The 225,156-nt window shown below is 70.3% G+C and carries 189 protein-coding genes and 8 pseudogenes (2 of these 197 cut by a window edge); 105 read left to right on the top strand and 92 right to left on the bottom strand.

Annotated elements, in window-relative coordinates; genetic code table 11:
* Positions 1-1,506 carry the 5' portion of a phosphoglycerol transferase I gene (locus QE438_RS13245; RefSeq protein ID WP_306995013.1) on the bottom strand. Its footprint begins 588 nt before the window's first position, so the window shows 1,506 of its 2,094 coding nt (coding positions 1-1,506); it begins with the start codon at positions 1,504-1,506; the stop codon falls past the left edge of the window.
* Positions 1,507-1,854: 348 nt separating this feature from the next.
* Between QE438_RS13245 and QE438_RS13240 the strand changes: the two genes are divergently transcribed.
* A complete protein-coding gene (locus QE438_RS13240; protein ID WP_130521567.1) occupies positions 1,855-2,511 on the top strand; it encodes a response regulator transcription factor in 657 nt (218 codons plus the stop codon).
* Between the two features lie 219 nt (positions 2,512-2,730).
* Here QE438_RS13240 and QE438_RS13235 read toward each other — a convergent pair whose 3' ends face one another.
* On the bottom strand, positions 2,731-5,361 hold the full coding sequence (locus QE438_RS13235; protein WP_306995015.1) for a PAS-domain containing protein: 2,631 nt from the start codon (positions 5,359-5,361) through the stop codon (positions 2,731-2,733).
* 729 nt (positions 5,362-6,090) lie between these two features.
* On the opposite strand from QE438_RS13235, the gene QE438_RS13230 reads away from it, so the two are divergent.
* The 3 genes from QE438_RS13230 to QE438_RS13220 all read left to right on the top strand — a co-directional run bounded on the left by QE438_RS13230 (position 6,091) and on the right by QE438_RS13220 (position 10,936).
* Positions 6,091-7,413, top strand: coding sequence for a dicarboxylate/amino acid:cation symporter (locus QE438_RS13230; RefSeq protein ID WP_130521572.1), 1,323 nt, complete (start codon positions 6,091-6,093; stop codon positions 7,411-7,413).
* Positions 7,414-7,596: 183 nt separating this feature from the next.
* Positions 7,597-9,891 (top strand): NADP-dependent malic enzyme, encoded by a 2,295-nt coding sequence (locus QE438_RS13225; protein WP_130535963.1) that lies wholly within the window; start codon positions 7,597-7,599, stop codon positions 9,889-9,891.
* Positions 9,892-10,450: 559 nt separating this feature from the next.
* A complete protein-coding gene (locus tag QE438_RS13220; protein ID WP_130535962.1) occupies positions 10,451-10,936 on the top strand; it encodes a hypothetical protein in 486 nt (161 codons plus the stop codon).
* Between the two features lie 183 nt (positions 10,937-11,119).
* On the opposite strand, the gene QE438_RS13215 is transcribed toward QE438_RS13220, so the two are convergent.
* Both QE438_RS13215 and QE438_RS13210 read right to left on the bottom strand, forming a co-directional pair.
* Positions 11,120-11,404, bottom strand: coding sequence for a helix-turn-helix transcriptional regulator (locus QE438_RS13215; protein ID WP_306995019.1), 285 nt, complete (start codon positions 11,402-11,404; stop codon positions 11,120-11,122).
* Between the two features lie 312 nt (positions 11,405-11,716).
* Positions 11,717-12,037 (bottom strand): helix-turn-helix transcriptional regulator, encoded by a 321-nt coding sequence (locus tag QE438_RS13210; protein WP_306995022.1) that lies wholly within the window; start codon positions 12,035-12,037, stop codon positions 11,717-11,719.
* A gap of 294 nt (positions 12,038-12,331) precedes the next feature.
* Between QE438_RS13210 and QE438_RS13205 the strand changes: the two genes are divergently transcribed.
* Both QE438_RS13205 and QE438_RS13200 read left to right on the top strand, forming a co-directional pair.
* Positions 12,332-14,665 carry a TonB-dependent receptor gene (locus QE438_RS13205; RefSeq protein ID WP_306995024.1) on the top strand — a complete coding sequence of 778 codons (2,334 nt, stop codon included), beginning with the start codon at positions 12,332-12,334 and terminating at the stop codon, positions 14,663-14,665.
* A 5-nt stretch (positions 14,666-14,670) separates the two neighbouring features.
* Positions 14,671-16,746 carry an Atxe2 family lasso peptide isopeptidase gene (locus QE438_RS13200; RefSeq protein WP_306995026.1) on the top strand — a complete coding sequence of 692 codons (2,076 nt, stop codon included), beginning with the start codon at positions 14,671-14,673 and terminating at the stop codon, positions 16,744-16,746.
* Here the strand turns inward: QE438_RS13200 and QE438_RS13195 are convergent.
* The 4 genes from QE438_RS13195 to QE438_RS13180 form a co-directional block, all read right to left on the bottom strand.
* A complete protein-coding gene (locus tag QE438_RS13195) occupies positions 16,743-18,503 on the bottom strand; it encodes an asparagine synthase C-terminal domain-containing protein (RefSeq protein WP_307184127.1) in 1,761 nt (586 codons plus the stop codon). The genes QE438_RS13200 and QE438_RS13195 overlap by 4 nt on opposite strands.
* Entirely contained in the window at positions 18,473-19,234 is a 762-nt protein-coding gene (locus QE438_RS13190) for a lasso peptide biosynthesis B2 protein (protein ID WP_306995031.1), read from the bottom strand. The genes QE438_RS13195 and QE438_RS13190 overlap by 31 nt, the downstream gene beginning before the upstream one ends.
* Positions 19,200-19,343: a benenodin family lasso peptide gene (locus QE438_RS13185; RefSeq protein WP_306995033.1), complete on the bottom strand. Its 144-nt coding sequence runs from the start codon at positions 19,341-19,343 to the stop codon at positions 19,200-19,202. The genes QE438_RS13190 and QE438_RS13185 overlap by 35 nt, the downstream gene beginning before the upstream one ends.
* A gap of 113 nt (positions 19,344-19,456) precedes the next feature.
* Complete coding sequence (locus QE438_RS13180) at positions 19,457-20,131, bottom strand: GntR family transcriptional regulator (RefSeq protein ID WP_306995035.1); 675 nt, start codon at positions 20,129-20,131, stop codon at positions 19,457-19,459.
* Between the two features lie 199 nt (positions 20,132-20,330).
* Here QE438_RS13180 and QE438_RS13175 point away from each other — a divergent pair, with 199 nt between their 5' ends.
* Positions 20,331-21,161 carry an AraC family transcriptional regulator gene (locus QE438_RS13175; protein ID WP_306995037.1) on the top strand — a complete coding sequence of 277 codons (831 nt, stop codon included), beginning with the start codon at positions 20,331-20,333 and terminating at the stop codon, positions 21,159-21,161.
* A gap of 81 nt (positions 21,162-21,242) precedes the next feature.
* Complete coding sequence (locus tag QE438_RS13170; RefSeq protein ID WP_306995039.1) at positions 21,243-21,689, top strand: VOC family protein; 447 nt, start codon at positions 21,243-21,245, stop codon at positions 21,687-21,689.
* A 143-nt stretch (positions 21,690-21,832) separates the two neighbouring features.
* Here the strand turns inward: QE438_RS13170 and QE438_RS13165 are convergent, their stop codons facing one another.
* From QE438_RS13165 to QE438_RS13155, 3 genes are read right to left on the bottom strand one after another with little or no spacing between them, the layout of a single operon-like run.
* Positions 21,833-23,647 carry a hypothetical protein gene (locus QE438_RS13165; RefSeq protein WP_306995041.1) on the bottom strand — a complete coding sequence of 605 codons (1,815 nt, stop codon included), beginning with the start codon at positions 23,645-23,647 and terminating at the stop codon, positions 21,833-21,835.
* A gap of 21 nt (positions 23,648-23,668) precedes the next feature.
* Positions 23,669-24,610, bottom strand: a complete 942-nt coding sequence (locus QE438_RS13160; RefSeq protein ID WP_306995043.1) for an ATP-binding cassette domain-containing protein — start codon at positions 24,608-24,610, stop codon at positions 23,669-23,671.
* On the bottom strand, positions 24,610-25,020 hold the full coding sequence (locus QE438_RS13155) for a GntR family transcriptional regulator (protein WP_306995044.1): 411 nt from the start codon (positions 25,018-25,020) through the stop codon (positions 24,610-24,612). The genes QE438_RS13160 and QE438_RS13155 overlap by 1 nt, the downstream gene beginning before the upstream one ends.
* Before the next feature lie 161 nt (positions 25,021-25,181).
* On the opposite strand from QE438_RS13155, the gene QE438_RS13150 reads away from it, so the two are divergent.
* Complete coding sequence (locus QE438_RS13150; RefSeq protein WP_306995047.1) at positions 25,182-26,681, top strand: serine hydrolase domain-containing protein; 1,500 nt, start codon at positions 25,182-25,184, stop codon at positions 26,679-26,681.
* A 334-nt stretch (positions 26,682-27,015) separates the two neighbouring features.
* Here QE438_RS13150 and QE438_RS13145 read toward each other — a convergent pair whose 3' ends face one another.
* The 4 genes from QE438_RS13145 to QE438_RS13130 are packed head-to-tail and all read right to left on the bottom strand — an operon-like array spanning position 27,016 to position 30,068.
* Positions 27,016-27,915, bottom strand: a complete 900-nt coding sequence (locus QE438_RS13145) for a ParB/RepB/Spo0J family partition protein (protein WP_130521603.1) — start codon at positions 27,913-27,915, stop codon at positions 27,016-27,018.
* Positions 27,915-28,715: an AAA family ATPase gene (locus QE438_RS13140; protein WP_306995050.1), complete on the bottom strand. Its 801-nt coding sequence runs from the start codon at positions 28,713-28,715 to the stop codon at positions 27,915-27,917. Before QE438_RS13140 ends, QE438_RS13145 begins: the two co-directional genes overlap by 1 nt.
* 55 nt (positions 28,716-28,770) lie before the next feature.
* Complete coding sequence (rsmG, locus tag QE438_RS13135) at positions 28,771-29,409, bottom strand: 16S rRNA (guanine(527)-N(7))-methyltransferase RsmG (RefSeq protein ID WP_306995052.1); 639 nt, start codon at positions 29,407-29,409, stop codon at positions 28,771-28,773.
* Positions 29,410-29,420: 11 nt separating this feature from the next.
* On the bottom strand, positions 29,421-30,068 hold the full coding sequence (locus QE438_RS13130; protein ID WP_306995053.1) for a 4'-phosphopantetheinyl transferase superfamily protein: 648 nt from the start codon (positions 30,066-30,068) through the stop codon (positions 29,421-29,423).
* 212 nt (positions 30,069-30,280) lie between these two features.
* Here QE438_RS13130 and QE438_RS13125 point away from each other — a divergent pair, with 212 nt between their 5' ends.
* Positions 30,281-30,532 carry a GlsB/YeaQ/YmgE family stress response membrane protein gene (locus tag QE438_RS13125; RefSeq protein WP_130521611.1) on the top strand — a complete coding sequence of 84 codons (252 nt, stop codon included), beginning with the start codon at positions 30,281-30,283 and terminating at the stop codon, positions 30,530-30,532.
* A gap of 99 nt (positions 30,533-30,631) precedes the next feature.
* Here QE438_RS13125 and xth read toward each other — a convergent pair whose 3' ends face one another.
* Entirely contained in the window at positions 30,632-31,399 is a 768-nt protein-coding gene (gene xth / locus QE438_RS13120) for an exodeoxyribonuclease III (protein WP_306995056.1), read from the bottom strand.
* A gap of 75 nt (positions 31,400-31,474) precedes the next feature.
* Between xth and QE438_RS13115 the strand changes: the two genes are divergently transcribed.
* Entirely contained in the window at positions 31,475-32,017 is a 543-nt protein-coding gene (locus QE438_RS13115; RefSeq protein ID WP_130521615.1) for a gamma carbonic anhydrase family protein, read from the top strand.
* An 82-nt stretch (positions 32,018-32,099) separates the two neighbouring features.
* On the top strand, positions 32,100-32,993 hold the full coding sequence (locus QE438_RS13110) for a DUF2167 domain-containing protein (RefSeq protein ID WP_307184129.1): 894 nt from the start codon (positions 32,100-32,102) through the stop codon (positions 32,991-32,993).
* 2 nt (positions 32,994-32,995) lie between these two features.
* On the opposite strand, the gene QE438_RS13105 is transcribed toward QE438_RS13110, so the two are convergent.
* Positions 32,996-33,262: a YkgJ family cysteine cluster protein gene (locus tag QE438_RS13105; protein ID WP_306995059.1), complete on the bottom strand. Its 267-nt coding sequence runs from the start codon at positions 33,260-33,262 to the stop codon at positions 32,996-32,998.
* 134 nt (positions 33,263-33,396) lie between these two features.
* Between QE438_RS13105 and QE438_RS13100 the strand changes: the two genes are divergently transcribed.
* The 6 genes from QE438_RS13100 (at position 33,397) to QE438_RS13075 (ending at position 40,289) form a co-directional block, all read left to right on the top strand.
* Entirely contained in the window at positions 33,397-34,113 is a 717-nt protein-coding gene (locus QE438_RS13100) for an RDD family protein (protein ID WP_306995061.1), read from the top strand.
* Entirely contained in the window at positions 34,110-35,111 is a 1,002-nt protein-coding gene (locus tag QE438_RS13095; protein WP_306995063.1) for a stage II sporulation protein M, read from the top strand. The genes QE438_RS13100 and QE438_RS13095 overlap by 4 nt, the downstream gene beginning before the upstream one ends.
* Complete coding sequence (locus QE438_RS13090; protein ID WP_306995065.1) at positions 35,101-36,615, top strand: DUF4129 domain-containing protein; 1,515 nt, start codon at positions 35,101-35,103, stop codon at positions 36,613-36,615. Before QE438_RS13095 ends, QE438_RS13090 begins: the two co-directional genes overlap by 11 nt.
* Positions 36,612-37,772 (top strand): DUF4350 domain-containing protein, encoded by a 1,161-nt coding sequence (locus QE438_RS13085; protein ID WP_306995066.1) that lies wholly within the window; start codon positions 36,612-36,614, stop codon positions 37,770-37,772. The genes QE438_RS13090 and QE438_RS13085 overlap by 4 nt, the downstream gene beginning before the upstream one ends.
* Positions 37,769-38,755, top strand: coding sequence for a MoxR family ATPase (locus tag QE438_RS13080; protein ID WP_306995068.1), 987 nt, complete (start codon positions 37,769-37,771; stop codon positions 38,753-38,755). The genes QE438_RS13085 and QE438_RS13080 overlap by 4 nt, the downstream gene beginning before the upstream one ends.
* Before the next feature lie 232 nt (positions 38,756-38,987).
* Positions 38,988-40,289 carry a DUF58 domain-containing protein gene (locus QE438_RS13075; RefSeq protein ID WP_306995071.1) on the top strand — a complete coding sequence of 434 codons (1,302 nt, stop codon included), beginning with the start codon at positions 38,988-38,990 and terminating at the stop codon, positions 40,287-40,289.
* Between the two features lie 232 nt (positions 40,290-40,521).
* Here the strand turns inward: QE438_RS13075 and QE438_RS13070 are convergent, their stop codons facing one another.
* Genes QE438_RS13070 through QE438_RS13060 form a run of 3 tightly spaced genes read right to left on the bottom strand, consistent with a single transcriptional unit; the run spans position 40,522 to position 42,726 of the window.
* Positions 40,522-40,959: a hypothetical protein gene (locus QE438_RS13070; protein WP_306995073.1), complete on the bottom strand. Its 438-nt coding sequence runs from the start codon at positions 40,957-40,959 to the stop codon at positions 40,522-40,524.
* A 50-nt stretch (positions 40,960-41,009) separates the two neighbouring features.
* On the bottom strand, positions 41,010-42,188 hold the full coding sequence (locus tag QE438_RS13065) for a glutathionylspermidine synthase family protein (protein WP_306995075.1): 1,179 nt from the start codon (positions 42,186-42,188) through the stop codon (positions 41,010-41,012).
* A gap of 1 nt (position 42,189) precedes the next feature.
* On the bottom strand, positions 42,190-42,726 hold the full coding sequence (locus QE438_RS13060; protein ID WP_130521638.1) for a DUF1190 domain-containing protein: 537 nt from the start codon (positions 42,724-42,726) through the stop codon (positions 42,190-42,192).
* Between the two features lie 161 nt (positions 42,727-42,887).
* On the opposite strand from QE438_RS13060, the gene ilvD reads away from it, so the two are divergent.
* A complete protein-coding gene (gene ilvD / locus QE438_RS13055) occupies positions 42,888-44,726 on the top strand; it encodes a dihydroxy-acid dehydratase (RefSeq protein ID WP_306995077.1) in 1,839 nt (612 codons plus the stop codon).
* Between the two features lie 172 nt (positions 44,727-44,898).
* Here the strand turns inward: ilvD and QE438_RS13050 are convergent, their stop codons facing one another.
* Entirely contained in the window at positions 44,899-45,891 is a 993-nt protein-coding gene (locus QE438_RS13050) for an MBL fold metallo-hydrolase (RefSeq protein ID WP_306995079.1), read from the bottom strand.
* Positions 45,892-46,139: 248 nt separating this feature from the next.
* A complete protein-coding gene (locus tag QE438_RS13045) occupies positions 46,140-46,982 on the bottom strand; it encodes a helix-turn-helix transcriptional regulator (RefSeq protein ID WP_306995081.1) in 843 nt (280 codons plus the stop codon).
* A gap of 89 nt (positions 46,983-47,071) precedes the next feature.
* Between QE438_RS13045 and QE438_RS13040 the strand changes: the two genes are divergently transcribed.
* Positions 47,072-47,974 (top strand): cyclase family protein, encoded by a 903-nt coding sequence (locus QE438_RS13040; RefSeq protein ID WP_306995083.1) that lies wholly within the window; start codon positions 47,072-47,074, stop codon positions 47,972-47,974.
* Between the two features lie 62 nt (positions 47,975-48,036).
* Positions 48,037-48,417 (top strand): VOC family protein, encoded by a 381-nt coding sequence (locus tag QE438_RS13035; protein WP_306995085.1) that lies wholly within the window; start codon positions 48,037-48,039, stop codon positions 48,415-48,417.
* Positions 48,418-48,427: 10 nt separating this feature from the next.
* On the opposite strand, the gene QE438_RS13030 is transcribed toward QE438_RS13035, so the two are convergent.
* From QE438_RS13030 to QE438_RS13020, 3 genes are all read right to left on the bottom strand, one after another.
* Positions 48,428-49,000 carry a DUF2058 domain-containing protein gene (locus QE438_RS13030; protein WP_306995087.1) on the bottom strand — a complete coding sequence of 191 codons (573 nt, stop codon included), beginning with the start codon at positions 48,998-49,000 and terminating at the stop codon, positions 48,428-48,430.
* A 351-nt stretch (positions 49,001-49,351) separates the two neighbouring features.
* On the bottom strand, positions 49,352-50,071 hold the full coding sequence (locus tag QE438_RS13025; RefSeq protein ID WP_306995089.1) for a hypothetical protein: 720 nt from the start codon (positions 50,069-50,071) through the stop codon (positions 49,352-49,354).
* A 118-nt stretch (positions 50,072-50,189) separates the two neighbouring features.
* Positions 50,190-50,786, bottom strand: coding sequence for a TetR/AcrR family transcriptional regulator (locus QE438_RS13020; RefSeq protein ID WP_165422015.1), 597 nt, complete (start codon positions 50,784-50,786; stop codon positions 50,190-50,192).
* Positions 50,787-50,869: 83 nt separating this feature from the next.
* Between QE438_RS13020 and QE438_RS13015 the strand changes: the two genes are divergently transcribed.
* A complete protein-coding gene (locus QE438_RS13015) occupies positions 50,870-51,433 on the top strand; it encodes a hydrolase (protein ID WP_307184130.1) in 564 nt (187 codons plus the stop codon).
* A 239-nt stretch (positions 51,434-51,672) separates the two neighbouring features.
* The gene (locus tag QE438_RS13010) at positions 51,673-52,512 is read left to right on the top strand and encodes an NAD(P)-dependent oxidoreductase (RefSeq protein ID WP_306995093.1); all 840 of its coding nucleotides are present in this window, start codon (positions 51,673-51,675) and stop codon (positions 52,510-52,512) included.
* A gap of 9 nt (positions 52,513-52,521) precedes the next feature.
* On the opposite strand, the gene QE438_RS13005 is transcribed toward QE438_RS13010, so the two are convergent.
* Together QE438_RS13005 and QE438_RS13000 are read right to left on the bottom strand one after the other, a co-directional pair.
* A complete protein-coding gene (locus tag QE438_RS13005; RefSeq protein WP_130521649.1) occupies positions 52,522-52,911 on the bottom strand; it encodes an MAPEG family protein in 390 nt (129 codons plus the stop codon).
* Between the two features lie 67 nt (positions 52,912-52,978).
* Positions 52,979-54,100, bottom strand: coding sequence for an NAD(P)/FAD-dependent oxidoreductase (locus QE438_RS13000; RefSeq protein ID WP_306995096.1), 1,122 nt, complete (start codon positions 54,098-54,100; stop codon positions 52,979-52,981).
* A gap of 143 nt (positions 54,101-54,243) precedes the next feature.
* On the opposite strand from QE438_RS13000, the gene QE438_RS12995 reads away from it, so the two are divergent.
* The 4 genes from QE438_RS12995 (at position 54,244) to QE438_RS12980 (ending at position 57,006) form a co-directional block, all read left to right on the top strand.
* Positions 54,244-54,828: a phosphatase PAP2 family protein gene (locus QE438_RS12995; protein ID WP_306995098.1), complete on the top strand. Its 585-nt coding sequence runs from the start codon at positions 54,244-54,246 to the stop codon at positions 54,826-54,828.
* A gap of 267 nt (positions 54,829-55,095) precedes the next feature.
* Positions 55,096-56,193, top strand: a complete 1,098-nt coding sequence (locus QE438_RS12990; RefSeq protein WP_306995100.1) for a DUF1615 domain-containing protein — start codon at positions 55,096-55,098, stop codon at positions 56,191-56,193.
* 138 nt (positions 56,194-56,331) lie between these two features.
* The gene (locus tag QE438_RS12985) at positions 56,332-56,562 is read left to right on the top strand and encodes a hypothetical protein (protein WP_306995102.1); all 231 of its coding nucleotides are present in this window, start codon (positions 56,332-56,334) and stop codon (positions 56,560-56,562) included.
* A gap of 207 nt (positions 56,563-56,769) precedes the next feature.
* On the top strand, positions 56,770-57,006 hold the full coding sequence (locus QE438_RS12980) for a hypothetical protein (RefSeq protein ID WP_130521653.1): 237 nt from the start codon (positions 56,770-56,772) through the stop codon (positions 57,004-57,006).
* Positions 57,007-57,015: 9 nt separating this feature from the next.
* Here QE438_RS12980 and QE438_RS12975 read toward each other — a convergent pair whose 3' ends face one another.
* Together QE438_RS12975 and QE438_RS12970 are read right to left on the bottom strand one after the other, a co-directional pair.
* The gene (locus tag QE438_RS12975; RefSeq protein ID WP_306995105.1) at positions 57,016-57,909 is read right to left on the bottom strand and encodes a 2-dehydropantoate 2-reductase; all 894 of its coding nucleotides are present in this window, start codon (positions 57,907-57,909) and stop codon (positions 57,016-57,018) included.
* Between the two features lie 276 nt (positions 57,910-58,185).
* Positions 58,186-59,865, bottom strand: a complete 1,680-nt coding sequence (locus tag QE438_RS12970; protein WP_306995107.1) for a GMC family oxidoreductase — start codon at positions 59,863-59,865, stop codon at positions 58,186-58,188.
* 587 nt (positions 59,866-60,452) lie between these two features.
* Between QE438_RS12970 and QE438_RS12965 the strand changes: the two genes are divergently transcribed.
* On the top strand, positions 60,453-61,514 hold the full coding sequence (locus QE438_RS12965; protein ID WP_306995109.1) for an acyltransferase: 1,062 nt from the start codon (positions 60,453-60,455) through the stop codon (positions 61,512-61,514).
* Between the two features lie 152 nt (positions 61,515-61,666).
* Here QE438_RS12965 and QE438_RS12960 read toward each other — a convergent pair whose 3' ends face one another.
* A complete protein-coding gene (locus tag QE438_RS12960; protein ID WP_307184131.1) occupies positions 61,667-61,987 on the bottom strand; it encodes a DUF2782 domain-containing protein in 321 nt (106 codons plus the stop codon).
* A 110-nt stretch (positions 61,988-62,097) separates the two neighbouring features.
* Between QE438_RS12960 and polA the strand changes: the two are divergent.
* The 7 genes and pseudogenes from polA to QE438_RS12925 all read left to right on the top strand — a co-directional run bounded on the left by polA (position 62,098) and on the right by QE438_RS12925 (position 70,987).
* Positions 62,098-64,864 (top strand): annotated as a pseudogene (gene polA, locus QE438_RS12955) (DNA polymerase I).
* Positions 64,865-65,960: 1,096 nt separating this feature from the next.
* On the top strand, positions 65,961-66,650 hold the full coding sequence (locus QE438_RS12950; protein ID WP_130521806.1) for a response regulator transcription factor: 690 nt from the start codon (positions 65,961-65,963) through the stop codon (positions 66,648-66,650).
* A gap of 17 nt (positions 66,651-66,667) precedes the next feature.
* The gene (locus QE438_RS12945) at positions 66,668-68,092 is read left to right on the top strand and encodes a sensor histidine kinase (protein WP_306995116.1); all 1,425 of its coding nucleotides are present in this window, start codon (positions 66,668-66,670) and stop codon (positions 68,090-68,092) included.
* Positions 68,093-68,174: 82 nt separating this feature from the next.
* Positions 68,175-69,041 carry an alpha/beta fold hydrolase gene (locus tag QE438_RS12940; RefSeq protein WP_130524718.1) on the top strand — a complete coding sequence of 289 codons (867 nt, stop codon included), beginning with the start codon at positions 68,175-68,177 and terminating at the stop codon, positions 69,039-69,041.
* Positions 69,038-69,400 carry an EamA family transporter gene (locus tag QE438_RS12935; protein WP_130524719.1) on the top strand — a complete coding sequence of 121 codons (363 nt, stop codon included), beginning with the start codon at positions 69,038-69,040 and terminating at the stop codon, positions 69,398-69,400. The genes QE438_RS12940 and QE438_RS12935 overlap by 4 nt, the downstream gene beginning before the upstream one ends.
* Positions 69,397-69,795: an EamA family transporter gene (locus QE438_RS12930; protein WP_130524720.1), complete on the top strand. Its 399-nt coding sequence runs from the start codon at positions 69,397-69,399 to the stop codon at positions 69,793-69,795. The genes QE438_RS12935 and QE438_RS12930 overlap by 4 nt, the downstream gene beginning before the upstream one ends.
* Positions 69,779-70,987 (top strand): DegT/DnrJ/EryC1/StrS family aminotransferase, encoded by a 1,209-nt coding sequence (locus tag QE438_RS12925; RefSeq protein WP_306995119.1) that lies wholly within the window; start codon positions 69,779-69,781, stop codon positions 70,985-70,987. Before QE438_RS12930 ends, QE438_RS12925 begins: the two co-directional genes overlap by 17 nt.
* A 20-nt stretch (positions 70,988-71,007) precedes the next feature.
* Here the strand turns inward: QE438_RS12925 and QE438_RS12920 are convergent, their stop codons facing one another.
* From QE438_RS12920 to QE438_RS12905, 4 genes are read right to left on the bottom strand one after another with little or no spacing between them, the layout of a single operon-like run.
* Positions 71,008-71,886 (bottom strand): arginase family protein, encoded by an 879-nt coding sequence (locus QE438_RS12920; RefSeq protein WP_306995122.1) that lies wholly within the window; start codon positions 71,884-71,886, stop codon positions 71,008-71,010.
* The gene (locus QE438_RS12915) at positions 71,883-72,947 is read right to left on the bottom strand and encodes a GNAT family N-acetyltransferase (protein ID WP_130521813.1); all 1,065 of its coding nucleotides are present in this window, start codon (positions 72,945-72,947) and stop codon (positions 71,883-71,885) included. The genes QE438_RS12920 and QE438_RS12915 overlap by 4 nt, the downstream gene beginning before the upstream one ends.
* Positions 72,948-72,998: 51 nt before the next feature.
* Positions 72,999-74,405 carry an aminotransferase class III-fold pyridoxal phosphate-dependent enzyme gene (locus QE438_RS12910; protein ID WP_306995124.1) on the bottom strand — a complete coding sequence of 469 codons (1,407 nt, stop codon included), beginning with the start codon at positions 74,403-74,405 and terminating at the stop codon, positions 72,999-73,001.
* Positions 74,406-74,440: 35 nt separating this feature from the next.
* The gene (locus tag QE438_RS12905) at positions 74,441-75,139 is read right to left on the bottom strand and encodes an HAD-IB family phosphatase (RefSeq protein WP_130521826.1); all 699 of its coding nucleotides are present in this window, start codon (positions 75,137-75,139) and stop codon (positions 74,441-74,443) included.
* 189 nt (positions 75,140-75,328) lie between these two features.
* On the opposite strand from QE438_RS12905, the gene QE438_RS12900 reads away from it, so the two are divergent.
* Complete coding sequence (locus QE438_RS12900; protein WP_130521815.1) at positions 75,329-75,814, top strand: YetF domain-containing protein; 486 nt, start codon at positions 75,329-75,331, stop codon at positions 75,812-75,814.
* Positions 75,815-76,045: 231 nt separating this feature from the next.
* Here QE438_RS12900 and hemF read toward each other — a convergent pair whose 3' ends face one another.
* From hemF to QE438_RS12885, 3 genes are read right to left on the bottom strand one after another with little or no spacing between them, the layout of a single operon-like run.
* Positions 76,046-77,002 carry an oxygen-dependent coproporphyrinogen oxidase gene (gene hemF, locus QE438_RS12895; protein ID WP_306996313.1) on the bottom strand — a complete coding sequence of 319 codons (957 nt, stop codon included), beginning with the start codon at positions 77,000-77,002 and terminating at the stop codon, positions 76,046-76,048.
* A gap of 40 nt (positions 77,003-77,042) precedes the next feature.
* Positions 77,043-77,645, bottom strand: coding sequence for a hypothetical protein (locus QE438_RS12890; RefSeq protein ID WP_130524725.1), 603 nt, complete (start codon positions 77,643-77,645; stop codon positions 77,043-77,045).
* Complete coding sequence (locus tag QE438_RS12885) at positions 77,642-80,014, bottom strand: S9 family peptidase (protein ID WP_306996315.1); 2,373 nt, start codon at positions 80,012-80,014, stop codon at positions 77,642-77,644. Before QE438_RS12885 ends, QE438_RS12890 begins: the two co-directional genes overlap by 4 nt.
* A gap of 167 nt (positions 80,015-80,181) precedes the next feature.
* On the opposite strand from QE438_RS12885, the gene QE438_RS12880 reads away from it, so the two are divergent.
* The 3 genes from QE438_RS12880 (at position 80,182) to QE438_RS12870 (ending at position 83,964) form a co-directional block, all read left to right on the top strand.
* Positions 80,182-81,528, top strand: coding sequence for an AMP-binding protein (locus QE438_RS12880; protein WP_307184132.1), 1,347 nt, complete (start codon positions 80,182-80,184; stop codon positions 81,526-81,528).
* Positions 81,529-81,595: 67 nt separating this feature from the next.
* Positions 81,596-82,945, top strand: coding sequence for an AMP-binding protein (locus QE438_RS12875; protein ID WP_306995126.1), 1,350 nt, complete (start codon positions 81,596-81,598; stop codon positions 82,943-82,945).
* Entirely contained in the window at positions 82,942-83,964 is a 1,023-nt protein-coding gene (locus tag QE438_RS12870) for a hypothetical protein (protein WP_306995128.1), read from the top strand. The genes QE438_RS12875 and QE438_RS12870 overlap by 4 nt, the downstream gene beginning before the upstream one ends.
* 312 nt (positions 83,965-84,276) lie before the next feature.
* On the opposite strand, the pseudogene QE438_RS12865 reads toward QE438_RS12870, so the two are convergent.
* Together QE438_RS12865 and QE438_RS12860 are read right to left on the bottom strand one after the other, a co-directional pair.
* Positions 84,277-85,279, bottom strand: a pseudogene (locus QE438_RS12865) (pteridine-dependent deoxygenase).
* 9 nt (positions 85,280-85,288) lie between these two features.
* The gene (locus QE438_RS12860; RefSeq protein WP_306996317.1) at positions 85,289-86,572 is read right to left on the bottom strand and encodes an NAD(P)/FAD-dependent oxidoreductase; all 1,284 of its coding nucleotides are present in this window, start codon (positions 86,570-86,572) and stop codon (positions 85,289-85,291) included.
* A gap of 233 nt (positions 86,573-86,805) precedes the next feature.
* Between QE438_RS12860 and QE438_RS12855 the strand changes: the two genes are divergently transcribed.
* The 9 genes from QE438_RS12855 to fabG all read left to right on the top strand — a co-directional run bounded on the left by QE438_RS12855 (position 86,806) and on the right by fabG (position 94,287).
* On the top strand, positions 86,806-87,075 hold the full coding sequence (locus tag QE438_RS12855) for a phosphopantetheine-binding protein (protein WP_130521821.1): 270 nt from the start codon (positions 86,806-86,808) through the stop codon (positions 87,073-87,075).
* Between the two features lie 23 nt (positions 87,076-87,098).
* Positions 87,099-87,827 (top strand): ketosynthase, encoded by a 729-nt coding sequence (locus tag QE438_RS12850; RefSeq protein WP_306995133.1) that lies wholly within the window; start codon positions 87,099-87,101, stop codon positions 87,825-87,827.
* 120 nt (positions 87,828-87,947) lie between these two features.
* Positions 87,948-88,706: a lysophospholipid acyltransferase family protein gene (locus tag QE438_RS12845; protein ID WP_306996319.1), complete on the top strand. Its 759-nt coding sequence runs from the start codon at positions 87,948-87,950 to the stop codon at positions 88,704-88,706.
* An 8-nt stretch (positions 88,707-88,714) separates the two neighbouring features.
* The gene (locus QE438_RS12840; protein WP_130532421.1) at positions 88,715-88,996 is read left to right on the top strand and encodes a hypothetical protein; all 282 of its coding nucleotides are present in this window, start codon (positions 88,715-88,717) and stop codon (positions 88,994-88,996) included.
* Positions 88,993-89,976, top strand: a complete 984-nt coding sequence (locus tag QE438_RS12835) for an acyltransferase (RefSeq protein ID WP_306995136.1) — start codon at positions 88,993-88,995, stop codon at positions 89,974-89,976. Before QE438_RS12840 ends, QE438_RS12835 begins: the two co-directional genes overlap by 4 nt.
* On the top strand, positions 89,870-90,550 hold the full coding sequence (locus tag QE438_RS12830) for a LolA-related protein (protein WP_306995138.1): 681 nt from the start codon (positions 89,870-89,872) through the stop codon (positions 90,548-90,550). The genes QE438_RS12835 and QE438_RS12830 overlap by 107 nt, the downstream gene beginning before the upstream one ends.
* Complete coding sequence (locus QE438_RS12825; protein ID WP_306995140.1) at positions 90,547-92,907, top strand: MMPL family transporter; 2,361 nt, start codon at positions 90,547-90,549, stop codon at positions 92,905-92,907. The genes QE438_RS12830 and QE438_RS12825 overlap by 4 nt, the downstream gene beginning before the upstream one ends.
* Positions 92,900-93,343 (top strand): phosphotransferase, encoded by a 444-nt coding sequence (locus tag QE438_RS12820; RefSeq protein WP_306995142.1) that lies wholly within the window; start codon positions 92,900-92,902, stop codon positions 93,341-93,343. Before QE438_RS12825 ends, QE438_RS12820 begins: the two co-directional genes overlap by 8 nt.
* A 197-nt stretch (positions 93,344-93,540) precedes the next feature.
* The gene (gene fabG / locus QE438_RS12815; RefSeq protein WP_306995144.1) at positions 93,541-94,287 is read left to right on the top strand and encodes a 3-oxoacyl-ACP reductase FabG; all 747 of its coding nucleotides are present in this window, start codon (positions 93,541-93,543) and stop codon (positions 94,285-94,287) included.
* Between the two features lie 252 nt (positions 94,288-94,539).
* On the opposite strand, the gene QE438_RS12810 is transcribed toward fabG, so the two are convergent.
* Genes QE438_RS12810 through QE438_RS12795 form a run of 4 tightly spaced genes read right to left on the bottom strand, consistent with a single transcriptional unit; the run spans position 94,540 to position 98,949 of the window.
* Positions 94,540-96,162 (bottom strand): tryptophan 7-halogenase, encoded by a 1,623-nt coding sequence (locus QE438_RS12810; protein WP_306995146.1) that lies wholly within the window; start codon positions 96,160-96,162, stop codon positions 94,540-94,542.
* A gap of 2 nt (positions 96,163-96,164) precedes the next feature.
* Positions 96,165-96,977 carry a glycosyltransferase family 2 protein gene (locus tag QE438_RS12805; RefSeq protein WP_306995148.1) on the bottom strand — a complete coding sequence of 271 codons (813 nt, stop codon included), beginning with the start codon at positions 96,975-96,977 and terminating at the stop codon, positions 96,165-96,167.
* Entirely contained in the window at positions 96,974-97,759 is a 786-nt protein-coding gene (locus QE438_RS12800) for a beta-ketoacyl synthase chain length factor (protein ID WP_306995150.1), read from the bottom strand. The genes QE438_RS12805 and QE438_RS12800 overlap by 4 nt, the downstream gene beginning before the upstream one ends.
* A complete protein-coding gene (locus QE438_RS12795; protein ID WP_306996321.1) occupies positions 97,756-98,949 on the bottom strand; it encodes a beta-ketoacyl-[acyl-carrier-protein] synthase family protein in 1,194 nt (397 codons plus the stop codon). Before QE438_RS12795 ends, QE438_RS12800 begins: the two co-directional genes overlap by 4 nt.
* Positions 98,950-99,127: 178 nt before the next feature.
* Here QE438_RS12795 and QE438_RS12790 point away from each other — a divergent pair, with 178 nt between their 5' ends.
* Genes QE438_RS12790 through QE438_RS12780 form a run of 3 tightly spaced genes read left to right on the top strand, consistent with a single transcriptional unit; the run spans position 99,128 to position 103,157 of the window.
* Positions 99,128-99,388: a YcgL domain-containing protein gene (locus QE438_RS12790; protein WP_130521674.1), complete on the top strand. Its 261-nt coding sequence runs from the start codon at positions 99,128-99,130 to the stop codon at positions 99,386-99,388.
* On the top strand, positions 99,381-102,764 hold the full coding sequence (locus QE438_RS12785; protein ID WP_306995153.1) for an ankyrin repeat domain-containing protein: 3,384 nt from the start codon (positions 99,381-99,383) through the stop codon (positions 102,762-102,764). The genes QE438_RS12790 and QE438_RS12785 overlap by 8 nt, the downstream gene beginning before the upstream one ends.
* A 36-nt stretch (positions 102,765-102,800) precedes the next feature.
* Positions 102,801-103,157, top strand: a complete 357-nt coding sequence (locus tag QE438_RS12780; RefSeq protein WP_306995155.1) for a tRNA-binding protein — start codon at positions 102,801-102,803, stop codon at positions 103,155-103,157.
* Between the two features lie 12 nt (positions 103,158-103,169).
* Here the strand turns inward: QE438_RS12780 and QE438_RS12775 are convergent, their stop codons facing one another.
* Positions 103,170-104,993, bottom strand: coding sequence for a monovalent cation:proton antiporter-2 (CPA2) family protein (locus QE438_RS12775; RefSeq protein WP_306995157.1), 1,824 nt, complete (start codon positions 104,991-104,993; stop codon positions 103,170-103,172).
* A 159-nt stretch (positions 104,994-105,152) separates the two neighbouring features.
* On the opposite strand from QE438_RS12775, the gene QE438_RS12770 reads away from it, so the two are divergent.
* Positions 105,153-106,025: an energy transducer TonB gene (locus QE438_RS12770; protein WP_309734499.1), complete on the top strand. Its 873-nt coding sequence runs from the start codon at positions 105,153-105,155 to the stop codon at positions 106,023-106,025.
* 745 nt (positions 106,026-106,770) lie between these two features.
* Here the strand turns inward: QE438_RS12770 and rho are convergent.
* Together rho and trxA are read right to left on the bottom strand one after the other, a co-directional pair.
* Positions 106,771-108,507, bottom strand: coding sequence for a transcription termination factor Rho (gene rho / locus QE438_RS12765; protein WP_306996323.1), 1,737 nt, complete (start codon positions 108,505-108,507; stop codon positions 106,771-106,773).
* A 264-nt stretch (positions 108,508-108,771) separates the two neighbouring features.
* Positions 108,772-109,113 (bottom strand): thioredoxin TrxA, encoded by a 342-nt coding sequence (gene trxA / locus QE438_RS12760; protein ID WP_130521680.1) that lies wholly within the window; start codon positions 109,111-109,113, stop codon positions 108,772-108,774.
* Positions 109,114-109,339: 226 nt separating this feature from the next.
* On the opposite strand from trxA, the gene rhlB reads away from it, so the two are divergent.
* The 8 genes from rhlB to QE438_RS12720 all read left to right on the top strand — a co-directional run bounded on the left by rhlB (position 109,340) and on the right by QE438_RS12720 (position 115,292).
* Positions 109,340-111,130, top strand: coding sequence for an ATP-dependent RNA helicase RhlB (rhlB, locus tag QE438_RS12755; RefSeq protein ID WP_306995162.1), 1,791 nt, complete (start codon positions 109,340-109,342; stop codon positions 111,128-111,130).
* A gap of 134 nt (positions 111,131-111,264) precedes the next feature.
* A complete protein-coding gene (gene ftsE, locus QE438_RS12750; RefSeq protein WP_306995164.1) occupies positions 111,265-111,951 on the top strand; it encodes a cell division ATP-binding protein FtsE in 687 nt (228 codons plus the stop codon).
* 37 nt (positions 111,952-111,988) lie between these two features.
* On the top strand, positions 111,989-112,954 hold the full coding sequence (gene ftsX, locus QE438_RS12745; protein ID WP_307184134.1) for a permease-like cell division protein FtsX: 966 nt from the start codon (positions 111,989-111,991) through the stop codon (positions 112,952-112,954).
* A gap of 14 nt (positions 112,955-112,968) precedes the next feature.
* Positions 112,969-113,811: a response regulator gene (locus tag QE438_RS12740; RefSeq protein WP_130521684.1), complete on the top strand. Its 843-nt coding sequence runs from the start codon at positions 112,969-112,971 to the stop codon at positions 113,809-113,811.
* Positions 113,808-114,173 carry a dihydroneopterin aldolase gene (folB, locus tag QE438_RS12735; RefSeq protein WP_309734490.1) on the top strand — a complete coding sequence of 122 codons (366 nt, stop codon included), beginning with the start codon at positions 113,808-113,810 and terminating at the stop codon, positions 114,171-114,173. Before QE438_RS12740 ends, folB begins: the two co-directional genes overlap by 4 nt.
* Positions 114,170-114,574 (top strand): 2-amino-4-hydroxy-6-hydroxymethyldihydropteridine diphosphokinase, encoded by a 405-nt coding sequence (locus QE438_RS12730; RefSeq protein WP_306995170.1) that lies wholly within the window; start codon positions 114,170-114,172, stop codon positions 114,572-114,574. The genes folB and QE438_RS12730 overlap by 4 nt, the downstream gene beginning before the upstream one ends.
* A gap of 127 nt (positions 114,575-114,701) precedes the next feature.
* On the top strand, positions 114,702-114,827 hold the full coding sequence (locus tag QE438_RS12725; protein ID WP_306995172.1) for a hypothetical protein: 126 nt from the start codon (positions 114,702-114,704) through the stop codon (positions 114,825-114,827).
* Between the two features lie 339 nt (positions 114,828-115,166).
* Positions 115,167-115,292 (top strand): hypothetical protein, encoded by a 126-nt coding sequence (locus QE438_RS12720; protein ID WP_306995174.1) that lies wholly within the window; start codon positions 115,167-115,169, stop codon positions 115,290-115,292.
* Positions 115,293-115,459: 167 nt separating this feature from the next.
* Here QE438_RS12720 and QE438_RS12715 read toward each other — a convergent pair whose 3' ends face one another.
* Positions 115,460-116,200: a pteridine reductase gene (locus tag QE438_RS12715; RefSeq protein ID WP_130521686.1), complete on the bottom strand. Its 741-nt coding sequence runs from the start codon at positions 116,198-116,200 to the stop codon at positions 115,460-115,462.
* A gap of 172 nt (positions 116,201-116,372) precedes the next feature.
* On the opposite strand from QE438_RS12715, the gene QE438_RS12710 reads away from it, so the two are divergent.
* Together QE438_RS12710 and QE438_RS12705 are read left to right on the top strand one after the other, a co-directional pair.
* On the top strand, positions 116,373-117,818 hold the full coding sequence (locus QE438_RS12710; protein ID WP_306995176.1) for a circularly permuted type 2 ATP-grasp protein: 1,446 nt from the start codon (positions 116,373-116,375) through the stop codon (positions 117,816-117,818).
* A complete protein-coding gene (locus QE438_RS12705; protein WP_130521688.1) occupies positions 117,818-118,759 on the top strand; it encodes an alpha-E domain-containing protein in 942 nt (313 codons plus the stop codon). The genes QE438_RS12710 and QE438_RS12705 overlap by 1 nt, the downstream gene beginning before the upstream one ends.
* A gap of 48 nt (positions 118,760-118,807) precedes the next feature.
* On the opposite strand, the gene QE438_RS12700 is transcribed toward QE438_RS12705, so the two are convergent.
* Positions 118,808-119,647, bottom strand: a complete 840-nt coding sequence (locus QE438_RS12700; protein WP_130525202.1) for a 20S proteasome subunit A/B — start codon at positions 119,645-119,647, stop codon at positions 118,808-118,810.
* 372 nt (positions 119,648-120,019) lie between these two features.
* Here QE438_RS12700 and QE438_RS12695 point away from each other — a divergent pair, with 372 nt between their 5' ends.
* Positions 120,020-121,201, top strand: a complete 1,182-nt coding sequence (locus tag QE438_RS12695; RefSeq protein ID WP_130521690.1) for an SAM-dependent methyltransferase — start codon at positions 120,020-120,022, stop codon at positions 121,199-121,201.
* Positions 121,189-121,593 (top strand): VanZ family protein, encoded by a 405-nt coding sequence (locus QE438_RS12690; RefSeq protein ID WP_306995179.1) that lies wholly within the window; start codon positions 121,189-121,191, stop codon positions 121,591-121,593. Before QE438_RS12695 ends, QE438_RS12690 begins: the two co-directional genes overlap by 13 nt.
* Positions 121,594-121,818: 225 nt before the next feature.
* Here QE438_RS12690 and QE438_RS12685 read toward each other — a convergent pair whose 3' ends face one another.
* The 3 genes and pseudogenes from QE438_RS12685 to QE438_RS12675 form a co-directional block, all read right to left on the bottom strand.
* Positions 121,819-124,113, bottom strand: a complete 2,295-nt coding sequence (locus QE438_RS12685) for a family 20 glycosylhydrolase (RefSeq protein ID WP_307184135.1) — start codon at positions 124,111-124,113, stop codon at positions 121,819-121,821.
* Between the two features lie 119 nt (positions 124,114-124,232).
* A complete protein-coding gene (locus QE438_RS12680) occupies positions 124,233-126,890 on the bottom strand; it encodes a TonB-dependent receptor (protein WP_130525199.1) in 2,658 nt (885 codons plus the stop codon).
* A 157-nt stretch (positions 126,891-127,047) separates the two neighbouring features.
* Positions 127,048-128,038 (bottom strand): annotated as a pseudogene (locus QE438_RS12675) (glucokinase).
* 765 nt (positions 128,039-128,803) lie between these two features.
* Between QE438_RS12675 and QE438_RS12670 the strand changes: the two are divergent.
* The 11 genes and pseudogenes from QE438_RS12670 to QE438_RS12620 all read left to right on the top strand — a co-directional run bounded on the left by QE438_RS12670 (position 128,804) and on the right by QE438_RS12620 (position 146,246).
* Positions 128,804-131,494 (top strand): TonB-dependent receptor, encoded by a 2,691-nt coding sequence (locus tag QE438_RS12670; protein ID WP_306995185.1) that lies wholly within the window; start codon positions 128,804-128,806, stop codon positions 131,492-131,494.
* A gap of 70 nt (positions 131,495-131,564) precedes the next feature.
* Positions 131,565-134,426, top strand: coding sequence for a beta-galactosidase GalA (gene galA, locus QE438_RS12665; RefSeq protein ID WP_306995187.1), 2,862 nt, complete (start codon positions 131,565-131,567; stop codon positions 134,424-134,426).
* Between the two features lie 14 nt (positions 134,427-134,440).
* The gene (locus QE438_RS12660) at positions 134,441-136,768 is read left to right on the top strand and encodes an alpha-N-acetylglucosaminidase (RefSeq protein WP_306995189.1); all 2,328 of its coding nucleotides are present in this window, start codon (positions 134,441-134,443) and stop codon (positions 136,766-136,768) included.
* Positions 136,765-137,913 (top strand): heparan-alpha-glucosaminide N-acetyltransferase domain-containing protein, encoded by a 1,149-nt coding sequence (locus QE438_RS12655; RefSeq protein ID WP_307184136.1) that lies wholly within the window; start codon positions 136,765-136,767, stop codon positions 137,911-137,913. Before QE438_RS12660 ends, QE438_RS12655 begins: the two co-directional genes overlap by 4 nt.
* Before the next feature lie 230 nt (positions 137,914-138,143).
* A pseudogene (locus QE438_RS12650) lies at positions 138,144-139,668 on the top strand (alpha-L-arabinofuranosidase C-terminal domain-containing protein).
* Between the two features lie 100 nt (positions 139,669-139,768).
* Positions 139,769-140,491, top strand: a complete 723-nt coding sequence (locus QE438_RS12645; RefSeq protein WP_306996326.1) for a GntR family transcriptional regulator — start codon at positions 139,769-139,771, stop codon at positions 140,489-140,491.
* 91 nt (positions 140,492-140,582) lie between these two features.
* Positions 140,583-141,860: a sugar MFS transporter gene (locus tag QE438_RS12640; RefSeq protein WP_306995193.1), complete on the top strand. Its 1,278-nt coding sequence runs from the start codon at positions 140,583-140,585 to the stop codon at positions 141,858-141,860.
* Between the two features lie 41 nt (positions 141,861-141,901).
* On the top strand, positions 141,902-142,960 hold the full coding sequence (locus QE438_RS12635) for a LacI family DNA-binding transcriptional regulator (RefSeq protein ID WP_130521697.1): 1,059 nt from the start codon (positions 141,902-141,904) through the stop codon (positions 142,958-142,960).
* A gap of 4 nt (positions 142,961-142,964) precedes the next feature.
* A complete protein-coding gene (locus tag QE438_RS12630; protein WP_130521698.1) occupies positions 142,965-144,008 on the top strand; it encodes an SIS domain-containing protein in 1,044 nt (347 codons plus the stop codon).
* Complete coding sequence (nagA, locus tag QE438_RS12625) at positions 144,005-145,150, top strand: N-acetylglucosamine-6-phosphate deacetylase (RefSeq protein ID WP_130535430.1); 1,146 nt, start codon at positions 144,005-144,007, stop codon at positions 145,148-145,150. The genes QE438_RS12630 and nagA overlap by 4 nt, the downstream gene beginning before the upstream one ends.
* Before the next feature lie 16 nt (positions 145,151-145,166).
* The gene (locus QE438_RS12620) at positions 145,167-146,246 is read left to right on the top strand and encodes a heparan-alpha-glucosaminide N-acetyltransferase domain-containing protein (protein ID WP_306995198.1); all 1,080 of its coding nucleotides are present in this window, start codon (positions 145,167-145,169) and stop codon (positions 146,244-146,246) included.
* 127 nt (positions 146,247-146,373) lie between these two features.
* Here the strand turns inward: QE438_RS12620 and QE438_RS12615 are convergent, their stop codons facing one another.
* On the bottom strand, positions 146,374-147,429 hold the full coding sequence (locus QE438_RS12615; RefSeq protein WP_307184137.1) for a putative sulfate exporter family transporter: 1,056 nt from the start codon (positions 147,427-147,429) through the stop codon (positions 146,374-146,376).
* Between the two features lie 79 nt (positions 147,430-147,508).
* Here QE438_RS12615 and QE438_RS12610 point away from each other — a divergent pair, with 79 nt between their 5' ends.
* The gene (locus tag QE438_RS12610) at positions 147,509-148,417 is read left to right on the top strand and encodes a LysR substrate-binding domain-containing protein (RefSeq protein ID WP_306995200.1); all 909 of its coding nucleotides are present in this window, start codon (positions 147,509-147,511) and stop codon (positions 148,415-148,417) included.
* 65 nt (positions 148,418-148,482) lie between these two features.
* On the top strand, positions 148,483-148,986 hold the full coding sequence (locus tag QE438_RS12605) for a hypothetical protein (RefSeq protein ID WP_306995202.1): 504 nt from the start codon (positions 148,483-148,485) through the stop codon (positions 148,984-148,986).
* Positions 148,987-149,051: 65 nt separating this feature from the next.
* On the opposite strand, the pseudogene QE438_RS12600 reads toward QE438_RS12605, so the two are convergent.
* The 6 genes and pseudogenes from QE438_RS12600 to QE438_RS12575 form a co-directional block, all read right to left on the bottom strand.
* A pseudogene (locus tag QE438_RS12600) lies at positions 149,052-150,283 on the bottom strand (multifunctional CCA addition/repair protein).
* A 96-nt stretch (positions 150,284-150,379) separates the two neighbouring features.
* Positions 150,380-152,341, bottom strand: a complete 1,962-nt coding sequence (locus QE438_RS12595) for a transglycosylase SLT domain-containing protein (protein ID WP_306995206.1) — start codon at positions 152,339-152,341, stop codon at positions 150,380-150,382.
* Positions 152,342-152,580: 239 nt separating this feature from the next.
* Positions 152,581-153,321, bottom strand: coding sequence for an endonuclease/exonuclease/phosphatase family protein (locus tag QE438_RS12590; RefSeq protein ID WP_130525215.1), 741 nt, complete (start codon positions 153,319-153,321; stop codon positions 152,581-152,583).
* A 40-nt stretch (positions 153,322-153,361) separates the two neighbouring features.
* On the bottom strand, positions 153,362-154,171 hold the full coding sequence (locus tag QE438_RS12585; protein WP_306995208.1) for a thiol:disulfide interchange protein DsbA/DsbL: 810 nt from the start codon (positions 154,169-154,171) through the stop codon (positions 153,362-153,364).
* Between the two features lie 89 nt (positions 154,172-154,260).
* Complete coding sequence (locus QE438_RS12580) at positions 154,261-154,902, bottom strand: thiol:disulfide interchange protein DsbA/DsbL (RefSeq protein WP_306995210.1); 642 nt, start codon at positions 154,900-154,902, stop codon at positions 154,261-154,263.
* Positions 154,903-155,040: 138 nt separating this feature from the next.
* A complete protein-coding gene (locus tag QE438_RS12575; RefSeq protein ID WP_306995212.1) occupies positions 155,041-155,868 on the bottom strand; it encodes a c-type cytochrome in 828 nt (275 codons plus the stop codon).
* Between the two features lie 220 nt (positions 155,869-156,088).
* Here QE438_RS12575 and yihA point away from each other — a divergent pair, with 220 nt between their 5' ends.
* On the top strand, positions 156,089-156,727 hold the full coding sequence (gene yihA / locus QE438_RS12570; RefSeq protein ID WP_130525189.1) for a ribosome biogenesis GTP-binding protein YihA/YsxC: 639 nt from the start codon (positions 156,089-156,091) through the stop codon (positions 156,725-156,727).
* A 527-nt stretch (positions 156,728-157,254) separates the two neighbouring features.
* Here yihA and QE438_RS12565 read toward each other — a convergent pair.
* Entirely contained in the window at positions 157,255-157,962 is a 708-nt protein-coding gene (locus QE438_RS12565) for a VIT family protein (RefSeq protein ID WP_306995215.1), read from the bottom strand.
* 460 nt (positions 157,963-158,422) lie between these two features.
* On the opposite strand from QE438_RS12565, the gene QE438_RS12560 reads away from it, so the two are divergent.
* Entirely contained in the window at positions 158,423-159,787 is a 1,365-nt protein-coding gene (locus QE438_RS12560) for a glutamate--cysteine ligase (RefSeq protein WP_306995217.1), read from the top strand.
* A gap of 87 nt (positions 159,788-159,874) precedes the next feature.
* Here the strand turns inward: QE438_RS12560 and QE438_RS12555 are convergent, their stop codons facing one another.
* The 4 genes from QE438_RS12555 to QE438_RS12540 form a co-directional block, all read right to left on the bottom strand.
* A complete protein-coding gene (locus QE438_RS12555; protein ID WP_306995219.1) occupies positions 159,875-160,354 on the bottom strand; it encodes a hypothetical protein in 480 nt (159 codons plus the stop codon).
* Between the two features lie 127 nt (positions 160,355-160,481).
* Positions 160,482-162,191: a hypothetical protein gene (locus tag QE438_RS12550; protein ID WP_306995221.1), complete on the bottom strand. Its 1,710-nt coding sequence runs from the start codon at positions 162,189-162,191 to the stop codon at positions 160,482-160,484.
* A 293-nt stretch (positions 162,192-162,484) separates the two neighbouring features.
* Positions 162,485-164,020: an ATP-binding protein gene (locus tag QE438_RS12545; RefSeq protein ID WP_286575668.1), complete on the bottom strand. Its 1,536-nt coding sequence runs from the start codon at positions 164,018-164,020 to the stop codon at positions 162,485-162,487.
* Positions 164,017-164,730, bottom strand: a complete 714-nt coding sequence (locus QE438_RS12540; RefSeq protein WP_306996330.1) for a response regulator — start codon at positions 164,728-164,730, stop codon at positions 164,017-164,019. The genes QE438_RS12545 and QE438_RS12540 overlap by 4 nt, the downstream gene beginning before the upstream one ends.
* 293 nt (positions 164,731-165,023) lie before the next feature.
* On the opposite strand from QE438_RS12540, the gene QE438_RS12535 reads away from it, so the two are divergent.
* The 3 genes from QE438_RS12535 to fghA are packed head-to-tail and all read left to right on the top strand — an operon-like array spanning position 165,024 to position 167,307.
* Entirely contained in the window at positions 165,024-165,299 is a 276-nt protein-coding gene (locus QE438_RS12535; protein ID WP_130521713.1) for a metal/formaldehyde-sensitive transcriptional repressor, read from the top strand.
* A 54-nt stretch (positions 165,300-165,353) separates the two neighbouring features.
* On the top strand, positions 165,354-166,463 hold the full coding sequence (locus QE438_RS12530) for an S-(hydroxymethyl)glutathione dehydrogenase/class III alcohol dehydrogenase (RefSeq protein ID WP_130521714.1): 1,110 nt from the start codon (positions 165,354-165,356) through the stop codon (positions 166,461-166,463).
* Positions 166,464-166,473: 10 nt separating this feature from the next.
* Entirely contained in the window at positions 166,474-167,307 is an 834-nt protein-coding gene (gene fghA, locus QE438_RS12525; protein ID WP_306995224.1) for an S-formylglutathione hydrolase, read from the top strand.
* 22 nt (positions 167,308-167,329) lie between these two features.
* On the opposite strand, the gene QE438_RS12520 is transcribed toward fghA, so the two are convergent.
* From QE438_RS12520 to QE438_RS12510, 3 genes are all read right to left on the bottom strand, one after another.
* The gene (locus tag QE438_RS12520) at positions 167,330-168,505 is read right to left on the bottom strand and encodes an arabinose transporter (RefSeq protein WP_306995226.1); all 1,176 of its coding nucleotides are present in this window, start codon (positions 168,503-168,505) and stop codon (positions 167,330-167,332) included.
* Between the two features lie 192 nt (positions 168,506-168,697).
* Positions 168,698-169,843 (bottom strand): cyclopropane fatty acyl phospholipid synthase, encoded by a 1,146-nt coding sequence (gene cfa, locus QE438_RS12515; RefSeq protein WP_306995228.1) that lies wholly within the window; start codon positions 169,841-169,843, stop codon positions 168,698-168,700.
* A gap of 330 nt (positions 169,844-170,173) precedes the next feature.
* On the bottom strand, positions 170,174-171,589 hold the full coding sequence (locus QE438_RS12510) for a PLP-dependent aminotransferase family protein (protein WP_306995230.1): 1,416 nt from the start codon (positions 171,587-171,589) through the stop codon (positions 170,174-170,176).
* Between the two features lie 103 nt (positions 171,590-171,692).
* Between QE438_RS12510 and QE438_RS12505 the strand changes: the two genes are divergently transcribed.
* Positions 171,693-172,610: a DMT family transporter gene (locus QE438_RS12505; RefSeq protein ID WP_306995232.1), complete on the top strand. Its 918-nt coding sequence runs from the start codon at positions 171,693-171,695 to the stop codon at positions 172,608-172,610.
* 135 nt (positions 172,611-172,745) lie between these two features.
* On the opposite strand, the gene QE438_RS12500 is transcribed toward QE438_RS12505, so the two are convergent.
* On the bottom strand, positions 172,746-173,081 hold the full coding sequence (locus tag QE438_RS12500; protein ID WP_306995234.1) for a hypothetical protein: 336 nt from the start codon (positions 173,079-173,081) through the stop codon (positions 172,746-172,748).
* Positions 173,082-173,144: 63 nt separating this feature from the next.
* The gene (locus QE438_RS12495) at positions 173,145-174,089 is read right to left on the bottom strand and encodes a DegV family protein (protein ID WP_131659153.1); all 945 of its coding nucleotides are present in this window, start codon (positions 174,087-174,089) and stop codon (positions 173,145-173,147) included.
* 331 nt (positions 174,090-174,420) lie between these two features.
* Here QE438_RS12495 and QE438_RS12490 point away from each other — a divergent pair, with 331 nt between their 5' ends.
* A complete protein-coding gene (locus QE438_RS12490) occupies positions 174,421-174,975 on the top strand; it encodes a DUF924 family protein (RefSeq protein WP_306995237.1) in 555 nt (184 codons plus the stop codon).
* 390 nt (positions 174,976-175,365) lie between these two features.
* Here QE438_RS12490 and grxD read toward each other — a convergent pair whose 3' ends face one another.
* The gene (grxD, locus tag QE438_RS12485; protein WP_130521723.1) at positions 175,366-176,295 is read right to left on the bottom strand and encodes a Grx4 family monothiol glutaredoxin; all 930 of its coding nucleotides are present in this window, start codon (positions 176,293-176,295) and stop codon (positions 175,366-175,368) included.
* 67 nt (positions 176,296-176,362) lie between these two features.
* On the opposite strand from grxD, the gene QE438_RS12480 reads away from it, so the two are divergent.
* Positions 176,363-177,136 (top strand): polysaccharide deacetylase family protein, encoded by a 774-nt coding sequence (locus QE438_RS12480; protein ID WP_306995240.1) that lies wholly within the window; start codon positions 176,363-176,365, stop codon positions 177,134-177,136.
* A gap of 179 nt (positions 177,137-177,315) precedes the next feature.
* On the top strand, positions 177,316-179,490 hold the full coding sequence (locus QE438_RS12475; protein ID WP_306995242.1) for a TonB-dependent siderophore receptor: 2,175 nt from the start codon (positions 177,316-177,318) through the stop codon (positions 179,488-179,490).
* A gap of 72 nt (positions 179,491-179,562) precedes the next feature.
* Here QE438_RS12475 and QE438_RS12470 read toward each other — a convergent pair whose 3' ends face one another.
* The 3 genes from QE438_RS12470 to QE438_RS12460 are packed head-to-tail and all read right to left on the bottom strand — an operon-like array spanning position 179,563 to position 182,223.
* A complete protein-coding gene (locus QE438_RS12470; RefSeq protein ID WP_130525214.1) occupies positions 179,563-180,237 on the bottom strand; it encodes a class I SAM-dependent methyltransferase in 675 nt (224 codons plus the stop codon).
* A gap of 52 nt (positions 180,238-180,289) precedes the next feature.
* The gene (locus QE438_RS12465) at positions 180,290-180,937 is read right to left on the bottom strand and encodes an SGNH/GDSL hydrolase family protein (protein WP_306995244.1); all 648 of its coding nucleotides are present in this window, start codon (positions 180,935-180,937) and stop codon (positions 180,290-180,292) included.
* Between the two features lie 5 nt (positions 180,938-180,942).
* Positions 180,943-182,223 carry a pyridoxal phosphate-dependent aminotransferase gene (locus QE438_RS12460; protein WP_306995246.1) on the bottom strand — a complete coding sequence of 427 codons (1,281 nt, stop codon included), beginning with the start codon at positions 182,221-182,223 and terminating at the stop codon, positions 180,943-180,945.
* A gap of 138 nt (positions 182,224-182,361) precedes the next feature.
* Between QE438_RS12460 and rsgA the strand changes: the two genes are divergently transcribed.
* On the top strand, positions 182,362-183,450 hold the full coding sequence (gene rsgA / locus QE438_RS12455) for a ribosome small subunit-dependent GTPase A (protein WP_306995248.1): 1,089 nt from the start codon (positions 182,362-182,364) through the stop codon (positions 183,448-183,450).
* Here rsgA and QE438_RS12450 read toward each other — a convergent pair.
* Positions 183,447-183,839: a MerR family transcriptional regulator gene (locus tag QE438_RS12450; RefSeq protein ID WP_306995250.1), complete on the bottom strand. Its 393-nt coding sequence runs from the start codon at positions 183,837-183,839 to the stop codon at positions 183,447-183,449. The two genes, rsgA and QE438_RS12450, sit on opposite strands and share 4 nt — an antisense overlap.
* Before the next feature lie 89 nt (positions 183,840-183,928).
* On the opposite strand from QE438_RS12450, the gene QE438_RS12445 reads away from it, so the two are divergent.
* Together QE438_RS12445 and QE438_RS12440 are read left to right on the top strand one after the other, a co-directional pair.
* Positions 183,929-184,852 carry an alpha/beta hydrolase gene (locus tag QE438_RS12445; protein ID WP_306995252.1) on the top strand — a complete coding sequence of 308 codons (924 nt, stop codon included), beginning with the start codon at positions 183,929-183,931 and terminating at the stop codon, positions 184,850-184,852.
* A 105-nt stretch (positions 184,853-184,957) separates the two neighbouring features.
* A complete protein-coding gene (locus QE438_RS12440) occupies positions 184,958-185,782 on the top strand; it encodes a hypothetical protein (protein WP_306995254.1) in 825 nt (274 codons plus the stop codon).
* Here the strand turns inward: QE438_RS12440 and QE438_RS12435 are convergent.
* Positions 185,712-186,674, bottom strand: coding sequence for a LysR family transcriptional regulator (locus tag QE438_RS12435; RefSeq protein WP_130521732.1), 963 nt, complete (start codon positions 186,672-186,674; stop codon positions 185,712-185,714). The two genes, QE438_RS12440 and QE438_RS12435, sit on opposite strands and share 71 nt — an antisense overlap.
* A 117-nt stretch (positions 186,675-186,791) precedes the next feature.
* Between QE438_RS12435 and aceB the strand changes: the two genes are divergently transcribed.
* The 4 genes from aceB (at position 186,792) to QE438_RS12415 (ending at position 191,841) form a co-directional block, all read left to right on the top strand.
* Complete coding sequence (gene aceB / locus QE438_RS12430; protein ID WP_306995258.1) at positions 186,792-188,426, top strand: malate synthase A; 1,635 nt, start codon at positions 186,792-186,794, stop codon at positions 188,424-188,426.
* 101 nt (positions 188,427-188,527) lie between these two features.
* A complete protein-coding gene (gene aceA / locus QE438_RS12425) occupies positions 188,528-189,859 on the top strand; it encodes an isocitrate lyase (protein ID WP_306995260.1) in 1,332 nt (443 codons plus the stop codon).
* 252 nt (positions 189,860-190,111) lie between these two features.
* Entirely contained in the window at positions 190,112-190,483 is a 372-nt protein-coding gene (locus tag QE438_RS12420) for a hypothetical protein (protein WP_306995263.1), read from the top strand.
* A gap of 353 nt (positions 190,484-190,836) precedes the next feature.
* On the top strand, positions 190,837-191,841 hold the full coding sequence (locus QE438_RS12415; protein WP_306995266.1) for a DUF2884 family protein: 1,005 nt from the start codon (positions 190,837-190,839) through the stop codon (positions 191,839-191,841).
* Between the two features lie 122 nt (positions 191,842-191,963).
* Here QE438_RS12415 and QE438_RS12410 read toward each other — a convergent pair whose 3' ends face one another.
* The 8 genes from QE438_RS12410 to speE form a co-directional block, all read right to left on the bottom strand.
* On the bottom strand, positions 191,964-193,478 hold the full coding sequence (locus QE438_RS12410; RefSeq protein ID WP_306995268.1) for a YifB family Mg chelatase-like AAA ATPase: 1,515 nt from the start codon (positions 193,476-193,478) through the stop codon (positions 191,964-191,966).
* Between the two features lie 36 nt (positions 193,479-193,514).
* Positions 193,515-193,769, bottom strand: a complete 255-nt coding sequence (locus QE438_RS12405) for an accessory factor UbiK family protein (RefSeq protein WP_130521742.1) — start codon at positions 193,767-193,769, stop codon at positions 193,515-193,517.
* A gap of 193 nt (positions 193,770-193,962) precedes the next feature.
* Complete coding sequence (locus QE438_RS12400) at positions 193,963-194,181, bottom strand: hypothetical protein (protein WP_343228803.1); 219 nt, start codon at positions 194,179-194,181, stop codon at positions 193,963-193,965.
* A 341-nt stretch (positions 194,182-194,522) separates the two neighbouring features.
* Complete coding sequence (locus QE438_RS12395) at positions 194,523-195,272, bottom strand: DUF998 domain-containing protein (RefSeq protein ID WP_307184139.1); 750 nt, start codon at positions 195,270-195,272, stop codon at positions 194,523-194,525.
* 281 nt (positions 195,273-195,553) lie between these two features.
* Positions 195,554-196,213 (bottom strand): kinase, encoded by a 660-nt coding sequence (locus tag QE438_RS12390; protein ID WP_130535469.1) that lies wholly within the window; start codon positions 196,211-196,213, stop codon positions 195,554-195,556.
* 473 nt (positions 196,214-196,686) lie between these two features.
* Positions 196,687-198,981, bottom strand: coding sequence for a TonB-dependent receptor (locus QE438_RS12385; RefSeq protein WP_306995277.1), 2,295 nt, complete (start codon positions 198,979-198,981; stop codon positions 196,687-196,689).
* 154 nt (positions 198,982-199,135) lie between these two features.
* Positions 199,136-200,251, bottom strand: a complete 1,116-nt coding sequence (locus tag QE438_RS12380) for a glycerophosphodiester phosphodiesterase (RefSeq protein ID WP_306995279.1) — start codon at positions 200,249-200,251, stop codon at positions 199,136-199,138.
* A 569-nt stretch (positions 200,252-200,820) separates the two neighbouring features.
* Complete coding sequence (gene speE, locus QE438_RS12375; RefSeq protein ID WP_306995281.1) at positions 200,821-201,681, bottom strand: polyamine aminopropyltransferase; 861 nt, start codon at positions 201,679-201,681, stop codon at positions 200,821-200,823.
* A 165-nt stretch (positions 201,682-201,846) separates the two neighbouring features.
* Between speE and speA the strand changes: the two genes are divergently transcribed.
* Entirely contained in the window at positions 201,847-203,736 is a 1,890-nt protein-coding gene (gene speA / locus QE438_RS12370; protein ID WP_306995283.1) for an arginine decarboxylase, read from the top strand.
* A 312-nt stretch (positions 203,737-204,048) separates the two neighbouring features.
* Here the strand turns inward: speA and QE438_RS12365 are convergent, their stop codons facing one another.
* Complete coding sequence (locus QE438_RS12365) at positions 204,049-205,059, bottom strand: pyridoxamine 5'-phosphate oxidase family protein (RefSeq protein WP_306995285.1); 1,011 nt, start codon at positions 205,057-205,059, stop codon at positions 204,049-204,051.
* A 296-nt stretch (positions 205,060-205,355) separates the two neighbouring features.
* On the opposite strand from QE438_RS12365, the gene QE438_RS12360 reads away from it, so the two are divergent.
* The 4 genes from QE438_RS12360 (at position 205,356) to QE438_RS12345 (ending at position 208,936) form a co-directional block, all read left to right on the top strand.
* Positions 205,356-205,880: a nuclear transport factor 2 family protein gene (locus tag QE438_RS12360; RefSeq protein ID WP_306995287.1), complete on the top strand. Its 525-nt coding sequence runs from the start codon at positions 205,356-205,358 to the stop codon at positions 205,878-205,880.
* Between the two features lie 5 nt (positions 205,881-205,885).
* Positions 205,886-206,953 carry a histidine kinase gene (locus QE438_RS12355; RefSeq protein ID WP_307184140.1) on the top strand — a complete coding sequence of 356 codons (1,068 nt, stop codon included), beginning with the start codon at positions 205,886-205,888 and terminating at the stop codon, positions 206,951-206,953.
* Positions 206,950-207,696: a LytTR family DNA-binding domain-containing protein gene (locus QE438_RS12350; RefSeq protein WP_307184141.1), complete on the top strand. Its 747-nt coding sequence runs from the start codon at positions 206,950-206,952 to the stop codon at positions 207,694-207,696. Before QE438_RS12355 ends, QE438_RS12350 begins: the two co-directional genes overlap by 4 nt.
* 103 nt (positions 207,697-207,799) lie before the next feature.
* Complete coding sequence (locus QE438_RS12345) at positions 207,800-208,936, top strand: acyltransferase (protein ID WP_306995291.1); 1,137 nt, start codon at positions 207,800-207,802, stop codon at positions 208,934-208,936.
* Positions 208,937-208,963: 27 nt separating this feature from the next.
* Here QE438_RS12345 and QE438_RS12340 read toward each other — a convergent pair whose 3' ends face one another.
* From QE438_RS12340 to radC, 5 genes and pseudogenes are all read right to left on the bottom strand, one after another.
* Positions 208,964-209,713: an SDR family NAD(P)-dependent oxidoreductase gene (locus QE438_RS12340; protein ID WP_130532299.1), complete on the bottom strand. Its 750-nt coding sequence runs from the start codon at positions 209,711-209,713 to the stop codon at positions 208,964-208,966.
* The gene (locus tag QE438_RS12335; RefSeq protein ID WP_130535478.1) at positions 209,710-210,159 is read right to left on the bottom strand and encodes a hypothetical protein; all 450 of its coding nucleotides are present in this window, start codon (positions 210,157-210,159) and stop codon (positions 209,710-209,712) included. The genes QE438_RS12340 and QE438_RS12335 overlap by 4 nt, the downstream gene beginning before the upstream one ends.
* The gene (locus tag QE438_RS12330) at positions 210,156-210,974 is read right to left on the bottom strand and encodes an SPOR domain-containing protein (RefSeq protein ID WP_306995296.1); all 819 of its coding nucleotides are present in this window, start codon (positions 210,972-210,974) and stop codon (positions 210,156-210,158) included. Before QE438_RS12330 ends, QE438_RS12335 begins: the two co-directional genes overlap by 4 nt.
* Before the next feature lie 27 nt (positions 210,975-211,001).
* A pseudogene (argS, locus tag QE438_RS12325) lies at positions 211,002-212,694 on the bottom strand (arginine--tRNA ligase).
* A gap of 94 nt (positions 212,695-212,788) precedes the next feature.
* A complete protein-coding gene (gene radC / locus QE438_RS12320; protein ID WP_130532294.1) occupies positions 212,789-213,463 on the bottom strand; it encodes a DNA repair protein RadC in 675 nt (224 codons plus the stop codon).
* Positions 213,464-213,604: 141 nt separating this feature from the next.
* Between radC and coaBC the strand changes: the two genes are divergently transcribed.
* The 3 genes from coaBC to QE438_RS12305 are packed head-to-tail and all read left to right on the top strand — an operon-like array spanning position 213,605 to position 217,667.
* Entirely contained in the window at positions 213,605-214,819 is a 1,215-nt protein-coding gene (coaBC, locus tag QE438_RS12315) for a bifunctional phosphopantothenoylcysteine decarboxylase/phosphopantothenate--cysteine ligase CoaBC (protein WP_306995300.1), read from the top strand.
* The gene (gene dut / locus QE438_RS12310; RefSeq protein ID WP_306995302.1) at positions 214,816-215,274 is read left to right on the top strand and encodes a dUTP diphosphatase; all 459 of its coding nucleotides are present in this window, start codon (positions 214,816-214,818) and stop codon (positions 215,272-215,274) included. The genes coaBC and dut overlap by 4 nt, the downstream gene beginning before the upstream one ends.
* 17 nt (positions 215,275-215,291) lie before the next feature.
* Complete coding sequence (locus QE438_RS12305) at positions 215,292-217,667, top strand: phosphomannomutase/phosphoglucomutase (protein WP_306995304.1); 2,376 nt, start codon at positions 215,292-215,294, stop codon at positions 217,665-217,667.
* 514 nt (positions 217,668-218,181) lie between these two features.
* On the opposite strand, the gene QE438_RS12300 is transcribed toward QE438_RS12305, so the two are convergent.
* Positions 218,182-218,835: a hypothetical protein gene (locus tag QE438_RS12300; RefSeq protein ID WP_306995305.1), complete on the bottom strand. Its 654-nt coding sequence runs from the start codon at positions 218,833-218,835 to the stop codon at positions 218,182-218,184.
* 26 nt (positions 218,836-218,861) lie between these two features.
* Positions 218,862-219,518: an orotate phosphoribosyltransferase gene (pyrE, locus tag QE438_RS12295; protein ID WP_130521764.1), complete on the bottom strand. Its 657-nt coding sequence runs from the start codon at positions 219,516-219,518 to the stop codon at positions 218,862-218,864.
* A gap of 100 nt (positions 219,519-219,618) precedes the next feature.
* Here pyrE and QE438_RS12290 point away from each other — a divergent pair, with 100 nt between their 5' ends.
* From QE438_RS12290 to QE438_RS12280, 3 genes and pseudogenes are all read left to right on the top strand, one after another.
* Complete coding sequence (locus QE438_RS12290; RefSeq protein ID WP_306995308.1) at positions 219,619-220,419, top strand: exodeoxyribonuclease III; 801 nt, start codon at positions 219,619-219,621, stop codon at positions 220,417-220,419.
* Positions 220,420-220,502: 83 nt separating this feature from the next.
* A pseudogene (locus QE438_RS12285) lies at positions 220,503-221,754 on the top strand (MFS transporter).
* Complete coding sequence (locus QE438_RS12280; RefSeq protein ID WP_130521767.1) at positions 221,732-221,962, top strand: hypothetical protein; 231 nt, start codon at positions 221,732-221,734, stop codon at positions 221,960-221,962. The pseudogene QE438_RS12285 and the gene QE438_RS12280 overlap by 23 nt, the downstream one beginning before the upstream one ends.
* Positions 221,963-222,023: 61 nt before the next feature.
* On the opposite strand, the pseudogene QE438_RS12275 reads toward QE438_RS12280, so the two are convergent.
* Together QE438_RS12275 and QE438_RS12270 are read right to left on the bottom strand one after the other, a co-directional pair.
* Positions 222,024-223,104 (bottom strand): annotated as a pseudogene (locus QE438_RS12275) (anhydro-N-acetylmuramic acid kinase).
* Between the two features lie 71 nt (positions 223,105-223,175).
* Positions 223,176-224,633 (bottom strand): peptidoglycan DD-metalloendopeptidase family protein, encoded by a 1,458-nt coding sequence (locus tag QE438_RS12270; protein WP_130532289.1) that lies wholly within the window; start codon positions 224,631-224,633, stop codon positions 223,176-223,178.
* Positions 224,634-224,815: 182 nt separating this feature from the next.
* Here QE438_RS12270 and tyrS point away from each other — a divergent pair, with 182 nt between their 5' ends.
* Positions 224,816-225,156: the 5' end (the start) of a tyrosine--tRNA ligase gene (gene tyrS / locus QE438_RS12265; protein ID WP_306995310.1), read on the top strand. 868 nt of this gene lie beyond the right edge of the window; the window shows 341 of its 1,209 coding nt (coding positions 1-341); its start codon is at positions 224,816-224,818; the stop codon falls past the right edge of the window.

Genomic DNA, 225,156 nt, shown 5'->3' with positions numbered 1-225,156 from the left:
GACGCCGACGACCAGGCGATCGTCGTCCACGCGCAGCGTGCGCGTCTGCCGCCCGGTCCACAGCTGGTTGGCGTAGGCCAGATAGCGGCGATAGTCGCGGCCGTCGGCCTGCGCGAAGGCGGCGCTGGCGCTGGGCTTGGCGTGCGGGTCGAGCAGCGAGCGGCCGAAGCCGATCGCGCCCAGCGCCGGATCCAGCAGCGACAGCAGCGTGGCGCCGGAATCCAGCGTGCTGCCGCCGCGCGTGTCCACCTGCCTGGGCGCGATGCCCGGGCCCAGCATCAGCAGCAGGTTCTCGCGGTGCAGCGTGCGCAGCGTGTCGGCCAGCTCGTTGGGCAGGGCCAGGTGATCGGAGGCGACCACCACCACCGTGTTGTCGGCCCAGCGGCTGCTGCGGATCCTGGCGACCAGCTCGCCGATCAATCGGTCCGAACAGGCGATCGCCTCGCGCATGCTCACCGCGTCCTGGCCCTGGCGCTGACACGCCACCGGCAGGTGCCCGGCCGGATGATGGGTGTCCATGGTCAGCGTGGTCAGCATGAAGGGCCGGCCCGCGCGCGAGAGCGCCTGGAACCTGTCCCACACCTGATCCAGCAGCACGTCGTCATGCACGCCCCAGGCCGAGAAGTGGCGGCGATCGATGCCCTGGCGCTCGAACCAGGCCAGATCGCGCACATCGTCGTAGCCATGGCTGGCCAGGAAGCTGCCCTTGCCCGCGAACGCGCCATCGGCACCGCCGATGAAATCGTTGCGGTAGCCCTGCGTGCGCAGATAGTCGCCCAGGCACTGCGCCTCGGGCAGGAAGCTGTGCATGCGGCCGAAGCTGTTCTCATCGCCCGGCGCGGCGGTCAGCGGCACGCCGCACTGCGAGGACACCATGCCGGCGATGGTCCAGCCGCCGCCGTCGGCCGAGGTCACGTTTCGGAAGTCCAGCCCTTCGCTGGCCAGCTGCTGCAGGTGCGGCGTGATCGACCCGAAGGCCTTCCGATCGAAGTAGGTGCGCTCCAGGCTCTCGCCATAGATCCACACGATGTTCTTGCGCGTGGGCAGCGGTGCGCGCGGGACGCGGTACTCGTCGGCCACCACGCTGCCATCGACCGGCTGACCGAGGCGATACAGGCGCATGCCATCGCGCGGCAGCGGACTGGCGGTGACGGCGATCGCGGCAGCGGCGAGGAAGGCGGCGGACGTGGCGCGCGCATGGCCGGGCAGGCGCCAGCGCCGCACGCGCGCCAGACCCAGCGGCAGCAGCGAGGCCAGCAGCAACGCGACATAGGCGGCGATGTCGCCGGCGAAATCCGAGACGCCCGCGCCTTCCATCCCGGCCCTGAGGTGATACAGCGTGGCCGCGTTGAGGCCATCGCCGCTGAGGCGGTCGATGAACCACCACGTGCTCAGCAGCACGCCCAGGAGCGAGAGCACGAACGCCTTCCACACTCGCCCGCGGCCGGACATCAACAACAGACAGGCCATCGCCAGCAGGGCAAGGGTCAGGACGAACGAGGACATGCGTTGGGTGTCTTTCCGTACAAGCGACATCCCGAAACTAGCCACGAATTTCTCGGGTCGACAAGCGATGCATGAACGTTGCATGACAAGCGCAGTCCATCGCGATGATCGCGCTGGCGACGCTTCATGGATTCTTTACATCGGCCTCAACGACGCGAAGCGTTACTGCATCAAGTGGGAACAACTTCGATGTGGTGAAAATTTGTCCAAGGGATGCCTGCGCATGTCCGGCGCGTTTTACGAATCCACAACAAACCGCACTCGCGGGTCCGGCCACATGGCGAATCCGACATCTGCGCGCGGCGCCGGCCTGAGCGCCGCCCGCCCGCGGTGTCCTAGACTGTGCGGATGACGCCACCGACCCTGCTCGTCGCCGACGACCACCCGCTGTTCCGCGCCGCGGTCCTGCACGCGCTGGCTTCGCGCTTCCCGGGCGTGTCCACCGTCGAGGCCTCCAGCGTCTCCACCCTGGGCGTGGCCCTGGAGCAGCATCCGGACGTGGCCCTGGTGCTGCTGGACCTGGCCATGCCCGGCGCGCGCGGCCTGTCGGCGCTGGCGCTGCTGCGCGGCGAGCGCCCCGAGCTGCCGGTGGTGGTGATCTCCTCCAACGACGATCCGCGCGTGATCCGCCGCGCCCAGCAGTTCGGTGCGGCCGGCTTCATCCCCAAGTCCTCGCAGGTGGAAACCATCGGCGAGGCGGTGGCCACGGTGCTCGAGGGCGGCACCTGGTTCCCGCCGCTGACCGCCGCGCGCTCGGAGGCCGACGCCCAGCTGGCCGCGCGCCTGGCGCAGCTGACGCCGCAGCAGTTCCGCGTGCTGATGCTGGTGGCCGAGGGCCTGCTCAACAAGCAGATCGCCGCCGCGCTGGGGCTGGCCGAGAACACGGTCAAGATCCACGTCGGCGCCGTGCTGTCCAAGCTCGGCTGCCGCTCGCGCACCCAGGCCGCCGTCATGGCGCGCTCCCTCGAGCTGGACGACGTCCCCAGCCCCGACGACGCCTTGTAGGGCCTTGGTGGGAGCAACTGTGTCCTCAAATCTCGCAGCATCCTGCCTGTAGAGCGGAGCTTGCTCCGCTGGGGCCTTCCCTACGAACCGAACGAAGCGCAGCGGAGCAAGCTCCGCTCTACAGAGGGTGCCGCCCTTGTGGCCTTTTCGGCCAATGGCAGCGATGAGGCTCTCCCGGGAAAGCTTGATCATCCCCTGCGACAAGACCACGCCTCAGCCTCAGCGCAGCCTCCCACTCGCCATCAGGCGCTGGGTCAGCACCGCACGCAGCGCGGCCGGCGTGATCGGCCGCGCGAGAAAGCCGTGGCCGTGCTCGAGCGCTTCGGCGCGCTCGCCCGGCGCGCCGATCAGCACCAGCGGCGGCACCGGCTCCAGCGCAGCCACGGCCGCCGCACCGCGCCCGTCCCGCCAGCGCAGATCCATCAGCACCAGGTCGGGCGGTGCCTCCTGGCCGGCCAGCGCCTCCAGCGCCTGCGGCGCGCTGCCGCCGGCGACCTGACAGCCCCAGCTGCGCAGCAGCGCCATCAGCGCCTCGCAGGCCTGCGCATCGGCATCCAGGCACCACACCCGCGTGCCCTGCAGCGGCTGCGCGGCCAGCGCGCCCGGCACCGGCGCACGCGGGGCCGCCGCCGCCGGAGGGGTCGCCGCCGCCAACGGCACGGTGATGGCGAACACACTGCCGCGTCCGGGCCAGGAGCGCAGCGACAGCGGATGCTCCAGCAGCCGCGCGGTGCGCTCGACGATCGACAGGCCCAGCCCGGCGCTGCGGCGGTCGTGGCGCAGGCCGTTGTCCAGCCGCGCGAACTCCTCGAAGATCGCCGCGTGCTTGTTCTCCGGAATGCCCACGCCGGTGTCCCACACTTCCACGCGCACCGCACCGGGCACGCGGCGGCAGCCCAGCAGCACCTTGCCGTGCGGGGTGTAGTGCAGCGCGTTGGACAGCAGGTTCTGCAGCACCCGGCGCAGCAGGGTCGGGTCGGTGCGCACCCGCGCGCGGGTGCCGACCGTGTGCAGGACCAGGCCCTGTGCCTGGGCCAGGATGCCGAACTGCTCGGCCAACCCGGCCAGCAGCGGGCCCAGCGCCACGTCCTCCAGCTTGGGCTGCAGCACGCCGGCCTCCAGCCGCGACACTTCCAGCATCGAGGCCAGCAGGTCGTCCTGCGCGGCCAGCGCGGTCTGCGCGCGCTGCATGAGGTCGCGCTCCTCCTCGCCGTGCAGCTTGCCGCGCAGCGCGCCCAGGAACATGCGCGCGGCGTTGAGCGGCTGCAGCAGGTCGTGCACGGCCGAGGCGACGAAGCGCGCCTTGTAGCGGTTGGCGTTCTCCGCCAGCGCGGTGGCCGCGCGCAGATCGGCCGTGCTCTCCTCCACGCGCCGCTCCAGCGTGCTGGCCAGCGTGCGCAGGTCGCGCGCGGCGGCCACGTAGGTGGTGATGTCGGCGAAGCTGGTGACGAAGCCGCCGTCGGGCATCGGATTGCCGCGGATCTCCAGCACGCGACCGTTGGGCAGCTCGCGCTCGTGCATGTGCGCCCCGCCGCTGCGCAGATGGTCCAGGCGGCGCTGGATCGCCTCCTCGACCTGGCCCGGCCCCAGCCAGCCCTTGCGCGCGTTGTGGCGGAAGAAGTCCTCGATCGGCCGGCCCACCTGCATCATCTCGGCCGGGAACTGGAACATCTCCTGGTAACGGCTGTTCCAGGCGATCAGGCGCAGCTGCGCATCGACCACGCTCACGCCCTGCGGCAGGTGTTCCAGGCTGGACTGGCCCGAGGCCGCCGCGCGCGCGGCATCCACCAGCCCGTCCTGGGCTGAACGCAGCGCCTCGGCGTGGTGGGCGACCATGCGTTCGAGTTCCTCGCGGCTGCGACGGCGGTGCTCGGCCAGGCGCACGCGCTGGCGCACGAACAGCCCCAGCAGGATCAGCGGCAGCCAGCACGCCACCGCCACCGCGACCGCGCTCCAGGCCGCGGCGACGCTGCGATCGCGGCGCAGCGCGTGCAGGGTCCAGGCGGGCCCGTCCAGCGGCAGCGACTTCCACAGCCACAGCCCGCGTGCGCTGGGGTTGCGCAGCTGCACGCGGCGGTCGCCGCCGGGCAGGGTATCCACCACCTGCAGGCCGGCCAGATGCAGCGGCTGGCCCGCGTACTGGCGCGTGGCGTTCAGGTCTTCGTTGTCGCGCTCGGTCAGCGGGCGCAGCTCGCTGTAGCGCCAGCGCGGCTGGCTGGCCAGGAACACGATGTCATGGCTGTCGCTGAGCAACAGCAGGTCGCGGCTGTCGCGCCACTCGGTCTCCAGCGCGTCCAGGGTGATCTTCACCGCGATCACGCCGAGCCGGCGCCCGTGCGCATCGCGGATCGCCTCGGAGATGAAGTAGCCGGCCACGCCGGTGGTGACGCCGATGCCGTAGAAGGTGCCGGTGCCGTCGCGCATCGCGTTGCGGAAATACGGGCGGAAGGCGTAGTCCTGGCCGACGTTGCTGCTGGGGTCGTCCCAGTTGCTGGCCGCCACGGCGATGCCGTCGCGGTCGATCAGGGTCAGCGTGGACACGTGCGTGGCGCCGTTGGCCACCACCAGCTTGCGGTTGAGCGCGGCCACATCGCGCGCCTGCTGCGGCTGCTGCAGGGCCGCGCGCAGCTCCGGATCCAGCGCCAGCACGGTGGGCATCACCCGGTAGCGCTCGATCAGCCGCTGCAGCGACTGCGCGCGCAGGTGCAGCTGGTCGGCCAGCGCCCGCTGCTCGCTCTCCAGCGCGGCCTTGCGCGCCAGCACCGCCGCGCCGATGGCGGTGGAAGCGATCGCCACGGCCAGCAGCGACCAGCCGGCGATCCGGATCAGGCGTGGAGAGAGGCGGGGCACGGCTGAGGCATGGAAACGAACGCGCAGGGCACGAGCGCGGCATGGTCGCACACGGCGAGCATGCCGCGACGCAGGCGCCGACGCCGCGATTAGGGCGAACCAAGCGAAAGAGCGCGCCGCTCCTGTACGCCAAGAGCAAATGGAAAGCGGAGCCTGGGCGCGCGCACTCCTCCGGCATGTGCGAGAGACCCGCAGAGCGCAAGACCGGCCCCCTCCCTTTCGCCGCAGGCGAAGGGGAGGGCTGGGGAGGGGTTGCTTTTGCTTCGCCTCTCCAGCCACCGCGCAAAAAAGCGACCCCCTCCCAATCTCCCCCTGCCCGTGCCGCGGGCAAGGGGAGGGGCGCAAAGCGCGGCGGAGCGCGAGCGTCGCCTCCCGGCCTCCTCCGTCGCATGCGAAGCGCCAGCAGCTCGCAGAAACGGTCGCTTCCTTTCGCCGAAGGCGAAGGGGAGCTCGAAGTCGCGGCTAGCGACTGAGGGGAGGGGTCGCTTTTGCTTCGCTTCTCCGCCAACGCGCAAGAAGCAACCCCCTACCAGCCTCCCCCTGCCCGCGTTGCGGGCGAGGGGAGGGGCGCAAAGCGTCGCGGCCTGCCGCGGAAACGCCGCCAAAGGCCTGTTAACGACGCTTAGTACCAATGTGCTAATGCCCGCCGCCGCGGCAGGGGCTACCGTGCGCCTCGTTCCGTGGGTCGTACCGTCCGCCCGCGCCTCTCTCCTCAGGAGTCCACCGACCATGCACATTCCCAGCGCCGGCGTGGCGCCGTCCAAGCCGCTCCCGTTCTACCGGCACCTGTACTTCCAGGTGATCGTGGCCATCATCATCGGCGTGCTGGTCGGCTACTTCGACCCCAAGCTGGGCGAGGCGCTCAAGCCGCTGGGCGATGCCTTCGTCAAGCTGGTGAAGATGATCATCGGCCCGGTGATCTTCCTGACCATCGTCACCGGCATCGCCGGCATGACCCATCTGCGCAGCGTGGGTCGGGTCTTCGGCAAGGCGATGATCTACTTCCTGTTCTTCTCCACCCTGGCGCTGATCGTGGGCATGGTGGTCGCCCACGTCGTGCAGCCGGGTGCGGGCATGAACGTCAACGTCGCCGATCTGGACCACACCAAGGTCGATCAGTACGTCAACGCGACCCACGACATGACGGTCACCGGCTTCTTGATGGACATCATCCCCAAGACGCTGATCAGCCCGTTCGTGGGCGACAACATCCTGCAGGTGCTGTTCGTGGCCGTGCTGTTCGGCATCGCGCTGGCGATGACCGGCGAACGCGGCCGGCCCATCGTCGATTTCCTCAACGCGCTGGTCACCCCGGTGTTCCGCCTGGTGCACATCCTGATGAAGGCCGCCCCGATCGGCGCCTTCGGCGCGATCGCCTTCACCATCGGCAAGTACGGCCTGGCGGTGCTGGCCAACCTGGCCTGGCTGGTGGGCAGCTTCTACATCACCTCGCTGCTGTTCGTGCTGGTGATTCTTGGCATCGTCTGCCGGCTGTGCGGCTTCTCGGTCCTCAAGCTGATCCGTTACCTCAAGGCCGAACTGCTGCTGGTGCTGGGCACCTCCTCCTCCGAGTCGGCGCTGCCCTCGCTGATGGAGAAGATGGAGCAGGCCGGCTGCAAGAAGTCGGTGGTGGGCCTGGTCGTGCCGACCGGCTACTCGTTCAACCTGGACGGCACCAACATCTACATGACCCTGGCCGCGCTGTTCATCGCCCAGGCGACGAACACCGAGCTGACCCTGGGCCACCAGATCACCCTGCTGCTGGTGGCGATGCTCAGCTCCAAGGGCGCGGCCGGCGTCACCGGCGCAGGCTTCATCACCCTGGCCGCCACGCTGTCGGTGGTCCCGGAGGTGCCGGTAGCCGGCATGGCGCTGATCCTGGGCGTAGACCGCTTCATGTCCGAATGCCGCTCGCTGACCAACTTCACCGGCAACGCGGTGGCCACCATCGTGGTCTCGCGCTGGGAGAACGCGCTGGACCGCGACAAGCTCAACGCGGCCCTGGACGGCAAGCTGGAGTCCGATCCGGACCGCCTGCCGATCACCGCGTAAGGCCCTGCCGGGCCAGATGCCTCAAGAGGCCGGGCCCACAAGCCCGGCCTCTTGCGTCTGACGCCATGACCGAGCGCAAGCGCCCGGTTCCCGCCTGGTGGGACCTCCCGCCGCCGCCACTGCCGGTCCACTCAGGATCGCGGCGCTAGAATCCAACCCCCATCGAAGATGCCCACCACGCCGATGTCCAAAGAAGAATTCAAGCAAGCCGCGCTGGACTACCACAGCCAGTCGCCCGCCGGGAAGATCAAGGTCATCGCCACCAAGCCGATGATCACCCAGCGCGACCTGGCCCTGGCCTATTCGCCCGGCGTGGCCTATGCCTGCGAGGAGATCGCCGCCGATCCCAAGGCCGCCAGCACCTATACCGCGCGTGGCAACCTGGTGGCGGTGATCACCAACGGCACCGCGGTGCTGGGCCTGGGCGCGATCGGCCCGCTGGCGGCCAAGCCGGTGATGGAAGGCAAGGGCGTGCTGTTCCAGAAGTTCGCCGGCATCGACGTGTTCGACATCGAGATCAACGAGACCGACCCGGACAAGCTGATCGAGATCATCGCCTCGCTGGAACCATCCTTCGGCGGCATCAACCTGGAGGACATCAAGGCCCCGGAGTGCTTCAAGGTCGAGCGCACGCTGCGCGAGAAGATGAACATCCCGGTGTTCCATGACGACCAGCACGGCACCGCGATCATCGTCGGCGCGGCGGTGCTCAACGCCATGATCGTCACCGGCAAGAAGATCGAGGAGGTCAAGCTGGCGACCACGGGCATGGGCGCGGCGGGCATCTCCTGCGTCAACATGCTGGTCTCCCTGGGCCTCAAGCCCGAAAACATCCTGGCCCTGGACCGCGAAGGCGTCATCCACACCGGTCGCACCGACCTGGATCCGGACAAGCAGCGCTACGCGCGCGACACCGACAAGCGCACCCTGGCGCAGATCGTCGAGGGCGCGGACATCTTCCTGGGCCTGTCGGCCCCGGGCATCCTGACGCCCGAGATGGTCAAGTCGATGGCGCCGCAGCCGATCATCTTCGCCCTGGCCAATCCCAATCCGGAGATCATGCCGGAGGTCGCCAAGGAGGCGCGCCCGGACGCGATCATCGGCACCGGTCGTTCGGACTATCCGAACCAGATCAACAACGTGCTGTGCTTCCCCTACCTGTTCCGCGGCGCGCTGGACTGCGGCGCCACCGGCATCAACGAGGCGATGAAGGTCGCCTGCGTGCGCGCCATCGCCGCCCTGGCCCGGCGCGAGGCCTCCGACCTGGGCGCGGCCTATGGCGGCGAGACGCCCAGCTTCGGCCCCGACTATCTGATCCCGCGTCCGCTCGACCCGCGCCTGCTGGTGGAGCTGTCCAGCGCCGTGGCGCAGGCGGCGATGGACTCGGGGATCGCCGAGCGCCCCATCGAGGACATGGAGGCCTACCGCAACACGCTGAGCCAGTTTGTCTACCGCACCAGCCTGATGATGAAGCCGGTCTACGACCGCGCCCGCGCCGATCGCAAGCGCGTGGTCTACGCCGAGGGCGAGGAGGAAGTGGTGCTGCGCGCGGTGCAGACCGTGGTCGATGAAGGCGTGGCCTTCCCGATTCTTATCGGTCGCCCGGAGGTGATCGACCAGCGCATCAAGCGCATGGGCCTGCGCCTGGTCGCCGGCCAGGACTTCGAAGTTACCAACATCCACGACGACCCGCGCTTCAACGAGTACTGGCAGACCTACCACGCGCTGACCGAACGCCGCGGCGTGACCGTAGCCGCGGCCAAGGAGCTGATGCGCTCGCGTCCGACCCTGATCGCGGCGGTGATGGTGGCCCGCGGCGAGGCCGACGCCATGCTCACCGGCATCGTCGGACGCTTCCACAAGAAGCTCGGCTACGCGCGCAGCGTCATCCCACTGGAGCCGCGCGTGAGTTCCACCTCGGCCATGACCGGCGTGATCAACCAGCAGGGCGCGTTCTTCTTCGTCGACACGCACGTGCAGGAAGATCCGACCGCCGAGCAGATCGCCGAGGCCACGCTGCAGGCCGCCTTCCGCCTGAAGCTGTTCGGCATCGAGCCCAAGGTCGCGCTGCTGTCCCACTCCAACTTCGGCAGCCACGACTCGCGCGACGCCCTGAAGATGCGCGCCGTGCGCGAACTGCTGCTCAAGCGCCGGCCCGACCTCAACATGGACGGCGAGATGCAGGGCGACACCGCCTGGGACGAGACCCTGCGCCGGCAGATCATGCCCAACAGCACCCTCAAGGGCCGCGCCAACCTGTTCGTGCTGCCTAACCTGGAGGCGGCCAACATCGCCTACAACCTGGTGCGCGTGTTCACCGAGGGCGTGGCCATCGGCCCGATCCTGATGGGCGTGTCCAAGCCGGTCCACATCCTCACCGCCAGCGCCACCCCGCGCCGCGTGCTCAACATGACCGCCATCGCCGCGGTCGACGCCCAGATCCGCGAGCAACTGGCCAACCGCGGCGAGGGCGAGTAAGCCGGTCGGGCCCCGCGTGACGCGGGGCCTTGGCGTATCTCGGTCCCCAGCCTCCCGTTACCACCGGGTGCGGGCAGCTTGGGACAACCGGTTGCGAGTCGCCACTCGTCGCGCACGCTTGCGCCGACCCGGAGAGTACCGGGCCGCGCCCGGATGATCCGGTCGCTGACTGCAAGGTGGGAGCCGCCATGGCGGCAATGAGGCTCTCAAGGTGAAACCCCATCGCCGCCATGGCGGCTTCCACAGGAACCCATCAGTCCGTCATTCTCGAGGAAGCGGGAATCCATGGACGTATCGCTCACTGTCCGCGATCTCCGGGCCCGTGTTCGCGCTGTCTTCCTCGCGCCTGGCCTGTCGTGTCACCTGTACGCAACCATGCCGGGCAAGTCTTCTCGCGCAACGCTTTAAAGAAAAACCATGCCTCCAGCATCTCTGCCCCGCGCGCCCACACCACAAACCTGCACGCCCGCCAACCGCGCCAAGCCCCGCGCTTGAAACGCCCCCAGCCCGCACGCATTCCCTTGCCGCGCCCGCGGTTGGGCGCTCTTAGGAGAAATGCATGCCGCACCATGAAACCGTCGCGCTGACCGGCGTCATCGAACACGTCTTCGCGCATCGCTTCACCCTGCAGTCCGGCGACCAGGTCCACCTGGCCGACCTGGGTCCCAAAGGCGCCGAAGCCTTCCCCCTCCAGCAGGGCCTCTCAGTGAGACTGGAAGGTGAACAACGCCCCTCGGAGATCAAGGTCACCCGCATCAGCAAGAAGGGTGGACGCTTCGTCGAGGTGGAGCACAAGAAGCCCCATCACGGCCCCAAGCATCACCACCATCACCACCCGGATGTGCCCGCCGATCCGCGAGCCGCCCTGGCCGCCGTCAAACAGGCCGGATGGACCACGCATGGCAAGCCGGAACGCAAGCCGAAACACTTCGAAGTGCTCGCCTATCAGGGAGAGGGCGACTGGACCGAGCTGCACGTTGACTTCGCCGGCACGATCTACAAGCAAAAGCCCGCCGACCCCGACAAGTGGGGCCTGGAAGCCTGACCCACCAAGCGCCCCGGCCCCGCCGGGGCGCTTTTGTTTTCGAACGGCGGGGCGACCCGTCTAAGTCCGGGCCATGAAGCACGCGGCAACCGGGACAACAGGAAGGGCGTTTCATCGACACCCGCTGGCGGCCTGTTGCGCGGGATGGAACGCGCGAGGTCCAGCTAGCGTCGCAGCTTCGGACTAGCGCTTGCCCTTCGGCCGCTCCTTGAACTCGGCAATCAGCCGCGCGAGGTCGTCGTCTTCGGCATAGAAGTAGGCGACGGGAAGCTCGAGGACTGCGGCTAGCCGCTGCAGGGTTTGCAGGTCGGGCTGGTGGACGCCGGTCTCGTAGCGGTTGACGCGGGTGCTGGCGACGAATTCGTCCAGGCCGGCGGCGATGCCGAGGGCGCGCTGCGAGATCGCATGCGTCTCGCGCGCCTGGCGCAGCCTGCGGCTGTAGACGGGGAGCGGCGGCTTGTCAGCCACGGGCGCGTACTTGTGTGCCTTCCATGCAGGAAAGCTTCCGGTCGCCCGGGCTGCCTCGATACTACGATTTACGTAGGTTAGCGAGCGCGGCGATGAGAATGAGCAAGTCGAACGCGGAGTACGCTCAAGTTTGTCTTGGTCCGCCGCGTTGCGGCTGCACGTGCCGAGGCGCATGTCATGGCCTGGTGCGTGCTCAACCAGGCTGATGCGGAACTGCTTCAGCGCTTCTTTGGGCATCGGTTGCCTGATGGCTTCGACGTGGCCGTCGAGTCCGCGTCGTCAGACCTCTCCCGGGATCAACTTCCTCGAAGATCAGGTCTGTCCCAGCTGGCGCATGACCCTGGCAAGGGTGCGGAAGGGCTCCTCACTCCGATGCGCGTCCAGGACGCTCAGCGCTTCGGTGTCATTCTCGATGTAGAAGAAGCTGATCGGCAGCGCCAGCACGTCGGCGAACAGCTTCTGCAACCCCAGCTTGGGCTGATGAACGCCGGTTTCATAGCGACTGATCCGCGCACTGGCGCCGGACTCATCCAGGCGTGCGGCGACCGCCAGATGGATCTGGGAGAACCCGTAGAAATCCCGCGCCTCGCGCAGGCGTCGGCCGTAGACATTACCTGGCGGCTTCCGCGTCATGCGTGCATATCAGTCCTCGATATGCGGAAGCTTCAGAAACGGCGCTTGACATCGATACTACGTAAAACGTAGTGTTCACGATGCTACGTATATCGTAGCCATGGGACCTTTCGCCTTGAGAGCTGGCGCGTGCGGCCGCCGCTCGGCGTGGGCGTGGGGAAAGCAAGTCAACAGACGGGAATACGCCTTCGCTTGCGGCTGTCCGACGGCCGCAACGCTCAGGTCGTGCCTGTCGGATGCCAACGGGGAAGACGCATCATGGATTCGCGGCAATCACGACATGTCGTTCGCAGCATGCTGTTCTGGGTCGCCGTCGCGCTGAGCGGCGCGGTCGGCGCACAGGAAGTCACACGCAAGACCGATAGCGACAAGCAGCCCACGGACCCAAGGCAGGACGACCCGTCGACCCAGTCCGCCGTCCAACTCGACACCGTCCAGGTCACCGGCACCCGCATCAAGGGCGGCACCACGCCTTCGCCGGTGATCACCATCGACAGCACGCGCATCCGCGAGGAAGGCTTCACCGACCTGGGCGAAGTGATCCGCAGCGTCCCGCAGAACTTCAGCGGTGGGCAGAACCCGGGCGTCTCGACCAGCGCCAACGTCAGCGGCAACAACATCAACACCACAGGCGGGTCCAGCCTCAACCTGCGCGGGCTAGGCCAGGACGCCACGCTGACCCTGCTCAACGGGCGGCGCATGTCCTACGGCGGCTGGGCGCAGGGCGTGGATATCAGCGCGATTCCGGTGGAGGCCGTGGAGCGTCTGGAGATCGTCCCGGATGGCGCCTCGGCAGTTTATGGCGCCGATGCCGTGGGCGGGGTGGCCAATGTGATCCTCAAGCCCGACTTTGACGGCGTCACGCTGGGGACCCGCTTTGGCGGTGCCACCGACGGTGGGCTGGCGATGCGGGAATACACGGCGACCGCGGGGACTACATGGGACGGCGGCGGACTGCTCGCGACCTTCAGGAAAGCCTCCAGCGATCCCATCGATGCATCCCAGCGGGCCTACACCCGGCGCATGTACCAGCCGGCGACGCTGTGGCCCGGCAGCGATGCGCGCAGTGGCCTGGTCAGCCTGCACCAGGCGCTGGGCGATGCGCTGGAGCTGCATCTGGATGCGCTGCGGACCGAGCGGCACATGAGCATGAAGACCGGCTACGCCACGTCCTATTACCTGGATACGCCGGAGACCAACACCACCCTGGTATCGCCAGGCCTCGACCTGGCGCTGCCAGGCGACTGGACGTTGACCGCCAGTGCCGCGCAGGGGCGCGACAAGACCTACACCCATCGACAGGTCATCCGCACCCAGACCGGTGTGGTCTCGTCCGACAGCCTGGGCACCTACAGCAACCAGAGCGCGACCTATGAGCTGGGCGTCGAAGGCCCGGTGCTGACACTGCCGGCTGGGCAGGCCCGGCTGGCGGCCGGTGCGGGGTACCGCGCCGTGGATTTCCTCAGCCTGGGCATCACCAGCAACCGCACCGTGGCCGACGGTGACGAACGCAGCCGCTTTGCCTATGTCGAGCTCAACCTGCCGCTGGTCGCGCCGGAGCAGCAGCGACGCGGCGTGGAGCGATTTTCCCTGACCGGCGCAATGCGGAACGAGGATTACGATGACTACGGCCGGGTCACCACGCCCAAGCTGGGCTTGATCTATGCGCCAGGCAGCGACTTCACACTGCGCGCCTCCTGGGGCAAGTCCTTCAAGGCGCCACGGTTGCTGCAGCGCTATACCAACCAGGACATCGCCCTGTACCCGGCGGCGACGCTGGGCGGTGACGGGCAGGCTGCCGGCGCGACGGTGCTGTATCGGGCCGGCGGCAATGCGGACCTGCGCCCGGAGCGGGCCAGGACCTGGAGTGCCGCGCTGGCCTTCCATCCGGAAGGCCTGCCAGGGCTGGAGGCGGAGCTGTCATGGTTCGATATCGATTACACCGGTCGCATCGTCCAGCCGGTGGTGGCCACCCAGGCGTTGCGCAATCCGGACTACGCGGCGTTCGTGACCACCGATCCAACCCAGGCCGAGATGGCGCAGGCCATTGCCGACTCTGTGCGCTTTTTCAACTACACCAGTGGCGGCTACGACTCGACCCAGGTGGTGGCCATCGTCGACAACCGCAGCGTCAATGCCGCCGCCCAGCACATCGAGGGGGTGGACCTTTCCGGCGCTTATCGCTTCGACGTGGGGCAGGGGCGATTGGCGTTGCGCGGGGCAGCCAGCTGGCTGGACAGCAGGCAGGCCACGCTGCCCACCCAGGACGCTTACGACTTGGCCGGCACGCTGTATTACCCCGCCCGGGTGAGCGCGCGCGTCGGTGCGGTATGGCGCCAGGGCGGACTGATGGCCTCGCTGTTCGGCAACTACAAGTCCGGAGTACGCAATACCACCCGCGATGAAAAGGGAGCATCGTTCACCACCTTTGATGCCACCTTGCGTTATGAGCTGGCGGCGGGCCTGGGGATGCTGTCGGACGTGGCTATCGAGCTGGCGGCGCAGAACCTGTTCAATCGTGCGCCGCCGCTGTACACGGTGACCACGTTGAACGAGGCGCCGTTCGACTCCACCAACTACTCGGCGGTCGGGCGCTTTGTCAGCCTGTCCGTCTCCAAGCACTGGTGAGGCCCATGAAGCGCTTGGCGATGGGCCTGCTGTTTGGCGTGATGGGCTGCGTGTCCGGGGCGTCTGCGGTGACGCCCCGGGCCCTGCTGGAGGTGGTGGACTTCGGTCCACCCGTGTTGTCGCCGGATGGTAGATGGGTCGCGTATCGGACCGAGCTGGCCTCGGTGGAGCGCAATACCTATGACACGGTCTGGTACGTGCAGTGGGTAGAGGGCGAAGGCCTCGAAAGGCCGCGGCGCCTGACCGAAGGCGGCGTGCCGCTGCGCGATATCGCCGGTGTCAGTCTGAGCATGGCCCCGGTGTGGTCGCCGGACGGCCGATGGATCTATTACCGGGCGCTGGTGGACGGCAGGATCGATGTGTGGCGGGCTGCCGTGGATGGCGCGGGTGCGGACGCGCTGACCCATGATGCAGCGGACGTGCGGGCCTTCCGGCTCTCGGAGGACGGCCAGACGCTGGAATACAGCGTCGGTGCCAGTCGCCAGGAAGTGGAGGCCGCCGAGCAGGCTGAGGAAGCGCGCGGCGTCCACGTCGACCCTGCCGTGCCATTGGGGCAGGGCCTGATCCGCTCGGCCCGTGTCGATGGCGTGCCCGCCACGCAGCGCTTCGCCACTGGCACGCTGGTGCGCGGGCGGCTGCTGGCGCAAACGCCCGACCATTGGAAGGTGCTGCACCTGGACACCGGTGCGCGGGGGGAGGGCGCGGTGGCGCGGCCTGCGGCGGAGGGAGCGGCACAGGAAGGCCCCTGGCGGCAGGCACGCTCGGACGACGGCTGGCTGGCGGCGTTGAACCGCATCGGGACCCAAGGCGATCTGCTGCAGAAGCCCGGCGTGACGCTGTCGGTGCGTCGCCCCGATGGCCGTGTCATTGCCTGCACCGTGCCGCTGTGCGTGGGACGCCAGTTCACGGCATTGCAGTGGCGGCCTGGACGCCGCGAGGTCGTGACGACGGTGACCGATCCTGAAAACGGCGGGGCGCAGTCGATCCTGCTCTGGGAGGTCGCCACTCACCAAGTGCGGCTGCTTGCGCAGGGTCCGGGTTTGATCAATGGCGGCCGTGCCCAGGACAGTCCCTGTGGGATCTCCGCTGCGTGGTTGGTCTGCGTGACAGCCGATGCCAACCAGCCGCCACGCTTGGAGCGAATTGCGCTGGACACCGGTGCGCGCACGGTGCTGTTCGAGCCCAACTTGGCACTTGCGCAGGAGCTGTCCCGCGGACCTGCGGCCCGGCTGATCCACTGGCGCGGAAGTGACGGGCAGGCGTTCACCGGTCAGTTCTATCCGCCGGCGGTTGTCGCCGCGGCGGCGCCGCTGGTCGTCAACTACTACCAGTGCACGGGCTTTGTGCGGGGCGGAGTGGGAGACGAATGGCCATTCTTCAGCCTGGCCGCGCGGGGCATCGCTGCGCTGTGCATCAACCAGGCGCCGTACGTCCGTACGGCGGACCGGCGCTATGACGCTGCGATCTCCGCCGTGGCAGGTGCGGTCAAAACGCTCTCGGCCGATGGCGCGATCGACTGCGGCAAGGTGGGAATGGGGGGCTTGAGCTTCGGCAGCGAGGTGACCCTGTGGACCGCGTTCAATACACATCTGCTGTCAGCTGCCTCGGTCAGCACCCCGTCGCTGTCCTCGACGTACGCGCTGCTGATGGGATTCGCCGGCAAGCCGTTGGACGACATGCTGAGGCTCAACTGGCAAGTGGGGACGCGGCAGGAGACGCCGGGCCGCTGGCGACAGCTGGCGCCCCAGTTCCACGTGCAGCGCATTTCAGCGCCTGTGCTGTTCCAGATGTCAGAGCAGGAGTACCTGTTCGCCATGGATTACGCCGCGCCGATGCTGACCGAAGGCAGGGCGGACATGTACGTATTTCCGGATGAGCCCCACCAGAAGTTCCAGCCCAGGCACAAGCTGGCGGTCTATCAACGCAATGTCGACTGGTTTCGCTTCTGGTTGCAGGGGGATGTCGATCCGGACCCGGGCAAGGCCGTGCAATACGCACGCTGGCGGGAAATGCGCGCGCGTCACGCAGCGATCGCGCCAGCGGGTGCGGCGACGTGCAGGCGCGGCGTGGCCACCCGCTAGCCACGCTGCCTGACGAAGTTTTCGGCGGTGCACAGCTCAAAGATGCGCAGAAAGGACTGGTCACGCGAGCCGAGCGGGCGCTTGAAGTAGGCGTCCAACTGGTCGCCATCCAGCAATCCATGGGCATGTAACGCACCGTCTAGCAGGAACCGACGCAGCCTGTCCTTGTGCCGGCGGTACAGCGCGGCGTTGTAGTTCATGAAGCTGCCTTTGCTACGTCGATGAAGGATGTCGGCTGGCAGTCGATCGGCAAATGCATCCCTCGCGACCGCCCGATTGCGACCGCCGGCGATCCAGAACCAGCTGGGCACGCGCAGACAGGCCTCCATGACGGGTTGGGACAGCAGCGGCATGCGGATCCTGCGGCCGTCGCTGCGTAACATGACTTCCTCGAACATCTGGTTTCCGGCGAGGTCCAAGATCCGCTCACGCATTCCCGGGAGCAGGTCGGAGGGAAGGTCCAGCCAGGGATGGAGCTCCAGCGGCTCGGCGACCGGAGGGAACAAGAAGCGGTTGTCCTGCTTGTAGGGCGCTGCGGGAGCGGTGACTAACTTTTTCGCCGTCAGCCATACCGCCTTGGTAACGGTGCAGCCATGTAGCCGCGTCAGATCGAGGACGCTAAGCCAGCCGGCCGCAGTGCCCGCCGCACGAAATGCGTCGGCAGCCGGCGCAGCGGTTTTCAGATAGCCGAAGACAGTGTCGCCGCCACCTCCGGAGTAGATGGCATTGACTTGGGCGCGTTCGGCTTGGACATCCATGGCTCGCGCCGCCGCGTGCGCCAGCGGTGAGACGGCCGGTCTGAGGGCCTGCCCGGGGAGCCGAACCTCCACACCTGCTTCGGCAAGGCTGAGATGTGCTTCCTGCAGATCGACCCCGAGTTGGCTGGCGATCTGCAGTGCGTAGGGGCGTTCATCGGCCCCGGGCAGTGGCGAGAGCACGGTGCAGGCACTGACCCGGGCTCGCACGCCCTTCAAGCTGACGCCGACGATGGAGGAGTCCAGGCCGCCGGAGAGCTGCAGAAGCAGCGACACATCAGACTGCGCCATGGTCTGCACGACGGTGGTCACGGCAAGGCGAACCGCCTGCGCAGCCGAGGTGGGATCCGTCAGCGGCGCTGCGCCTCTGGAAAACTGCCCGGGCGACCAGGCCGTGGCGGTACGGCCCGAGCTACTGTCCCATTCGAGACAACACCCGGGCAGCAGCTCGTGGACGCCGGCCAGTGCAGTCCGCGAGATCTTGCCCGCCGGATATGCCAGGCAATGCGCCATGAACTCCCAATCCACGCTGGGCTGATACACGCCCAGCTGTGAGGCAAGCGAGACGTCTGAGGTGATGAAGCCATGTGCAAGGGAATAGGCACAGCCAAGTCCGCCTGACGGCTCGCGTAGGACGTTGATGCTTTGCCTTTCGTGCTCCAGGCGCGGCTGGAGCAACACGTAGCTGCCCCAGTAATGAGCAAGCAGGTGGCCGTGTAAGGCCTCCGGACCGGAAAGCCGGGCGAGTTGGGGATCGTGATCAAGCCTGCGACCATCGCGATGGTAGATTTCACCGAGCAGAAGCATCCCCTGGGGCAGCTCACGCACATCGACGTTTGAATCGGCGAAAACCGTGAAGCCCGCTGCGCGCTTGGAGGTGGTCAGGCCAAGCGCGCTTAGCCTCTTCGCTTGCTGCTTCCTGGTCTCGTTGGACGCGAAATGTGCGTGCGACAAGGCAATGTAGCGGTACATCACAGCACCCGGATGGGCACGTAGTTCCATGTGTTCCCAATGGTGTCGTTGAGGACGATCTCTTCGTACTGGGCCCACGCATGTGCGGAGAATGGGTCGCATGCTACGGCGAGGACCAACTTGGCCTGGATCCCGCATTTGGCCAGGAAATGTACGAGTGAAAGAGAGTCGAGCAGACACTTCGGCGTCACGGGGACGTATGGACGGACGCGTTCAAAGATGCGGGCTGCAGCGACTGCAGTTTCTGCCGAGACGCACAGGTGTTTCTGATGGGCATTGGCGTTGATCAGCATGGTGCGGCGGCGATCCAGCATGTGTAGCACCTCATGGAGCGGCCGCCGCTTGAGCCACCAGGACAAAGTAAGGACAGAGGCAATGACGGCGCTGGCGTACTTCAAGGAGATTCTCGCGTCGGGTGCCCCTTCCATGGCGCTTCGGATTGCCGGGGGCGCCAGCACCGGTGACCGCACGGTCAACTCACCCGTTTCGCGCGAAGCAATTCGGTGACTGGCCAGTGCATGGAGGTCGCGTTTGGTGACCTCCATGCCATCGAGGAGTTCGAGAACCCGTGATTCGAGCTTTTCGGGAAGTTGAAAATAGAGGTCCTTCTCGACATCCAGGAAGATCAGTCGTCCATCGATCCGGCAGTAGGACACGACGCTGTTGTTTGCCAGGACATCCATGGTCATTACCGTAAAAGGGCGCGCCTTGCGGCGCGCCCTTTGATTACGCTTCGGAAATGCCAGCACCAGGCTGCTCACCCAGCATTTCGACGGCGGGAGAGCCTCCGCCCTGCGTTTCGATACTGGCGACGCCAAGCACGATGACGTTTTCCGGCGTGTTGCTGCGGATGTTCTCGTTGCTGTCCATCTCAGTCTCCTTTGGATGCGTCATGGCGAATCCATGACAGGGCCAGCCTGGAACGGCGATGCGGTGTTCTCAAGTAATTTCTGCTGTGTACTTGAAGAATTCTTTTCGCTCGCTCAGTGCAGCCGGTCGCGGCGCTCGGCCAGCAGGGCGACGATCTGCGGGACCAGTTGCCTGCGATGGGCGTGATAGTCGCGCAGCGCATGTTCCAGGCGCTGGAGGTCATGGGCGACGAAGAGCTGCTGGAGTCGATCCAGCTCCTCCGGCATGTCGATCATCAACTCCAGCGTGGCGCGGCGGATCGGCGCCAGGCGGTCGTTGGTGCGGCGCACGGCTTCATGCAGCGACCACTGTCCGCTGCTTCGCGCGATCGCATCGAACAGCTTCCACGTCCGTTTCGGCACATCGTCGCTGACTGTGGCCCGCGCACTGGCGTGCTCCGAAGCCTTGCGCGCCGGCGAGGTGCAGGCCATGACCAGTAGCTGCTCCATCCAGCCGTACAGGTCGCGCAGGCTCAGTTCGGTGGGCAGCGGCACCTGGAAGCCATGACGGGGGTGGTCGACGATCACGCCTTCGCCCGCGAGACGATACAGCGCGCATCGCACTGGTGTCGGGCTCATATGAAACTCGTGGGCGAGCGATGCCGGGTCGATGCGTTCGCCCGGGACATAGCGCCCGGACTGCAGGGCGCGCCTGACCGTGCTGTACAGCAGTGCCGTCTTGGACCGTACTGGATCCATCCTGCGTGTCCCCATCCGTGTCGCGCCGCCTCCCCGCGCCCGATCGTACACGCATCGCCAGGAAGTTTTGGAAGCGGATATTGCGAAGATGCGTGCCTCAACAATGGTCGGCGGTAACCCTGGGTATCGACGTGACCGTAAGGCACGGGGCGCATGTCGTCGACGAGCGTTTTCGTAGGTGCCACTCTTTCTCAAGCCCGCCGGGAGCTGGGACATGCATCACCCGCCGTGCCTGGCGTAGGATCCGCCGATGGCCTCCCTCCAGCGGCTCCCCGTCCCTGCGCTGCGCGGCCTGGTGGCATCGGTCTGGGCGCACGAACCCGCTGCGCCAAGGAAGGATGCGCCGGCCACGATGCGCGAATATGTGCTGCCGACCGGTGCCACGCACCTGGCGGTGCGCATTGGTGGCGCGCCATCGCGGGTGTTCGATCATGCTTCGGATCGGTGTGGTCATCTTCTGGGCCACGCGGTGGTAGGAGGCGCGCGCACGGCTTACCACGTGCGCGATGTCGCGCAGCCGGCCATCTCGGTCGGTGCGATGTTGCGCCCGGGTGCCACTGCGGCACTGTTCGGCGCGCCCGAATCCGCCCTGGCCGGGCATCACACCCCGCTGGAGCTGCTGCTTCCCGCTGGCGAGGTCGACGCACTGCTTGCGCTGTTGCATGCCTGCGGCGACAGGTCGGCGCGACTGGCGGCGTTCGAGGGCTGGCTGATCCGGCGCGCTGGCGGCCAGCGGCCGATCTTGCATCCGGCACTGGCGGTCGTGCTGCGGCGGCCTTGGTGCGCGGATCTGCGCGTCGAGGACATGGTGCGTGCCAGCGGGCTCAGCCATCGTCATTGCATCGCCATGTTCCGGCAGGCGACCGGTTTGGCGCCTAGCCAATGGCTACGGCTGCAACGCTTCTCCCATGCGATAGACCTGGCGTGCGGGCAGGCTTCGAGCTGGGCCGAGATCGCCGCTTCGTGCGGATTCGCCGACCAGGCGCATCTGGCCAATACCTTCCGCGATGTGGCCGGGCTGACACCCTCTGCCTGGCGGCGGCTGGCCGATCCTGCGGCGCCAAGGCACGTGCCGCGCTGAGCCGCGCCCAGGTCAATTCCTTGCAAGACCATGCAAGGGCGGCGTCACAGAATAGGGACCCAACCCAGACGAGGAATGCGCATGGCAATCCAAGAACTCTATGCCTACCTGTGCGTGCGCGATGCCGCCGCAGCGATGGATTTCTACGCCCGCGTGTTCGGCGCACGCGAGCTGTTCCGCCTCACCGAACCGGACGGTCGCATCGGCCATGCCGAGGTGGATCTGGATGGGCATACGCTGATGCTGTCGGAGGAGTATCCCGACATGGGCGTTCGCAGTCCCGAGCACCTTGGTGCCACGCCGGTCACGCTGCATCTGCACGTGGATGATGCCGATGCGCTGGTGGCCCGTGCCGTGGCGGCGGGCGGGACGCTGGAGCGTGCGATGCAGGACCATTTCTACGGCGAGCGCTCCGGGACCGTGCGCGATCCCTTCGGACATCGTTGGCTGATCGGCCATGCGATTGAGTCGGTCACCCCGGAAGAGATGCAGCGACGCTACACCGCCCTGTTCGCAGCCGAGCGATAGGTCCCACGACGACTAGGCTCGATCCGTCGGCGCGGGAACCGGTGACGACTGCAGCTTGGACATCCTCGGGCGAACGTGGGCCCGGGTTGGGCATTCGCCAGGCGCCTCAACGTGTTCGGTAGACACAGTGCTCTGGCAGGCGGTCAGACGCTGGGCCGTGCGCGCGGCCTCATCAGCATCATGGCGGCCAGACCCGGCAGACCGACGAATCCGCAGAACGCGATCCAGGCGAGGCGGACTCGCCCTGCAAGACCTTCGCGATGCGCGTAGTAGGCGGCGCACGCGGCGGAGGCCAACAAGAGGCACCCTGCGAACGCCATGATCGACATGGGCAGGGGCGCGGGCGTCGCAGCGGACAATGGCGAGGTGGGCGCGAACACGGCGCGCGCCTGCTCCAGCGCGGTGTGCAGCACCGGCGAAGGCCACCAGCTTCGATAGCGGTGCAGGGCGGGGTAGTCGAAGGATAGGGGCGTGGAATGCAGCACGGGGGGGCGCCCGTCATCGAAGCCGCGCAGCAGGAACAGCGCGGGTCGCGTGCCGTCCTCGGTATGCGCCAGTTCCGAGTCCACCAGGCAGACCAGGACGCCGTCGCTCAGGGCGATCATGTCGAGGCTGCTCAGTCGTGCGGTGGCAGCAGGTAACGCGATGCGCGTCAGGAGTTTCGGCGGAGCCGCCTCAGCCAGGGCCGCATCAGCACGGTAGAAGTACAGCGCCTTGTCGCTCATCAGGACCCACCGCCCACCGATACGTCCTACGCCTGCGATGCTTTCCTCGTTGGGCACACCGAGCCAGCGCGTGATGGTCCGGTCGGCGCTGTCGTACCTGTACAAGGTGTCGCGCGCAAGCAGCGCCGTGTCGTCATTGGGCAGGCCGGGCAGGTGACCGATCGGCACGGCGACGTACGTAAACGCCTCGCGCTGCGGCCCGATGCCCAACGTGCCGGCGGCGCGCCCGTTGAGCAGGTTCTCGCCCTGCAGGCGCATCCGGTCATGGCTGAAGGTCCAGCGGGCGTGGCGCTCCGGATCGTCGAACTGCAGGGATGTGAGGTTGCTCAATGCGTTGCGCTGGGACAGCTGCCTGAAGCGAACGGTCAGGCGCTGCGGCTTGCCCGCCTCGACCGCAGCCTGCAGCCGCTCCAGATCGGCAGGCCGCGCGTCGTGCAGCGCCCTCAGCATGCGCGCGCGCGGCTCCATCTTCTCCGCCTCCGTGTGGCCGCCGGGCGGCGGCACGGCGGTGTTGAGGGGATGCGAGCCCTGCGCGATCCACAGGAACTCCGCGCCGAACAGCATCAGCAGCACGACCAGATATGCGCCCGCGCTCAGCGGAAGCGCCAGCAGCGCGCTCGCCCACGGGCCACGCGGCGTGGCCTCGACATCGGGCCTGAAGGCGCACAGCACCAAGGCGAGCAGCCAGGCGGCGACCAGCAGCTCGACCGCCAGCATCGCGATCCCGGTCGCATCGGCGAACACGAGCCAGGCCAGCAGCGCCACGGCCGCCAGCGCGGTCCGCGGCCCGCGCAATGCCCAGAAGGCACCCGCCAGATAGCCCGCCATCGCGCTCAGCCATGCGGCGCCGGGCAGCAGCCAATGACGCAGATCGACCACACGCGCGGTCGTGCCCTGCTGCCAGGCGGCAAGCAGCAAGGTCGGCAGCAGCACCGCGACCAGCAGGACCACGCCTGCCGCGCCGCATAGCGTGAGCGCGATGCGCGTCGGCGGCACAGGGCGATGCAGCAGCGTGACCCAGTGACTGCCGCGGCGATAGCCGCCTATCTGATACAGCCCCAGCAGCGCGCCGGCCAGCGCGTAGACGCCGCCGATGGCGCGATGGATGGGCAGGGTCTGCTGCGCCAGATCCATCAGGCGGGTGCCGAAGCCCAGCGCGCACAGGTGCACGAGCGCGGCGATGACGGCCCAGGTGCGGAAGCGCACGCATTCGACCTTGAACAGGCTCCACATGGTGTGTCTCCAGGACTGGCGTCAGTGGACGGGCGGGGCCGCGTGGCGCATCGACAGGAAGGCGTTGACCGCGCGGTCCAGGCTGACCGGCATGGCGTCGATCGAGCGGGCGCCCGCGGCGCGCAGGAAGTCGGCGAAGGTCTCGTCCTGATCCAGCACCAGGTAGTGATGCAGGCCGTCGAGCCGGCGCGCTTCCATCAGGCCGGGAATCGTCTCGTGCGGCGGACCCTTGAACGGGATATCCGCGATCCAGTAGGTGACCCGCTCGCAGAAGCCTTCCGGCGCCGACATATGCCTGAGCCTGCCGTCCTCGAGCAGGATGAGGTTGTCGGCGACGCGCTCGATCTCTTCCATCTGGTGCGAGCAATAGATCACCGTGCGGTCTTCCATGACGTTGCCGTGCAGCAACGATTCGAGGAAGGCGCGCTTGGCGACCACGTCCAGTCCCAGGGTGGGCTCGTCCAGGATCAGCAGTTCCGGACACTGCGCCAGGCTCAGGGCCAGGTTGAAGCCGGCGCGCTCGCCGCGCGAGAGCTGGGCGATCTTCTGCGTGGGCAGCAGCCGGTAGTGGCCGATGACCTCATCGAAGATCGGCTGCCGCCACTGCGAATACTGGCGGCGCTGCATCGCGGTGATCTCCTCGACCCGCATCCAGCCCGGCAGCGTGTGTTCTTCGTTGACGAAGCCGATGCGGGCGCGGTCGCCGGGCGTCAGCCGCTGGCTGTCGCGGCCCAGGATGCGCGCCTGTCCGCCGCTGGGCGAGAGGAAGCCGAGCAGGATGCGGAACAACGTGGACTTGCCTGCGCCGTTGACGCCCACCATGGCGTGGATCTGGCCGCGCTGGATGCGAAGGTCCAGCCCGTCCAGCGCGAACCTGTCGCCGTAGCGCTTGCTCAGCTGCTCGGTTTCGATCGCCAGATCGCGCGCGCCGTCCCTGGCGCCGAACGTGTCGGAAGTCTCCATCACGCACGCTTGCGCGGAAGCGCGCGCTCGAACGCGTCGGCGATGCGCTGCTGCACGGTCTTGGCCGGCAGTCCGAGCGGGACGACGTCGTTGACGAACGTGGCGACCGCTTCATCCAGCCGGCGTTCGCGCTCGGCATCGGAGAGCCGTTGCCGCGGCGGCGCGACGTAGAAGCCCATGCCCTGCCGCGAATCGAGCCAGCCTTCGGACACCAGCTCGGCATAGGCCTTGGCCACGGTGTTGGGATTGATCGTCAGCTGCTGCGCCAGCCCGCGCACGCTGGGCAGCTGCTGCCCGTGGGCCAGGTCGCCGGTCGCGATCCGCATGCGGACCGCGTCGGTGATCTGCCGCACGATGGGGCGTGGATCGCCGGTGGCGATCTGGATCATCAGCGCTGCGGTACGGGCCACGTCGTCGCTCCTGTTGATGTGTACTACTACAAATAGTACAGTTGCCTTCGACGGCTGTCCAGCACGGTTGGCCGATCGCCACGGCGCCTGCATCGGCAGGCGTCTTTTTTTTATCCGATCTGTACTAATTGTAGTAGTACAGACAAACAGAGGAAACTCCGATGGATGCTCTACGCAAGCTGGCTCAGCGCATGCCGCGCCTGGCCGTTGTCGCACTGTCCTGTGCGGTCCTGCCCGTGTTCGCGCGCGTGCCCGACGCGGGCCCCGCGCGGTCCGTCGAGGTCGCGCGCTATTTCGAGAACTGCCATGCCGTGAGGGTCTGCAATGGCAGCTTCCTGGTCACGCAGCATGGCAAGGTCGTCTATCAGGGCGCCCTGGGAGAGGCCGACGCCAGCGCGCAGGTCCCGCTGACGGTGGAGGATGCCTTCGACATCGGCTCGGTCAGCAAGCAGTTCGCGGCCGCGGCCGTGCTGCGCCTGGCCAAGCGGGGCCAGCTGGCCCTGGACGACCCGGCCGCCAAATACCTGCCGCAGCTGCCCTATGCCGACATCACGCTGCGCCAGCTGCTCACCCACACCTCGGGCGTGCCCGATGTCTTCCCGCTGTACACGCAGCTCCTCAAGCGGGGCGAGGTCACCACGGCGATGCGCGGCGACGAGGCGGTCGCGCTGCTGGTGCAGCACAAGGCGCCGCCGCTGTTCGCGCCTGGCTCGGCCTTCGAGTACAGCAACACCGGCTACATCCTGCTCGCGCAGATCGTCGGCCGCGTCTCGGGCATGGAGTACGCCGAGTACCTGCAGCGGGAGTTCTTCAAGCCGCTGGGCATGATGCACACGCGCGTGCGCCTGCCGGACAACGATGCGCTGATCCAGCCGCGCGCATGGGGCTTCATCGTCCGCCCGGACGGCAGCCGCAAGCCGTTCGACCAGATTCCGAACTTCTATCCCGTCGGTCCCGGCGGCATCTATTCCACCACGCACGATCTGCAGCTGTGGGCCGATGCGCTCCAGCAGGGCCGGGCGATATCCAAGGCCAACTGGGCGCTGGCCACGACGCCGGCCACGCTGTCAGATGGCAGCAAGGTGCCTTACGGCTTCGGCTTCAAGCTGGTGGACTCCGCGCTCGGCCGTCGCATGGTCACCCATGGCGGCGATTGGCGGGGCTTCAAGTCGGATCTGACCCTGTTGCCCGAGCAGGGCATCCAGATCGTGATGCTGACCAACAATGCGCAGGACGACAGTGTCGAGGCGGCGCGCGACGCCGTGGAAGCCATCCTGGCGGGCAAGCCGCGCCCGATGCTGCGCATGTCGGTGCACTGGGACCTGTACAAGCAGGCCGACGGCCTGGATGCGGCGCAGATCACGCGCTGGCTCGATCAGCAGTGGAAGGCGGTCCCGCAGCGCTACGACTTCCCGGGTCAGCCGCTGGAACAGGTCGCCGGCGAGCTGCTCAAGCGCAAGGCGGCGGACAAGGCCGTGGCCGTGCTGGCGTTCAACGCCCGCATCCATCCCAGCTCGCTTGACGCGCTGGACAGCCTGGCCGATGTCTATCGCGAAACGGGAAACCGCCAGGCGGCCATCGAACAGCTGCAGAAGATGATCGCGCTGAAGCCAGAGTCCAGGCGCCTGCGCCAGCGTCTTGCGCAGCTGCAGGGGGAGTGAGCGGCCGGCCACCCGCCATCACTCCACCATCCCGGGACATCGCACCGTCGTTCCCGCGAAGGCGGGAATCCAGGGGCTTCCGTAGGGAAGCATCGAGGCGCTGGGTTCGCGCCTGCGCGGGAACGACGGTTTGCAGGGGTGCTCGGGCTCTGACTGCAGTTCGTCATCCAGGCAAGCTCCGCCGGGAGCTCGCAGCTGCGGCGGCCACCCATCGCGTGCACTCACGCCTTCAACCGCAGCGACAAAAGCGATGAACGCAACGTCCACGGATTCCCGCTTTCGCGGGAATGACGGCATGAAGGCGGTGCTTTCGGCGCTGCCGTTCCGGTGCGGCTTAGTCGCGCTTGCCCCGCAGCCGCTCCAGCACGCCTTCCAGCGTGTCCAGATCGGTGTAGTGGATCACCAGCTTGCCGCGGCCGTTGCGGCCGTGCGCGATGGCCACGGTCGTGCCCAGCGTCTCGGACAGCTCGTTCTGCAGGGATGCGATATCCGCCTGCGGCACGGCCCGGGCCGGCTTCTTCTTGCCGCTGACCGGCACGCGGCCGGCGGCGAACTGCGAGGCGCGGTGTTCGACCTCGCGTACCGACCAGCCTTCGTCGGCGGCCTCGGCGGCCAGCTTGCTGGCCAGCTCCGGCGACAGGGTAAGCAGCGCGCGGGCGTGGCCCATTTCCAGCCGGCGGGCCTCGAGCAGCGCGCGGATCGCCGGCGGCAGCTCCAGCAGGCGCAGCAGGTTGGACACCGCCGCGCGCGAACGGCCGACGGCCTCGGCGGCCTGGCCGTGGGTCAGCGAGAATTCGTTGATCAGCCGCTGCAGCGACTGCGCCTCTTCTAATGGATTGAGGTCCTCGCGCTGGATGTTCTCGATCAGCGCCATGGCGATGACGGTGCGATCGTCCAGCTCGCGCACCACCACCGGCACTTCGGCCAGGCCGGCCTGCTGCGAGGCGCGCCAGCGGCGCTCGCCGGCGACGATCTCGTAGCGGCCATCGTCCTGCTGGCGCACGACGATGGGCTGGATCACGCCCTGGGCCTTGATCGAGTCGGCCAGCTCGTCCAGCTTGGCCGGGTCCATCGCCATGCGCGGCTGGTAGCGGCCCGGCTGCAGCTGCCCCACGGGCACGTTGCGCAGGACTTCGCCAGGCTGGGCCTCGGCCGGTGCGGTCTCGGCGGCCTTGGGGCCGAGCAGCGCTTCCAGGCCGCGGCCCAGGCCGCGCTTCTTCGGGGCGGCGGACATCAATAGGTCTCCATGGGGGATTGCTGCGCACGCATGCGCTCCTGCTGGCGACGGATCAGTTCACCGGCCAGGCCAAGATACGCCACGCCACCGCGCGAGGTCCGGTCGTAGCCGACGATGCTCTGGCCGTGGCTGGGCGCCTCGGCCACGCGCACGTTGCGCGGCACGATGGTGCGGAACACCTTGTCGCCGAAGTGTTCGGTGAGTTCGGCCGAGACCGCGTTGGCCAGGTTGTTGCGTACGTCGAACATGGTGCGCAGCACGCCTTCGATCTCGAGCTTCGGATTGAGCCGGCCGCGGATGGCGCTGATGGTGTCCATCAGCGCCGACAGGCCTTCCAGCGCGTAGTACTCGCACTGCATCGGCACCAGCACCGCATCGGCGGCGGTCAGCGCGTTGAGCGTCATCAGCGACAGCGCCGGCGGGCAGTCGATCAGGATCCAGTCGTAGTCGGCGCGCAGCGGCTCCAGCGCCGACTTCAGGCGCTGCTCGCGCTCGGGCTGGTCCATCAGCTGGATCTCGGCGGCGGTCAGGTCGATGTTTGCCGGCAGCAGGTCGAAGTCCTCGGCCGTGCGCACGATCGCCGCGCGCGCCTCGCATTCGCGCAGCAACACCTCGAAGGCCGAGGCCTCGATCTGGCGCTTGTCCACGCCGCTGCCCATGGTCGCGTTGCCCTGGGCATCCAGGTCCACCAGCAGCACGCGCTGCGGCGTGCGGGCCAGGCCGGCGGCGAGGTTCACGGCGGTGGTGGTCTTGCCCACGCCACCCTTCTGGTTGGCGATGGCGACGATGCGGGCCATGCGAGGGCGTGTCCTGGGGGAATGGGAAAGGAACGGGGGATTATGCGGGTTTCGGTCAGGCGCGTCCCACCGTGACCAGGTGACGCTCGCCGTCCTGGCCGGGCACGGTCAGCGGCGTGGCCTCCACCAGCCGCCAGCCGGCGGGCAGGGCGGCGATCTCGGCGTGCGGCATCACGCCCTTCATCGCCAGCAGCAGGCCATCGGGCTTGAGCAGGTGGCCGCCGACCTCGACGAGGCCGGCCAGCGTGTCCAGCGCGCGGGCGGTGAGGCGATCGAATGCGCCCGGGCGATCCAGCGTCTCGGCCCGGCTCTCGGCCACGCTGGCATTGGTCAGCCCCAGCTGGCGCACGGCTTCGCGCAGGAAGCGCGCCTTCTTGCCATTGCTCTCCACCAGGGTCACCTGCAGGCGCGGATGGGCGATGGCCAGCGGGATGCCGGGCAGGCCGGGGCCGGTGCCCAGGTCGGCCAGCGTGCCCTCGGAGACGAAACGGTGCATCGCCAGCGAATCGAGCAGGTGGCGGGTGACCATCTGCCGCGGGTCGCGCACGGCGGTGAGGTTGTAGGTGCCGTTCCAGCGCACCAGCAGGGCCAGATAGGCCAGCAGCGGCGAGGCCAGCGCGGTGGACAGGCCGAGTTCGGCCAGCCCGTCGCGCAGCGGCGCGTCCAGGCCGGCGGGGAGGGAATCGTGGGTCATCGCCGGCGATTTTATCGCAGGCCCGGGGCCGCGCCGTCCGGCGCCGCGCGCCAGGCCACCGCGGCCAGGTAGTGCGGATGCGGCTGCCACTGGTGCAGGGTCCAGTCCGAGGGTGCGCCCAGGCGCGGATCGCAGGCGACCAGCTGCAGCGGCGCGGCGTCCAGCGCGTCCAGGTCGCCGACGGGCGCAAACGTCAGCCGCTCCAGCCCGAACGAGATGCCATGCCCGTGCGCCTTCAGCAGCGCTTCCTTGGCGCACCACAGGCGCAGGAACGCATCAGTGCGCTCGTGCTCTGGTAGTGCGCGCAGGGCCTGCGTTTCGGCAGGGGCGAAGAAGCGCTCGGCCAGCTCCAGCGCGCGTGGACGCGGACGCAGGCGCTCGACGTCCACGCCCAGCTGCACCTGCGGCCCGGTCGCCAGCAGCAGCGCGTCGCCGCTGTGGCTCCAGCCGACATCGTGCGCGGCCAGCGCGCCTTCCAGCCGCGGGCGCCCGCGCGGATCGCGTTGCAGTGGCAGCGCCTCGGGCGCGGTGTCGAACCACGCCGCCAGCAGCGGACGCGCGACCGGCTCGCCCGAACCGCGCGCAGGATGCGAGGTCCACCACACCTGCAGCGGCCCGATGCGATGCTGCGCGAAGAACGTTTCGCTCGGTTCAGCCATGTGCATGCGACAGGCCGCGCGATGGAAATTCGTCGGAGAACCAGCCCTGCGTTTGTGAAGGCCGCCGCGCCCAGCGGCCCGCGCGGCCCTGATTTTCAAGGGGTTTGGCGCGTGCGATGCGTCCTTCGTATACGACGGTTTCACGCCTACAGCCGCCAAATCGTCCCACCCCCGCGACGGGGCTTTTCACCCTACGAATCGAGGAGAGCATCATGGGCATCATCATTTGGCTGATTGTGGGCGGCGTCGTTGGCTGGCTCGCCAGCATCATCATGCGTCGTGACGCCCAGCAGGGCATCATCCTGAACATCGTCGTCGGCATCGTCGGTGCCGCCATCGCCGGTTTCCTGGGCGGCGGCAGCATCAACCAGGCCATCACCGTCGGCACCTTCCTGTGGTCGCTGCTCGGCGCGGTGATCCTGCTTGCGATCGTGAACCTGTTCACCCGCAAGAGCGTGCGCTAAGCGCAGCTGGGTTGGCGCGCAACGCGCGCCAGCCAGGAAGCGAGAAGACCCGGGCCCTGCCCGGGTTTTTTCTTGGGCGCTGTGTAGTCATGGCGCCCGTCAGGCGATTTCCACCCACGCCGGGGCATGGTCGCTGGGGCGCTCTAACTTGCGCGGGGCGCGGTCGATGCCGGCGGCGGTCACGCGCGGCTTGAGCGCGTCGGAAACCAGGGTCAGGTCGATGCGCAGCCCCAGGTTGCGGCGGAACGCGGCCATCCGGTAGTCCCACCAGCTGAAGACGCCGGCCTCCTCGCTGTGCAGGCGGAAGGCATCGTGCAGACCGAGGCCGAGCAGCGCCTGCAGCGCCTCGCGCTCGGCGGCCGAGGTGAGGATATGGGTCTCGTTCCAGACCTCCGGGTCGTGCACATCGCGCGTGTCGGGGGCGATGTTGAAGTCGCCCAGCACCACCAACTGCGGGTGCACGGCCAGCTCGGCCTTGATCCATTCGCGTACCGCCTCCAGCCAGCGCAGCTTGTAGCCGTACTTGTCGGTGCCCACGTCCTGTCCGTTAACCACGTACAGATTGATCACGCGCACGTCCCCGATGGTGCCGGCGATCACGCGCTTCTGCTCGTCCTCGAAGCCGGGGATCCCGATCTGCACGTCCTCGATCGCCCCGCGCGCCAGCAGCGCCACGCCGTTGTAGGTCTTCTGCCCGGCGAACACGCTGCGGTAGCCGGCCGCGGCCAGCGCCGCATCGGGGAACTTGTGGTCCTCCAGCTTGGTTTCCTGGATGCCGACCACATCCGGCCCGAACTCGGCCAGCCATTGTTCCAGGTGCGGCAGGCGCACGTTGAGCGAGTTGACGTTCCAGCTGGCGATCTTCATGGGCGACGGCGCGGCGGCGAGGGCGGCACAGCCTAACCCAGGCCCGCTGCGCGAGCCGACCGTTACACTGCGCCGATGAGCAACCTGCGCCCTTTCCTGGACAAGCGCCCCGTGCTGGGGCAGCGCGTGTACGTCGACCCGGCGTGCACGGTGATCGGCGATGTCGAGCTGGGCGACGATGTGTCGGTCTGGCCGGGCACGGTGATCCGCGGCGACGTCAACCACGTGCGCATCGGCGCGCGCACCAACGTGCAGGACGGCACCATCGTCCACGTCAGCCACCACAGCCCGTACAACAAGGGCGGCTATCCGACCCTGATCGGCGAGGATGTCACCGTCGGCCACGGCACCATCATCCACGCCTGCACCATCGGCGATGCCTGCCTGATCGGCATGGGTGCCTGCGTGCTCGATGGCGCGATCGTCGAGCATCACGCCTTCATCGGCGCCGGCGCGGTGGTCGGCCCAGGCAAGCGGGTGGGCAGCGGCGAACTGTGGGTCGGCAATCCGGCGCGCCCGGTGCGGCAGCTGTCGGACAAGGACATCGAAGGCCTGCTGTATTCGGCCCAGCACTACGTACGGCTGAAGGACCAGTACCTGGGTCAGGACAACGGCTGACCGGGTTGTCAGCCAACCGTGCCTCGGGCGACACTCGGCGCCCCGGGCATGGGGATGCCCACATGGACGAAGGGGAAAGACGATGCGGACGACGCTTCGCGGCCTGACGGTCGCGTGCCTGATGGGACTGGCCCTGCCGGTGCTGGCCGAGGACGGGCAACAGGCCCAGCAGCTGATCGACAGCCTGCACTTCCGCAGTGGCCAGATCGAGGTCGGCCCGGCCCACGCGCACTTCAACCTGGGCGCGCAGTTCCGCTATCTGGACAAGGCCGACGCTCGCAAGGTACTCGAGCAGCTGTGGGGCAATCCGCAGGACGACACCGTGCTGGGCATGGTGGTGCCCACCCATCCGGGGCTGGACGAGCAGGACAGCTGGGCGGTGGTGGTGACCTACGACGACGAGGGCTACGTCTCCGACGCCGATGCGTCCAAGATCAACTACGACGAGCTGCTCGAGAACATGCAGGAGGGCACGCGCGAGGCCAACGCCGAGCGCGAGAAGGCCGGCTACGGCCGCGTCGACCTGGTGGGCTGGGCGGTGCCGCCGCGCTACGACGCCGGATCCAAGAAGCTGTACTGGGCCAAGGAGCTGGCCTTCAACGGCCAACCCAGCCACACGCTCAACTACGACATCCGCGTGCTCGGCCGCCACGGTTACCTGAGCCTCAACGCGGTCTCGGCGATGGACGAGCTGCCGAAGGTGCAGGCCGGCATGCAGCAGCTGCTGCCGATGACCGAGTTCGACGCCGGCGCGCGCTATGCCGACCACAACCCGTCCACCGACAAGGTCGCCGCTTATGGCGTGGCCGCGCTGATCGGCGGCGGCCTGGCGGCCAAGACCGGCCTGCTGGCCAAGCTCGGCCTGGTCCTGGCCAAGTTCGGCAAGCTGCTGTTCCTGGGCGTGGTCGCGGCGGCCGCGGCGGTGAGGAAGTTCTTCGCCTCACGCAAGGCCAAGGCCTCGGCGACGGTGCGCTGAGCTCAGGGCCGCGTGGCCGCTTCCAGCGCGGTGAGGAAGCTCATCGCCTCGCCCCGTGAGGCGCCGCACATCGACGGCTGCGGGCGCAGGCTGGCGCAGACGGCCGGACGCTCGGGCCGGCCGAAGAGCCGGCAGCGCAGCGCCTCGTCCAGCTGCACGCAGGCCACGCCGGCCGGCTTGCCCTGTGGCATGCCGGGAATCGGCGAGCTGATCGACGGCGCGATGCAGCAGGCGGCGCAGCCGCTGCGGCAGGGGGCGGAGGTGGACATCGGCGCAGTGTAGGCCTTCCGGGCAGGCCGACCGGCAGGGTGGGCAAGTCGCGCGGCGCTCGCTACAGTCTGGCCGGGGCAGGGATGACGGCAGGCATGGACAGGCAGGCGCGGGTGCTTCAACAGGACATTCGATGACGGCCATCGCGCAGGGGGCCGCGCCGGCCGTGGTGCTCGATACGGTGCGCGAGGTGGTCACGCCCGAGGGCGTGTCGCTGCAGCTGCCCGCGGCTGGGCCGGTGCCGCGCGCGGTGGCCTGGGGCGTGGACCTGGTGGTGCGCGTGGGGATGATGTTCGCCGCCACCATGGTGCTGGGCCTGCTGGGCAAGTTCGGCGATGGCCTGAGCCTGGTCGCCGCCTTCCTGCTGCAATGGGGCTACATGATCGTGCTCGAGGCGCTGTGGCACGGGCAGACGCTGGGCAAGCGCGCGATGCGTCTGCGCGTGGTGCTGGCCAACGGTGCGCCGATCGGCTGGCCGGCCGCGATCACCCGCAACCTGCTGCGCGTGGTGGACATGCTGCCCTTCGGTTACGCCGCCGGGCTGGTGGTGAGCCTGATCGATCCGTCCGCGCGCCGGCTGGGCGACCTGGCCGCCGGCACCCTGGTCATCCATGCCGAGCACGCCGAACCGCCCGCGTCGGCACCGGTGAACGCGGTGGTGGTGCCGCGCGCCACGCTGCGGCCCGCCGAGCAGGCCGCCATCGTCGCCTTCGGCGAACGCGCGCCGCAGCTCACGCCCGAGCGCCAGGTCGAACTGGCCGAGCTGCTCGAACCGCTCACCGGCGCGCGCGGCCCGGCCGGCGTGCTGCGCCTGTTCGGCATGGCCAACTGGCTGCTGGGGCGGCGATGAGGCAGGAGCAGTTCGTCGCGCGCCACCAGCGCGAGTGGCAGGAGCTGGAGGACTGGCTGCGCACCCGCGCCGATGCGCGCCGGGCGCAGGACACGCGCAACACCGGCGCGCTGGGCGATGAGGCCATGCCGCAGCGCTACCGGCGCATCGCCCAGCAGCTGTCGCTGGCGCGACGGCGCGGCTACAGCGCGCAGGTCACCGGCCGCCTGCAGACGCTGATGGAGCAGGGCCACCAGGTGCTCTACCGCACCCCGCCGCTGCGCTGGCGCACGGCGCTGGAGTTCCTGATGGCCGGCTTCCCGCGGCTGGTGCGCAGCCAGGCGCGCTGCATGTGGGTGGCGCTGGCGCTGTTCGGCGTGCCGCTGGTGGGCATGACCGTGCTGCTGCAGTTCCGGCCCGAGCTGATCCATGCGCTGATGGACCCGCGGATGGTGGCGGCGATGGAGCGCATGTACGACCCGTCCAACCCGCGCATCGGCCGCGACAGCGGCAGCGACTGGATGATGTTCGGCGTCTATATCCGCAACAACATCGGCATCGGCCTGCAGACCTTCGCCAGCGGGCTGGTGGTGGGCGTGGGCAGCCTGGTGGTGCTGGTGAGCAACGGGCTGACCATCGGCGCGCTGTTCGGCCATCTCACGCGCATCGGCTCGGGCGGGCCGCTGTGGAGCTTCGTGTGCGGGCATGGCGCGTTCGAGCTGACCGCCCTGGTGATCGCTGGCGGCGCCGGCCTGCAGCTGGGCTTGAGCTGGCTGGCGCCGGGCCGGCGCACGCGCGGACAGGCCCTGGTGCAGGCCGGCGCGATCGGCGCGCGGCTGTGCCTGGGCGTGGCCTTCATGCTGCTGGTGGCGGCCTTCATTGAGGCGTTCTGGTCCTCGGTGGCCAGCATTCCGCATCCGGTGAAGTACGCGGTGGCCGCGGTGCTGTGGACCGGGGTCATCGTGTGGCTGTGGCGCGGTGGCCGCGGCGGCGCGGAGCGGGACCGCGATGCGCGCTGAGCAGCTGACCGTCGAGCTGCGCGCGCGCTCGCCCTGGGAGGCGGTCGAGCTGGGCACCGCACTGGTGCGCCGGCATGCGGGCGCGATCTGGAAGCCGTGGCTGTGGCTGGCGCTGCCGGTGTTCGCCCTGGTCAATGCCGGCGCGTGGGCGCTGTCCTCGCCGCTGGCCTCGTGCCTGGTGCTGTGGTGGATCAAGCCGCTGTTCGACCGCGTGCCGCTGTATGTGATCTCGCGCGGCGTGTTCGGGCAGGTGCCGACTACGCGCCAGACCCTGGCCGCGCAGCTGCGCTGGGGTTGGCGGCCGATGCTGGGCTATCTGACCTGGCGGCGCTTCAGCGGCGCGCGCAGCCTGTTCCTGCCGATCGAGACGCTGGAGGGCGAACACGGCGCGCGCCTGCGTGCGCGTCGGCGCGTGCTGGGCGCCACGCTCTACGGCAACGCGCTGGTGCTGACGCTGGTGTTCCTGGGGTTCCAGCTGGCGCTGACTTTGGCCTGCGTGGCGATGGTGGCCGTGTTCGTGCCGATCGACTACCTGCCGCAGGCCGCGCGCGCCGGGCTGGCGATGCTGTCCGATCCGCCGCTGTGGGCGCAGCTGGGGTTCAACGCGTTCTTCTGGATCGCGATCGGCGCGGTGGAGCCGTTCTTCGTCGGCGCCGGCTTCGGCCTGTACCTCAACCGGCGCACGCAGATCGAGGCCTGGGACGTGGAGATCGCCTTCCGCCGGCTGCGCCAGCGCCTGCTGGCCGTAGCCGCGCCGCTGGTGCTGCTGCTGGCGCTGGTCGGGGTGGCGCCGTTGCGCGCGCAGCAGCCGGCGCCGGCCAGCGAGGCGCCGCCACCACCCGGTGTGGAACAGGTGTTCGAAGGCCAGCGCGTGGACGATGCGCGCTTCCGCCGCGCGGTGGTGCAGGCCTATCGGGACCCGCTGATCGATCGTCACCGCACCGACCACACCTGGCAGCGCCGCCGGCCGCCCGAGATCGCCGAACCGCCCAAGCTGGACATGAGCTGGCTGGAGAGCTTGCAGCGCGTGCTGGCCTTCATCGGCGAGTGGGGGCTGTGGATCGTGCTCGGGCTGCTGCTGGTGTTCCTGCTCGCCAGCGCGCGCCACTGGTGGCCGTGGATGCGCGGGGTGCGCACGCCGCGGCCGGTGCCGGCGCCCGTCACCACCGGCGTGGTCGAGCTGCCGCAGGTCCTGCCGCCGGACATCGCCGCCAGCGCGCGCCGGCTGTGGGCGCAGGGACAGCCGCGCCATGCGCTGGCCCTGCTGTATCGCGCCAGCGTCGAGGCGATGGCCGAGCGTGCCGGCGTGGTGCTACCGCCGGGTGCGACCGAGGCGCAGTGCCTGCGCGCGGCGCAGCGCCAGCCTGAGGAGGCCGACCGCGGCCTGTTCGCGCGCATGGTGCGCGTGTGGCAGTACGCGGCCTATGCGCAGCGCCTGCCGCCGGCCGAGGAGTTCGAGGCGCTCATCGCTGCCCTGCAGACGCGCTACCGGTGGCCGGCATGAGCCAGAGCACGCGCGGCGCCAAGCCGGGCCTGATCGCGCTCGCCAGCGGCACGGTGCTGTTCGTGCTGGTGGCGTGGTTCGTGCACACCTACGAACGGGTGGCGTACCGGGTCGACCTGCCGCCGGCCGGCGAGGCGGCGTGGAATCCGCTCTACGTCCTCAAGCAGGCGCTGCGCGCCGATGGGGTGAGCGTCGATGCGCGGCCGCGCTTCGATTTGGAGATCGCCCAGCTGGGCCGGCGCGACACGCTGGTGCTGCTGGACGACCCGCGCTATCTCGATGCCGCGCGCGCGAGTGCACTGCTGGACTGGGTGGCGCGCGGCGGCCACCTGGTGGTGCGCACGCCGCCGGGCCCGGCCTTCGGGCTGCACGAATCGATGCCGCTGCTGGAGGCGCTGCGGCTGACGCCGATGGCGGTCGGCGACTGCGCGCCCTTCCAGGTGCGGGGACAGCCGCCGCATGTGGAGTTCTGCGGCGCGCGACGCTTCAGCTTCCAGGGCGTGCAGCCGGTGCTGGCCTGGGGCAACCTGCGCGATGGCTATGTCTACGCGCGCTTGGCGCGCGGCCGAGGCTATGTGGACGTGCTGGCCGACGTGGACTTCCTGCAGAACGGTGGGCCGGTGCGGCGCGGCGACGATGGCAGCGGCCTGCGCGCGCCGACCCATCAGGCGCTGGCGCGGCAGGTGCTGGCGCCCAACTACGGCCACGGCACCATGCACCTGGTCTACGCCACGCGGATGCCCTCGCTGTGGCGCACCGCGCTCGAACGCGGCTGGCCGGTGTGGGCGCCGCTGCTGCTGGCGCTGCTGGCCTGGATGACGCTGCGGGCGCAGCGCTTCGGGCCGCTGCTGCCGCCGCCGACGCCCGCGCGCCGCTCGCTGCTCGAACACGTGCGCGCCAGCGGCGAGCACCTCTATCGCTATCGGCGCGGCGTGCTGCTGCATGCCGCCGCGCGCAAGGCCTTCCTCACCCGGCTGCGGCGCCGCGATCCGGTGGCTGCCGCGCTGACCGGCGCGGCCCAGGCCGACGCGCTGGCGCGCCGCTTTGACCTGCCGGCCGCGCGCGTGGCGCGTGCCCTGCAATCGCCCACGGACCGCGAGCGTCGCGAGTTCGCCGACCGTATTTCCCTGCTGATGTTCATGAGGCAACGACTATGAGCGAGTTTCCCCAGGCCGCGCCGCCGGCCTTCGACGGCGTGGTCGAACGCGTAGCCGCGGTGCGCGCCGAGGTGGCGCGTGCCTTCATCGGCCAGCCGCAGCCGCTGGACCAGATCCTGATCGCGCTGCTGGCCGGCGGCCATGTGCTGATCGAAGGTGTGCCGGGCCTGGGCAAGACACTGCTGGTGCGCGCACTTTCGCAGGCGCTGTCGCTGGATTTCGCCCGCGTGCAGTTCACCCCGGACCTGATGCCCAGCGACGTCTCGGGGCATGCGGTGTTCGACCCAGGCACGCAGCGCTTCGAGATCCGCCGCGGGCCGGTGTTCACCCATCTGCTGCTGGCCGACGAGATCAACCGCGCGCCGGCCAAGACCCAGTCGGCGCTGCTGGAGGCGATGCAGGAAGGGCAGGTGACCATCGAGGGCCAGTCCTTCCCGCTGGCGCCGCCCTTCCTCACCCTTGCCACGCAGAACCCGGTCGAGCAGGAAGGCACCTATCCGCTGCCCGAGGCGCAGCTGGATCGCTTCCTGCTGAAGGTGCTGATCGACTACCCCGCGCTGGAGGACGAGAAGCGCATGGTCGATGCGATCACCACCGGCCGCACCGCCGCCGACTTCGACCTGAGCCAGGTACGCTGCGTGGCCTCTGCCAGCGATGTGGTCGCGCTGCAGCGCGCCACCGCGCAGGTGCAGGTGGACGCGCAGGTGATCGACTACGCCGTGCGCCTGGCCGCCGCCACGCGCAGCTGGCCGGGCATCGCGCTGGGCGCCGGGCCGCGCGGCAGCATCGCGCTGGTACGCGCGGCGCGCGCGCAGGCGGTGCTGGGCGGGCGCGACTTCGTGATTCCCGACGACGTGCGCGAGGTCGCGCTGCCGGCGCTGCGCCATCGCATCGCGCTGGCGCCGGAGCTGCAGATCGAAGGCCAGTCGCCGGACGACGTGCTGACCGCGCTGCTGGCCAAGGTCGAGGCGCCGCGCAAGTGAGGGTGACCCCGCACCATCGTGGGAGCACGTGTCTGTCCCACTCACCTCGCCGCCTCCTTGTAGCGCGGAGCTTGCTCCGCCGCGTTTCGGCCGGATCATCGGGACAGCCCCAGCGGAGCAAGCTCCGCTCTACAGGTGGGAGCCGCCATGGCGGCGAGGGGCTTTACTGGGAAAGCCGCATCGCCGCCATGGCGGCTCCCACCAGGCGGGCGCTCATGGCGGCACGGCTGCGATGAGGCCAGCCGCGCCACTGATCGCACTGCTGTGCGCCTGGGGCCTCTCCGGGCTGGCCGTGCTGTTCGCCGGGCTGCCGCTGACGGCCTGGAAGGGCATCGGAATGGCGATCGCCGGCCTGGCGCTGCTCGATGCGCTGTTGCTGTGGCGCCGGCCCGCGCCGCAGGTGCAGCGCCGCGTGCCCGAAGCGCTGGCGCTGGACCTGCCGCGCGAGGTGCAGCTGACGCTGGCGTCCTCGGGGCGGACACAGCGCGTGGAGGTGTTCGACCTGCATCCGGGCGCCTGGCCCTCGCAGGGCCTGCCGCGTGCGCTGCGCCTGGCGCGCGACGCCACCGCCACCTTCGCCTACACGCTGCGCCCCATCGCACGCGGCGATGCCTGGTTCGCCGGCGTGCAGCTGCGCCTGGCCTCGTCGCTGCGGCTGTGGAAGCAGGCGCGCGTGGTCGGCGCGCCGCAGGCGGTGCGGGTCTATCCGGATTTCGCGCCGCTGGCCAGGCTGGCCTTGTTCAGCGCCGACCAGGCCTCGCGGCTGGTCGGGGCCCATCTCAAGCGCCGCCGGGGCGAAGGCACCGACTTCAACCAGATGCGCGAGTACCGCGTCGGCGACAGCCTGCGCCAGATCGACTGGAAGGCCACCTCGCGCGCGGGCAAGCTGATCTCGCGCGAATACCAGGACGAGAAGAACCAGCAGCTGGTGCTGGTGCTGGACACCGGCCGGCGCATGCTGGCACGCGAGGACGGGCTGGCGCATTTCGACCACGCGCTCAATGCCGCGCTGGTGGTGGCCTACCTCGCCTTGCGCCAGGGCGATGCGGCCGGCCTGCTGTCCACCGGCGAGCAGCCACGGTGGGTGCCGCCGCGGCGCGGGATGGCCGGCATCGATACCCTGCTGCGCGCCGCCTACGACCTGCAGCCCTCGGCCACCGCCTGCGACTATCTCGCCATGGCCAGCGAACTGTCCGCGCGCCAGCGCCGCCGCGCGCTGGTGATGCTGGTGACCAACGTGCGCGACGAGGACATCGAAGACCTGCTGGCCGCCGTGCACCTGCTGCGTCGCCGGCATCTGGTGTGCGTGGCCAGCCTGCGCGAGGCCGAACTGGATCGAGCGCTGGAGGCCGAGGTCACCGACCTGTCCGGCGCCATCCAGGCCGGCGCGGTGGCCCGCTACCTCGACCAGCGCGCCGCCGCCCACGACGCCCTGCGCGGCCACGGCGTGATGGTGCTGGACGTGACCACCGCGCAGCTGCCCGGCGCGCTGGTCGAGCGCTACTTGGCGGTCAAGCGCGAGGGGTTGCTTTGAGGCAGGAGTGAGTAGAGCGGAGCTTGCTCCGCTGGGGCTTCGCAACGATACGGCCGAAACGCAGCGGAGCAAGCTCCGCTCTACAGGTGGGAGCCGCCATGGCGGCGATGGGGCTTTCCCGGGCAAGCCCGTCGCCGCCATGGCGGCTCCCACGAAGCGCGGGTGGCTGCATCGCTCTTAGCCCAGGCGCCTTGTTGAAGATCGCACCCGCCCGTCGCGACCAAGTGCTTCGCTACACCGGCGGCAAAGGCGGTGGCTGGTTCCTGCGCGCACGCAGCAGCGGAACGGCAGCCGAGGCGGCCAGCAGCAGGAAGCTCACTTCCCAGGCGTAGAAGCCTTCGCCGAAAGCCTGGCGCATGACGTTCATTCCGCCTTCGTCCAGCGGAAAGCGGTCCACGCGCACCGTGTCCAGTCCGACTCCGAATGCGAGCAGACTCAGGACGAGGACCACGCGCGTGCGGCGCATGAGGTAGGCGATCAGCGCCGCGGCGTACAGGCCATTCGCCAGCCAGGCGAAACAGGAGGAATCCGCCAGGGGGAGGGCGCCGAAGATCAGCAGCACCAGCCCGACCAGGTATGAGCCGCCCCCATACAGGGCGGGCAGGAACAGCGACACGCCGTACAGCAACACGCTCGCGATCAACAGCGCATGGGATTTCAGGAATCGCATCAGGCCTCGTCCTTGTATCGCCTTCCAACGCGCTCAGTCTGCCGCCGCGCTCAGGCGTACAACACCCCGGGCGCTTCATCGATGATCGCGTGCGGCACGAAGCGCGCGCTGTCGCGGGTGATGCGGGTGTCGTCCTCGCGGATGCCGATGCCGCAGGCGCTATCGCCGATCACCCAGCTGCCGATCAGCGGATAGCGGCCGTCGAAGGCGGTCAGCGGATGGGCGGCCTGGACGATGCACGGTCCGGCATAGGGGCCGTCGCTCTCCTGCCAGCCGCCGTCGGCCAGGTGCAGGGCGATGTTGGCGCCCTCGCGCGAGTGCAGCGGCTTGCGCACCCAGCCCGCGCGCAGCGGCGCGCCATCGTCGAAATGCGCCTCCAGCAGATTGGGATGGCCGCGGTGGCGCTGCCATAGCAGCGGCAGCAGGCCCTTGTTGCTCAGCACCGCCTTCCACGCCGGTTCCAGCAGCTGCAGGCCCGAGGCCGGCAGGGCGCGGCCGAATTCCTCGGCCAGCAGGTCCTCAAGCGGGTACAGCTTAAACAGCGTGCCGATCACGCCATCGTCCAGGTCGGTGAAGCGGCCGTCCTCGGACAGGCCGATGTCCTCGATGGCGACGAACTCGCTCTCCAGCCCCGCCTGGGCCGCGCAGTCGCGCAGATAGGCGACCGTGCCGCGGTCCTCGGTGGAGTCGCGCACGGCGGCAAAGCGCAGCGGGCCGGGCAGGGCGGGCGCGATCTGCCCGAAGCGCGCCACCAGCGCCTCGTGCAGCGAGTTGAACTGGTCGGCCTGGGCCGGCAGCCGCTGTGCGGCGCGCTGGTCCTCCAGCCATTGCCACTGGAAGAACGCGGCCTCGAACAGGGACGTAGGCGTGTCGTAGTTCAGTTCGTACAGCTTGGCCGGTCCGCGTCCGTCGTAGGCCAGGTCCAGCCGGCCGTACAGATGCGGCTGGCGCTGCTGCCAGCTCTCGGCGATCCAGGACCAGGCGAACTGCGGGATCGCCAGGCGTTCGAGCAGCTGCGCGTCGCGCACGATGTCGTCCACCAGGTCCAGCGCCATGGCGTGCAGCTCGGCGCTGGGATCCTCCAGGTCGTCTTCGATCTGGCGCAGGGTGAAGGCGTAGTACGCGCTTTCGTCCCAGTACGGCGCGCCGTCGATGGTGTGGAAGTCGAAGCCGCACTCGGCCGCCTGCGCGCGCCAGTCGCCGCGCGGGGTGATGGCGATGCGGCGCATGTCAGCCGCCGAAGCTGGCGCGGCCGCTGCTGCGCGCGCCAAAGCCGCCGCGGCTGACGGTCACGGCGCGGTTGGGCGTGGCGTTGATCGGGGTCATGCCGGGGGTGCCGGTGCGGAATGCGCCGGAGGTGTCCGGCCGCGCGCCCGGGGTGGGCCGCAGCCAGCCGTTGTCGCGGTTCTGGTAGGCCGGCGCGGCGTTGAAGCCGGCGCGGTTGTTCAGCATCTGCGACATGAAGAAGCCGGCCATCAGCGGGCCGATGAACGAGTGCCCTTGGCTGTCGCGCTGCTCGGCGCAGCGGTCCTCGCCCCAGTCCACCTTGCACTGCTCGCGCGTGGCGTAGCGCGGCGCCTGGTCGGCCGACTGCTTCTGCGCGCTGTCGAAGGCCTGTTTGCAGCTGGCCGCGTCGCCGGTCTCGCGGGTGCAGGCCTCGACGGTGGTGTACAGGCCCTGGCGGACCTCCGGCTCGTTCTGGCAGGCGGTGAACAGCAGGGGCGCGGCGCCCATCAGCAGCAGGCGCGTGGTGGTGGAGCGTTTCATCGGGGTCCGGTCAGGGCGGGCGATGGCCCATGATGCCTGCAGTGCCGGGCGCCTGGCCCTACATGGCTGAACGGTCAGTTGCAGCAGCAACGGAGCAAACGGGGGAAAATGCCGGCTTTCCGCCGCACGCCAGCCTTCGCGCTCGCTCAAGACCGACCGCCATGCCCGAGTACCGCTCCAGGACCTCCACCCACGGCCGCAACATGGCCGGCGCCCGCGCGCTGTGGCGCGCCACCGGCATGCAGGATGCCGACTTCCACAAGCCGATCATCGCCATCGCCAACTCCTTCACCCAGTTCGTGCCCGGCCACGTGCACCTGAAGGACCTGGGCCAGCTGGTGGCGCGCGAGATCGAGCGCGTGGGCGGGGTGGCCAAGGAGTTCGACACCATCGCGGTGGACGACGGCATCGCCATGGGCCACGACGGCATGCTCTATTCGCTGCCCAGCCGCGAGATCATCGCCGACTCGGTCGAGTACATGGTCAATGCGCACTGCGCCGACGCGCTGGTGTGCATCTCCAACTGCGACAAGATCACCCCGGGCATGCTGATGGCCGCATTGCGCCTGAACATCCCGACCGTGTTCGTCTCCGGCGGGCCGATGGAAGCCGGCAAGACCCGGCTGGCCGATCACAAGCTGGACCTGATCGATGCGATGGTGATGGCGGCCGATCCGAACGCGACGGACGAGCAGGTCGCCGCGATCGAGCGCAGCGCCTGCCCGACCTGCGGCTCGTGCAGCGGCATGTTCACCGCCAACTCGATGAACTGCCTGACCGAGGCCCTGGGCCTGTCGCTGCCGGGCAACGGCACCGTGGTGGCCACCCATGCCGATCGCGAGGCGCTGTTCAAGCGCGCCGGCGTCACCGCGGTCGAGCTGTGCCACCGCTGGTACGGCGCCGAAGATCCCACCGCGCTGCCACGCGGCATCGCCACCTACGAGGCCTTCGAGAACGCGATGACGCTGGACATCGCCATGGGCGGGTCGACCAACACCATCCTGCATCTGCTCGCCGCCGCGCAGGAGGGCGAGGTGCCCTTCGACATGCGCGACATCGATCGCCTCTCGCGCCGGGTGCCGCAGCTGTGCAAGGTCGCGCCGAACACGCAGAAGTACCACATCGAGGACGTGCACCGCGCTGGCGGGATCATGGCGATCCTGGGCGAACTGGCGCGCGGCGGGCTGCTGCACACCGACGTGCCCACCGTGCATGCGCGGACGCTGGCCGAGGCCATCGCCAAGTGGGACGTGACCACCGCGCAGGACGAGGCCGTGCAGACCTTCTACAAGGCAGGCCCGGCCGGCATCCCGACCCAGATCGCCTTCAGCCAGGCCACGCGCTGGCCGTCGCTGGACGTGGACCGTGCTCAGGGCTGCATCCGCAGCGTCGAGCACGCCTATTCGGCCGAGGGCGGCCTGGCCGTGCTCTACGGCAACATCGCCCGCGACGGCTGCGTGGTGAAGACCGCCGGCGTGGACGAATCCATCCATGTGTTCGAAGGCACGGCCAAGGTGTTCGAGAGCCAGGACGCGGCGGTCAAGGGCATCCTCGGCGACGAGGTCAAGGCCGGCGACGTGGTGGTGATCCGCTACGAAGGCCCCAAGGGTGGCCCCGGCATGCAGGAAATGCTCTATCCAACCTCGTATCTGAAATCCAAGGGCCTGGGCAAGCAGTGCGCGCTGCTCACCGACGGCCGCTTCTCCGGCGGCACCTCCGGCCTGTCCATCGGCCATGCCTCGCCGGAGGCCGCCGCCGGCGGCGCCATCGGCCTGGTGCGCGAAGGCGACCGCATCCTGATCGACATCCCCAACCGCGGCATCAATCTGCTGGTCGCCGACGAGGAACTCGCCGCCCGCCGCGCCGAGCAGGACGCCAAGGGCTGGAAGCCGGCCCAGCCGCGCCCGCGCAAGGTCAGCACCGCGCTGAAGGCCTACGCCCTGCTCGCCACCAGCGCCGACAAGGGCGCCGTGCGCGACAAGGCCCTGCTTGACGGCTGAAGCCAGCGCGCTTGGCGGGAGCCACACTCTCTTCGGATCACGTCGCGACTTCCCTGTAGAGCGGAGCTTGCTCCGCTGGAGCTTTCCCGAGATCCGATCGAAATGCAGCGGAGCAAGCTCCGCTCTACAGGGGGCGCCCCTGTGGCTTCTGCGGCGAGGGATCGCCGCTGCTTCAAGGTGTCGCCGGCGGCAGCGGGCTGAACTCCGCCGGCACCCAGGCGAAGGCCTGACCTTCGCTGCGGATATGGCCCAGGCCGGGGAAGGGCAGGTGGGCGCCGGCGACCCACCAGCCGGCGTCGGTGGCCTGGCGCATCAGGCGCCGGCGTGCGGCGATGGCGGCGGCGCGATCGCTGTCGGCTTCGAACGAGGCCTGCGGCTGGGCGAACTGCACGGCGTGGTAATGCACGATGTCGCCCCACACCAGCAGCCGCTGCCCGGCGCCGCCGTCGAACAGATAGGACACATGGCCGACCGTATGGCCATGCGAATCCAACGCCTGCACCTGGCCCGGCAGCGCGTCGCCCGGCGCGAACAGGCGCAGGCGCCCCTGGGCCTGATACGGCGCCACGGCCTTGCGGGCCAGCGGGAAGGCAAACTTCAGCGGCTGCGGCGCCTGGGCCTCGGACGCGGGATCCAGCCAGTACGCCGCATCGGCACGGGTCAGCCACAGCGTGGCGTTGGGATAGGCCATCTGGCCCTGTGCATCGAGTACGCCGCACAGATGGTCCGGGTGGGCGTGGGTGAGCAGGACGTCGTCCACCTGCGCCGGGTCCACGCCGGCCGCGCGCAGGTTGCTCAGCACCTGGCCCAGGCCGGGGCCGAAGCAGTTGGCGGTGCCGGTGTCCACCAGGGTCAGATGGGTGCCGTCCTGCACCAGGTAGGCGTTGACCGCGGTCTGCAGGCCCTTGCCGTCCTCGGGCACGTAGCGGCCGTCCAGCAGGCGGGTGATGTTGCCGGCGTCGATGCCGAGCAGCTGCTGGCGCGGCAAGGCCACGGTGCCGTCGAACAGCGCGGTCACCCGCAACCTGCCGATCTGCTGGCGGTAATAGCCGGGCACCTGCGTGGTGGGCGTATCGCTTGCGGTGGCGTGCGCGGCACCGGCGCAGGCGCCGCCCGCGCTCAGCAGGGCCGCGGCGAGCAGCAGACGTGGCGAGAACAGGGTCATGCGGAAGTCTCCAGGGATGCGGGCCGGCTGGCGCCCTGGATACATGCTGGGAGAGGAGGCGCGCGCGAATCGCTCAACCCGCTGCGCGCAACGCTCATCACGTGTTCCGCGCGCTATCGCGAGCGCAGCGGCATGGCCTGTGCGCGCGGCGGACGCGCTGCCTTGCGCATCGCGGCCAGCGCATGCGCGCCGGGCGGCTCACGCAGCCCTCGCATGGACAGGCACGCAGGCGAATGCCGTGGCGGCGTTCAGTCCGGTAGCTGGTTGCCGATGCGCGCCGGGTCCAGCCCATAGCGCTGCTGGAAGCGCTGGCTGAAGCTGCGTGCCGAACGGTAGCCCACGCGGGCGGCGACGGTCTTCAACGGCCAGCGCGTGGTGTAGAGCAGTTCCATCGCACGCGCCAGGCGCGCCTCGACGATGAGTTGGCGCAAGGAGGTGCGTTCGGCGGCCAGGCGGCGGCGCAGGGTGGCCCCGCTGAGCGACAGCGCCTGCTCGACATCGCGCGACTGCCAGTCGCGCTCCGGTTGGTCGGCCACCAGCGCCTGCACCTGCGCCGCTAGGGTCGGCTCGGGTGGCAGCAGCAGGCTGCCGTGTCCGCGCCGGCACAGCGCCACCACCATGCCCGCCAGCACCAGCCGGGCTTCGGCGTAGCGTCCTTCGGCCAGCGCTTGGCGCCACTGCGGCAGTGCCGTGGCGAAGTCCTCGATGGGCAATCGCGCCAGGGCCTGGCCGGGCTGGGGCAGGGGCTCGGCCCAGAGCAGACGTGCGGCCTCCAGCACCTCGGCGCACAGGGGAATCACCGCGGTCAGGTACAGGCCGCTGGCGGCATCGGGCGTGTTGATCACATCGATGCGGCAGGCCCGGGTGGTCAGGAACAGATCGCCCGGCTCGAACGCGAGCAGCTGCGTCGCGGTGCTGACCTGCTTGCGGCCCTGCAGCAGGATCGCCACCTGCGGCCCGGGGATGTCCACCGACTGGGCGCCATGTTCGCGGCGCGCGGCGATGCAGGCGAAACCTTCGGCCCGCGCGCAGTCGGCCAGCGTGGCGAGGTCGGCCAGCAGGGTCTGTCGCGCGGGCAGGGCATGGTTCATGGCCCCGGCATGGTACGCGCGGCGCGTGGCTCGAATGTGCGCCGCCGAGCGGGCAGGATGTCCACGACGCCCACGCCCACGGAGCCCCCATGCCGCGCCTGCCCTGCCTGCTGATCGCCTGCCTGATCGCTGCCGCTCCGCCGGCGCGCGCCGACGACACCCGCCTGTGGGACGTCTACGCCCAGCAGCTCAAGGGCGTGAAGTACGTGTCGCTCTCACATGTGATCGCGCCGGACATCCCGGTCTGGCACGGCTTCGGGCCCTCCAGGTTCGAACCGGCCCGCGACCCGGCCGATGGTCACGCCTATACCTATGCCAAGGATGGTTTCGAGGCCACGCGCTACACGCTGGCCACCGACCAGCTCGGCACCCAGCTCGATCCGCCCGCGCACTGGGCGCCGGAGTATCCGTCCATCGACGAGCTGCCAGCCAGCTACACGCTGCGCCCGCTGGTGGTGATCTCCATCGTCGAGCAGGTCAAGCGCGACCCCGGCTATGCGCTGAGCGTGGCCGACATCGAGGCCTTCGAGCGGCGCCATGGCCGCATCCCGGAAGGGGCAGTGGTCTTCGTGCGCTCGGACTGGTCCAGGCGCTGGCCGGATCCGGCGCTGGCCAAACTGGAGCGCTTCCCGGGCGTGTCGCTGCCGGCGCTGAAGTTCCTGCACGAGCAGCGCCACATCCTGCTGCACGGGCACGAGCCGCTGGACACCGACGACAGTCCCAAGCTGGAGGGCGAGGCCTGGCTGATGCACCACGGCTACGCCCAGGCCGAAGGCGTGGCGCACCTGGACCAGGTGCCGGAAGTCGGCGCGCTGGTGGCGATCGGCTTCCCAAGGTTCAAGGGCGGCACCGGCGGCTACGCCAGCTTCACCGCGATCTGCCCACCCGACTGGCCGCACGGCGTGGCCGCCGATCCGCGCCGCGATGCGCCGCTGCCGCGCTCGGACAAGCCGTTGCACTGGGATGCGGCCAAGGGCGTGCGCGTGCGTTGAGGCGCGCTTGCTTCATTCACGCCTGTGCCCAAGAATCCGCCATCACCCACACAGGCAGCGCCATGAAGCGAGTCACGGGCATCGGCGGCATCTTCTTCAAGGCACGCGATCCGGCCGCGCTGGCCGCCTGGTATCGCGATCACCTCGGTCTGGAGGTGGCCGACTGGAACGGCGCCATCTTCAACTGGGGCGGCGAGGGCAGCGCGCCGGGCATGACGCTGTGGAGCCCGTTCGCCGCCGACACGACCTACATGTCGCCTGGCACCGCGTCCTTCATGGTCAACTTCCGCGTCGCCGATCTCGACGCGCTGCTGGTCGTGCTGCGCGGCGAGGGCTGCCACGTGTCCGACGAAACGCAGTCTTCCGAGCAGGGCAAGTTCGGCTGGGTCATCGACCCGGAAGGCAACAAGGTCGAGCTGTGGGAGCCGCCGGCGGGTCAGTGACCCGCGCGCCTCACCAGATCAGGTCGTCCGGCACCTTGAAGCGGTCCTGGTCGTAGAAGTCGTCGCCGGCGGGCGTGGCGTTGTCCGCCGCGGCAGCCGATGCCTCGCCCTCCTTGCGGCCATGGTCGAGCAGCACGAACGACGCATCGCGTTCGCACACCTTCTGCGCGGCGGCGCGCGGGATCAGTTCCACGCCCTCGCCATGGCGCACGATCACCAGCGCGCCATTGGCCAGCTGGGCGCGCAGCGCGGTGTCGACCAGCACGGTGCGGATCGCCTTGCCGTCGTTGAAGCGGTACTCGACCTCGCCGCCGCGCTTGACCTTGTGCGTGTCCACAATCTGGCGGATCTGCGCCTGCAGCTCCTGGCGCTTGGCCTGCGCATTGCGCTCGGCGGCCAGGGCGCGGTCGCGCTCGGCGCGTTCGGCCTGCAGCCGGGTCGCATCGACCCGGTCCGCATCGGCAGGCGGCTTGGCCTGGCCCTTGGCCAGACGCGCCTTGACCTGGTCGCGGGCGATCTGGTCGGCCTTGCCCTTCTTGACCAGGCCGGCCTTGAGCAGCTGTTCCTGCAGGGGATTGCGCATGGGTGGAGCGTGTCGTGGGAACGTCGGGCGCGCAGTGTAGCGCTGGGTTGTGTGCGGCATCGCGGGCGTGCCGAGCCGCGGCGCCGCTTTCGCGAAAGCCTCACTGTGCGCCTAGCGCGCGCTGTGACAGATCACAGGCCAACTACCGTCATCCCCGCGAACGCCGGGATCCATGGACTTCCGTGCAGGTCGAGCAACGTCCATGGGTTCCCGCCTTCGCGGGAACGACGGTAGAGGGTTTGTCGCGGCGCTGATCGGCCGCGAGAGTGCGAACGGAAAGCCGCGCCTGATGACGGGCAACCCGCGAGCCGGCGATGCCTCAGCAAACGCCAAGCCCGGCATCGCTACCCCTCAAGGCGCCGCTTGCACGCAATACCGGTTGGACGAGGCGATGCCCGAGGCGTCCTCGGCGGTGAATTCGATTCTGGCCGGCTCGGTCTTGCCGCGCTTGCCCTGCTTGGCCGGCAGCAGCTCGGTGCGGTAGAGGCCGGTCAGGTGGCAGACGCCGTCGATCTCCTGGGTGTTGCCGCGCACGCCGATCCGCAGCGCCTCTTCCGGCGCGCCGCTCGAGGCGACGGTGAACAGGTTGCTGTCCTTGTCGTTGCACTTGGGCTCGTGCAGCGACTCCAGGTCGAGTACGACCACCTGGTGGTCTTCCTGTGGTGGCGCGCTGCCGACGACGTTGTCCGGCGTGACCGAGGGCTTCCACACCGGGATCGGCGTGCGGCCATCGCCGGCCTTGCAGGTCGGCACGCCCGGCACCAGGTCGCCAACCGAGGCCATCGCCGGCGGCCCGGCCTGCGAGGGCACGGGCTGGGGCACGTTGTCCTGCGGCGGCAGGGTCGGGGCCGAAGCGCCCGGCGCGCCCGGCGCGATCGGATTGGCGCCGGCACTGGAGGCGGTGCAGTTGCCGTTGCTGCAGATCTCGCCCTGCTCGCAATCGGCGTTGGCCTTGCACTCAGCGGGCGCCGGCTCGGACACCGGCGGCGGTGCGGTCGGTTCAGGCGTGGCAGCGGGTTTGCAGGCGGCGCACAGCAGCACCAGGGCGGACGCGGCGACTCGTAACTTCATCACTTCCCTCCACGGCGCGATGCCGCGAGCAAGCGCGCATCATGACCGGGAACGGGATTAAAAAGTTGTTGTCCGGTTGTCTGTAGATGGCAAAACCGGGCACGACGCGGCGACCAGATCAGCGGGGCCGGTTGCGCTGCTCCAGGTAGTGGCGCAACAGCTGGCGCAGTTCGTCCAGCGCGGACTGGCTGCCGGGCTGCAGGGCCAGGCTACCGGCCGCCTTGATCAGCAGGACGACCGCTTCGGCCGCGGCCGAAGCCTGCGCCGCAGGCACGGTGCCGGCCTGGCGCAGGATGTCGGCCACGCCCTGGCGCATGTCCTCGCGCAGCCGCGCGCGCAAGGCCTCGTCGCCGGTGATCTCCACCAGGACCAGCGCGGCCGTGCGTTCGGCCTTGCGGTCCAGGGCCAGGCCGAGCAGCGCATCGGCCAGCGCGTCGGGCGCCAGCGTGGCGGCGCGTGCCTCGAGTTCGGTCAGCGCCCGGTGCAGGTCCTCGGTGTAGCGCTCCAGCAGCGTGGCCACCAGCGCATCGCGGGTGGGGAAGAACCGGTACAGCGAGCCGATCGCCGTGCCCGAGCGGGCCGCGATCTCGGTCATGGTGACCGCCGCGCCCTGGTCGATGAACAGCTGGGTGGCCGCTTCCAGGATCGCCGCGACGCGATCGCGGCCGCGCTGGCGCTTGGGGGCGATGGCCTGGGTTGACTTTTGCGAGGGCATCCTCACAATTCTCATATGCGAGTCGATCCTCGCATTTTAGCCCACCCACTTCGTGTTGTGTTTCCTGTCCCCTGGAGATCCCCATGTTGACGCTGTCCCCGCGCCGTACGGCGCTTGTGTTGATCGATCTGCAGCACGGCATCACCGCCATGCCGCTGCAGCCCATCAGTGGTGAGGAAGTCGCGGCCCGCGGCCGCGCCGCCGCGGCCCGCTTCCGCCAGGCCGGCGCGCAGGTCGTGCTGCTCAATGTCGATTTCGGCGCGGACATGGTCGATGCGCCGCACCAGCCGGTCGACCGGCCGCTCGGCAGCGGCCCGCTGCCGGCCGACTGGTCGCAGCTGCACGACGGCCTGGTCCAGCCCGGCGACCTGCGCGTGACCAAGCGTCAGTGGGGCGCCTTCACCGGGACCAGCCTGGAACAGCAGCTGCGCCGTCGCGGCATCGACACCATCGTGCTGGGCGGCATCGCCACCAACTTCGGTGTCGAGTCCACCGCGCGCCACGCCTGGGAGCTGGGCTTCGCCGTGGTCGTCGCGCCGGATCTGTGCGCCAGCGTCTCGGAGGAGCTGCACCGGATGACGCTCGAACACGTGCTGCCGCGCGTGGCGCGCATCGTCCCCAGCGACGCGCTGCAGCTGCAGGCTTAGCGGCATCGCGAGCACTGGCCCCACGGGGAGCCGCGCTGGGGAACGCGGCGCCCCATGGCGAGTCCGGATGAGGCGCGTTGCGGCGTGTCCAACCGACGGCCAAGACGGGCTCACGGTTCGCAGCGGAATCGCGGCAGCCGGACGTTCCTCCTGGCGGGACGTTCCGGCGCGGCATCGCTGGGCGAGGCCGACGGCCAGGCGCAGGATGTGCGGCATCTTCCGGCGAGCGAGCGCGTGCGATGACCGATCCCCTGGCCTTGGTGGCGCCCGGCGCCATGGGTGCGGCGCTTGGCGCGCGCCTGGTGGCACACGGCGTGCCGGTGCTCACCGCGCTGGAGGGCCGCAGCGCGTCCAGCCGGGCGCGTGCCGAAGCCGCCGGCCTGCGCGTGGTGGCCACCGGCGAGCTGATGCAGGCGCGCTGGTTCCTGTCGGTGGTGCCGCCGGCGCAGGCGATGCCCCTGGCGCGGGAGTTCGCGGGCTGGTGCCAGGGCGTGGCGCGGCCGCCGGTGTTCGTCGACCTCAACGCGATCAACCCCGACACCGCGGTGCAGATGCAGGCGGTGATCGAGGCGGCGGGTGCGCGCTTCGTCGACGGCTGCATCCTCGGCTTTCCGCCCAAGGGCGATGCGCCCGGCCCGACGATTTACCTGTCCGACGACGCGGCCGAGCTGGCCACCCTGCTGGAGGCCCATGGCCTGCAGGCACGCACGCTGCGCGGTGGCGTCGGCGCGGCCAGCGCGCTGAAGATGGCCTACGCCGGCATCAACAAGGGCGTGGCGCTGCTGGGCGCCGCCATGGCCCTGGCGGCGCAGCGCCACGATGCGGGCGAGGCCCTGCGCGCGGCGCTGGGGCAGACCCATCCCGCGCTGCTGGCGCAGCTGGACCATGCGCTGCCGGACCTGCTGCCCAAGGCGCGGCGCTGGGCGCCGGAGATGGAGGAGATCGCCGCCTTCATCGGCCCGGAACGGCCCGAGGCCGGGATCTACACCGCGCTGGCCGCGCACTGCCGCGCGCTGGCCGACGACTTGGATGGCGCAGGCGAGGTGGCCGCGGTGCTGCGCGCCTTCCCCGTCACCTGAAGCGCGCGCCTACAGCAGCGCCCACACCATCTGCAGGATCGCCCACAGCGACACCACCCAGATGATCGAGCGCAGGTAGGGGATGCCGATCACGTACACCGGCAGATAGGCCAGCCGCGCCCAGAAGTACAGCTGCGCGGCCAGCGCCGTGTGCGGGCTGGTGCGGCCCAGTGCGACCACGGCGAGCACACCGGCGGCGAAGAACGGGAAGGTCTCCAGGAAGTTGGCGCTGGCCCGCTGCGCCCGCGCGGGCGGGCCGCGCAGCGGTTCGACCGGGGCATCGCGGTTGCCGGCGTTCCAGGCCACGCCGCGCTTGGCGGTGACCAGGGCGGCGGCCAGCAGCACATAGGCCAGGCCCAGCAGGATGGACCAGGCCAGCAGCTTCAGTTCGATCGGCATGGGGTGGCTCGGCTTGCTCGGGGAGGGAGCGCAGTGTCCCGCATCGGCGCGTGAAGGGGCCGGGCGCTCAGGCGGCGACCGGCTCGGTCAGTTCCAGCAGCGCACAGACGTGGTCGGCGATGGCCAGCGCGGAGGTCAGGCCCGGCGATTCGATGCCGAACAGGTTCACCAGCCCGGCGATGCCGTGGTGCGCGGGCCCGTCGATGCGGAAGTCCGCATTGGGCTGGCCCGGGCCGCTGATCTTGGGCCGGATGCCGGTATAGGCCGGCTGCAGCGCGCCGTCGGCCAGGCCGGGCCAGTAGCGGCGGATCGCGGCGTAGAAGCGCTCGCCGCGGCGCGGGTCCAGCGTGTAGTCGAGCGTATCCACCCACTCCACGTCCGGGCCGAAGCGCGCGCGGCCGGCCAGGTCCAGGGTCAGGTGCGTGCCCAGGCCGCCGGGTTCGGGCAATGGATAGACCAGGTGCGTAAACGGCGTGCGCCCGGCCAGGCTGAAGTAACTGCCCTTGGCGAACCACGCCTGCGGCACATGCGCCGGGGCCAGCCCGCGCATGGCGGCGGCCAGCACCGGCGCACCGTGGCCGGCGCTGTTCACCAGCAGGTCGGCGTGCAGCCGCATCGGGCTGTCGCCGCCGACCTCGATCGCAAAGCCCTGATCGTCGCAGGCGATGGCGCTCACCGGCGCGCGCAGGGCCAGCAGCGCGCCCTGCGCCTCGGCCTCGCCCTGCAGGGCGAGCATCAGGCCGTGGCTGTCGATGATGCCGGTGCTGGGCGAGAGCAGCGCGGCCACAGTGTGCAGGTCGGGCTCCAGCGCGTGCACCTGGTCCGCCTCGAGCTCGCGCAGGTCGCTCACGCCATTGGCCAGGGCATGCTGGCGGATCTGCGCCAGCCCTTCGCGCTGGGCGTCGTCCACCGCGACGATCAGCTTGCCGCAGCGGCGATGCGCCACGCCGGTGCGCTGGCAGAAGGCGTACAGCTGCTGGCGGCCCTGCACGCACAGCCGCGCCTTGAGCGAACCGTGCGGGTAGTACAGGCCGGCATGGATGACCTCGCTGTTGCGCGCGCTGGCGCCCGTGCCGATCGCCGACTCGGCCTCCAGCACCAGCACCTCGCGCCCGGCCAGCGCCAGCGCCCGCGCCACCGCCAGGCCGACCACGCCGGCGCCGATCACCACGCTGTCCACGCGTTCCATACCGCCACTCCAGATTGATTCGATGCCGTGCGCGCAGGGCGTGCACCTCCCACCACACGGCAATTACGGCCAGCTCGGGACGCGGCCTGGGTTCGGTGCGGTTGCCGTAGTGTGGGGTGTCGCCTCTCCGCCGGACTTTTCGCATGACGCCATCGCCGCTCAGCACTGCCTTGAACTGGATGGGCGACAGCCGGTTGCTGGTCCCGGTCATGCTGGTCCTGGTCGGGCTGTGGTGGGGGCGCAATCCGCGCCTGGCCGTGGCATGGGCCGCCAGGCTGGTGGCGCTGGGCGGCGCGATCGTGGTGTCCAAGCTGGCCTACAAGGCCTTCGGCGTGGACTGGCGCAGCGTCGGTTTCTTCACCATCAGTGGCCACAGCGCGCTGGCGGCGATGCTGTATCCGGTGCTGGGCTATCTGCTGGCCGCGCATGCCGCGCCGACGACGCGCCTGCTGTCCACCCTGATCGGCGTGGCGCTGGCGGTGGCCGTGGCGGTGGCGCGGGTGCTCAGCTTCCGCCACACGCCGGCGGAGATCGTGGTCGGCCTGGGGCTGGGCCTGGCCGCCTCGGGCTGGATGCTGGGGCGCTGGCGCGCCCAGTTGGCCTTGCCACCGCATGCGGCACCGTGGGTCGTGGGCACGGCGATGGTCGCCGGTTTCGCGGTGTGGCTGGTGCCCAACGTGCCGGCCGAGCGCGTGCTGTCACATATCGCCTGGCGGATCCGGGGGTAGGGGCTGTCGGGGGCTTCGATGCTGGAGCGGGCGACGTGCGTCCAGGTCGGGAACCCGATGGCATCGAGGCGGTGTGCGAAAGTCGCTGGGTTCCTGCCTTCGCGGGAACGACGGTAGTGGGTGAGCGATTTTTTCGAGGTGCGGAGCCGCCGGGTGCAAGGTGCGCGCGCGGGAGCGACGCTGCGCATGCACGCCCTGCATGCGGCTTCGCCATCCTTTCGATGCCCGTGACGCGCGCTTGGGCACGCGCATGGCAGCATGCGCGCCATGCCGCCGCGCCGCTTCGACACGCTCCGCACCGCCTCAGGCCTGCTCTGCCTGCTGCTGGCCGGCTGCGCCACCCAGCCCAAGGCGCCGCAGCGCAACCCCGATGCGGTGCGCGCCGAGATCGTGCGCAAGCTGCCGGCCACGCTGCCCGATGCGCAAGGCTGGGCCGACGACGTCTACGTGGCGCTGACCGCGCAGGGCATCGACCCCAGCCCCGAACACGTCTGCGCGGTGCTGGCGGTGACCGAGCAGGAGTCCACTTACCAGGCCGACCCGCCGGTGCCCGGCCTGCCGGCGATCGCGCGCGGCGAGATCGACCGCCGCGCGGCGGCGCTGCATGTGCCGGGCCTGTTGGTCGATGCGGCGCTGCGCATCACCTCGCCCGATGGGCGCAGCTACGCCCAGCGCCTGGCCGCGGTGCGCACCGAGCGCCAGCTCAGCGAGCTCTACGAGGACTTCGTCGGCATGGTGCCGCTGGGCGGCAAGCTGTTCGGCGGGCTCAACCCGGTCCGCACCGGCGGGCCGATGCAGGTGAGCATCGCCTTCGCCCAGACGCGCACGCGCGGCTATCCGTATCCGCTGCAGGCCGGCGTGCGCCACGAGGTGTTCACCCGGCGCGGTGGGCTGTATTTCGGCACCGCCCATCTGCTGGGCTATCCGGCGCATTACGACGCGCTGCTGTACCGCTTCGCCGATTTCAACGCCGGCTGGTACGCCAGCCGCAACGCCGCCTTCCAGGCCGCGGTCAGTCGCGCCTCGGGCATCAAGCTGGCCCTGGACGGCGACCTGCTGCGGCCCGGCGCGGGCATGGACGATCCCGGCGCCACCGAGCGCGCGGTGCGCGCCCTGGGCGCACGCCTGGACATGGACGAGGGCCAGATCCGCCGCGCGCTGCAGCAGGGTGACACGCTGGCGTTCGAGGACAGCGCGCTGTATGCACGCGTGTTCGCCCTCGGCGATGCGGCGGCTGGTCGGCCGCTGCCGCGTGCGGTGTTGCCCGGCATCCGGCTGGAGAGCCCCAAGATCACCCGCCAGCTGACCACCGCCTGGTTCGCCGACCGGGTCAACGCGCGCTGGCAGCGGTGCATGCGCCGCTGAGCGCCGGGCGCGCATCGGTCAGCGAAAGCGGACAGGCTGGCGTTTGCTGAGGGTGGCCGCGTCAACGAGCGCCTTAAGATGCGTCGGACCCCTTCGCCATCGCCGCGCAGTCGCACCACGCGCCTGCGCAAGCTCGCCATGACCGCGCTTCCGCCCGACACGTCGCCGCAGCTCGAAGCCATGCTCCAGGCGCTGGAACAGGCCCTGCCTGCGCTGGTGGCCGCGCATCCGGCGCCGGGCGATTTCTGGAATGCGTTCATGCTCCGGCTGGACGAGATCGAGGCATGCGCGCCGCCGGAGCTGGACCTGACCGCGCGCTTGAATGCGATGCTGGCGCCGCATGGGATGCGGATCGCGGTGGCGGACTAGGCGCCGTTCGCGGGCTCGCAGAAGCGACGCGCTGCGCGGATTCGTGCGGAAATCGAAGGCGCTGGGTTGCCGCGTTCGCGGGAACGACGGGCTCCCTGGGCCACCCGATCCCGGACGCCAAGCGCATGACCTTCGTCACTGGGCGCGGCGGCCGTGCGCGGTGAGCATCGCGGTCGATCGATCCGCATCGGACTCCAGGACATCCCCATGAGCGCAGGACAGGGTTCGGCAGGCAACGTCATCGCCGCCATCTGCAGTTTCTTCATCCCGGGACTGGGCCAGCTGTTCCAGGGTCGGCTGATCTCGGCGGTGCTGTGGTTCCTGACCGGCTGCGTGGCCTTCGTCATCACCTGGCTGATCACGCTGTCGCTGCTGCCCTTCGGCTGGTTCATCATCAGCGTGCTCTCGTGCATCAACGCGGCGGTGTATCGCCGCGCACCCTGACCGACGCCGCTAGCGCGGCGCGGCCTCGAGCAGCTTCACCAGGCTCCACAGCGTGTGGTTGACCGGCGTGGCGATGCCATGTTCCCGGCCCAGCCGCACGACGGCGCCGTTGAGATGGTCGATCTCGCTGGGCCGGCCGCGCGCCAGGTCCTGCGCGGTGGAGGAGCGCTGGCCGGCCATGTTGCGCGCCAGGCCGTACGTGGCGTCCCACAGGTCGTCGGGCAGCGTGATGGACGCGGCCGCGGCCACCGCCGTGCATTCGTCGAAGACCGCGCGCATGGTGTCCTTGATCCCCGGCGCCTGCACCAGCAGGCCGTAGGGCTGCTGGGAGATGGCCGACAGCGCGTTGTAGCAGCAGTTGATCACCAGCTTGGCCCAGAGCGCCTCGGCCACGCGGTCCGAGACCTCGCTCGGGATGCCGGCCTCAGTCAGCATCGCGGCCAGCGCGGCGCTGGTCCCCCCTGCGCCGATCACCAGTTCGCCGCGGCCGTGGTGGCGCACATGCGCCGGGCCGGCCATCTCGGTGCCGACGTAGACCACGGTGGGGATGACGGGATGCTGCAGCGCCTGCGCCAGGCGTGCGGCATTGTCCACGCCGTTCTGCAGGCTGAGCACCTGCGCCTGCGGCGCGAGCCAGGGCGCGAGCGCGGCCCCGGCCGTCTCGGTGTCGCCGGACTTCACGCAGCACAGCACCAGCTCGGCCTCGGCCGCCGCGGCGGCGTCGGTGCTGGCCTGCAGCGCGACCACGCCATCGAACGCGGCCGACTCCAGCCGCAGGCCATGGGCCTGCACCGCTTCGACCAGCGGCGCCCGGCCGATCAGGGTCACCGCGTGGCCGGCGCGCGCCAGCATGGCGCCGTAGTAGCAGCCGACTGCGCCGGCCCCCATCACCGCGATACGCATCGCGGCCTCCTTGGTTCATGGGAAAGCCACGGACTTTAGAGCGTGTCGCGGGGTGAGGTAAGGGTGGTGATCGGAACCTGTTGTTCCCGCAGAAGTGGGAGCGCGGTGTCGTTGACACCTTCAGGATCGTGCGAAAGGCGCTGGGTTCCCGCGTTCGCGGGAACGACGATCAGACGCGATGAGCCCCAAGCGCCAATGCCGCGTCGGCGAGACGCGCAACGCGGGATCGACCGTTTCATGGCGGGCCTGCACGCAGCCCAGAGCCCGCCATGCACGCTAGCCGATCGGCGCGCGCCGCGTCCCGCTGGGAAGATCGACCAGCGGCGCGGCAACGCCGGCCTCGTTGCGGATCCGTTCGGCCAGGCGCAGCGACAGCGCGACGATGGTCAGGGTCGGGTTGGCGTAGCCGCCGCTGGGGAACACCGACGAACCGGTGACGTACAGATTCTCCACGCCGTGCACGCGGCCCTCGCGATCGACCACGCCGCTGCGCGGGTCGTCGTGCATGCGCGTGGTGCCCAGGAAGTGCGTGGTGGAGGTGGTCTTGATCTCCATCGGCCGGCGGATGTGAAAGGTGCCCAGGCCGCTGCGCGCCAACTCGCGTGCCACGATGTCCTGGCTGCGGTGGACCAGGGCGATGTCCTGATCGTGCCAGCGCCACTGGATCTCGATCAGCCGGTTGCCCAGATCGTCGCGCTCCTGGCCCAGGCGCACGCGGTTGTCGTAGCGCGGCGGCTGCTCGACCTGGTGCAGCACCTCGAAGTGGTCCAGGCGGTGGCTGGGCTCGCCTTGGCGCGACCAGCCGCCCACACCCAGGTGCGAGATCGGGCGGCGCAGGCGGTCGTTGTATTGCTGCAGCACGCCGTCGACGCCGAGCGCCGCGGCCACCAGGTCGCGCTTGCGCGGCAGCTGCTTGCGGCGCAGCGCCTCGCGCACGCGCTGCGAGGCGCGGAAGCCGATCTCGCGCCGGCGCGACATGCTGCGCCGGGGGAACAGGATCGTGCTGAGGTTGACGCTGGGCTCGCCGCGCAGGGTGGCATCGGTCAGCTGCAGATGGCCCATGGCCGAGGTGCCATCGACGCGGCGCAGGTCGTATAGCGCCATGCGGTCGATCAGCTTGCGCGAGCTCGGGGTGAAGGTGCCGCCGAAGACCAGCGGATGGTCCATGAAGTAACGCCCGACCAGCCCGTGCTGGTTGCCGATGCCGTCGGCGAGCACATCGTCGGAGGCCAGCAGCAGCTGCGGCGTGGCCAGGCCGCCCTGCGCCAGCACGATGGTGTCGGCCTCGAACACCAGCGCATGACCGGGCTGCGCCAGGGCGTGCACCGCGCGCACGCGCCCGGTCGACGCGTCTAGCTGCAGGCGCGCGGCGGTCGCGTTGTAGTAGCAGGTGATGTCGCGCGAGGCGCCGATCAGCTCGCGCTGGCCGCTCAGCACCACCTCCTTGTCGGCGAAGTGGAACATGCTGGTGCGCAGGCCACTGCCCTGCAGCGGCAGCCGCGGCGCATCGGCGCCCTCCCAGTAGCCCGGGCCGTAGTGCCAGGGCGGCAGCTCGAACCATTGCTGGGCGCGCGCATAGAACGGCGCCAGCTCGGCGATGGACAGCGGCCAGGCGCTGTCGGGCAGCCATGGCCGCGCCTCGAAATCGACCGCGCTGAGCGTGGTCAGACGCAGGTGGTTGGCGCCGGTGCCCGCGTCGACCAGCCAGCGGTTGGCGTTGCCGCCGAACCGGCGCGTGGTCCAGATGCCCTGATGGCCGTCGAACACCGAGGTGCTGGCCGGCTGGCCGCGGGCGGCGTGGTCTTCGTCCAGGCCGCCGCTTTCCAGCAGGGTGACCTTGAGGCCGCAGTGGCGCAGGGCGGTGGCCACGGCGATGCCGGCGGGGCCGGCACCGACGATGCAGACGTGGGAGCGAACGGTTGCGCCGCGGGGCAGCGCCTTGGCATCAACGAACATGAACGCACATCCTGTCGATCAGACGGTCGAATCCGGGCGCCGGAGGCGTCCTTCCCCCCAGACAACGCGGGCGAGGCGCCTGACAGGACAGTCAGCTGGCCACGGTCTTAGCCCCCTCCCTTTCGCCGAAGGCAAAGGGGAGTTCGAAGTCGCGAGCTAGCGACTGAGGGGGTGGGGTTGGCTGTTGCTGTTGCTTTCGCCCCTAGCCAGCGGCGAGCAGGTGCAAAAGCAAAAGCCAACCCCCTCCCAACCTCCCCCTTGCGCTGCGCGCAAAGGGGAGGGGCGCTCCGGCGGCATCCAGCTAGCGGCATGGGGCGCGTCGCCTCAAGCCAAACCGCGATCACGCCGAGCGCATGAGCCTTCAAGATCTGCTCCCTCCCTTTCGCCGAAGGCGAAGGGGAGGGTTTGGGTGGGGTCGCTTTTGCTTTTGCATCGCCCCTCGCCAAATGGCCAATTCCCGGATCAACCTGAGCCAGCTCAACTGCGGCCCCTGTCACGATCCGCGATCGCACACGGCCTTGCTTCATGACCATCGTGTCAGGATCCGGTGCTCCTGCCCCACGCGGGCGCCGCCCGAATGAAGCCGCATGGGATCGGAAAAGGACCGCCTGGCCGCCATCCAGTCGCTGCGGGCCGTGGCCGCGCTGATGGTCGTCCTGCACCACGCGCGCAACCCGATTCCCTGGCTGTGGAATCCGCTGGCGCACTACGAGGCGTTCGCCTCCGGCGTGGACATCTTCTTCGTGATCAGCGGCCTGATCATGTACGTGGCCGCACGCGACGAACGCTGGCGCGAGTTCATCGGCAAGCGGGTGATCCGGGTGGTGCCCCTGTACTGGATCGCGACCCTGGCGCTGCTGGCGATCGAGCTGCTGCGCCACCAGGCACGCCTGGACGCCACCGAACTGCAGCACCTGCTGCAGTCGCTGCTGTTCATTCCGCACCCGAGCCCGGACAAGCACGGTGAGCTGTATCCGCTGCTGGCCGTGGGCTGGACGCTGAACTACGAGATGTTCTTCTACGCGCTGTTCTGCGTCGGCATCGTGCTCAGGCGTGTGGTGGCGGTGCCGACCGTGTTGATCCTGGCGTTGGTCGCGGCGGGCGCGCTGGGCGAGCCCCAAGGTCCGCTGGCACGCACCTACACCAGTCCGCTGCTACTCGAATTCCTGTGCGGACTCTGGCTGGGCGTGCTCTACCGCCGCGGCCATGCCGATCGTCTGCCGGGCTGGCTGCTGCCGGCCGGGCTGGCGGGGCTGCTGCTGTTGCCGGCGCTGTCGGAGGAGGGGCTCGCACTGGCGGGCCGGATCGTGTGCGGCGTGGCGGTCGTGGCCGGTGCGATCGGGCTGGGCACGCGCGCGCCGCGCCACCCGCTGCTGGAGCGGCTGGGCGATGCCAGCTACTCGATCTACCTCACCCATACCGTGGTGGCGCTGCTGCTGGTGCAGGCGCTGTGGGCGCGCATTCCGCTGCATGGGCCGCTGCAGCTGGCGGGCTATCTGCTCACCGCGCTGGGGGTGAGCGCGCTGGTCGGGTTGGCCAGCTATCGCTGGCTGGAACGTCCGATCACGCGCGGGTTGCGCAGGGCGTGGATGGAGCGTGGTGCCAGGCGCAAGGCGGCCTCGGTCGAGGAGGCTGCGGAGACGCGCTAGGACGGCCGACTGCCCGTCGTTCCCGCGCATGCGGGAACCCCGTGCCTTTCAAACGAGAAGCCGAACGTCCATGGGTTCCCGCTTTCGCGGGAACGACGATGTGGGAGAGGGTGCTCGGTGCCAGCCGCACCCGGCGGCGCCACGCCGCCACCTCACCAGCCGTAGAGCTTCCAGTACACCGGCGAGATGTCGCCGCGGTTTGGATCGCTGGAGCGGTCCAGTCTGCCGTCGCCGTTGTCGTCGTAGAGGTAGTAGGCCGGGCCGCGGCTCGGGGTGATCTTGACCATGCGCAGGGCGCCGGCCACGCGGTACTCCTGGATGACATCGCCGTTGTCCTCGGTGCGCACGGCCACGTCGGCGTCGGGCAGGTCCATCTCGGTCAGGTCCCGGCCGCCGTGGCGCTCGCCGCCGCCGCTGGCGCAGCCGGTGAGCAGGATCCCGCCGCTCAGCAGCAGGCAGGTCAGGACGGGCATCAGGCGCTTCATGGCGGCATCTCGCAGGTGGGAACCGCGCCGATTATCCGCCTGCGCGCGTGCTGCCGGGTGACGGCCGGTGACGCGGAGGCGCGGCGTAGAATCTGCGCATGACAAGACTCGTACTGATCGACGGCTCCAGCTACCTCTACCGCGCCTTCCACGCGCTGCCGCCGCTGAGCAACGCGGCCGGCGAACCGACCGGCGCGCTGTTCGGCGTGGTCAACATGCTGCGCGCCACGCTGAAGGAGCGGCCCGAGTACGTCGCCTTCGTGGTCGATGCGCCCGGCAAGACCTTCCGCGACGACCTGTATCCCGAGTACAAGGCCAACCGCGCGGCGATGCCCGACGACCTGCGGGCGCAGGTCGAGCCGATGATGAAGATCGTCCACGCGCTGGGCATCGACATCCTGCGCGTGGAAGGGGTGGAGGCCGACGACGTGATCGGCACCCTGGCCGTGCAGGGCTGCCGCGACGGGCTGCAGGTGACCATCTCCACCGGCGACAAGGACTTCGCCCAGCTGGTGCGCCCGGGCGTGGAGCTGGTCAACACCATGAGCGGCAGCCGGATGGATTCGGACGCGGCGGTGATGGACAAGTTCGGCGTGCGCGCCGACCAGATCGTCGACCTGCTCTCGCTGATGGGCGACACGGTGGACAACGTGCCCGGCGTGGAGAAGTGCGGCCCCAAGACCGCGGCCAAGTGGCTGGCCGAGTACGGCACCCTGGACAACGTCATCGCCAACGCCGGCAGCATCAAGGGCAAGATCGGCGACAACCTGCGCGCGGCGCTCGAGCGCCTGCCGCTCAACCGCGCGCTGGTGACCATCCGCACCGACGTGCCGCTGGAAGTGGCCGCCCAGGACCTGGTCCTGCGCGAGCAGCACGTGGACGAACTGCGCGAGCTCTACGCGCGCTATGGCTTCAACCAGGCGCTGAAGGATCTGGACGGCGGCAGCGTGTCGGTGCCGATCGCGGAAAAAGAACCTGGGAAGGCGCGCGGCACCGGCTTCAGCGCCGCGCCTGCGCCGGCTGCCGCGCCCGATCTCGATCCGGCGCTCTCGGCCGCGGGCGAGTACGAGACGCTGCTGACCTCCGAGCAGCTCGATGCCTGGATCGACACCCTCAGGGCCGCCGGCCGCTTCGCCTTCGACACCGAGACCGACAGCCTGGACCCGATGCAGGCCAACCTGATCGGTCTGAGCTTCGCGGCCGAAGTGGGCAAGGCCGCCTACCTGCCGCTGGGCCACGACTATCCGGGTGCGCCGGTGCAGCTGCCGCGCCAGGATGCGCTGGAGGCGCTGCGTCCGCTGCTGACCGATGCGGACGTGGAGAAGATCGGCCAGCACGGCAAGTATGATCTGCATGTCATGCGCCGCCACGGCGTGGAAGTGGCCGGCTACACCCAGGACACCCTGCTGGAGAGCTTCGTGCTCAACTCCGGCAGCGCCCGCCACGACATGGACAGCCTGGCCAAGCGCTACCTGGGCTACGACACGGTCAAGTACGAGGACGTGTGCGGCAAGGGCGCCAAGCAGATCCCGTTCTCTCAGGTGTCCCTGGAGGACGCGACCCGCTACGCGGCCGAGGACGCCGACATCACCCTGCGCCTGCACCAGGTGCTGTCGCCGAAACTGGCCGCCGAGCCGGCGCTGGATTCGGTCTATCGCCACATCGAGATCCCGCTGGTGCCGGTGCTGGCGCGGATCGAGGCCAACGGCGTGCGCGTGGATGCCGACGAGCTGCGCCGCCAGAGCGCCGACCTGTCCAAGCGCATGCTCGCCGCCCAGCAGAAGGCGACCGAACTGGCCGGGCGCAGCTTCAACCTGGATTCGCCCAAGCAGCTGCAGGCGTTGCTGTTCGACGAGCTTGGCCTGCCGGCGGTGGTCAAGACGCCCAAGGGCCAGCCCTCGACCAACGAGGAGGCGCTGGAGGCCATCGCCGAGGCGCACGAGCTGCCGCGTGTGATCCTGGAATACCGCGGCCTGGCCAAGCTGCGCAGCACCTATACCGACAAGCTGCCGGAGATGATCCATCCGCAGACCGGCCGCGTGCACACCAGCTACCACCAGGCCGGCGCGGCGACCGGGCGCCTGTCCTCGTCCGACCCGAACCTGCAGAACATCCCGATCCGCACCGAGGACGGCCGCCGCATCCGCCGCGCCTTCGTCGCCCCGCCCGGGCGCAAGCTGGTGGCCTGCGACTACTCGCAGATCGAGCTGCGGATCATGGCCCACCTGTCCGGCGATCCCGGCCTGGTCGGCGCGTTCGAATCCGGCGCCGACGTGCACCGCGCCACCGCGGCCGAGGTCTTCGGCCGCAGCATCGACCAGGTCACGTCCAACGAGCGCCGCGCCGCCAAGGCGATCAACTTCGGCCTGATGTACGGCATGAGCGCCTTCGGCCTGGCGCGCCAGCTGGGCATCGGCCGCGGCGAGGCGCAGGACTACATCGCCCTGTACTTCAGCCGCTATCCGGGCGTGCGCGACTACATGGAGGCCACCCGCCAGCAGGCGCGCGAGCAGGGCTATGTCGAGACCGTGTTCGGCCGCCGCCTGTATCTGGACTACATCAACGCCGGCAGCCAGGGCCAGCGCGCCGGCGCCGAGCGCGCGGCGATCAACGCGCCGATGCAGGGCACCGCGGCGGACATCATCAAGCGCGCGATGGTCAGGGTGGACGCGTGGCTCGCCGACCATCGCGAAGCGCGCCATGATGATCCTGCAGGTGCACGACGAGCTGGTGTTCGAGGTCGAGGCCGACTTCGTCGAGACCCTCGCCGCGCAGGCGCGCAGCCTGATGGCGGGCGCGGCGAGCTTGGCCGTGCCGCTGGAAGTCGATTGTGGCGTCGGCGACAACTGGGACGAGGCGCACTGATTGGCTGTGCGGGTGCGTTCCGAAGTGGACGTTGGCGCGTATAGCGCCTTTGTGTCAGGCGGCGCGATAAAACCCTCAATCCAGGCCGCCAGCACGGCGTTGCGGCCTACGCAATGCTGGCGAAACAGCCAGTTACATCGTGATTTTCGAGATAACGAGAAATTAATTTCAGAACTGACCAGTTTATGATCTGAATATCCCCTAAATTCAACGGGTTTTTAACTGGATCCTTCACGATCTATCCATGTTGGGAGTGCTTTCATAGCCCTCGACAGATGCAAGGTCTGTCGCGGATCGCCCCCCATCCCCTGGGGCCGATCTCTGGTACGAAGAGCCCCTCCCCAGGCTCCCGTACCCTGGCCCCGCCGAGCCCCCCCTGCTCCGCGGGGCTTTTTTATGCCCGGTCGCCGGAGCGCGGCAGCAAGAACCCGCCGTCGCCATGTGCGCCTGCTCGAAAAGCCTGCTTCGCCAACCCGCCTCGCCCCGGTCGGGCGCGGCTCCTCGGCTCGGTTCGCCATCGGCGGCGGACTCGCCGCCGCGGGCATCCTTAGCCCGCTCTCCGCGCCCCCGCCCGGGTCGAGGCGCTGCGGCGAATAGATCAGGGACTTCTTCCCACTCGAAGGCATCCAGCAGCGCTCTGCCCCCTCCCTTTCGCCGCAGGCGAAGGGGAGGGCCGGGGAGGGGTGCTTTTGCTCTTGCTTCTGTGGCTTGCCCGGGAAAGCCCCGATCCCTCCCCATCCCTCCCCTGCGCTGCGCGCAAGGGAGGGGGCCTCAAGTCGATGCCCTCCCGTCACTGATCGCGCTCTGCGCATGGGCGAGGGTCTCGAATGACCGCGCAAACCGAAGCTCTGTGACTTGACGCGCGAGGCAGCAAGCCGAGCGCCCGAATCAGGGCAGGATGCCCTGATTTAGGGAAAAGCGGACACCAGCCCGCTGGCCCGCTGCCCTTACGGAGTCGAAACGCCTTCCTGCCCGCAAGCCCAAAGACCTGACCGGCGCGACAGGTTTTCGGCGACACTTCGCGCCTTCCGGTTGAGCCGCTTCGTGGTGTGGTGCGCATGTCGCCGTTCCCTTCTCGTCCGCTGTCCCGTCCGTCATGCGCGTCCTGATCGTCGAGGACGATGCGGCCATCGCCGAGGCCGTGGTCTCGGCCATGCGCCAGCAGGGGCATGCGGTGGATCATCTGGCCGATGGTTCGCGCGCCGATCTGGCGCTGCGCGACACCGAGTACCAGCTGCTGGTGCTGGACCTGGGCCTGCTGGGGCCCATGGATGGCGTGCAGGTGCTGCAGCGCCTGCGTGCCCGCGCGGCGACCACCGCAGTGCTGGTGATCACCGCACGCGAAGGGCTGGAGGATCGCGTGCAGGTGCTGGACCTGGGCGCCGACGACTACCTGGTCAAACCCTTCGCCCTGAAGGAGTTCGAGGCACGGGTGCGTTCGCTGCTGCGGCGCATGGTCAGCCAGGGCGCGCCCGAACTGCGCCTGGGCCAGCTGCGCCTGGACCTGGCCGGCCACCGCGCCTGGATCGGCGAAGACCCGCTGGAGCTGACCGCCCGCGAGTTTGGCCTGCTCGGCGCACTGGCCACGCGCACCGGCCGGGTCGCCAGCCGCGCTCAGCTGGTCGAAGTGCTGTGCGGCTGGGATGCGGACATCAGCGACAACGGCCTGGACATCGCCATGTATCGCCTGCGCCGCAAGCTGCAGGGCAGCGGCGTGGGCGTGCGCACCATCCGCGGTCTGGGCTACCTGCTGCAGGAGCAACAGGACACAGGCGATGACGCCTAGGGCCTGCAGGGGGACCGATGGCCGGCCCTAGCCCGCACCCCAGCCTGCGCCGGCGGCTGGTGCTGTGGCTGGCGGTGCCCATGCTGGTGCTGCTGGCGCTCGATGCCGGGCTGACCTATCGCGTGGCGCTGCATTACGCCAACCGCGCGCACGACAGCAGCCTGGCCGACGACGCGGTCACCCTGGCCGAGCTGCTGCGGCGCGAGCCGCAGTCGCACGCGCTGTCCCAGCAGGCGCAGTTCCTGCTGCGCTACGACCCGAACGGGCCCAACTACTTCGCCGTGATCAGCCGGCGCCACGGCCTGCTCTACGGCGACAGCGGCCTGGGCAACACGCGGATGCCGGTGCCGGGGACCAAGCCGGTGCTCTACAAGGGCTTCCACGACGAGCACCATCTGCGCATGGCGACCGTCGGCCTGGCCTCGCCGTACGAGGCCGGCGACACGCTGGGGGTGACGGTCGCCGAGACCCTGCGCGAGCGCCACCGCAGCGCCCGCGACGTGCTGCTGATGACCCTGCCGCTGCAGGCCGGCCTGATCGCCGTGGTGCTGGTGCTGGTCTGGGTCGGCGTGGACCGCGGGCTTGGCCTGCTGGCGCCGCTGACCCGGCGCCTGGCCGAGCGTGAGCAGGCGCTGGCGCCGGTGACCGAGCCCGACGTGCCGCGCGAGATCCTGCCGCTGACCCGCGCGCTGGACGCCCTGTTCGTGCGCGTGCGCGGCGCGATCTCCCTGCAGGAACGCTTCATCACCGACGCCGCCCACCAGCTGCGCACGCCACTGGCGGGCCTGCAGCTGCATGCCGAACGGGCGATGACGGCGCAGGATCCGGCCCAGCTGCAGCAGTCGTTGGCCCACATCCTGGCGCAGACCGCGCGTGCGGCCCGGGCCTCCAACCAGCTGCTGGCGCTCAGCCGCGCGCAGGCGCCGCATCCGCGCGAGGAGATGCATGAACCGCTGGCCCTGGACCGGCTGGTGCCGCGCGCGGTGGCCGCCCGCGTGCCCGAGGCGCTCGATGCCGGGCTGGACCTGGGCTACCAGCCGCCGGAGACGCCCGTGCCTGCGATCGTCGGCGAAGCGCGCGGGGTGCAGGAGCTGCTCGACAACCTGATCGACAACGCCCTGCGCTATGCCGGCAAGGGCCGCAGCATCACCGTCGGCCTCTCGGCCGAGCAGGCGCGGGTGATCCTCAGCGTGGAAGACGATGGCCCGGGCGTGCCCGACGCGCTGCGCGCGCGGCTGGGCGAGCGCTTCTTCCGCGTGCCCGGCACCGGCGGCGAGGGCACAGGCCTGGGGCTGGCGATCGTGCAGGGCATCGCCAGCCACCACCAGGCCGAGGTGGCGTTCCTGCGCGGCGCGCAGGGCGGGCTGCGGGTGGAGGTGCGCTTCCCCGTGGCGGGGCGGCCGGAGACGGCGGCCGATCCGGGCAAGCACAACCTGGCGTAAACCCCGCCGCCGCCCCGGCGCGGACGAAAGCCAGCGGAAAACCTCGCGTGACACCCTGCCGGCCTCTTCAGTGAGGTGGCACGTGATCCGTTCAAGCGAATTCTTCTTCGAAGGTGGCCGCAACGGCGTGCTGCTGATCCATGGCCTGACCGGCACGCCGGCCGAGATGCGCCGGGTCGGCACCGGCCTGCACCGCGCCGGCTTCACCGTGCACGGCGTGCAGCTGGCCGGCCACTGCGGCGACCTGGACGACCTGATGGCCACCGGCTGGCGCGACTGGTATGCCAGCGTCGAGCAGGCCGCGGACGCCATGGCGACGAAGGTGGACCGGATCTTCGTGGCCGGCCTGTCGATGGGCGCGCTGCTGTCGCTGGAGCTGGCCGCCCAGCGCCCCGAGCTGGTGTCGGGTGTCGGCGTGTACGGCGCGACCTTCGTCTACGACGGCTGGAACATCCCGTGGACGCGTCACCTGTCCTTCCTGTTGCCACTGTTCAAGGCCACCGGCATCGGCCGGGACCGCATGTTCATGGAGGAGCCGCCGTTCGGCCTGCGCGACGAGCGCCTGCGCGCACAGATCAGCGCGGCGATGCAGGGCGCGGACAGCAGCGTGGCCGGGCTGCCGGGCAACCCCTGGCATTCGCTGGCCGAGCTGCGCGCGCTGGCGGCGCGGGTGCGCCGGCACCTGCCCCAGGTCACCGCGCCCTGCCTGGTGGCGCATGCCACCGAGGACGACGTGGCCAGCCTGCGCAATGCGCAATGGGTGCTGGACGGCGTGTCCGGGCCGACCGAGTTCCTGCCGATGCACGAGAGCTATCACATGCTGACCCTGGATCGGCAGCGGCGCCTGCTGACCGAGCGCACGGTGGAATTCTTCCAGCGCCTGGCGCAGCCGGAAGCCGCGCCGCGGGCGAGCGTCGATGCGCCGTACCGGTACGAGGCGCTGGCATGAGTCTGGCGGTGGCCCTGCTGTGGCTGCTGACCGTGGTGGTGGATACCGCCGGCCAGCTGGCCTTCAAGGCCGCGGCGGTGGATGGCGGTGAGGCCGCAGAGACGCTAGCGCGCTGGCGGCACCGGCTGGCGCGGCCGTGGCTGTGGCTGGGCATCGCCTGCTATGTAGTGGAGTTCCTGGCCTGGGCGGCGTTCCTGTCACTGGTGCCGCTGTCGCGCGGCGTGCTGCTGGGCTCGGTCAACATCCTGGCGCTGATGCTGGCCGGGCGGCTGTTCTTCGGCGAGCGGCTGACGCCGCTGCGCGTGGCCGGCATGGGCCTGATCGGTCTGGGCGTGGCGGTGGTGGGAGTGGGCGGATGAAACGGCTGTATGTGTTCGGCTTTCCGCTGCTGATGGCGTTCGACACGCTGGCGCAGCTGAGCTTCAAGCTCGCCGGCGATCACGCCCTGCCGCTGGAATGGGGCCTGCCCTGGCTGCAGCGGCTGTTCGGCCAACCGTGGATCTATGGCGCGATCCTGGGCTACATCGGCGCCTTCTTCACCTGGATGACGCTGCTGGAGCGCGCGCCGATCGGCCCGGCCTTCGCCGCCTCGCATCTGGAAGTGGTCAGCGTGCTGCTGGTCTCGGCCTGGCTGCTTGGCGAGCCGATCACCTTGGTGCACCTGGTGGGGGCGGCGCTGATCCTGGCCGGCGTGGCCTGCCTGGCGCGTGCCGAAACCCAGACCGCCGAGATCGCCGGTGCTGCTGCGACGTGAACTGCCGCCCACGGCGGGGCTGCCGCTGCGCTGGACCGACCTGCTGCCCGGCGATGCCGGGCTGGAAGCGCGGCTGGCGCAGCTGTTCGATCTGCCCGCGCCGCTGCTGACCTGCTCGGGCACCGCGGCGCTGGTGCTGGCCCTGCGCGCGCTGCGGCGCCTGGCGCCGACGCGCGATGAGGTCGTGGTGCCGGCCTACACCTGCCCGCTGGTGGCCATCGCGGTGCAGACCTGCGGGCTGCGTCTGCGCCTGGGCGAGCTGCGCGAAGGACACTTCGATCTCGAGCCGGTCGCCCTGCGCGGCCTGTGCGGGCCGCGCACGCTGGCGGTGCTGCCCACCCACCTGGCCGGTCGCGTGGCCGATGTCGCCGACGCGGTGGACGCGGCGCGCGCCTGCGGCGCCTGGGTGATCGAGGACGCGGCCCAGGCCTTGGGCGCGCGCGTGGACGGGCGCAGCGTGGGTCTGCGGGGCGACATCGGGTTCTTCAGCCTAGCCGCGGGCAAGGGCTTGTCGCTGTACGAGGGCGGCGTGCTGGTCAGCGCCGATCCGGCGCTGCGCGCGCTGCTGGCCGAGGAAGCCGCACGGGTGCCCTCGAGCGCAGGCTGGGAGCTGCGTCGCAGCGCCGAGCTGCTGGGCCTGGCCCTGGCCTACCGGCCGCGCGCGCTGGCCCTGGCCTATGGCCTGCCGCTGCGACGCGCGCTGGAGCGCGGCGATCCGGAAGCGGCGGTGGGCGATGTGTTCGGGCCGGAGATACCGCTGCACCGCGTCGGCGCCTGGCGGCGCATGGTCGGCGTGCATGCCAGCGCGCGGCTGCCGGCCTTCCTGCACGACGCGCGCGATCGCGCCCTGGCCTGGAAGCAGGCCATCGAAGCCGTGCCCGGCGTGCAGGTCTACGACGACCGCCCCGGCGAACACGGCACCTGGCCGGTGCTATGGCTGCGCCTGCCCGACCGCGCGCGCCGCGACGCCGTGCTCGCGCGGCTGTGGACCGCCGGCCTGGGTGTGAGCCGCATGTTCATCCACGCCTTGCCCGATTACGCCTATCTGCGCGACTGCGTGCCGCAGGCCGAGGTGCCGCAGGCGCGCGCACTGGCCGCGTGCAGCCTGACCATCGGCAACGGCCCCTGGCTGGATGAGGCCACGCGGACGCGCATTCTCGACGCCCTGCGCCAGGGCGTGGGCATGAAGTAGGAGCAGCGCGACGCGCGCTGTCAGGCCGCGACCGAGGCGGCGGCGATCAGGGGCAGCAGCGCCGCGTTCAGCGCGTGCTGGCCGGCCTGCCACAGGGGCAGGACGTTCGGATCGGGCGGCTGCTGGCCGTCCAGGGCGGAGAGCAGGCGCTTGAACGGCTGACGGTAGCGATGGTGCGAGATCTCGCCGGTGATGTCGCTGGCGACGATCGGCGCGGAGAGTTCATCGATCAGGCGCCGCGCATCGGCCAGCTGGAAGCGGCCCTGGTCCCAGTTGGTGCGGGCCACGTCCTCGCCGAACACGTCCTTGTCGATGGACAGATAGACCGGCAGTGCGGCGTCGGCGCGTGCGGCGAAGGCGTCCAGCAGGCTGGCGCTGTCGGCGAAGCCGTGCACGGCCTGGCCGCAGCCCAGCGCGCGCGCCCAGCGCGTGTCCACGCCCAGGCACCAGTAGTGCACGCGTCCGGCACGCAGCGGGCCGAGCACGTTCTCCCAGCAGTGGCGCGTGCCGGCGTCGGCCGAGCACAGGCCGACCATGTGCACGCGCGCCACCTGCGGCAGGGCCGCCACGCGCCGCACCCACGAGCCGCAGTGCACGCCGAAGGGGTAGCGCATGTTGTCCGGATGGTTGTCCAGCACCACCACCTGCAGCGGGCCGCCGTGACGCGCCGCTGCCTGCCGCACCAGCGGCCAGGTCAGATGGTGGAAATCGCCGCTGCCCAGCATCACCGTGCCGTGCGCGCTCTCCAGCGCCGGCTGCAGTTCGCGGGCCAGCCGTTCCAGCGTGGCCACGCCGCAGCCGAAGCGCACCGCGTCCTGCCAGGCGCGCAGCGGCAGCACGCGCGCGCCCGGCAGCGGCCCGACCGCGCCGTCCAGGTCCAGCACCAGCGGTGCGCTCATCCGGCCACCTCGGCCTGCGGCACGCTGCCGGCTTCGTGTTCGAAGCGGTGCGCATGCCGGCGCAGCAGGCCGCGCAGCAGGGCGTTGCGTGGATACACCGCGTGCCGGGTGGGAGTGAGGCGCGCGCCGAGATAGCGTTTGATCTCCGGATCGGTCCAGCCGGCCACGTAGTGGCTCAGGCCCTGGCGGCGGGCGTGTTCGAGGTTGTGCATCCAGCTCACCGCGTACAGGTTGTGCTGGCGCGCCTGCGGATAGGCCAGGCCGATGTACTTGTCCACCAGCATGCCGGCGTGTTCGTAGCACAGGTTCCAGCCGATCAGCGCCTGATCGTGGTAGTAGGCGAAGACGCGCCCGCCGCTGCCACCGTCGCGCAGCAGGCCGTCGAGGAAGGCGCGGTCGAGCTGGTCGAAGTGGATCTGGCTCTGCGCGTAGACGTTGAGATACAGCGCGTAATAGGTCGCCAACGTGTCCGGCTCGTCGAAGCACGGCGCGCCGGTGGGCAGGCATTCGATGCGCAGGTCGGCGCGCGAGCGCAGCTTGCGGCGGATATCGCGGCGGCGGCCGGAGGACAGGCGCGCCAGATAGGCGTCCTCGTCGGCGAAATCGATCGGCACCCACGCCAGCTGCATGCCCTGCATCAGCACGAAGCCGCGCTCGGCCAGCGCCTGGGCGAAGGCCTGGGCGCGGCGGTTGCCGTGCAGGCCGAGCAGGGGCGAGTCGTCGGGCAGATCCTTGACGATCAGCAGCGGCGCGCGCCGCGCCTGCGCCAGCACCTCATCGGCCAACGCCTCCACGCTGCCGCTCAGCGGCAATGGTGCGTATTCGGTGGCGGTGCAGCCGATGAAGCAGGCCGGCCACTCCAGCCAGCGGCGCCAGTGGCGATAGCCGGGCAGGCCGGTCACGCGCCGGCGCAGCGCATCGTCGGCGGTGGTCAGCAGATCCAGGCGGGCACGGAACAGCGGCAGGCCGCTGGACAGACGTTCGACCTGGAAACCAGGCGGCGGATGGGCCAGGAAGCTGTCGAGCAGCGCATCGGGCTCGAGCTGGGTACAGGAGTACATGGCGGCTCCGCGAAGCACCGGCCGCTGCAGGCGGCCGGTGCCGGTGGGGGATCAGACGGTCTGCTTGGCCTTGGTCAGCGCCTGGTCGATCAGGGCGATGGCCAGGTCGATCTCCTCGTGGGTGATGTTCAGCGAGGGCGCCAGGGTGATGACGTTCTTGTACCAACCGCCCACGTCCAGGACCAGGCCGATCGGCTTGCCCTTGTGCGTGAGTTCGCCGCCCAGGCCGATGTCCACCATGCGGTCCAGCAGCGCCTTGTTGGGCGTGAAGCCGTCGGCCTCGCAGATCTCCGCGCGCAGCGCCAGGCCCAGGCCGTCGACGTCGCCGATCTCCTTGTGACGCTTCTGCAGCTCGCGCAGGCCGTCCAGGAAGTGCGCACCCTTCTCCGGTACGGTGCGCTCGTAGTCCATCTCGTAGCCCATGCGGATCACTTCCAGCCCCAGCGAGGTGCCCAGCGGGTTGGAATTGAACGTGGAATGGGTCGAGCCCGGCGGGAAGATGGTCGGGTTGATCAGCTCCTCGCGCGCCCACAGGCCGGACAGCGGGTTCAGGCCGTTGGTCAGCGCCTTGCCGAACACCAGCACGTCCGGGGTCACGCCGAAGTGCTCGATCGACCACAGCTTGCCGGTGCGCCAGAAGCCCATCTGGATCTCGTCGACCACCATCAGGATGCCGTACTGGTCCAGCACCTTCTTCAGGTCGCGGAAGAAGTTCGGCGGCGGGATCACGTAGCCGCCGGTGCCCTGGATCGGCTCGACATAGAAGGCCGCGTATTCAGCCTGGCCGACCTTGGGGTCCCACACGCCGTTGTATTCGGTCTCGAACAGGCGCGCGAACTGGCGCACGCAGTGGTCCGAATACTCCTCCGGGCTCATGCCCTTGGGCCGACGGAAGGGATAGGGGAAGGGGATGAACATCGCGCGCTCGCCGAAGTGGCCGAAGCGGCGGCGATAGCGGTAGCTGGAGGTGATGCTGGAGGCGCCCAGGGTGCGGCCGTGGTAGCCGCCCTCGAAGGCGAACATCAGGCTCTTGCCGTTCTTGTAGTTGCGCACCAGCTTGAGCGAGTCCTCGATGGCCTGCGCGCCGCCGACGTTGAAGTGCACGCGGCCGGGCAGGCCGAACTTGCCTTCCACATCCTGGGCGATGGTCTTGGCCAGCTGGATGCGGGTGGGATGCAGGTACTGGCTGGCGACCTGCGGCAGGGTGTCGATCTGGTGTTTGAGCGCGTCGTTGAGGCGCTTGTTGGAATAGCCGAAGTTGCAGGCCGAGTACCACATCTGCAGATCCAGATACGGCGTCTGTCCACTGTCGAACATGTAGCTGCCTTCGCAGCGGTGGAACACCTTGGGCGGATCGACGTAGTGCACGGTGTCGCCGAAGGAGCTGTAGCGGGCCTCGTCGGCCAGCAGTTGGGCGTCGTCCTCGAGCGCCGGGGCGAGGGTGTGGAGCAGGTTCATGGCAGTGTCCGTTTGCAGCAGGAGGGGAAGCCGCGTCACGCGATGGCGACGGCGGGAGAAACGAGCGGGGCGTGGCGGGTCAGTGCGCCGGATTCCAGCGCGGGCAGCAGCGCCAGCGCTTCGGCGAAGCCTTCGATGGCGCTGTGCGCCAGCGCGTGGTCGCGGCAATGGGCGATCAGCTTGCGCTTGGCGAACACGTAGTCGGCGCGGCCGGCCACGCAGAAGTCCGAGGTGCCGTCGCCGACCAGCAGCACCTGGCCGCCCGGCGCGTGGCGGCGCGCTTGCGCGGCGCGCGCGCACTTGCAGGTGCCGGCGCCGCAGCTGGGCGCCTGGTGCGGCGATTCCAGGTTCCAGCGGCGTTCGCCGACCGGATGGAAGCGGTTGGCGTACAGCGGCAGCGGCGCCACGCCCTCGCGGGCCAGCAGCAGGCGGATCGGCAGGTCCAGGCCGTCGCTGACGATCTCCAGCGGCCAGCCGCGCGCGGCCACCGCCGCGGCGAAGGCGGGGAAGGCCGGATCGATGTCCAGGCCCGACAGATGCTGTTCGAACTGGGCCGCATCCATGTCCAGCAGCGCGACCTGGCCGCGCATGCAGGCGCGCGAGCCGATGCGACCGGCCAGCCAGTCGTCCTCCAGCGCCTCCCAGCCGGGACGGCCGAAGCGCTGCAGCAAGGTGTCGATGGTGTCGCGCAGCCCGATGGTGCCGTCGAAATCGCACAGCACGGTCCAGCGCAGGGGAACGGAACGAAGAGACATGGGACTTGGTGCGTGGTTCGAGGTGGCGCCACGTTAGGCAGCGGACCTTTCCGAGGGCTTTCCGTCGCCGCGCGCTTCAGCCGGCGTTGGGACGGCGCCGGTTCTTCACTTGCCGCTGCGGGGCGCACGTGTGATAACGCCGCCGTTGCCACCTGCGATGCCGCCCCGATGCACGATCTGTTCGACCTGTCCGCGCCGTGGTGGCACTTCGTGCTGCGCGGGGTGGTGATCTATGTGATGGTCACCGTGCTGATGCGCATCTCCGGCAAGCGCGCCATCGGCCAGTTCACCCCGTTCGATCTGATCCTGCTGATCCTGATCGGCAATGCCGTGCAGAACGGCATCAACGGCGGCGACAACTCGCTCACCGGCGCGCTGATCATGGCCTCCACGCTGATCGCGTTGAACTGGCTGGTGGCCTTCGGCTCGGCGCGCTCGATGCGCTTTCGCCACTTGGTGGAAGGCCATGCCACGGTGCTGGCCCGCGACGGCAAGGTCTTCGCCGAGGTGCTGCGCAAGCAGCTGGTGGCCGAGTCGGACTTCAAGAAGGCCATGCGCCAGTCCGGCTGCGAACACGAGCGCGACATCCGCCTGGCGATCCTGGAAACCAACGGCCACATCACCATCGAGACCCGCGAGGGCAAGTCGGGGTAAGGCCAGAAGCAGTAGTGCTTATGTGGGAGCCGCCATGGCGGCGATGGGGCTCTACCGGTAAAGCCCCTCGCCGCCGTGGCGGCTCCCACATGTAGAGCGGAGCTCGCTCCGCTGGGGCCTTCCCCCCGAACCGAAAGAAGCGCAGCGCAGTCCCCAAGAGGGGATTGCCACAAGCTCCGCTCTACAGGCAGGCCGCTGCGAGAGTTGAGGAGACAGTTGCTCCCACAAGGATCAAGAGTGATCCAGCTCCGCCAACCAATCGCGCGGCCGCAGATAGTCGGCCAGGCGCGCCTCGTCGCTGCCGGCCTCGGGAGTGAAGCCGTATTCCCAGCGCACCAGCGGCGGCAGGCTCATCAGGATCGATTCGGCGCGTCCGCCGCTCTGCAGGCCGAACAGCGTGCCGCGGTCGTAGACCAGGTTGAACTCCACATAGCGCCCGCGCCGGTAGAGCTGGAAGTCGCGTTCGCGTTCGTCATAGGGCGTGTCGCGGCGCGCGGCCACGATCGGCAGATAGGCCTCGAGGAAACCGTCGCCGACCGCGCGCAGATAGCCGAAGTCGGCGTCGAAGTCGTCCTGCAGATCGTCGAAGAACAGCCCGCCGACGCCGCGCGTCTCGCCGCGATGCTTGAGGAAGAAATATTCGTCGCACCAGCGCTTGTGCGCCTCGTAGCGCGCCTGGCCGCCGAAGGGCGCGCACAGCGCCCGCGCGGTGCGATGCCAGTGCAGCACATCGGCATCGACCGGATAGAACGGCGTCAGGTCGAAGCCGCCGCCGAACCACCACGCCACCGTCTGCCCGTCGCGCTCGGCGCGGAAGTGGCGCACGTTGGCATGCGTGGTCGGCAGATGCGGATTGCGCGGATGGAACACCAGCGACACGCCGACCGCGCGCCACGAGGCGCCGGCCAGCTCGGGCCGCGCGGCCGAGGCCGAGGGCGGCAGCCGGCTGCCGGACACGTCGGAGAAGCCGATGCCGGCCTGTTCGAAGACGGCGCCGTCGCGCAGGATCCGCGTGCGCCCGCCGCCGCCCAGGGAGGGGCCGGTGGCATGCGAGGCAGCGTTGGCCGGGGGCTGGCGCGTCCAGCGATCCTCGAGGAAGCGGGCCTGGCCGTCGGCGGCCTCGATGGCGGTGCAGATGCGGTCCTGCAGTCCGGCCAGATAGTCGCGGACGAGGTCGATGCTGGGGATGTCGGTCATGCGCGCAAGTGTACGGGCCGCTTCGTGGCGCTCAGCGCGGACGGATCGTCGGCGCGCTGCCGAACTGCGCCCGCACCGGGGCCGTGCACAGCTTCCAGATGATCGCCCCGTGCAGCGCGGTGAACACCAGCGCCACGATCACGCTGAAGATCATGGCGGCGGTCTTCAGGCCGGCCAGCTCCGGCGGCAGCGCGCCACCGGCGCCGCCCAGCCCGGGCTGCATCGCCAGCGACGCCTCGGTCATCGCCGGGACGTACCAGAGCGAGCCGTAGGTCAACAGCGTGCCCAGCGCCAGGTAGGCGATGAAGGCCAGGCGCGCCCATTCGCGGCGCTTGAGCAGGCCCCAGCCCAGCCAGGCCAGCAGCAGCGAGGCGATGGCCTCGGCCAGGCCGATCTCGAAGTAATGGGTCAGCATCCAGCGCATCAGCGGCGGCATCGGGCCAGCCGGCTCGAACAGCTGCAGATAGGCCGGGCTGGACACCAGGCCGGCCATCGCCATCTGCAGCGCGCCGTAGGCCAGGCCGACCGCGGCCAGGGCCAGGGTGATCCAGGCCAGCACGGTGACGAAGCCCTGCGCGCCGCTGCGGGGCGAGGGCGCGGCGCCTGGCAGCGGCGGCGGGACGGGCGCGCTCATGGCGTGGGCTTGAGCGTGTCGTCGAACAGGTTGAGCACGCGCTTGTATTCGTCCAGCCAGGAGTCGGCGCGGGTGAAGCCGTGGCGCTCCAGCGGGTAGGGCGCGATGGACCAGTTGTCCTTGTGCAGCTCGATCAACTTCTGGGTCATGTCGATGGAGTCCTTGAAGAACACGTTGTCGTCGATCATGCCGTGCGCGATCAGCAGGCGGTCCTGCAGTCCGGCGGCGTACTCGATCGGCGAGGAGACGCGATAGGCCTGCGGGTCGATGTCCGGCGTGTTGAGGATATTGGACGTGTACTCATGGTTGTACTGCATCCAGTCGGCCACCGGGCGCAGCGCGGCGCCGGCCTTGAACGTGCCCGGCGCGCGGAACAGCGCCATGTAGGTCAGAAAGCCGCCATAGCTGCCGCCGTAGATGCCGGCGCGGTCGCGGTCGCCCTGGTGCTCGCGCACCAGCCATTCCAGGCCGTCCAGGTAGTCGTCCAGCTCCGGGTGGCCCATGTTGCGGTAGATGGCCGTGCGCCAGTCGCGGCCGTAGCCGGCGCTGCCGCGGTAGTCCAGGTCCAGCACCAGATAACCGCGCTGCACCAGCAGGTTGTGGAACATCTGCTCGCGCGGGTAGGGCGGATAGCCGGCGATGGCGTTCTGCAGATAGCCGGCGCCGTGGACGAACATCACCACCGGATAGCGCTTGCCCGGCACCAGTTGCGCCGGTGCGTAGAACTTGCCCCAGATCGCGCCGGCGCCGTGGCGCGAGGGCACCTGCACCAGCTGCGGCTGGATCCAGTTCACCGCCTTGAACGCCGGCGTGCGCGTGTCGGTCAGCACCTTGGCCTGGCCGCCGCCGGCCGGCACCACCGCCAGCTGGCTGGGCAGATAGCTGGCCGAGTACTGCACCAGCAGCGAGCGCCCATCCGGCGACTGGCTGAAGGCCTCCACCCCGCCATCCAGCGCGGTGACCTCGGCCACCTTGCCGGTCTTCAGTTCGGTCCGGCAGACCTCGTAGCGGCCCGGCGCGGCGCGGTTGCACAGAAAGAAGAAGCCCTCGCCATCGGCCGCCACCTGCGGCGCGGATACCTCCCACGCGCCGCTGGTCAGTGCCTTGGTTTTCTCGCTGCCGCGCTGGGTGTAGAGCTGGGAGTGGCCGCTGGCCTCGCTCAGCAGCCACAGGGTCTGGTTGTCCGGCAGCCAGCCGAACTCGTTGAAGCTCCAGTTGATCCAGGCCGGGTCGGTGAGGCGGTCGCGCACTTGCAGGCGCGCGTTGTCCAGGTCCACGCTGGCGATCCAGCGGTCCTTGTTGTCGGTGGCGCGCAGCAGCAAGGCGACATTGCGCGAATCGGCGCTCCAGTGGATCGCCGCGCCGCTGGCGTCGCCGTCGCTTTCCACGCGCACGGCGCGGTTGCCCTTCAGCGGCTCCTTGCCGGCGGCCTTGCGCAGCTCGGCCAGCGGGTCGTTGGCGATGCCGGGCAGGGTGTCCAGGCTCAGCGGCTTGACCGTGCCGCTGGCCATGTCGGCCAGCCACAGCGCCTGCGGGATCGGCGAATTGCGCCCGACCAGCGTGCGCGCCTCCTGCTGCTCGGCGTAGCCGGATTCGGTGACGTAATGCGGGACCTCGCCGGCCTGGCCGGCGTCGGCGCCCTTCTTCTGCGTGACCACCAGCAGCCAGCGCCCGTCCGGGGACAGCGCGGTCTGGCTGATCTGCACGTCCTTGCCCAGGTAGACCGGCGCCGGCGCACGGCTGGGGTCGGCCTTGCGCCAGGCGGCCTCCTGGCGGCGCAGCGCCTCGCGCTGCTCGCGGTCGTGGGCCAGGGTGGACAGGGTGCGCAGCTGCTGCTCGCGCAGGACGTCGGCCTCGGGCGCCTTGTCCGGATCGTCCTCGGCCTTGGCCTGGGCGGCCTGGGCCACGGCGGTGCCGTTCCAGCGGAACCACTGCTGGCCGACCCGCCACACCAGCGCGCCGTCGCTGGCGAACTGCGGCTGGCGCTCGTCCTCCAGCGTGCGCGTGAGCTGGGTCAGCGCGCCGCTGCGCAGGTTGCGCACGAACACATCGCCATTGCGGATGAAGGCCTGGCGCTGGCGTTTGGCGTCGTAGATCGCATCCGGAGCGCCCAGGGTGTCGCGCGCATCGTCGGACACGCGCGTGGCGGCGCTGGCGCCGAGCTCCTGGCGGAAGGTGTCGCGGATCGGCGAGCCGTTGCGCTTGAGGTCGTATTCCACCCCGTGGCTGTCCCAGGTCCAGCGCGGCGCCTCGACCGGCGGGCCGATCCAGTCCAGGTCGGCCATGACCTGTTCGATGGTCAGCGGCGTGGGCGATTGCGCCAGCGCGGCGGGCGACAGCAGCAGGCAGGACAGGACGGCAACGGGCAGGCGCATGAACAGGCGCTTCTCGACGACAAAGAGCCGCGAAGGGTAGCAGCGGCATCGCGCGGGGCGCATCGGACCAAGGTCACGGCGACTTGCCCGGGCGGGCCCCAGCGGCGACAGTACCGTTCGCCCGGCGACCAGGACCGGGGTGCAGCCAGGGGAATGTCTTGATGTCAGCCGTTGTCGAATCCGCGCCGCAGCGCGCCGGCCTGTGCCCGCTGGGCCTCGGGGCGCCCACGCGGATCATCGCCCGCAGCGGCGGTGCGGCCATCGATCTGGCCACCTTCCACGGCCACGTGCGCGCGCTGGCCGCGCAGCTGCCGGCCGGGCGCCACGCGGTCAATCTGTGCGAGGACCGCTACCGCTTCCTGGTGGCGTTCTGCGCCGTGGCCCTGCGCGGGCAGGTGACCCTGCTGCCGTCCTCGCGCGCGCCGGCGGTGGTGGCCGACGTGATGGACCGCCATGCCGACACCTACGCGCTGGGCGACCTGCCCATCGACCCGGCCCCGGCCGGCTACTGGCGCCTGCCCGACACGCTGAGCCATCTCGATGGCCCCGTGCCGGAAGTGCCCGAGGACGCGGTGGTCTGCATCGGCTTCACCTCCGGCAGCACCGGCGCGCCCAAGCCCTTCCCCAAGACCCTGGCAGCCTTCCGCACCAGTAACGCGCAGAACCTCAGCGCCGTGGCCGACCTGTGGGGCCAGGCCACGCCCAGCCTGGTGGCCACCGTGCCGCCGCAGCACATGTACGGCATGGAGATGTCGGTGGTGATGCCGCTGATGAGCGATGCCTGCGTGCACGGCGGCAAGCCGTTCTTCCCGCAGGACGTGGCCAGCGCGCTGGCGCAGATGCCGGCCCCGCGCGTGCTGGTGACCACGCCTGTGCACCTGCGCGCGCTGGTCGAGTCGGGGGTGTCGCTGCCGCCCATCGCCGGCTATGTCTCGGCCACCGCGCCGCTGGAGCAGGCGCTGGCGCAGGCGGCCGAGGCGCGCTTCGGCGGCGAGCTGCGCGAGACCTTCGGCTCGACCGAGACCTGCATCTTCGCCAAGCGCCGCACCGCGCTGGACACGGCCTGGACGCCGCTGCCCGGCGTTTGGGTGCAGCCGCAGCCGGACGGCACGCTGGTGCACGCGCGCCACCTGCCGCAGCCCGTGCCGCTGGCCGACCTGATGGAGGTCGAGCCCGACGGCCGCTTCCACCTGCGCGGGCGCCAGGCCGACCTGCTCGAGATCGCCGGCAAGCGCGCCTCGCTGGGCGATCTGACCCGCCGCCTGCAGGCCGTGCCCGGCGTGCGCGACGGCGCGGTGCTGCAGCTGGCGCCCGACGAGATGGGCGTGGCCCGCATCGCCGCGCTGGTGGTCGCCCCGGGCATGAACGAGACCGAGCTGCTCGCGCAGCTGCGCACGGCGATGGACCCGGTGTTCCTGCCGCGGCGCATCCGCTTCGTCGCCGCGCTGCCGCGCGGGGAGACCGGCAAGCTGCCGCGCGATGCCGCGCTGCGCCTGCTGGAGTACTGATTCAAGGACGCATCAGGACGCGCCCGGCAGGCTGCGCGCGTCACGCACGAGGACCTCACACCACGCCATGTCGGCTGTCATCGAAACCCTGCCCCGCCCGGCAGGACGCTGCGCGCTGGGGGCCGGAACGCCCGAACGGGTGATCGCCCGTGCGGGCGGGCGCGACATCGCGCTGCACACCTTCCACGCGCAGGTGCGTGCGCTGGCGGCGCGGCTGCCGGCCGGCACCCACGCGGTCAACCTGTGCGAGGACCGCTACCGCTTCATGGTCGCCCTGTGCGCGGTGGCGCTGCGCGGGCAGGTCACCCTGCTGCCGCCCTCGCGCGCGCCGGCGGTGGTGGACGAGGTGATGGCGCGGCAGCCGGCCACCTACGCGCTGGGCGATCAGGCGCTGGCCGTCGCGCCGCCGCACTACTGGCGCCTGCCCGAGGTGCTGGACGAGGCCGACGGCCCGGTGCCCGAGGTCGATGAGGACGCGGTGTTCGCCGTGGCCTTCACCTCCGGCAGCACCGGCGCGCCGAAGGCCTTCCCCAAGACGCTGGCGCAGTTCCGCGCCAGCACCGCACAGCTGGTCGCGGCGATGGCCGACCTGTGGGACGGCGCGCGGCCGAGCATCGTCGCCACCGTGCCGGCCCAGCACATGTTCGGCCTGGAGCAGTCGGTGATGGTGCCGCTGCTGACCGAGGCGGTGCTGCACGGGGAGCGCCCGTTCTTCCCGCAGGATGTGGCGCGTGCGCTGGCCGACGTGCCCGCGCCGCGCATGCTGATCACCACGCCGGTGCACCTGCGCGCCCTGGTCGAGTCGGGCGTGTCGCTGCCGGCCATCGCCGGCTGCGTGTCGGCGACCGCGCCGCTGGAGCAGGCGCTGGCGCGCCAGGCTGAGGCGCGCTTCGGCGGCCAGGTGCGCGAGATCTTCGGCTCGACCGAGACCTGCATCTTCGCCAGGCGCCGCACCGCCATCGAACGCGCCTGGACCCCGCTGCCCGGGGTGAGCGTGCAGCCGCAGCCGGACGGCACGCTGATCGCCGCGCCGCATCTGCGCCAGCCGGTGGCGCTGGCCGACCTGACCGAAGTGCTCGGCGACGGGCGCTTCATCGTGCACGGGCGCCAGGCCGACCTGCTCGAGATCGCCGGCAAGCGCGCCTCGCTGGCCGACCTGACCCGCCGCCTGCGCGCGGTGCCCGGCGTGCGCGATGGCGTGATGGTGCAGCTCGACAGCCCCGGCAAGGTGCGCCGTATCGCCGCGCTGGTGGTGGCGCTGGGCCTGTCCGAGGGCGATCTGCTGGCCGCGCTGCGCGGGGCGATGGATCCGGTGTTCCTGCCGCGGCGGGTGCGCTTCGTCGAGGCGCTGCCGCGCACCGACACCGGCAAGCTGCCGCGCGCCGAGGTGCTGCGCCTGCTCGGGGAGGCGACATGAAACCGGCTGCGGTGATCGCCGGCGTCGCGCTCGCCGCGGCGCTCGCGGGGCTGGGGTGGTGGGCGTTGCGCGCCAGGCCCGAGCCGACGCAGGCCGCCGTGGCCGCGCCCGAGACCCCCGCGCGCGCTACCTCTACGCCCACCGTCAGCGCGCTGCCGGCCAGCACCACGCCGCTGCCGGTGACGGGCACGCCGCTGCGGCTGGTGTTCGACGATCTCCAGCGGCGCGCCGGCAACGGCGATGCGCGCGCGGCCTGCCGGCTGGCGGCCGAGCTGGAGCAGTGCGAGCGCGTGCGCCTGCAGCTGGCGCAGTTCGACGACATGACCCGACAGCAGCAGCGCATGCTGGAGGGCATGGAGCCCGCGCGGCGCGCCAAGGCGCAGGAGAACATGGAGCGCACGTCCCTCGCGCGCGGCCAGCAGCTGCTGCAGGATTCGGAAGGCTGCGAGGGGGTGCCGGCGATGTCGCCGGCCCAGCGCGCGGGCCTGTGGCGCGATGCGGCGCTGGGCGGCAGTCTGCCGGCGCTGACGCAGTACGCGGTCGGCAACGCGTTCCGCACCCGCGACACGCTGCAGGTGCTGCCGCAGCTGCAGCTTTATCGCAACGAGGCCGAAGGGCTGGCGCTGCAGGCGGCCGAGCGCGGCAGCCTCCAGGCCACGATGGCGCTGGCCGGGGCGTATTCGCCGCAGCGCGATACCGGCCGGCGCACGTATCTGGCGCAGGTGGTGACGCCGGATCCGAGCAAGTCGCTGGCGCTCTATCTGCGGGCGCAGCAGGCGCTGGCCAGCACGCAGTCCGCGCAGGCGCAGGCGCCGATGCAGCGGTTCCGCGCCGGCGCGCTCCAGCGCAACATCGATTGGCTGCGCGGCAACATGTCCGATGCCCAGGTCGCGCAGGCCGATGCCCTGGCGCGTCAGTGGCAGCAGGACTGGAGCGCGCCCGCGCCCGAGGAAGGGGATCTGCCGTTCTCGCCCGATGGAGGCGTGCCTGATGTCACGCCGAAGCTTTGCGGTGATTGAGCTTTTGGCGGGGGCTTTTAAAGGCCTCTGTCCTGGCTGAGCGACTTGGGTGCTTGAGCGCTGGCTTCGGAAGGGCAGCGGTCCGGCGGGCCGCGTCCGCTCTTCCCTCGGTCGCGGCCTCGTTGCAGAGCGGAGCTTGTGGCAATCCCTTTTGGGGGGCTCCGATGCTTTCCGTTCGGTTCGCGGGGTTGTAGAGCGGAGCTTGCTCCGCTGCTTTTCGTTCGGTTCGCGGGAAAGCCCCAGCGGAGCAAGCTCCGCTCTACAGGTGGGAGAACCCTGGTGGCTCTTCGGCCAATGGCGGCGACGGCGCGCTCAGCTGTGGACGCCGTCGATCTCGATGCGCAGGTCGCGGCGGCACACGGCCGCGTGCAGGATCAGGCACGGCACCGAGGGCGGCAGGCGCTGGGCGAGCAGGTCGGCGGCCAGGGGCAGCTCGGCGGCGTCGCGCACGTAGACCTTCAACCGGGTGCTGGCGTCGAACTGCGCCGGCAGTGTCGGCCGGTGCCGGCGCGCGCTGGCGAGCAGGCTGTCGAAGTTGGCGAAGGTCTCCTCCAGCTGCGCGGCGGTGGAGTCGCCGTGCAGGCTCTGGTGGCCGACCACCGAGGCGGTGCCGGACAGCAGCAGCGGGGCGTGCACCGACGGCGGCGGCAGCATGGCGCGGGCGAAGCTCGGCGGCTGCGGGCCGTACTGGCGCGGATAGCGATAGGCGCTGACCTGGCGCGGGTTCTCCACCGGCGTGCCCGGCTCGCGGCTGGCCAGCCAGTACACCTGCAGGGTGCGGCGGCCATCGACGCGCCCGATCGCGGTGGCCGCCGGCAGCTGCGCGGTGTCGAAGCGGCCCAAGCCACGCGCGCGGCCCACGCAGAAGTGACGGTAGCGCTCGGCGTCGCCCTCGCCTTCGGTGATGTCGTCCAGGTAATTCCACACGCGCAGCAGGTGCGGGGTGGCGCTGTCGGGCACGAAGCCGGACAGCTGCGCATAGGCCTGGACGGCGGCGGTCTCGATGTCGCCGTCGACCTCGTCGATCTGGATCGCGCCGAACTGCAGGGTCCCGTCGCTGGCCCAGGCGATCGCCCCGTCGCGCCCGCGCACGACCGGGCGGGTGCTGCGCCAGACTTCCAGCGGCGCCGCGCCGTAGGGCGCCAGCGGCACGCGCAGGTAGCGCGGATCGTCGTCGACGGGCGCCTCGGGGCCGAAGCCGAACACCGCCAGCACGCGGTCGTCGGCCGAGCAGCGCCTGCGGCGTGGTGTCGTGGAGGTAGTCCACCGTCAGGGTGGACGCGTCGAGGGGCACGGAAGCGGAGAGCGAGTTCACGCGATCAGTTTAATCGGCCTGCAGTGTGTCGCCGGTAAAGCCCTCGGCCAGCTGGCGCCGCCGCCTGCGCCAGGCGCGCAGGGCGGCCGGCACCATGATCGCCACGTGCGCGGCGTAGATCAGGCGGAACACGCGCAGCCGGCGCAGCACGCGCGGGCTGTCGAACACGTCGCCGGCCAGCATCGCCACCACCGCCGATTCGACCTCCAGCACGTCGCGCGGGTTGGCGAACAGGTGGCGCATGGTCGGCGAGGTGAAGCGGTAGATGAACCACTTGAACTCGTCCAGGCCGGCGTCCAGCCGCCGCTGCAGCCGGCGGCGCAGGCGCGTGGCCTGCCGCGGCGCGCGCAGCGCGGCATCGACCATCGCCGCGCCCTGTTCGGCGCTGTGCATGGCCAGGAACACGCCGGAGGAGAACATCGGGTCGACGAAGGCATAGGCATCGCCCAGCAGCAGCCAGCGCGGTCCGCTCATGCGCGTGCATTCGTAGGCGTAGTTGCCGGTGGCGTGGACCGGGGCCACGCGCTGGGCGCCGGCCATGCGCTGGGCGACCTCGTCGTTCAGCGCCAGGGTCTGGCGCAGGAAGCCTTCCAGATCGCCGCTGCGGGTCTTGAGGTAGTCGGGGAAGCACACCGCGCCCACGCTCATCACATCGTCCGGCAGCGGGATCAGCCACATCCAGCCGTGCGCATGGCGGTAGATGCTGATGTTGCCCGCGTCCTCGCCGGGCCGCCGGGCCACGCCGCGGAAGTGGCTGAACACCGCGGCCGACTGGTGGCGCGGGTTCTTGCGCTTGAGCTTGAGCCGGCCGCCGAGGAAGGCGTCGCGGCCGCTGGCGTCCAGCAGCCACTGCGGGCGCAGGGTCAGTTCGGTGCCGTGCTGGCGCACCCGCACCACGGGTTGCTCGCCCTCGAAGGCCACGCCGGTCACCGCCGTGCCCTCGTGCGCGTCCACGCCTTCGCCGCGGGCCTTGTCGAACAGGATCCGGTCGAAGTCCGCGCGCGGCACCTGCAGGGCGAACGGGCTCTTGGCGTCCAGCGCGCGGGCGAACTTGAAGGTGTTGTAGCCGCCCTGCTCGTCGGGGAAGTCCGCGCCGAGCTTGAGCGTGCCGATCGCGCGCATGTCCTCCAGCACGCCCAGCCGCTCCAGCAGCGGCATGGTCATCGGCAGCAGCGATTCGCCGATGTGGAAGCGCGGATGGTGGTCCTTCTCCAGCAGGGTCACGCGCCAGCCGGCGCGGGCCAGCAGGATCGCCGCGGTGCTGCCGGCCGGGCCGCCGCCGACGATCAGCACGTCGGGCGTGGCGTCGGGCGCCCCAGTCGGGGCGGTGGCCAGGGCCGCGGCGGCGCCGGGATCGGCGGCGGGCTGGGCAGCGGTGGCGGGGGTCATGCGGCGCGAACCTTCGCGTGTGGCAGTCCTGACAAGGGCGTCATCATAGCCTGCGCGGCCACATTGCCCGAAGGTTGCGCGCGGCCGTCCTTTGCACCATCGTGTCGCACCTTCAACGCCCTGGAAACCGCTGCCGCATGTCCGCGCAAACGCCCGAAGAACACGAACTGGCCCAGCTGCTGGTCGAGAGTCTGAACCTGGAGGACGTGGACGCCGGCGCGATCGACCCGGAGGCGCCGCTGTTCAACACCGGCCTGGGCCTGGACTCGATCGATGCGCTGGAGCTGGCCTTGGCGATCGGCAAGAAGTACGGCTTCCAGCTGCGCTCGGACAACGAGGACAACCAGCGCATCTTCGCCTCGCTGCGCGCGCTGTCGGCCCATGTCCAGGCCAACCGGACCGTCTGAGGTCCCGGTCCGCCCGGTCCTCCATGCGCGCGCCTGAGCCGGGCGCGCCGGCCGACGCCGCGCCCTGGGCGATCGGCGCGGCGCTGGTGCTGGCCGTGGTCTATTCGCCGCTGGCGCACTGGGCCAATGCCAGCGGCCGCAGCGACCTGGCTGTGCTGGCCGGCGCGGCGCTGGTGCTGATGCTGCTGATCGAACCGATCGCCCGGAGGCGCTGGTGGGCCTGGGCGCTGGCCGCGCTGCTGCTGGCCGCCCTGGTGCCGCTGTGGCGCTCGCCGCATGCGCTGCTGCTGCTGACCGCCCCGCCGGTGGTGTTTACCGGCTGGGTGGCGTGGTTCTTCGGCCGCAGCCTGCGCGCCGGGCGCGTGCCGCTGATCGGGCGCATCGTCGAGGGCCTGTACGCGCAGGCCGGGCAGCCGCTCAGCGACGACCAGCGCCGCTACACCCGGCGCCTGACCCAGGCCTGGACCGCGCTGCTGGCCGGCATGACCCTCGCCAACCTGGTGCTGGCGCTGTGCGCGGTGCCCGGCGGCGTGCTGGCGCAGCTGGGCCGTCCCTCGCCCTGGCCGATCTCCGACGCGCATGCCTCGCTGTTCGCCAACCTGCTCGGCTACGGGGTGATCGGCGGGTTCTTCCTGGGCGAATACCTGCTGCGCGCGCGCTGGTTTCCGGTGCGGCCGTACCGCAACTTCGTCGACTTCGTGCGCCAGCTGGCGCGGCTGGGGCCGGGCTTCTGGCGCGATGTGCTGCGCTGAAGGCGGCCGCGCGCGGTCCAGGGGCGCGGCTCGGAGCGGCGTTAAAAAATCGCAAAATCCCGCCGCCCAAGTGCGCGGCGGCCGGGTATCCTGTCGGGCATGAGCATTTCGACAGAGAACATGGACGTGCAGCCGTCGAGGTCCCTGGGCCAACTGGCCTGGGGCGCCTGGAACCTGCTGCAACTGGCGTTCACGCTGCTCTGGACGGCCACCCTGTGCAGCCTGGTGCTGCTGCTCTACGTGCTGGGCGTGCCGGTCGCGCGCCTGCTGCGCATGGCCCCGCGCGTGTGGGCGCCGGTGCTGGTGGCCGGGGCGGGCGCCAAACTGGTGGTCGAAGGCGGGCAGGACATCGACTGGTCGCGCCCGCATCTGATCGTCTCCAACCACCAGTCGGTGATCGACATCTGCGCGCTGTACATGGCCGTGCCGGTGCCGCTGCGCTTCCTGCTCAAGGACGAGATGCGCAAGGTGCCGTTCGTGAACTGGTACGCGCGCGCCACCGGCATGCTGTTCCTGGACCGCGACAGCCGTCGCGCCGGCGCGATCGTGCGCCGCCAGGCCGCCGCGCTGCTGGCCGCCGGGCAGACCCTGTGCCTGTTCCCCGAGGGCACGCGCAGCCGCACCGGCGAGCTGGCCCCGTTCAAGGCCGGGCTGCTGCAGGCCGCCATCGACGCCGGCGTGCCGGTGATTCCGGTGGCGCTGGACGGCTGCGGCAAGGTGCTGCCGCCGCAGGGCCTGTTCCGCGTGCGGCCCGGCACCATCCGGGTACGCATCGGCACGCCGATCGACCCGCACCAGCCCGGCGACCCGCTGGACCGCCAGGCGCTCACCCAGCGTGTCCACGACGCCGTGCGCACGATGCTGGAACCCCGGATCTGAGCCAGGGCATGGAATTCGCCGTCGCGTCCGACCACCCGGCCCTGCCGGGCCATTTCCCAGGCCAGCCGATCGTGCCCGGCGTGGTGCTGCTGGACCATGTGCTGGAGGCGATCGCCGCCGCGCACGGCCCGTTGCCCGGCGCGCTGCGCCTGCCGCAGGTGAAGTTCGTCCAGCCGCTGCTGCCGGACCAGACCGCGCGGGTGGAACTGGACGGCGCCGCGCCGCGCTGGAAGTTCCGCGTGCTGCGCGCGGACACCGTGCTGGCCAGCGGCGAGGTGGTGGTCGCATGAGCACGGCCTGGAAGCAACGCCCCGAGGGCGGCAACCGTCTGGCCCTGCGCGTGCTGCGCGCCATCGCCTGCCACGGCGGGCGCGGCCTGGCGCGCGCGCTGCTGTGGCCGATCACGCTGTACTTCATGGCCGTGCGCGGGCCCGAGCGCCGCGCCTCGCGCGCCTACCTGGCGCGCGTGCTCCATCGCCCGGTGCGCTGGCGCGATGTCGCCCGCCACATCCACACCTTCGCCTCGGTGATCCTGGACCGGGTGTTCCTGCTGAGCGGGCGCATGGGCGAGTTCGAGGTCGGCGTCACCGGCCTGGACCAGCTGCATGCGCAGATGGACAAGGGCCGCGGCGTGCTGATCTTCGGCTCGCACCTGGGCAGCTTCGACGCGCTGCGCGTGCTGGCCCAGGAGCGCCCGGACGTGCAGGTCAAGGTGGTCCTGGACAAGGCCCAGGCGCCGGCGATGACCGAGATGCTGGCCGCGCTCAACCCGCGCCTGGCCGACTGCATCATCGACGCCAGCCAGGACAGCACCTCGATCGTCATGGCGATCAAGCACGCCACCGACGAAGGCCACCTGGTCGCGCTGCTGGTCGACCGCGCGCGGCCGGAGGACCCGTGCCTGCCGGCGCAGTTCCTCGGCGCGCAGGCGCAGTTCCCGACCTCGCCGTGGCTGATCGGCGCGGTGCTCAAGGTGCCGGTGGTGCTGGCCTTCGGCCTGTACCAGGGCCGCGCGCGCTACACGCTGGCGTTCGAGACCTTCAGCGAAGGCCTGGAGGTGCCGCGCCGCAACCGCGCCGCGACCCTGGGCGCACTCATCCGTGGTTATGCCGCGCGGCTGGAGCATCATGTGTGCGCCGCGCCCTACAACTGGTTCAACTTCTATGATTTCTGGAACACCAAGCCCGACCCGGATCCTGCCGCTGTGGTTCCGGGCGCTGACGCTGACGCTGCTGTGCAGCGCCGCACCGCTGTCCGCCGCGTCGCCTGACGCGGTCGATCCGGCCTGGATCCTGTCCAAGATCGCCCGCAGCGGCGATATCTCCACCCCGTTCGTCGAACTGCGCGGCTCGGCCCTGCTCAAGGCGCCGCTGCGCGTGGAAGGCCGCTACGCGCGCCAGGCCGACACCACCCTGGTGCGCGAGGTCACCGCGCCCTACCACGAGAAGATCACGCTGAAGGGCCAGACCGCCACGCTGGAGCGCGACGGCAAGGCCACGCGTACCTTCTCGCTGGCGCGCGCGCCGGAGTTGGCCGATCTGCAAAAAGGCTTCGGCGCCCTGCTGAGCGGCGACGCCAGCCAGCTCGAGCAGCATTACGCGCTCAGCGCCACCGGCACGCGCCAGGCCTGGCAGCTGCGCCTGGACCCCAAGGACGCCACCGCGGCCAAGGTGCCGGTGCGCGGCATCCAGCTCTACGGGCAGGGCGCCGAGCTGCGCTGCATCGAGACCACCGACGCCAAGGGCCAGGCCCAGCGCACGCTGCTGGCCGGCGCGGCGCATGCGGCCCAGGGCGTGGATGACGGCGCGGCCCTGACCGCGCTGTGCCGCGGCCACGCCGGGTGAGTCTGCCGCCCGTCGCGCGCACCGGCCTGGCGCTGCTCTGGCTGGCGCTGCTGCTCGCGCTCGGCGCGTGGATCGGCAGCACGCTCAAGCTGTCCGGCGACCTGCGCAAGTTCATGCCCGAGGCGCGCACCCCGGCGCAGAAGCTGCTGCTGGACGAGCTGGGCGAAGGCCCCGGTTCGCGCCTGCTGCTGCTGGCCATGTCCGGCAGCGATCAGGCCACGCTGGCGGCGCAGTCCAAGGCGCTGCGCGCGCGCCTGGCCAGCCAGCGCGAGGCGATCTCGATGGTCGCCAATGGCGACGTGTCGCCGGGCGATGCGATCCCGGCCCAGTGGCTGCCGTACCGCTTCCTGCTGACCGACCGCTACGACGCCCATCCGCTGGACGCGGCCACGCTGCACGCCGAACTGGCCGAGCGCGTGCAGGACCTGGGTTCGCCGGCGGCCGAGATGATCGAGCCGATGCTGCCGCGCGATCCCACGCTCGAACTGCTGTACGTGGCCCAGCGCCTGCAGCCGGCCAGCACGCCGCAGCTGATCGACGGGGTGTGGTTCGACAAGGCCGGCAAGCGCGCGCTGCTGGTGGTGGAGACGGTGGCCGGCGGCTTCGATCCCAGCGGCCAGCAGCAGGCGGTGGGCGGCATCCGCGCCGCGTTCGAGGCTGTGGCCAAGGGCAGCACCAGCCAGCTGCTGCTGACCGGACCGGGCGCGTTCTCGGTGGAGATCAGCACGCGCACGCAGAACGAGACCCAGTGGATCGGCATGCTCGACACCGGCGGGCTGATCCTGCTGCTGCTGATCGCCTACCGCAGCTGGAAGATCCCGCTGCTGGGCGTGCTGCCGCTGGCCAGCGCCGGCCTGGTGGGCATGGTCGCGGTGATGCTGTGCTTCGAACAGGTGCATGGCATCACGCTGGCCTTCGGCTTCACCCTGATCGGCGTGGTGCAGGACTATCCGATCCATCTGTTCAGCCATCAGCGTCCGGGGCTCTCGCCCTACGCCAACGCGCGCCATCTGTGGCCGACGCTGGCCACCGGCGTGGTGTCCACCTGCATCGCATATGTGACCTTCTTCTTCTCCGGCGTCGAAGGCCTGCGCCAGCTGGCGGTGTTCACCATCTGCGGGCTGGGTGGCGCGGCGCTGCTGACGCGTCTGCTGCTGCCGGCGCTGATCGATCCCTCGCCGCGCGACTATGCCGACTCGCGGCTGATGGCGCGGCTGTTCGTGCTGATCGATCGCCTGCCGCGGCCGCGCTGGTCGCTGCTGGGCCTGGCCGTGGCGGCGGCGGTGGTGATCGTCGCCAGCCCGACCCCGTTCTGGCAGGACGACCTGTCCAAACTGACTCCGGTGCCGCGCGAATCGCTGATGCAGGACGGGGAGCTGCGCAGCGAGCTGGGGGCGCCGGACGTGATGTACGTGCTGAGCCTGCAGGCCCCCGACCGGCAGGCCGCGCTGGCCGCCTCGTCCGCCCTGCGCACGCGCCTGGATGCGCAGGTCGCCGCCGGCAACCTGGCCAGCTACGACATGGCCGCGCGCTATCTGCCGACCATCGCGACCCAGCGCAAGCGCCAGGCGCAGCTGCCCGCGCCGCAGGCCGCGCGCACGATGCTGGAACAGGCCACCGCCGGGCTGCCGTTCCGCAGCGATGTCTTCGCCCCGTTCCTGGCCGACCTGGAGCAGGCGCGCACCGCCAGGCCGCTGGACGCGCCGGACCTGGCCGACACGCCGCTGGCCACGGGCGTGCAGGGCCTGCTGCTGGAAGGCGAGGGCCATACCACCGCCCTGGTCTCGCTCAGCGGCCTGCGCGATCCGGCCGCGCTCACCGCGGCGCTGGCAGGCACGGGCGCGCAGCTGATGGACCTGCGCGAGGCCTCGCGCACGCTGGTGCTCACCTACCACCGCGTGCTGGTGGCCATGGGCGTGGCCGCGGTGCTGCTGGCCATCGCCGTCAGCGTGTCGCTGCGCGAGCGCCGCCGCATCGTGCGCGTGCTGCTGCCGATGGGCCTGAGCGTGCTGCTGATCCTGGCGGTGCTGCGCGGCGCGGGCGTGGAGCTCAACCTGTTCCACCTGATCTCGCTGATCCTCGGCGCCGGGCTGGGGCTGGACTACGCACTGTTCTTCGACCATGCCGGCGACGATGCGGCCGACCAGCGCCGCACCCTGCACGCGCTGATCGTGTGCAGCCTGATGACGCTGCTGGTGTTCGTGCTGCTCGGCCTGTCCAGCATCCCGGTGCTGCGCGCGATCGGTTCGACCGTGGCGATGGGCGTGGTGTTCAACTTCGTGCTGGCGCTGCTGGTCTCGCGCGAGCACGCGCGCGGCGACGATGCGCCGGGCGCGCAGGCCGCCGCGCATGGCTGAGGTTGCGCTGCCGCGCACGCGCGCGGAGATCGCACGGCTGGTGCCGCACCAGGGCCTGATGTGCCTGTGGGAGGAGGTGTTGGACTGGAGCGACACGGCGCTGGTCCTGCGCAGCCACGGCCATCGTGCGCCCGACCATCCGCTGCGCCGGCATGGCCGGCTGCATGCGGTGCACCTGTGCGAATACGGCGCCCAGGCCATGGCCGTGCACGGCGGCCTGCTCGGCCAGTCCAGCGGCGCGCCGGTGCGACCGGGCATGCTGGTAGCACTGCGCGGCGTGCAGCTGCACGTGGACACGCTCGACGGCCTCGAGCAGGCGCTGGAGGGCCATGCCGAGCTGCTGATGCACACGCCCGACAGCCAGCAGTACGGCTTCCGCATCCTGCACGCCGGCACCCTGCTGGCAGAAGGCCGCGCCTCGGTGATGCTGGGCTGACGCGAGGGGGGGCCGTGCTTGGTTTGGCTTGGCTTGGCTTGGTGGGAGCCGCCATGGCGGCGATGGGGCTTTACCGACCATCCCTCGGCACCGATAAAAACTGAGGCTCTACCGGGGAAAGCCCCATCGCCGCCATGGCGGCTCCCACCGAGCCAAGCGAATCCAAGCAAAGCACACTGCATTGCTACCATGCACCCATGACTTCATCGACGACTTCAAAGCCGGCGCGACGCGCGCTGGTGACCGGCGGCAGTGGCGACCTGGGCGGGGCGATCTGCACCGCGCTGGGCGCGGCAGGCTTCGAGGTGATCGTGCATGCCAACGGCAACCTGGGGCGCGCCCAGGCCGTGGCGCAACGCATCGCCGAATCCGGCGGACGCGCGCAGGCCGTGGCCTTCGACCTGGCCGATGCCGATGCCTGCGCGGCCGCCATCGCCACCCTGCTGGAAGCCGGCCCGGTGCAGGTGGTGGTCAACAACGCCGGCATCCATGACGACGCGCCGATGGCCGGCATGAGCGCGCAGCAGTGGCATCGCGTCATCGATGTCTCGCTGCACGGCTTCTTCCACGTCACCCAGCCCTTGCTGCTGCCGATGGCGAGCACGCGCTGGGGCCGCGTCATCAGCGTCTCCTCGGTCGCGGCGGTGATCGGCAACCGCGGCCAGGTCAACTACGCCGCGGCCAAGTCGGCCCTGCATGGCGCCACCAAGTCGCTGGCGCGCGAGATGGCCAGCCGCGGCATCACCGCCAACGTGGTCGCGCCCGGCGTGATCGAGGGCGCGATGATCGGCGCGCAGTTCCCGCCCGAGGCGATCAAGCAACTGGTCCCCGCCGGCCGCGCCGGCAAGCCCGAGGAAGTCGCTGCGCTGGTGGCCTTTCTCTGCTCGGACGCCGCCGGCTACATCAACGGCCAGGTGATCGGCGTCAATGGCGGGATGGCGTAGGAAAGGCCGCCGATAGGCTCTCGGCCTCAAGCAGGGCAAACAGGAGGGCGAAGCGCTCTGCTTTTGCGGGAGCAACTGTCTCTCAGGTCACGCCGCGGCCCCTTGTAGAGCGGAGCTTGCTCCGCTGCGTCCCGACCGGATCATCGGCAAGGCCTAGCGGAGCAAGCTCCGCTCTACAGGTGGGAGCCGCCATTGGCCCAACAGGCCACAAGGGCGGCTCCCACCCGGCACACCTACAACCCACAGCGGGGGTTATGCCGCCTCTGCGTACCAGGCGGGTTCCAGCGACGCGATAGGCGGCGCGGTGCCGGCCAGCAAGGCCGCCAGGTCATGATCGTCGAGGTCCGTATGCGCCGCATTGGCGCGGGCCAGGATCTCGCCGGCCAGCCATTCCATGCGTGCGACGTTGGACGCCAGACGTGCGGCCAGGGCGTCGGAATCGAGCGTGTCGTTCAAGGCACGGTTGAGTTCGAAGAACCAGTCGATCGCGTACTGGTCCAACAGGCGCCCGTCGGTCAGCGGGGCAGGGTGTGGCGCGTTGCGCCGGCCCCATTCGGCCAGCAAGGCCTGCACGGCCAGATTGAGCGCGCGTCCGCGCTGGAACAGCGGCCGCAGCCGCCCCAGCAGCGGCACATCGGTCAGGCGTCCGGCGAAGTACAGCGGCGCCAGCAGCGACCAGTAGTAGGTGTAGTCCCAGATCACCTTGACCGGCATCACCTGCGCATCGCCGAACAGCGGGTACTGGCCCTGGTAGAGGGTCAGCGTGTTCTCGTAGAAGCCGCTGTAGAGCTGGTTGTAGATGCCCGCGTACGGTGCGATCCCTTCCCCGGCGCGATCGCGCGCGACCAGGTCGGTGATGTAGCCGTTGGCGATGGCGATGAAGTCGCTGCCCGGCGAATAGAACGGGTCCAGGAACACCCCGGCCTCGCCGGTCAGCGCCCAGCGGTCGCCGGAGAACACCTGCTTGCAGCCGTAGGAGAAATCGCGCAGGAACATGAAGTCCATCAGCGCATGCTCGGGCCGCTCCAGCGCGGCGGCCACGCGCGGCTGGTGCGTGCGCAGCCAGTCCATCGCCTTGGCGTGGGTGTTCATCGTCTCCAGCGGATGCGCATCGGCATCGCAGACGATGCCCAGCGAATGCGCGCCGCAGGACAGCGGGATCAGCCAGAACCAGTAGCCCGGTCCGCACATGTGATTGGTCGAGCGCCAGCGGTCCGGCGGCGTGCAGCGCGCCAGCCAGGCCGGATCGTCGGACCAGTCGTTGGGATCGATGAAGCCTTCCACGCGCCACCACACCGCATTGGCATGGTGCGCGTTGGGCTGGGCCAGGCCGAGCTTGCGCTTGAGCAGGCCGGCGCGGCCGCTGGCATCGACCACCCAGCGCGCGTCCAGCATGGCCGCCGCGCCGTCGCGTTCGAAGCGCACGCCGTGATCGGCCTCACCGGAGGCCAGATCCACGCCACGCACGCTGGCGCCATCGATAAAGTCCACGCCCAGCGCACGCGCGCGCGCGCCGAGGAAGTTCTCGAAGCGGCCGCGGTCGATCTGCCAGGACGGGGTGGGCAGCAGCTGGCTCACGCCCAGTTCGGTGCACTGGTCGATCCGCCACTGGCCCTCGGAGAAGAAGAAGCGGAAGCCGAACTTGCGCAGATGCTCGGCATCCAGGTGCGCGCGCAGGCCGAGCACATCGCTGAAGTAGTGCGCGCCGATCTCCACGGTCGACTCGCCCACCTTGAACGCGCCTTCACGCACCGGATGGGCGCGGCGCTCGATCACGCTGATGGCCAGGGCCGGGTCGCGCGCCTTGAGCTGCAGGGCCAGGGTCAGTCCGGCCAGGCCGCCGCCGAGGATGGCCACATCGGTCCGCGCATTCATCTTCAGGCTTCCGCCGCCGGGGAGGGAGCCGGCACCCTAGCAAACTCGCCGTGTGGGTCGTGGATGACCGGGCGGGTGGCGCGGATGCCGCGATAGACCGACAGCAGCCGGCCATGGCGCAGCACCTGGCCGACCACGTGCGTGGTGATCCTGCACAGGTCGCGCACCAGGCGGAAATGGCTCTTGCGGAAGGTGCCCGGCTCGGTGCCGGCGTAGCGCGTCTCGATCGGCACCGACACCACGCGCGCGCCGGCGCGGCGCGCGGCGCTGATCAGCATCTGCGCCTCGAACACGAAGCCTTCGCCTTCCACCCCGTCCAGCGTGAACACGCTGCGCGGATAGAAGCGCTGGCCGCTCTGCGTGTCCACCAGGCGGAAGCCGCAGCCCCAGGCGATGCCCCAGTCGCCGAAGTCGTTGCCGATGCGGCGGATGATCGGCTGGCTGGCGCGCTTGCGCAGGCGTGCGCCGTTGACCACCCAGCCGGGGTAGGCATTGGCCGCTTCGAGCATGCGCGGGAAGTCGCTGGCCCGGTGCTGACCGTCGCCGTCCATGGTCAGCACGCCCTGCGCGCCCTGGCGCGCGGCCTCGGCGAAGCCGCTGCGCAGCGCCGCGCCCTTGCCCAGGCGCCGCGGATGGCGGATCAGCGTCACCGGCAGGCCGTCCAGGCAGTCGCTGGTGCCGTCGTCGGAGCCGTCGTCGACCACGATCACCCGCGGGCACACCGCCAGCGCGTCCTCGACCACTTCGCGGATGCGCAGCCGCTCGTTGAGCGCGGGGATCACCACAGCCACATCGTCCATGGTCAGTGCGCTCATCGGACGATCTCCACCTGCAGCACCGCGCCGTGGCCGGCGTCGAGGTGGCAGTGCGCGGCGTCTTGGGCCAGGGCGTCGAACAGCGGCAGCATCGGCGCCATCGCGTTGCCGGCGGCGAGGGTTTCCAGCGGGCCGGCCGGAGCGCGGTCGGCGCCGCCGGTGCCCAGCGCGGTGCGCAGGGCGAGGCCTTCGCCCTGCGCACTGAGCACCAATGCGGCGCCCAGCAGCCCCTGGCTGTGCGAGATGCGACCCAGCGGCCCCACCGACTGGCTGTCGTAGCCCACCAGCAGCACCTCCGGCGTGCCGGTGGCCAGCTGGGTCAGCGCTTCGAGCAGGCCCTGGGCGAAGCTGCCGTGGAAGGCGCTGATCGCGGTGGCCGGCGCATGCGTGCCGGCGCCGATGGTCCAGTAGCCGGCCGCGGCGTTGTGCACCGAGTTGTGGAAGCGGATCGGCGAGATGCCGGTCGGGTCGCTGGCCAGCTGGCGGCACATGTAGTCGGTGATGGCCAGATCGCCGTGGGTCGAGGTGAACACCGAGGGCAGGGCGGACGGGTCGCGGCCGGCGGCCTGGCACGCGGCCAGCGCCACTTCCAGGGCCACGGCCACCGTTTCCGGGGCGCGGCGGCGTTCGTTGGGCGCGAGCAGCTGCGGGGCCGGCTTGGCCGGCGCGTCGGGCGGCAGCGCGCCGCCGCGGGCATAGGCCTGCGCGGCGTCCCAGGACGGCAGGCCGCGGCACCAGAAGCCGATGCCGGCCACGCGGGCATTCAGGACCGGGGCGCTCATGCGCGGCCGAAGACCAGCGCGCAGTTGTTGCCGCCGAAGCCGAAGGAGTTGTTCATGGCGTACTGCACCGGGCGCCGCTCGGGCGCGAAACGGATCTGGGGACCGCACGCCGGATCGGGCGTGTGGGCGTTGAGGGTGCCGGGGAGATAGCCGGTGTCCAGCGCGATCAGCGCGAACACCGACTCGACGATGCCCGCCGCGCCCAGCGTGTGCCCGGTCCAGGCCTTGGTCGAGGCCGCGTGCAGCCCGTCGGGGAACAGCTTGGCCACCGCGATCGCCTCGACCGTGTCGTTGGCCGGCGTGGAGGTGCCGTGCAGGTTCAGATAGTCCAGCTGCGCGGGCTCGATGCCGGCGCGGGCCAGCGCATCGGCCATCGCCAGCTGCGCGCCCAGGCCTTCCGGATGCGGGGCGGACATGTGGTGGGCATCGCTGGATTCGCCGTAGCCGCGCAGCTGCAGGCCGGCCTGCGCCTGGTCCGCGCGTTCGATCAGGGCGAAGCCGCCGGCCTCGCCCAGCGACAGCCCGTCGCGGTGGGCATCGAAAGGCATGCACGGATTCTTCGACACCAGCTGCAGGGCGTTGAAGCCGTACAGCACGCTGCCGCACAGCGTGTCCACGCCGCCCACCAGCGCCGCATCGACCAGCCCGGCCTGGATCAGCCGCGCGGCCTGGGCGAAGACCTTGGCGCTGGACGAACACGCCGTGGCCACGGTCACGCAGGGCCCGGCCAGGCCGGTGGCGTGCTGGACGAAGTCGCCCAGCGAGTGCGGCGTGTGCACGATCGGGCGCGCCAGGTCGTCGGGGAAGCGCTCGCCTTCGGCGTCCTGCTCCAGGCGGGTATAGGCCTCCTCGCTGGCGCCGATACTCGAGGTCGAGGTGCCGATCACCACCGCCACGCGCGCCGCGCCGTAGCGGCCTGCCGCGGCCTGCACCGCGTCGAGCACGCCGTCCTCGCCCAGGGCGAGCCAGGCCAGGCGGTTGTTGCGGCAGTCCCACTGGGCCAGTTCAGGCGGCAGCACGACTTCCTCGACGCCGTCGACGCGGCCGATCCAGCAGTCCAGGCGCGGGGTCGGACCGAAGTCGTTGCGCCGCAGGCCGCTGCGGCGCGCTTCCAGGCCTTGCGCCTGCGCCTGGCGGCCATGGCCCAGGGCGGTGGTGGCGGTATAGGCCGTGATCGCCAGGGGCGTCATGCGGGACGGGGACGGCATCCAGAGCTTTGTGTCAGTCGATGGCGTTCGAGTATAGCCAGCGGCCTTGGCGTGACCGTGTGCACGCGCAGGTGGCGTTTCAGGTTCGGGTTTCGCCACTGCGGGCTTTGCCGCACAATCGTTGCGACTTTCCTGATCAATCGGATTCGCGCGCAACCGGATGCATGCGTTCGTCTACAAGAGCCTGCGCAAGGCCGACACGTACCTGTACCTGGCAGCGCGCGACGACTTCGCCCGTCTGCCCGCGCCGGTGCGCGCCCAGCTGGGCGAGCTGGCCTTCGTGCTGGAAGTGACCCTGACGCCCGAGCGCAAGCTGGCGCGGGAGGACATCGCGGTGGTGCGACAGAACCTGGCCAGCCAGGGCTTCCACCTGCAGTTCCCGCCGTTGGCGGCGATCCAGGATCCGATGCCCGATGCCTGACCCTGTCCGTCCGCCGATCCGCGCGGCGCTGGTGGCGCTGCTCGCCGGCCTTACCCTGGCGGCACTGACCTTCTTCGGCGGACCGGTTGCCGCGGTGGGCGCGCTGCTGGCCCAGCCGGCCCTGGCCCTGGCGGTGTCCTGGCAGGCGCGCACGCGCGCGCCGGCGCGGCGCGATTTCCTCAAGCGTGATCTGCTGCCGCTGCTGGTGGTGTGGGGCGCGGGCTTCGCCCTCGCGGCCGCGCTGCTGGCCTGGCCGCTGCAGGCGCTGCGCAGCGGCGGCTCGCTGGGCGCGGCGCTGGGCCTGAGTGCGGTGGTCGGCGTCTGCCTGATCGGCGTGTGGCGGGCCTGGCCGCTGTGGCTGGCGGTCGAACGCGAGGGCGGCGCGCTGTCGCGCCAGTGGCGGGCAATGGCCGACCGCGACGTCGGCGACTGGCGCGGGCTGGGCGTGGCCGCGGCCGTGGCGCTGGCCATCGGCGGCGGGCTGAGCCTGGCCTGGCCGGCGCTGTGGCCCAGCACCCTGCGCGCGGCCGGCGCGATCGTCTACGCGTTGGCGCTGCCGCTGCTGCATGCCGGCCTGCAGCGTGCCACCCGCGCCGGTGGCCTGCCGGTGCTGGACATGCCGGCCAAGCCCGCCGCCCGACCGGCGCAGAAGGCGCCGCCGTCCTTCGCCCCGGCGCCGGCGCCTGCCGCGCGCCCCCCGGCCGCCCCGGCACCGGCCGCCGCGCCGCGCGCCACGCCGGCACCCGCCGCGGCGGGTCCGGCCCAGGAGGCGGCGCTGTACGAGGCCGCGCGCAGCGGCCGGGTCGAGCGCGCGCTGGAGCTGATCGAGGCAGGCGCCAACCCGCGCGCCCTGCCGCCGCCGGACGCGCGCGACCAGCGCAGCCTGGCCGTGCTGGCCGCGGTGCTGCCCGACCTGCGCCTGCTGCGCACCCTGATCGCCAAGGGCATCGACCTCAACCAAGCCCACGCCGGCATGACCCCGCTGCTGGCGGCGACCCGCGACAGCTGGCACGGCCGTCCCGACGCGGTCACCACGCTGCTGACCAACGGCGCCGATCCGCGCCAGGCCGACCGCGAAGGCAACACCGCCCTGCACCACGCCGCGCGCAGTTCCGACCCCGGCGTGGCCGCGCTGCTGCGCGACGCCGCCGCCGAGCTGGACGCCCTCAACCACGACGGCATCACCCCGCTGGGCATCGCCTGCATCGCCGGCAACTGGCGTCTGGCCAAGTTCCTGCTCGAACGCGGCGCCCGCCCCGAACCCGCCGGCGGGCAGCCGGTGCTGCTGGCCGCCGCCGCCACCGAGGAAGACGACGCGGCCGGCGTGCAGCTCCTGCTCAAGCACAAGGCCAAGGTCGACGCGCGCGGCGCGCACGGCCGCAGCGCCCTGCACGAGGCCGCCCTGGCCGGCCATGCCGAGATCCTGGCCGCGCTGCTCGCGGCCGGCGCCAGCGTCGATGCGCGCGACGAAGCCGGCGCCACGCCGTGGCTGGAGGCCGCGCGCAGCGGCCGCGTCGCCGCGCTGGACACCCTGGCCGGCGCCGGCGCCGACCTGGCCGCGGTCGATGCCCGCGGCCGCAACGCGCTGCTGCTGGCCAGCACCGCCGAGCAGGTCGTGCCCGCGGTGGTCAAGCGCCTGCTGGAACTGGGCGTGGACCCCGAACGGCGCGACCTGGCCGACCACCGCGCCGCCGACCTGGCCGCCGCGGCCGGGCGCTGGGCCCTGGTCTCCCAGCTTGATCCCGAGTACCCGTTGCCGACCGCCGTCTCGGCGGCCGACACCCACGCCCCGCCGCCGGACCAGGCGCCGCTGGGCCTGCTGCGCGAGGCGCTGGAGCGCGGCGAACGGCGCGGCCTGGACGCGCTGGTGCGGCTGTGCTCGCCGCAGGAGCTGGGCAGCCTGCTGCATGCCCCGGCCCTGCAGGCGCAGGCCGACGCGGTGGCCTGGCTGCTGCGCCACGGCGCCTCGGGCGAACAGCCCGACGTGCGCGGCGACCTGCCGCTGCTGGCGGCGATGGCGCGCGGGCCGGCGGCGCTGCCGGTGATCCGGGTCCTGCTCGACGCCGGCCTGTCGCCCGCCGGCAGCGCCGGGCTGGCGCGCTTCCTGGCCGCCTGCCTCGCCTCCGATGCGCGCACCCGGCCGGAGGTGGCCGCACTGGCGCTGGAGCTGCTGGCCCGCGGCGCCGATCCCTTCGCCCCCGCGCCCGGCGGCGACCGCGCGCTGCCCCTGGCCGTGCGGCTGGACTGGCCAGCGCTGGTCGAGGCCTTGCTCGCCCTCGGCGTGGACCGCGAGGCCCGCGATGCGCGCGGCATGTCGGCGCTGCACCTGGCGACCGCGCTGGGCAATGTGGCGATGGTCCGGCGCCTGATCGCGGCCGGCGCCTCGCCCGACGCGCGCGCCGCCGACGGCCAGACGCCGCTGGGCGTGGCCCTGTCGGCCGGCCGCCGCGACCTGGCCGACTGGCTGGACTGGCGCGTCTGGCCGCTGCCGCGCCGCGCGCTGCAGCCGGCCGACCTGCCGGCCGCGGCCAAGGCCGGCGACGCCGACGCGGTGCGCCGCCTGCTCGACCTGGGCTTCGACGTGGACGCGCAGGACGCGCAGGGCTGCAGCGCCCTGCTGCGCGCGGCCGGCGGCGGCCACGGCGCGGTGGTCGACCTGCTGCTGGCGCGCGGCGCCGATCCGCAGCGCCCCGCGCGCACGGGCGCCACGCCGCTGTCGGCGGCGGTGAGCATGCGCCAGACCGCGATCGTCGGCGCCCTGCTCGATACCGGCGCCAGCATCGAATATCGCCTGCCCGGCGAGGTCAGCGTGCTGATGCTGGCCGCCGCGCTGGGCCTGCCCGATGTCGCCGCGCGCCTGCTCACCGCCGGGGCCGATGTGCACGCGGTCGATGCGCAGGGCCTGACCGCGCTGCACTGCGCCGGGCTGTTCGGCTTCATCGCCCGCGACCGGCCGCGCCTGCTGGCGCTGCTGGACACCTTGCTGCTGGCCGGCGCCCAGCCCGACGGGCCCGACGGCGGCACGGTCACCCCGCTGCTGCTGTTGCTGGGCGCGCGCGCCGAGCCGGGCACCGCCTGCGACGAGGACGTGATCCTGGCCGGCCTGGAGCGCCTGCTCGACGAGAACGTCGCGCTCGACGTGCGCGACCCGCGCGGCTTCGGCCCGCTGCACCTGGCCGCGCTGCACGGCCTGCTGCGCGTGGTCCAGCGCTTGCTGCGCGCCGGCGCCGACCCGGCCCAGCGCGATGCGCTGAACCGCATCCCGCGCGATATCGCGATCATGCGCGGCTTCGTCGATGTGGCCGGCGAACTGGCGCCGACCGTGGTGCCCGGCGCCGGCGCGCCGATCGCGCGCTTCCTGCGCGATCCGCGCTGAAGGCGGCGCACCGCTTCCGCCCCTGGATCCTCGCCGATGTCCGACGCGCCCGCCGCCGATGCCGTCCCCATCACCTGGACCGATTTCGAGAAGGTGCTGCTGGTGGCCGGCACCATCTTGAAGGTCGAGCCCTTCCCCGAGGCGCGCCGGCCGGCCTACAAGGTCTGGGCCGATTTCGGCCCCTACGGCCAGCGCAAGACCAGCGCGCAGATCGTCAGCCTGTATGCGCCCGAGGATCTTGTCGGCAGACAGATCGTGGCGGTGCTGAACTTTCCCGAGAAGCAGATCGGGCCGTTCCGGTCGCAGTTCCTGCTGACCGGCGCCTACACAGAGGAGGGCGTGGTGATCACCACGCTGGAGCGCCCGGTGCCCAACGGCGCGCGCCTGGGCTGAGCGCGCGCGGCCTCAGTCGCTGGCCGCCGGCTTGTCCGTCGTCGCAGACGCAGACGTGTCCGCTGTAGCGGGCGGCGCCGTGTCGGCGGCGACCAGCTTTTCCAGGTCGCGGCGCGCGTCGCGCGCGGTCTGGATCAGCGCCGCGTCGTCGTCGTAGACCAGGTACTGCTCGCGCAGCAGCTTCTCGTCGTGCGCGCGGAAGCGTTGCGCCTGCCGTGCGGCTTCTTCCTCGTCCACGCCCAGTGCGGTCAGCACGCGCTCGCCCATCTCCAGGCTGGAGCCGAAGGTCTCGCGGAAGGGCTCGGCGCTCAGGTCCATCAGCCGCCAGGCGTGCTGGCGATTGCGCGCCCGGCTGAGCACCGTGGCGGCCGGGTACATGCGCCGGATCAGGCGTGTGCAGCGGATGTTGGTGTCCGGATCGTCCATGGCCACCACGAACACCTTGCAGTGCTGCGCGCCGGCCGCGCGCAGCAGGTCGGGCCGGGTGGGATCGCCGTAGAACAGCCGCGCATTGCCGAAGCGGCGCAGCGTGTCCACCTGCTCGGCGCTGTGTTCGAGCGCGACGAAGGACACGCGCTGGGCGGTGAGCAGGCGCGCGACGATCTGGCCGAAGCGGCCCATGCCGGCGATCAGCACGCGCGGCTGCAGGTCCTCGACCTCCTCGAAGGCGCGCTTGGGCGCGGCCGGCGCGTGGTCCAGCCAGCGGCTGGCCGCGATCAGCAGCAGCGGCGTGGCGGCCATCGACAGGCCGACCATCGCCACCAGCCGGTCGCGCTGCTGCCCGCTCAGCAGGTCCGCCTGCGCGGCCTGGTTGAACACCACGAAGGCGAACTCGCCGCCCAGCCACAGCACCGCGCCCAGCTTCAGCGCCGCGCGCCAGCTCAGGCGCACCTGCCAGCGGCCCAGCGCCAGCAGCACGCCGGCCTTGACCAGCAGCAGGGTCAGCACGCCGGCGGCGATGATCTGCGGCTCGGCGCGGACGCGATCGATGTCGATGGACATGCCCACGGCGATGAAGAACAGGCCCAGCAGCAGGCTCTTGAACGGCTCGATCTGCGATTCCAGCTCGTGGCGGAACTCGGAGTCGGACAGCAGCACGCCGGCCAGGAACGCGCCCAGGCCCGCGCTCAGCCCGGCCAGCTGCATCAGCCAGGCCGTGCCCAGCACCACCAGCAGCGCGCTGGCCGTGAACACCTCGGGCATCCGGGTGCGCGCCACGATGCGGAACAGATGCCGCAGCGCCAGCCGGCCGAACAGCGCCACCAGCACGATCGCGCCGATCGCCTCCAGGCCCGTGGCCCAGCTCAGGGTCTGGTTCTTGGCCCCGCCCAGCAGCGGGATCGCCACCAGCAGCGGGATCGCGGCCAGGTCCTGGAACAGCAGCACCGCAAAGCCGGTGCGGCCGTAGTCGGTGGCCAGGGCCTTGCGTTCGGCGAGCAGCTGCAGGCTGACCGCGGTGGAGGACAGCGCCAGGCCCATGCCGATCACCAGCGCCTTCTTCCAGCTCAGGCCCAGGCGCAGACACAGCGCGCCGAGCACCAGCGTGGTCAGCAGCACCTGCAGCCCGCCGGTGCCGAACACCGGCTTGCGCATCACCTTCAGCCGCGAGGGCGAGAGCTCCAGGCCGATCACGAACAGCAGCATGACCACGCCGACTTCCGAGGCGTTGAGGATGCGCTCGGCATCGCGCACGAAGCCGAAGCCATGCGGGCCCAGCAGCGCGCCTGCGACCAGATAGGCCAGCACCGCGCCCAGGCCCAGCCGCTTGAACACCGGCACGGCCACCACGCCGGCCAGCAGGAACACCAGCGCAAGTTGCAGACCGCCGTCGTTCATCGAAACTCCCTTTGCGCCCCTTCCATTATGCGCCGCCGCGCGCGTACGACCGGCCGCGCGCGTGGGCTGCACTGTCATGGCGCCGGCGGGCCGGATGGCACTTGCCGCCGCCGCGCCGGGGCGGCAAGCTCGGCGCCTCATCGTGGACAGGGATCGACCATGCGCATCACCGTCAGACTCGCGGCCTTCTTGTGCAGTGCGTTGCTTGCGACCGTGGGGAATGCCGCGTTCGCGCAGACCCGTGGCGAAGTCAGGGACACGCTGGAATCCAGCCTCGTCGTCACAGGCGACATCCGCATCGCCAGCGACGGCAAGGTCAAGGCGTTCCAGATCGATCGGCCGGACAAGCTGTCGGGCGATGTGACGCAGCTGATCGACCGTGCGGTGCCGAGCTGGGAGTTCGAGCCGATCCTGGTCGAGGGCAAGCCGGCGGAGGTGCGCTCGCGCATGCGCATCCGCCTGGTCGCGTACAAGCGGGAGGACGGCAACTACGTGCTGAGCATCCGCAGCGCGTCCTTCACCGGCGACCAGGACGAGGAGGTCGATGCGACCTGGCTCAAGCAGCAGAAGATGCCGCCGCCGGCCTATCCGGCGGTGGCCGCGGCGTCCAACGTGTCGGGCACGGTCTTTCTGCTGATCAAGGTCGGCGCGGACGGCAAGGTCCAGCAGGCGTTCGCCGAGCAGACCAATCTGCGCGTGCTGGCCAACGGGCGCGAGATGGCGCGCTGGCGCAAGGTGCTGGAGCAGTCGGCCATCGCCGCCACGCGGGCCTGGCAGTTCACGCCGTCCGCCAACGATCCCAAGCATCCCGAGGGCGGCTGGACCTCGCGCGTGCCGATCGACTATTCGCTCGCGCGCCAGCGTCCCGGCTACGGCACCTGGGAGCCCTACATCCCCGGTCCGCACATGCCGGCGCCGTGGCTGCGCCCCGAGCTGGCCCGCGCCCAGGACGTCGATGCCGCCCAGTCCGGCACGCTCGCCCCGGTCGGCGAAGGCGCCATCCGCCTGCGGACCGATCTCGGCCAGGGCTAGCGCGGGCGCGCTGCTGCTTCGGAGGTGCAGCGCTCCGGCGGGTAGTGTTCGCTTATCCCTCGGTCATGGCATCTGCCCCGACTTACACACCCCCATCGTCGTTCCCGCGAACGCGGGAACCCAGGGACTTTCGCTCGGAGCACCAATAACCGGCTCTGCTCGCGATTCTGAGATTGCGTTGCAGGTGAGCGGTGTGGCTTCGGAAGGGCAGCGGTCCGGCGGGCGGTGTCCGCTTATCCCTCGATCAGGGCATCCTGCCCTGACTCGGGCGCTCGGCGTCCTGCCTCGCTGGTCGCGGCCCCCGCCCGCCGGCCCGCTGCCTCGCGCGTCAGGTCACGAGGCTTCGGTTTGCGCGGTCGTTCGAGACCCTCGCCTAGGCGCAGAGCGCGATCAGTGAAGGGAAGGGCTTCGACTTGAGGCCCCCTCCCTTGCGCGCAGCGCAGGGGAGGGCTGGGGAGGGGTCGGGGCTTTCCCGAGTAAGCCACAGAAGCAAAAGCAAAAGCACCCCACCCCAGCCCTCCCCTTCGCCTGCGGCGAAAGGGAGGGGGCAGAGCGCTTGCTCAATGGCTTCGTTGGAAGAAGTCCTGATCTGCACGCTCGCGGAGCCGCGCCCGGCCGGGTCGAGGCTGCTCACCGAAGCCGGCTTTACCGACCACGCACACTGAAGTCATTCCCCCACATCGGCGCGAGACAAACAAAAAGCCCCGCAGTGCGGGGCTCTTTGTTGGGCTGCGAGAAGCGCGGTTCAGCGCTTCATCGAGCTGAAGAACTCGTCGTTGGACTTGGTGTTCTTCATCTTGTCCAGCATGAATTCCATCGCGGCGATTTCGTCCATCGGGTGCAGCAGCTTGCGCAGGATCCAGATCTTCTGCAGCAGCTCCGGTTCGATCAGCAGGTCCTCGCGGCGGGTGCCGGAGAGGTTGACCGCGATGGCCGGGTAGACGCGCTTCTCGGTGATGCGGCGATCCAGGTGGATTTCCGAGTTGCCGGTGCCCTTGAACTCTTCGTAGATCACCTTGTCCATCGCGCTGCCGGTGTCGACCAGGGCGGTGGCGATGATGGTCAGGCTGCCGCCTTCCTCCACGTTGCGCGCCGCGCCGAAGAAGCGCTTGGGGCGGTGCAGGGCGTTGGCGTCCACGCCGCCGGTGAGCACCTTGCCCGAGGAGGGCACCACGTTGTTGTAGGCGCGGGCCAGGCGGGTGATCGAGTCGAGCAGGATCACCACGTCCTTCTTGTGCTCGACCAGACGCTTGGCGCGCTCGATCACCATCTCGGCGACCTGCACGTGGCGGGCGGCGGGCTCGTCGAAGGTCGAGCTGATGACCTCGCCGCGCACGGTGCGCTGCATTTCGGTCACTTCTTCCGGACGCTCGTCGATCAGCAGCACGATCAGGTGCACGTCGGGATGGTTGGTGGTGATGGCCGTGGCGATCTGCTGCATCATCATCGTCTTGCCCGCCTTGGGCGGGGAGACGATCAGCGAGCGCTGGCCCTTGCCCTGCGGGGCCATCAGGTCGAGGATGCGGCCGGCGATGTCTTCGGACGAACCGTTGCCGCGCTCCAGGTGGAAGCGCTTGCGCGGGAACAGCGGGGTCAGGTTCTCGAACAGCACCTTCCCCTTGCTGGCCTCGATCGGCTCGCCGTTGATGGTGTCGACGATGTTCAGCGCGAAGTAGCGCTCGCCGTCCTTGGGCCAGCGGATGCGTCCGGAGATGTGGTCGCCGGTGCGCAGGTTGAAGCGACGGATCTGGCTGGGCGAGATGTAGGTGTCGTCCGGGCCGGCCAGGTAGCTGGCCTCGGCCGCGCGCAGGAAGCCGAAGCCGTCGGGCAGGATCTCCAGCACGCCGTCGGCGGCCACGCCCTCGCCATGGCGGGTCAGCACCTTGAGCAGGGCGAAGATCACGTCCTGCTTGCGGGCGCGGGCCACGCCTTCCTGGATCTGCAGCTGGTCGGCGATCTCGATCAGCTTGTGCGCCGGCATCTTCTTCAGATCGCTCAGCGAGTATTGCGGGAAGCCCTCGGGCACCTGCGGGTGCGGACGCGGCACGAAGGTCTCGCTGGCGGCGTCCTGCGGCAGACCGTCGTTGTAGCGGTCGTTGCGGCCCCGCTCGCGGTCGCGGCGGTTGCGGAAGCGCTCGCGGCGGTTGTTGCCCTGGCCCTGCTGCTGGCCGTTCTGGTTGTTCTGATTGTTCTGGTTGTTGTTCTGGAAGCGCTGCGGATTGTTGTGCTGGCCGTTGCCGTTGGCCTCACCGCTCTGCTGGCCCTGCGGAGCCTGCCGGGGCTCGCTCGGGGCGCCGTCGCCGCCGCCTTCGTTGCGCGGCGCGCTGGCCTCAGCCGGGGCGGCGGGCGGCGCCGACGGGGCGGGCGCGCTGGCTTCCGGCGCCGGGGCGGGCCTGGGCGCAGGCGGTGCGCTGTCCAGGGCCAGGTCGGGCTGGGCGATGGCGTCGGGCTTGGGGGTCTTGCTCACGCGCGGCTTGCGCACGCGCTTCTCGGCGGTGGCGACGCCGGTTTCGTTGCTGTCGGACAAAGGGCGATTCCTCGCTTAAGAGGTTGCGAGCCTGCCGGCGGCACAAAGGGCGCGGGCGGCTGTTGGAGTGACGGTGGGTGGTGTTGCAGAAGGGGTGCGGCGCGAGAACCCCAAGCGCCGGATATCTTGACCTTAACACCGCGCCGGAACGGCTTCAAGCGCGTCCCGGCGTCGGTTTGCAGCGGATTCAGGCCCCGCGGGAGGCCGCGGGGCGGGGCATCAGGCGGCCTGGGCGCCGATGGCCTTGTCGATCATCTGGGTCAGCTGACCCTTGCCGACGGCGCCGACCTGGGTGGCCTGGACCTGGCCGTCCTTGAACAGCAGCAGCAGCGGGATGTTGCGCACGTGGTACTTGATGGCCGTGGCGCGGTTGTCGTCGACGTTGAGCTTGACCACCTTCAGGCGGCCCTCGTAGGCGTTGGCCAGTTCGTCCAGGACCGGGGCGATCATCTTGCACGGACCGCACCATTCGGCCCAGAAATCGACCAGAACGGGTTCATCGGACTGCAGTACGGCAGCGTCGAAATCGGCGTCGCCGACGTGGGTCACCTTGTCGCTCATCAGGGGGTCTCCGTGGGAGGTTTCGCGGTGCGGGGCCGGAAGATGGCCGCCGGATGCGGTAAAATGGGGTGTTTCGCGGCCCGATCAAGCCCTGCATGCTCTAGGGGGCGGCCGCGCCACCCGGCATCGAGGGCGCCAGTGTGCGACCGGGTTGCCGGCGATGCAAGCGGACTTCTCCGCCCCCTTCATCCCGCCGTCGGCCCGTGCCCCGGCGTAAAGAGAATTCATGAGCGACAAGCCTCTTACCGACGTCACCTTCAACTCCTTTCCCCTGCATCCGGACCTGCTGGCCGGGCTGGAAGCGGCCGGTTTCTCCCGCTGCACGCCGATCCAGGCGCTGACCCTGCCGGTGGCGCTGGCCGGGCGCGACGTGGCCGGCCAGGCCCAGACCGGCACCGGCAAGACGCTGGCCTTCCTGGTGGCGGTGATGAACCGCCTGCTGACCCGGCCGGCCCTGGCCGACCGCAAGCCCGAGGATCCGCGCGCGCTGATCATGGCGCCCACCCGCGAGCTGGCCATCCAGATCCACAAGGACGCGGTCAAGTTCGGCTCGTCGCTGGGCCTGCGCTTCGCGCTGGTCTACGGCGGGGTGGACTACGACAAGCAGCGCGAGCTGCTGCAGCAGGGCGTGGACATCATCATCGCCACCCCGGGCCGCCTGATCGACTACGTCAAGCAGCACAAGGTCGTGTCCCTGCATGCCTGCGAGGTGTGCGTGATGGACGAGGCCGACCGCATGTTCGACCTGGGCTTCATCAAGGACATCCGCTTCCTGCTGCGGCGCATGCCCGAGCGCACCACGCGCCAGACGCTGCTGTTCAGCGCCACGCTCAGCCACCGCGTGCTGGAGCTGGCCTATGAGCACATGAACGAGCCGGAGAAGCTGGTCGTCGAGGCCGAGACGGTCACCGCCGCGCGCGTGCGCCAGCGCATGTACCTGCCGGCCGACGACGAGAAGATCCCGCTGCTGCTGGGCCTGCTGTCGCGCAGCGAGGGCGCGCGCACCATGGTGTTCGTCAACACCAAGGCCTTCGTCGAGCGCGTGGCCCGGGCGCTGGAGCGCGCCGGCTACCGCGTCGGCGTGCTGTCCGGCGATGTGCCGCAGAAGAAGCGCGAGACCCTGCTCAAGCGCTTCCAGGCCGGCCAGCTCGAGCTGCTGGTCGCCACCGACGTGGCCGCGCGCGGCCTGCACATCGACGGCGTCAGCCACGTCTACAACTACGACCTGCCGTTCGACGCCGAGGACTACGTGCACCGCATCGGGCGCACCGCGCGCCTGGGCGCCGAGGGCGACGCGATCAGCTTCGCCTGCGAGCGCTATGCGATGAGCCTGCCGGACATCGAGGCCTACATCGAGCAGAAGATCCCGGTCGAGCCGGTCACCGCCGAGCTGCTGACCGCGCTGCCGCGCCCCGAGCGCGCGCCGCTGCCGCCGGGCGAGGAGGGCGAGGAAGCCGAGAGCGTCAGCGCGATCTTCCGCGAGGCGCGCGAGCAGAAGGCCGCCGACGAGGCGCGCCGCGGTGGCGGGCGCTCCGGCTCCGGCGGCGGTGGGCGCAGCGGTTCGCGTGAGGGCGGCCGCAGCGGCGCCCGCGATAGCGCCGGCAGCCGCGGCCCGCGTCCGCCGCGCCGTCCGCGCAGCGAGCCGGCGGCAGGCGAGGCGGCCGTTGCGCCGGTCGCCGACACGCCGCTGGCCGAGGCGCCCCGCGCCGTGCCGGCCGCCGTCGCAGACGTCGAGGCGCCGCACGATCCGAACGCGCCGCAGGGCGAGAAGCGCCCGCGCAAGCGCCGTCGTCGCCGCCACGGCCGTCCGGTCGAAGGCGCCGAAGGCGCGACGCCGCCCTCGGCCAGCTCCGGCAACGGCGCCGCTGGCCCGCGCGCGCCGCGCGCCAAGCCCGAGCCGTCGGCCGCCGCGCCCGTCGCCAAGGCCAAGCCGGCCCCGGCCGCCGCGTCGTCCGCCGGTAACGACTCGTTCCTGACCCGCCTGGGCCGCAAGATCAAGTCGCTGGTCGGCGGCTGACGGTAGAGGGACGCGGGCGGAGCAGCGCCAACGCATCGGCGCTGCGGCCGATTCGCCGCCACGCGTTCCTCGCTCCGCTTCCCGCTCCACGGGTCGCGCACTCGTTCTTCGCGTCGCGCGGGCATAATCGCGCCATGACCGTCCTGCGCTTCGAAAACGTCAGCAAGCTCTATCCCGGGGGCCACGAGGCCTTGTCCGATGTCAGCTTCGAGGTGGGCGAGGGCGAGATGCTGTTCGTCACCGGCCACTCCGGCGCCGGCAAGAGCACGCTGCTGCGGCTGGTGCACCTGAGCGAGCGGCCCAGCCGCGGCGCGGTGGTGTTCGACGGGCGCAACCTGCTCAAGGTGCGCGGCCGCCAGGTCCCGCTGCACCGGCGCCATGTCGGCGCGGTGCATCAGGACCATCGCCTGCTCACCGACCGCACCGTGGCCGAGAACGTGGCCCTGCCGCTGATCCTGCGCGGCGACCGCCGCGGCGACATCGGCAAGCGCGTGCGCGAGGTGCTGACCCGCCTGGGCCTGGGCCACCGCGAGCGCGCGCTGCCGACCCAGCTCTCGGCCGGCGAGCAGCAGCGCGTGGGCATCGCCCGGGCGATCGTGTCCGAGCCGCGCCTGCTGGTCGCCGACGAACCGACCGGCAACCTCGACCCGACCCTGGCCGCGGAGATCATGTCGCTGTTCGCCTCCATGCCCGAGCGCGGCACCTCGGTGCTGGTGGTCAGCCACGACCTGGCGCTGATCAAGCGCATGCGCAAGCGCGTGCTGATCCTGGACCATGGCCGGCTGATGGACGACATCAGCCCCGACGACCTGGCCGAGTGACCGACATGATGTCCGCAAGTTTCGTAGGGGGGCGCGCATGAGCGACGAACCGGGCCCGAAGATCGAACCCAACCGCCGCGTCGACGGCCCGCGCTCGGGCGTGGGCATCTGGCTGGACCAGCACCTGTACAGCTTCGTCTCCAGCCTGGGCCGCGCGCTGCGCCGGCCCTGGTCCACGGCGCTGACCATCGGCGTGATGGCGGTCGCCCTGGCCCTGCCGCTGGGCCTGTGGCTGGCGCTGGGCAACGTGCAGCACTTCGCCGGCAGCGTGCAGGCCTCGCGCCAGGTGGACGTGTTCCTCAAGCGCGACACCTCGCCCGAGCGCGCCCGCGCGCTGGCCGACGAGGTCCGTGCGCGCCCGGACGTGGCCCGCGTGGACCTGCGCACGCCCGAGCAGGGCCTGGCCGACTTCCGCAAGCTCAGCGGGCTGGACGCGGCCATCGATGCGCTGGACGAGAACCCGCTGCCGGCCCAGCTGGTGGTGATCCCCAGCGGCGACGACGCGCCGCTGGCCCAGGCGCTGGAGCAGCTGCCCGAGGCCGACGTGGTCCAGCACGACGCGGTCTGGCGCCAGCGCCTGGACGGCTGGCTACGCTTCGGCACGCGCCTGGTGTGGGTGCTGGCGGCGCTGTTCGGCCTGGGCGCGGCGCTGGTGGTCGGCAACACCGTGCGCCTGGACATCCAGTCGCGGCGCGAGGAGATCGGCGTGCTGCAGCTGCTGGGCGCCAGCGACGGCTTCATCCGTCGGCCCTTCATCTATCTGGGCGCCTGGTATGGCCTGGGCGCCGGGGTACTGGCGCTGGGCCTGGTGCTGGTGGCCGGGGCCGCCCTGCGCGCGCCGCTGGATGCGCTGGCGCAGAGCTATGGCAGCCGCTTCGCGTTGGACGGGCTGGACCCGGCGCGCGCTGGTCTGGTATTGGTGGCGGCCTTGATCATCGGCTGGTTGGGGGCCTGGTGGGTGACCGGGCACTACCTGCGCCAGACCCGCCCGACCGACACCTGACCGCCCCCGCGCTTATGGCCCCCCAAGACTTGCGGCACCTGATCAGCGACGCGCCACGGGTCATGGTGGTGGACGGCTCCAAGATGGTGCGCAAGCTGATCGCCGATGTGCTCAAGCGCGACCTGCCGCAGGTCGAGGTGGTCGGCTGCGCGACCCTGGCCGAGGCGCGCGAGGCACTGGCCAAGGGGCCGGTCGACCTGGTCACCACCGCGCTGTCGCTCAAGAGCGGCAGCGGCCTGGAGGTGGCGCGCGCGGTGCGCGAATCCGCCGGCCAGGCCTATGTGCCGGTGATCGTGGTCTCCGGCGAGGCGCAGCAGCATCTGGAGGAGCGCCGCTTCACCGAATTCGTCACCGACTACTTCGACAAGGCGCTGGGCCACGAGGCGCTGGCCGCTTTCATCCACGGCTACGTGCAGCCCGAGCCGGTGCCCGGCTCGACCGTGCTCTATGTCGAGGACAGTCGCGTGGTGGCAGAGACCACCACGCGCATGCTCGAGCGGCATGGGCTGAAGGTGGTCCACGTGCTGCGCGCCGAGGACGCCTTCGGCCTGCTGACCGCCGAGTCGCTGGGCCTGTCCGATATCCGCTTCGACGTGGTGCTGACCGACGTGACCCTGAAGGGCGAGCTGAGCGGGGTGGACATCGTCCAGCGCGTGCGCGTGGATTTCGGCTACGGCAAGCGGCGCCTGCCGATCCTGGTGATGACCGGCGACAGCAACCGCGACAACCAGGCCGAGCTGCTGCGCGACGGCGCCAACGACCTGGTGCTCAAGCCGATCGAGGAACGCCTGCTGGTGACCAAGGTGCTGTTCCAGCTGCGGCTGGCGCGCATGGCCGGCGGGCGCGTGGACGCATGAGCCCGATGGACGATGTGGTCTTCATCGACGGGCTGCGGACGCAGGCCTTGATCGGCGTGTACGACTTCGAGCGGAACGGCCCGCAGCCGCTGGTGTTCGACGTGGAGATGACCATGGACACGCGCGCGGCCGGAAGCAGCGATGCGCTGGGCGACACGGTCGACTACGCGGTGGTGGCGCAGACCATCGAGCAGCTCTGCGCCGGCTCGGCCTTCGCGCTGGTCGAGGCGCTGGCCGAGACCATCGCCGCGCACCTGTTGCGCGCGTTCCCGATCCGCACCGTCGCCCTGCGCGTGACCAAGCCGCAGGCCGTGCCGGCCGCGCGCGGCGTGGGCGTGCGCATCGTGCGCCACGCCGCATGAAGACCCACCGGTACGTGCTGCTGCTCGGCACCAGCCTGGCCTCGCCGCTGGTGCTGGAACGGGCGATCGAATCGTTGGCGGTCGAGGGCTTGATCGAGGCAGCCTCGCGCCGGGTCAGCGGGCCCAGCATCAGCGCCGGCGATGCGCGCCATTTCCACAACCAGGCCGTGGTGCTGGCCACCGCGCTGACGCGCGAGGCGCTGCCGGCGCGGCTCAAGCAGATCGAGGCCGCGCTGGGCCGCGCGCCGAATGCGGCCGACTGCGTGATCGACATCGATCTGGCCTGCGAATGCGACGGCCACGGCATCGTGCTGTGGCGCGACGACCGCAAGCTGGGCCATGCGCTGTTCCTGGACCTGATGCAGGACGTGCTGGATCAGCTGCGCGGCTCCCACCTGTAGAGCGGAGCTCGCTCCGCTGGGGCTTTCGCCGATGATCCGGCCGAAGCGCAGCGGAGCCTGCTCCGCTGAGGCTTTCCCGATGATCCGGCTGAAGCGCAGCGGAGCAAGCTCCGCTGGGGCTTTCCCGATGATCCGGCCGAAGCGCAGCGGAGCAAGCTCCGCTCTACGGCGCGACGACCGCAAGCTGGGGCATACGCTGTTCCTGGACCTGATGCAGGACGTGCTGGATCAGCTGCGCGGCTCCCACCTGTAGAGCGGAGCTCGCTCCGCTGGGGCTTTCGCGATGATCCGGCCGAGGAGCAGCGGAGCAAGCTCCGCTCTACGACGCGACGACCGCAAGCTGGGACATACGCTGTTCCTGGACCTGATGCAGGACGTGCTGGATCAGCTGCGCGGCTCCCCCTGTAGAGCGGAGCTTGCTCCGCTGGGGCTTTCCCGATGATCTGCCCGAAGAGCAGCGGAGCAAGCTCCGCTCTACGACGCGACGACCGCAAGCTGGGCCATGCGCTGTTCCTGGACCTGATGCAGGACGTGCTGGATCAGCTGCGCGGCCCCCCTGTAGAGCGGAGCTCGCTCCGCTGGGGCTTTCCCGATGATCCGGCCGAAGCGCAGCGGAGCAAGCTCCGCTCTACGACGCGACGACCGAAAGCTGGGCCATGCGCTGTTCCTGGACCTGATGCAGGACGTGCTGGATCAGCTGCGCGGCTCCCACCTGTAGAGCGGAGCTTGCTCCGCTGGGGCTTTCGCCGATGATCCGGCCGAAGAGCAGCGGAGCAAGCTCCGCTGGGGCTTTCCCGATGATCCGGCCGAAGCGCAGCGGAGCAAGCTCCGCTCTACAACGAGGTGGCGACTTGGTCCGGGGGACGGTTGCTTCCACGCTTCGCGCTACACGAACACCGAGCGCCCGCCGTCGATCGCCACCACCTGGCCGTTGATGTAGGCATTGCCGTCCAGCAGCCAGCGCACCGCCGAGACGATGTCCTCCGGCGCGCCCTGGCGCTGCAGCGGCACGCGCTCGCGCAGCAGGGCCTCGGTCTCGGCCTTGGTCGGGTTCTCCGACCACAGGATGTTGCCCGGCGCGATCGCGTTGACCCGCACCCGCGGGCCCAGTTCGCGCGCCAGCGACTGGGTCATCATCACCAGCGCGGCCTTGGCCATGCAGTACAGCGTGTGCTCGGGCAGCGGGCGCTGGGCATAGATGTCGGCGATGCTCACGATCGCCCCGCCGCTGGCCGCCAGGTGCGGCGCGGCCGCCTGGGAGAGGAAGAACGGCGCGCGCGCATTGGAGGCGAACAGCGCGTCCCACTGCGCCGGCGTGGCCGTGCCGATCGGCGTGGCGTAGTAGGCCGAGGCATTGTTGACCAGGGCGTCGAGCCGGCCGAACCGCCGCACCGTGTCTTCGACCAGCGCCGGCAGCCGCTCGGTGTCGGCCAGCTCGGCCTGCAGCATCAGCGTGCTGCCCGGGCGCACGGCTTCCAGTTCATCGACCAGCGCCTGCATCTGCGGCGCCGAGGCGCGGTAGTGCAGACCCAGCGCGTAGCCGTCGGCGTGCAGGGCGCGGGCGATGGCCGCGCCGATGCGCTTGGCGGCACCGGTGATCAGGGCGACGCGGGGTTGGTCGGACATGGCGGTCATCGGGGCGAGGACGAACCGCGATTGTGGCATCGCCGGCCGCCGCGCCGGACTGCCGCGCGCGCCGCTGGCATTGCTTGACGCCGGTCATGGTTTGCGGGCATGTTGCCGAAGAACCCTGTCGCGACCGCTTTCCGCTGGCTGCAAGGGCATCGGAACGGAGCGAATGGACTGGGCGAAGTATCGGACTTCCACGTTTGACGAGCTGATCCAGGCCGATGGCCAGCCGCGCCCCGCCGCGCGCCGGCTGGTCGAGTACCTGGAGGGGCTTTCGGGGCGCGAACTGGCCGAGCGCCAGCTGGCCGCCGACGTCACCGCCCGGGTCATGGGCATCACCTTCACCGTCTATTCCGATGGCCGCAACGTCGACCGCACGCTGCCCTTCGACCTGATCCCGCGCATCATCCCGCGCCGCGAGTGGGAGGTCACCGAAGCCGGCCTCAAGCAGCGCATGCAGGCGCTGAACCTGTTCATCGGCGACATCTACGGCAAGCAGCAGATCGTCAAGGACAAGGTGTTCCCGGCGATGCTGCTGGCCGACTCGGTCAACTTCCGTCCGCAGTGCGTGGGCATCACCCCGCCGCTGGGCGTGTGGGCGCACATCTGCGGCTCGGACCTGGTGCGCGATGCCGACGGCACGCTGTACGCGCTGGAGGACAACCTGCGCATCCCCTCCGGCGTGAGCTACATGCTGGAGAACCGCATGGTGGCCAAGCGCGTGTTCCCGGAGCTGTTCGAGACCAGCTCGATCCTGCCGGTGGACGAATACCCCAGCCAGCTCTACGAGACCCTGGCCGCGCTGTCGCCGCGCCCGGGCGATGCGCCGGTGATCGCACTGCTGACGCCGGGCGTGTTCAACAGCGCCTACTTCGAACACGCCTATCTGGCCCAGGCCATGGGCATCGAGCTGGTCGAGGGCTCGGACCTGTTCGTCGCCGACGACGACTGCACCTACATGCGCACCGTGTACGGCCCGCAGCGCGTGGACGTGATCTACCGGCGCGTGGACGATCTGTTCATCGATCCGGAGGTGTTCCACCCCGATTCGATGCTGGGCGTGCCGGGCCTGATCCGCAGCTGGCGCGCCGGCAAGGTGGCGTTGGCCAATGCGCCGGGCGCCGGCGTGGCCGACGACAAGGTGGTCTTCGCCTACGTGCCCAAGATGATCAAGTACTACCTGGACCAGGAGCCGATCCTGCCCAACGTGCCCAGCTATCTGTGCCACGACGATGCCGATCGCAAGTACGTGCTCGAGCACCTGGACCAGCTGGTGGTCAAGCCGGCCAACGAGTCCGGCGGCTACGGCATGCTGATCGGCCCGCGCGCCAGCAGCGCCGAGCGCGAGAAGTTCCGCGGGCTGATCCAGGACGATCCACGCAACTACATGGCCCAGCCCACGCTCAACCTGTCCACCGCGCCGATCGTCACCGACGAAGGCCCCTCGCCGCGACACCTGGACCTGCGCCCCTTCATCCTCTCGCGCCAGGACACCTACGTGACCACCGGCGGATTGACGCGCGTGGCGATGACCCCCGGCTCGCTGGTGGTCAATTCCTCGCAGGGCGGCGGCGCCAAGGACACCTGGGTGGTCGACGAGGAGGGGGACGCCTGATGCTCTCGCGCGTCGCAGACAACCTGTACTGGTTCAGCCGCTACATCCGCCGCGCGGAGAACACCGCGCGCCTGGTTGGCGTGGGCAGCATGCTGCAGCTGGACCTGCCGCGCTCGGTGCGCTTCACCTGGCGGCCGATGATCGACACCGTCGGCGCCGGTGAGGTGTTCAACGCGCTGCATCCCGATGCAGGCACCGATGTGGCCGATGCCGAGGTGGTGCGCTTTTTGCTGCTGGACGAGCTCAATCCGTCTTCGCTGCGCGTCACCCTGACCCAGGCGCGCGAGATCCTGCGCGGCATCCGCGATGCGCTGCCGCAGGAGGTGTGGGAGGCGGTCAACGACCTGCACCTGTACGTGGGCGCCAGCGGCGAGCGCGCGCTGCAGCGGCGCTACCGCGAGGAGTTCATCAACCGCACCGTCGATGGCTGCCTGAAGGTCTCCGGCCTGCTGTCGGCCAACGTCAGCCGCGACATCGGTTACCAGTTCCTACGCCTGGGCACCGGCATCGAACAGGCCGACATGACCACGCGCATCATCGATGCCGGCGCCTCGGGCCTGATCACACCGCGCACCGAGGAAGACCGCGAGGCCTTCCGCAACATGCAGTGGATGGCGGTGCTGCGCTCGCTGGCGGCGTATCAGATGTATCGCCGCCATATCCGCCAGCGCGTCACCGGCGAGCATGCGCTGCGCTTCCTGCTGCAGAACACCGAATTCCCGCGCAGCGTGCAGTTCTGCCTGACCCGCGCCCAGCACGTGCTGCCGACCATGCCGCCGCGCCCGAGCGTGGACCGTCATCTCAACCGCGTGGTCGGCATGACCCGCAACGCCGACCCGGTGTGGCTGGCCGCGCAGAATCCGGCGGCCTTCATGGACGATATCCAGACGCGCCTGAGCGATCTGCATCAGGCCATCGTCGAGGGCTACTTCTACAACTGAGGAGTGAATGCAGCGCCGGGTGCGCTGCCTCGACTCTCTTCGCTACGCTTACTGCTGCCCGGCCTCGTCGCCCGGATCCAGCCGCGCCGCCATGCGCCGCGGCGGGGCGGTGACCGGCGCGGGGCCGCGTTCCTCGGCCTCGTCGCCTGCGCGCGGCGGCTCCCAGGGGAAGCGTGGCAGCGTGCGCACCGCGTTTTCCAGCTTGCGCGACCAGGTGTCGTGGATCTCGGCGTACAGCGGCGTGTCGGCTTCCAGGCGCAGCTGCTGGCTGATCCGCAGATCGCCGGCGCGGATGATCGCCATGTCCAGCGGCATGCCCACCGACAGATTGGAGCGGATGGTCGAATCCAGCGAGACCAGCGCGCAGCGCGCCGCGTCCTCCAGCGTGGTGCCGGGGCGCAGGATGCGGTCCAGGATCGGCTTGCCATACTTGGACTCGCCGATCTGCAGGTAGGGCGTCTCGGGCGAGGTGGCGATGCAGTTGCCCAGCGGATAGACCATGTACAGGCCCGGACGCTCGCCGGCGATCTGCCCGCCCAGCACCAGCGTGGACTGCACGCTGACGCCGCTCTGCTGGGCCTGGTCGGTCACCGCGGCCTGGCTGGCCACCAGCACCTCGCCCACGTACTCGGCCACCTCGAACAGATGCTTGAACGTGCGCAGGCTGCGCGTGCAGTCCGGATCCTCGGCGTCGCGTTTGAGCCGCGAGATGGTCAGCTGGGTCGTGGCCAGGTTGCCGGCCGAGAGCAGCACGAACACCCGGTCGCCCGGATACTCGAACACATGCATCTTGCGGTAGACGCGCACATCGTCGAACGATGCGCTGGTGCGGGTGTCCGCTGCGAAGACCAGGCCTTCGTCCACTTCGATGCCGACGCAATAGGTCATGGGGAAACCGGGGAAATAGGCTTCACGATCATAGGCAGCCCCGCCGGTGCTGGCTAGGGCTGCGCGGTGGTTGCACGAGGAACCAGTGCGTTTCATGCGCAGGTCGCGGTCTTCACGGGCATCTCCACGCCTGATGCGACGGGCGATCGCCTCGATCTGCGTCGGCGCAGGCACCCATCCGCCGTTGCGCTTCGCAGTCAGCAACGTCAAGACAGCACAGGGACGGATGCGCGCCTGTGCCCGGAGCGCACCTCAGCAACGACCGGGTCGCAGGCGGACGAACTGCGGACAGCATCGGCCCGCGTGTGGGCGAGCCCTCAGGACCGGGCAGGTACCATGGCCGATCTCTCCCATCAGGCCCTCCCCTTCCGCATGACCGACCTGCCGACGCCCGATGCCGACGCCCTGGCGCACAGTGAGCAGCTGGCCGCGCTGATCCGCGGCGAAATCGCCGCTTCCGGCGGTTCGATCCCGTTCTCGCGCTTCATGGAGCGCTGCCTGTACACGCCGGGGCTGGGCTATTACAGCGCCGGGGCGGCCAAGTTCGGCGAAGCGGGCGACTTCGTCACCGCGCCGGAGCTGGGGCCGCTGTTCGCCGCGGCCGTGTCCGGGGCGCTGGCGCCGGTGCTGCAGCAGCTGGGGCCGCAGGCCTGCTTCCTGGAGATCGGTGGCGGCAGCGGCGCGTTCGCCGAGGTCATGCTCAAGCGCCTGCTGCAGCTGGACGCGATGCCGGACAAGTACTGGATCCTGGAGCCCAGCGCCGACCTGCGCCAGCGCCAGCGCGAACGTCTGGGCAAGCGCCTGATCCCGCCGGTATTCGACTGCGTGGAATGGCTGGACGGTCCGCCGGGCGAGGACTGGAACGGGGTGGTGTTCGCCAACGAGGTGATCGATGCGCTGCCCACGCCGCGCTTCGTGCTGCGCGAGGGCGAGGTGTTCGAGGAACATGTGGCGCTGGACGGGCAGGGCGCCTTCGTCACCACCGACCGGCCGGCCGATCCGCTGCTGGCCGCGGCGGTGCGCCACGTGGAGCGCTATCGCGATGTGCTGTTCGAGGACGGCTACCGCTCCGAGCTGCTGCCGCAGCTGCCGTACTGGGTGCAGGCGGTGATCGGCGGCCTGAAGTCCGGCGCGATGCTGTTCTGCGACTACGGCTATCCGCGCAAGGAGTACTACCTGGACCAGCGCAGCAGCGGCACGCTGCGGGCGTTCTACCGGCATCGCATGCATGGCGACGTCTTCCGCTGGCCGGGCTTGCAGGACCTGACCGCGTCGGTGGACTTCACCGCGCTGGCCGAGGCCGGCACCGGGGCCGGGTTCGAACTGGCCGGCTATGCCACGCAGGCCGGCTTCCTGCTCGGCAACGGCCTGATGGACCGCCTGGCCGAGGCCGAGGCGCAGGCCGACGAGGCCGGCGCGCTGCGCCTGCGCAATGCGTTCAAGAAGCTCACCCTGCCCAACGAGATGGGCGAGCGCTTCCAGTGCATGGGCTTCGCGCGCGACTGCAACTTCGACGCGGCCTTCCTCACCGGCGATCTGACGTGGCGCCTGTGAGCGCGCCGGCCCTGAAGCCGCTGTGCTGGCCGGCCTTTTGGGTCGGCCTGTGGGTATTGGCGATGGCGGTGGTGGTGACCACCTGCCTGCTGCCGGGCGATGACATTCCCCAGGTCGCGCCGGGCGTGGACAAGCTGCAGCATGCAAGCGCGTTCTTCGTGCTGGCCGTATGCGCGGTGCAGCTGTTCGCCACCCGGCGCGCGCTGCTGCGCGCCGGGGCGGGCCTGGTGATGCTGGGGGTGCTGATCGAGTTCCTGCAGGGCTGGTTCACCGTCGATCGCACGCCAGATGCCTTCGATGCGCTGGCCGATGCGTTGGGCGTGGCGCTGGGCCTGCTGGTCGCCAGGACGCCGGCGCGCGATCTGCTGCTGCGCTTGTTCCCGCGGCGCTAACTAAAAAGCAAGGCTCCCACCTGTAGAGCGGAGCTTGCTCCGCTGCTCTTCGTTCGGTTCGCGGGGAAGGCCTCAGCGGAGCAAGCTCCGCTCTACAGGCAGGCTGGTGCGAGATTTTGGGCACAGTCGCTCCCACCGAGCACCGTTGTCTCCGCGGTTCGGAAACTCTGCAGGGGCGAAGGGCTCATCCGGAGCTCACTTCGCCGCGGCGGCAGCGCCGCCGCCTTACGGCGCGGCGGGCTGCAGCGTGATCCGATCCAGCACCCACATCTCCGGACGCGTGTCGCCGGTGAAGTAGACGCACAGGTCGGCCTTGGCCGGCGCGTTGGTCAGCGGCGCCTCCAGGGTCAGGAAGCCGTCGGCCGCCGGCGCCTTGGGCAGCGGCAGGCTGGCCAGGGTCGGGCCGTCGCAGCCGTTGCGGATCACCAGCTCGCCGTAGGGTGTCTTGGCCGGCTTGAACTTGCGCTTGGACTCATCGTGGGCCAGCTCGAAGAAGTACGGCATGCGCCCGGCGCGCACCGTCACCTTGCCGATGCCGCTCAGCGGCGCGCCCTTCCACAGCCAGCACGGGTTGAAGATGTCCACGTTGAAGACCGCGCGCGCGCCTTCGCGCGGGCCGTCGTCCTCCAGCCGCAGCATCAGCTGGTCGGTGCACATGGCCAGCTGTTCGTCGCTGCGCGTGCGCAGGGCCTCGGTGGTCAGCCCCAGCACGGTCGGCGGCGCCAGCGGCTTGCCGTCGAAGAACACCGCCGCCTGCACGGTGGTCGGCACCGGCACGGTCAGCGGCGCGGTATAGGCCGGCGAGTCGGCCGCCGGCACGCTGCCGTCCAGGGTGTAGCGGATGTCGGGATAGTCCAGCGGGTTGGACAGGGCCACCGTGGCCTGGGTGCCGGCGTCGTTGGCCTGGGTGTCGAACAGCACCTGGAACGGCGTGCGCGCATAGCCGATGTGCAGCGCGCGGTAATGCGCCAGCAGGTTGGGCAGGCGCGCCTTGAAGTCTTCGAAGTTGCGGCTGGCCTGCGGCGACCAGGCGACCTCGGCCAGCGCGGCCAGGCGCGGGAACACCGCGTGTTCGACGCGCGCGAAGTTGTGCATGTGCTCGGTCCAGACATTGGCCTGCACGCCGATGATGTGCTGGCGCTGGCTGGCGTCCAGCTCGGCCGGCACCGGGTCGAAGGCGTACAGCTTCTGCAGCGGGATCTGCAGCGGCCGGCCCGGCGGCTCGGCCGGCGAGGCGGTCTGCAGGTAGTCCAGGTACAGGTGCGAGGCCGGGGTCATGACCACGTCGTGGCCCTTGCGCGCCGCTTCGATGCCGCCCTCGGTGCCGCGCCAGGACATCACCGCCGCGCCCTCGGGCAGCGGGCCGCCCAGCAGGATCTCGTCCCAGCCGATGATGCGCTTGCCGTGCTGGGCCAGCCAGGTGCCCAGGCGATCGATCATCCAGCCCTGCAGGGCCTCCTCGTCCTTCAGGCCCAGCTGCTTGATGCGCGCCTGCATGTGCCTGGAGGCCTTCCAGCGATCCTTGACCGCCTCGTCGCCGCCGATGTGGAAGAAGGTGCCCGGGAACAGCGGCAGCATCTCGCCCAGCACGTTCTCCAGGAAGGTCAGCGTGGCCTCGTCGGCGTTGAACAGGTTGGGATACACGCCCGCGCCGTTGGCGACCTGCAGCTGCGGCCGGTCGACGCCCAGCTCCGGATACGCGGCGATGGCGGCGGTGGCGTGGCCGGGGATGTCGATCTCCGGCACCACGGTGATGTGGCGCTTGGCGGCGTAGCGCACCACCGTGCGGATCTGCTCCTTGGTGTAGAAGGCGCATTCCTGGATCGGCTGACCGTCCTCGCCCAAGCCCGCCTCGCCCAGCGGGATGCGGCAGCCGCCGACCTGGGTCAGCAGCGGGTACTGGTCGATCTGGATGCGCCAGCCCTGGTCGTCGGCCAGGTGCCAGTGGAAGGTGTTGAGCTTGTGCACCGCCATCGCGTCGAGCAGGCGTTCGACCTCTTCCACGCTCTGGAAATGGCGCACCGAATCGAGCATCAGCCCGCGCCACTTCAGCCGCGGCGCATCGGTGATGTCCACCGCGGCCAGGCCGGTGGCGCCCTTGCCGGCCGGCAGCAGCTGCCACAGGCTGACGCCGCCGTAGAACAGGCCGGCGCCGTCGGCGGCGCGGATGCTGATGCGCTCGGGCGTGACCTGCAGGCGGTAGCCCTCGGCCGGGCCGGCGGCCGGATCGAGCACGAACTGGATCGGGGCCTGCGCCGCCTCGCCTTCCTCGGCCAGTTCCAGCGCCGGGCCGCCGCTGTTGTGCAGCAGGTCGATGAACTGCTCGGCCGCCTGGCGCGCGGGCTCGCCCTGCGCCCCGACCCGCATGCCGGCGGCCAGGGCGAAGCGGCCCTGGCTGGCTACGGCCGACTGCGGGGCGGGAATCAGCGGCAGCGGCGCGGCCAGCGCGGCGGGCGCGACCACGGCCAGCAGCAGGGCGGCGGCGCGCAGGACAGGACCAAGACGGCGGGGCAGGGACATCTTCTGAACACCTCGTGCGTGACATGGGACCGCGCCGGGGCGCGATCCGCCGAAAAGTGAACGGGCCCGGACATGTCCGGGCCCGTTCAAGGGTCAAGCATGCAACAACTTGGCGCCGATCAGAACTTGGCGCGCAGGTTGAGGTAGTACTGGCGCCCGTTGGAGTACACCGCATAGGGCAGGAAGCCCACCGTGCTGTCGGTGTAGTACTTGGCCTTGGGGTTGTTGAGGTTCAGGCCGTCCAGGCTGAGCGAGAGGTGGTCGTTGAACTTCCAGCCCAGCGAGGCCGACAGCGTGCCGAAGTCGTCCTGGTAGAACGGCGTGGCGCGGCTGGCGCCGGCGTAGAAGCTGTCGCGGTAGCTCCAGGACACACGCGCGCTGAAGATGTCGTTCTCGAAGTAGCCGGCCACGTTGTAGGTGTTCTTCGAGGTGCCGAACATCGGCGTGCCGGTGTCGGTGTCGCCATCGGTGTAGGTGTAGTTGATGCTGGTCCCGAAGTGCTCGCCGATCGGCTGCTGGTAGGTCAGCTCCACGCCCTTGACCTTGGCGTCGGTGTTGACCGGCACGGTGACCTGGTAGTTGGCGTAGACGTCGGTGCCCTGGTCGAAGCTGGCCTGCTGGTCCTTGTACTGGATGGTCTGCGAGCCGCCCACGTCGATGTAGTCCTTCATCTTCATGTAGAAGGCGCTGGCGGCCAGCAGGCCGCGCGGCATGAAGTACCACTCCAGGGAGAGGTCGAAGTTGGTCGACACCAGCGGCTTGAGGTAGGGGTTGCCGCCGCTGCCGGTGTGGGTCAGGTCATCCAGCGACAGCGAGCCGGCCAGCGCCGAGTAGTCCGGGCGGGTCAGGGTCTTGGACGCGGCCACGCGGCCGACCAGGTCGTCGCTGAAGTCGAACTTGAAGTTCGCGCTGGGCAGCAGCTTGCTGTAGCTGTTCTTGGCCTCGATCGGCAGGTAGGCGCCGAAGGCCGAGCCGGTGATCGCGCCCGGGATGGTGGCGGCCACGCCCTGGTTGTAGCGCACCGTGCTGGAGGTGCTGACGTAGCGCACGCCGATGTTGCCGCTCCAGCGCTCACCCTCGAAGTTGCCCTGCAGGTAGACCGCGCCGTTGTTTTCCTTCACGCCGTAGACGTTCTGCCAGTTAAAGCGCGTCACCGGATCGCGGTTGGCGTAGGCGGCGTCGATCGCGGCCAGCTGGCCGGGCGTGTAGTACCAGATGCCGCTCGGCAGGTTGCCTCCGATACCGTCGCCGAAGTCGCTCGGGTAGGAACCGCCGGTGGTCGGCAGCGCCGACAGCGGCGGCATGCCGTTGAGCGGGCCCTGGCCGATATCGAAGTCGTTGTGGCGCTCGTGCTCGGTGTAGCGCACGCCGAAGTCCAGCGAGCTGAACACGCCCTCGGTGTTGGTCCAGCTGCTGTCGGCGGCGAACCAGTTCTCCTTGTCCTTCACCTCAATGCCCTGGTCACCGAAGATCCAGCCGGCCGACGGCACCTGGGTGGTCGGCGTGTTGCCGGTGCCCAGCGAGGCGTCGATGACGCTGCCGATGCCGTGCATCTGCCAGCCGACGGTGCCGCCGGTGGGCGAGATGCCGGTCTCCAGCACGTTCTGATGCGGGCTCTTGCCCACGCCGTGGCTGCTGCCGGCCTCGAACTTCACCGCCACGCTGTCGTTGACGTGCCAGTCGGCGTTGAGCGCGACGTAGTTGGTCGAGGACTCGGCGCCCGGGCGCGAGATCATGTCGTACACGCCGTACGGGGTGGTGCCGTTGGGGGTGTAGCTGGCGCTGGTCAGCACGCCGTTGTTGACGGTGTAGCTGTCCGGCGTCTGGGCGCCGACGAACTGGCTGCCCCAGATCATGAAGTTGCGGTTGTAGTTGTCCGCCTTCATCTTCGAGTAGAAGCCGTTGAGGTCGAAGGTCAGGTCGTCGGAGGCCTTGAACTGCAGGTCGACCGTGCCGCCCTGGCGCTCGCGCTCCTGGGTGAACAGCGTGGCGCCGATCAGGTTGGGATACAGCACGCTCTGGCCGCCGACCGTGGCGGTGCCGTAGCCGCCGACCACTTCCTGGCCGTCGCGGCGCAGGCTGCGCTTCTCGTAGAACGGCTGGACCAGGATGCCGAAGGTGTCGGCATCGTTCTTCCAGTTGAGCAGACCGCTGAACTGCGGCTTGGTGTCGCCCGGCAGGTCGGAGTAGACCGCGCCGAAGGAGCCTTCCAGGGTCAGCGGCTTGTCGAAGTTCAGCGGCTTGCGGGTGATGATGTCGACCGAACCGGCCGCGCCGCCTTCGACCAGCTTGGCCTCGGAGGACTTGTGCACCACGACCTGGTCCACGATCTCGGAGGGCAGCAGCGAGTAGCTGACGCTGCGGCCGACGGTCTGCACCTGCGAGAGCACGAACCAGTCGCCGGTGGCGATGCCGTGGCCGTTGAGGGTGGTCTGGGTCAGGCTCGGGCTGGTGCCGCGCAGGGACACGCGGTCGGCTTCGTCGAAGGCGCCTTCGCTGGCGGAGGACGAGGCGATGTTCACGCCCGGCAGTTCGCGCAGGGTATCGGCCACGTTCTTGGCGGGCAGCTTGCCGATGTCCTCGGCGCTGACGGCTTCCACGTGCGAGCTGGCGTCGCGCTTGGTGTTGAGCGATTGCTCCAGGCTGCCGCGGATGCCGACGACCTTGACGGTGTCCAGGTCGGTGGCGGTCTGGCTGCTGTCGGTCTGCTGGGCCTGAGCGGCGAAGCTCAGACTGGTCAGGATGGCCACGCTGAGGAGGGATTTCTTGCAGGTCATGATGCTTCCCCGGTCTAGAAGTTGGGTTGTGGCAGTGGGCTGCCAGGCCTTACATCGGTGCGGTGCGAAAAACGAGCAGTGTTCAAGGACGACAAGGTGATGCGGATGCCGAATGTCCCGTCCAGCGCGATCGCCAAAGGGCGGCGTGCGAAGGACGTCAGTGCGGTTGTTGTGTCTGGCCGAGGTACCAGTTGGCGGCGCCCAGGACGCCCAACTGCCCGTGCTCGACCAGTCGCACGGGAATGCGCTCCAGCGCCGCTCGCATCGGCCCCTTGTTGAGGAAGCGTTCGACGAAGCTGCTCTGCAGCAGGAACTCGCGGATGCGCGGCAGGATGCCGCCGGCCAGGTAGACCCCGCCGGTGATGCCGTACAGCAGGGCCATGTCGCCCACCGTGCTGCCCAGCAGGCCGCAGAACACCTCCAGCGCCTCGCGCGCCAGCGGGTCGTGGCCGGCCGCGGCGGTGACCGCGTTGGGCGCGAAATGCTCGGGCGCCACGCCGCGCACCTCGCACAGCGTGCGGTAGAGGTTGAGCAGGCCGGGGCCGGACAGGGCGTGCTCGACCGGCACGTGCGGCTGCTTCTTCAGCATCTGCGCCAGCAGGCGCATCTCCAGCTCGGTGCCCACGCTCAACGCGGCCTGGCCGGCTTCGGTGGCCAGCACTGTGGCGCTGCGTCCGGTCGGGATCCATACCGCGCCGCCCAGGCCGGTGCCGGGGCCGAGCACCAGCGTCGGCCCGCGCTCGGACACGGTGGCCGGGCCGGTCAGGCGCAGCACTTCCTGGTCGCCGACCAGCGCGGCGGGCATAGGCCACGGCCTCGAAGTCGTTGACCAGGCGCAGATCGTCCAAGCCCAGCGTGCCCTGGATCTCGCGCGGGGACAGGCGCCAGGGCAGGTTGGCGGTGATCACCGTGCCGTCTTCCAGCGGGAAGCCGGCGCTGGCGATCACGCCTCGGCGCACGCGCGGGCCGTCCAGGCCATCGAGGAAGTTGCCGATGATCTCGGCCAGCCCGCCGTAATCGGCGCAGGCGTACTTGCGGTAGCTGAGGATCTCGACCGGCTGCAGGTCGTGTCCGGTCGGGCGGACCAGGCCCAGGCGCACATGCGTGCCGCCCACGTCGGCGGCGATGAAGGGCGCGGCCGTGGTCATGGCAGTTCCGAATGATGGGTTGGCTTGGCCAGGCACGTCCGATTCCCGAGAGGTACGACCCTGTCGATGCGTCCCCCGCCATCGACCGTGAATCGAGTCTGATTCGGCGTTGACAACGTTGTCAACAGGGCGTCAACGAAATCTGCTGGGCGCCGGCCGGGGTCGGCGTGGGCTGTAAACGGTTGCGGAAGGCGGGGTGGCATGCAGGTTCTCTCTCAAGTCATTGATTGGAATGAGGTACGGGACGGCGAGGGTTGGCGGTAAAGGCGGTGGGGTCGTTTTGATTGCGCGCGATCCTGGGCGTAAACCGGTCGAGGGAAATTGGTATCTGGGTCGTCTTATGACAACGATGGGCTTCTGATGACTCGCCGACGAAGATGGCGCGCTGTTCCGCGGTGCGAGAATCTCCTGAAAATGCCTATAAATAAGCCTTTTATCATCGTTGTCAGCGCGCGGCACCAGGCTTGCGCTCGATTGTTTTCACCAATGTTTCAGGGATGTTGACAAAACATTTTTAATACCATATCAATGCTGCAACGCGATTGGTATGCATACCAATGTCGCGTCGCAGCAGGGGTTTGAACAGGTCCGGGCGTCCTTGGGGAAGGGTGGGCGCGGACGCCGGTGCGCCACGCGCGGGCCGGTTCAGATGGCGTCGAAGCAGTGGTCGAGCGGTGGAGCCTGGCAGCGGGCGCCATCCCGGCACGGCGCGCCTCGCTGCGGTCTCTCGTCGTCACACCGCCATCCAATCCAAAGGACTCGCCCGTGCGCCGTACTCCGACCTCTCTCGCAATTTCCCTGCTGGCCGCCGCGATCGGGGCCAGTCTTTTCCACGCCTCGGCCCTGGCGCAGGACGCCGCCGGCGCCGACCCGGGCGCCGCCAAGACGCTCGACGCGGTCTCGGTGACCGGTTCGTTCCAGAAGAGCCTGGAAACGGCGCTGGACGCCAAGCGCGCCGACACGCGCATGACCGACGGCATCTCGTCCCAGGACATCGGCAAGTTCCCGGCCGAGAACATCGCCGAGGCCATCCAGCGCATTCCCGGCGTGCAGATCTCCAGCATCAACGGCCGCGGTTCGACCATCAGCATCCGCGGCCTGGGCTCGCAGTACGCGGCCACCACCATCAACGGTCAGGCGATCAAGAGCGCCAACTTCACCGACGGTTTCCGCTACGACATCATCCAGCCCGAGGTGGCCGCCTCGATCGAGGTGATCAAGTCGCCGACCGCGGACATGGACGCCGGCGGCCTGTCGGGCACGGTCAACATCAACACCACCAAGCCGCTGGACTACAAGGAGCGCAAGGTGCTGGTGTCGGCCAAGGAGCAGTACGCCGAATTCGCCGGCGGCGCGCCCACGCCCAAGGTGGTGGGCACCTACATCGACCAGTTCAAGATGGGCGACGGCGGCGAGCTGGGCGTGTTCCTCAGCGCCGGCTACCAGAAGCTCAAGGACCGCGCCGACTATCTGTGGATCGACCGCTGGTTCACCCAGGACACGCCGGAGGGCACGCTCTACATTCCGCGTCGCCCGCGCTATCGCTCGATCCTGCGCGAGACCGACCGCAAGATGTTCAGCGGCGGCCTGCAGTGGAAGGTCAACGACCAGTTCGAGACCAGCCTGACCACGCTGTACTCGCAGGACAAGACCGACAACGACATGAGTCAGCTGGTCTATTCCTTCGACCGCAACTACCAGACCGTGCTGCAGACCCAGGGCCTGACCGCGACCCGGGTGTCGGCGTCCAACTACTGGCTGGAGAATAACCGCCAGCTCGAGCGTCACGACCTCAGCACCCAGCTGACCACCTGGGACGCCAAGTGGAAGGGCGAGGCCTGGACCTTCTCCGGCGCGGCCAACTACACCGAGGGCAAGACCGACGAGGACGAGCGCGCGGCGATCCTGGGCCGCCTGCCGACCTCGACCATCTTCGATTCCTCCAACCCCGATGCGATCTCGCTGGTCACCGACGCCGACCTGACCGACACCAGCGCCTGGGACAAGCGCAACCTGGTGCGCGACGAGTATCCCAACGGCGCGATCCGCAAGATGCAGAACAAGGAGTGGTCGCTGCAGTTCGACGCCGAGCGCTACCTGGGCCTGGGCGCGCTGGACTCGGTGAAGTTCGGCACCAAGTACCGCCGCGAGACCCTGGACCGCGACATCTACCGCAAGGACTTCCTGTACCTGGTCAACTCCGGCGCGGTGAGCGGCTACGGCATGTTCCCCGAGCTGTCGGCCGCCTACGTCAACCTGCGCAACTACATGGACGGCAACCTGGCCTCGCAGACCGACTGGGTGGCGCCGGACGTCAACGCCTACGCCGCCGCGCTCAAGGCCGCCGGCATCACCGTGCCGGTGCTGTACGCGCCGCAGAGCAGCTACAACATCGCCAACAACATCTTCTCGGCCTACGCCCTGGCGCGCATCGATACGGACCTGGGCAGCATGCGCCTGCGCGGCAACGTCGGCGTGCGCTACGAGGACACCCGTCGCAACACCAAGACCTATCTGACCCAGGCCTCGGAGTTCAGCGAGGACGCCAACGACATCGTCGGTACGGCCAAGGCGCCGTACGACTACCACAACTGGCTGCCGAGCCTGAACCTGGTGCTGGACCTGCGCGAGGACCTGCTGCTGCGCTTCGCCGCGGCCAAGGTGCTGGTGCGCCCGATCCTGACCAGCAACACCAACATCGCCACCACCATCTCCACCGGCAGCGACACCGGCGGCCGCAACTACGTCTACGTCAACGAAGGCCAGACCGACCTGAAGGCGCTGACCGCCGATCAGGCCGACCTGTCGCTGGAGTGGTACTACGGCAGCGGCGGCGGCCTGACCCTGGCCGGCTTCTGGAAGAACGTCAAGAACGGCACCTACAACACCATCGGCTGTCCGACCAGCTTCAACGGGACCGCGCTGTCCACCAACGCCAGCGGCGACTGCGTGGCGGCCAACGGCACCGTCTACGAGGTCACCTCCACGCTCAACGATCCGAGCAAGGTCAAGATCAAGGGCTACGAGCTGGGCTGGACCCAGTCGCTGGATGCCTGGCTGCCGATCGAGGGCTTCGGCCTGACCGCCAACTACACCCGCGTCATCCCGCAGCGCGATACGCAGTTCAAGATCCGCAACCTGTCGGAGAAGACCTGGAACTTCACCGGCTACTGGGAGAACGACACGTTCTCCGCGCGCGTCTCGCTCAACCACCGCAGCCAGTACGACCAGGACGCCAGCGACAGCTTCTTCGCCCGCGAGGGTCACACCATGGAGGCGCGCACCCAGCTCGACGCGGTGCTGGGCTACCAGGTCAACGACAAGCTGAGCTTCCAACTGGGCGGTCTGAACCTGACCGACGAGAAGGAACAGGCGTACAAGGACATCGCCAGCCGCTGGCAGATGACCGGCGTGACCGGACGAAGCTACTACCTGTCGATGACCTGGGAGCTCTGACCCGCGGCGGTGTCGTGGGGTCCGATCCGGGCCGCCGTCGGGCGGCGGCCCCTCAGCCAGGTGGGAGGCGATGAAACGACGTGAGTTCATGGCCGGCACGGCGATGCTGGGTTCGGCCTGGCTGCTGCCGCGCCCCGTCCGCGCCGCCGGCCCTGCAGCGGCGGCGGCCGCCACGCTGCAGCCGCCGGCCGCCGCCGGCGCGCCCGGCGCCTGGCTGCTGGACGAGGGCTGGCGCTTCTGCGCCGGGGACTTCCCGGCGCCGCGCCTGACCGGCCAGGACGAGACCTACGACAACGCCAAGGCCGGCAAGGCCTGGGGCGCGGCCTCGCCGGATTTCGACGATTCGACGTGGCGGCCGCTGCGGCTGCCGCACGACTTCGCGGTCGAACAGCCGTTCGACCCGCAGGGCAATATCGCCCAGGGCTTCAAGCCGCGCGGCATCGCGTGGTACCGCCGCAGCCTGCGCCTGGACGAGGCCTGCCGCGGCAAATCCATCGAGCTGCATCTGGACGGCGTGGCCAGCCACGCCACGGTCTGGGTCAACGGCGTGCTGCTGGCGCGCCACGCCAACGGCTACACCAGCCTCTACGTGGACATCACCGCGCTGGCGCAGTTCGGTCAGGCGCCCAACACCATCGCGGTGCGGGTGGATGCCGAGGCGATGGACGGCTGGTGGTACGAAGGCGCCGGCCTGTATCGCCATGCCTGGCTGGTCATCCGCGAGCCGGTGCACATCGTCAGCGATGGGCTGAGCGCGGTCCCGCGCCTGCAGGCCGACGGGCGCTGGCAGGTGCCGGTGGAGGTGCAGCTGGCCAACACCGGCGAGCAGGCGCGCGCGGTGCAGGTGGCGGTGTGGCTGGAAGACCAGGACGGGCGCACGCTGGCGCAGGGCCGCACGCAGCTCGACGCGCTGGCGCCGCTGGGCCAGGCCTGCGCGCGGGTGGACCTGCAGGTGGCCGACCCGGCGCGCTGGTCGCCGCAGTCGCCGACGCTGCACACCGTGCGCGTGCGGGTCGGCGCGCAGGGCCAGCCGGACGAGGCGGCGCAGTGCCGGATCGGCTTTCGCACGCTGCGCTTCGACGCGCGCGAGGGCTTCTTCCTCAACGAGGTGCCGACCAAGATCAAGGGCGTGTGCCTGCACCAGGACCATGCCGGTGTGGGCGTGGCCGTGCCCGATGCGCTGCTGGAATTCCGCATGCGCCGGCTCAAGTCGATGGGCTGCAATGCGGTGCGTCTGCACCACGCGGTGGCGCGCGAGCTGCTGGATGTCTGCGACCGCCTGGGCCTGCTGGTGCTGGGCGAGAACCGCGTCTTCAGCACCGCGCCGGACAACCTGGAGCAGCTGCGCTGGATGGTGCGGCGCGACCGCAGCCGCGCCTGTGTGTTCATGTGGTCGCTGCTCAACGAAGAACCGCTGCAGGGTACGCAGGCCGGCTATGAGATGGCCCGGCGCCTGGCCGCCGAGGTGCGCGCCCTGGACGACAGCCGCCCGCTGACCGCGGCCATGAACGACGGCATGCTCACCGCGCGCAATGTCGCCGACGCGGTGGACGTGCTGGGCTTCAACTACCGCCAGTTCAACTACGACCGCGTGCACGCGCAGCGCCCGGACACGCCGCTGCTGTCCTCCGAGGACACCAGCGCCTTCCAGACCCGCGGCGCGTGGTTCACCGACCTGGACGCGCACGTCATCGCCGAGGACGACACACAGGCCGCGCCGTGGGGCAATACGCACCGGCAGGCGTGGAAGCTGATCGCGGAACGTCCCTACATCGCCGGCAGCTTCGTGTGGACCGGCTTCGACTATCGCGGCGAGCCCTCGCCGTTCGAATGGCCGTCGGTGGCCTCGTTCTTCGGCATCCTGGACCAGTGCGGCTTCGCCAAGGGCGCCTACTGGCTGCGCCGCGCGCTGTGGATCGACGAGGCGCCGGTGCTGCAGCTGATGCCGCACTGGACCTGGCCCGGGCGCGAGGGTCAGCCGATCAAGGTGATCGCCTACGCCAACGTCGAGGAAGTGGCGCTGTGGCTCAACGGCCGCACACTGGGTCGCCAGCGCAACGACCGCTTCGCCGACTGTGCGTGGCAGGTGCCTTATGAGCCCGGTGTGCTGGAGGCGGTCGGCTACAGCGGCGGGCGCGAGGTCGCGCGTCACCGCGTGCAAACCGCGGGCGCGCCGGTCGCCCTGCGCTTGGTGCCCGACCACGCGCGGATGCGCGGCGACGGCCAGGACGCGCAGCCGGTGACGCTGGAGGCGCTCGATGCGCAGGGCCGCCACGTGCCCACCGCCAATCTGCCGGTGCAGCTGTCCATCCGCGGTGGCCGCGTGCTGGGCGTGGGCAACGGCGATCCCAACCGGCATGCGCCCGATGCGGCCAGCGCGGTCGATCTGTTCAATGGCCTGGCGCAGGCGATCGTGCAGGGCGAGGCCGGCGCGCGCGGTCTGCGCCTGGAGGCGCGCAGTCCCGGCCTGCGCCCGGCGCGGCTGGACATCGAACTGCTGCGCGCGCCGGTCCCGCCGTCGGTGCCGGTGGTGGCCGGCGTACAGGTGGTCGGCGGCTGGCGTCACACGCAGCCCTTCCCCCGGCCGCCCGATCCGGCGCTGCGGCGGGCGCCCAACGACAACAACAGCTGGAGCTTCTTCCAGCCTGGCAATGTGGAGACCCGCGCCGAGGGCGATGGCTACGTGCTCTACCGCACGCAGTTCACGCCGTGGGCGGGCATCCAGCAGCGCGGCGGCTGGCTGCGCCTGGGCCGCTGCACCGGCCCGGCCCAGGTGTTCCTGGACGGCCGGCCGGTGGCGCGCGCGGCGGCCGGCGAGCCGGTGCGCGTGCCGGTGCCGGCCGGTGCCGGCGAACGCACGCTGGTGGTGATCCTGCAGGTGGTCGCCGGGGCCGAATACGGCCTGCGCGATGTGGTGTCGATCGAATACTAGAGAGTGAGCTCCCGATGCAGCCTTCAAGCCCTTCCCTGATCCCCGCGCGCCTGCGCAGGTCCTCGCGCGCCGCGCTCGTCCTGGCCTTGCTGGCCTGTGCCGGCCAGGCGCTGGCCGCGCAGGGCGATGCGGCGCGCGCGGTGCTGCAGCGGAGCATCGGTCCGCGCGCGGCCGAACTGGAGCTGCGCGTGCAGCGCGATGCGGCCCAGCCCAAGGCCTGGTACCGGATCGACGCCAGCGCCGGCAAGGTGCGCATCACCGGCTCGTCGGAGGTCGCGCTCAGCCGCGGCGCCTACGCCTATCTCAACCAGGCCGGCGCGCTGTCGGTCAGCTGGGAGGGCGACCGCGTGGCGCTGCCGGCGGTGTGGCCGGCGCAGTCCAGCGGCGTGGTGGCCACGCCGTTCGCGCATCGCGCCTATCTCAACACCTGCACCTACGGCTACACCACGCCGTTCTGGGACTGGGCGCGCTGGGAGCGCGAGATTGACTGGATGGCGCTGCACGGCATCGACATGCCGCTGGCGATGGAAGGCCAGGAGGCCATCTGGCAGCAGCTGTGGCGCGGGCTGGGCGTGTCCGAGGCCGGGCTGGCCGAATACTTCTCCGGCCCGGCGTTCACCCCGTGGCAGCGCATGGGCAACATCGAGGGCTATCAGGCGCCGCTGCCGCAGGCCTGGATCGACCGCAAGGCCGCGCTGCAGAAGCAGATCCTGGCGCGCATGCGCGCGCTGGGCATGAAGCCGATCCTGCCGGCCTTCGCCGGCTACGTGCCCAAGGCCTTCGCCCAGGCGCATCCGGAGGCGCGTATCTATCGCATGCGCGCCTGGGAGGGCTTCCACGAGACCTACTGGCTGGACCCGGCCGATCCGCTGTTCGCCAGGATCGCCAAGCGTTTCATCGACCTCTATACCCAGGCCTACGGCCCGGGCGAGTACTACCTGGCCGACGCCTTCAACGAGATGGTGCCGCCGGTGTCGGCCGACGGCAGCGACGCGCGCCTGGCCAGCTACGGCGACAGCACCGCCAACACCGCGGCCACCCACACCGCCGCGCAGGTGACGCCCGAACAGAAGCATGCGCGTCTGGCCGACTACGGCGCGGCGCTGTATGCCTCGATCCGCGCGGCCAATCCGAAGGCGACCTGGGTGATGCAGGGCTGGCTGTTCGGCTCGGACAAGGCGTTCTGGACGCCGGAGGCGATCGCGGCCTTCCTGCACAAGGTGCCCGACGACAAGCTGATGGTGCTGGACATCGGCAACGATCGTTATCCGGGCACGTGGAAGGCCTCGTCGGCCTTCGACGGCAAGCCGTGGATCTACGGCTACGTGCACAACTACGGCGGGGCCAACCCGGTGTACGGGGATTTCGACTTCTACCGCCAGGATGTGTCGGCGCTGCTGGCCGATGGCGGGCACGGGCAGCTGGCCGGCTTCGGCGTGTTCCCGGAAGGGCTGGACACCAACTCGGTGGTGTATGCCTACCTGTACGACCTGGCCTGGAACGGCCCGGGGCCGGCGCAGTCCTTCCCGGCGTGGTTCGACGGCTACGCCCGCGCGCGCTATGGCCACAGCTCGCCGCAGCTGGCGCAGGCCTGGGCGGCGCTGCAGGATGGCGTCTACCGCACGCGCTACTGGGACACGCGCTGGTGGAAGGGGCGCGCGGGTTCGTACCTGTTCTTCAAGCGGCCCACGCCGGACATCGTCAGCTTCGAGGGCGATCCCGGCAAGCTGGCGCCGCTGCGCGAGGGCATCGATGGGCTGCTGGCGCTGGCGCCGCAGTATCGCGACGCGCCGCTATTCCGGCACGACCTGGTGGACGTCGGCGCGCATTACGCGCTGGAGCGCATCGACGGGCTGTTGCAGCAGGCCGTGCGTGCCTACCAGGGCGGCGCGCTGGCCGAGGGCGATGCGCTCACCGCGCGCGTGACCCGGCTGGCGACCGCGGTGGACCAGCTGCTGGCCGCGCAGCCCGACTCGCTGGCGCAGTGGCAGGGCCAGGCCAGCGCTTACGGCGACGATGCCGCCACCTCGGCCTATTACGTGCGCAATGCGCGCGCCCAGGTCACGATCTGGGGCGGCGAGGGCAACCTGTCCGACTACGCCTCCAAGGCCTGGGCCGGCATGGTCGCGGGCTATTACCTGCCGCGCTGGCAGCAGCTGCTCGGCGCGATGCGCGCCTCGGCCGCGCAGGGGCAACCGTTCGACGAGGCGGCGTTCAAGGCGTCGGTCAAGCAGTGGGAGCTGGCCTGGGTCGCGCGCACGGAGCCGCCGCCGGCGCCCGCGCCACTGCGCGACGTGCCCGCGGCGTTGACCGCGCTGCTGCAGCAGTTGGACGCGCCATGAGCGCGGCGACCGAATCGGTGGCGACCCTGCGCCCAACGCGCGAGCGCTTCCTGTCGCTGGACGTGTTCCGCGGCGTGACCATCTTCCTGATGATCCTGGTCAACACCGCCGGGCCGGGTGCGCCGGCCTACGCCCAGCTCTCGCACACGCCCTGGTTCGGCTTCACCCTGGCGGACGCGATCTTCCCGACGTTCCTGTTCGTCACCGGCAACGCGCTGGCCTTCACCGCTGGCGGCGGCAGCGAGGCGGCGTTCCTGCGGCGCATCTTCAAGCGTGCGGGCCTGATCGTGCTGCTGGGCGTGCTGATGTACTGGTATCCGTTCGTGCATCGCGTCGAAGGCGGCGGCTGGGCGTTCAATGCCTTCAGCCAGACGCGCCTGCCCGGCGTGCTGCAGCGGATCGGCCTGTGTTATCTGCTGGCGGCGCTGGCGGTGCGCTACCTGCCGCCGCGCAGCCTGCCGTGGCTGGCCGCGGCGCTGCTGCTGGGCTACTGGGCGCTGCTGTACGTCGCATCGCCGCCGGGGCTGGCGCTGGACCGGCTGGGCAATGTCGGCACGCGCATCGACCTGTGGCTGTTCGGCCGCGACCACCTGTACCGCAAGGCCGGCGGCTTCGATCCGGAGGGCCTGCTGGGCACGCTGCCGGCCACGGCCAACGTGCTCGGCGGCTACCTGGCCGGGCGCTTCCTGCAGCAGGCCGGCAAGACGCCGCGCGCGGTGCGCACGATGCTGGTGGCCGGCGCGGCGCTGGTGCTGCTGGCGCTGGCCTGGCATCCGCTGTTCCCCATCGCCAAGAAGCTGTGGACCGGGCCGTTCGTGCTGCTGACCGTGGGCCTGGACCTGATCGCGCTGGGCGTGCTGGTGGGCTGGATCGAACTGGGCGGACACCAGGGCGGCAGCGGTTTCTTCACCGTGCTGGGCAAGAACCCGCTGGCGATCTATCTGTTCTCCGAGCTGTTCGTGGTCACCCTGCAACTGGTGCAGGTGGCGCCGGGCGTGGGGCTGTACGACTGGGCCGGAATTACGCTGTTCCAGCGCCTCGCGCCGGGGCCGCTGGGCTCGCTGCTGTGCGCCATCGCCTACACGCTGGTGTGCTGGCTGCTGGCGTGGTGGATGGACCGACGCAAACTCTATGTGCGGCTGTAGCGCCCTGCGCCGCCGGGGAGCGGGCAGGGCGGTTTCGACGACGACGGCTTCGGCCTGGGCCAGGCCGCGCAAGGGGCGCCTGTGATCGCACGCGCCCGATGAATTCCACGCCGTTCGTCTCGGCGGACGGCATTCCCTTTGCCTTGGAGCAGTCCATGAACGATGCAGTCGGCAATGCGGGCGCCGTGGCGCGTCCGATCCTCCCACGTCGCTGGCGCACGCGGCTGGCGCTGCTCGCACTGGGCCTGGCCGGGGCCGGCGCGGCCCTCGCGCAGGTCCAGGTGCAGGGCACGCTGCAGGCCGACCAGCCCGGGCCGCAGGTCTCGCGCAATGTGTTCGGCCAGTTCGCCGAGCACCTGGGCACCGGCATCTACGGCGGCATCTGGGTCGGGGAGGATTCGAAGATCTCCAACACGCGGGGCTATCGCAACGACGTGCTGGCGGCGCTGCGCGCGCTGGAGGTGCCGCAGCTGCGCTGGCCGGGCGGATGCTTCGCCGACGACTACCACTGGCGCGACGGCATCGGCCCGCGCAAGGACCGGCCGGTGCGGATCAACAGCAACTGGGGCGGGGTGGAGGAGGACAACGCCTTCGGCCTGCACGAGTTCATGGGCTTGGCCGAGCTGATCGGCGCGGCGCCCTACATCGCCGGCAACGTGGGCAGCGCACCGCCTTCGGAGATGGCGCAGTGGCTGGAGTACATGACCGCCACGCACGGCTCGCTGGCGGCCGAGCGCGCGGCCAACGGCCATCCGGCGCCGTGGACCGTGCCGTACTTCGGCATCGGCAACGAGCTGTGGGGCTGCGGCGGCAACATGCGCCCGGAGTACACGGTGGACGTGTACCGCCGCTACCAGACCTTCCTGCGCCCGCAGCCGGGGCAGACGCTCTTCAGGATCGCGCCCGGCCCCAACGAGGACGACACCACGCTGACCGAGACGCTGATGCGCGGCGCGGGCCGGTACATCGACGGGCTGAGCCTGCACTACTACACCATCCCGCCCAGCGGCTGGCCGCCGCGCGCCTCCTCGACCACCTTCGACGAGGCCGGCTGGATCCAGACGCTCTCCCGCGCGCTGTTGATGGACGACTACCTCGCCCGGCACAGCGCGATCATGGACAAGTACGACCCGCAGCGGCGCGTGGCGCTGGTGGTCGACGAATGGGGCACCTGGTATGCGCCGCTGCCGGGCACCAACCCCGGCTTCCTGCAACAGCAGAACACCTTGCGCGACGCGCTGGTCGCCTCGGTCACGCTGGACGTGTTCACCGCCCATGGCCGAGCGCGTGCGCATGGCCAACATCGCCCAGATGGTCAACGTGCTGCAGGCGATGCTGCTCACCGACGGGCCCAGGATGCTGCGCACGCCCAGCTATCACGTCTTCATGCTGTACAAGCCCTGGCGCGATGCGACCGCGCTGCCGCTGAAGCTCGAGACGCCGGCCTATCGCCACGCCGGGCTGGAGGTGCCGGCGGTGCATGGCTCGGCGGTGCGCGGCGCGGACGGCCACCTGCACGTGGCGCTGAGCAATCTGGACCCGGGCCAGCCGGCCAGGGTGCGCATTGCCCTGCGCGGCGCCTCCGGCACGCGCGTGTCGGGCCAGGTGCTGACCGCGCCGGACATCACCAGCGCCAATACCTTTGCCGCACCGGATACGGTGCGCCCGGCGCCCTTCGACGGGGCGCGCCTGGCCGACGGGGTGCTGACGGCGACCCTGCCGCCCCGTGCCCTGGTCGTGCTTGACCTGCCGTGAGCCCCCTGTGCATCCAGGCCAAATTGGTAATATATTGGATAAGACGAATTTGACGGCGGGACGGCGCATGGCCAACACCAAGTCCGAAGGAGACGCCCGCATCGACGCCCTGACCCTGGATGCCGAGGCGCCGACGCCGCTGTATCTGCAGCTGGCGGCCAAGCTGGGCGACAGCGTGCGCGAGGGACGCTGGAAGAGCGGCGAGGCGCTGCCGCCCGAGCGCCACCTGTGCGAGGCGCTGCAGATCTCGCGGGTCACCCTGCGCCAGGCCGTGGACGTGCTGGTCGACCAGGGCCTGGTCACGCGCCGGCAGGGCGCCGGCACCTTCGTGACCTCGCACATCCAGCACCAGCTCAGCGGCCTGACCAGCTTCAGCGAGACCCTGCGCATCAAGGGCTACGAGCCCGGCACGCGCTGGCTGGAGCGCCGGTTGCGCCCGGCCCACGGCGAGGAGCTGATCCGCCTGGGCCTGTCGCCCGAGTCCACCGTGGCCACCCTGACCCGCCTGCGCAGCGCCGACGGCCGGGTGATGGCCTACGAGCAGGCGGTGCTGCCCGAGCGCATCGTCCCGGACCCGGCGCAGATCGGCGATTCGCTCTACGCCTACCTGGATGCGCAGGGCACGCCGGTGGTGCGCGCGCTGCAGTACTTCCGCGCCATCAACCTCAGTGCGCGCATGGCCGGCTACCTGGACATGCGCGAGGGCGACGCGATCCTGCACGTGGTGCGCGTGGGCTACGCGCGCGACGGCAGCGCGATCGAGCTGACCGACACCTACTGCCACAACGATTTCTACGATTTCGTCGCCGAACTGCGACGTTGAACCCGTCCGCCGCGCCCGGGCGTGTCCGGGGCGCGGCGGGTGTCATCCCCCCAGCACGCTCTCACCATCGAACCTTCGGAGTTGCGCGTCCATGTCGTCCGACCAGAGCAAACGCTTCGCCACCTCGCTGGCCATCACCGGCCTGCTGTTCTTCATCATGGGGTTCTTCACCTGGATCAATGGCCCGCTGATCACCTTCGTCAAGCTGGCCTTCGACCTGGATGAGGTCAAGGCGTTCCTGGTGGTGTTCGTCTTCTACATCTCCTACTTCCTGCTGGCGCTGCCGGCCGCGGCGGTGCTCAAGCTCACCGGCATGAAGAAGGGCCTGGCGCTGAGCCTGGGGCTGATGGCGGTGGGCGCGGCGATGTTCGGCCAGTTCTCCACCCATCGCTGGTACGCCGGCGCGCTGTCGGGGCTGTTCGTGATCGGCGGCGGCCTGGCCATGCTGCAGACGGCGGTCAATCCCTACATCTCCATCCTGGGGCCGATCGAGACCGCCGCGCGCCGCATCGCGCTGATGGGCATCTGCAACAAGGTGGCCGGCATCCTGGCGCCGATCGTGATCGGCTCGCTGGTGCTGCACGGCGTGGGCGACATCGCCACCCAGGTGGCCGCCGCCGACCCTGCCACCAAGGAGCAGCTGCTCGATGCGTTCGCCGCCAAGATCCACGGCCCCTACCTGGCCATGGCCGGCGTGCTGGTGGTGGTGGCGCTGGGCATCCTGTTCTCGCCGCTGCCCGAGCTGCGCGGCAGCGAGGCCAACGCCGAGGTGGCCGCCAGGAGCGGTGTGGCGCGCGGCAGCATCTTCCAGTTCCCGCACCTGCTGCTGGGCGTGCTGTGCCTGTTCTGCTACGTCGGCGTGGAAGTGCTGGCCGGCGATGCCATCGGCACCTACGGCAACGGCTTCGGCCTGCCGCTGGACGAGACCAAGTTCTTCACCTCCTTTACCCTGGGCGCGATGCTGCTGGGCTATCTGGCCGGGCTGGTGGCGATCCCGCGCCTGCTCTCGCAGCAGGCCTACCTGGCGATGTCGGCGGTGCTGGGCGTGGTGTTCGCGCTGGGCGCGCTGCTGACCCACGGCTATGTGTCGGTGGGCTTCGTGGCCGCGCTGGGCTTCGCCAACGCGATGATGTGGCCGGCGATCTTCCCGCTGGCGATCAAGGGCCTGGGCCGATTCACCGAGACCGGCTCGGCGCTGCTGGTGATGGGCATCGCCGGCGGCGCGGTGCTCTCGCAGGGCTTCGCCATCCTCAAGCAGCACGCCGATTTCCAGGTGGTGTTCGCGTGCCTGGCCGTGCCCTGCTACCTGTACATCCTGTTCTTCGCCGTGCGCGGCTACCGCGTCGGTCACGGCGCCGGATCGCGCTGAGCCCGCTGCCCCTTCTTCCGGACTGACGCAGGAGCCAGCACATGCGCCGACCCACCATCAAGGACGTCGCCGAGCGGGCCAAGGTCTCGCTCAAGACGGTCTCGCGCGTGATCAACAACGAGCCTTCGGTCATGCAGGCCACGCGCCAGCGCGTGCTGCGCGCCATCGCCGAACTGGACTACGAGCCCGACCCGTCCGCGCGCAACCTGCGCAGCGGCACGCCGTTCGTGATCGGCCTGGTCTACGACAACCCCAACCCGTACCACATCATCGGCGTGCAGAACGGCGTGCTGGCGGCGTGCCGCGAGACCGGCTTCGGCCTGCAGATCCAGCCCTGCGATTCGACCTCGCCGCTGCTGGCCGAGGAGCTGGCCGAGTTCGTGCAGCGCTCGCGCCTGGCCGGGCTGGTGCTGACCGCGCCGATGTCCGAGCGGCCCGAGCTGATCGCCACGCTCACCGCGCGCGGCGTGCAGCTGGTGCGCATCATCGCCGCCACCGAAGACCCGGGCGAGGGCCCGCCGTGCGTCTACGTGGACGACCGCGACGCGGCCTACGAGATCACCGAGCATCTGATCCAGCTGGGCCACCAGCGCATCGGCTTCCTGATGGGCGGGCCGGCGCATCGCTCGTCCACCGAACGCTACGCCGGCTACGAGCAGGCGCTGAAGGACTACGGCATCACCCTGGACAAGCACCTGGTGGTGCCGGGCGACTACACCTTCGACGACGGCTTCCGCGGCGCGCGCCGCCTGCTGGCGCTGCGCGAGCCGCCCACGGCGATCTTCGGTTCCAACGACGAGATCGCCGCCGGCGTGCTGGCCGCGGCCAAGTCGGCCGGCATGAACGTGCCCTACGACCTGTCCATCGCCGGCTTCGAGGACAGCCCGTTCTCCAAGCAGTCCTGGCCGGCGCTGACCACGGCCAAGCAGGCCACCGAGGACATCGCCAAGCACGCCGCGCGCCTGCTGATCGCGCGCCTGCGCCAGGACGCCTACGACGACTCCCCCATCGCCATGCACAACCAGGGCTTCACGCCGCAGCTGGTCGTGCGCGGTTCCACCGCTCCCATGCGCCCTTCGCGCGCCGAGTCCAAGACCTGATCCCATGACGTCCGACGTTTCGCTGCCGGCCCCGGCCGACACCTTGATGTACAACGAAGCCGCCTCCACCGCGCAGGTGGTCGCCGCCCAGTTCGCCCGCAATCACGCCACGGTGGTGGCGCTGGCGCAGTCGCTGCGGCAGAACCCGCCGCCGTTCGTGGCCACCTGCGCGCGCGGCAGTTCCGACCATGCCGCGACCTTCGGCAAGTATCTGTTCGAGACCCAGCTCGGCGTGGTCACGGCCTCGGCTTCGCCGTCGATCGGTTCGGTCTACGGCGCGCCGCTGCAACTGGCCGGCGCGTTGTTCATCGTCATCTCCCAGTCCGGCAAGAGCCCGGACCTGCTGCGCAACGCCGAGGCGGCCAAGGCCGCCGGCGCGCGCGTGGTGGCGCTGGTCAACGTGGAGGATTCGCCGCTGGCGCAGCTGGCCGAGGTGGTGATCCCGCTGTGCGCCGGCCCGGAGAAGTCGGTCGCGGCGACCAAGAGCTATCTGGCCTCGCTGGCCGCGTTGCTGCAGCTGGCCGCGCACTGGTCGCAGGACGCGGCGCTGCTGGCCGCGCTCGACGCGCTGCCCGGCGCGCTGCGCCAGGCCTGGGACGCGGACTGGTCCAGCGTCACCGAGGGCCTGGTCGATGCGCACAACCTGTTCGTGCTCGGCCGCGGCCTGGGCCTGGCCGCGGCGCAGGAGGCGGCGCTGAAGTTCAAGGAGACCTGCGGCCTGCATGCCGAAGCCTACAGCTCGGCCGAGGTCAAGCACGGGCCGATGGCGCTGGTGGGCCCGGGCTTCCCGGTGCTGTGCTTCGCCCAGCCCGATGGCACCGAGGCCGGCATGCTGACGCTGGCCAGGGAGTTCCGCGCCCGCGGCGCGCAGGTGTGGGTGGCCGCCACGCACGATGGCGACCTGCCGCTGGTGGAGGTGCCGCATCCGGCGTGCGCGCCGCTGCTGACCATCCAGAGCTTCTACAAGGCGATCAACGCCCTGGCCCTGGCGCGCGGCCATAACCCCGACGTGCCGCCGCATCTGAACAAGGTCACCGAAACCGTATGAGCATCTTTGCCCTGGTCAACGCGCGGGTGTTCGCCGCGCAGGGCCTGATCGAGGACGGCGCCGTGGTGGTGCGCGACGGCCGCATCGCCGCGATCACCGACCGCGCCGGCGCCAAGGCCTTCACCGAGGATCTGCGCGATCTTGGCGGCGCCTGGCTGGCGCCGGGCTTCATCGACATCCAGGTCAACGGCGGCGGCGGCGTGCTGTTCAACAACACGCCCACGGCCGAAGGCATCGACCGCATCGGCCGCGCGCATCGCAAGTACGGCACCACCGCCTTCCTGCCGACCCTGATCAGCGACCGCGCCGAAGTCATGGACACGGCCATCGCCGCCACGCGCCAGGCCATCGCCGACGGCGTGGACGGCGTGCTCGGCATCCACCTGGAAGGGCCGTACCTGGCGCCGGCGCGCAAGGGCACGCACGACGCGCAGCAGTTCCGCGTGCCCGGCGATGAGGAGATCGCCATGGTCACCGCGCTGGACAACGGCCTGACCCTGATGACGGTGGCGCCGGAGGCCATTGGCCCCGAGCGCATCGCCGCGCTCGTCGCGCGCGGGGCGATCGTGGTGGCCGGGCACACCGCGGCCAGCTACGAACAGGTGCGCGCCGGGCTGGACGCCGGCCTGCGCGGCTTCACCCATCTCTACAACGCGATGAGCCCGCTGCAGGGCCGCGAGCCCGGCGCGGTCGGCGCGGCGCTGGAAGATCCGCACAGCTGGTGCGGGATGATCGTCGATGGCGTGCACGTGCACCCGGCCTCCCTGCGCGTGGCCCTGGCGGCCAAGCCGCGCGGCAAGCTGGTGCTGGTCACCGATGCCATGCCGATGGTCGGCGACGAGCGCCCCAGCTTCGACCTGTATGGCGAGACCATCACCGCCGTCGACGGCGTGGTGCGCAACGCCGCCGGCTCGCTGGCCGGTTCCGCGCTGGACATGGCCAGCGCGGTGCGCAACGCCGTGCACCTGCTCGGCCTGCCGCTGGAGGAGGCGCTGCGCATGGCGACGCTGTACCCGGCGCAGTTCCTGCGGCTGGAACACGAGCGCGGCGCGATCGCCGAGGGCCTGCGCGCCGACCTGGTCGCGCTGGACGAGGACCTGCGCGTGGTCGAGACCTGGATTGGCGGGAAACCCTCGCTCTGAGCGACACTGCAGCGCCATGAACGCCCCCGCCACCCGCCGTTTCGCCTCGGTCGACGCCCTGCGCGGGCTGACGGTGGCCTTGATGCTGCTGGTCAACGACCCGGGCGACTGGGCGCATGTGTACGCGCCGCTGCTGCACTCGGAGTGGAGCGGCTGCACGCCGACCGATCTGGTGTTCCCGTTCTTCCTGTTCATCGTCGGCGTGTCGATCGCGCTGGGGATCGTGCCGCGCATCGAGGCCGGCGCCGATCCCGCACCGATCCGCCGCAGCATTGCGGTGCGCGCGCTGCGCATCATCGGCATCGGCCTGGCGATCAACCTGCTGGCGTGGTGGCTGCTGGACAAGCCGCACTTCCGCCCGTGGGGCGTGCTGCAGCGGATCGGGATCTGCTTCTTCGTGGTCGGCTGGCTGGCCACCTTGCCCAGGTCGCGCGCCTGGCTGGGCCTGCTGGCCGCGGGGCTGCTGCTGGGCTACTGGGCGCTGCTGGCCTTCGGCGGCGGCTATGCGCCGTGGACCAATCTGGTCAGCCGCGTGGACACCGCACTGCTGGGGCCGCTGGTGTACGAGCTCGACCCGGCCACCGGCCGCGGCCACGATCCCGAAGGCCTGCTGTCCACGCTGCCGTCCCTCGTGACCACCCTGCTGGGCCTGCACGCCGGCGGCTGGCTGCGCCGCGGCCGCGCCCATCGCCTGCTGCCGGGCGCCCTGGCCGGGCTGATGGTCGGCTGGCTGTGGTCGGCCGTGCTGCCCTGGAACAAGAACCTGTGGACGCCCTCGTTCGTGCTGTGGACGGCGGGCTGGGCGATGGCCGTGCTGTGGCTGTTCCACCAGCTCATCGATCGCCACGGCTGGCCGGCGCTGGGCCGGTCGCTGGGCATCAACGCGATCACGGTCTACGCGGGCTCGGCGCTGATGTTCCTGCTGCTGTACGCGGTGGGGGCATGGGAGGCGATCTACCGGATCGGGTTCGCGGGCTGGATGACGCCGAAGTTCGGGTCGTATGCGCCATCGCTGGCGTTCGGCCTGGCGTTCACCGGGCTGTGGTGGGGCATCGCGAAGGCGATGGAGCGGAAGGGGATCGTGATCAAGGTGTAGCGGCGACGCAGTGGCCTTTGCCTCTGCCTTTGCACTTGGCGCGCTGCAAGCGCGTTGCTCCCACACTTGCCCGCGTCTGCTCAAAAGCGGGAACAGCCGAAGCCAACCGCGGCTGCGCAAGCCACTGCTATGCCAACAGCAACATCACCCCACGATTGAGCGCATAGCCGCCTACCAGCAACAGCCCCCACAACAGCGCGGCCAACAGCAGCGGCTTGGCGCCGGCCTGCCGGATCGCTCCCCACTGCGTGCGCAGCCCCAGCGCCGCCATCGCCATGGCCAGCAGCAGCGTGTCCAGGCCGTTGGCCACCGCGACCACGGACGGCGGCAGCAGCTGCAGCGAGTTGAAGCCGGCCATCGCCACGAAGCCCAGTGCGAACCACGGAATGGTCAGCGGTATCGCCTCCGCATCGGCGCGCGCTCGACCGCGGCGCAGCCACGCCCCCAGCGCCAGCAGGAACGGCGCCAGCAGCATCACCCGCAGCATCTTCTCGATCACCGCCGCGTTCGCCGCGGCCTCGCCGACGGCACGGCCGGCCACCACGACCTGGGCGACCTCGTGGATGGTCGAGCCCGCGTAGAGGCCGTAGGCATGCGCGTCCAGAGGCAGATACGGCGCCAGCTGCGGATACACGAACATGCTCAGCGTGCCGAACACCACCACCGTGGCCACCGCGACCGACACCTTGTGCGCCGGCGCCTTGAGCACCGGCTCGGTGGCCAGCACCGCAGCCGCGCCGCAGATCGCGCTGCCGGCGCCGATCAGCATGGCGCTCTGGCGATCCAGCTTGAGCACGCGCGTGCCCAACCACGTCGCCGCGCCGAACACGCCGGCCACCACCGCCACATCGACCGCCAGCCCGGCCAGGCCCACGCCCATCAGATCCTGGAAGGTCACGCGCAGGCCGTAGAGCACGATCCCGGCGCGCAGCAGCGTGCCCTTGGCCAGATCCACGCCGGCTCCGGCCTGCGCGGCCATGGCCGGGAACACGCTGTTGCCCAGCACGATGCCGAGCACGATCGCCAGCGTCAGCGCGCCCAGCCCGGCGTGCTGCATCCACGGCAGTTGCGCCAGGCCGATGCCCGCCAGCGCGATGCCCAGCGCCAGCAGCAGTCCGGGCCAGGGGCCGGGCCGCGTGCCGAGCGTGAGCGAATGCGGGTGCGGAAACGTGGAACCGGACATGACGCGTCAGTGGCCTTGAAGGATGCGCCATGCTCGGCTCAAGGCTAGGATGCGTCCAATACATCATTCTCCGATTTCCATGAATTCAGCTCATGGCCTGAATCTGCACCTGCTGCGCGTCTTCGCCGCGGTGGTGGAACACGACGGCTTCTCGCGCGCGGCCGAGGCACTGTTCGTCAGCCAGTCCGCCGTGTCCAAGGCGCTGCGCGAGCTGGAGCATCAGCTGGACCTGCCGCTGATCGACCGCTCCGGCGGCCGCGGCGTGCGCCTGACCGAGAGCGGCCAGGCGCTGTATCGCCACGCGCGCGGCATCTTCGCGCTGGAACGCGCGGCGCTGGAGGAAGTGCGCGAGCGCGTGGGGCTGCGGCGCGGCGGCCTGCGCATCGGCGCCAGCACCACGGTGGCGGCGTACTGGCTGGCCGAGGCGTTCGCGCGCCATGCCGCGCGCCATCCGCAGCTGGACAGCGCGCTGGTGGTCGGCAACACCGGCGAGGTCGCCGAGGCGCTGATCGATTGCCGCATCGACGCGGGTTTCGTCGAAGGCCCGCCGCACGACGAACGCATCCTGGCCACGCGCTGGCGCGACGAGCCGCTGCAGGCGGTGGTCGCCACCGCCTCGACGCTGGGCGCGCAGCGCCGGGCCAGCGCCCGGCAGCTGGCCGCGCAGCGCTGGCTGGTGCGCGAGGCCGGCTCGGGCACGCGCGAGGTCGCCCAGTCGCTGCTGGCCGCGCGCGGCATCGTGCCGGCGCGCACGCTGGAGATCGGCGGCAACGAGGCCATCGCCCGAGCGGTGGCCGCCGGCGACGGCGTAGCGATCCTGCCGGCCGCGGTGGTCGCCGATCTCATCGCGGTCGGGCGCTTGCGCGCGCTGGCGCTGCCGCCCGGCCCGGCGCTGCAGCGTCCGCTCTATCGCCTGGAGCTGGCCAACCGCCCACGCTCGCCGGCGCTGGTGGCGTTCCTGACGGCCATGGAGCGGCGGGAAGCTTGAGCGGCGCGGCCGTCTCGGCCAAGCTTGGAAGACATGGACGCCATGGGCGAAGAAGGACCTCCGCGATGCCGATCAACACAGGTCGATTCCTCCTGCTCACCGCGGGACTCGTCGGGCTGCTGTCCGCCTGCGGCGGCGGTGCCCCCAAGCAGTCCCTGACGCTGACACTGGAAGGCAAGCCGTTGCGCTTCGACAAGCATCTGGGCGCCAACGATCCGCCGTCCGAGCCGACGGTGCATTTCGTGTCGGTCGGCGGACACCTGGACGACGATCCGTCGTCGCCCGGCTTCATGTTCCAGCTCGTGGCGCCGGAGGTGAAGCCAGGGACCTATCGCAGCGGCGTCGATCAGCTCTATGCGTCGTACTACGTGCAGACGCCCAGCGGGACGACGACCTACACCGGCGATGCCATGGACGGCGCCAGCTTCGTGATGACCGTGACGGCCATGGATGCCGACGGGGTGCAAGGCACCTTCTCCGGTCGGCTGAGGCTGACCGGCGGCGGCGAGCAGGGGCCGTTCCTACAGGTCGAGGACGGCCGCTTCTCGGCCCGCTACAACGGGCATTGAGTCTGCCGTCCGCGCCCGCCGGGTCGCGACGAGTGGGGGACGGGGCCTAGGCGCCCGCGCCGGGCTCAGCCGCCCGTCGAACGCGCGGCGCCGATCGCCGCGATGCGCACCTTGCGCACGGCCTCGCCGATCTGCAGGCCTTTGAGGCCTTCGGTGGCCACATCGCGCGCGCTCACCGCGCAGGCCGCCGCATGCAGGCGCTTGAGCGTTTCGCCCTGCGGATAGGCGTCTTCGGCGCTGCCGGCGCGTCCGCGCTTGTCGCATTCGCAGACCAGGGCCAGTTGAGCGATGCGCGCGGGCTTGCGGAAGCCGTCGCAGCGCGCCAGCAGATCGTGCACGGTGGCATCGCGCAGCTCGTCGATGCGGTGCACGTTGAGATGCTCGCGGCAGGCCATCACCGCCAGCTCGCGATGTTCGGTCGGCACCTTCAGCCGCGCCGACAGCGCCAGCAGCGGCTTGATGCCGGCCTGCTCGTGACCGATGTGACGTGGCAGCACGTCCGCCGGCGTCAGCGCCTTGCCCAGGTCATGGGTCAGCGCGGCGTAGCCGATCACCTCATCGCCCGGCGCCAGTCGCGCCGCCATGTCGCTGACCAGTTCCTGGTGCACGCCGGTATCGACCTCGGGATGGAACTCGGCGCGCTGCGGCACGCCGTACAGCGCGTCCACCTCCGGCAGCACATGCGCCAGCGCGCCGGCCTCGTGTGCAGCGTGCGCAGGAAGGCGCTGGGGCGCGGCGAGGCCAGCGCCTTGCGCAGCTCCTGCCAGACGCGCTCGGGCACCAGCGCGTCCAGCTCGCCGCTGTCGGCGACCTGCCGCATCAGCGCCAGGGTCTCGGGTGCGACGCGGAAGCCCAGCGGCGCCAGGCGCGCCATGAAGCGCGCCGCGCGCAGCACGCGCAGTGGGTCTTCGACGAAGGCCGGGCCGACGTGGCGCAGCACACGTGCCTCGATATCGTCCACGCCGTGATACGGATCGACCAGGGCGCCGTCGGCACTGCGCGCGATCGCGTTGAGGGTGAAGTCGCGCCGGCCCAGGTCTTCCTCCAGCGTCACGCCCGGGTCGGCGTCGACCACGAAGCCGCGATAGCCGCGTCCGGACTTGCGCTCGGTCCGCGCCAGCGCGTACTCCTCCTGCGTGTCCGGATGCAGGAACACCGGGAAATCGCGCCCCACCGCGCGGAAGCCCTGCGCCTCCATCTGCGCCTGCGTGGCGCCGACCACGACCCAGTCGCGATCGCCCGGCGGCAGACCGAGCAGGGCATCGCGGACCGCGCCGCCGACGAGATAGGTCTTCATGAACCCAGGAGTGCGTGCAGAGGAGTGAGAAGTGACTGGAGCGGGCAGGGCTTCAGGCGAGCCAGGATGCCAGCATGCCTTGTCTTCGCTCACTTCTCACTCCTCTTCACTCACTCCTGTTTGCGCCCCGCACGCGAAGCGCTTGCGCTTGCCGTCCAGCCGGCCCTGCATGCGTTCGTCCAGCGACAGCGCGTCGCCGCCCAGGCGCCAGTCGTAGATCACGCTGAAGGCCAGCACGCGGGCCACGTACTCGCGGGTTTCCTTGTAGCTGATCGTCTCGATCCAGATATCCGGGTCGAAGCCGGGCCGCTGCGACTGCCAGCGGGCGGTCGGCGTCGGGCCCGCGTTGTAGGCGGCGATGGTGACGTAGGGCGTGCCGTACTTGCCCAGCAGCTCGCGCAGGTAGGCCGCGCCGATGGCGATGTTGGTGTCGGCGTCGTACAGGCTCTGCGCGCCGCCGTAGGCGATGCCGTTGCGCCGCGCCACCTCGGCGGCGGTGCCCGGCACCACCTGCATCAGCCCCAGGGCGTTGGCCGGCGAGCGTGCATTGGGATTGAACACGCTCTCGGCGCGGATCTCGGCCGCCACCCAGGCCGGATCGATCGCATTGCGCTGGGACTGGGTGCGGATGGTGGCGTCGTGGTGCAGCGGGAAGCGCAGGCGGTAGAGCTGCATCTCCTCCGGCTTCTTGCCCAGGGCGAACACCGCACGGTCGAACCAGCCGTTGCGCTGCGCCACTTCCACCGCGATGCGCCGCTGATCGTCGTTGAAGCGGCTCAGCGCGTCGTTCCATTCGGCGGTGGCCCAGGCGGCGCGGTCCAGCTTCCACAGCTCCATCGCGCGCACCAGCGCGGGGTCGCGCGCCACGGCCGCCTGCGCCTGCGCGCTGTCGCGCGGCTCGCGCGGGCACAGCGCATAGGGCTGGTCGAGCACGTCGGCGGCCAGGAAGCCGTGGAAGGTGCTGGTGCGGGCGGCCTGCGCGTACAGCGCCCTGGCCGCGCCGGGCTGGCCGGTCTTGTCGAGCATGCGCGCCTCGAACCACTGCCAGCGCGCATCGCCGCGCTGCCCGGCCGGCATAGCGCGGATGGCCTGCAGCGCCGCGGGCCAGTCGCCGCGGGCCATGGCCTCGCGCGCCTGCCATTCGTGCAGGCGTTCGTCGTAGGCGGCGGCGGGCACGGCGGCCAGGCGGCGCGCCGAGTCGGGCAGGTAGGAGGCCACCGTCCACAGCGCGATCTGGTAGAGCACCTGGCCGCGCTGGGTCTCGCTCAGTCCCAGGGCCTGCACGTACTGCGGCAGCAGGCCTTCGGCGGCGTCGGGGTCCTTGCGCGCGAGCAGTTCCAGGCCGTCGGTGGCCATGGCGCGGGCGCGGTCGGACGGTTCCCAGGCCAGGCCCTGGGGGCCCGGCGCATCGAGGAAGCTCGCATACGCCAGCACCTGGCTGCGCGCGCCGGCGCTCATGCCGTTGGCCGCCGCGCGCATCACGCCCGTCTGGCCCGCGGCCGCCGCCGCGTCGATGCGCTCCCAGCGCAGCGCATCGCTGAGCTGGCCCTGCGTGGCCAGCGCGGAGAACACCGGGTCGCAGCCGTCGGGCAGGGACTTGCTGGCCCCGCGCCACAGGGCCTGGGCCTCGCTCACCCAGGCCGCATCGGTGCGGCCCTGTACCCACAGCGCCTGCAGCCGCGCGCAGCGCAGGCCGGGGTTGTCGGTGGGCTGCCAGTTGGCCAGCAGCGTGGGCCAGTCCTTGCGTCGTGCCAGCGACGGCAGCCAGGCGCTGCGCAGGGCGTTGGCCACGGGCTGGCCGCTGTAGCGGCGCAGGAAGTCCTGCGCGCGCGCGGGGTCGAGCGTGTCGATGTCGCGCTTGAGCTGGGCGAACTCGATCCAGCCGCGCACCGGGCTGCTGGCCAGGGCCGGGTTGGTCAGCGCATCGCTGGGTTGGCCGCGGTCGGCGGCCTCCAGCGCGGTGCGGACCAGCGGGCGCTGCGCATCCAGGTCCTGCGCGGCGGCGGGCGCGCAGAGGCACAGCGAGGTAACGGCCAACAGCAGGAGCGATCGCATCATGCGCGCGATGATAAGCAGGCGTGCATGAATCGGATTTCCGCGGTGGGCGTGGGTTTGGAAGGAGCGCCAACGGCGCCTCCCCACCTGTAGAGCGGAGCTTGCTCCGCTGCGGCTTTCCCCACACACCGAACGAAACGCAGCCGAGCTTGCTCCGATGGGGCTTTCCCGATGATCTGGCCGAAGAGCAGCGGAGCAAGCTCCGCTCTACAGGCGGGCCGCCGGGGGGATATTCAGAAGTCCTACTGCCGCAGCGCCTGCGCGGGGACGTCGATGTCCAGCGCCAGCGCCAGGTGGTCGGAGAACGCTGCCGGCACGGCCCGCGCATTGGCGTGGGCCAGCTGGTCGGTGACCAGGATGTGGTCGATCGCGCGCGCCGGCTTCCAGCTGGGGAAGGTCGGCACGCAGAAGCTCGGCGGACGCAGGTGCGTGCGCTCGTACAGCAGGTCCATTTCCGGCACCGTCGGCACGCAGTTGAAGTCGCCCATCAGCACCGCATGCGGATGCGGGGCCAGCAGCTCGGCGATATAGCCCAACTGCTGGCGGCGCGAGCCGTTGCCCAGCGACAGATGCGCCACCGCCACCACCAGGCCTTCCTCGCCGCTGCCGAAATGCGCCAGCAGCACGCCGCGCCCGGCGATGCGCCCGGGCAGCGGGTGCATCGCCACCTTGACCGGCTCGAGCCGGCTCAGCAGCCCGTTGGCGCTGCCGGCCACGCGCGCCACGTTGCGGTTGGGCTGGTGGCTCCAGTACTGGAAGCCGGCGCGCTGGGCCAGATAGTGGGTCTGGTTGGTGAAGCCGGAGCGCAGGCTGCCCGGATCGGCCTCCTGCAGCCCGACGATGTCATGGCCGCCGGCCAGGTCGGCGATGGCGTCCAGGCTGCTGCGCTTGGCGCCCACCGGCAGCGCGTGCGACCAGCTGCGGGTGAAGTAGTCGCTGTAGCGGCGCGTGCTGGAGCCGGCCTGGATGTTGGCGCTCAACATCCGCAGCCGGCGTGCATCGGGGGACACTTCGGTCATCGGCTTACTTGGCGGCCTGGCGCTCTTTGGCGATCAGGTGGTCGGTGATGCGCAGCATGTCGGCCATCGAGCGGCCCTTGACCAGGTACTTGCCGCCCACGATCAGCGCCGGCGTGCCGGGGATCTGCGCGCGCATCAGGAACTGGTTGGCCTTGCTCAGCTTGCCGGCCACCGCGAAGCTGGCCATGGCCTGCTTGAACTGGTCGGCGGTGACGCCGTACTGGGTGTACCACTGGGCCACCTTGTCCGCGTCGAAAGGCTCGCCTTCGCCCGGCAGCGCGTGGTCGACGTGGATCGCCTTGAACATCGCGTCGTGGCTCTTCTTCTCGATGCCCAGCGCCTGCGCGGCGTAGTAGACCTTGGCGTACTCGCGGAAGTCCGGACGGAACTGCGCCGGCACGTAGACCACCTTCACGTCGGCCGGCTGCTTGGCCTTCCACTGGTTGAAGCCGGGCTCGAACTGCGCGCACGCCGGGCAGATGTAGTTGAAGCCTTCGACCACCTCGATCTTGCCGTCGGCGGGCTCGAAGGGCTGGCCGTCGGCGATCACCGAGTAGTCGGTACCTTCCACCGGCGCCGGGCCCTGCGGCGGCACGATCGGATTGTTGTTGGGCGCATCGGGGGCGGCGGCCTCGGCCGGCGCGCTGGCGGCGGGGGCGCTGGTGTCGGTCGCAGCCGGGGCGGCTGGCGCGGAGGCGGCCGGGGCGGAAGCGGCGGGCGTGCTCGCGGCGGTCGCCGCGGAGGCGTCCTCCTTGGAACAGGCGGCCAGCACGGGCAACAGGGCCACCAGGGCCAGGGCGAAACGGGTCTTCATGGTCGGTGCGACTCCATAGCAGCAGGCGAAGAAGCGGGCGGGCGCGCGGGGCATGGTGCCGCCGCGCACGTAAAGAAGGGATGTGCGCGTTACTTGGCGGCGGCCAGTTCGCGCTTGATCAGGAAGTCGGCGACCTTCAGCACGTCGTCCGGGTCGACCGTGGTGATGCGGTACTTGCCGTTGATCACCAGGGTCGGCGTGCCGCGGATGCCGCTGGCCATGCCGAAGGCGCGCGCCTTGTCCAGCTGCGCGGCGACCTGCGGCGATTCCATGGCCGCGGCGAACTTGTCCGGGTCGGGCCCGAAGCGCGCGTAGAACCCGGCGATCTCCTGGTCGCTGGCGTTCTGGATCGGCAGCTCATGGCTGTCGTGCAGGGCCCTGAACACCGCCGCGTGGCTCTGCTTGAGCACGCCCAGCTGCTGGGCGGCGTAGAACGCCTTGGCGTAGGGGATCCAGTAGCCGCCGAACGCCGCCGGCACCGAGGTCACCCGCACGCTGGCCGGTTGCCGCTTCTGCCAGGCCTCGAACTGCGGCTCGAAATGCGCGCAGTGGATGCAGACATAGCCGAACACCTCGACCACCTCGACCTTCTGCTGGCCTGTGAGCGGGGCGAAGGGCTGGCCGCCGGCGATGACGTCGTAGTCCTCACCCTCCACCGGCGCATTGGAGGACGCGCAGGCCGTCAGCGGCAGCAGGGCGAGCAGGGCGAGGACGAACAAGCGCAGCTTCATGCGGGGAGAGCTCCTTCCGGTCGGGAGGGTGGGGAGGGGGATTGTCCGGCAAAACGCACGACGCCGGCCATGCAGGGCCGGCGTCGTGGGTGACGGGGGCGACAGCCGTGGCCGCCGGCGCGGTGCGCCGCTTGGACCTCAGGACTGCCCGGTTGGTTCCGCGGGCGCGGCGGGCGCCGGCGCCGAGGCGCTGGCCGAGGGGGTGGCGGCCGCATCGGCGGCGCTCTCGTGCAGGCCCTGGATGTAGCTGCCCAGCGACTGGATCTCCTGATCGGTCAGCGGCTTGGCGACCTGGGCCATGATCTGGAAGTGGGCCGGATCCTTGTAGGCGGTCGTGCCGGCCTGGTACTCCTGCAGGCGTCGCACCACATAGTCCTGCGGCTGGCCGCCGACATGCGGATACGGCGGGCCCGGGTTGCCGGCGCCGCTGGGCCCGTGGCAGGCCATGCAGGCCGGGATGCCGCGCGCGGCATCGCCGCCACGGAACAGCTGCTCGCCGACCTGGTAGAACTTCAGCCCCTTGTACGGGCCCTCGGTGATCGGGGTGTCGTCGGCCACGCCCGCGCCGGCCTTCTGCGTGGCGAAGTAGGCGCCGACATCGCGCATGTCCTGCGGGCTCAGGCTCTGGGCAAAGGGGATCATCACCGCGGCCATGCCGCTGGTGCGCTGGCCGGTGGCGAACAGCGCCAGCTGCTGGGCGATGTAGCGCTCGCTCTGGCCAGCCAGGCGCGGATAGATCGGCGCGGCCGGGTTGCCGTCGGCACCATGGCAGGCCGCGCAGGTGCCGGCCTTGCTCTGGCCGGCCTTGGCATCGCCCCAGTGGGTCTTGGTCAGGTCGATCTCCAGCGGCTGGGCCTGCACCGGGGTGTTGTCCGGCAGCGGCGTCACGCTGGTCTGCGCGTAGGCGGCGGCCGCGACGGCGACGATGGCAAGGCTGGACAGTCCCAAGACACGAGCGTGGCGCATAGCTGGAGCTCCGTGATTCCCAATGGTTCGCGCACCGCAAGGCCCGGGGCCGCGCGAAGCCGGCCGATTATCGTCATGGCCCGCTCGGACGGTCAATGCGAGTGCGCGTCCCGCGCGCGCAATGCGCCAGTTGCGCGCAGATGCCGGGCAGATGCACGGAAAAGATGGCGCGCTGCAACATGGCCGCCGTGCCGCGCGACGGCCGTGCGATCCTATGCCCATGGCCGTCTCCAACTATCTCAACGCCGCGCGCTACCTGCTGTCCGCGCACAACGCCCGCCAGCTGCCTGCCGACGACGGACTGGAGGTGGCCTTCGCCGGGCGTTCCAATGCCGGCAAGTCCAGCGCCCTCAACGCCCTGGCCGGCCACAACGCGCTGGCGCGGGTCTCCAAGACGCCGGGCCGGACCCAGCAGCTGGTGTTCTTCGAGGTCCGGCCGCAGCGCTGCCTGGTCGACCTGCCCGGCTACGGCTACGCCAAGGTGCCGATGGACCTGCAGGCGCACTGGCAGGCCTTCATCGACCAGTACTTCGCCACCCGCCAGTCCCTGCGCGGGCTGGTGGTGGTGATGGACATCCGCCATCCGCTCAAGGACTACGACCGGCAGATGCTGGGCTATGCCGTCCAGCGCAGCCTGCCGGCGCACGTGCTGCTGACCAAGGGCGACAAGCTCGGCCGCGGCCAGCAGTCGCAGACCCTGGCCGCGGTGCGCAAGGAATTGTCCTCGGCGTTCGGCGACAGCGTCGGGGTGCAGGTGTTCTCGTCCGAGTCCAAGCAGGGCGTGGACCAGGCTCGCGCCGTGGTGCAGACCTGGCTGGACCTGATGCCGGCGGCCGCGCCGGCCGTCGCGGCCGAGTAAGCGCCGCGGCGTTTCCCCTTTCCGTTCGCGCTGTAGCGGCTTTCCGTTCGCACTGTCGCGGCCGATCAGCGCCGCGACAAACCCTCTACCGTCGTTCCCGCGAAGGCGGGAACCCATGGACGTTGCTCGACCTGCACGGACGTCCCTGGATCCCCGCGTTCGCGGGGATGACGAGTTTTGAGTTCATCGCGCGCAGCGGGATCGGCTTTCGGGGAGCAGGTGGGTGCAAAGCTCACGCCGCACCCAGTAGCAAACCTCCCTACCGTCGTTCCCGGGTGCGCGGGAACCCATGGACGTCGCTCGACCTGCACGGAAGTCCCTGGATCCCCGCGTTCGCGGGGATGACGAGTTTTGAGTTCATCGCGTGCCGCCCGATTGGCTTTTGACGAGCAGGTGGATCCAAGGCGCGCGCCGCACCCAGTAGCAAACCTCCCTACTGTCGTTCCCGCGAAAGCGGGAACCCATGGACGTTCAAGCGCCAAACCAGTGCACTGGGTTCCCGCTTTCGCGGGAACGACGGGTGATGGTCAGCCGCCCAACCCTGACGGCGACACGTCGAACGCACGCCCCACCAGATCCGCCGCCGCCATCGCCAGCGCGCCCCAGAAGGTGACCCGCAGCGCCCCGCGCAGCGTCGACGCGCCGCCGGCGCGCGCGGCCAGCGCGCCGGATGCCAGCAGCGCCAGCAGCGTGGCCACGATCACCGCCAGCCGCGCCTGCGCCGGGAACAGCAACGCCGCCAGCAGCGGCAGCACCGCGCCGGTGGAGAACGCCGCCGCCGAGGCCAGCGCCGCCTGCACCGGCCGCGCGCGCAGGGCCTCGGTGATGCCCAACTCGTCGCGGGCGTGGGCGGCCAGGGCGTCGTGCGCGGTCAGCTGCTCGGCCACCTGACGCGCCAGCGCGGGCTCCAGGCCGCGCTGCTCGTAGATACCGGCCAGCTCGATCAGCTCGTTGTGCGGGTCTTCGGCCAGCTCTCGCTTCTCCAGCCTGAGGTCCGCGCGCTCGGTATCGGCCTGCGAGCTGACCGACACGTATTCGCCGGCCGCCATCGACATCGCCCCGGCTACGAGCCCGGCCACGCCGGTGGCGACCAACGCGCCCTGGCCCGCGCCGCTGGCCGCCACGCCGACCATCAGCCCGGCGACGGAGACGATGCCGTCGTTGGCGCCGAGCACGGCGGCGCGCAGCCAGCCGGTGCGGTTGCTGCGGTGGACTTCGGCGTGGAACTTGCGCATGGGCGATGACCGGCGATCGGGAGGCCACAGCCTAGCCAACCACGACCACCCGGCGCGAACTGCGAGGCCTGGCGCGAATGCGATGCGCTCGCGCAGGGGCGATCGATGCGTGTGCGTTCCTGAGCGCAGGTCGATCGACTACGCAGGATGGGCCGCGCTGCGTGGCGGAGTAGATGTCGATCGATGTCGTATCGGCTAACGCGAGCGGGCGCGTTGGTCGAGGCTGCCAGTGTCTGGCATGGATTGCCCGCCAAGGAGTCCCGCATGCGAGTGCCGCGCGCAGACCGATTCCAGTGGAGCCTCGTCGCACATGCCCGCTGAGTCGATCGGGTGCTCAGCAACGGAAAGCTCAAGAGACGCCAGCGTCGACGATGCGGCGGGGATCGCCCGGTATCATGCGGCCGTTGTGCTGGTCCCCCCCGCGGCGCCAGATCGCCCCCCTCTTCGTTGCGAGTCGCCCTTGTCCAGTCCCAGCCACGTTGCCGATACCCCGATCACCACGCTGTCGCAGCTGGTCGATTACGCCGCCTCCGGGGCGCGGCCGCGCGAGGCGTGGCGCATCGGCACCGAGCACGAGAAGTTCGGCTTCCGCACCGACGATCTGCGCCCGCCCACCTTCGAGGGCGAGCGCGGCATCGAGGCGCTGCTGGTCGGGCTGACGCGCTTCGGCTGGCAGCCGGTGCAGGAGGACGGCCGCACCATCGCGCTGCTGCGCGACGGCGCCTCGGTCACGCTGGAGCCGGCCGGTCAGCTCGAGCTCTCGGGCGCGGCGCTGGAGACGCTCCATGAGACCGGCGACGAGCTGACCGTTCACCTGGACGAAGTGCGCCAGGTCGCCGACGAGCTGCGCCTGGGCTTTTTGGGCATGGGCTTCCAGCCCAAGTGGACGCGCGCGGACATGCCGTGGATGCCCAAGGGCCGCTACCAGATCATGAAGTCCTACATGCCCAAGGTCGGCAAGCTCGGCCTGGACATGATGACGCGCACCTGCACCGTCCAGGTCAATCTGGACTACGGCAGCGAGGCGGACATGGTCAAGAAGTTCCGCGTGTCGCTGGCGCTGCAGCCGATCGCCACGGCGCTGTTCGCCGACTCGCCGTTCACCGACGGCGCGCCCAACGGCTACCAGAGCTACCGTTCGCACATCTGGACCGATACCGATGGCGACCGCACCGGCATGCTGGATTTCGTGTTCGAGGACGGCTTCGGCTTCGAGCGCTATGTCGACTATCTGCTCGACGTGCCGATGTACTTCTCCTACCGCGACGGCATCTACCACGACGCCTCCGGCCAGAGCTTCCGCGACTTCCTCAAGGGCCGGCTGCCGGTGCTGCCCGGGGCGCTGCCCACGCTGCGCGACTGGTCCGATCACATGACCACTGCCTTCCCGGAGGTGCGCATGAAGAAGTACCTGGAGATGCGCGGCGCCGATGCGGGCACGCCCGATCGTCTGGCCGCGTTGCCGGCCTTCTGGGTGGGCTTGCTGTACGACGATGCGGCGCTGGATGCGGCCTGGGACCTGGTGCGCGACTTCACCGGCGAAGAGCGCCACGCCCTGCGCGACGGCGTACCGCGGCATGGCCTGCGCCTGCCGTTCCGTGGCGGCAGCGTGCGCGATCTGGCGCGGCGCGCGCTGGAGATCGCCCACGCCGGCCTGGCGCGGCGCGCCCGCCTGCACGCAGGTCGCGACGAGACCGGCTTCCTCGATCCGCTGCATGCCATCGTCGATTCGGGTGTGAGCGCGGCCGACGCCAAGCTGGCGTTGTACGAGGGCGCATGGCGCCGCAGCGTGGACCCGGTCTTCCGCGAGTTCGCCTACCGCTGAGCGCCCACGCGGGTTGGGCGCCCTGCGGCGATATCGCGTTCGACCCCGCGCGCGACATCCGCGTTGCCGCGGTCCGCGGTGCGGGACCTATCGCGGGATCTTGTCGGTAAGCGACTTCAGCAGCTTCCTGGCCTTGCTGATCGTCTCTGCCTGCGCGGGCTGTGCGTCGGTGTTCTGCGCCGGCGCGTCGGTGGGTTGTGCCTGTGTGGCCTGTGTGGCTTGTGCGGCCTCCAGCCTGGCTTTCTCGGCCCTGCCGGCCTCCAGATCGGCAGGGCTGGGCTGCCAGCCCACCGCGACGGTCTGCCCGGTGTTGCCGCCCTCTAGCGTGTTGTTGCGGTCGTTGCTGCCCGTGCCGCATTCGACGTTGCCGCTGTTGACCCAGTTGAAGGATTGCGGGGCCGCTTTCTGCAGGTGGGCTTTGTAAGCCAGTTCCAGATCCCGCACGCTCAGTCCGGCGCTGTTGGCGAAGTGCGCCACGTAGCGCGCACGGATGGCCGCGCCCAGGCACCAGCCTTCGGCATGGGCGGCGGCGGGGAGGCCGGCGGCGAGCGGCAGCAGGGCGAGCATCAGGTGTCGGGGTCGCATGAGGATGTCTCCGGTCGAGTGTGGAAGGGTGGGTCGGGCGCGGGCCTGTCCGTAAGCGGGAGGTCGGCGCAAGGCAAGCGAGAGAACGGGACGGCGGTGGCGGCCTCGCTCATCCGTCAGGGCCGTCGGCGCACTGCGGTTCGCGCACCATCGGGATGCCGGGGCTGGCGCCGCCGCAGGCCTTGCCGCCCGGGCCGGTGGCGCAGCCGGCGGCCTGGGTCTGGATCACCGCGGTGTCGCCGTCGGTTTCGATGGTGTAGCTGCCGCCGTAGTCGGCCTTGATCGAGCCGATGGAGGTCAGCCAGCGGTAGCGGCCGTGGCGGTCGTCGGTGGGCGTGAACTGCATGGAGACATTCGCCCGGCTGCACTCGGCGCCGGTGCCGCGGATCGCGAACGGCCTGGTCAGGTCGCAGACCCGCGCATCGCCCTGGATGGCGGGGCAGCCCGGCAGCAGCGTGATCCGCCAGCCGCCCTGCAGGGTGTCGAAGGTCAGCGTGGCCTTGCCCACGCCGCGCTTGCTGCGCGCCTCGAAGGCGATGCTGGCGCGTTGGTCGCGCTGGTCCGGGTTGGCGTAGTCGAACTGCGCATCGGCCTTGACCTTGCCGGTGGGGTTGAGCGTGCTGCCACCGCTCAAGGTCGCGGTGACCGTGCCGCGGGTGGGTGCGCCGTCGGCCTTCGCCCTTGGCATGGCTCTGAGGGTGTAGGCGGTGTTGGGGCGCGCGCCGGTGCGCTTGGCCGGGTCGCTGGTGACCTCGAGTTTTACGCAGCGCCCGGATTGCCACGGCGCGCTGCGCAGCGCCGCCTCGGACATCAGGTGCATGAAAAGTTGTGCGCCCTGCAGCAGTTTGTAGGCGCTCTCGGCTTCGTCCGGATGGAAGATGCTGAAGCCCTGCTCGCCATGCTCGGTGAAGGTGCCCTGGCCGTCGCGGCCCAGGCCCATGCTGACGTCGGCCGACTGGATGGCGCCGTGTTCGCTGCCGCTCATGCGGATGTCCAGGTGCGAGGCGCTTCCGTCCTGGGCATTGATCAGGTGGGCATCGTCGTCCAGCCAGCGTTCCAGGATGAAATGCGCGGTGACCGCGCCGCCGATGCCGGGCTTGCCGGTGACCGCCATCTTCGAGTCCACGTCCATGGTCATGCTCACCCTGCCCTCGCGGTCCGGACAGGTGTCCATGCGCGTGCGCACCTTCAGCGCGCCGCTGATGCCGTGTTCGTTCATGGCGTACTCGAGGGTCTGTTCGACGGTCGTGTCGGTCACCGTCATCCCCATGCCGCCCCGGTCGTTCCTGCTCAGCTCGATGGGGCCTGCCTTGACCAGTTCGGCCACACGCGCGTCGGAGGCCTCACTGACCATATAGCCGGACATGCTGCTGACCAGGCTGCCGCCGAACACGCCCATGCCAAATCCCACGAAACCGGAGGACATGCCCTCTCCCGTGAACGCAACCGGCTGCAGCCTCGGTGGATGCGCAGCCAGCGCTTCGGCGTGCCGCTGGTAGGCGTTGCCCAGCGCCTGCAGGGCCTCCAGCGCCTGCGGCTGCCCGCCCAGCGCGTCGACCATGCCGGTGGCCTGCATCAGCCGGTAGTGCAGCACATAGTCGATCGGCGCCACCCGGCGCGCGTTGGCCACCGGTCCCTCGGCTTTGAGGCGGTCCAGCTGCGCCTGGTCGATCATGGCGGCAGGCTTGGATTGCGCTCCATCCGGCTTGCCGTCCGCGGGCGCGCGACCACAGCCCAGCGGGAGCAGGAGCAGCGCCAGCAGGCCGAGCGCATGCAGCGCTTGCCGGAGCGGTCGGTGCGGCGGGGCAACGAAGGACATGGCGCTGTCGCAGATCGGGACGGTTCCATGGCAATGCGCAGGATCCGCCCGGGACAGGACATCGGCCGCCCTCCCGTCCATGCTTCGGGCGACGGCAAGACGGCGCGTTTTCGCCACCCAGATCCGTCGTTCCCGCGAGCGCGGGAATCCATGGACGTTGGAGCAGGCGGCGAAAGTCCTTGGGTTCCCGCTTTCGCGGGAACGACGAGGAGATGTCAGCCGCGGATCAGTGCGATCCCGCTCGGGCCAGGCGAGCTGGGCGCGGCTCCGCACGCGCCTCGAAGCCGATCGCGCTACGCGTCGTCGCGCGCGCGCGGCAGCGTCACCCAGGCCTGCAGGCCGCCCTGGTCCAGGTTGGCCAGGCCGATCTCGCCGCCGTGGCGCAGCACGATCGCGCGGGCCGAGGCCAGGCCCAGGCCGATGCCGCCGGTCTCCTTGTTGCGCGAGTTCTCGCCGCGGAAGAACGGCATGAACAACTTGTCGCCCAGCGCCAGGTCGATGCCCGGCCCATCGTCCTCGATCTCCAGCAGGGCGTGGCCATCGATGGCGCGGACCTTGACCCGCGCGCGGGTGCCGTACTTGACCGCGTTGCCGATCAGGTTGCCGACCACGCGCCGCAGCGCCAGCGGATCGGCGTCGATCATCACCCGCTGGCTGTCCGCCGTCAGGGTCACGTCCTGGCCGATGTCGGCCGCGTCGTCGACCACGCTCTCGACCAGGTCGCGGAAATCCAGCCGCTCGCGTGGGCCGCGGAAGGACTGGTCGCGCAGGAACTCCAGCGCGACGCTGATCATGTGCTTCATCTCATCGATGTCGGCGGCGGCGCGTTCGCGCAGCGGCGAGTCGATGTCGTCCAGGCGGAAGGCCAGGCGCGCCAGCGGCGTGCGCAGGTCGTGGGCGATCGCGCCGACCATGTGGGTGCGCTCGGCGACCATGCGGCTCAGGCGCGCCTGCATGGCATTGAACGAATCGGTGGCCTGCAGGATCTCGGCCGGGCCGCGCCGCTCCAGCGGCGGCGCGTCCGGGTCGCGGCCCAGGCGGTCGGCGGCGGCGGCGAAATCGCGGATCGGCTTGGACAGCGCGCGCGAGAACCACCAGGCCAGCGGCAGCATCAGCAGCAGGCCGAACGAGAACAGCGCCAGCAGCTGCAGCTTGAAGGCGGTGGACAGCGTGCGCCCGGCGTAGCGCACCACGCGCCAGTGGCCGTCGTCCTGCTGGGCCGCGGCGATGAAGCCGTTCTCCAGCCCGGCGCCGAAGCGCAGCACCAGCGGGGTCTCGCGTTGCCGGGCGAAGGCATTGCCTTGGGAGCTCTGGCCGGCCTCCGGTGCGGCGATGTCCTGGGGAATGGCCTGCGGCGGCAGGGACGGGACGAAGGGCCCTGCGGTCATGCCCGGAATCGTCGCCACCCCGCGCCGGCGCATCCAGGCCGGCTCCTGGCCCATCGACAGCGGCACCATCCCGTCGTTCAGGCGCTCCTGTTCGCCGCGGGCCACGTCGTGGTGGGGGCGGTAGACGCGGATCTGATTCAGATCCTGGCGCAGCCAGCCGGCCAGCACGCGGCGCATGAAGGGGTCTTCGCGGTTCATGCCGGCCGACGGTACCGGCGCCTCGCGCTCGTCGGTGACCGAGACGTTGGGACTGCTGGCCGGCATGCGCGTGGACAGCAGCGCCACCAGTTCGGGCAGCTGCACCGGCGGGTTGTAGACCGGCGTGCGCAGGAACAGCACCGCCAGACCGATGCACTGGGCCAGCACCAGCGCTGCCGCAAGCAGCAGGAAGGTCCGGGAGAAGATCGAGCGGCCGGAGCGGCCTCCGGCCGCTGGCCTCACAGGCGCGTGACCGACGGCAGCAGCATGTAGCCTTCGTTGCGCACGGTGCGGATCAGTTCGGCGTGGCCGCGGCCGTTGATCTTGCGACGCAGGCGGCTGACCTGGCTGTCGATGGCGCGGTCGAACACCTCGGTGCCGCGGCCGCGCGCCATGTCCAGCAGCTGATCGCGGCTGAGCACGCGCTGGGGATGTTCGACGAAGGTGCGCAGCAGCGAGAACTCGCCGTCGGACAGGGTGATGTAGGTGCCGCTGGGATCGCGCAGGTCGCGGCGCACCGCGTCCAGGCGCCAGCCGCCGAATTCGTACTGGCTGCCGCGCGTTTCGGGCGCCGAGCCGAAGGCTTTCTGCCGGCGCAGCAGGGCGCGCACGCGGGCCAGCAGCTCGCGCGGGTTGCAGGGCTTGGCCAGGTAGTCGTCGGCGCCGACCTCCAGCCCGACGATGCGGTCGGTGTCGTTGCCCAGCGCGCTGAGCATCAGCACCGCCGGACCGTTGCCGGTGTTGAGCCGGCGCGCCACGCTCAGGCCATCCTCGCCGGGCATCATCACGTCCAGGATGATCAGGTCGGGACGCCCGGATTCCAGCGTCTCCCACATCTCCTTGGCGCTGTCGGCCTCGTCCACCAGATAACCGTGGCCGATCAGGAAATCGACGGTGAGACGGCGCAGGTCCGGATCGTCGTCGACAACCAGGATGCGGAATTCGGGGTCCATATCGGCAAGGATGGCGTTCATGAGCGCTTGAATACTGCGCCAGTTTAGGTCGCGTTTGTCAGTCGTGCCATCCGCCGCCACGTCCCGGGTCGCGTTCAGCCGGCGGTGGTCCAGCGCCCGCTGCCTGGGCGTTTCCGGCCAGTCCCCGGCCCGCTGCGGGCCCTGAAAGCCGTCCCTCCCGCCGCGTCATCGCCCGGCATGTGTCGCGCACATGCCGGCGCGTGCGTGTGCGCGGGCTTGCATGTCCGGGTGCGGCTCTGGATACTATCCCCCAGTATCCGCGAGGAGCCGCCATGCCGCATTCGGTGACGGAAAAGAAGCGCGTGCTCAGCCGCCTGCGCCGCATCCGCGGCCAGACCGAGGCGCTGGAGCGCGCGCTGGAGGCTGGCGCCGACTGTGGCCCGGTGCTGCAGCAGATCGCCGCCATCCGCGGCGCGGTCAACGGCCTGATGTCCGAGGTCATGGAAGCCCATATCCGCGAGACCTTCGGCCAGCCGGCCGATGACGACATCCAGCGCGAGGCGCGTGTGGCCGAGATGACCGGCCTGGTGCGCTCGTACCTCAAGTAAGCCGGGCGCGTCGCGCTCCGCTCTTTTTTCTTAATGCTTAAGGAGACTTCCACCATGAAATCCCGTGCCGCCGTCGCATTCGGTCCCGGCCAGCCGCTGAAGATCGTCGAGATCGACGTCGCCCCGCCCAAGGCCGGCGAAGTGCTGGTGAAGATCACCCACACCGGCGTGTGCCACACCGACGCCTTCACCCTCAGCGGCGACGACCCGGAAGGACTGTTCCCGGCGGTGCTCGGCCACGAAGGCGCCGGCATCGTGGTCGAGGTCGGCGAGGGCGTGACCAGCGTGGCGCCGGGCGACCACGTGATTCCGCTGTACACCGCCGAGTGCGGCCAGTGCCTGTTCTGCAAGAGCGGCAAGACCAACCTGTGCGTGTCCGTGCGCGCCACCCAGGGCAAGGGCGTGATGCCCGACGGCACCAGCCGCTTCAGCTACGAGGGGCAGCCGATCTATCACTACATGGGCTGCTCGACCTTCAGCGAGTACACCGTGGTGGCCGAGGTCTCGCTGGCCAAGGTCAACCCGGAGGCCAACCCGGAGCACGTGTGCCTGCTCGGCTGCGGCGTCACCACCGGCATCGGCGCCGTGCACAACACGGCCAAGGTGGCCGAGGGCGATTCGGTCGCGGTGTTCGGGCTGGGCGGCATCGGCCTGGCAGTGATCCAGGGCGCGCGCCAGGCCAAGGCCGGGCGCATCATCGCGGTGGACACCAACCCGTCCAAGTTCGAGCTGGCGCGCGAGTTCGGCGCCACCGACTGCGTCAACCCGAAGGATTACGACAAGCCGATCCAGCAGGTGATCGTGGAGATGACCGGCTGGGGCGTGGACCATTCCTTCGAGTGCATCGGCAACGTCAACGTGATGCGCGCGGCGCTGGAATGCGCGCACCGCGGCTGGGGCCAGAGCGTGATCATCGGCGTGGCCGGCGCGGGCCAGGAGATCAGCACGCGGCCGTTCCAGCTGGTCACCGGGCGCAAGTGGCTGGGCACCGCCTTCGGCGGGGTCAAGGGCCGCACGCAGCTGCCGGGCATGGTCGAGGACGCGATGAAGGGCGAGATCCAGCTGGCGCCGTTCGTGACCCACACCATGCCGCTGGACGACATCAACGAGGCCTTCCACCTGATGCACGAAGGCAAGTCGATCCGCTCGGTCATCCATTACTGAAGCCGCCGCCATGGAACGCATCGAACACCGCGCCTGCTTCGGCGGCTGGCAGGACGTCTACCGGCACAGCTCGCAGGTGCTGGGTTGCCAGATGAACTTCGCCGTCTACCTGCCGCCGCAGGCGCAGGCCGGCGCGAGGCTGCCGGTGCTGTACTGGCTCTCGGGCCTGACCTGCACCGAACAGAACTTCATCACCAAGGCCGGCGCGCAGCGCTACGCGGCCGAGCATGGGGTGATCGTCGTCGCGCCGGACACCAGTCCGCGCGGCGACGAGGTGGCCGATGCCGAGGGCTACGACCTGGGCAAGGGCGCGGGCTTCTACGTCAACGCCACCCAGCAGCCCTGGGCGGCGCACTACCGCATGGACGACTACATCGTGGAGGAGTTGCCTGCGCTGATCGAGGCGAACTTCCCCGTGAGCGACGCGCGTTCGATCTTCGGGCACTCGATGGGCGGCCACGGCGCGCTGGCGATCGCCCTGCGCAATCCGCAGCGCTATCGCAGCGTGTCGGCGTTCTCGCCGATCGTCGCGCCGACGCAGGTGCCGTGGGGACAGAAGGCCTTCGCCGCCTACCTGGGCGAGGACCGTGCCGCCTGGAAGGCGTACGACGCCACCGAACTGGTGAAGACCTCGGCGCCGCGGTTGCCGCTGCTGATCGATCAGGGCGATGCCGACGAGTTCCTGGAAGGCCAGCTCAAGCCGCAGCTGTTCGCACAGGCCGCGGCCGAGGTGGGCTACCCGATCACGCTGCGGATGCAGCCCGGCTACGACCACAGCTACTACTTCATGGCCAGCTTCATCGGCGAGCACATCGCCTTCCACGCCGCCGCGCTGCGCGCCTGAGGCCGCACGAGGGCGTGCAGCCTCAGGTCTGCGCCCTCCGCGTGCGGAGGGCCAGGCCGATCGCCACGCCCACGCCGCACGCCGCAGACAACGTGGCCAGCGCAAAGATCGCCGCATAGCCCAGGTGCGTGGCCACGATGCCGGCCAGCGGCCCGGTGATCGCATAGGCGATGTCCTGGAACGCCGCATAGCCGCCCAGCGCGGTGGCGCGCATCTGTGCCGGCACGCGCTGCACCACCACCACGCCCAGCGCCGGGAACACCAGCGAGCAGCCCATGCCGGCGACGAAGGCGCCGGCCAAGGCGAGCGCAGGCGTGGTGGCCAGCGCAAGCAGTGCCAGCCCGACGCCCTCGCCAATCATCGAGACCGCCGCCACGCGCGCGCCGCCGAAGCGGTCGATGCTGCTTGCCAAGAGCAGCCGCGACAGGACGAATCCGCCGCCGAAGGCGCTCAGCGCCCACGCGGCCCCGCGCCAGTGCTGGTCATTGAAGTACAGCACGGCGAAGGTGCTGATGGAGGCGAAGCCCACGCCCTGCAGCGCCAGTCCCACCGCCGGCAGCGCGATGCGGCCCAGCACGTCGCGCAGCGGCAGGCGCGCGCCGGCGACCGGCTGCGGCGCGGGCACCCCGGCGGTCATCGCCCACGCCAGCAGCGGCACCAGCAGGCAGGCGCCGGCCACGGCGGTGAAGCCCCACGATTGCGCCATCGCCACGCCGATCGGCGCGCCGACGGCCAGCGAGGCGAAGATCGCCAGTCCGACCCAGGTCATGACCCGTCCGGCGCGCGGCTGGCCGACCGTGCCGATGCCCCAGGCCAGCATGCCGGTAACCAGCAGGCTCTCGCCCATGCCGGTCGCCAGCCTGCCGATGATCAGCAGGGGCAAGGCGGCGCCGGGTAGCGCGGCGGCCAGCAGGTAGGTGGCGCCCGACGCGGCCAGCAGCAGGCAGCCGCGGCGCATGGCCCGGGCCGGGCCGCGGGTGTCGGCGATGCGGCCGGCGAGGCCACGCGTCAGCACGGTGGCGACGAACTGCACGCCGATCACGCAGCCGACGATCAGGTTGGACTGCTGCAGCGTGTCGCGGACGAACACCGGCAGCACCGGTAGCGGGACGGCGATGCTCAGATAGGCGATGAAGGTCGCCAGGCACAGGCGTGCCAGGCGCCAGGTGGCCGCGCGGTCGGAAGGAAGTGCATGCATGGACAGGTCTCGGGATGTAAGCCGGTAGCCGGTCGTGCCCGAGAACGAACCCGCGCGCGACCTGCGTCCGGAGAGAGGGACGGGGTGCGCGTTGGTTGACGTGAACGCTTACGCGGCAGGCGTCAGCCTGTCGAAAATCGCGCGTAGCCTAGCGCAGCCAGGCGAAGGTCGGCAACGCATCACCATGCTTGCCTACGGCCGCCGGTAGCCGCCCTCCAGGCCACGCGCGGACAGCACCAGCTGCCACAGCTGCAGGTCGCGCGCACGGAACGCACCGGCGCAGGACAGCAGGTAGTAGCGCCACATGCGGCCGAAGCGCTCGCCCAGCGCCTCGGCGAAGCGCGGCCACGCGCGGGCGAAGTTGGCATGCCAGGCCATCAGGGTGCGATCGTAGTCAGCGCCGAAGTTGTGCACGTCCTCGATCACGAGCCGGCCCTCGCAGGCGGTGCCGATCTGCTGCAGCGTCGGGATCTCGCCGTTGGGGAAGATGTAGCGATGCGTCCACGGATCGGTCGCGCCGGCCACGGTCTTGCCGATGGTGTGCAGCAGGAACAGGCCATCCGGCGCCAGGCAGCGCGCCGCCACCTCCATGAAGGTGGCGTAGTTGCGATGGCCGACATGCTCGAACATGCCGATGCTGGCGATGCGGTCGAAGCGCCCGTCCAGGTCGCGGTAGTCCTGCAGCCGCACTTCGATCGGCAGGTCCGGATAGCGCTGCTGGACCCAGGCCGCCTGTTCGCGCGAGATGGTCACCCCGACGCATTCCACGCCGTAATGCTGCGCGGCATAGGCCATGAAGCTGCCCCAGCCGCAGCCGATGTCCAGCACGCGCATGCCCGGCTGCAGGCCCAGCTTGCGGCAGACCAGATCCAGCTTGGCTTCCTGCGCCTCATCCAGCGTCTGCGCGTGCTCCCAGTAGCCGCAGGTGTAGGTCATGCGCGCATCGAGCATGGCCGCGTAGAAGTCGTTGCCCAGATCGTAGTGCGCCTCGCCGACCTGCCAGGCACGGCGCGCGGTCTGCAGGTTGAGCAGGCGGGCGCGCAGGTGATGGCCCAGCAGCTGCAGCGGCCGGACCTGGCGGGGCAGGTCGGCGCGCAGCACGCGGTGGAAAAGTTCGTCCAGCCGGTCGCATTCCCAGTGACCGTCCATGTAGGCCTCGCCCAGGCCCAGGTTGCCCTGGGCGAACACGCGCGCCGGCACGTCCGGGTGCAGCAGGCGCAGGTCCCAGGGGCGGTGGCCATCCAGCCTGACGTCCGCCGCTTGCAGCAGCGCGGCCAGCTTGTCGTAGAGCGCGTCGTGGCGCTGGACGGGGGCCTGACCGCTATCGAAGGTGAGCATGCACGCATCTCCACGGAAACTTCGGGTTCGCGCGTGGCAGGCGTGGACGTCGGGCCGCGGGGCCCTGGCGATCCCGCGTCGTCAGGACACGGACCGAATGGCGCGGTAGCGGGCGCGGGCGCCGGCAGTGTCGGCGCCCCGCACGCGCGTCGCGTCAGGAACGCTTAGCGTGCGCCTGACGGCGTGGTCATGTCGTGGATATGGCGGCGCGGCCGGTTCAACGCTGCGTTCCGGCGGCGGGTTGCAGCGCGGGTGAGCGCAGGGTTCGGGCTGGATGCGTGCCAACGCGTCGCGACCGACGTGCGCTCGGCTGGCCTCGCCGCCCCTGCTTCAGCGCGCCGAAGCGGTCTGTCTGGCCGCCAGCCTGCCGAGCTGGCGCATCGCCTGGTCCAGGCGCGCATCCCACGGCATGCCGCAGCTCAGGCGCACGCAGTCGCCGTAGTCGCCGCGGCTGGAGAACAGCACGCCAGGCGAGATGCCGATGCCGGCGGCCAGCGCGGCATCGAACAGCGCCAGGCCGTCGCCGCCGGCGGGCAGCTGCAGCCACAGCGACAGCCCGCCGGCCGGCGCGCTGCAGCGGGTGCCGGTGGGCCAGTAGCGGGCGACGGCATCGCGCATGCGCTGGCCGTTATCGGCCACGGCGCGCCGCAGGCGCCGCAGGTGGCGCTCCAGCCCGTGGCGCGCCAAGTAATCGCCCACCGCCAGCTGCGGCAGGCTGGCATTGCTGGAGCTGGAGAAATACTTGGCCCGGCCCAGCGCCTCGGTCCAGGCGGCGCCGGCCAGCCAGCCCACGCGCAGCCCAGGCGCCAGCGTCTTGGAGAACGAGCCGCAGGTGATGACGTTGCCGCCGGTGTCCCAGTGGCGCAGCGGCAGCGGGCGCTGGCCCGACCAGGCCAGCTCGCCATACACATCATCCTCGATCACCACGGTGCCATGCCGCGCGCAGCTGGCCAGCAGCGCCTGCTTGTCGGCATCGCAGGTCAGGCTGCCGCTGGGATTGCTGAAGTTGGGCACCAGGATCGCCGCGCGCACCGCGGTCTGCTGCAGCACACGGTCCAGCCGCGCCACATCGATGCCCTGGCCGAGCCGGTTGGGCACTTCCAGCACCTTCAACCCCAGCGCGGCCACCGTCTGCAGGATGCCGTAATAGGTCGGCGTCTCGACCAGGACCACATCGCCGGGCGAGGTGGCCACGCGCAAGGCCAGGCTGAGCGCCTCGGTTGCCCCGGCGGTCACCACGACCTCATCGGCCTGCATCGGCGTGCCGGTCTGTTCGTAGCGCAACGCGATCTGCCGGCGCAGCGCCGGGTCGCCCTGCGGCGGGGCGTATTCCAGCGCGGCGGTGGGTCGCCGCCGCGTGGTGCGGGCGAGGGCGACGCTCAGGGACGCCTGCGGCAGCAGGGAATGGTCGGCCACCGCCGCGTGTAGCGGGAACAGGCCCGGGCGCTGCGGGAGCTCCAGCAGCCGCTGCAGCGCCGGGTTGGCCACCTCGCCGGGCGCGCGCCGGCGCGGCTTCGGCAGCGCGGGCAGGGCGGAGGGCGCGGCATGGACGAAATAGCCCGAACGCGGGCGCGCCTGCACCAGACCTTCGCGCTCCAGCTGCAGGCAGGCCTGGACGGCGGTGGCCGCGCTGATCTGGTGCGCCTGGGCGAGCTGCCGCACCGACGGCAGGCGCTCGCCCGCGCGCAGCGTGCCCTGGGCGATCTGCCGGCGCAGGCCGTCGGCGATGGTTTCGTAGAGCAGCATGGGGCGGCATCTGTATTGGTCAACTTCGAGGTTAACTGAATCTGTATTGCCGCGCGTGGCCGGCCTAGCCTGACGTCTCTCCTCCTGCCGCGAAGCCGCCGTCATGTCGCCTGCCTCTCCTCCCGCCGCGTCGCGCACCGCGCTGTGGCAGCTGCTGATCGCCGAGGTGCTGATCGGCTCGGTCGGTGTGTTCGTGCACGAGAGCGGGCAGGACCCGGTGACCGCCGTGTTCTACCGCTGCCTGTTCGGCGTGCTGTTCCTGCTGGCCTGGGGCCTCGCGCGCGGTCATCTGCGCGGCGTGCTGCGCGACCGCGTGCTACTGCGCGGCGCGGTGATCTCCGGGGTGTTGCTGGTGCTCAACTGGGTGGCGCTGTTCGCCGGCATGGCGCGCTCGTCGATCGGCGTGGCCACGCTGGTCTATCACTTCTTCCCGTTCGTGATGCTGATCCTGGCCGCGCTGCTGCTGGGCGAGCGCACGCGGCCGGCGGACTGGGGCTGGACCGCGCTGGCGTTCGGCGGCGTGGTCTGTTCGGCCGATCCGCTGCGGCTGCTGCAGCATGTCGATGCCGGATACCTGGCCGGCATCGGGCTGACCCTGCTGGGCGCGGTGCTGTGCGGTGCGTCCCTGCTGATGTCGCGCAGCGTCGGGCGCCAGCGGCCGTTCGCGGTGGTCACCATCCAGTGCTGCGTCGGCTCGGTGATGCTGGCGGGCTTCTCCTCCGGCACCGCACTGCACTTGGGCACGCACTGGGCCTGGCTGGTCGGCCTGGGCGTGATCCACAGCGGCATCGTGTATGTGCTGTTCTACTCGGCCTACCGGCACCTGTCGGTGGCGACCATCGCGGTGATCGCCTTCGTCTATCCGCTGGTGACGCTGGTGCTGGACTACGCGCTCTACGGGCATCGTCTGGATGCCGTGCAGCTGCTCGGCGTGGCGCTGATCATCCTCGGCACGCTGGGCGTCAACCTGAAGTGGCGGCTGCCTTCGCGTCGCGCGGCGCCGTTGGATGCAGTCCCGTAAACGCTGTCAGCAATGCTTCAACCGTCATTCCCGCGTTCGCGGGGACGACGGATTCTTGTTGGCGGTCGCAGTAGCAGTGCGATCAAAAGAAAGGCCGCGCATGGCGCGGCCTCTCGCAGCCCTGGTGTTGCGCCATCAGCGCACGTCGTGCAGCCGCCAGCCGCTGCCGGCCAGCAGGCCCAGGCGATGCTTGAGCACCTCGCTCGGCAGGCTGGTGTCCACCACCAGGTCGATGTGCAGGTCGTCGATCTTGCCCTGCACATGCGCGGCCGGATCGACCGCGCCCAGCGAGGGCGGAACCTGGTCCGGCTCGTCCTGCGCGTCGCGCCAGCGGGCGAACAGCAGGTCGGTGCGCAGCGCATCCTGCAGCTGCTGCGCATAGCCCTCGGCGCTGCTGGAGGTGAAGCTGAACTCCGGCTCCGGGCCGCGCGCCTTGTCGGGGTCAGGCAGGGCGATGTAATAGGTCGTCATGGGTGTTCCCTCCGCGATGGCATTGAGGCGCAGCCTAGGACGGCGCGCGTCAGCGCCCCGTGTTCAGGCCGAGAAGGTGTGCGGCGGCGCGGCGAAGCCCACGCCCAGCGCGCCCTTGCCCACGTTGACCATGCCGGTCAGGCTCATCACCGACTCGTACAGCCGCACCCCGTGTTCCTCGCAGGTCTGGCGCAGGCGCGCATAGCCGGGCAGGGCGTGCAGCTCGGCCAGTTCGCCGCCATAGCCCAGGTTGACCACCGGCGTCAGCAGTCCCTCGCGCACCTTCTGCCCGGTGAACTCGAACAGCTTCTGCGCCGAGGGCTCGAAGCCCTTGAGCTTGGCCACCGGCTCGGTCACGCCGCGGTAGGCGCGCAGCACCGGCTTGATGTCCAGCGCGCTGCCCAGGGCGGCGCTGAGCAGGCCCACGCTGCGGTCGCCCTTGGTGCGGGCGCGGGCGCGCAGGTAGTAGAGGTCGCGCGGAATCATGTAGCCGTAGGTGTTCTCGGCCAGCGCCTCCAGCGAGGTGCGGATCCTGGCCACGCTCTCGCCCGCATCGCGCAGGCGCACGGCCTCGATCGCGGCCACGCCTTGGCCTGCGAACACGTTGAGCGTGTCGATCACGCGCAGGGCGAAGGGCGAGGTGTGCCCGGCCGCCTGGCGGATCGGCTTGTAGTCGTTGAGGATCGCGAAGCTCGCCTGCATCGCGTTGTCGTGGATCTGGCTGCGCAGGCGCGAGATGGTCAGGCAGAACACGTGGTCGTAGTCGATCGCCAGCCGCTGCAGGAACAGGTCGCGGATCTGCAGCACCGAGAACGGCGTGGTCTCCGCCTCATGGCCGCGCTCGGCCACATGCGTGCGCAGGAACTCCAGCGTGGCCTCCTCGTCGCGATGGTCGGCCAGGATGGCATCGCCGATGCGCACCGTGATCGGCAGGACGACGAGGTTGTGTTGACGGATGAAGTCGGCGGGCAGATCGCACGCCGAGTCCACCACGATCCCGATCCGCATGCGCTTTCCCCTTCGAAAGCCGGCGTGAGCCGTGTTGCCAGGTCTTGTAATGATGTTGCGGCGCGTCACGTCGATCCGTGGCGGCGCCCTCCCGGCGCGCATTGTGGACGATCCGGTCACGGGAAAATTGCAGGACGTTTCGCAGTTGTCGAACCCAAGCGGCTGCCAGGCGACGCATGACGGCCTTGTCAGCCAACCGGGCGGGCGCTGCGGGTTTGCACGTCCCGTTCATCGCCGCTTCTTATGCTCGCCGGTCCATCCATCCCGTTGAGGCAGGCGGCATGTCCAGGCGCAAGCAGGCAGGCGAGACAGGTCAGGTGAGGCGCCGCGCATGCCGGTGAAGCGCAAGCCGAGCCGGCAGCAGGAAGTGGTGGAGTTCTGGCGCCAGGCCGGGTCGGAGCGCTGGTTTGCGAAGAACGAATCGTTCGACGCCAACTTCCGCACCCAGTTCCTGGCCGATCACCACGCCGCCGCGCGCGGTGAGCACGAGGACTGGCTACACAACGCCGAAGGCGCGCTGGCGCTGTTGGTGCTGCTGGACCAGTTTCCGCGCAACGCCTGGCGCGACAGCGGCCACGCCTTCGCCACCGACGGCCTGGCCCTGGCCTACGCCGCGCGCGCGCTGGATGCCGGCCATGACCAGGCCACCGAGCTGGCGCTGCGGCCGTTCTTCTATCTGCCCTTCAGCCATGCCGAGGACGCGGCGCTGCAGGCGCGGGCGGTGGCGCTGTTCGAGTCGCTGGGGGATGCCAAGCATCTGGAGTTCGCGCATGCGCATCAGGCCGTGATCGCGCGCTTCGGCCGCTTCCCGCATCGCAACGCCGCGCTGGGCCGCACCAGCACGCCCGAGGAACAGGCCTGGCTGGACGCGGGCGGTGGCTTCTAGTCTCGGGAGTGGCCTTGCGGGCCTTGCGAGCAACCGTCTCTCCCGATCACGTCGCGGCCCCTTGTAGAGCGGAGCTCGCTCCGCTGGGGCTTTTCCATGATCCGACCGAAACGCCTTGTAGAGCGGAGCTCGCTCCGCTAGGCCTTCCCCGCGATCCGACCGAAACGCCTTGTAGAGCGGAGCTTGCTCCGCTAGGCCTTCCCCGCGATCCGACCGAAACGCCTTGTAGAGCGGAGCTCGCTCCGCTAGGCCTTCCAGGCGAACCGACCGAAACGCAGCGGAGCAAGCTCCGCTCTACAGGAGGGGCGAGGACCGCTCCCTTGAATCGATCACCAAAACGACAACACGCCCCAAGCGGGGCGTGTCGTGTGGGCCATGCGCGCGTAAGGATCAGTAGCGCGGCACGCTCGGATCGACGTCGTTGGACCAGGCCTCGATGCCGCCGGCCACGTTGTGCACGTTGGAGAAGCCGAGCACGCGGAACTGTTCGGCGGCCTGGTGGCTGCGCCCGCCGGCATGGCACAGGAACGCGAGCTGCGTGTCCTTGGGCAGGGCTTCCAGCTCGGCACGGCCGTTGCCGTCGAAGGTCTTGAACGGCACGTTGACCGAGGCGATGGCGCGCTCATCGGCCGGGCGCACATCCACCAGCAGCAGCTCGCCAGCGGCGACCTTGGCAGCGGCCTCGGTCACCGAGAGCTGATTGACCGGGCGCGGCGCGTTCGGGTTGTCGATGGCCAGGCCCTTGCCGCGGATGTCGTCGACCCAGTCGATGGTGATGCCCTCGGCGCGGCGCGCGCTGGCCAGGTCGAACTGAATGCGCACGCCATTGGATTCGGCGGCGATGGCGTTGGCGTCGAACGGGCCCAGCTGGAAGTTCGGCTGGAACTGCGCGTCGATGGACAGCACCAGCGCGGCGCCGCCGCCGGCGTCGGCCACGGCATTGGCCAGCATCTCGGCCGCGGCCGGGGTCACGGTGATCGACGGCGGGGTGCGGTCGGGCGCGGCCACGCCCAGCAGCGCGGCCAGCTCGCCGGAGTTGGTCATCTGCTCGATGATGTCGCTGCCGCCGACCAGCTCGCCATCGACGTACAGCTGCGGGATCGTCGGCCAGTCGCCGTAGACCTTGATGCCCTCGCGGATCTCCTGGTCGGCCAGCACGTTGACGTGGGCGTAGTCCACGCCCAGCGTGGACAGCGCGCCGACCGCCTTGGCCGAAAAGCCGCACTGCGGCATGGTCGGCTGGCCCTTCATGAACAGCACCACGCGGTTGGACTGCAGCAGGGAATCGATGCGCGAACGCAGGGCGGGATCGAGGGACATGAGGGCTACCGGCGGGTTGGACGACGAGAAAGGAGGGGAATTTTACCCGCGTGGCATGATGCGCGGGATGGAGCCCGAAGCAACGCAGCATCGCGCCACGCCCAGGCCCTACTTCAGGTTGGGGCTGCTGGCGCTGTCACAAGTAGTCGCCCTGGCGCTGTGGTGGCTGGTCGGCTGGCCGCTGGGCCTGGCCGTGCTGCTGGTCAGCCATGGCGCGGTGCTGTGGTCCACCTTCAACCCGCGCTCGCAGCTGTTCTGCCCGGCCCTGGTGCGCCTGTCAGGTGCGCAGCCCCGGGTCTGGCTGACCATCGACGACGGCCCCTCCGACGACACGCGGCCGATGCTGGACCTGCTCGATGCCCACGGCGCCAAGGCCACCTTCTTCGTCGTCGGCGAGCGCGCCCGCGCCCGGCCCGACCTGGTGCGCGAGATCGTCCGCCGCGGCCATGGCCTGGGCAACCACAGCGACAGCCATCCGCAGGCCGCGTTCTGGCGGCTGGGGCCGGCCACGCTCGAACGCGAGATCGCCGCCAACCAGCACAGCCTGACCGAACTGGCCGGCGTGCCGCCGCGCTGGTTCCGCTCGGTGGTCGGCCACACCAATCCCTTCATCGCGCCGGTGCTCGCCCGCCACGGCCTGACCCGCGTGGCCTGGAGCGCGCGCGGCTTCGACGGCGTGCGCTGCACGCCCGACCAGGTGCTGGCGCGCCTTGTCCCCGACCTCAAGCCCGGCGCCATCGTCCTGCTGCACGAAGGCGCCGCGCACGGCCACAACGTGGAGATCGTGCGGCGCGTGCTGGAAGCGCTGCGCGCGCGCAGCCTGCGTGCCGAGCTTCCCTGATCGCACGTTGATACCAAGAGCGACTCGGTTGCGCCGGCAAGCATTCTTGACAGCGTTTTAACGCGAGCGGACCATGCCGCGCTGAAGCCAGCGACCGGCGGCGCCTTGCCTACAAGGCCCGATGCCCAGCCAGCTGCCGTCCACGACGGCATCTCCCACCGGTCCCGAGGCTCTCGACGATGTCCCATCGCTGCTGCCCTGCGCGCCTCGCCGCGCAGGTCGTTTCCGTACGTTCGCTGTCCCGTTCGCTGCTGGCCATCGCCTGCGCCTGGCCGCTTCTGGTGGCCGCCCAGTCCGCCCCCCAGGAGGCGGTCGATCTGGATCGCCTCAAGGTGGAGGGCCATCGTGGCGATGCCACCGAAGGCAGCGACTCCTACACCGCCGACCTCGCGCGCAGTTCGGCCAAGCTGGCGTTGTCGCTGCGCGAGACGCCGCAGTCGGTGGTGGTGATCAGCCAGCAGCAGATCATCGATCGCGACCTGCACACCTTCCAGGACGTCACCGACGCGGTTGCCGGCTTCAATTCGCCGACCTGGGATACCGAGCGCACCTACATCAGCGCGCGTGGTTTCGAGATCGACTATTACCGGGTCGATGGCATCCCCACCCAGTACACCGGCGATGTGCAGCAGAACCTGGCCATCTACGACCGCGTGGAGATCGTCCGCGGCGCCAATGGCCTGACCACCGGCGCCGGCAGCCCGGCGGCGTCCATCGACCTGGTGCGCAAGCATGCCAACAGCGACGTGTTCACCGGCAATGCCAGCCTCTCGGCCGGCAGCTGGGATCGCTACCGCGGCAGCGTCGATGTGCAGTCGCCGCTGAACGCGGCCGGCAACGTCCGCGGCCGCGTGGTGGCCAGCTACGAGGACAAGGATTCGTTCCGCGACTACTACAGCAAGACCTCCGGCCTGCTGTACGGCATCGTCGATGCGGACTTCAGCGATGCCACCCATGGCTATGCCGGTGTCAGCAAGCAGCGCAACGACGGCCGTGGCACCACCTGGGGCGGCGTGCCGGCCTGGTTCAGCGATGGCACGCGCACCCACTTCTCGCGCTCGGATTCGTTTACCCCGCGCTGGGCGCGCGGCGTGGCCGATACCACCAACGCGTTCGCCGGGCTGCTCCATCGCTTCGAAGGCGGGGCGCAGCTGCACGTGGAGTATTCGCACCAGCGCTTCGAGACCGACTGGAAGTCGGTGTTGTACGGCTACTACGGCTATCCGGACCCGACCACTGGCTTAGGGCTGGACAGCATTTACGGCGGGGATTACCCCACCTCTACCCGGCAGGACAGCCTCGATGCCTACGTCAGCCTGCCGCTGACGTGGTGGGGGCGCGAGCACGAGATCGTCGCGGGTGCGACCTGGACCGACCGCAATGCGCGCAGCTGGTACAACCTGCCGCTGCAACCGCTGGTGGCCGAGAGCGTCTACGCCTGGACCGGCACCATGCCGCAGCCGGCCTGGACGCCGCTGCAGAAGGGCAGCGAGAACGACGTCCGCCAGGTCGGTGCCTATGCCGCCGGCCGCTTCAGCCTGACCGACGACCTCAAGGCCATCGTCGGCGCCCGCGTCAGCGACTGGAAGAACACCGACCGGCTGGCGCCGGCCAGCTCCTATGCCAAGCGCGGCCGCACCACGCCGTATGCCGGCCTGATCTACGACCTGGACGCGCGTCATTCGCTGTATGCCAGCTACACCAGCATCTTCAATCCGCAGAACAACCGCGACCGCAACGGCCGCTACCTGGAGCCGCTGGAAGGCAACAACTACGAGATCGGCGCCAAGGGCGAATACTTCGGCGGGCGGCTCAACGCCGGGCTGACCCTGTTCCGCATCGAGCAGGACAACTTCGCCGTGGCCGATCCCGGCCAACGGGTGCCGGGCACCACCGATCAGGCCTATCGCGCCGCCGACGGCACGGTCAGCCAGGGCGTGGAGTTCCAGCTCGATGGCGAGCTGACCGAGCAATGGCGCATCAGCTTCGGCTGGGCGCAGTTCGACGCCGACGATGCGCAAGGCAAGGACGTCAGCCCGACCAGCCCGCGCCGCGAGGCCACCGTGTTCACCACCTGGCAGACCGGCCCCTGGCGGATCGGCGGTGGGTTCAACTGGCAGTCGTCGTTCTACGATCGCGGCGTCGGTCCGCAGGGCAATACGCTGCGGCTGGAGCAGGGCAGCGTGCTGCTGGCCAGCCTGATGGCCCGCTACGACATCAACCAGGCGCTGTCGGCGCAGCTCAACGTGCGCAATCTGTTCGACCGGCACTACTACGCGAACGTCACCTATCAGACCCAGTGGATCTACGGCGATCCGCGCGATGTGGAGCTGACCCTGTCCTGGCGGTTCTGAGCGGCCGGCATCGCGTGCGGACCTCGCCGTCCGCGTGGACGGGCCTGGCGCGCGCAGCGCGCCCAGGCCGGCTCAACCGCGGCGCTGGGCCACGATCAGCCAGTTGTTGAACGGCGTGTTGCCGTACAGCGGGACGAAGCTGGCGCTCAGGCCGGCGTTGGTCAGGTGGTGCTCCAGGCTCTCGCGCGTGGGATAGCGCTTGGGTACTTCCTGCATCCAGCCGGTGAAGTGCGCCATCAGGTCGGTGATCCTGGAGGTGCGGCCACGCCCGCTGTCGTCGCCCAGCGCGCTGCGGATCACCAGCTTGCTGTCCGGCGCGAGCATGCGCGCGGCGTGCTGCAGCATGCCGGCCTGCACGTGTTCGGGCAGGTACTGCAGCATGTCCAGGATGCACACGTTGCCGCGGTGCTCGGGCCAGCGCGCGGCCAGGTCGACCACCTCGAAGCGGGCGTCGTGCAGGCCGTTGCGACGCGCGATCCGGCCGGCGCGCGCGATCTTGTCCGCGTCGATGTCCACGCCGTGATAGCGGCGCGGCTGGCCGTCCGCGCGCAGCGCATGCGCCAGCAGGCCCAGGCCGCAGCCCAGGTCCAGCACCGGGCCGGGCGCCTCGCGCAGCGCGGCCAGCACGCCGGGATACAGCGGATCGGTGCGCAGCTTGATGCGCGTGTAGTAGTAGTCGTGACGATTGCCCCAGGGCCGGCGTGGCAGGAAGGCGCGGGCGATGGCCAACGCTTGCTGGGGCGGCATGGGACGGGTGGCTTCGCTCACGTCGATCCTTCGGCGCAGGGGCGGGAGCGCGCTAGGCTAGCGCATCCCGGGCGGCGGGAAACGCGCGCTGCATCCACAGCCGATACATCGCGCCGGAAGGATGCAGGCCGTCGTCGACCAGCATCGCAGCTTCGGCCCCCTGCTGGCGACTGACGGTGGTGACATCCACGAACGCCACGTGCCGGCGCTGGCAGGCGAGCCGGGCCTCGCGGTTGAACGCATCGATCTGCGCGGCGATCTGCGCGACATCGCGCCCGGAGGCGGCCGCGAACGGGGTCACGCCCCAGTCCGGAATCGACAGCACCACCACGCGCCGCGCGCGCCCACCGGCCAGCGCGATGGCGTGCTCCAGCAGGCCCTGGAACTGCCGCAGGTACTCGTCCAGCGGACGACCGCGGTACTGGTTGTTGACCCCGATCAGCAGCGTGACCAGGTCGAAGCCCGGCGTCGGCGCGGCCCGATCGATCGCGGCCTGCAGCTCGTCGGTGGTCCAGCCGGTGGTGGCGATGATCTGCGGATCGTCCACGCCCAGCCCGTCGGCGCGCAGCGCGCGGGCCAGCTGCACCGGCCAGCGCTCGCTATCGGCCACGCCCTCGCCGATGGTGTAGGAATCGCCCAGCGCCAGATAGCGCAGGCCATGCGGCGCGATGCTGCCCGCCGCCGGACGCACGCCGGCCATGGCGCTCAGGCCGCGGCCGGCCGCGACTTGGGCTTGAGCGGCACGACCTTGGTAGCCGCCTCCGCGCGCTTGGCCAGCGCGCGGTCGATGCGGGTGAACACCTCGCGCATGGCCACCGCATCGGGCAGCAGGGTGACGCGGAAGTGGTTGCGGTAGGGCACGTTGAAGCTCGAGCCCGGCACCACCAGCACGCCCTCGTCCTCCATCAGCTCCAGCGCGAAGGCGTAGTCGTCGAAGCCCTTGGCCGCATCGCCCACCACCGCCGGGAACGCATACAGCGCGCCGGCCGGCGCGCACAGCTTGAGGTGCTCGCTGGCCGTGCAGGCCTCGACCACCGCGCGGCGGGTCTCGTACAGGCGGCCACCCGGCGCGGTGAGCGCGCTGATGGTGTCCGGGCCGTTGATGGCCGCTTCCACCGCGTACTGGCCCGGCACGTTGGCGCACAGGCGCAGCGCGCCCAGCAGGTCCATGGCGTGCTGCAGCGGGGTGATGCGCTGCGCGTCGCCGGACAGCAGCGCCCAGCCCACGCGCCAGCCGCAGGCGCGATGCACCTTGGACAGGCCGGAGAAGGTGATGCACGGCACCTCGCCGGCCAGCGGCGCCAGCGGCTCGAAGGTGGCCCCGTCGTAGAGGATCTGGTCGTAGATCTCATCGACCATCAGCAGCAGCTGATGCTTGGCGGCGATGGCCACGATGCGCTTGAGCAGCTCGCGCGGGTAGGTCGCGCCGGTGGGGTTGTTGGGGTTGATCAGCACGATGGCGCGGGTGCGGCTGGACACCAGCGTCTCGATCTCCGACGGATCGGGCAGGAAGCCGTTGGCCGCATCGCACTGGTAGTACACCGGGCGGCCGTCGTTGAGGATGGTCGCGGCCGACCACAGCGGATAGTCGGGCGAGGGCACCAGCACTTCGTCGCCCGGGTTGAGCAGCGCGCGCAGCGACAGGTCGATCAGCTCGGACACGCCGTTGCCGATGAACACTCGGTCCGGATGCGCGTCGGGCGTGTTGCGGCGTGCGTAGTAGGCGGCCACCGCCTCGCGCGCGGCCGGCAGACCCTGCTGGTGGGTGTAGGGGTCGGTGCGGCCCATGTCGTCGGCGATCGCGTGCTGCAGATGCTCGGGCGCGCGGAAACCGAACGCGCCGGGGTTGCCGATGTTGAGCTTGATCAGCTTGCGGCCCTGGGCCTCCAGCTCGCGGGCTCGCCGGGCCAGCTCGCCACGGATCTCGTAGCGGACTTCGGACAGGCGTTCACGGATGGCGAGGGGCTTGAGGGGAGCGGAGGACATGGCACGGGCGCGTGGAGGTGAAAAAACGACCAAAGCATACGCCTGATGGCCCGTGCTGCGGGCGTTTCAGCGGAAACCATGGTCGAGGCCAGGCCGCTCGCCTGCGGCGCCGACGGGCCAGCCCGTAGAATCGCCGCCATGACCGATGCTGTCTTCGACGATGCCGATCTGCGGCGAATTGGCTGGCCCTGGCCTGGCGCGCCCGAGGACCCGGCGTGGTGGGCGCTGATCCAGGCCCATCCCGGCGCCCGGCCGGCGCGGGTGATCGAGCAGCATCGCTCCGGCTACGTGGTCGCGCGCGGGCTGCTGCCCGAGCAGACGCTGCGGCCCGAGTCCCTGCCGGACTGGCAGCGCCCGCGCTTTCCGGCGCACGAGCGCCCCGCCGTGGGCGACTGGGTGCTGGTGGAGGAAGACAAGCGCATTGTTGCCCTGTTGCCGCGGCGCACGGCGATCAAGCGCGCCGCCGCCGGCGAGCACTATCACCAGCAGGTGATCGCGGCCAATATCGATGTGGTTTTCATCGTCTGCGGACTGGATGCCGACTTCAATCCGCGCCGCATTGAGCGCTATCTGATGCTGGTCGGCGGCGGGGGCGTGCAGCCGGTGGTGGTGCTGACCAAGGCCGACCGCACCGAGTACGCCGAGGACGCGCTCGAGGTGCTCGCCGACCTGGCCGCGCAGGAGGTGCCGCTGCGCACGGTCAACGCCAAGGACGCGGCCAGCGTGGCCCAGCTGCACGGCTGGCTCGGGCCGGGCCGCACGGCGGTGCTGGTGGGCTCCTCGGGCGCGGGCAAGTCCACGCTCACCAACACGCTGCTGGGCGTGGAGAAGATGAAGACCAATGCGGTGCGCGAGACCGATTCGCGCGGCCGCCACACCACGACCTACCGCGCGCTGATCCCGCTGCCCTCGGGCGCCTGCCTGATCGACACCCCCGGCATGCGCGAGCTCAAGCCCACCGGCGAGGAAGACCTGGCCGAGGGCGGCTTCGCCGACATCGAGGCGCTGGCCGCGCAGTGCCGGTTCCGTAACTGCGCCCACCAGGGCGAACCGGGCTGTGCGGTGCAGGCGGCGATCGAGGCCGGCGAGCTCGATCCCGGCCGGCTGGCCAATTACCTGAAGCTGCAGGAAGAGGTGACCACCGCGGCGGCCAAGCTGGCCAAGCGCGTGGCCGAGCAGCAGGGCAAGACAGGGCGGCGTCCCGCTGGGAAACCGCCCCGCCGCTAGACCGGATCGCGATCCGCCTGCTGTCCCTTTTCCAGCATCTGGCGCAGTCGGCTGCGTCGCTGTTCGAGTTCGGCGATCTGCCGCTCGATCGAAGCCAGCCGCCGGCGCTGCACCTCGGTCGTCTCCGAACAGGCCGCCGCGCCTTCGATCATCCGCATGCAATCGGGAAACTCGCGGATCTCGGCCAGGCTGAAGCCTGCGCCGATCAGGCGCTGGATCTGCCGGACCTGGGTCACGGCCAGGGCGGAGAACACGCGATAGCCGTTCTCGGCGCGGACCGACGACAGCAGCCGATGGTCGTCGTAGTGCCGGATCGAGCGCAGGCTGGCGCCCGTCTCGCGGGCCAGTTCGCCGATGGACAGGGCAGCTTGGGGACGGGCCTTGGGCATGGGCGAACGCTAGCACAGGCCGCGCTTGACTCTCACATCAGTGTGAGGCTCGAGACTGCGCGTATCCCAGGCATCGATGAGGATTCGCCATGCTTTCGTCCAGGCTTCACCGCGCGCTCGGCGCGCTGATCGTCGGGTTTGCGCTGCTGACCGGCGCGCCGGCCGCGCTCGCCGTCACCAGGCAGTACACCGTCGCCGCGCCGGACGGCGTGGCGCTGGCCGTGCAGGAATCCGGCGATCCGGGCGGTGCTCCGGTCATCTTCATCCACGGCCTGCTGGGCAGCCGGCTGAACTGGGACAGGCAACTGCTCGACCCCCAGCTGCAGCGCCATCGGTTGATCACCTACGACCTGCGGGGACACGGCCTGTCCGGCAAGCCCACCGACACCGCGGCCTACACCGACGGGCGCCGGTGGGCCGACGACCTGGCGGCGGTCATCGCGTCCACGAAGGCCCGCAGGCCGATCCTCGTCGGCTGGTCGCTGGGCGGTGCGGTGATCTCGAACTACCTCGCCGCCTACGGCGACGGCGCCATCGGCGGTGCGGTCTATGTCGATGGCGTGATCGAGCTCAAGCCCGAGCAGCTCGTGGCGCACCCGGAGGTCTATCGCGACATGGTTGCCGCGGACCTGAAGACCCATCTGCAGGGCGAACGCGCCTTCCTGCGGCTGTGCTTCCACCGCCAGCCGGATGCGGACACTTTCTCGCTGCTGCTGGCCAATGCGGCGCTGGCGTCGTGGGAGATGCAAAAAGCCGTCCCGTCGATGACCGTCGACGCCGCCGGCGGGTTGGGCCGGGCCAAGGTCCCGGTGCTGCTGCTCTACGGGGCGCGCGACGCGCTGGTGAAGGCCGAGCCGAGCATCGCACGCGCCAAAGGGCTCAATCCGCGGATCCGCAGCGTGCTTTATGCCGACTCTGGCCATGCGCCGTTCCTGGAAGAACCGGACCGCTTCAATCGTGACCTGCTCGCGTTCATCCGCTCGGCCGCGTCCGCCTCGGCCGGTCGAGACTGAGGAGGGGTTGAGCTCGGCGACCGCTGGCCCACGGCGTGGGGTGCGACCGAAATCCGACAGCGCGGCTGCGACCGTGTCTGCCCTACTCGAGGCCGAGGGCTGGACATGTCCGAACACGGCACGCCGCCGGCGGTCGCCAACAAGGTCGCCGCAGTCACCCTGGGCTTCTGGATCCTCAAGATCCTGGCGACCACGCTGGGCGAGACCGGCGGCGACTGGCTCACCATGACGCTCGGGCTGGGCTATGGGCCCGGGGCCTTGCTGCTGCTGGGCCTGTTCGCGCTGACCCTGTGGGTGCAGCTGCGCGCGCGCGGGTTCCATCGCGGGCTGTACTGGGTGGTGATCCTGTCCACCAGCACCGCGGGCACGGCGATGTCGGACTTCCTGGATCGCACGCTGGGGCTGGGCTATCTGCGCGGCGCGCTGCTGCTGGTGGCGCTGCTGGGCGGGGTGCTGGCCGCCTGGTACCACAGCGAGGGGCATCTGTCGGTGCAGCGCATCGCCAGCCGCCGGGCCGAGGGCTACTACTGGATGGCGATCCTGGTCAGCAACACGCTGGGCACGGCGCTGGGCGATTTTCTGGCCGATTCCTCCGGCCTGGGCTTCGCCGCAAGCGCGGGGCTGATCGCGGCGGTGATCGCCGCCACGGCGCTGGCCTACCGCTTCACGTCCGTCAGCCGGGTGCTGCTGTTCTGGATCGCGTTCGTGATGACCCGGCCGTTCGGTGCGACCTTCGGCGACCTGCTGACCAAGCCGGCTGCCCATGGCGGCCTGGAGCTGGGCACCGGCGGCGCCTCGCTGGTGCTGGCGGTGCTGCTGGTGGCCGGGCTGCTCGTGCAGGGACTTGGCGGCCGGGCGCTCAGCGCTCCGAATGCCCGCTCTCGTCGTGGTCGCGCGGGTGGAACAGGTCCGGCCGGATCAGCGCGATGAAGGCCCGCGCCTGCGGCGAGAGGTACTTGCCCTTGCGCACCACCACGCCATAGCTGCGCGAGGGGAAGTACGCGCTCAGCGAGCGCGCGGTGATGCGGCCGCGGTCGGCCTCGCCCAGGCAGATCGAGCTGACGATCGACAGGCCCATGCCCATGGCCACGTACTGCTTGATCACCTCCCAGCCGCCAACCTCCAGCGCCACGGTGTACGGCACGCGCGCCTGCTGGAAGGTCAGGTCCACCAGCCGGTAGGTGATCTGCCGGCGCGGCGGCAGGATCAGGCCGTAGGGCGAGATGTCCTCCAGGGTCACCTTGTCCTTCTTCGCCAGCGGGTGGTCGTGCGGGGTGATCAGCATCGGCTCGAAGCGGTAGACCGGCTCGTAGCTCAGGTCGGCCGCGACGTCGACCATCGAGCCGACCGCCAGGTCCACCGCGTCCTGGCGCAGCAGGTCGGTGCCGTCGGCGCTGATGGCGTTGTGCAGGGTCAGGCGCACCTCGGGATGCTCGCGGCGGAAGGCGTCCACGATCCGCGGCAGCAGGTAGAGGATGGTCGAGCTGTTGGCGGCGATGTTCAGCTCGCCGGCGTCCAGCCCGCTGACCTTGTGGCGGAAATCCGAGGCCAGCGAGTCCACCCCTTCGACCAGCGGCTGGGCCATCTCGTAGAGCAGCTGGCCCTCGCGGGTGGGGGTCAGGCGCCGCCCGCTGCGCTCGAACAGCCGCGTCCCGTACTCCCGCTCCAGCGCCTGCAGCTGCAGCGAAATGGCCGGCTGGCTGACGAACAAGGCCTCCGCCGCCCGCGAAACCGAGCCCAGACGCACCACTTGGCAGAACGCGCGCAGCGGTTTGAGCCGATCGGATTTGTAGGAAAAACGCGGGGTTACGTTCGCTGGCATGGGTCTGAATCCGTTCTCATGAGCAGAACTTATGAATTGAATTGATAAAACTAAGTTGTCAAATACTAACCCCCGGAGCACGGTGGCGGCCCAGCTGAAACGACGAGGAACACCGCCATGTCCGCCACCGCCTTCGCCCTGTCGCCCACCGCCCGCGGCGCCACGCCCGGCCTGGCGCTGACGGTCCGGGCCCCGGGCCAGGACGCGCTGCTGCCGGCCGGCCTGCTGGGCCTGCTGACCTCGCTGCACCGGGCCATCGAGCCCGAGCGCCAGGCCCGCCTGGCCGCCCGCGCCGCCCGCCAGGCCGCGTTCGACGGCGGCGCCCTGCCGGACTTCCGCGCCGACACCGCGCAGATCCGCCAAGGCGACTGGACCGTGGCGCCGATCCCGGCCGCGCTGGCCGACCGTCGCGTGGAGATCACCGGCCCGACCGACCCGAAGATGGTCATCAACGCGCTGAACTCCGGCGCCAAGGTGTTCATGGCCGACTTCGAGGATTCGACCTCGCCGACCTGGGCCAACCTGCTGACCGGCCAGCGCGCGCTGATCGGCGCGGTCGACGGCGACCTGACCTTCCAGGCGCCGGCGGCCGGCGACAAGCCGGGCAAGCGCTACACGCTCAAGCCGGCCGACGAGCAGGCGGTGCTGATCGTGCGTCCGCGCGGCTGGCACCTGGACGAGAAGCACGTGCTGGTCGATGGCGCGCCGATCGCCGGCGGCCTGTTCGACGTGGCCACCTTCGCCTTCCACAACGCCCGCGCGCTGCAGGCCAGGGACCGCGGCCCCTACTTCTACCTGCCCAAGCTGCAGTCGATGGAGGAGGCGGCGCTGTGGGAGACCGCGCTGTCGCACATCGAGGCGACCCTGGGCCTGCCGCAGGGGCAGATGAAGGTCACCGTGCTGATCGAGACGCTGCCGGCGGCCTTCGAGATGCACGAGATCCTGTACGCGCTGCGCAGCCGCATCGTCGGCCTGAACTGCGGCCGCTGGGACTACATCTTTTCCTACATCAAGACCTTCCGCGCCCACCCCGACCGCGTGCTGCCCGAGCGCGGCCAGGTCACCATGACCCAGCCGTTCCTGAAGGCCTATTCGGAGCTGCTGATCCAGACCTGTCACCGGCGCGGCGCGCACGCCATGGGCGGCATGGCCGCGCAGATTCCGATCAACAACGACCCGGCGGCCAACGAGCAGGCCATGGCCCGCGTGCGCGCCGACAAGCTGCGCGAGGTCACCGCCGGCCACGACGGCACCTGGGTCGCGCACCCGGCGCTGATCCCGGTGGCGATGGAGATCTTCGATGCGCACATGCCCGGCCCGAACCAGCACGGCGTGGCCCGCGCCGATGTGCACGTCGGCCGCGACGACCTGATCCGCCCGTCCACCGGCACCATCACCCGCGCCGGGTTCGAGGGCAATGTCGAGGTCTGCGTGCGCTACCTGGCCGCCTGGCTGGATGGCAACGGCTGCGTGCCGATCCACTGGCTGATGGAGGACGCGGCCACCGCCGAGATCTCGCGCACCCAGATCTGGCAGTGGCTGCACACCGACGGCCTGCACCTGGACGACGGCACCGCCATCGACCTGGCGCTGCTGGAGACCACGCTCAAGCGCCTGCCCACCCGCCTGGGTGATGCGGCGCTGCCCGGCGCGGCCAAGGTGCCGCAGGCCATCGCCCTGCTGGACCAGCTCTCACGCAGCGACACGCTGGCCGAGTTCCTGACCCTGCCGGCCTACGCGCAGATCGATTGAAGCCGGGGTCGGGCTTCGGATCGAAGAAGCCGGCCCAGCCCTTACCCGCATTTCGCTTGCACCCCATTCGACGGGCATCCGTCAACGACCGGAGAAGCACCATGAGCACTCGCCAGGAACAGATCGACGCCCTGCAGAAGGACTGGAACACCAACCCGCGCTGGAGCAGCGTCAAGCGCAACTACAGCGCCGCCGACGTGGTGCGCCTGCGCGGCAGCGTGCAGCCCGAGCACACCCTGGCCAAGCGCGGCGCCGAGCGGCTGTGGAAGCTGGTCAACGGCGAGGCCAAGAAGGGTTACGTCAACGCCTTCGGCGCCATCAGCGCCGGCCAGGCGATGCAGCAGGCCAAGGCCGGCCTGGAGGCGGTCTACCTGTCCGGCTGGCAGGTGGCCGCCGACGGCAACACTTCCGAGACCATGTATCCCGACCAGTCGCTGTACGCCTACGACTCGGTGCCGACCATGGTCCGCCGCATCAACAACACCTTCCAGCGCGCCGACGAGATCCAGTGGAAGAACATCTGCGACGGCAAGCTGGACGAGCAGGACGCGATCGACTTCTTCCTGCCCATCGTCGCCGACGGCGAGGCCGGCTTCGGCGGGGTGCTCAACGCCTACGAGCTGATGAAGAACATGATCATCGCCGGCGCGGCGGGCGTGCACTTCGAGGACCAGCTGGCGGCGGTGAAGAAGTGCGGCCACATGGGCGGCAAGGTGCTGGTGCCCACCCAGGAGGCGATCCAGAAGCTGCAGGCCGCGCGCCTGGCCGCCGACGTGCTGGGCGTGCCGACCATCGTGCTGGCCCGCACTGATGCGGAGGCCGCCAACCTGCTGACCTCCGATTTCGATCCCAACGACAAGCCCTTCGTCAACGGCGAGCGCACCAGCGAGGGCTTCTACCGCGTCAGGAACGGCCTGGAACAGGCCATCAGCCGCGGCGTGGCCTACGCGCCGCACGCCGACCTGGTGTGGTGCGAGACCGGCACCCCGGACCTGGGCTTCGCCCGCGAGTTCGCCCAGGCCGTGCATGCGGCCAGCCCGGGCAAGCTGCTGAGCTACAACTGCTCGCCCTCGTTCAACTGGAAGAAGAACCTGGACGACGCGACCATCGCCCGCTTCCAGGACGAGCTGTCGGCGCTGGGCTACAAGTACCAGTTCATCACCCTGGCCGGCATCCACATCAACTGGTTCAACACCTTCAAGTTCGCCCACGACTACGCCCGTGGCCAGGGCATGAAGCACTACGTCGAGCAGGTGCAGCAGCCGGAGTTCGAGGCCCGCGAGCAGGGCTACACCTTCGTCAGCCACCAGCAGGAAGTCGGCGCCGGCTACTTCGACGACGTCACCACCGTCATCCAGGGCGGCAGCTCCAGCGTGACCGCGCTGACCGGCTCGACCGAGGAGGAGCAGTTCTACGAACACAAGGCGGCCTGAGCCTCGGCGCCTTGAACCAGGCAGGACGCGCCCGGCACCGGCGCGTGCGATGAACCTTGAGAGGAGCGGCGTTGCGCAGGCGACCCTCGCGTGCAGGGGCGCGAGGGTCTGGCGCGACGCGGGCTGGGAGGCCCCGCCCTCGATCAGAGACATCGCACGCGCTGGCGTCGGGTGCTTTGGCAACATCCGCGGCATCGCTTCAGCGTCATCGAACACCCACCAGCGTCGTTCACCCACTGAGAAAGGTGCGCCATGCTTCGAGCCCGTCACGACAACCGCTATCGCGGCCAGGATGCGTTGATGTTCCGCGGGGATCGCCCCGGCATCGCCATGCTCGCCTCCATGCTGGATCACCTGGCCTCCAGTCCGCGCCCCGACGCGGTCGGTCGCCGCCATGCCATCCCCGGCGTGCCCAATGTCAGCCTGGAGGTGACCGACTCGGTCTCCCGGCTGATGCTGGACAGCGCCTGTCCCACGCCGTTCGTGTGGCAGCTCAAGTGGACCGACCTGGCCGACTGCGGCGCCAGGCTCGGCGCACTGGCCGGCGAAGCCCAGGGCCAGCTGCGCATCCAGGGCGAGCGCGACGACCTGCAGCTGGTCCTGGCGGTGGGGGAGGACGCCTGACCCGAGGCACAGCCTGGGGCGACAGGATCCGGGTGGGAACCGCCATGGCGGCGATGAGGCTTTCCCAATAAAGCCCCTCGCCGGCAATGGCCAAGAAGGCCACAAGGGCGGTTCCCACCTGTAGAGCGGAGCTTGCTCCGCTGGGCCTTGCCGATGATCCGGTCGAAACGCAGCGGAGTCCCCAAAAGGGGATTGCCACAAGCTCCGCTCTACAAGGAGGCCGCGGCTTGACCTTAGAGCCAGTTGTCCCATCAAGCACGCCCGCCATCGGTCCTTGTGACTTCAGGCACGCGCCCGCATCCGGCGGCCGCGCGGAAGCTGGCTGCCAGTTGGCAGACAGGACGTTCGAGAAGATGCGCAAGCGATGGCAGGTGGTGATGCTGGCGTGCCTGGCGCCTGCTGCCTGGGCGCAGCAGGCGAATACGCCCGCCGACAAGGCGCCGCAGACCCAGGCTTCTGCCGAGAAGGTGCCGCAGACGCCTGCCGACAAGCCCCAGTCCGACCCTGCGCAGCAAGGCCGGCACGACCGCCGCCCGCACGTGTCCTCGCGTCAGTGCGGCCTGGGGACCGAATTCAACGTGCTGGCCGATAGCGGCGGCATCTGGCTGTACCGCGACAGCGGCTCGCCGCGCGAGATCTTCTTCCACGGCGGCGAACTGAGCGTGGACCGCAAGCTGCGCCCGGTCAGCGCCGCCGATGCGCAGCGGCTGTGGCAGATGGAGAGCCAGGCCCGCGCGCTGATGCCGAAGGTGGCCGGGCTGGCCAACGAGGTCGTCGACCTCAGCTACGACGCGCTGGGCGGCGTGATCGAGATCATGACCGGCAGCTCCTTCAACGCGCGCAAGATCGCGCGCATGCGCACCCAGGCCCATGGCTATGTGGATGGCACGCTGGGCAAGGGCCGTTGGGAGCAGGACGCCTTCGGCGGCAACTTCGAGCGCTACGTGGAAGACCAGGCCGAGGCCTTCAAGGGCAGCATCGCCCGCCACCTGCTGTTTCAGATCTTCACCGGCCGCAGCGATGCGATCGACGAGCGCGCCGACCGCCTGGGCGACGAACTGGACGCCAAGCTCGAGGCGCGCAGCGAGGCCATCGAGGCCCAGGCCGAAGCGATGTGCGACCAGGTCGACCAGCTGCGTGCGCTGCAGGACGCGCTGGAGTTCCGCTACGAGGGCAAGCCCCTCCAACTGCTGGAACCGATCGAGGGCCACGCCGCCGCCGATGCGGCCGATGCGGCGGAAGACGCCGAAAAGCGCGACGCGCCGGACCACAGCGAGGATGCCACCTCAAAGAAGGCCGGGCGCGAAGACGCCCCGCGCGACACCACCATCAAGCCCCAAGCCGTTCCTCAACCTTGACCGCGCGACCTGTGGGAGCCGCCACGGCGGCGATGGGGCTCTCCCGAGGATCCTTCCCGACGCCGAGGTTTGATGCCACCGCAACTGCAGCGACGAAAGAGATACCGCGCTCGCTGTCCTGCTCACGCCGCATCGACCTGCGGCGTCATCGCCTGCTGGCGATAGCCCAGGGCTTCGGTCAGATGCGCGGTGGTGATGTCTTCGCTTTCGGCCAGATCGGCGATGGTGCGGGCCACGCGCAGCGTGCGCTGCATGGCGCGTGCGGACAGCCGCATCTGATCGATCGCGCGCTCCAGCAGCGCCTGGTCGGGTGGCGCCAGCCGGCAATGGGTGAGTGTCTGCGCCTGATCCAGGCGTGCGTTGAGCACACCGGCGCGCTGCAGCTGTCGCGCGCGAGCGGCGGTGACGCGTTCGCGCACGGTGGCGCTGTCTTCGCCGGCCGGTGCGTCGGGGCGCAAGGCCTGCGGCGGCACGCGTGCGACGTCGATCTGCAGGTCGATCCGGTCCAGCAGCGGGCCGGAGATGCGGCCGCGATAGCGGGCGATGCGCTCGGCCGTGCAGCGGCAGCGGCCGTTGGCATCGCCGGCCCAGCCGCAGGGGCAGGGATTCATCGCGGCCACCAGCTGGAACCGCGCGGGGAACTCCGCACTGCGCGCCGCGCGCGCGACTGTGACTGTGCCCGACTCCAGCGGCTCGCGCAGCACTTCCAGCGCGCGCCGGTCCCACTCGGTCAGCTCATCGAGGAACAGCACACCGTGGTGGGCCAGCGAGACCTCGCCGGGTCGTGGCAGCGCGCCGCCGCCGATCAGCGCCACCGCGCTGGCGGTGTGGTGCGGACTGCGGAACGGGCGCTGCCGCCAGCGCGCCGGGTCCAGCCCGCGGCCGCTGACCGAGGCGATGACGGCGCTCTCCAGCGCTTCGTCTTCGCTGGCCTCGGGCAGCAGGCCGGGCAGGCGCGAGGCCAGCAGCGTCTTGCCGCAGCCGGGCGAACCGACGAACAGGAGGTGGTGCCCGCCGGCCGCGGCGACCTCCAGCGCGCGTCGCGCATGCAGCTGGCCGCGGACATCGCGCAGGTCCGGCACGGGCCAGGGCGTGACCGGCTCGGCCACCGCCATCGCCGGTGCGCGCGTGCCGCACAGCATGGCGCAGACCTCCAGCAGGGTGCGCGCGGTGCAGGCCTGGCCGGTGGCCACCAGCGCCGCCTCGGCGCCATTGCCCGCCGGCACGACCAGGCGCCGGCCCGCGTCGCGCGCGGCCAGCACCGCCGGCAGCACGCCGTCGATGCTGCGCAGCTCGCCGGTCAGGCCCAGCTCGCCGACGAATTCCCAGCCGGCCAGGGCCTGGCGGTCGAGCTGGCCGCTGGCCGCCAGGATGCCCAGCGCGATCGGCAGGTCGAAGCGACCGCCGTCCTTGGGCAGGTCGGCCGGCGCCAGATTGACGGTGATGCGCCGCGCGGGGAACTCGAACTGCGCACACAGCAGCGCCGCGCGCACCCGGTCGCGGCTCTCGCGCACCGCCGCCTCGGGCAGGCCGACGATGTGCGTGGCCGGCAGGCCGCCGGAGAGATGCACTTCGACCTGCACGCCGGGCGCCTGCACGCCGCAGCGCGCCCGGCTATGGACCAGGGCCAGACTCATGGGGGACGCTCCGTGTCCGCCGGAAGGAGGGAACCGTCAGCTGCGCGGGGCGACGCGCGCCTCCAGCGCGGCCAGTTCGCGCTCCAGGGCGTCGAGCTTCTCGCGGGTGCGCAGCAATACCGCACGCTGCACCTCGAACTCCTCGCGCGTGACCAGGTCCAGCTTGGCCAGGCCCGACTGCAGGGCGCTCTTGAAGGTGCGCTGCAGGTCCTCGCGCGATTCGCGCAGGCCAGGCGGCACCAGCTCGCTCAGGCGGCGGGCGAGGTCATCGAGGGGGTTGAGATCGATCATGGCAGGCTCCGTGGGCTCAAGGCCAAGGTCGCATGCGCCCTGCGCGCGCCACCATCGGCCGGGCGCGCGCCGGCGGGTCGGAAAAGTCCGATGCCGCGCGCGCCGGTTCGCGCACATTATCGTGGAAGGACCGTTCGTTAGCGGTCACGCGCCAGAGGCGACGGTTCCGATGCGGCCCGGCCGCGGGCTGGTCTCAACTGCCGCAGGACGTCTCAGCGAGGTCGAACGCCATCTGCGGGAGCAAGCGCCCCGGGACGGAGCCGCTTGGGACCAGACCGATCCTGACGGCACCGAAACGGGCGTAGAACGCCTCGGCGCCCGGATCGGCGTCGAGGACGAGGCGCCCGAATCCAAGGGCCGCCGCATCGCGAAGCGCGTTCTGCAGCAACAGCCGTCCGCATCCGGTGCCGATCGCGGATGGGATCGACGAAGAGTGCGCACAACTCCCCGAGGGGAGGCGTTCGGCCGATCAGGCTGAAGCCGAGGATCCGATCGTCGTCCGCGACGGCGACCCAGAAGCGCCCGGACGCGCACGCCTCCGCGCTCCAGGAAAGTTCGGCGCGGCAGGCTCCGAGAAACTGCGGCGAGTAGCCCCAGTATCCCTTCGAGCGCAACGCCAGGGCCGACAGGGCCTGATGGTCGGCGCCAACCGCCCTCCGGAGTTTCGGCGGCTTACACTGCTCGATGTTCGAGGGCACTATCGGGGTCATGGGTCCGAAACCCGGCGCGATCGCATCACCATTGCGGCGTCGGTCAGCGCGATCGCCAGCCGCCGTCAGGCCGACCCGAGCCGCTGAGCGCGATCAGGACGATGCCGGCGACAAGCTCCCACAGGATGATCGTGTAGACGCTCCCACGCTCCCAGAGGCCGTCCGCCACGGCCGCGATCCCGAGCGCGTTGTGTGCAAACAGCCCGACCAGCGAGAGAAGACCGAACACGCCGATGGCGATGCTGAAGCCGCGGAACCAGCGCCCGCCGATCGCGAAGCCTCCGGCCACCGCGGCCAGGTTCCCGCAGATGATCGCGAACGCGGCGCCGATGCCGTGGAAGACGGCCATGCCGGACTGGATGGCCTGCTGGCTGCCGGGCACGGCGGCCACGAGCACGATGCCGAAGGCGTGCAGCGCCGACAGCGTCACCCAAAGCGTCGTCTTGCGCGGCCTGCGCGTCAGCGCGCGGGCGGCCAGGAGGGCCGCGATCAGGAAGAAGATGCCCTGCAGGACGAAGCCGGTGTTCATCACCCAGCTCAGCGGCGAATCGAGATGCCGGCCGTCCACGACACCCACTTCGGGCACGCCGAGGTCGCTGATGTAGTTCGTCGCATAGCTGTAGCCGGGAAACGCGGTGGACGCCACATACTCCGCAGCCACGTAGATCACACCAGCGGCGATCCACAGCGCGCCGGCGAGGCGTCGAGCGGCGCGGGACGGCTGCGGCTCGGGGACGGATGCGCGTGCTTTGTCGTCCGTCGCGACCGCGGGATGTTCCTGCCTTCTGTTCACCGGATGGTCCTTCGAATACGGCGATCTCGCCATCATCTCAGGACCGCGGTGAGCGCAGCGCGGTGCGCGCTATGCGGAGGCCAGCGCCAGGCAGCCGCTCGGCGACGGCTGCGTGCAGTCCGGCAAGCAGGCGTCTTCGCTATCCAGCCCGACACGAACTGATTCTGGAGGCAGGCTCGCAAGCGGTGGCCCACGTCGTTCCTGCTCGGGCGCGTTCGCTCATGGAGCGGGCCTGAAATTCCGAGGACTAGCCCCGTCGCGCAGGGCGGCGGGCGCTGGGCTCAGGCCTTGCTCCAGGCGTAGAAGCGCTTCCAGCCGTTGCGCACGCCGCTCACCCAGGGGCGCTGGGCGACCACGCGTGCGCGCATGCCGGTGATCTCGCGCCCGGTCAGGCGGCGCTGGATCTTCAGCGCGTTGGCCAGGTCCGAGCGGCGCAGTTCGCGCAGCAGGGGCAGGCGCATCATCCAGCGCGGCAGGCGCATGGCCGAGGCGTAGTCGAGCAGCACCAGGGTGCCGCCGCTGACCATCAGGTTGGAGGTGTGCAGATCGTTGTGGGTGATGCCGGCGGCGTGCAGCTGGGCGATCATGGCGCGCAGCTGGCGGAACACCGTCTTGCCGGCGTCCATCGCATCGCCGCCCAGGACGGTGCCGGAGACGAATTCCATGCCCAGCAGCAGGCCGCCGGCCGTGCCCAGCAGCATCGGCGCATGGCGCCAGCCGGCCAGGTGCCGGAGCATGCGCGCCTCGCGCCAGACCAGCAGCCGGGCCAGCAGGGCCATCGGCGTGCCGGCATAGCGGCGGTAATCCTTGACCACCACCGGTCGGCCCTCGTAGGGCGTGACGTAGACGTCCGGTTCGAGGACGCGCTCGCCGCGCTTGAGCAGCTTGGCGGTCGCCGGCAGGCGGGCGCCGGGGTGGAAGGGGAGCAGGGCGGTATTCATAAGTCGGTTGCCTCGCGCGTGGGCCGGTGGAACTCCGGGGACCAACAGCTGCGGAATTACTGAACTTTTTGGTTCGGCAAACAATTCTAACGGCTTTCCGACATGAGGGTGTAACGAAATTCCGACAGAGACTGTTCCGCTGGAGGGGGTGATCGGGCGGGCTCCGAAGCGCCAAACGTCCGCCTGGGGCCACGAGGGCTCGGTAAGCCGCGGCCTCCTTGTAGAGCGGAGCTTGCTCCGCTGCTTTTCGTTCGGTTCGCGGGGAAAGCCCCAGCGGAGCAAGCTCCGCTCTACAGGGTGGGAGCCGCCATGGCGGCGAGGGCGTTCCCAGGGCGGTCCCAGAGGCCGGAAATCAGCCCCTCGCCGCTCCCGGTGCCCCCCGTCCGACCCCGCCCCGGGCCCCCAAAAACGCAAGCGGGGCGCGGACTTACATCCGCGCCCCGCCCGGGGTCACACCAATCCGGCCTGGGCGGTCAGAAGTCCGCGCCGAAGGTCAGGAAATACTGCCGCGGCGCATCGGCATGGATGGCATAGCGCGTGCCGGCCGGGTCGGTCGGGGCGAACGAGCTGAGCTGGCCGGCATAGCGCTTGTCGGTCAGGTTGGCCACGTTGAATGACACCCGCACGTTGCGCAGGCCCAGGCCGGGTCCGAAGTCGTAGCCGGTGCCGAAGTCGAAGGTGGTCACGCCCGGCACCGACTGGTCGTTGGTGTAGGTGTAGTAGCGCTTGCCGGTGTACTTGCCGCGCAGGCTGACGTTCCAGCCGCCGCCGCGCCAGCTCAGTTCGCTGGAGGCCATGCGCTGCGGGGTGTCGACGGTGATCTTGCCGGCCACCGGGACGACCTGGCCGCCGGAGACGTAGTTGTCCTCGTAGGTGCTCTTGTTCCAGGACAGCGCGTTGTACCACTCGAAGCCCGCGCCGGGCTTGAGGATGAAAGTCAGCTCGGCGCCGTCGCTCTTGACCGAGCCGACGTTGACGAACTTGGTGACGCACTCCGGGCGCGTGCCGACTTCGATGCTCGAGCACGGGTTGAGCGACAGCAGGCGGTTGTCGAACAGCACGTGGTAGGCCGCCAGCGAGGCCTGGTAGTGCTCGCCGAAGGTGCGCCAGCCGGCTTCCAGCGTGCGCGACTTCTCAGGCTCCAGGCCTTTGGCCGCGGCGAAGGACTGCGGCGTGACCTGCAGCGGGCCGCCGCTGCCGCCGCCGACGAAGGCGGCGATGTTCTGCGCGTAGGAGGCGAACAGCTCGTTGTCCTGGTTCAACTTGAAGCCCAGGCCGACCTGCGGCAGGGCATTCTTCTTGGCCACCAGGGTGCCGCTGGCGAGCAGCGTTTCCACGCCGGGTTTGGCCTTGGCGGTCATCTCGGTGCGGGGGCTCTTGATGCCCACGTCCACGGTCAGGCGGGCGTCGAGGAAACGCATCCGGTCCTGCACGTAGAACTGGCGGGTGCGGATGGTGTAGTCCTGGTCGAACAGGCGGCGGTTGGGCCGGTTGAGGTAGAAGTCGTCCAGGAACGGGCCGCTGACGTAATAGAAATTGCGCTCGACGTTGTGGTCGTTGTACTCGTACCACAGGCCGGCCTCCAGCTCGTGCAGGCCCCAGCGCCAGTCCAGCGCCGCGGTGCCGCCGGTGCGGTTGATGGTGTAGTTGGTCGAGCGGATCGAGATCGGCAGCGCCTGCGGCGTATTGGGGTAGGAGGCCTGGCCCGGCGCCCACCAGTGGCCCTGGCCGCGGTTCTCGTGGTGGTAGGCCAGCAGCTTCAGGTGCGCCTCGCTGCCCAGGGCGATGTCGCCGTCGAGCGCGTAGAGGTTGTCGTCGCGCAGCGCGCGGCTCTGGTAGTAGGCGTCGTCGATGCTGTTGACCCCGCCGCTGAAGCGGCAGCGTGCGGCGTTGTAGGTCGCCGGGGCGCAGTAGGCCGCGGCCACGGCGCGGTCCCAGTCCGGGGCGTAGATGTTCCAGTCCCAGCCAAGGCCGCGGGCGAGCATGCTCTTGGACAGGTAGGAGTAGTTGGGCTGGTTGACGCGTGAGGTGGCGATGAACGCGCCGAAGCGGTTGTCGCCCACGTTCCACACCGCCTTGGCGTTGAACTGCTTGGTCTTCTGCGCCTGGTGCGGCGGCGCCCACATGTCGGCGTCCTGGCGTACGGCGGAGACATAGGCCGAGAAGCCGTGCAGGTCGCCGGTGTCGGCGCGCAGGTAGGTGCGGTTCTGGTGGTTGCTGCCGATGGTCTGCTGCAGGCGGCCGCCGGCCTCGGTGTCCGGGTCCTGCGAGTAGTACTGCAGGGTGCCGCCCAGGTTGCTGGTGGAGGCCACGCCCAGCGAGCCGATGCCCTGCGACAGTTCGACGCCGGCCAGGTTCTCGGGAATCAGCGCGCGCGAGATGCTCAGGCCGTTGTAGTTGCCGTAGCTGTTGTCGCCCAGCGGGATGCCATCGAGCGTATAGCCCAGGCGGCTCTTGTCGAAGCCGCGCAGGGTGATGGACTGCGATTCCTCGTTGGCGCCGAAGGCGTCGTTGGACTGCACCGACACGCCCGGCAGCTTGTCCAGCAGCTTCTGCCCGCTGGTGCCCGGCGGCAGCACCTGCTTGTCGACCTGGGTGATGCGCTGCACCTGGCGGGTTTCGCCGCGGCCGATGACCGACACGCTGTCCAGCGTCTTGGCGGTGGTGTCGGCGTCGGCCGGCGCGGCGGGCGGGGTGTCGTCGGTGGCGTAGGCGTTCGCAGCGCACAGGGCGAGCGACACCGCGACCGTCAGGGAGCGGATGTGCATGTTCGAAGCGTCGTTGGTCAAGGGAAGGCGCGTAGGCGCCCGGACACCTTGACCGACGAACATGAAAACTTTCTTACGAAGTTGGCGCGGCGTTGCACGCGTGCCGGGTGATGCGTGCGTTGTGACGGAATGCCGCGCAGGCGCTCCGCGTTCCTCAGGGTTTATGCCAGCCGTCCACCGCCTGTCTTCCCAGGGCCGGGTCGTCGGTGAAGAAGCCATCGACGCCGGCATCGAGGAAGGCGCGCATCTCGCGGATCGAACCGGCGTCGCTGCGCGTGGCCGGTTCGCGACCCTGCTGCAGGTCCTTGGGCAGGAAGGCGTTCTCGGGGCGGAAGGTGTAGGGCACCACCTTCAGTCCGGCCGCATGCGCGTCGGCGATGATCGCATTGGGCTTGCCCAGGTTGCCCTGCGCGTCCAGCGGCAGCAGCATGCGGTTGGCGGGGCCGAGCAGCTGGGCGTACCGGGCGATGGCCTTCAGGCCCTGCGGGGTGAGCATCTGCGCATAGGTGGTGCTGTCGCCGGCGGCGAGCACGTCGCCGGGGCGCTCGTTCGGCGCGTCGATCAGCTGGACCAGGCGCACGTTGGGATGCGTATCGCCCAGCAAGGCGTGCAGCCGCTTGAGGTTGGCGATCTCGAAGGACTGGATCACGACCGGCGCGCTGCGTGTGTAGGCGTGCGCATCGAGCGTGGCCACGACCTTGGCCTCCATCGGCAGGCCCTGCTGCTGGAAGTAGGTCGAATGCTTGATCTCCGGGATCAGCCCGATCACGCGCCCGCGCGCGGCCGACTCGGCGGCGGTGAAGTCGATGATCTCGTCCAGGGTGACCAGCTGGAACTGGCCGTCGAAGGCGGTGCCGCGCAGCTTGGGCAGGCGTTCGCGCGCGCGCAGGGTCTTCAGTTCGGCCAGGGTGAAGTCTTCGGTGAACCAGCCGGTGACGGCATGGCCGTCGATGGTCTTGGTGGTCTGGCGGGCGGCGAACTCGGGGTGCGCGGCCACGTCGGTGGTGCTGCCGATCTCGTTCTCGTGGCGCGCCAGCAGGGCGCCGTCCTTGCTGGAGACCAGGTCGGGTTCGATGTAGTCGGCGCCGTCGGTGATGGCCTTGGCGTAGGAGGCCAGAGTGTGCTCGGGGCGCAGGGCGCTGGCGCCGCGGTGTCCGATCACCAGGGGCCGGTCGCTCGGCACCGGTTTCGGCGGCGTGTCCTGTGCGGCGGCGTGGAAGGACAGGGTGGCGCCCATGCAGGCCATCAGGAACAGGGTCGATCGCATCATGCACTCCTTGGAAGCAGGCGCGCGTGGTCGCCCCTGCGTGACCGTGCAGCCTCGCATGCGGGGATGGCGGGTGGGTGACATTGCGTTACTTGCTGGGCTGGAGTTCCTCCGGAGACAGGGATTCTTTTGCCGATCGCGGGATCGTGGGATCGCAGCACGGCGCGGCGAGTGGGCGTCTCGGCTTCGGAAGGGCAGCGGGCCGGCGGGCGGTGGCCGCTTTTCCCTCAATCAGGGCATCCTGCCCTGATTCGGGCGCTCGGCATCCTGCCTCGCTAGGCGCGGCCACCGCCCGCCGGCCCGCTGCCTCGCGCGTCAAGTCATAAGGCTTCGGTCGGAAGAAGTTCTGATCCCTTTTCTCTGTGAGCCCCCTCCCACCGGGAGAGCTCGAAGTCGCGGCTGGCGACTGAGGGGGGAGGGTCGGGCGAAGCCCGCAACACCCAAAGCACTGGGTTCGGGTCCATTCGCCGCCAAGCTTCGCCAACAGATGCATGCAACGAAAAACGCCGCGCGGGCTGCCCCGCGCGGCGTTGGGTTGCATCGCTCGCGTCCTGTCCGGGCGCGCGCTGGGATCAGCCTTCGCCCAGCGCCTGGGCGACGAACGGGGGCGGCACCAGCGTGCCGGTGTGCTGGTGGGCGGTGTAGTACAGAGTCTGGAACGGCTTGGCCTGCGCGTCCTGGACGCGGAACGCGAAGTCCGCGCCGGCGTCCTTGGAGGCGATGGTCACGCTCCACCAGCCGGTCGGGTAGCACGGCTGCGGGAAGGGCAGGGTCTTGAACGACTTGAAGCCCGCCTTGCCCATCTCCGCGCGCATGTCGCGGATCAGGTCCAGCAGCGCCAGCGGCGATTCGGACTGCTGCACCAGCAGGCCGTCGGGCTTGAGCGCCTTGAAGCAGCTTTCGAAGAAGGCCTGGTTGAACAGCCCCTCGGCCGGGCCGATCGGGTCGGTGGAGTCCACGATCACCACGTCCACGCTGCCCGCCGGGCAGTTGGCCATGTAGGCCACGCCGTCGTCGAACAGCAGCTCGGCGCGGGCATCGCCGTTGGATTCGCACAGCTCGGGGAAGTACTTCTCGGCCATGCGCGTGACCTGCTCGTCGATGTCGCACTGGGTCGCGCTTTCCACGCCCGGGTGCTTGAGCACCTCGCGCAGGGTGCCGCAGTCGCCGCCGCCGATGATCACCACGCGCTTGGGATTCGGGTGGGTGAACAGCACCGGGTGGCTGATCATCTCGTGGTAGAAGAAGTTGTCCTTGGTGGTGAGCATCATCGCCCCGTCGATCACCATCAACTTGCCCCAGTCGGTGCTGTCGTAGATCTCGATTTTCTGGAACGGGGACTGCACTTCGTCCAGCTTGCCCTTCAGGCGAAAGCCGATCGCCGAGCCGGTGGGCTGGAAGTGTTCGATGTACCAGGAGTCGTTGTCGGTCATGGGAATTCCTTGCGTGCGAAGGCGGACGGACGCGGCCGCCGGGCGAAATAACAGGCGCGGCGACGGGCAGCCCCGGCGCGCGAGGCGGCGCATTGTAACGAAGCCAACCCGGGCGGACGTTACAATTCGCGGCCGTTTCCCCACGACAGCACAGGCCGCATCACGATGAGCGATTGGTCCACCGACCAGGCACGCAAGACCTATTCGATCCCGCACTGGGCCGATGGGTATTTCGACGTGGACGCGGCCGGGCGCATCACCGTGTCCCCGCAGGGCCCGGGCGGCCCGGTGGTGGCGCTGCCGGAGGTGGTCGACGCCGCGCGCGCCGAGGGCGCCAAGCTGCCGCTGCTGGTGCGCTTTCCCGACATCCTGGGCCAGCGCCTGGGTAAGCTGCAGGCGGCCTTCGCCCAGGCCCAGGCGGACTGGAACTACGCCGGCGGCTACACCGCCGTCTATCCGATCAAGGTCAACCAGCACCGTGGCGTGGCCGGCACGCTGGCCGCGCACCATGGCGAGGGCTTCGGCCTGGAGGCCGGCAGCAAGCCCGAGCTGATGGCCGTGCTGGCGCTCTCGCGTCCCGGCGGCTTGATCGTGTGCAACGGCTACAAGGACCGCGAGTACATCCGCCTGGCGCTGATCGGCCGCAAGCTCGGCCTGGAGACCTTCATCGTCATCGAGAAGCCCTCCGAGCTGAAGCTGGTGCTGGAGGAGGCCAAGGCGCTGGAGGTGATGCCCGGCCTGGGCGTGCGCATGCGCCTGGCCTCGCTGGGCGCGGGCAAGTGGCAGAACAGCGGCGGCGACAAGGCCAAGTTCGGCCTGTCCCCGCGCCAGGTGCTGGACCTGTGGAAGACCCTGCGCGATACCGAGTACGCGGCCTGCCTGAACCTGCTGCATTTCCACATGGGCAGCCAGATCTCCAACGTGCGCGACATCGCCAACGGCATGCGCGAGGCGGTGCGCTACTTCGTCGAGCTCTCCGCGCTGGGCGCCCGGATCAGCCATGTCGACGTCGGCGGCGGGCTAGGCATCGACTACGAAGGCACGCGTTCGCGCAGCTACTACTCGATCAACTACGGGCTCGGCTCCTACGCCGGCAACATCGTCCAGCCGCTGGCCGAGGCCTGCGAGGAACACGGCCTGGCCCCGCCGCGCATCGTCACCGAATGCGGCCGCGCCATGACCGCCCATCACGCGGTGCTGATCGCCAACGTGTCCGAGGTCGAGCAGGCGCCGGAGGGCCGCGTGCCCGACGCGCACGACGACGAACCGGCCGCGGTGCGCCACCTGCGCGAGATCCACGACGAGCTGGACACGCGCCCCGCGGTGGAGCTGTTCCAGGAGGCCCAGCACTTCCACGCCGAGGGCCTGGCCGCCTACGCGCTGGGGCAGATCGACCTGACCCACCGCGCGCGCATCGACGATCTGTTTTACGCCATCGCCCACGGCGTGCGCGCGCGCCTGAGCCACGAGGAAAAGAGCCACCGCCCGGTGCTGGACGAGCTCAACGACCGGCTGGTGGACAAGTACTTCGTCAATTTCAGCGTGTTCGAGTCGATCCCGGACGTGTGGGCCATCGACCAGGTGTTCCCGATCGTGCCGATCGAGCGCCTGGACGAACGCCCGCAGCGCCGCGGCATCGTCTGCGACATGACTTGCGACTCGGACGGCATGGTCAAGACCTATGTCGAGAACGAGAGTCTGGACAGCTCGCTGCCGCTGCATGCGATGAAGCCGGGCGAGTCCTACCGCATCGGCTTCTTCCTGGTCGGCGCCTACCAGGAGATCCTGGGCGACATCCACAACCTGTTCGGCGACACCGACGCGGTGGAGGTCACCTGCCAGGACGGCACCACGCGCATCACCCAGCAGCGCCGCGGCGACACCACCGACGTGATGCTCGACTACGTGGGCTATTCCCTGGCCGAGCTGCGCAGCGCCTACGCCCAGCGCGTGGCCGCCGCCGACCTGTCGGCCGAACGCGCGCAGGAGCTGTCGGCTGCTTTGGAGGCGGGGCTGACGGGGTACACGTATCTTTCGGATGAGCCGTTGGCGTAGGGCGCTGTTTTTCCCTGCGATCTGGGGTGGTGCGTGTTTGAGATTGGGGATTCGGGATTCGGGATTCAAAGCCGAAGCGCCACCAAGCCGAAGCGACACTAAAGCCGCAGCAATACTTCACCTCGTCATCCCCGCGAAAGCGGGGATCCATGGACTTACGCGCCGTGCACGGCGCGCTGCGACGCGCTGACCCACATGATCCACCAATCGTCGTTCCCGCGAACGCGGGAACCCAGCGCCTTGCGCGTCCCATGCGAACGTCCATGGGTTCCCGCCTTCGCGGGAACGACGATGCAGCGGCCATCGCGCCGCCTAATAAAGGTTCTTCTTGTAGTCCTGATCCAGCCCGTGGCGCACCAGCCCCGGCACCGCGACCGCCGCGCGCACCATCGCCGCCTGCAGGCCGCTGCTGCGGTTGAGTCGCACATGGGCCTTGAAGATCTCCGCGGGCGCCAGGTCGTCGGGAGGCTGCGTCGCCGGCCATAGCGCGGCGGCGGCCAGGGCGGCGCTGTCGCGCATCGCCCAGTGCGCCGGCGCGATGCGGGTAACCAGCTTGGGCGTCTTGTCGCCGACGGCCAGGCGGGCCCGGGCCGCGGCATCGGTGGTCAGCGTGGCCGTGCCACGGACATGCAGCAGCCGCGTCTGGCCCGGCACCAGCGCGGCCAGCGACAGGCGCGGCTGTTCGAGCAGGTTGCGGAAGCTGTCCACGCGCCGGTTGCCGGGGCGGTCGGGCAGCCACAGCGCCGCCTCGTCCGCCTGCAGCAGGGCGCCGGCCGGATCGCCCTTGGGACTGAGGTCGGCCTGGCCGGCGGCATTGACCGTGGCCAGGACCAGGAAGCGGCTGCGTGCGGCCGCCTGGACGGGCGCGAGCGGCGCGGCGAACGGATCGGGCGCGGCCTGCCAGAAGTCCGAGCGGATCAACGCCTTGGCGCAGTGCAGATAGCACTCGCGCACGGCGATGCCGATCCGGCCGTCCTCGACCCCGGCGACCTGGCCGTTGATGCGCAGGGTCTCGCCCAGGCCCGGCACGAGCCACAGCGAACAGAAGCTCTGCCCGGCGCGCGCCAGGCGCGGATCGTCCAGCCGGGTGGGCGGTAGATCCAGCGTGGTCGGCGTATCGGTCCGGGCGAACCCGGCCGGGCCGCCGCCGACGGTGATGGCGATGCCTTCGGCGTCGCCGAAGCCGAAGAACGCCAGCGGCGAGGCCTGCAGCCAGCGCACCGCCCAGGCGTCCAGGTGGTCGATGACCTTCATGTCGCGCGGACCGGGCAGCGCGCCGACGCAGCGCTGCAGGGTGTCGGCGTCGGTGATCTGGGCGGTCATGGCCGCCGCGCCGGCAGGGGCATCGGGCAGGGAACAGGGCAGGTGCGCAGCATCGTCATTCCTCGATCGATCGGATGAGATCGCTGGCACGACGCTGGCGTGCGCACGTTATCACGCCCGTCCGCGCATGGCCCGGCGACTGCGCTGAAGTGCGCGCTGGGCCTCGCTCGCACAGCTGCCGGATGGCCGTCTGGCGCATCGCGGGCACGGCTCGGCGCATGGAGCCGGAAGGCGTATGGCGTCATGCCCTGCCGCGTGGAGTAATGGCGCCGCCCTCACTGACGTCTCTCGATCCCATGGCAATCAGATCCAAGGCCGCGCTGGTATTCGTGCTGCTCGCCCTGACCGTCCAGCCCGCGCTGGCCGCACAGAACAGCGAGCGCGACGTGTCCGCGATCCGGCAGGTCGTCGAAGCCTTCCGCAGCGCCATCGTCGAGAAGGACAAGGCGCGGTTCACCGCGCTGTTCTTCTCCGAGGACCCGGCCCGGGTGACGTGGCAGTTCGTCAACGACGATGCGCGCCTGGCGCGGTTCCGCGCCATCAAGCCGGATGCCAGGAAGGCCCGCTACATCCCGCAGTCCAACTACCTGAGCTTCATCGACTCGATCGTGACCAGCGCCCAGGCCAGCGAGGAAGTGTTCTCCGACGTCAGGATCGACACCGATGGCGAGATCGCCGCGGTCGCCTTCGACTACGCCTACCTGGAGAATGGCAGGCAGACCAACCGGGGCAGGGAAATGTGGCAGCTGATCCGTACCGAGGCAGGCTGGAAGATCATCTCGGTCATCTGGACCATGCGCGATCCCGCGCGGGCCAGCTGACGACGATGGCGCCGGACGCGTCGGTCTTCTCGCCACCGCCGTGGCGCGTCTCGCTGATGGCGGCGCTGCCGATCGGCCTGTGCCTGCTGGTGATGGCGGTGCCGGCGGTAGGGCATGGGCATGCGCTGGCCTACCGCACTCTGTATCTGCTGGCCTTCCTGGCCTGGGTGCCGGTGCTGATCTGGCTGCAGCGTGCGCTCTGGCGCGCCGGGTGGTCGCCGTGGAAGACGGTGCCGCTGCTGCTGGCGGTGACGTATCTGATGGCGGTGGTCAACAACGTGCTGGGCTTCCTGCTGCCCGAGGCGATGGGCTGGTCCGGGGCACCGCCGCCGCGCTGGCCGCGCGTGTTCTTCGGCGTCGACGATTGCTGGCTGGCGCTGATCGCCTACTGCGCGGCCAACGCGCTGGTGGGGCATTCCCACGCACTCAAGGAGGCCCAGGGCCGCCAGGCGCAGGCGCTGCTGGCCGCGCGCGATGCCGAACTGCGCGCGCTGCGCTACCAGCTCAATCCCCACTTCCTGTTCAACACGCTCAATGGTGTGTCCTCGCTGGTGGCGCAGGCGCGCGGCGAGGAGGCGCGCACCATGCTCGCGCGGCTGGGCGGCTTCCTGCGCGCGACGCTGGATCGGCCCTCCCATGAAGTGTCGGTGGCCGAGGAGCTGGCGATGACCGAGACCTATCTGGCCATCGAGCAGGTGCGGCTGGGCGACCGCCTGCGCGTGGAATGGGACATCGGGCCGGGCGTGCTGGACGCGTCGCTGCCGTCGCTGCTGCTGCAGCCGCTGGTGGAGAACGCGATCCGCCACGGCATCGCCCGACGCAGCGCGGCGGGCCGGCTGTCCATCGCGCTGCACGCGCGCGCCGGGCAGCTGCAGCTGCGCGTGGTCAACGATCTCGCGCCAGACGATGAGGCGCAGGGCGGACGAACGCTGGGCCATGCGAACGTGCGCCAGCGCCTGGCCTGGCTGTATCCGCAGCGCCACGCCTTCGCCGCCGGGCTGGAGGACGGCGTGTATGTGGTCGCCATCGCCATTCCGTTGCAGCGCCTGGCTCCGCGAGGCGATACGGCGTGATCCGGATCGCGGTCATCGATGACGAGCCCTTGGCACGCAGCGGCGTGATCGCCGGTCTCGCGCGCCATGAGGATGTCCAGGTCGTGGGCGAGTACGCCGACGGCGAGGCGGCGTTGGCCGGCCTCCCGCAGTGCCGCCCGGATGTGCTGATCCTCGATATCCAGATGCCCGGCCTGGACGGCATCGCGCTGCTCCAGGCCATGGAATCGCACGCACGTCCGCTGGTCATCCTGCTGACGGCGCACGCCGAGTTCGCCGTGCCGGCCTTCGCGCTGGAGGTGTTGGACTATCTGCTCAAGCCACTGGACGAGGAGCGCCTGGCCGACGCCCTGGCCCGCGTGCGGCGTCGCCTGCAGGCGAGCGCTCCCGCTCCCGTTTCGCAGCCCAGCGAGCCGCGGCCGGAGCCGCTCACGCGCTTCGAGGTCCGGGTCGGGCGGCGGATCGTGTTCGTGCCGGTCGAGGAGGTCGAATATCTCCAGGCCGACGGCGACTACGTCACCCTGCACGTGGGATCACGGCAATACCTGCTGCGCGATGCGCTGCAGCGCCTGCAGACCCAGCTCGACCCGGCGCGCTTCGTGCGCATCCATCGCTCCACCATGGTCAGGCTGGATTGCGTGGCCGAACTGCAGCCGCTCTCCAACAAGGACGCGCTGCTGCGGCTGCACAACGGCGCGCCGCTGCGCGTCAGCCGCACCTATGTCGATGCGTTGCGCGCCCAGCTGACCGGCGCCGCGGACTGACGCGCTTCACCGCAGGCGGGGCACGGCCCGGCGCAACGGCGGCAACAAGCACATTGCGCGGACATAAACTTTCCCACTTCCCCTGCACGCCTGGCTTGGCCCGATGATCCGCACCGACGCTCGCTACCCGGGCCTGGACCTGCTGCGCGCCATCGCCATCGTGTGGGTGATGTTCTTCCATGCGTGGGTGGTGGGTGGACTGGCGCCGGAATGGACCTGGCTGTCGCGCTACGGCTGGATGGGCGTGGACCTGTTCTTCGTGCTCAGCGGCTTCTTGATCGGCGGGCAGGTGCTGGCGCCGCTGTCGCGGGGGCAGCCGCTGCGGTTCGGCGACTTCTATCTGCGGCGCGCGTTTCGCATCCTGCCGGCGTACTGGGTGGTGCTGGCGCTGTATGCGCTAGTGCCGGCCTGGCGCGAGCGGCCGGAGATAGAGCCGCTGTGGAAGTTCGTGCTGATGGTGATGAACCTGGGCAACGACTACAGCCGGCCCGCGTTCTCGCACGCCTGGTCGTTGTGCGTGGAGGAGCACTTCTATCTGGTGTTCCCCGTGCTGGCCTGGTGGCTGATGCGCAGGCCGGCCGCGTGGAAGGTGGCGCTGCTGGCGGCGCTGGTGCTGGTCGGCGGCATCGCGCTGCGCGCCGGCATCTGGCTGCACGACACCGCCGCCGAGGCCGCCGGCGCGGCGCAGCGCAACTGGTTCATCGAGGATCTCTACTACCCGACCTGGAACCGCCTGGACGGCCTGCTCTGCGGCGTGCTGCTGGCGACGCTGAAGACCTTCCGCCCCGCGCTGTGGGCGCGCGCGCAGCGGTATGCCGACGGCGCGCTGATAGCGGGGCTAGCGGTGATGGCATTGGCACTGTGGCTGTTCCGCGATCGCAGCGGGCTGGTGGGCAACGCGGTGGGCTGGCCGGTGCTGTCGATCGGGCTGGCGCTGCTGGTGTTCGCCGGGGCGGGGCGCAGCAGCCTGATCGGGCGCTGGGCGCTGTCGGGCGCGGCCTGGCTGGCCGGCGTGTCCTACAGCCTGTACCTGGTGCACAAGGCCGTGTTCGTGCAGGTGCAGGACCATCTGGGCCAGGCCATCGCCGGCTGGGGCGATGCGCAGGTGCTGGTCTATGGCGGCGCCTCGCTGCTGGCGGCCGCGTTGCTGCATTACGCGGTGGAGCGGCCGTTCCTGCGCCTGCGCGGCCGCGTGCTCAGGCCGCGCACCACGACCATGCCGGCCACGGACGCGGCTTGAGCGTCCGCGTCCGCGCAGGGCAAGGACTTACTGGCGCGCGACCTGGAAGCCGGCGAAGGACTGGCTCACCGGCATGATCTCCAGCCGGTTGATGTTGAGGTGCGCCGGCAGCGTGGCGACGTAGAAGATCTGCTCGGCGATGTCCTCGCCCGTCATCGGCGTGGCGCCACCATAGAGCTTGTCCGAGGCGGCCTGGTCGCCGCCGGTGCGCACCAGGGTGAACTCGGTCTCGGCCATGCCCGGTTCGATGCTGGTCACGCGCACGCCGGTGCCGTGCAGGTCGCTGCGCAGCCCCAGCGAGAACTGCCGCACGAAGGCCTTGGTGCCGCCGTAGACATTGCCGCCGGTGTAGGGATAGGTGGCCGCCACCGAGGAAATGTTGATGATCGCGCCCTTGCGGGCGATCAGCACCGGCAGCAGCTTGCGCGTGATGGTGACCAGCGCGGTCACGTTGGTGTCGATCATCTGCTGCCACTGCGCCAGGTCCGCCTCCTGCGCCGGCACCGTGCCCAGCGCCAGTCCGGCGTTGTTGACCAGCACGTCGATGTCGGCGAAGCCGGCAGGAAGCGCGGCCAGGGCCGCATCCAGCGCGGCGCCGTCGCGGATGTCGAAGGCGGCGGCGTGCACCACCTCGCTGCCGAACTGCTCGACGAACGGCGTCAGCCGCTCGGCGCGGCGGCCGGTGGCGATCACCTTCCAGCCGGCATTGGCGAAGCGGGTCACCGCGGCGGCGCCGAAGCCGGAGGTGGCGCCGGTGATCAGGACAGTCTTGCTCATGTCGATTCCTTGGGGGAGGGAAACAGGGGGCGGCGCGCGTGCAGCGCCGCGCCGGCCAGCGCGCCGAGCGCGGCAGCCAGCAGCTGCAGGCCCACGCCCAGCACGTTGCTGGCCAGCACGTCCTGGATCGTCAGCCACAGCGGCCGCTGCGGCATGTGACGGTCGGCCAGCTGCACCAGCAGGCCCAGGGCCAGCAGCTGCAGGGCGAACATCAGCGCCACGCCGAGCGGAAGAAAGCGTCGTCCGCCGATCCAGCCGCCCAGCAGCAGGCTGAAGGCGCCGGCCAGGCAGTGCGCGGGCTGGATCAGGCTGTTGCCGTGCAGCTCGAGCACGCGCCAGCCGGGCGGCAGCAGCCGCCAGATCAGCACGCCGAGCAGCAAATCCACGGTGAAGGCGACCGCGGCCGCCAGGATCAGGCGCTCGCGCTGGGTCGCCGGGGCGATCACCGGGCCTTGATCGGCATCGCCGGCAGGCCGCCGCTGGCCAGTTTCTGCTTGGCCTCGGCCAGTTCGCTGGCGGTGGCGTAGGGCCCCATGCGCACGCGGTAGACGGTCTTGCCGGCCGAGTCGCCCGATTCCACACGCGCGCTCAGGCCCAGCATCGCGATCTTGGCCTTGACCGCCTCGGCATCGCCGGACGCGCTGAAGCTGCCGGCCTGCAGGATGTAGGCGACATCGCCCGCGGCGCTGGCCACCGCATTGGACGCGGCGGCCTGGGCGACGGTGGTCTGGGTCGGCGTGGCCGAGGGCACCTTGGTGATCTCATCCAGCGGCGTGGGCTGCTGGGCGGCGGCGGTCGTGGTCTCGGCGATGGGCTGGGGCTGGCCGGCGTTCTTGGCCGCGTCCTCGCGCGCCTGCTGCGCGGCCAGCTTGGCCTTGCGGTCGGCCTCGGCGCGCGCGCTGGCGGCCAGTTCGGCGTCGGACATCTGCACTTCGCGGCCCGGCAGCAGCGTATAGAAGTCGTACTGGGTCGGGCGCTCGGGCGGCTTCTTTGCGGCTTCGGCCGTCGCCGCGGGCGCGGCTCCGGTCTCGGCCGGGGCCGAGGCGGGCGGGGTGGCGCTGTCGTCCTCACTCACCGGCGCGGGGCGCGCGTCGGGGTTGGGCTTGGGCCGCAGGAAGGTGTCGCCGTCCTTCTTCATTAGGTCCGGCACGATGAAGAACGCCGCCGCGCCCAGCACCAGCCCGGCGATCAGCCAGACCCAGCCGGGCGTGCCGTTGCCGTTGGTGCGCTTGGCCTGGGATTTACCGCGTCGTGCCGCCATCTTGTTCTTGTTCTCGTAGAAGTCGTCTTACATGCGCTCGGGCGCGGACACGCCCAGCAGGTCCAGGCCGTTGGCCAGGGCCTGGCGCACCGCCAGGGCCAGCGCCAGGCGCGCATTGCGCGCATCGGCATCGTCGATGAGGATCGGTTCGCCGTCGTACCAGGCCTGGAAAGCATAGGCCAGTTCGCGCAGGTATTGCGCGATGGCATGCGGCTCCAGCGAAACGCCGGCCGCTTCGACCACTTCCGGATAGCGCGACAGTTCCACCATCAGCGCGATCGAGGCGGCGTCCTCCAGCGAGGGCAGTGCGGCGATGCCGGCGGCCTGATCGTAGGCCGCATAGCCCTTCTCCTCGACGCGGCGTAGCAGGCTGCACACGCGCGCATGGGCGTACTGCACGTAGAAGACCGGGTTGTCCTTGCTCTGCTCGCGCGCCAGGTCGATGTCGAAGGTCAGCTGCGAATCGGGCTTGCGCGCGATCAGGAACCAGCGCGTGGCATCGGCGCCGGCTTCCTCGATCAGGTCCCGCAGGGTCAGATAGCTGCCGGCGCGCTTGGACAGTTTCACTTCCTCCCCGCCGCGCATCACCGTGACCATCTGGTGCAGCACGTATTCGGGCCAGCCCTTGGGGATGCCCACGTCCAGCGCCTGCAGGCCGGCGCGCACGCGCGCCAGCGAGCCGTGGTGGTCGGCGCCCAGCTCGGTGATCGCGCGCTCCGTAGCCGCGCTGCCACTTGGACAGGTGATAGGCCACGTCCGGCACGAAGTAGGTGTAGGTGCCGTCGGACTTGCGCATCACGCGGTCCTTGTCGTCGCCGTAGTCGGTCGACTTGAGCCACAGCGCGCCGCCTTCCTCGTAGGTGTGGCCGGACTTGATCAGCGTCTCGACGGTCTCCTCAACCTTGCCGTCGCGGTAAAGCGCGCTCTCCAGGAAGTACACGTCGAAGCCCACGCCGAAGGCGGCCAGGTCGGCGTTCTGCTCGCGGCGCAGGTAGGCCACGGCGAAGCGGCGGATGGCATCGAGGTCCTCGATGTCCTTGGCGCCGGTGATGGTGTGGCCTTCGATCTCGATGGCATCGCCGCGCAGGTAGGCGGCGGCGACATCGGCGATGTAGTCGCCGTTGTAGGCCGCCTCGGGCCAGTCGGCGTCGCCGGGCTTGAGGCCGTGCAGGCGCGCATAGGTGGACCTGGCCAGGTTCTCGATCTGTACGCCGGCGTCGTTGTAGTAGAACTCGCGCTTGGTGTTCCAGCCGTTGGCGGCCAGCACGCGCGCCAGGCAGTCGCCGATCACCGCGGCGCGGCCGTGGCCCACGTGCAGCGGGCCGGTCGGATTGGCCGAGACGTATTCCACGCCGACCGTGCGGCCGGCGCCGGACGCGTTGCGGCCGTACTGCGCGCCCTGGGTTAGCGCGGCCACGGCCTCGCGCTGGTAGGCGGCATTGGCCAGGTGGAAGTTGATGAAGCCGGGTCCGGCGATCTCGATGCGGGCGATATCGGCGCTGGCCGGCAGCGCGTCGACCAGGGCCTGGGCCAGGGCGCGCGGATTGCTGCGCGCCGGCTTGGCCAGCAGCATGGCGGCATTGGTGGCGAAGTCGCCGTGCTCGCGGGTCTTGGGACGCTCGACGGTGAAGTCCGGGGTGGCGGTCTCGGCGGGCAGGGTGCCGGACTGGCGCAGGGCGTCGATGCCCTGGGCGATGCGGGCACGCAGATCGGATTTCACGGGGTTCTGGCTCGATGGGTCACGCGGGACCGGACATTTTAGCCCACGCCCGCCGCCTTGCCGGCCCCGGCGCCCGGGCCGCCGCGCGCGGGCCTCACACCCAGCCGCGCTCGGCCAGCGAGACCGGCGGGCCGTCGGCGATCACGAAGTGGTCCAGCAGGCGCACGTCGACCAGCGCCAGACCGGCCTTGAGCCGCGCGGTGACGGCGCGGTCGGCGGCCGAGGGCTCCGGGTTCCCGGAGGGGTGGTTGTGGGCCACGATCACCGCCGAGGCGTTCAGCGCCAGCGCGCGCTTGACCACCTCGCGCGGGTGCACCTCGGACGCGTCCAGGCTGCCGGCGAACAGCTCCTCGAAGGCCAGCGCGCGGTGCCGCGTGTCCAGGAACAGCGCCGCGAATACCTCGCGCGGCCGCGCCCGCAGCTTCAGCGCGAAATAGCGGCCGGCCGCGTGCGGGTCGTTCAGCATCTCGCCGCGGGCCAGGCCGGCGGCCAGGTGGCGCTGGCCCAGTTCGAGCGCGGCGGCCAGCTGGCAGGCGCGCGCCGGCCCCAGGCCGGGCAGGGCGGCCAGCGCCTTGGGCGGGTGGTCGAGCAGGCCGCGCAGCGGGCCGTGGCTGGCGAGCAGGTCGCGCGCGGTGCGTACCGCGTCGCGCCCGGGCAGGCCCGAGCCGAGGAAGATCGCCAGCAGCTCGGCGTCGGACAGCGTGGCGGCGCCGCGCGCCATCAGTTTTTCGCGGGGGCGTTCCTCGGCGGGCCAGTCGCGGATATGCATGGGCGCTTCCTTGGGCTTGGGACGTGCCGCTTCCCTGCGGCGTCATGGCGATTGTTCCGGAAGCTCATGCCCTGGGGTTATCAGACCCGGGAGGGGCGTCGGGTAAGCTGTCGCCTTAGTTCTGGTTCGGAAAATTCTGACGTGGCCCAGGCCCTGGAAGGACAACGCATCCTGCTGTGCGTCGGCGGCGGCATCGCCGCCTATAAATCGTTGGAACTGGTGCGCCGGCTGCGTGATGCCGGCGCGCAGGTGCAGGTGGCGATGACCGCCGGCGCCCAGCAGTTCGTCACCCCGCTGAGCTTCCAGGCCCTGTCCGGCCAGCCCACGCGCACCAGCCTGTGGGACAGCGCCGCCGAGGCCTCCATGGGCCATATCGAGCTGGCGCGCTGGGCCGATCGCGTGCTGATCGCCCCGGCCACCGCCGACCTGTTGGCGCATCTGGCCCACGGCCTGGCCGACGACCTGGTGACCACCCTGGCCCTGGCCACCACCGCCCCGATCACCGTGTGCCCGGCGATGAACCACATCATGTGGAAGCACGCCGCCACCCAGGCCAACCTGGCCACCCTGCGTGCGCGCGGGGTGCAGGTGATCGGGCCCGAGGACGGTCCGCTGGCCGAAGGCGAATCCGGCCCGGGCCGCCTCAGCGAGCCGGACGCGATCGTGGCCGCGCTCAGCCAGGCGGCGCAGGCGGCCGTTCCGCTCGACGGTCCGCTGGCCGGGCTGCATGTCGTGGTCAGCGCCGGTCCCACCTATGAGGATCTGGACCCGGTGCGCTATCTGGGCAACCGCAGCAGCGGCAAGATGGGCTTCGCCGTGGCCCAGGCGGCCGCGCGGCGCGGGGCGAAGGTCACCCTGGTGGCCGGCCCGGTGAGCCTGGGCACCCCGCCCGGCGTGACCCGCGTGGACGTGCGCTCGGCCGCGCAGATGCGCGCGGCGGTGTTCGGCGCCTTCCCGGCCGATGTCTACATTGGCGCCGCCGCGGTCGCCGACTACACCCCGCGCATGCCGGCGCCCAACAAGATCAAGAAGTCCAGCGAATCGCTGGCGCTGGACCTGGTCCGCACGCCGGACATCCTGGCCGAGGTCGCCGCCTCGGTGCAGCCGCTCAAGCTGGTGGTCGGCTTCGCCGCCGAGACCGAGAACGTGGCCGAGTACGCGCGCGGCAAGCTGCTGGCCAAGCGCCTGGACATGATCGTGGCCAACCGGGTCGGCATCCCCGACGGCGGCTTCGAGAGCGACAGCAACGCGATGACCGCGTTCTGGAAGGATGGCCAGCGCGAGTTCCCTTCCGCGCCCAAGACCGCCCTGGCCGAGGCGCTGGTGGACCTGATCGGGGAGCGTCTGCGCGCATGAGCCTGCCGATGGAAGTCAAACTGCTGGACCCGCGCTTCGGCGAGACCTGGCCGCTGCCGGCCTATGCCACCGCGGCCAGCGCCGGGCTGGACCTGCGCGCCGCGCTGGAGACCCCGCTCACGCTGGGGCCGGGCGAGACCGTGCTGGTGCCCAGCGGCATCGCCATCCATCTGGCCGATCCCCATCTGTGCGCGGTGGTGCTGCCGCGCTCGGGCCTGGGCCATCGCCACGGCATCGTGCTGGGCAATGGCACCGGCCTGATCGATGCCGACTACCAGGGCCCGCTGCTGATCAGCCTGTGGAACCGCAGCAGCGAGGCCTTCGTGATCCAGCCCGGCGACCGGGTCGCGCAGCTGGTGGTGTTGCCCATCGCGCGCGTAGCGTTGAAGATCGTGGATACTTTCGTGGAAAGCGCGCGTGGAGAAGGGGGCTTCGGCCACACGGGCGTCCGCTGACAGGGGCGAAACGTCGCATGGCTGGATTCAAACGAAGGACCGCGAAGACAGGCAGCGGGCAACACGTGCTGCTGCTGTCCGCCCTGCTGGTGCTGCTGGCCGCGTGGTTCGGCTGGAGCGCCTGGGTGCTCTACCAGGAAGGTGCGCGCCGCGACGCGCTGCTGCAGGCGCGCGATGCCGCCGTGCAGGGCCTGCAGCAGAACCTGCAGACCCAGACCGCCAAGCTAGACCAGCGGGTGGCCACGCCCGCCTTCCAGGCCGCGGTGAGCGCCGACGACACCGCCGCGGTCGGCGCGGCGATCAAGGCCGGCTGGCCCGAGGTGGAAGCCGTCGACATGCTGCCTGCCGATCTTCAGTCCGCCTACGCCGATGCCGCCAGCTTCGGCTACAGCAAGCTGGCGCTGCTGGAAGCCGCGCAGCAGGCCAAGGGCGCGATCGTCGGCGCGGTGCGCGACGGCACGGGCACCGGCCTGGCGCTGGCCGTGCCGGTGCAGAACCGGCTGCTCTACGTGCGCCTGCCGATGGCGCTGCTGACCGCCCCGATCGACGGCGCGCAGGTGCCGGGAGCCTATCTGGCCCTGCGCCAGGGCGGCTTCACCCTGCGCGAGGTCGGCGATGCGGGCCTGTCCGGGTCCGCCGACGCGCTCTCGCGCCCGGTCGGCCAGACCGGCCTGCGCGTGGCCGCCGCCGTCCCCGACGAAAGCGAGGGCCCGCTGGGCCTGGGCGCGCTCCCCAGCGCGATCGTGGCCTTGCTGCTGCTGGCGCTGGCCGCGCTGGTGGCGGCGCTGACCACCGGCAAGGTCAAGCTCAAGGTGCCCGAACTGCGTCGCGGCAAGGGCGAGGACGTGGCCGACGACGGCCTGACCCTGGACCAGGCCGTGCAGTCGCACCGCGCCGCCGCGGCGGCCAGGGCGGCGGACGAGGCCGATGCCGATGCCGAAGCAACGGCCACCGACGCGCCGGTCGAGACGGTCGGCTCGGCGGCCGCGCCGGCCGCCAAGCTGGTGCGTGGCACCACCGTGGATCCGGGCATCTTCCGCGCGTACGACATCCGCGGCGTGGTCGGCAAGACGCTGAGCGTGCCGGTGGCCGAGCTGATCGGCCAGGCGATCGGCTCGGTGATGGCCGAGCAGGGCCTGACCGAAGTGGTCGTCGCCCGCGACGGCCGCCTGTCCGGCCCGGAGCTGTCCACCGGCCTGATCGAAGGCCTGCGCAAGGCCGGTCGCGATGTCATCGACATCGGCATGGTGCCCACGCCGGTGGCGTATTTCGCCGCCTTCCACCTGCGCACCGGCACCTGCGTGGCGGTCACCGGCAGCCACAATCCGCCGGACTACAACGGCTTCAAGATCGTGGTCGGCGGCGAGACGCTGTCCGGCGCCGCCATCACCGATCTCTACACCCGCATCAGCGAAGGGCAGCTGCACGGCGCCGAGCGCGGCGGCCTGACCCAGCGCGAGATCGCCGAGGACTACGTCCAGCGCATCGCCAGCGACGTGCAGCTGGCGCGTCCGCTCAAGGTCGTGGTCGATGCCGGCAACGGCGTGGCCGGCGAGATCGCCCCGGTGCTGCTGGAGGCCATCGGCGCCGAGGTCGTGCCGCTGTACTGCGACATCGACGGCACCTTCCCCAACCATCACCCCGATCCCAGTGAGCCGGACAACCTGCTCGACCTGGCCTCGACGGTGAAGCGCTTCGACGCCGATCTGGGCCTGGCCTTCGACGGCGACGGCGACCGCCTGGGCGTGGTCACCCACGACGGCCACGTCATCTTCCCCGACCGCCTGCTGATGCTGTTCGCCGCCGACGTGCTCGAACGCAACCCCGGCGCGATGGTGATCTACGACGTCAAGTGCACCGGCAAGCTGCAGGGCTGGACGCTGCGCAACGGCGGCACGCCCTTGATGTGGCAGACCGGGCATTCGCTGATCAAGGCCAAGATGCGCGAGACCGGCGCCGAACTGGCCGGTGAGATGAGCGGACACTTCTTCTTCCAGGAGCGCTGGTACGGCTTCGACGACGGCCTTTACGCCGCCGCGCGCCTGCTGGAGATCCTGGCTGCGCGCGACGACCAGACCCCGAGCGAGATCCTCGACGCGCTGCCCGACGGCGTGTCCACGCCGGAGATCAAGGTCGAGGTGCCCTCCGGCGATGCGCATGCGATCGTGCAGGCGTTCGTGGACGCGGCCCGGTTCGACGGTGCGCGCCTGTCCACCATCGATGGCCTGCGAGCGGACTGGGACGACGGCTGGGGCCTGCTGCGCGCCTCCAACACCACCCCGGTGCTGGTGCTGCGCTTCGAAGCCTCGGACGCGGCGGCGCTGGAGCGCATCCGCAGCGCGTTCCGCAGCCAGCTGCAGGCCGTGGCGCCGGAGCTCAAGCCCCGCTTCTGAGGCGCGGCAATAGCGCGAAGGCGGAGCGGGCTCCGGCAGGGCCACGATCGTCGACCAGCAACTGCTTTGTGGGAGCAACTGGCCCCTCAACTCCAGCAGCTGCCCGTCTGTAGAGCGGAGCTCGCTCCGCTGCTCTTCGTTCGGTTCGTAGGGAAGGCGCCAGCGGAGCAAGCTCCGCTGCGCTTCGTTCGGTTCGTGGGGAAGGCCCCAGCGGAGCAAGCTCCGCTCTACAGGTGGGAGCAACTGGCCCCTTAACTCCAGCAGCCGCCCGCCTGTAGAGCGGAGCTCGCTCCGCTGCTCTTCGTTCGGTTCATGGGGAAGGCCCCAGCGGAGCAAGCTCCGCTCTACAGGTGGGAGCCGCTACCGGGAAAGCTCCATCGCCGCCGTGGCGGCTCCCACGACAGGTTCAGGCCTCGGCAGTAAGTACAGAGGTGCCTGCCGCCATCGCCAGGCCAAGCAGCAGTAGCTTCGCGAGCCTGCCGGTGTACAGCAGGTCCAGCCACCCGCACCCACCTCAACCATTGGCCGCAGCGCTGGCCTTCATGTCGCGGTAGCGCTTCAAGGTGTCCTCCACCTCGGCGCTGAGCTGCGTGCGCTGCTGCTCGAAATTGGTCAGCAGCGCCTGCTGGCGCAGCAGGTCGGTGTGGCGCTGGCGCACGTCCTCGGCCAGCTTGGCGTCGACCTTGCGGCCGGCCAGTTCGGCGTTGCTGGCCTGCTGCAGCTTGATCACCAGCGCCTCGCGCATGCTGGTCAGATTGAAGCGCGCGGTCTGCACGTTGTTGTCGATCAGCGTGGTGCGCTCGTTGAACACGCGCTTGAGATCGTCCTCGGACGCATAGGACAGCAACATCGCCTGCTCGGTGCGCTTGCGCGTGTCCTCGGCCGCCTGGTCGGCCCGCGCCTGGGCGGCGGCGGCGGCCAGGTCGGCGCGCTGCTCGGCGGTCAGCGCCTGGCCGACCGCGCCGGTGCGCGCACCGCTGGTGGCGCTGAATTCGTCGCGCGCGCTGTTGACCTGATCCGGCGGCAGCGCATCGGAGCAGGTGCGGCCGCTCTTGGGGTCGTTCCAGCAATAGAGCTTCTTGGCCTTGGGCGCATCCTGCGCGCCCGCCGTCAGCGCCGCCGCGGCCAGCGGCATCATCAGCGTCGCGGCGAACCTGGTCCTGGTCATGACAGCCCCCTTGCTGCCAGTGGCGATTACGCGGCGCTGCCGTACCGGGCCCGGTAGGCCAGCAACTGCTCGCGGTGGCCGACAAGTTCCGCATTTTCCCCGGCGAATGCAAGCAGATCGTGCAGGCTGGCCACCGCGATCACCGGCACGCCGGTCTCGGCGGCCACGCGCTGGGCGGCCGACAGGCGCTGGCCGTCCTCGCCGAGGATTTCCTGGCGATCCAGCGCCACCACGATCCCGGCCGGCACGCCGCCGGCCGCGGTGATCAGGCCCAGCGCCTCGCGGATGGCGGTGCCGGCGGTGATCACATCGTCCACGATCAGCACCCGGCGCTCGTCCAGCGGCGCGCCGATCAGCGTGCCGCCCTCGCCGTGGTCCTTGGCCTCCTTGCGGTTGAAGGCCAGCGGCAGGTCGCGGCCGCGGCGGGCGAACTCCATGCCCAGCGCGGTCGCCAGCGGGATGCCCTTGTAGGCCGGGCCGAACAGCAGGTCGAACGACACCCCGGCCTCCTCGATCGCATCGGCGTAGCAGCCGGCCAGCTCGGCCAGCGCCGCGCCGCTGTCGAAGCGCCCGGCGTTGAAGAAATAGGGGCTCAGGCGGCCCGACTTGAGCGTGAACTCGCCGAAACGCAGCGCGTTGGCGCGCAGGGCCAGCTGAAGGAAGCGCGCACGGTGGTTGGACATGGGCGTCTTGAACGTGTGGGGATGGGCAAAGGTTAGCAGGCGGCGGCGGCCGGATCGGGCGGTATGCTTGCGCGTCGCTTCTGTCTTCGGCTCCAACTCCATGCGCATCATCAGCTTCAACGCCAACGGCCTGCGCTCGGCCGCGTCCAAGGGCTTCTTTCCGTGGTTCTCCGCACAGGACGCCGACGTGCTGTGCGTTCAGGAGACCAAGGCCCAGGAACATCAGCTGGCCGGGCCCGAATTCCTGCCGCCCGGCTACAAGGCCTACTTCCGCGACGCGACCACCAAGAAGGGCTACTCAGGCGTGGCGATCTACAGCAAGGTCGAGCCCGACGAGATCCGGACCGCGCTGGGCTGGCCGGAATTCGACGAGGAGGGCCGTTACCTGGAGGCGCGCTTCGGCAATCTGAGCGTGGTGTCCTTCTACATCCCGTCCGGCTCTTCGGGCGAGCTGCGCCAGGGCTACAAGTTCCAGGTCATGGAATGGCTCAAGCCGATCCTGGACCAGTGGCTGGCCAGCGGCCGCGACTATGTGCTGTGCGGGGACTGGAACATCGTGCGCACCCGGCTGGACATCCGCAACTGGACCAGCAACCAGAAGAACTCCGGCTGCCTGCCGCCCGAGCGGGACTGGCTCAACGGCCTGTGCGCCGACGAGGGCGCGCAGGTCGACGTGGCCGCCGGCCGCGGCTGGGTCGACGCCTACCGCGTGCTGCATCCGGAAGGGCAGGACTACACCTGGTGGTCCAACCGCGGCGCGGCGCGCGCCAACAACGTGGGGTGGCGCATCGACTACCAGTTCGCCACGCCCGGCTTGCGCGATCGCCTGCTCGGCTGCGCGATCTACCGCGAGCAGCGCTTCTCCGACCATGCCCCGTTCACCGTGGACTACGCCCGGTGAGCGCCGCGCCCGGCGGGCGGCCGGTGTCCTACAAAGGGTGGCGCGGGATCAAGGCCGCATTCGCCACGCCCTCGGCGCTGACCATGGCGCTGCTGGGCTTCGGCAGCGGACTGCCGTTCCTGCTGATCGCCTCGCAGACCCTGTCCACGCGCCTGCGCGACGTCGGCCTGCAGCTGGGCGAGATCGGCCTGATCAGCCTGGCCAGCTTCTTCTACCTGCTCAAGTTCGTCTGGGCGCCGCTGATCGACCGCTACACGCTGCCGCTGCTGTCCGCGGCTGGGGCGGCGGCGCTCCTGGCTGTTGGCCGCGCAGGTGCTGGTCGCGGCCAGCCTGTTCGCGCTCGGCGCCATGCGGCCGGAACTGGGCGTGGCCGGGCTGGTGACTTGGGTACTGGTGGGCTCCTTCGCCGGCGCCACCCAGGACGCGGTGGTCGATGCCTACCGCATCGAGATCGCCCCGGAGAGCGCGCAGGCCGCGCTGGCGGCCACCTACATCCTGGGCTATCGCATCGCGCTGATTGTCGGCGGCGCCGGCGCGCTGTACATGGCCGAGTTCGAGGACTGGAAGATCGCCTACTTCTGCATGGCCGCGCTGATGCTGGTGCCCATCGTCACCACGCTGGTCAGCCGCGAGCCGGTGCGACCGGAAGCCACGGTGGTGCGGCGGATCGACTTCTTCGGCGCCTTCTGGCAACCGATCGTCGGCTTCTTCACCACCAACGGCTGGAAGCTGGCGCTGGCGCTGCTGCTGTTCGTCGGCCTGTTCAAGTTCCCCGACCAGGTGATCGGCGTCATGGCCGGGCCGTTCTACCTGGACTCGGGCTTCACCAAGTCCGACATCGCCACGGTGTCCAAGCTGTTCGGCATCTGGATGAGCATCGTCGGCGCCTTCGGCGGCGGCATGGCGGTGGCGGCGTTCGGCTTCAGGCGCATGCTGCTGCTGGCCGCGCTGGCGGTGGCGCTGTCCAACCTGGCCTTCCTGCTGATGGCCCAGCATCCCGGCCAGCTATGGGCGTTCTACGCGGCGCTGAGCGCGGACAACATCTCGCAGGGCTTCGCCGGCACCGTGCTGGTGGCCTTCATGTCCTCGCTGACCGACCGCAACTTCACCGCCACCCAATACGCGCTGCTGGTCTCGCTGGCCAACCTGCCGGGCAAGTTCGTGGGCGGCGTCTCGGGGTACATCGTCGAGGCCACCTCGTATTCGACCTTCTTCGCCCTGAGCGCGCTGACCGTGATCCCCACGCTGGCCTTGCTTGCCTGGCTGTGGCGTCGTATCAAGGAGCCTTCCAGGACAGTGGCCGCACCCGACCATGACCGACCTGCTCATCCGTGACCTCGATCCGATCCTGACCGATCGCATCCGCCGCGTCGCCCAGGCGCGCGGCTGGAGCACCGAGGAGACCATCAGCCGCCTGATCGAGCACGGCCTGTTCGCGGTCGAGGCCGAGGTGCGCAACGGCTTCAGCGACCCGGAGGTCGCCGTCCTGTCCGAGGCCATCGCGGCGCTGCGCGCGGTGCCGCACGGCGGCCCGGCGTCTTAGCCGCCGCTTTCGCCCTCAGGTCAATTCCGGGCGCCGAGGTTTCCCGCGAATTCCGACGCGATCAGGCCGGATATAGCGCGCCCAGCACGCGCAGGCCCTTGGCGCCGCTGACGCTGGGCAGGTTGCCGGGGCGCCCGGCCAGGGTCTCGCGGGCCAGCCAGGCAAAGCCCATGGCCTCGACGTAGTCCGGATGCAGGCCGTGGGCCTCGGTGGATTCGACCACCACGCCCGCGCAGCCGCGCCGCCAGGCGCTGCATCAGCACCGGGTTGTGCACGCCGCCGCCGCAGACCATCACCCGCGCGGTGCCGGGCTGGGTCGCGCGCAGCGCCCCGGCCACGGTGACCGCGCTGAGTTCGACCAGCGTGGCCTGCACGTCGGCCGGCGCCAGCGCGCCCTGGCCGAGCTTGCTTTCGACCCAGGCCAGGTGGAACTGCTCGCGACCGGTGCTCTTGGGCGGCGGCTGGGCGAACCACGGCTCGTCCAACAGCTGCGCCAGCAGCGCTTCATCGGGCTTGCCGGTCGCGGCGAAGGCGCCGCCGGCATCGAAGGCCATGCCGGTATGCCGTTCGCACCAGGCGTCCAGCAGCGCATTGGCCGGGCCGGTATCGAAGCCGCGCACCGCGCCGCTGCCCGGCAGCAGGGTCAGGTTGCCGATGCCGCCCAGGTTGAGCACCGCCCGGTCTTCGCCCGGGTCATGCAGCATCGCGGCGTGGAAGGCCGGCATCAGCGGCGCGCCATGGCCGCCCGCGGCGACGTCGCGCCGGCGGAAGTCGGCCACGGTCGGGATGCCGGTGCGCTCGGCGATGACATTGCCGTCGCCCATCTGCCAGGTGAAAGGGAAGGTGCCCTCCGGGCGATGGCGCACGGTCTGCCCGTGCGAGCCGATCGCCCGCACCAGCGCCCGGTCCAGCCCGGACTGGGTGATCAGCCGGCCCGCCGCATGGGCGAAGGCCAGCGCGACCTGCACGTCCAGTTCGCCCAGCTCGTCCAGCGAGGTCGCCTCGCCGCCCTGGCCCAGCTCGATCAGACGCGTGCGCAGCGCGTCGTCCCAGCGGTAGGTGCGGCCCATCAGCAGCTGCGGCTCGGGGTCGAAGCGCACCAGCGCCACGTCGATCCCATCGGCGCTGGTGCCGGAAATCATGCCCAGATAGAGGTCGCCCAGCGCCGGCTTGCGTGCCAGCGGTCCGCCGGCGCGCGCCGCAGCCGGCGGAGTCACTGGCGATCCGGCCGCTTGCGCGACGCCTCCAGCGCCTGGGCCAGCGTCACGGACGGCTGCGGCGCCGTGGCCGGCGAGGCATCGGCGTAGATCGCGCTTTCCACGGTGTGGATGCGGGCCAGCGCGCTCGAGGTCTGGGTCTTGAACTGCGCCAGCACCGTGCCGGACAGCGGCTCGGGCGGCGGCAGGGTGACCTTCAGCGGGTTGCGGTGCACGCCGTTGACGCGGAATTCGTAGTGCAGGTGCGGGCCGGTGGCCATGCCGGTGGACCCGACGTAGCCGATCACCGTGCCCTGCGCGATGCGCTGGCCGGTCTTGATCTTGGCGAAGCGCGACATGTGCCCGTACAGCGTCGTGCGGCCCTGACCATGGTCCAGGATCACCACATTGCCGTAGCCGCGCTGCTGGCCGGCGAACTGCACGCGCGCATCGCCCGCGGCCATGATCGGCGTGCCGGTGGCCGCGGCGTAGTCCACGCCCTGGTGCATGCGCATCGTGCCCAGGATCGGATGATGCCGCGCGCCGAAGGTCGAGCTCAGCCGCGCGTAGGGAATCGGCATGCGGATGAAGCTGCGCTTGAGCGGCTTGCCGCTGGCGGTGAAGTACTCCGGCTGCCCGCCCGGGCGCGTGAAGCGGAAGCCCGAATGCAGCTTGCCGTCCACGGTGAAAGTCGCCGCCTGGACCGGACCGGTGGCCACCAGCTGGCCCTCGCGCCAGGTCTGCTCGACCACCACGCTGAAGCGGTCGTTGGCTTCCAGGTCGGAGTTGAAGTCGATGTCGTACTTGAAGATTTCGTCGGTCAGCGCATTGATGTTGGCCGCCGTCAACCCGGCCTTGCGCGCCGAGCGGATCAGCGAACTGCCGACCTTGCCGCTCAGCACCGCGGTGCGCACGCTGACCTCGCGCTTGATCACCCGCTCGGTGACCGCCTCGTCACTGATGTCCAGCTGCACGCGCGAGGCCATGTCGCGGTCGTAGCGCAGCGCCTTGAGCACGCCCTCGGCGGGAAGATCGAAGGCGATCTCATCGCCCGGATGCAGGCGGCGCAGTTCGGCCGCGGCCGCCTTGTTCTCCATCACCCGCTGCAGGGTGGCGGCCGGCACGCCCATCTCTTCGAAGATCGCGCTAAGAGTCTGGCCGGGGCGGACGTTCACCGTCTGCCAGTTGTCGCCTGCCGAGGCCGCTGCGGCCTGCGTGTCGATCTCGGGCAGCGCCAGCGGCACGCTGGCCAGCGGCTTGCGCTGCGGCTGTACCACGCTGGAGAAGCCCGGCACGATGGTGGCCACCATGATGCCAATGGTGGTGAACAGGGACGCGTGGATCCACTGCCGGCGCGTCCACCGGCCCTGGGGCAGGTGCTGGGTCAGTTGGCGGTGGAGAGCGGACTCTCGAAGGACTTCCAGTCGTTCGCGAAAGCGTTGCTTGCGGCGGCTGCCGTCCCCGTGCGTCTGCATCGATGTCTTCACCCTGGGGCCCAAGCGGAAGGCCCAATCGAGCTACCATAGTCAGGCATGGGGAGCAGGTCAAACCGTTGAGCGGATTGGTTTTTTCCTGCGGTCCGGCGTTAACCTCGATTTAACCGCGCGTTCAACTTTGTGGTGGCCGCGCCGGTCTCTTTCTTCATCTGGAACCTCACGTGTCACAGGCAGACGCACTGCAACTGATCGGCCGCGGCGCCGACGAAATCCTCAAACTCGAAGACCTGCAGCAACGCCTGCAATCCGGCCGTCCGCTGCGCATCAAGGCCGGGTTCGACCCGACCGCGCCGGACCTGCACCTGGGCCACACGGTGCTGCTCAACAAGATGCGGCAGTTCCAGGACCTGGGCCATCAGGTGATCTTTCTGATCGGCGACTTCACCGGGATGATCGGCGACCCGACCGGCAAGAACGTCACCCGCAAGCCGCTCACCCGCGAGGACGTGCTGGCCAATGCGCGCACCTACGAGGACCAGGTGTTCAAGGTGCTGGACCGCGA

The sequence above is a fragment of the Pseudoxanthomonas sp. SORGH_AS_0997 genome (assembly GCF_031453535.1).
Classification (GTDB): domain Bacteria; phylum Pseudomonadota; class Gammaproteobacteria; order Xanthomonadales; family Xanthomonadaceae; genus Pseudoxanthomonas_A; species Pseudoxanthomonas_A winnipegensis.
Note: the sequence above shows the minus strand (reverse complement) of the source record. Positions and strands in the feature narration are given on the sequence as shown.

What these genes read in the sequence shown, in the direction of transcription:
- QE438_RS13240 (WP_130521567.1), top strand. Translation starts at nt 1,855, where the DNA reads ATGACGCCACCGACCCTGCTCGTCGCCGACGACCACCCGCTGTTCCGC.
- QE438_RS13230 (WP_130521572.1), top strand. Translation starts at nt 6,091, where the DNA reads ATGCACATTCCCAGCGCCGGCGTGGCGCCGTCCAAGCCGCTCCCGTTC.
- QE438_RS13225 (WP_130535963.1), top strand. Translation starts at nt 7,597, where the DNA reads ATGTCCAAAGAAGAATTCAAGCAAGCCGCGCTGGACTACCACAGCCAG.
- QE438_RS13220 (WP_130535962.1), top strand. Translation starts at nt 10,451, where the DNA reads ATGCCGCACCATGAAACCGTCGCGCTGACCGGCGTCATCGAACACGTC.
- QE438_RS13210 (WP_306995022.1), bottom strand. Translation starts at nt 12,037, where the DNA reads ATGACGCGGAAGCCGCCAGGTAATGTCTACGGCCGACGCCTGCGCGAG.
- QE438_RS13205 (WP_306995024.1), top strand. Translation starts at nt 12,332, where the DNA reads ATGCTGTTCTGGGTCGCCGTCGCGCTGAGCGGCGCGGTCGGCGCACAG.
- QE438_RS13200 (WP_306995026.1), top strand. Translation starts at nt 14,671, where the DNA reads ATGAAGCGCTTGGCGATGGGCCTGCTGTTTGGCGTGATGGGCTGCGTG.
- QE438_RS13195 (WP_307184127.1), bottom strand. Translation starts at nt 18,503, where the DNA reads ATGGAACTACGTGCCCATCCGGGTGCTGTGATGTACCGCTACATTGCC.
- QE438_RS13185 (WP_306995033.1), bottom strand. Translation starts at nt 19,343, where the DNA reads ATGGACAGCAACGAGAACATCCGCAGCAACACGCCGGAAAACGTCATC.
- QE438_RS13175 (WP_306995037.1), top strand. Translation starts at nt 20,331, where the DNA reads ATGGCCTCCCTCCAGCGGCTCCCCGTCCCTGCGCTGCGCGGCCTGGTG.
- QE438_RS13170 (WP_306995039.1), top strand. Translation starts at nt 21,243, where the DNA reads ATGGCAATCCAAGAACTCTATGCCTACCTGTGCGTGCGCGATGCCGCC.
- QE438_RS13165 (WP_306995041.1), bottom strand. Translation starts at nt 23,647, where the DNA reads ATGTGGAGCCTGTTCAAGGTCGAATGCGTGCGCTTCCGCACCTGGGCC.
- QE438_RS13160 (WP_306995043.1), bottom strand. Translation starts at nt 24,610, where the DNA reads ATGGAGACTTCCGACACGTTCGGCGCCAGGGACGGCGCGCGCGATCTG.
- QE438_RS13150 (WP_306995047.1), top strand. Translation starts at nt 25,182, where the DNA reads ATGGATGCTCTACGCAAGCTGGCTCAGCGCATGCCGCGCCTGGCCGTT.
- QE438_RS13145 (WP_130521603.1), bottom strand. Translation starts at nt 27,915, where the DNA reads ATGTCCGCCGCCCCGAAGAAGCGCGGCCTGGGCCGCGGCCTGGAAGCG.
- QE438_RS13140 (WP_306995050.1), bottom strand. Translation starts at nt 28,715, where the DNA reads ATGGCCCGCATCGTCGCCATCGCCAACCAGAAGGGTGGCGTGGGCAAG.
- rsmG (WP_306995052.1), bottom strand. Translation starts at nt 29,409, where the DNA reads ATGACCCACGATTCCCTCCCCGCCGGCCTGGACGCGCCGCTGCGCGAC.
- QE438_RS13130 (WP_306995053.1), bottom strand. Translation starts at nt 30,068, where the DNA reads ATGGCTGAACCGAGCGAAACGTTCTTCGCGCAGCATCGCATCGGGCCG.
- QE438_RS13125 (WP_130521611.1), top strand. Translation starts at nt 30,281, where the DNA reads ATGGGCATCATCATTTGGCTGATTGTGGGCGGCGTCGTTGGCTGGCTC.
- xth (WP_306995056.1), bottom strand. Translation starts at nt 31,399, where the DNA reads ATGAAGATCGCCAGCTGGAACGTCAACTCGCTCAACGTGCGCCTGCCG.
- QE438_RS13115 (WP_130521615.1), top strand. Translation starts at nt 31,475, where the DNA reads ATGAGCAACCTGCGCCCTTTCCTGGACAAGCGCCCCGTGCTGGGGCAG.
- QE438_RS13110 (WP_307184129.1), top strand. Translation starts at nt 32,100, where the DNA reads ATGCGGACGACGCTTCGCGGCCTGACGGTCGCGTGCCTGATGGGACTG.
- QE438_RS13105 (WP_306995059.1), bottom strand. Translation starts at nt 33,262, where the DNA reads ATGTCCACCTCCGCCCCCTGCCGCAGCGGCTGCGCCGCCTGCTGCATC.
- QE438_RS13100 (WP_306995061.1), top strand. Translation starts at nt 33,397, where the DNA reads ATGACGGCCATCGCGCAGGGGGCCGCGCCGGCCGTGGTGCTCGATACG.
- QE438_RS13095 (WP_306995063.1), top strand. Translation starts at nt 34,110, where the DNA reads ATGAGGCAGGAGCAGTTCGTCGCGCGCCACCAGCGCGAGTGGCAGGAG.
- QE438_RS13090 (WP_306995065.1), top strand. Translation starts at nt 35,101, where the DNA reads ATGCGCGCTGAGCAGCTGACCGTCGAGCTGCGCGCGCGCTCGCCCTGG.
- QE438_RS13085 (WP_306995066.1), top strand. Translation starts at nt 36,612, where the DNA reads ATGAGCCAGAGCACGCGCGGCGCCAAGCCGGGCCTGATCGCGCTCGCC.
- QE438_RS13080 (WP_306995068.1), top strand. Translation starts at nt 37,769, where the DNA reads ATGAGCGAGTTTCCCCAGGCCGCGCCGCCGGCCTTCGACGGCGTGGTC.
- QE438_RS13075 (WP_306995071.1), top strand. Translation starts at nt 38,988, where the DNA reads ATGAGGCCAGCCGCGCCACTGATCGCACTGCTGTGCGCCTGGGGCCTC.
- QE438_RS13070 (WP_306995073.1), bottom strand. Translation starts at nt 40,959, where the DNA reads ATGCGATTCCTGAAATCCCATGCGCTGTTGATCGCGAGCGTGTTGCTG.
- QE438_RS13065 (WP_306995075.1), bottom strand. Translation starts at nt 42,188, where the DNA reads ATGCGCCGCATCGCCATCACCCCGCGCGGCGACTGGCGCGCGCAGGCG.
- QE438_RS13060 (WP_130521638.1), bottom strand. Translation starts at nt 42,726, where the DNA reads ATGAAACGCTCCACCACCACGCGCCTGCTGCTGATGGGCGCCGCGCCC.
- ilvD (WP_306995077.1), top strand. Translation starts at nt 42,888, where the DNA reads ATGCCCGAGTACCGCTCCAGGACCTCCACCCACGGCCGCAACATGGCC.
- QE438_RS13050 (WP_306995079.1), bottom strand. Translation starts at nt 45,891, where the DNA reads ATGACCCTGTTCTCGCCACGTCTGCTGCTCGCCGCGGCCCTGCTGAGC.
- QE438_RS13045 (WP_306995081.1), bottom strand. Translation starts at nt 46,982, where the DNA reads ATGAACCATGCCCTGCCCGCGCGACAGACCCTGCTGGCCGACCTCGCC.
- QE438_RS13040 (WP_306995083.1), top strand. Translation starts at nt 47,072, where the DNA reads ATGCCGCGCCTGCCCTGCCTGCTGATCGCCTGCCTGATCGCTGCCGCT.
- QE438_RS13035 (WP_306995085.1), top strand. Translation starts at nt 48,037, where the DNA reads ATGAAGCGAGTCACGGGCATCGGCGGCATCTTCTTCAAGGCACGCGAT.
- QE438_RS13030 (WP_306995087.1), bottom strand. Translation starts at nt 49,000, where the DNA reads ATGCGCAATCCCCTGCAGGAACAGCTGCTCAAGGCCGGCCTGGTCAAG.
- QE438_RS13025 (WP_306995089.1), bottom strand. Translation starts at nt 50,071, where the DNA reads ATGAAGTTACGAGTCGCCGCGTCCGCCCTGGTGCTGCTGTGCGCCGCC.
- QE438_RS13020 (WP_165422015.1), bottom strand. Translation starts at nt 50,786, where the DNA reads ATGCCCTCGCAAAAGTCAACCCAGGCCATCGCCCCCAAGCGCCAGCGC.
- QE438_RS13015 (WP_307184130.1), top strand. Translation starts at nt 50,870, where the DNA reads ATGTTGACGCTGTCCCCGCGCCGTACGGCGCTTGTGTTGATCGATCTG.
- QE438_RS13010 (WP_306995093.1), top strand. Translation starts at nt 51,673, where the DNA reads ATGACCGATCCCCTGGCCTTGGTGGCGCCCGGCGCCATGGGTGCGGCG.
- QE438_RS13005 (WP_130521649.1), bottom strand. Translation starts at nt 52,911, where the DNA reads ATGCCGATCGAACTGAAGCTGCTGGCCTGGTCCATCCTGCTGGGCCTG.
- QE438_RS13000 (WP_306995096.1), bottom strand. Translation starts at nt 54,100, where the DNA reads ATGGAACGCGTGGACAGCGTGGTGATCGGCGCCGGCGTGGTCGGCCTG.
- QE438_RS12995 (WP_306995098.1), top strand. Translation starts at nt 54,244, where the DNA reads ATGACGCCATCGCCGCTCAGCACTGCCTTGAACTGGATGGGCGACAGC.
- QE438_RS12990 (WP_306995100.1), top strand. Translation starts at nt 55,096, where the DNA reads ATGCCGCCGCGCCGCTTCGACACGCTCCGCACCGCCTCAGGCCTGCTC.
- QE438_RS12985 (WP_306995102.1), top strand. Translation starts at nt 56,332, where the DNA reads ATGACCGCGCTTCCGCCCGACACGTCGCCGCAGCTCGAAGCCATGCTC.
- QE438_RS12980 (WP_130521653.1), top strand. Translation starts at nt 56,770, where the DNA reads ATGAGCGCAGGACAGGGTTCGGCAGGCAACGTCATCGCCGCCATCTGC.
- QE438_RS12975 (WP_306995105.1), bottom strand. Translation starts at nt 57,909, where the DNA reads ATGCGTATCGCGGTGATGGGGGCCGGCGCAGTCGGCTGCTACTACGGC.
- QE438_RS12970 (WP_306995107.1), bottom strand. Translation starts at nt 59,865, where the DNA reads ATGTTCGTTGATGCCAAGGCGCTGCCCCGCGGCGCAACCGTTCGCTCC.
- QE438_RS12965 (WP_306995109.1), top strand. Translation starts at nt 60,453, where the DNA reads ATGGGATCGGAAAAGGACCGCCTGGCCGCCATCCAGTCGCTGCGGGCC.
- QE438_RS12960 (WP_307184131.1), bottom strand. Translation starts at nt 61,987, where the DNA reads ATGCCCGTCCTGACCTGCCTGCTGCTGAGCGGCGGGATCCTGCTCACC.
- QE438_RS12950 (WP_130521806.1), top strand. Translation starts at nt 65,961, where the DNA reads ATGCGCGTCCTGATCGTCGAGGACGATGCGGCCATCGCCGAGGCCGTG.
- QE438_RS12945 (WP_306995116.1), top strand. Translation starts at nt 66,668, where the DNA reads ATGGCCGGCCCTAGCCCGCACCCCAGCCTGCGCCGGCGGCTGGTGCTG.
- QE438_RS12935 (WP_130524719.1), top strand. Translation starts at nt 69,038, where the DNA reads ATGAGTCTGGCGGTGGCCCTGCTGTGGCTGCTGACCGTGGTGGTGGAT.
- QE438_RS12930 (WP_130524720.1), top strand. Translation starts at nt 69,397, where the DNA reads ATGAAACGGCTGTATGTGTTCGGCTTTCCGCTGCTGATGGCGTTCGAC.
- QE438_RS12920 (WP_306995122.1), bottom strand. Translation starts at nt 71,886, where the DNA reads ATGAGCGCACCGCTGGTGCTGGACCTGGACGGCGCGGTCGGGCCGCTG.
- QE438_RS12915 (WP_130521813.1), bottom strand. Translation starts at nt 72,947, where the DNA reads ATGTACTCCTGTACCCAGCTCGAGCCCGATGCGCTGCTCGACAGCTTC.
- QE438_RS12910 (WP_306995124.1), bottom strand. Translation starts at nt 74,405, where the DNA reads ATGAACCTGCTCCACACCCTCGCCCCGGCGCTCGAGGACGACGCCCAA.
- QE438_RS12900 (WP_130521815.1), top strand. Translation starts at nt 75,329, where the DNA reads ATGCACGATCTGTTCGACCTGTCCGCGCCGTGGTGGCACTTCGTGCTG.
- QE438_RS12890 (WP_130524725.1), bottom strand. Translation starts at nt 77,645, where the DNA reads ATGAGCGCGCCCGTCCCGCCGCCGCTGCCAGGCGCCGCGCCCTCGCCC.
- QE438_RS12880 (WP_307184132.1), top strand. Translation starts at nt 80,182, where the DNA reads ATGTCAGCCGTTGTCGAATCCGCGCCGCAGCGCGCCGGCCTGTGCCCG.
- QE438_RS12875 (WP_306995126.1), top strand. Translation starts at nt 81,596, where the DNA reads ATGTCGGCTGTCATCGAAACCCTGCCCCGCCCGGCAGGACGCTGCGCG.
- QE438_RS12870 (WP_306995128.1), top strand. Translation starts at nt 82,942, where the DNA reads ATGAAACCGGCTGCGGTGATCGCCGGCGTCGCGCTCGCCGCGGCGCTC.
- QE438_RS12855 (WP_130521821.1), top strand. Translation starts at nt 86,806, where the DNA reads ATGTCCGCGCAAACGCCCGAAGAACACGAACTGGCCCAGCTGCTGGTC.
- QE438_RS12850 (WP_306995133.1), top strand. Translation starts at nt 87,099, where the DNA reads ATGCGCGCGCCTGAGCCGGGCGCGCCGGCCGACGCCGCGCCCTGGGCG.
- QE438_RS12845 (WP_306996319.1), top strand. Translation starts at nt 87,948, where the DNA reads ATGGACGTGCAGCCGTCGAGGTCCCTGGGCCAACTGGCCTGGGGCGCC.
- QE438_RS12840 (WP_130532421.1), top strand. Translation starts at nt 88,715, where the DNA reads ATGGAATTCGCCGTCGCGTCCGACCACCCGGCCCTGCCGGGCCATTTC.
- QE438_RS12835 (WP_306995136.1), top strand. Translation starts at nt 88,993, where the DNA reads ATGAGCACGGCCTGGAAGCAACGCCCCGAGGGCGGCAACCGTCTGGCC.
- QE438_RS12830 (WP_306995138.1), top strand. Translation starts at nt 89,870, where the DNA reads ATGATTTCTGGAACACCAAGCCCGACCCGGATCCTGCCGCTGTGGTTC.
- QE438_RS12820 (WP_306995142.1), top strand. Translation starts at nt 92,900, where the DNA reads ATGGCTGAGGTTGCGCTGCCGCGCACGCGCGCGGAGATCGCACGGCTG.
- fabG (WP_306995144.1), top strand. Translation starts at nt 93,541, where the DNA reads ATGACTTCATCGACGACTTCAAAGCCGGCGCGACGCGCGCTGGTGACC.
- QE438_RS12810 (WP_306995146.1), bottom strand. Translation starts at nt 96,162, where the DNA reads ATGAATGCGCGGACCGATGTGGCCATCCTCGGCGGCGGCCTGGCCGGA.
- QE438_RS12805 (WP_306995148.1), bottom strand. Translation starts at nt 96,977, where the DNA reads ATGAGCGCACTGACCATGGACGATGTGGCTGTGGTGATCCCCGCGCTC.
- QE438_RS12800 (WP_306995150.1), bottom strand. Translation starts at nt 97,759, where the DNA reads ATGAGCGCCCCGGTCCTGAATGCCCGCGTGGCCGGCATCGGCTTCTGG.
- QE438_RS12795 (WP_306996321.1), bottom strand. Translation starts at nt 98,949, where the DNA reads ATGACGCCCCTGGCGATCACGGCCTATACCGCCACCACCGCCCTGGGC.
- QE438_RS12790 (WP_130521674.1), top strand. Translation starts at nt 99,128, where the DNA reads ATGCATGCGTTCGTCTACAAGAGCCTGCGCAAGGCCGACACGTACCTG.
- QE438_RS12785 (WP_306995153.1), top strand. Translation starts at nt 99,381, where the DNA reads ATGCCTGACCCTGTCCGTCCGCCGATCCGCGCGGCGCTGGTGGCGCTG.
- QE438_RS12780 (WP_306995155.1), top strand. Translation starts at nt 102,801, where the DNA reads ATGTCCGACGCGCCCGCCGCCGATGCCGTCCCCATCACCTGGACCGAT.
- QE438_RS12775 (WP_306995157.1), bottom strand. Translation starts at nt 104,993, where the DNA reads ATGAACGACGGCGGTCTGCAACTTGCGCTGGTGTTCCTGCTGGCCGGC.
- QE438_RS12770 (WP_309734499.1), top strand. Translation starts at nt 105,153, where the DNA reads ATGCGCATCACCGTCAGACTCGCGGCCTTCTTGTGCAGTGCGTTGCTT.
- trxA (WP_130521680.1), bottom strand. Translation starts at nt 109,113, where the DNA reads ATGAGCGACAAGGTGACCCACGTCGGCGACGCCGATTTCGACGCTGCC.
- rhlB (WP_306995162.1), top strand. Translation starts at nt 109,340, where the DNA reads ATGAGCGACAAGCCTCTTACCGACGTCACCTTCAACTCCTTTCCCCTG.
- ftsE (WP_306995164.1), top strand. Translation starts at nt 111,265, where the DNA reads ATGACCGTCCTGCGCTTCGAAAACGTCAGCAAGCTCTATCCCGGGGGC.
- ftsX (WP_307184134.1), top strand. Translation starts at nt 111,989, where the DNA reads ATGAGCGACGAACCGGGCCCGAAGATCGAACCCAACCGCCGCGTCGAC.
- QE438_RS12740 (WP_130521684.1), top strand. Translation starts at nt 112,969, where the DNA reads ATGGCCCCCCAAGACTTGCGGCACCTGATCAGCGACGCGCCACGGGTC.
- folB (WP_309734490.1), top strand. Translation starts at nt 113,808, where the DNA reads ATGAGCCCGATGGACGATGTGGTCTTCATCGACGGGCTGCGGACGCAG.
- QE438_RS12730 (WP_306995170.1), top strand. Translation starts at nt 114,170, where the DNA reads ATGAAGACCCACCGGTACGTGCTGCTGCTCGGCACCAGCCTGGCCTCG.
- QE438_RS12725 (WP_306995172.1), top strand. Translation starts at nt 114,702, where the DNA reads ATGATCCGGCCGAAGCGCAGCGGAGCAAGCTCCGCTCTACGGCGCGAC.
- QE438_RS12720 (WP_306995174.1), top strand. Translation starts at nt 115,167, where the DNA reads ATGATCCGGCCGAAGCGCAGCGGAGCAAGCTCCGCTCTACGACGCGAC.
- QE438_RS12715 (WP_130521686.1), bottom strand. Translation starts at nt 116,200, where the DNA reads ATGTCCGACCAACCCCGCGTCGCCCTGATCACCGGTGCCGCCAAGCGC.
- QE438_RS12710 (WP_306995176.1), top strand. Translation starts at nt 116,373, where the DNA reads ATGGACTGGGCGAAGTATCGGACTTCCACGTTTGACGAGCTGATCCAG.
- QE438_RS12705 (WP_130521688.1), top strand. Translation starts at nt 117,818, where the DNA reads ATGCTCTCGCGCGTCGCAGACAACCTGTACTGGTTCAGCCGCTACATC.
- QE438_RS12700 (WP_130525202.1), bottom strand. Translation starts at nt 119,647, where the DNA reads ATGACCTATTGCGTCGGCATCGAAGTGGACGAAGGCCTGGTCTTCGCA.
- QE438_RS12695 (WP_130521690.1), top strand. Translation starts at nt 120,020, where the DNA reads ATGACCGACCTGCCGACGCCCGATGCCGACGCCCTGGCGCACAGTGAG.
- QE438_RS12685 (WP_307184135.1), bottom strand. Translation starts at nt 124,113, where the DNA reads ATGTCCCTGCCCCGCCGTCTTGGTCCTGTCCTGCGCGCCGCCGCCCTG.
- QE438_RS12680 (WP_130525199.1), bottom strand. Translation starts at nt 126,890, where the DNA reads ATGACCTGCAAGAAATCCCTCCTCAGCGTGGCCATCCTGACCAGTCTG.
- galA (WP_306995187.1), top strand. Translation starts at nt 131,565, where the DNA reads ATGAAACGACGTGAGTTCATGGCCGGCACGGCGATGCTGGGTTCGGCC.
- QE438_RS12660 (WP_306995189.1), top strand. Translation starts at nt 134,441, where the DNA reads ATGCAGCCTTCAAGCCCTTCCCTGATCCCCGCGCGCCTGCGCAGGTCC.
- QE438_RS12655 (WP_307184136.1), top strand. Translation starts at nt 136,765, where the DNA reads ATGAGCGCGGCGACCGAATCGGTGGCGACCCTGCGCCCAACGCGCGAG.
- QE438_RS12640 (WP_306995193.1), top strand. Translation starts at nt 140,583, where the DNA reads ATGTCGTCCGACCAGAGCAAACGCTTCGCCACCTCGCTGGCCATCACC.
- QE438_RS12635 (WP_130521697.1), top strand. Translation starts at nt 141,902, where the DNA reads ATGCGCCGACCCACCATCAAGGACGTCGCCGAGCGGGCCAAGGTCTCG.
- QE438_RS12630 (WP_130521698.1), top strand. Translation starts at nt 142,965, where the DNA reads ATGACGTCCGACGTTTCGCTGCCGGCCCCGGCCGACACCTTGATGTAC.
- nagA (WP_130535430.1), top strand. Translation starts at nt 144,005, where the DNA reads ATGAGCATCTTTGCCCTGGTCAACGCGCGGGTGTTCGCCGCGCAGGGC.
- QE438_RS12620 (WP_306995198.1), top strand. Translation starts at nt 145,167, where the DNA reads ATGAACGCCCCCGCCACCCGCCGTTTCGCCTCGGTCGACGCCCTGCGC.
- QE438_RS12615 (WP_307184137.1), bottom strand. Translation starts at nt 147,429, where the DNA reads ATGTCCGGTTCCACGTTTCCGCACCCGCATTCGCTCACGCTCGGCACG.
- QE438_RS12610 (WP_306995200.1), top strand. Translation starts at nt 147,509, where the DNA reads ATGAATTCAGCTCATGGCCTGAATCTGCACCTGCTGCGCGTCTTCGCC.
- QE438_RS12605 (WP_306995202.1), top strand. Translation starts at nt 148,483, where the DNA reads ATGCCGATCAACACAGGTCGATTCCTCCTGCTCACCGCGGGACTCGTC.
- QE438_RS12595 (WP_306995206.1), bottom strand. Translation starts at nt 152,341, where the DNA reads ATGATGCGATCGCTCCTGCTGTTGGCCGTTACCTCGCTGTGCCTCTGC.
- QE438_RS12590 (WP_130525215.1), bottom strand. Translation starts at nt 153,321, where the DNA reads ATGTTGAGCGCCAACATCCAGGCCGGCTCCAGCACGCGCCGCTACAGC.
- QE438_RS12585 (WP_306995208.1), bottom strand. Translation starts at nt 154,171, where the DNA reads ATGAAGACCCGTTTCGCCCTGGCCCTGGTGGCCCTGTTGCCCGTGCTG.
- QE438_RS12580 (WP_306995210.1), bottom strand. Translation starts at nt 154,902, where the DNA reads ATGAAGCTGCGCTTGTTCGTCCTCGCCCTGCTCGCCCTGCTGCCGCTG.
- QE438_RS12575 (WP_306995212.1), bottom strand. Translation starts at nt 155,868, where the DNA reads ATGCGCCACGCTCGTGTCTTGGGACTGTCCAGCCTTGCCATCGTCGCC.
- yihA (WP_130525189.1), top strand. Translation starts at nt 156,089, where the DNA reads ATGGCCGTCTCCAACTATCTCAACGCCGCGCGCTACCTGCTGTCCGCG.
- QE438_RS12565 (WP_306995215.1), bottom strand. Translation starts at nt 157,962, where the DNA reads ATGCGCAAGTTCCACGCCGAAGTCCACCGCAGCAACCGCACCGGCTGG.
- QE438_RS12555 (WP_306995219.1), bottom strand. Translation starts at nt 160,354, where the DNA reads ATGCTCGCCCTGCTGCCGCTCGCCGCCGGCCTCCCCGCCGCCGCCCAT.
- QE438_RS12550 (WP_306995221.1), bottom strand. Translation starts at nt 162,191, where the DNA reads ATGTCCTTCGTTGCCCCGCCGCACCGACCGCTCCGGCAAGCGCTGCAT.
- QE438_RS12540 (WP_306996330.1), bottom strand. Translation starts at nt 164,730, where the DNA reads ATGGACCCCGAATTCCGCATCCTGGTTGTCGACGACGATCCGGACCTG.
- QE438_RS12535 (WP_130521713.1), top strand. Translation starts at nt 165,024, where the DNA reads ATGCCGCATTCGGTGACGGAAAAGAAGCGCGTGCTCAGCCGCCTGCGC.
- QE438_RS12530 (WP_130521714.1), top strand. Translation starts at nt 165,354, where the DNA reads ATGAAATCCCGTGCCGCCGTCGCATTCGGTCCCGGCCAGCCGCTGAAG.
- fghA (WP_306995224.1), top strand. Translation starts at nt 166,474, where the DNA reads ATGGAACGCATCGAACACCGCGCCTGCTTCGGCGGCTGGCAGGACGTC.
- QE438_RS12520 (WP_306995226.1), bottom strand. Translation starts at nt 168,505, where the DNA reads ATGCATGCACTTCCTTCCGACCGCGCGGCCACCTGGCGCCTGGCACGC.
- cfa (WP_306995228.1), bottom strand. Translation starts at nt 169,843, where the DNA reads ATGCTCACCTTCGATAGCGGTCAGGCCCCCGTCCAGCGCCACGACGCG.
- QE438_RS12510 (WP_306995230.1), bottom strand. Translation starts at nt 171,589, where the DNA reads ATGCTGCTCTACGAAACCATCGCCGACGGCCTGCGCCGGCAGATCGCC.
- QE438_RS12505 (WP_306995232.1), top strand. Translation starts at nt 171,693, where the DNA reads ATGTCGCCTGCCTCTCCTCCCGCCGCGTCGCGCACCGCGCTGTGGCAG.
- QE438_RS12500 (WP_306995234.1), bottom strand. Translation starts at nt 173,081, where the DNA reads ATGACGACCTATTACATCGCCCTGCCTGACCCCGACAAGGCGCGCGGC.
- QE438_RS12495 (WP_131659153.1), bottom strand. Translation starts at nt 174,089, where the DNA reads ATGCGGATCGGGATCGTGGTGGACTCGGCGTGCGATCTGCCCGCCGAC.
- QE438_RS12490 (WP_306995237.1), top strand. Translation starts at nt 174,421, where the DNA reads ATGCCGGTGAAGCGCAAGCCGAGCCGGCAGCAGGAAGTGGTGGAGTTC.
- grxD (WP_130521723.1), bottom strand. Translation starts at nt 176,295, where the DNA reads ATGTCCCTCGATCCCGCCCTGCGTTCGCGCATCGATTCCCTGCTGCAG.
- QE438_RS12480 (WP_306995240.1), top strand. Translation starts at nt 176,363, where the DNA reads ATGGAGCCCGAAGCAACGCAGCATCGCGCCACGCCCAGGCCCTACTTC.
- QE438_RS12475 (WP_306995242.1), top strand. Translation starts at nt 177,316, where the DNA reads ATGTCCCATCGCTGCTGCCCTGCGCGCCTCGCCGCGCAGGTCGTTTCC.
- QE438_RS12470 (WP_130525214.1), bottom strand. Translation starts at nt 180,237, where the DNA reads ATGCCGCCCCAGCAAGCGTTGGCCATCGCCCGCGCCTTCCTGCCACGC.
- QE438_RS12465 (WP_306995244.1), bottom strand. Translation starts at nt 180,937, where the DNA reads ATGGCCGGCGTGCGTCCGGCGGCGGGCAGCATCGCGCCGCATGGCCTG.
- QE438_RS12460 (WP_306995246.1), bottom strand. Translation starts at nt 182,223, where the DNA reads ATGTCCTCCGCTCCCCTCAAGCCCCTCGCCATCCGTGAACGCCTGTCC.
- rsgA (WP_306995248.1), top strand. Translation starts at nt 182,362, where the DNA reads ATGACCGATGCTGTCTTCGACGATGCCGATCTGCGGCGAATTGGCTGG.
- QE438_RS12450 (WP_306995250.1), bottom strand. Translation starts at nt 183,839, where the DNA reads ATGCCCAAGGCCCGTCCCCAAGCTGCCCTGTCCATCGGCGAACTGGCC.
- QE438_RS12445 (WP_306995252.1), top strand. Translation starts at nt 183,929, where the DNA reads ATGCTTTCGTCCAGGCTTCACCGCGCGCTCGGCGCGCTGATCGTCGGG.
- QE438_RS12440 (WP_306995254.1), top strand. Translation starts at nt 184,958, where the DNA reads ATGTCCGAACACGGCACGCCGCCGGCGGTCGCCAACAAGGTCGCCGCA.
- QE438_RS12435 (WP_130521732.1), bottom strand. Translation starts at nt 186,674, where the DNA reads ATGCCAGCGAACGTAACCCCGCGTTTTTCCTACAAATCCGATCGGCTC.
- aceB (WP_306995258.1), top strand. Translation starts at nt 186,792, where the DNA reads ATGTCCGCCACCGCCTTCGCCCTGTCGCCCACCGCCCGCGGCGCCACG.
- aceA (WP_306995260.1), top strand. Translation starts at nt 188,528, where the DNA reads ATGAGCACTCGCCAGGAACAGATCGACGCCCTGCAGAAGGACTGGAAC.
- QE438_RS12420 (WP_306995263.1), top strand. Translation starts at nt 190,112, where the DNA reads ATGCTTCGAGCCCGTCACGACAACCGCTATCGCGGCCAGGATGCGTTG.
- QE438_RS12415 (WP_306995266.1), top strand. Translation starts at nt 190,837, where the DNA reads ATGCGCAAGCGATGGCAGGTGGTGATGCTGGCGTGCCTGGCGCCTGCT.
- QE438_RS12410 (WP_306995268.1), bottom strand. Translation starts at nt 193,478, where the DNA reads ATGAGTCTGGCCCTGGTCCATAGCCGGGCGCGCTGCGGCGTGCAGGCG.
- QE438_RS12405 (WP_130521742.1), bottom strand. Translation starts at nt 193,769, where the DNA reads ATGATCGATCTCAACCCCCTCGATGACCTCGCCCGCCGCCTGAGCGAG.
- QE438_RS12390 (WP_130535469.1), bottom strand. Translation starts at nt 196,213, where the DNA reads ATGAATACCGCCCTGCTCCCCTTCCACCCCGGCGCCCGCCTGCCGGCG.
- QE438_RS12385 (WP_306995277.1), bottom strand. Translation starts at nt 198,981, where the DNA reads ATGCACATCCGCTCCCTGACGGTCGCGGTGTCGCTCGCCCTGTGCGCT.
- QE438_RS12380 (WP_306995279.1), bottom strand. Translation starts at nt 200,251, where the DNA reads ATGATGCGATCGACCCTGTTCCTGATGGCCTGCATGGGCGCCACCCTG.
- speE (WP_306995281.1), bottom strand. Translation starts at nt 201,681, where the DNA reads ATGACCGACAACGACTCCTGGTACATCGAACACTTCCAGCCCACCGGC.
- speA (WP_306995283.1), top strand. Translation starts at nt 201,847, where the DNA reads ATGAGCGATTGGTCCACCGACCAGGCACGCAAGACCTATTCGATCCCG.
- QE438_RS12365 (WP_306995285.1), bottom strand. Translation starts at nt 205,059, where the DNA reads ATGACCGCCCAGATCACCGACGCCGACACCCTGCAGCGCTGCGTCGGC.
- QE438_RS12360 (WP_306995287.1), top strand. Translation starts at nt 205,356, where the DNA reads ATGGCAATCAGATCCAAGGCCGCGCTGGTATTCGTGCTGCTCGCCCTG.
- QE438_RS12355 (WP_307184140.1), top strand. Translation starts at nt 205,886, where the DNA reads ATGGCGCCGGACGCGTCGGTCTTCTCGCCACCGCCGTGGCGCGTCTCG.
- QE438_RS12345 (WP_306995291.1), top strand. Translation starts at nt 207,800, where the DNA reads ATGATCCGCACCGACGCTCGCTACCCGGGCCTGGACCTGCTGCGCGCC.
- QE438_RS12340 (WP_130532299.1), bottom strand. Translation starts at nt 209,713, where the DNA reads ATGAGCAAGACTGTCCTGATCACCGGCGCCACCTCCGGCTTCGGCGCC.
- QE438_RS12330 (WP_306995296.1), bottom strand. Translation starts at nt 210,974, where the DNA reads ATGGCGGCACGACGCGGTAAATCCCAGGCCAAGCGCACCAACGGCAAC.
- radC (WP_130532294.1), bottom strand. Translation starts at nt 213,463, where the DNA reads ATGCATATCCGCGACTGGCCCGCCGAGGAACGCCCCCGCGAAAAACTG.
- dut (WP_306995302.1), top strand. Translation starts at nt 214,816, where the DNA reads ATGAGCCTGCCGATGGAAGTCAAACTGCTGGACCCGCGCTTCGGCGAG.
- QE438_RS12305 (WP_306995304.1), top strand. Translation starts at nt 215,292, where the DNA reads ATGGCTGGATTCAAACGAAGGACCGCGAAGACAGGCAGCGGGCAACAC.
- QE438_RS12300 (WP_306995305.1), bottom strand. Translation starts at nt 218,835, where the DNA reads ATGACCAGGACCAGGTTCGCCGCGACGCTGATGATGCCGCTGGCCGCG.
- pyrE (WP_130521764.1), bottom strand. Translation starts at nt 219,518, where the DNA reads ATGTCCAACCACCGTGCGCGCTTCCTTCAGCTGGCCCTGCGCGCCAAC.
- QE438_RS12290 (WP_306995308.1), top strand. Translation starts at nt 219,619, where the DNA reads ATGCGCATCATCAGCTTCAACGCCAACGGCCTGCGCTCGGCCGCGTCC.
- QE438_RS12280 (WP_130521767.1), top strand. Translation starts at nt 221,732, where the DNA reads ATGACCGACCTGCTCATCCGTGACCTCGATCCGATCCTGACCGATCGC.
- QE438_RS12270 (WP_130532289.1), bottom strand. Translation starts at nt 224,633, where the DNA reads ATGCAGACGCACGGGGACGGCAGCCGCCGCAAGCAACGCTTTCGCGAA.